Source organism: Streptomyces sp. NBC_00448, assembly GCF_036014115.1.
Classification (GTDB): Bacteria; Actinomycetota; Actinomycetes; order Streptomycetales; family Streptomycetaceae; genus Actinacidiphila.
The window spans coordinates 5754517-5979936 of sequence record NZ_CP107913.1 but is presented as its reverse complement, the minus strand read 5'-3'; the positions used below and the strand labels follow the sequence as shown (position 1 = coordinate 5979936).

Here is a 225420-nt window from a genome sequence, read left to right as displayed (position 1 = left end):
TCGCTCAGCGGCGCGCGCGCCGGTCCGGCCGGGGCCGCCGCGCCCGCTCCCGCGGGCACCTTCCGGTCGGTCGCCTTGCGCAGCGCGCGCAGCGCCTCGCGTGCCCTGGCCTGGTCGATCGCGGCCTTGCGGGCGGCGGGCGGCGCGTCCGTCGGCACGGGCTGGGGGTCGATCGCGGCGCCCACGGTGGGCGGCACCGACGGCATCGGCATCACGCTGGTCGCGTCGGCGGCCGGCTCGACCGGCTGGTCCGGGGCGTTCACCACGGCGTTGAGCAGCCGCCGCGCGCCCGCGTCGTCCAGCCGCCGGTCCGGGTCCTTGACCAGCAGCCCGTTGATCGCCTCGGCGAGTGGCCCGGCGTTGCTCATCGGCCCGACCGGCTCGGTCATCACCGCGGTGAGGGTGGCGATCGCGGAGCCCTTGTCGTAGGGCGGGTGGCCCTCGACGGAGGCGTACAGCAGCGCGCCGAGCGACCACAGGTCGGCGGGCGGCCCGGGCTTCTGGCCGCGGGCCCGCTCGGGCGAGATGTACGACGGCGCGCCGACGAGCATGCCGGTGGACGTCACCGACGGGTCGCCGTCGATCAGCGCGATGCCGAAGTCGCCGAGCACGACCCGCCCGCTGCCCGAGGCCCGGCCCTCCTCGTCGTCGCCGGTCTCCGCGAGCAGCACGTTGGACGGCTTCACGTCGCGGTGCAGGATGCCCTCCGCGTGCGCGGCCTTGAGCACGTCGAGCAGCACCAGGCCGATCTCCGCGGTGCGCCTGGCGGTGAGCGGCCCGTCCTCGCGGATCGCGTCGGCCAGCGAGCGGCCCTCGACCAGCTCCATGACGATCCACGGCCGGTCGTCCTCCTTGACGACGTCGAAGACCGTGATGGCGCCGGTGTTGCGGATGCGCGCGGTGGCCTTCGCCTCGCGCAGGGTGCGGGTGACCAGGCGGCGCTTCTCGTCCTCGTCCACGTTGCCGGGGAAGCGCAGTTCCTTCACGGCGACGTTGCGGCCGAGCGTCTCGTCGACCGCGCGCCACACGGTGCCCATGCCGCCCTTGCCGAGCACGCCACCGAGGCGGTACCGGTCGGCGAGCAGGCGTCCGTCGGTACCTTCGTCCTCGCTCATGGAATCCCTCTGTCGTGTCTTCCGGGTGGGTGCCTGGTTCCCGGGGTGGCGGCGCGCACCGGTGCGGGCCTGCGCGCGTGCCGGATGGCGGCAGCCGCCAACGGCTTCACCGGCGGCGGTTGTCGGGCGGTTCGGCTACCCATCATCCCCGAACGGGGAAGGTGCATGCGAACCCGGCAGGTCAGTCCATGGCCCGGAATCCGGCGACGGCGTTGTTGAACACCGGTAGCCACTGCTGCCATTGGGCCTCGGGGGCCGACAGGTAGATCGCGTACTCGGTGCCGCCCGGTTTGCCGAAGCCCATGTCGATGGCGTGCCAGTCGCGGATCTTGCCCTTGAAGGTGAACTCCCACAGCGCGGCCCGCTCGCCGAGGACCAGGGTGCGGTCCATCCGCTTGCGGTGGTAGCCGTCGACCTGCTTCTCGGTCTGCGGTTCCAGTTCCTCGAAGTGCTCCAGGGGGTCGGTACTGCCGAACGGCAGCGCGTTGACCTTCAGCCCGACCAGCCCGTCATCGGTGAGCCAGTCGACCTCGTCGCTGCCGTTCGGCGTGGACCTGGTCCACCCCTCGGGCACGGGCACGGAGTAGTCGTAGCCGTCGTGCTGCTCCGTGGCGAGCCGGTAGCCGGCCGGGAGCTTCGGCGGCGGCGGTGTGGTCGGCGCGGGGGCCGTGGTGGGAGCCGGGGCGCTGGTCGGAGCGGTCGGTGTCGGACTGCCGACGGCGGAGTCGTCCGCGCCGCCGCTGTGGGAGCGGTGGACGGCGTACAGCGCGCCGCCGGCGGCCACGGCGGCCACGGCGACGGCCGCGATCCACGGCAGGGCGCGGCGTCGGCGGCGCGGGGCGGTGCCCGACCGGTGGGAGGCGAGCGAGTCGCCGTGCTGCGGGCTCCGCGGTGTGTCCTCGTCCCGGCCCTGCCCGCCCGGCTCGGGCTCCCCCGGGCCGCCCGGCGTCCCCGGGCCGCCCGCGGCTCCCGCAGCACCGTCAGGGTGCTCCTGAGCGGCGTCCGCGCCCTGCTGCGGGCCGGCCGCCGTGCCGGTGCCCAGCGGTGTGACGACGGTGGTCCCGGTGCGGGGCGACTGCTCGGCGCCGAACCGCTCGCGCTCCACCTCCGCGGTGTCCGTCTCCGCGGCCGGCAGCCGCAGCATCCGCTCGGCCTCCTCGGCCGACAGCCGCTGCTGCGGGTCCCTGACGAGCAGTCCGGCGATGAGGTCGGCGAGCACCCCGGCCTTGCCCGGCGGTTCGAGCGGCTCCTCGGCGATGGCGTACGCGGTCTCGATCGCGGTGGGGCGGCGGAACGGCGAGATGCCCTCGACCGCCTGGTACAGGGTCGCGCCCAGCGCCCACAGGTCCGACTCGGGCCCGGGCAGGACGCCGCGTATCCGCTCCGGGCTCAGGAAGTCGATGGAGCCGATGAGTTCGCCGGTGCGGGTGAGGGTCGAGGTGCCGGACGCCTGGGCGATGCCGAAGTCGGTGAGGACGATCCGGGAGTCCTCGCCGAGCAGCACGTTGCCGGGCTTCACGTCGCGGTGCAGCACCCCGGCGCGGTGGGCGGCGCGCAGCGCGGCGACCATGCCGCGGCCCACCCGGGCGGCCTCGGCCGGCTCCAACGGGCCCTGCGCCTTGAGGCGTTCGCCCAGGGTGACCGAGGGGACGTACTCCATCACTATCGACGGCAGCCCCGCGTCGTCGACCACGTCGTGCACGACCACCACGTTGGGATGGCTGATCCGAGCGGCGGCCCGGGCCTCGCGTCTGGTGCGCTCGAAGAGGGTGGCCATCTCCTCGTCGTCCATGTGCGGCTGCGGCGGGTGCAGCTTCTTCACCGCGACCCGCCGGCCGAGGAGTTCGTCCTCGGCCAGCCACACCGTGCCCATCCCACCCCGGCCGATGCGTTCGAGCAGCCGGTAGCGGCCCGCGACGAGCCGCCCTTCGTCGCCGTGTCCGGCCCCATTCATGTCGTGCCCTTCCGATCCCCCGCGGGCGCCTCCCGTCTTGCGCCCAGGCGAACTTGGCGCCTAGAGAGGCACGATATCGGGCGCGCCCAACCGAGCGGCGTCCGCGGTCTGGTCATCGGGCTGGAGTTGCGACTCGCGCTCGGCCTCGACCCGCTTCTCGTAGTACTCGACTTCCTTGTCGATCTGCGCCTGGTCCCAGCCCAGCACAGGTGCCATCAACTCCGCGGCGGGGCGCGCGCTTCCGGTGCCGCGGTCGAAGGTCTCGATCGAGATACGCGTTCTGCGGGTCAGTACGTCCTCCAGGTGACGGGCACCCTCGCTCTGGGCCGCGTAGACGATCTCGGCGCGCAGGTAGTCGTCGGCGGCGGGCAGCGGTTCGCCGAGCGAGGGGTCCTCGGCGATCAGCGCCAGCACCTCCTCGGAGAGCGTGCCGTACCGGTTGAGCAGGTGCTCCACCCGGGCGACGTGCACGCCGGTACGGGCGGCGGTGCGGGCCCGGGCGTTCCACAGCGCCTGGTAGCCCTCGGCGCCGAGCAGCGGCACCTCCTCGGTGCAGCAGCCGGCCACCTTGCGGTCCAGGCCGTGCACGGCCTCGTCCACCGCGTCCTTGGCCATCACCCGGTAGGTGGTGTACTTGCCGCCGGCCACCACCACCAGGCCCGGCAGCGGGTGGGCGACGGTGTGCTCGCGGGACAGCTTGCTGGTCGCGTCGGACTCGCCGGCCAGCAGCGGCCGCAGGCCCGCGTACACGCCCTGGACATCGTCCCTGGTCAGCGGGGTGGCGAGCACCGAGTTGACGTGTTCGAGCAGGTAGTCGATGTCGGCGCTGGACGCGGCCGGGTGCGACTTGTCCAGGTCCCAGTCGGTGTCGGTGGTGCCCACGATCCAGTGCCGGCCCCACGGGATGACGAAGAGCACGCTCTTCTCGGTCCGCAGGATCAGCCCGGTGCTGGAGTGGATGCGGTCCTTCGGCACGACCAGGTGGATGCCCTTGGAGGCGCGGACGTGGAACTGGCCGCGCTCGCCGATCAGGGCCTGCGTGTCGTCGGTGAACACCCCGGTCGCGTTGACCACCTGACGGGCCCTGACCTCGTACTCGCCGCCGGCCTCCAGGTCCTCGACCCGGGCGCCGACCACCCGCTCGCCCTCGCGCAGGAACCCGACCACGCGGGCCTGGTTGGCCACCACCGCGCCGTACGACGCCGCGGTGCGCACCAGCGTCATCACCAGGCGGGCGTCGTCGACCTGGGCGTCGTAGTACTGCAGGGCGCCGACCAGGGCGTCCTTGCGCAGCGCGGGCGCGATCCGCAGCGCGTGCTTGCGGCTGAGGTGGCGGTGGACGGGCAGGCCGCGGCCGTGCCCGGAGGAGATCGACATCGCGTCGTAGAGCGCCACGCCGGAGCCGGCGTAGAGCCGCTCCCAGCCCTTGTGCTGGAGCGGGTAGAGGAACGGCACCGGCCTGACCAGGTGCGGGGCCAGCCGTTCCAGCAGCAGGCCGCGCTCCTTCAGCGCCTCTCTGACCAGGGCGAAGTCCAGCATCTCCAGATAGCGCAGGCCGCCGTGGATGAGCTTGCTCGACCGGCTCGACGTGCCGGACGCCCAGTCGCGGGCCTCGACCAGGCCCACCGACAGGCCGCGGGTGGCGGCGTCCAGCGCGGTGCCCGCGCCGACCACGCCGCCGCCCACGACCAGGATGTCCAGTTCGTGCTCGGCCATCCGGGCGAGAGCCTGGGCCCTTTCCGCCGGGCCGAGTGATGTCGTACGCATCCGTGCCTCCGTGACTGCGTCGCTGCGGTGTCGCTCGGTGTCTCGGTGTCGCTCGCGGTCGCTCGGTGTCGCGCTGCCGCCTGCCGATCGGTGCCGTGGCGTCGCCGCCGCAGCGTGTTCCGCGGCTGGTGGCGCGGTCGGATCGGGCCGCCGCGTACCTACCCGCTCCCTCTCGATAGTGACCGCACCCGCGCCGACCGGCCAGCGCTGCCCGGCGCGCCGTGTGGTCATATCAGTGATTTGTCTGGTTAACCTGTTTTAAAACCATCTGTGAGCCTCTTTGTGTGTCTCACCGAGGGTCGGCTCCAGGGAGAGGACCCGCAACGATGCCCGCAGACCTCGCCGTACTCGGACTGGGCCATACCGGTCTCCCCCTCGCGCAGGCGGCCACCGCCGCCGGTATCGGCACCATCGGCTACGACCCCGATCCGGCCGTCGTGGCCGACATCAACGCCGGCCGGGTGCCACCGGGCACCCTGGCCGCGGCCGAACTGCGCCGGATGCTGGCCGGCGGCTTCCGCGCGACCAGCGACCCCGCGGTGCTCGGCCGGGTCAGAACCGCTGTGATCTGCGCTCCTACCCCGCTCGGCGAGGACCACGCGCTGGACCTGACCGCGGTCGCCGCCGCCGCCCGCGCGCTCGCCGGGCACCTGCGCCCGCACACCACCGTCGTCCTGGAGTCGGCGGTGCACCCGGGCACCACCGAGGAGTACCTGCGGCCGCTGATCGAGGCCGGCGGGCTGCGGGCCGGCCGCGACTTCCACCTCGCCTACTCCCCCGGCCGGCTCGACCTCGGCAACCGCGACTTCCCGCTCTCCCACATCCCCAAGGTGGTCGGCGGCCTCACCCCCGCCTGCACCGAGGCGGCCGCCGCCTTCTACAGCCGCCTGAGCGAGCGGGTGGTACGCGCCCGCGGCCCGCGCGAGGCCGAGGCGGTCAAGCTGCTGGAGACCAACTACCGGCACGTCAACATCGCCTTCGCCAACGAGATGGCGGTCTACTGCCACGACCTCGGCGTCGACCTGTGGGACGTGATCCGCTGCGCGGAGACCAAGCCGTTCGGCTTCCAGGCGTTCCGCCCGGGCCCCGGCGTCGGCGGCCACGCGGTGCCCCTCGACCCCAACGCGGCGCCGCACTTCGCCACCGGCACCGGCGGCGGCACCGGCCGCCCGCGCACCCCCGGCCACCCGCTGCGCATGGTCGAACTCGCCCAGGAGGTCAACGGCCGCATGCCGCGCTACGTGGTGCAGCGCGCCGCGGCCCTGCTCAACGAGCACGGCAAGTCGCTGCGCGGCGCCCGGGTGCTGCTGCTGGGCGTCACCTACAAGGCGGACCTCGCCGACCAGGAGGGCGCGCCGGCCCGGGAGATCGGCACCCGGCTGATGGAACTGGGCGCCCAACTCTGCTACCACGACCCGTACGTGCCGCAGTGGCGCGTTCTCGACCATCCGGTGCCGCGCGCCGACTCGCTGTGGGAGGCCGCCGCCGACGCCGACCTGACGCTGCTGCTCCAGCACCACCGCACCTACGACCTCCAGGGGCTGGCGGTCAAGGCGCAACTCCTGCTGGACACCAGGGGCGCGACCCCCGCGGGAGCGGCGGCCCGGCTGTAGCCCCCCGGGCGCGGGACGGGACAACAGGGTCCCGTGGGGCTGAGGTTGCGCACACTTGTCGTGGTCCTGTAACGAGCAGATGAAGCATCTTGTCCGATTGTCATCCCCCCCTGCTAGATTTCGGCGTCACTGTTTCGCACCTGCGCAACCTTGTGCGATACCCGCTTCCGTCCCCGGGGGAACCTTTCGTGAGCGCCAACTTCCCACCTCCGCAACAGCCTTCCGGCCAGAACCCGTTCACCCCGAAGCCGCCCGGCAGCCCCTACGGCCAGCCGCCGGCCGGGAGCCCGTACGGCCAGCCCCAGAACCAGCCGCAGAACCCGTACGGCGCTCCGCAGGCCGCACCCGCCTTCAACCCGAACGCCTACCCGCCGCCGGCGGTCGCCCAGCACCGCGACAACGTGGGCCTGGGCATCGTGGCCGGCGTCGTGGTCGCCATCGTCGCGGCGCTCGCCTACGGCGGGCTGCTGCGCGCCATGGCCAAGAGCGACGGCACCACGGTCGAGTTCCGCTACGCGGCGCTCGCGGTCGGCGCGCTGATCGGCGTCGCGATGGGCAAGGTCGGCGGCCGCAACCTCGCGCTGCCGTTCGTGGCGATCGTGCTCGCGCTGCTCTCGGTGATGTTCGGCGAGATCTTCGGCGGCGCGCTGGTCATCAGCCACTACATCAGCCAGCAGGGCGGGGACCTCTCCGTCAGCCAGCTGCTCTTCCACCACTTCGGCACCCTCTTCAAGGCGTGGAAGTCGGACTTCGGCGCGATGCGGGTCTTCTTCCTGATCTTCGCCGCGCTCGCCGCCTTCGGCCTGGCCAAGCGGATGGGCGAAAGCTGAGCCGCCGCCACCACCGCATGACGAAGGGGCCCGTACCGCGCGGACGCGATACGGGCCCCTTCGTGTGCTCCCGGTCGGGTGCTCCGGTTCCGGTGCTCCCGGTCTCAGCGGTGGTGGGTCGGCGACACGGTGACCTCGACGCGCTGGAACTCCTTCAGGTCCGAGTAGCCGGTGGTGGCCATCGAGCGGCGCAGGGCGCCGAAGAAGTTCATCGAGCCGTCAGGGGCGTGCGACGGGCCGAGCAGGATGTCCTGGGTGGTCCCGGCGGTGCCGAGGTTCATCCGCTTGCCGCGCGGCAGTTCGGTGTTGACCGCCTCCATGCCCCAGTGGAAGCCGCGGCCGGGCGCGTCGGTGGCGCGGGCCAGCGGGGAGCCCATCATCACCGCGTCCGCGCCGCACGCGATCGCCTTGGGCAGGTCGCCGCTCGCGCCGAAGCCGCCGTCCGCGATGACGTGTACGTACCGGCCGCCGGACTCGTCCATGTAGTCCCGGCGGGCCGCCGAGACGTCCGCGACGGCGGTCGCCATCGGCACCTGGATGCCCAGCACGTTCCGCGTGGTGTGCGCGGCGCCGCCGCCGAAGCCGACCAGCACGCCCGCGGCCCCGGTCCGCATCAGGTGCAGCGCCGCGGTGTACGTGGCGCAGCCGCCGACGATCACCGGCACGTCCAGCTCGTAGATGAACTGCTTCAGGTTCAGCGGCTCGTGCGACCCGCTGACGTGCTCGGCCGACACCGTGGTGCCGCGGATCACGAACAGGTCGACGCCCGCGTCCACCACGGCCTTGGAGAACTGCGCCGTACGCTGCGGCGACAGCGCCGCCGCCGTGGTCACCCCGGCGTCGCGCACCTCCTTGATCCGCTGGCCGATCAGCTCCTCGCGGATCGGCGCCGCGTAGATCTCCTGGAGCCGCGCGGTGGCCCGGGAGTCGTCGACCTCGGCGATCTCCGCGAGCAGCGGCTCCGGGTCGTCGTACCGCGTCCACAGCCCTTCCAGGTTCAGCACCCCGAGGCCGCCCAGGTTGCCGATCCGGATCGCCGCCTCGGGGGAGACCACCGAGTCCATCGGCGCGGCCAGGAACGGCAGCTCGAACCGGTAGGCGTCGATCTGCCACGCGATCGAGACCTCCTTGGGGTCCCGGGTCCGCCGGCTGGGCACCACGGCGATGTCGTCGAACGCATACGCCCTGCGGCCCCGCTTGCCCCGCCCGATCTCGATCTCAGTCACGTCCTACGCCTCTCTGTCCGTCCTGCGCAGCCCAGTATGACGGGTCCCCCCGGGTGGGTTGCCTGCCCCGGAAGCAGCCGCAGTGATCCAGGGGCGCGGGGAACTGCGCGACAAGCCGCCCGCGGACCGCAAGGTCCGGGCAGATCGGCAACCAGGCGACCCGGGCGGTCCGGTCCGGCTTCAGCCGTGGTAATTGGGGGCTTCGACGGTCATCTGGATGTCGTGCGGGTGGGACTCCTTGAGCCCCGCGGCCGTGATGCGGACGAACTTCCCCTTGGACTCCATCTCGGCGATGCCCGCCGCGCCGACGTACCCCATGGTCTGCCGCAGCCCGCCGACCAGTTGGTGGAGGACCGCCGAGAGGGGACCGCGGTAGGCGACCTGCCCCTCGACACCCTCGGGAACGAGCTTGTCGTCGGAGGAGACGTCGGCCTGGAAGTAGCGGTCCTTGGAGTACGACCGGGCCTGCCCGCGCGACTGCATCGCGCCGAGCGAGCCCATCCCGCGGTAGGACTTGAACTGCTTGCCGTTGATGAACAGCAGCTCCCCGGGCGACTCCTCGCACCCGGCCAGCAGGCTGCCGAGCATGACGCTGCTCGCGCCCGCGGCCAGCGCCTTGCCGATGTCGCCGCTGTACTGCAGGCCGCCGTCGCCGATCACCGGGACACCGGCGTCGATACAGACCTGCGCCGCCTCGTAGATCGCCGTGACCTGGGGCACACCGATGCCGGCGACCACCCGGGTGGTGCAGATCGAGCCGGGGCCGACACCGACCTTGACACCGTCGACGCCTGCGTCGAGCAGCGCCTTGGCACCGTCGCGAGTGGCGATGTTGCCGCCGACCACGTCGACCTGGACGCTGGACTTGATCTTCGCCATCCAGTCCAGCGCGTTGCTGTTGTGGCCGTGGGAGGTGTCGACCACCAGGAAGTCGACGCCGGCGCCGGCCAGCGCCTGCGCCCGGTCCAGCGCCTCGGGGCTCGCGCCGACGGCCGCGCCGACCAGCAGCCGGCCCTCGACGTCCTTGGCGGCGTGCGGATACTGCTCGGCCTTGACGAAGTCCTTGACGGTGATCAGGCCCTTGAGCCGGCCCTCGTCGTCGACCAGCGGCAGCTTCTCGATCTTGTGCCGGCGCAGCAGCGCCATCGCGTCGGTGCCGGAGATGCCGACCTTGCCGGTGACCAGCGGCATCGGGGTCATGACCTCGCGGACCTGGCGGTTGCGGTCGGACTCGAAGGCCATGTCGCGGTTGGTGACGATGCCGAGCAGCCGCCCGGCCTCGTCGGTGACCGGCACGCCGCTGATCCGGAACCGGCCGCACAGCGCGTCGGCCTCGCCGAGGGTGGCGTCGGGCCGGACCGTGATCGGGTCGGTGACCATGCCGGACTCGGAGCGCTTGACCAGGTCGACCTGGCTGACCTGGTCCTCGACCGAGAGGTTGCGGTGCAGCACGCCGACGCCGCCCTGGCGGGCCATCGCGATCGCCATCCGCGCCTCGGTGACCTTGTCCATCGCGGCGGAGAGCAGCGGGATGTTCACCCGGACGTTCCGCGAGATCAGGGAGGAGGTGTCCACCTGGTGCGGCAGCACCGAGGACGCCCCCGGGAGCAGCAGCACATCGTCGTAGGTGAGCCCGAGCGTGGCGAACTTCTCGGCTACTCCGTCGGCGTTCAGCGACATGACACCTTCCCGAATGGTCTTGCCCGGCGAGTTGCTCAATGGTAGTGGCTTTGCCGCTATTCCCCTGACCGCCCGGAGCCGCCCGGTCTGTCGGCTTCGCCACCCCCGCGCATCGCCCGCACCGCCGGGGGACGCGGGCGCCCCGGAACGGCGGCTCCCCGCGAACAGCCGCCCGCGGACGGCCGCCCGGGAACGCGTGAGCGGGAACGAGCCTCCCGGACCGGTCGGCCCCGGAAGGGCTGAAACCGCTGAACCCGGAACGGCTACGCGCTCAGGCCCGATGCGTCCGTCTCGGCCGACACCGCGCCGGACTCCTCCGCGATCGCCCGCAGCCGGCTGAGCGCGCGGTGCTGGGCGACCCGGACGGCACCCGGCGACATGCCCAGCACCTGCCCGGTCTCCTCCGCGCTCAGGCCCACCGCGACCCGCAGCAGCACCAGCTCGCGCAGGTGGTCGGGGAGGCGGGCGAGCAGCTTGCGGGCCCACGCCGCGTCGCTGTTGAGCAGCGCGCGCTCCTCGGGCCCGAGCGAGTCGTCCGGCTTCTCCGGCATCTCGTCGGACGGCACCGCGGCGCCGGGGCCGCGCATCGCGGCCCGCTGGAGGTCGGCGATCTTGTGCGCGGCGATCGATACGACGAACGCCTCGAACGGGCGGCCGAGGTCGCGGTAGCGGGGCAGCGCGCACAGCACCGCGAGGCAGACCTCCTGGGCAAGGTCGTCCACGAAGTGCCGCGCGTCACCGGGCAGACGGGACAGCCTGGTCCGGCAGTAGCGCTCGGCGAGGGGGTGAACGGCGGCGAGCAGGTCGTGGGTGGCCCGCTGATCCCCGTCGACCGCGCGACGAACGAGGGCACCGATGGCCGGGGGGTCGTCGTCACGCATCCCCCCATGGTGCCTCGCCACCGGACGATTCGCCGCATCGCGGCCGTACTTCTGCACCGAAGCGTTATGCGGTCCGCCCGGCACGGCACCCGACGGAGCCTCCGACCCGGTCTCCGGGACGGAGTCGCCCGCGGCGTCGGACCCGGTCGCGGCGCCGGTCGCGACGCCCGTTCCGGACCCTGCCGGGGACCCGGTTCCGGACCGCGCCGCGGACGGCGCCGCGGACGAAGTGCCGCGCGCGGCAACGGACGACCGCGCGCCTGGCACGGCACCCGGCACCGCCGGAGCAGCCGAGGCTGCCGAAGCCGCACCGGGAGGCGCGCTCCGCGCGGCGTCAGGCCCGCCGTTCACACCGGGGGCGGGCGCGGACGGCCGCGCTCGCGCGCCCGCCGCCGTCATCTCCGCCATACCCGGCCCCCACCGATCCCCGAGGAAGTCCATACGTCAAGCATGCGTCCTCCCCCGGGAAACCGAGGACCCGCCGGTGACTTCCCGGCGTTCCCGCGGCAGTTCCACGGGAGTTCGCCGAGGTCGGCCGGGGGTCCGGGCGACCGAATGGACCCGCCGACACCCACCGGGACACGGCCCTAACGGACCAGGCCCCAGCGGAAGCCGAGGGCGACCGCGTGCGCCCGGTCGGAGGCACCGAGCTTCTTGAACAGCCGCCGGGCGTGCGTCTTGACGGTGTCCTCGGACAGGAACAACTCGCGGCCGATCTCCGCGTTGGAGCGGCCGTGGCTCATCCCTTCGAGCACCTGGATCTCGCGGGCGGTCAGGGTGGGCGCGGCGCCCATCTCGGCCGAGCGCAGCCGGCGCGGGGCGAGCCGCCAGGTCGGGTCGGCGAGCGCCTGGGTGACGGTGGCCCGCAGTTCGGCGCGCGAGGCGTCCTTGTGCAGATAGCCGCGGGCACCGGCCGCCACGGCGAGCGCCACCCCGTCCAGGTCCTCGGCGACGGTGAGCATGATGATGCGGGCGCCGGGGTCGGCGGACAGCAGCCGCCGTACCGTCTCCACGCCGCCGAGGCCGGGCATGCGGACATCCATCAGGATGAGGTCCGAGCGGTCGGCACCCCAGCGGCGGAGGACTTCCTCGCCGTTGGCCGCGGTGGTAACGCGCTCGACGCCGGGCACGGTGGCCACCGCGCGGCGCAGGGCCTCTCGGGCGAGCGGGGAGTCGTCGCAGACGAGGACGGAAGTCATGACCGCCCTCCGCAGCTGAACCGCGTCACTTGTGCCTCCAGGCTGTACGAAGTACGAATCTTCACCGTTGGGGCTGACGGCTCGGGCAAGTGCCCGAATCACGTGATCCCGCCAACCGCTTCCGCCACACTCAACGACCCTCACCCGAAAGAGTTACGACGTCGGATCGCAGTCGTGTGCACTCTACGTGATCATGCGTGTACGGATCGACCATGTCGCAGGTCAGATGGGCGAGGCGGCCGTGATTTCCGAGGCGACGGGCAGCATGGTTCAGCCGCGCGAGGGGTGGCGCGCCACCCGCGCGGCGCAGCGATCGGGTTCGCGAATTCTGCCAAACGGGTCTTATGCCGGAGTTTGCACTGTTTGGCGGCTCTTTTCTGGTGTGGGGGGTAATCGCCGCTAGATTGGCGATGAGTCATATTTACATCTACTACGACAGTAGATGTACGGTCGGACGTACGGCTGAGCAAAGCCGACCTCCCAGGCCGTCACCCACGCTTCGAGGGGATGAGCAATGGCAGACTTCTCCCGCCTTCCCGGCCCCAACGCGGACCTATGGGACTGGCAGCTCGTCGCCGCCTGCCGCGGCGTCGACAGCTCGCTGTTCTTCCACCCCGAGGGCGAGCGCGGCGCCGCCCGCAGCGCGCGCGAGGCCGCCGCCAAGGAGGTGTGCATGCGCTGCCCGGTCCGCGCGGAGTGCGCCACCCACGCACTGGCCGTACGCGAGCCGTACGGAGTGTGGGGCGGGCTCACCGAGGACGAGCGCGAGGCCATGATGGGCCGCTCGCGCCACCGCGCCAGTGACCGGGACGACGACGAACGCGAGCGCGAACGTGAGCGGGACCGCGAGCGCAAGCGGTACGAGCGCTACGCCGACGCGGACCTGGAGGAGGCCGACGCCGCCGAAGCCGCGGCGGACGCCGACGAGGACGGCCCGCACGCCGGCCACGACAGCCACGACGACTACGACCCGTACGACGGCGAGCCCGACCTGGGCATGGAGCCCGATCGCGACACCGAACCGGTGCGCATCTACTGACCGCCGGACACCGCGACCGTTCCGAAGAATCGATTTTTCAGACGAGGTCCGTACGGGCCCCACCGGGGGTGTCGGGGGGCTCGGTCATCGGAGGGGGGTCATCGGGGGACTCGGGAACGAAGCGCCGCCCGGCTCAGCCGGGTGAGCATCATGTCCACCGCCGGTACGTGGGCGAGGTCGGGGAGGGTGAGCGCCACGACCTCGCGCTCCACCGCGGGGGCCATCTCCAGCACGGCCACCCCGTCGGTCCGCACCGCCGCGAGGGCGAGTTCGGGCAGCACGGCCACGCCCAGACCGGCGGCGACCAGGCCGACCACCGCCGGGTAGTCGTCCGTCGCGAAGTCGATCCGGGGGGTGAAGCCGACCCGCTCGCAGACCTCGACCAGGTGCCGGCGGCAGCGCGGGCAGCCGGCGATCCACTGCTCGGCGGCCAGCTCCGCGTACGGCACGGGCGCCCTGCCCTCGCGGGAGCCGTGCGGGCCCCCAGCGGCACGCGTGTCCGCCACCGCCGCTGTCCGCGCCCCGCTCTCCGTCTCGGCTCCCGGCTCCGTTCCCGCCTTCGCCAGCCGGTGGTCCTCGGGGACGAGGCCGACCAGGCGGTCGGTGAGCAGGGGGCGCACCACCAGGTCCGACCAGGACTCCTCGGCCGGGGTCGGCAGGTCCACGTACCGGAACGCGAGCGTGATGTCGCAGTCGCCGGCCCGCAGCATCTCCACCGACCGGGGCGGCTCCGCCTCGACCAGCGAGACGCGGGTGTCCGGATGGCGGGCGCGCAGATCGGCCACCGCGGTCGGCACGAGCGTGGAACTGCCCGAGGGGAAGGAGGCGAGCCGGACCCGTCCGGCCCGCAGCCCGGCGATCGCCGCGACCTCCTCCTCGGCCGCGGTCAGCCCGGCGAGGATGCCCGCCGCATGCCGCACCAGCACCTCGCCGGCCTCCGTCAGCCGCATCTCGCGGGCACCGCGGACCAGCAGCGGGGTGCCCGCCGCGCCCTCCAGCGCCTTCATCTGCTGGCTCACCGCCGGCTGGGTACAGCCCAGTTCGCGGGCCGCGGCGGAGAAGGAACCGGTACGGGCCACCGCGCGCAGCACTCGTAGATGTCGTGCCTCGATCACCCCACAACCATAAGCGGAGCTTGGGTGCACACGACAGACATCGTTGATGGACTTTGGGACGGTGGGCCGTCAGGCTCAGGAGTCATGGACACCGACGCCTCCCGCTTCCAGGAAATCGTCAGCTCCGAGTACGCGGGCATCGCGCCCGGGTACCTCAACACGGCCAGCCACGGGCTGGCGCCGGCCCGCACCGCCGCCGCGCTGCGGTCCGCCGTCGACGCGTGGGCGGCCGGCCGGCCCGACCTCGACGGATACGAAGCCGCGGTGGCCGCCGCGCGGGCCGCGTACGCCGGGCTGGTCGGCGTCGCCGTCGAGCGGGTGGCGCTGGCCAGTACCGTCGCCGAGGCGGTCGGCCTGATCGCCGCGGCGCTGCCCGCCGGGGCGGAGGTGGTCGCCTTCGAGGGGGACTTCAGCTCGCTGGTCCAGCCCTTCGCGGCCCGCGCGGACCTGAAGCTGCGGCTGGTGCCGCTGGAGGGGATCGCCGACGCGGTCCGGCCCTCCACCGCGCTGGTCGCGGTCAGCGGTGCGCAGTCCGCGGACGGCCGGGTGGCCGACCTCCCGGCGATCCGCTCGGCCGCCGCGGCGGCCGGGGCCCGTGTCCTCATCGACGGCACCCAGTCGGTGGGGTGGCTGCCGCTGTGCGCCGACGACTACGACTTCGTGGTGGCCCACGGCTACAAGTGGCTGGTGAGCCCGCACGGGGCCTGCTTCCTCACGGTGCGGGAAGGGGCGGAGGGCGCCCTGTCCGCCGGCTCCGCCGGGTGGTACGCCGCGGCGGACCGCTGGGCGAACTGCTACGGCCCGATCGAGCGGTTCGCGGCCGCCGCGCACGCCTTCGACTCCCGCCCGGCGTATCTGCCGTTCGTCGGTGCCGCCGCGTCCCTCTCGCTCCTCACCGAGTTGGGTGTGGACGCCGTCCGCGCCCACGACCTCGCGCTCGCGGCGCGCCTGCGCGAAGGGTTCGCCGCGCTCGGGTACCCCGCGGTACCGGGGGACTCGGCGATCGTCTCGGTGCCGGGGGCGCCCTCCTCCTACCCGAGCCGTCTTTCCGCCGCCGGCATCCGTTTCTCCGCGCCCCTCGGCGCCATCCGTCTGGCGGTCCACCTCCACAACACGTCTGCCGACGTGGAGCGGGTCCTGAACGCCCTTGCTCCCTGAGGGGCCCCTGACCCCCCGGGGTGCCTCGTACTGTCGGCTCCGGGACCACCTCCCGGTGGGTGGCTTGTCGCGCCGTTCTCCCCCAGAGCTTCGCCTGGGAGGTACCCCCACGCGCCCCTGGATATGCCCGGGTCCCCCCGGGGCAAGGGGAACTGCGCCACCAACCACCCACCGGCCGCAAGGTCCCGGGGCGGGGAAAAGAGGGAGCCCGGGGGGACAGGGGCGCCCTAGAGTGCGGGGATGGACATGGGGCAGCTGCGGGAGACGTTTGACGGGCAGATCCGGCGGGGGGCGGGACCGGTGACGGCGGAGGGGGTCGTGCGTCTGGTCGAGGGCGACGGCCCGAACGGATGGGCCGGAGTCGTGTGGTCGGGGTTCACCGCGGAGGAGGGCGCGAAGGCCGACCGGGCGATCGCCGCGCAGCGGACATGGCTGCGCTCCCCCGAAGGCAAGGGCCGCGAGTTCGAGTGGAAGCTGTACTCGTACGACCTGCCCGCGGACCTCCCCGAGCGCCTGACCGCCGCGGGGTTCACCGCCGAACCCCCGGAGACCCTGATGGTCGCGGAGATCGCGGCGCTGCCGACGGACACCCCGGCGCCGGAGGGTGTCCGGCTGGAGCCGGTGACGGACGCGGCGGGCGTGCACCTGATCGCGGACGTGCACGACCAGGCGTTCGGCACGGACTCCGCCCGTCTGAGGGAGCGGCTGCTGGCCGAAGTGGGCGGTCCCGACGTGGAGATGACCGTGGCGATGGCGGGCGAGCGGCCGGTGTGCGGCGCCCGGATGGAGTTCCACCCGGGCACGGAGTTCGCGAGCCTGTGGGGCGGCGGCACCGTCGAGGAGTGGCGCGGCCGCGGCATCTACCGCGCGCTGGTCGCGCACCGGGCCCGTATCGCCGCCGCGCGCGGCTGCCGCTACCTCCAGGTGGACGCCTCGGACCAGAGCCGGCCGATCCTGGAGCGGTTGGGCTTCGCCGCGCTGGCCGTCACCACTCCGTACGTCCTCGCGGCGGACTGACGAAGGGGCGGCGGGCGATGGACTGGAAGGTGCTGACCGTCAACATCGGTCGGCCGCAGCCGAATCGGTGGAAGCAGCTGCCCGCGACCGGTATCGACAAGCGGCCGGTCCCCGGTCCGGTGGCCGTGGCGGCGCCGGGTCCGAAGGGAACCGGCGCGGTCGGGCTCGCGGGCGACCGGGTGTACGACGTGAAGCACCACGGCGGCGACGACCAGGCCGTGTACGCGTACGCCCGGGAGGATCTGGACCGCTGGCAGGAGGAGTTGGGCCGGGAGTTGCCCAACGGCTCCTTCGGGGAGAACCTGACCACGGCCGGGATCGACGTCAACGCGGCGCTGATCGGGGAGCGTTGGCGGATCGGCTCCGCGCTGCTGGAGGTGTCCTGCCCGCGCATCCCGTGTGCCACCTTCGCCGGATGGCTGGCGGAGGGCGGGTGGACCCGGCGGTTCGTGCGGGCCGCGCGGCCGGGACCGTATCTGCGGGTGATCGAGCCGGGCGAGGTCAGCGCGGGCGACGCGGTGGACGTGGTGGACCGGCCGGCGCACGAGGTGACCGTGGCGATGGCGTTCCGCGCGGTGACCAGCGAGCCCGAACTGCTGCCGCTGCTGGTCGACCTGGCCGCCTTCCCGGCCGCGGACCGGGCGCAGATCCGGCGGCGGCTGGACCGCTGACCGCGGCGGGGCGCCAGGCGCGGCCCGGCCCTTCTAGGGTGGCGGTATGACGACTTCTCTGGTGACCGGGGCGACCGCGGGCCTCGGCGCGGCCTTCGCCCACCGGCTCGCCGCCGACGATCACGCCCTGGTGCTGGTCGCCCGGAACGCCGACCGGCTCGCCCGGTTCGCGGCGGACCTGCGCGAGCGGCACGGCGTCGAGGTGGAGGTGCTGGCCGCCGACCTCGCGACGGACACCGGGATCGAGGCGGTCGAGGCGCGGCTGCGCGACTCCGCCCGGCCGGTGGACGTGCTGGTGAACAACGCCGGGTTCGGCCACGGCGGCACCTTCCTCGACGTGCCCGTCGAGGACGAGGTGCGGATGATCAAGGTGCACTGCGAGGCGGTGCTGCGGCTGACCACGGCCGCGGTGGAGGGGATGCGGGAGCGGCGGCGCGGCTTCGTGGTGAACGTCGCCTCGGTCGCGGCCTATGTGCCGCGCGGCACGTACGGCGCGAGCAAGGCGTGGGTGGTGCGGTTCACCGAAGGGCTGTCGCACGAACTGCGCGGCTCGGGGGTGCGCTTCGTCGCCCTGTGCCCGGGGTTCGTGCGCACCGAGTTCCACGCCCGGGCCGGCATGGACGCCTCCCGGCTGCCGTCGTGGGCCTGGCTCGACGCGGACGCGGTCGTCGCCACCGCCCTGCGCGACCTGGCCAGGGGCCGCACGATCAGCGTGCCGTCGGCCCGCTACAAGGTGGCGGTCTCGCTCGCCCGCCATGTGCCGCCGGCCCTCTTCGGCGCGGCCTCCAGCCGGACCGGCCGGTTCGACCCGAAGGGCTGACCGCGCGGCGCGGGCCGGCCACTGCGGGAATCCACCGCGGGAACGACCGGGGCCCGCCACTCCGTGAACGGGGTGGCGGGCCCTCGGGGCCTCAAGGGGCCTCGGACGCGGGTGTGCGTCAGTGGCTGTGGCCGTGACCGCCGGCAGCGGCCTCCGGCTCCTCTTCCTTCTTCTCGACGACCAGGGTCTCGGTCGTGAGCAGCAGGGAGGCGATGGACGCCGCGTTCTCCAGGGCGGAGCGGGTGACCTTCACCGGGTCGATGACGCCGGCCTTGACCAGGTCGCCGTACTCGCCGGTGGCGGCGTTGAAGCCGTGGCCCTTGTCGAGCTCGGCGACCTTGGAGGTGATGACGTAGCCCTCCAGGCCGGCGTTCTCGGCGATCCAGCGCAGCGGCTCGACCGCGGCGCGGCGCACGACGGCGACACCGGTGGCCTCGTCGCCGGACTTGCCCAGGTTGTCGCCGAGCACCTTGACCGCGTGCACGAGCGCGGAGCCACCGCCGGAGACGATGCCCTCCTCGACGGCCGCGCGGGTCGCGGAGATCGCGTCCTCCAGGCGGTGCTTCTTCTCCTTCAGCTCGACCTCGGTGGCCGCGCCGACCTTGATCACGCAGACGCCGCCGGCCAGCTTCGCGAGGCGCTCCTGGAGCTTCTCGCGGTCCCAGTCGGAGTCGGTGCTGGTGATCTCGGCCTTGATCTGGCCGACCCGGCCCTCGATCTCGGCCTTGTCTCCGGCGCCGTCGACGATGGTGGTCTCGTCCTTGGTGACGGTGACCCGGCGGGCGGAGCCCAGCAGGTCGAGACCGGCCTGGTCGAGCTTGAGGCCGACCTCCTCGGCGATGACGGTGGCGCCGGTCAGCGTGGCGATGTCGCCCAGCATGGCCTTGCGGCGGTCACCGAAGCCCGGGGCCTTGACCGCGACCGCGTTGAAGGTGCCGCGGATCTTGTTGACCACGAGGGTGGAGAGTGCCTCGCCCTCGACGTCCTCGGCGATGATCAGCAGCGGCTTGGAGGAGTTGGCCTGGATGACCTTCTCCAGCAGCGGCAGCAGGTCCTGGATCGAACCGATCTTGCCCTGGTGGATGAGGATGTACGGGTCGTCGAGGACGGCCTCCATCCGCTCCTGGTCGGTGACGAAGTACGGCGACAGGTAGCCCTTGTCGAAGGCCATGCCCTCGGTGAAGTCCAGCTCGAGCCCGAAGGTGTTGGACTCCTCGACGGTGATGACACCGTCCTTGCCGACCTTGTCCATCGCCTCGGCGATCAGGTCGCCGACCTGCTTGTCCTGCGCGGACAGGGCGGCGACGGCGGCGATGTCCTCCTTGCCCTCGATCGCGCGGGCGGAGGAGAGCAGCTCGTCGGAGACCGCCTTGACGGCCGCGTCGATGCCCTTCTTCAGCGCGGCGGGGGAGGCGCCGGCGGCGACGTTGCGCAGGCCCTCGCGGACCAGCGCCTGCGCCAGCACGGTCGCGGTGGTGGTGCCGTCACCCGCGATGTCGTTGGTCTTGGTCGCCACCTCCTTGACGAGCTGGGCGCCCAGGTTCTCGTACGGGTCCTCGAGCTCCACCTCGCGGGCGATGGTCACGCCGTCGTTGGTGATGGTCGGGGCGCCGAACTTCTTGTCGATCACGACGTTGCGGCCCTTGGGGCCGATGGTCACCTTCACGGTGTCGGCGAGCTTGTTGACACCGCGCTCAAGGGCGCGACGGGCGTCCTCGTCGAACTTAAGGATCTTGGCCATGCCTGCGAACTACCTCGTCTACTCGTATGTCGTCGTCAGTCAGTGAGGACGGTCAACGAAACCGCCCCGGCCCCGGCCGGAAGAGGGCGCGGAGAATCCGGGGCGGGATCACGGCTGGTGGTGAAGCCGGAAAATTACTTCTCGATGATCGCGAGAACGTCGCGGGCCGAGAGGACGAGGTACTCCTCGCCGTTGTACTTCACCTCGGTGCCGCCGTACTTGCTGTAGAGCACGACGTCGCCGACGGCGACGTCGAGCGGCAGCCGGTTGCCGTCCTCGAAGCGGCCCGGGCCCACGGCCAGGACGACGCCCTCCTGGGGCTTCTCCTTGGCGGTGTCCGGAATGACCAGGCCCGAGGCCGTGGTCTGCTCGGCGTCGAGCGGCTGGACCACGATGCGGTCCTCAAGCGGCTTGATGGCAACCTTGGTGCTGGCGGTCGTCACGATCCGACCTCCCCCTTCAAAGGGCTCACGGGAGTGTCTGTCTGGGTCGGCGACCTGGTAGGCCCGTCGTCGCGGGTGCCGGACCTGCCCGTCGCTGAGTTCTGGCACTCAGCGGTGCCGAGTGCCAGAACCGAGACTAGGACGCGCTTAGCACTCGGTCAAGCGGAGTGCCAGCGGCGCCGCACATACGGGTGTACCCGCGGCCCCGTCCAAGGGGCTTCACCCGGGGCACGGACAATGGGCGGGTGAAACCCGAGGACTTCGACGCGCTGCTCACACCCGAGGGGCAGGCCCTGCTCGCCGAGCTGCGTGAACTGGACCCCGCCGACGAACTGGCGGCCGCCACCCGGCTGCGGCGCACCCACGACATCGCGCTGGTCTCCGCCGCCCTCGGGCAGAGCCGGCTGCGGCAGCGCGCCGCGGCGAAGTTCGCGGCCAAGGACGCCGCGCGGATGTACTTCACGCCCGACGGCGTCGAGCAGGCGACCCGCGCGTCGGTCGCCGCGCACCGGGCGGAGCGCTTCCGCGCGCTGGGCGTACGGCGGCTGGCCGACCTGTGCGGCGGCATCGGCGGCGACGCGGTCGCGCTGGCCCGCGCCGGTATCGAGGTGCTGGCGGTGGACCGCGACCCGCTCACCTGCGCGGTGGCCCGGGCGAACGCGCAGTCGCTGGGCCTGGCCGACCGGATCGAGGTGCGCTGCGCGGACGTCGCGGAGGTGGACACCGCCGGGTACGACGCGGTGTTCGTGGACCCGGCGCGCCGCTCGGGCCGCGGGCGCACGTTCGACCCGGAGGCGTACTCCCCGCCGCTGTCCTGGGCGTTGGCGGCGGCCCGCACCGTCCCGCACGCCGCGGTGAAGGTGGCGCCGGGCATCCCGCACGAGGCGCTGCCCCAGGACGCGGAGGCGGAGTGGGTCTCGGACCGGGGCGAGGTGAAGGAGGCGGCGCTGTGGTTCGGCACCGCGCCCGGCACCGTACGCGCCACGCTGCTGCCGGGCGGGGCGGACCTCGCCGCGCGCGGCCTGCCGCCGGACCCGCCGGTGCGGCCGGTGGGGCGGTACCTGTACGAGCCGGACGGCGCGGTGATCCGCGCGCACCTGGTCGCCCTGGTGGCGGACGAGGTGGGCGGCGGGCTGATCGACCCGACCATCGCGTACGTGACCGGCGACGCGCCGCACCCGACGCCGTACGCGGCGGCGTACGAGATCCGGGACGCGCTGCCGTTCGGGCTCAAGCGGCTCAAGGCGCTGCTGCGGGAGCGCGAGGTGGGGCGGCTGACCGTGAAGAAGCGCGGATTCGCCATGGAACCCGAGGAGTTGAGGCGCCGGGTACGGCCGCAGGGGCCGAACGAGGCGACGGTGTTCCTGACCAGGATGGCGGGGGCGCCGGCGATGCTGGTCGGCGAGCCGGTGGCGTGGGACGGCCGGATCAGGGTCTGACCGCGACCGACACGAACCGCCAGCGGTGCACCTGACGGCGGACCAACTCCGCCGGCGGGTCCGGGAGTTCGGGCAGCTCGGCGCCGTAGGGCGCGTCCCACCAGGTGATGACGAGCACCCGGTCGCCGGGCGCGGTCAGGTACTCCGCCCGCTCGGGCGCGCCGGACAGCTCCTGCCGCCGTGCCCAGTCCAGGAGTTCGGCGCCGCGGTCGTCGGCCGCGGCCGCCTCCCACATCAGCGTGACGGTCATCCGTACAGGTTGTCCTTGCTCAACTCGTGCACATGGTCGTGGTCGTGGGGATGTGCGTGGTCGTGGCCGTGGGGGTGCTGCTCGTCGTGGGTGTGGCCGGGCACCGAGACCTCGGTGACCGGCAGCGAGGAGTCGGCCGGCAGGTCCAGGGTGGAGGCCGAGCGGCCGCGGGCGACCATCTCGGCGCCGAGCGCGGCGACCATGGCGCCGTTGTCCGTGCACAGCCCGGGGCGCGGCACCCGCAGCCGGATGCCCGCGTCCTCGCACCGTTGCAGGGCCAGCGCCCGCAGCCGGGAGTTGGCGGCCACTCCCCCGCCGATCATCAGGTGGTCGACGCCGTTGTCCTTGCAGGCGCGGACGGCCTTGCGGGTCAGCACGTCGACCACGGCCTCCTGGAAGGACGCCGCCACGTCGGCGACCGGTACGTCCTCGCCGTCCCGGCGGCGCGCCTCGACCCAGCGGGCGACGGCGGTCTTCAGGCCGGAGAAGGAGAAGTCGTAGATCGGGTCGCGGCCGCCGGTCAGGCCGCGCGGGAAGGCGATCGCCCGCGGGTCGCCGTCGCGGGCGTAGCGGTCGATCACCGGTCCGCCGGGGAAGCCGAGGCCGAGCACCCGGGCGACCTTGTCGAACGCCTCGCCGGCCGCGTCGTCGATGGTCGCGCCCAGTGGGCGGACGTCGCTGGTGATGTCGGGGGCGAGCAGCAGCGAGGAGTGACCGCCGGAGACCAGCAGGGCCATCGTCGGCTCGGGCAGCGCGCCGTGTTCGAGCTGGTCGACACAGATGTGCGAGGCGAGGTGGTTGACCCCGTACAGCGGCTTGCCGAGCGCGTAGGCGTACGCCTTGGCGGCCGAGACGCCGACCAGCAGCGCGCCCGCCAGCCCGGGCCCGGCGGTGACCGCGATGCCGTCGAGGTCGCGGGCGCTGACCCCGGCGTCCTTCAGGGCGCGCTGGATGGTGGGGACCATCGCCTCCAGGTGCGCCCGGCTGGCGACTTCGGGCACCACCCCGCCGTAGCGGGCGTGCTCGTCGACGCTGGAGGCGACGGCGTCGGCGAGCAGGGTGTGGCCGCGGACGATGCCGACGCCGGTCTCGTCGCAGGAGGTCTCGATACCCAGGACCAGGGGTTCGTCAGCCATCAGTTCCTCAGATCCTCAGAATTCCTCAACGAAGGTCGGCCGCGAAGGTCCGCGCGGGATCGGCCAGCCGCATCACGAGCGCGTCCACGTTGCCGGGCTGGTAGTAGCCCCGGCGCACGCCGATGGGCTCGAAGCCGAAGCGCTGGTAGAGCCGCTGGGCGCGGGCGTTGTCCACCCGCACCTCCAGCAGCACCTCGTGGCACTCGGCGGCGGTGGCGGCCCGCAGCAGCTCGGTGAGCAGCCGGCCGCCGAGGCCGCTGCCCCACTGGTCGCGGGCGGTGGCGATGGTCTGCACGTCGCCGGTGCCGGCGATCGCCGCGAAACCGGCGTAGCCGACGATCCGCGCCGCCCCGGCCGGGGCGGCGCCGGGCGGGTTCGGGGCGGCCTGCTCGACGGCCTGCTCCCCGGCCTGCTCGACGGTTTCCTCGGCGACGACATAGGTGCGGCTGGCGGACGGGTGCCGGGCGTCGGCGAGTTCGGACCAGAACATGCCGCGCGACCACGCGTCCTCGGGGAAGAGTTCGTGTTCGAGGGCGAGTACGGCGTCCAGGTCCCACCAGCGCATGGCGCGCAGGGTGACGCCGCCCGCGAGGGCGCCGCCGGTTCGCTCGGTCACTTCGGCAGTACCGCCTTGTAGCCGGCCGGCACCTGGGCGTCGGGCCGGCGCAGGTACATCGGCCGGGCCGGCGGGAACGTCTCGCCCGCGGCCAGCCGGTGGGCGGCCAGCGCGGCGAGCGCACCGGCCGACTGGTGCGCGGGGTCGGGGCGGTGGTCGGTGAAGACGTCGGGGTAGAGCGCGGCGCCGGCGCCGACCGCGGGCAGCCCCGCGACCTCGGCGGCGATGTCGGCCGGGCGGTCCACGGCGGGCTCGCCCACGCGGTGCAGCGGGCCGTCGTACCGCGCCCAGTACACCTCCTTGCGGCGCGCGTCGGTGGCCACCGCGAACGGCCCGTCCAGGCCCGCCTCGCCGGCCGCCCAGGCCAGCCCGTCCAGCGTGCAGACGCCGTGCACCGGAACGCCGAGGGCGTCGCCGAAGGACGCGGCGGTGACCAGGCCGACCCGCAGCCCGGTGTACGGGCCCGGGCCGGTGCCGACGACCACGCCCGTGACATCGGCGAGGGCGCGGCCGGCGGTGCCCAGCACCCGGTCGACGGCGGGTACGAGAAGTTCGCCGTGCCTGCGCGCGTCGATCACGGTGGACTCGGCGAGCACCTTCTCCCCGTCGTACAGGGCGGCGGTGACGGCGGGTGTGGCGGTGTCGAAGGCAAGCAGCAGCACGCCCCCAGCCTACGGCGCACGCGGGGCGCGGCGGGGCGCCAGGGGGGCGAGCGGTGCGACTGCTACTTTCAATTCCGACAAAAGCCTCATTGCACGTATATGACAGTCGGTTCGGCGACACGTCGATCCGGCGGGAGGACGGCGGCCGTGGTGCGGATCAGTTCGGGGGTCGCTGCGGCCGGGTTCCTCGCGGCGGCGCTCGCGACGGTGGGGATGCTCACGGCCGCCGCGGTGGGCGCACCGCCGCGGCACCACGCGGGCGCCGCGCCCGGCAGGACCGCCACCTCCGCGCCCGGCTCCGCCGCCGCCTCCCCCGACCCCGCGCCCACCGCGCTCCCCGCCGGCTCCGGGCACGGCGCCCGGGTCGTCTACAGCCTCGGGCGGCACCGGGTGTGGCTCGTCGACGCGCACGAGGGTGTGCTGCGGAGCTACGGGGTGCGCGGCGGCACCGTCGCCCCCGCGCGCGGCACGCACCGCGTCTTCGCCCGCGAGGGCGGCGAGGTGGTGCTGTTCGCGTCCACCAATGGAGTGAACGTCGGGTTCGGCTCCAGCGCGGGGGCGGGCGCAGGCGCGGGCGCCCCCGGCGCCGTGATGCGCGAGTCGCCCTCCGACGCGGCCGCACTCTGGCGGCACGCGGCCATGGGCTCCCTCGTGGCCGTGGTGCCGTAGTCCGGCACCGTGGCCGAAGTCCCGCGAACCTACGCGGACGGGGCCGGGCCGTCGGCCGGTTCGTCCTCGGACCGCTCGGCGGGGTCGGAGGGAGCAGTGGAGACGGTGCGCGCGGCGGCGCAGGACGCGAGGACGTCCCGCACCGTGGGCACCCTGGGCACAGCAGGCGCCGGGGCCTGTGCGGCAGCGTCGTCGTGGGCCGTCATGCGCGCCTCCCCGGGGAGAGAAGTTAGGCAACCCTAAGCAGGTGTCCGCTACCAGCACACCACGGCCACCCGCCCTCGCGCAACATCTTCCCGACAGCCTGTCGGCGTAACCTCCGGCTCGGCGGACCACATGTCCGGCCCCCGTGTCCGACCGCTCGGCGGACCACTCGACCGACCGCTCGGCCGGCCGCTCAGAAGACCAGCGGTGTGAGGTCCTGCCCGACCCAGCGCGGCCCGATTCCGATCACGGTCACCTCGCGCGTGTCGTCGGCGCCCTCCGGCTCCGACCCGAGGGCGTCGTCCGGGCCCGGGTGAGGCGGTTCCCCGCCCGCCGCGTGGTCCCGTTCCTCGCCGATCGTGCGGCCGATCACCACCTGGAGCCGCGCGTCCGACAGGTCCTCGACCTTGCCCTCGCCCCACTCCACCACCACCACGGACTCCGGCAGAGAGACGTCGAGGTCCAGGTCCTCCATCTCGTCGAGGCCGCCGCCGAGGCGGTACGCGTCGACGTGCACCAGCGCCGGTCCGCCGGTGAGCGAGGGGTGCACCCGGGCGATCACGAACGTCGGCGAGGTGACCGCGCCGCGCACACCGAGCGCCTCGCCCAGACCGCGGGTGAGCGTGGTCTTGCCGGCGCCCAACTCACCGGTGAGCAGCACCAGATCGCCGGGAACCAGCAGCGCGGCGAGCCGTCTGCCCAGCTCACGCATGTGTTCCGCGGTGCGTACGGTGATCCGGACCGCGTGCGCGTCTTCTGCGGTGCCCGCGGCCGCGGGATAAGGGTCGTGCGGTTTGCCCATGAAGGCGAATGCTACGCGTCGATGGTGGCCGTCAGGTCGCGCAGCCGCTGCGGTACGGGGGCGCGCACGCCGTCCGCGGCCTTCGCGATCAGCCCCGCCAGCGCGGCCCCCACCACCTCGGGCTGCTCCAGCAGCGCGAGGTGACCGGCGCCCGGCACCACCACCAACTCGGCGCCGGGCAGCTTCTCGGCGATGTCCGCGCTGTGCGCGCTCGGCGTCAGCAGATCCTTGTCGCCGGCCAGCACCAGCGCGGGCGGGCCGGCGAGCGCGGCGAGCTTGTCGCTCTTCTCGTGCTCGGTGAACGCCGGGTAGAACTCGGCCACCACGTCGATCGGGGTGCCCTCGATCAGCCGCTCGGCGAAGCGGGCCACGCCCGGATCGACGTCGCTGGAGCCGAAGCTGTAGCGCTTGATGACGCCGGCGAACAGCTCGGCGGTGGCCCGCCGGCCGCGCTCCACCAGCTCCGCCTGGCGGCCCATCACCCGCAGCATGCCGGGCGCGAGCGCCCGGAACGCCCGCGCGCCGACCGCGGGAAGACCCAGCGGCACCGCGGCGAGCTTGCCCGCCGAGGTGGAGATCAGCGCGACTCCGGCGACGCGCTCGCGGACGTACTCCGGGAACTGGTCCGCGAAGGCCATCACCGTCATCCCGCCCATGGAGTGCCCGACCAGCACCACCGGGCCCTGCGGCACCGCCGCGTCGAGCACCGCCTTCAGGTCGCGGCCCAGCTCGTCGATGGTGGCCGGCTCGCCCGCGAGCTGGTCCCGGCCGCGCTCGCTGCGGCCGTGGCTGCGCTGATCCCAGTACACCGCCCGCACCGCGCCGCGCAGCAGCGCCCGCTGGAAGTGCCAGGAGTCCTGGTTGAGGCAGTACCCGTGCGAGAAGACCACGGTGACCGGCGGTTGCGGCGCCCCTTCGGCCTCCGGACCGGCCCCGGACTCGGCGTCGGACTCGGTGCGGCGGGCACGCAGCCAGCCGCGATTGGCGGGACGGGCGGCCCTGGCGGGTGGCGGCGGGCTCTCCGGCTCCGGTGCGGGCGGCGGCTCGTCCACCTCGTAGTACAGCTCGGTGCCGTCCTCGGCCACCGCGACGCCAGGGGTGCCGCGCAGGCTGCCGTACGGGCCCGCGGCATCGAGCGCGAGCTGCGCGCGGCGGCGCATCCCGCGGCCGACGGTGGCCCGTTCGATCGCCACGCCCGCGGCCGCGCCGGCCGCCACCACGCCGATCGCGGCGCCGACCAGCCCGGCCCGCTCCCACTTCATCCCCGCTCCCTCCGCCATCGGTCAGCCACTCCCCGTCGGTGCGGAGGCGGCGCTCCGGCCGGGCCGGCGGGACGTGGGGGCGCACTGAACCCGATCGATGCACGCCGGCGCGCGGAAGCCCGCCGACCGCGCCCCCTGGGCCCGGCCGCTCATGCCACCTCGCCCACGTACACGCGCGGCACCCGCGGGCCGATACGGGTGACGATCTCGTACGCGATGGTGCCGCAGGCGCGCGCCCAGTCCTCGGCGGTGGGCTCGCCCGCGTCGCCCGGACCGAAGAGCACCGCCTCGTCGCCCGGCGCCGCGGTGTCGCCGCCGAGGTCCACCACGAACTGGTCCATCGCCACCCGTCCCGCCACCGTCCGCCACTTGCCGGCCACCAGCACCGGGCCGCTGCCCGACGCATGCCGCGGTACACCGTCTCCATACCCCAGCGGGACCAGGGCAAGCGTGGTCTCACCCGGGGTGACGTACATATGGCCGTAGCTCACGCCGTGGTTGCCGGGGACGCGCTTGACCGAGGCGAGCCGGGCCGCGAGCGTCATCACGGGGCGCAGCCCGAAGTCCGCGGGGCCGCCGATCTGCGGCACCGGCGAGATGCCGTACATCGCCACGCCCGGCCGCACCAGGTCGAAGTGGGCCTCGGGGAGGGTGAGCGTGCCGGGCGAGTTCGCCAGGTGCCGCACCTCCGGGTCGAGCCCGGCCTCCGCGGCCTGCGCGAGGGCGGTACGGAACACGTCGAGTTCGCGCGCGATCGAGGGGTGGTCGGGCTCGTCGGCGCACGAGAAGTGGGACCACACGCCGGTGACGCGGATCGCGCCGGCCCGTTCGGCGGCGCGCGCCGCGCGGGTCAGGTCCGGCCAGTCGGCGGGCTGCGCGCCGTTACGGCCCAGGCCCGCGTCGATCTTGAGCTGGACCCGTGCGGTGCGGTGCGCCGCGCGGGCCGCCGCGACCACCTCGTCCAGCGCCCAACGGGCGCTGACCGTCACGTCGATGTCCGCCTCCACGCACTCCTGCCAGGGCCCTCCGGGGGTCCACAGCCAGCACAGCACCCTGCCGCCGAGGCCGGCCGCCCGCAACGCGAGGGCCTCCTGCGGGGTGGCCGCGCCGAGCCACTCCGCGCCGGCCTGCTGCGCGGCCCGCGCGCACGCCACCATGCCGTGGCCGTACGCGTCCGCCTTCACCACGGCCATGAACGCCGCGCCGGGCGCGTGCGCGCGCAGCGCGGTCACGTTCGAGCGGAGCGCGGCGAGGTCGATCCGTGCGGTGGCGCGAAGCGCGGGGGCGACGGCGGAGTCGGTGTCCATGGCGGTGGTCCTTGCGGTGACTCGTGGGTGCGGTGCGGAATCTTCTTGTCGGGCGGCGGTCCGGGTGCGGTTTTGCGCGTTGCGCACGTGCAAGTGTCGCAGGCCCGGCCCCCGCGGTTCGGCTCCCGCCGCGGGTACGGGTGACGGCTCCCCGCCGCGACGGTTCCGGCCGCGGGTACGGGTGACGGCGCCCCGCCGCGACGGTTCCGGCTTCGCCGCCGACCACCGGCCGGTGGTGTGTTGCGCGCGCAGTTCCCCGCGCCCCTGAAAATGTGCGGCTCGCCCGGGCTTGCCCCAGCCACCCGCCGCAACGGTTCCGGCTTCGCCGCTGAGCACCCACCGGCGGACGGCTGGTCGCGCAGTTCCCCGCGCCCCTGAAAATGTGCGGCTCACGGGTCGGGATAGCGTGGGCGCATGCGCGGGTTTTTTGAGGGGGAGCTGGGGGAGGGCGAGGTGGCCGGGGGGGCGGCGGTGGAGCCGTTTACCCGGGACCGGGCGCTGCTCTTCTCGACGGCGTACCGGATGCTCGGGAGCGTGGCGGACGCGGAGGATGTGCTGCAGGACGCCTGGCTGAAGTGGGCGGCCGTGGATCGTACGAGGGTGGAACGCCCGACGGCGTATCTGGTGCGCACCGTCACGAACCTGTGCCTCAACCGCCTGACGTCGGCGCGTGCCACCCGGGAGACGTACGTCGGACCGTGGCTGCCGGAGCCGCTCCTGACCGGCCTCGCGAGCCCGGACGCGGCCGAGCACGCCGAACGCGCGGACTCGGTGTCGATGGCGATGCTGGTGGTCCTGGAGTCGCTGAGCCCGCTGGAGCGGGCGGTGTTCGTGCTGCACGACGTCTTCGGCTACGGCTACGGCGAGATCGCCGGGTTCCTGGACCGTACGGAGCCGGCCGTACGGCAGACCGCGCACCGCGCCAGGAACCACGTCCAGGCCGGCCGGCCCCGCTACGGCACCGACGACGTCGACCAGGCGGCGCGGCGCGAACTGACCGAACGGTTCCTCGCCGCCAGCTCCGGCGGCGACGTCAACGCGCTGATGGAACTGCTCGCCCCCGACGTGACCTCCTGGTCCGACGGCGGCGGAAAGGTCACCGCGGCGACCAGGCCGCTGCGCAGGCCCGACCGCGTCGCCCGCTGGATGCTGGGGGTGCTCGCCAAGCCGGAGCTGGCCGACGTCGTCGTACGGGCGGCCGGCATCAACGGGCAGCCCGGCGTGCTGTTCACCCTCGGCGGCCACCCCGTCGGCGCGCTGACGTTCGAAGTCACCGACGGCCTGATCAGCGAGCTGCGCTTCCAGGTCAACCCCGACAAGCTGAGCGGGCTGCGCGGACCGGGCAACCAGGGCGACCCGGCCGCGACCTGGTCCCCCGGGCCCGGCGACGGCAAGCCCTAGCCCGACACGTTCCGCCAGGCGCGGGGCAGCGCGTCGGCGAGGTCGAGCGCGGTCAGCGGGACCTCGGTCAGCCTGGCCGCCAGGCCGTGCAGGTAGGCGCCCACCGAGGCGGCGTCCTGAGCCGCGAGGCCGGCCGCGAGCAGCGAACCGGTCAGCCCGGACAGCACGTCGCCGCTGCCGGCCGTGGCCAGCCACGCGCTGCCCGTCGCGTTGACCCGCACCGGGCGGGCCGGGTCCGGGTCGGCCACCAGGGTCGTGGAGCCCTTGAGGAGCACGGTCGCCCCGAACCGGGCGGCCAACTCGCGCACCGCGTGCAGCCGCCGCCCCTCCACCTCCTCGCGCGCCCAGCCGAGCAGCGCCGCCGCCTCCCCGGCGTGCGGCGTCAGCACGGTGGCCGCCGTACGCCGCCGGACCGCCTCGGGGGTCAGCAGCCGCAGCCCGTCCGCGTCGACCAGGATCGGCACGTCCGCGGCCAGCGCGTCGCCCACCGCGGTGTGCGCGTCCGCGGTGTCGCCGAGCCCGGGCCCGACCACCCACGCCTGCACCCGCCCCGCGGAGCGCGGCGATCCGGCCGACACCAGGGTCTCCGGGTGCCGGGCCAGCACCGCCGCCCCGCCGGGCCCGGCGTACCGCACCGCGCCCGCGCCGCCGCGCAGCGCCCCGGACACCGCGAGCACCGCCGCGCCCGGGTACCGCTCCGACCCGGCGGACACCCCGACCACGCCCCGCCGGTACTTGTCGCTCTCCCCGCTCGGCCGCGGCAGCAGCGCGGCCACGTCGGCGTGCTGGAGCGCCGCCAACTCGGGCGCCCCGAGGTCGCCGTCCAGACCGATGTCCACCAGCCGCAGTGCCCCGGCGAACCCCGCCGCCGGGTCGATCAGCAGCCCGGGCTTGTAGGTGCCGAACGTGACGGTCGCGTCCGCGCGCACCGCCGGGCCGTGCACCTCGCCGGTGTCGGCGTCCACCCCGCTGGGCAGATCCACGGCGAGCACCGCGGCCCGCGCGTCCTGGGCGGCCCGCGCGAGGTCGGCCGCGTCGGGCCGCAGCCCGCCCTTGCCGCCGATACCGGTCACGCCGTCCAGCACCAGGTCCGCCCGCGCGACGGCCCGCGCACCCTCGTCCGCCGTCACCACCCGTCCCCCGGCCGCCCGGAACGCCGCCAGCCCCTGGGCGTACGCCCGCTCCGGGTTCAGCAGCACCGCGGTCGCCGCCGCGCCCCGGCGGACCAGCCGCGCCGCCGCGAACAGCGCGTCCCCGCCGTTCGCGCCGCTGCCCACCAGCACCGCCACCCGCGCACCGTAGACCCGTCCCAGCAGGTCCGCGCCCGCGGTGGCCAGCCCGGCCGCCGCGCGCTGCATCAGCGCGCCCTCCGGCACCCGCGCCATCAGCGCCGCCTCGCCCCGCCGCACGGTCTCCACACTGTGCCCGTACCTCATCAGCAACCTTCCGCTCGGCGCCCCTCCCGAGCTTACGGAGCCCCCGAACTCCCTGCCACGCCAAGCCGACCCGTAGTGCCCGCCCCGCGGCCCGGCCGACGCGAGCCGTCGCGCTTCAGCTCTCGGCGATGACCACGGCCGAGGCGATGCCCGCGTCGTGGGAGAGCGAGACGTGCCAGTTGCGGACGCCGAGGGCGGCGGCGCGGGCGGCGACAGTGCCCTGGACGGCGAGGTGCGGCTGGCCGGCCGGGGACGTGGTGATCTCCGCGTCGAGCCACTGCAGGCCCGCGGGCGCGCCCAGCGCCTTGGCGAGGGCCTCCTTGGCGGCGAAGCGGGCCGCCAGCGAGGCGGAGCCGCGGGGGGCGCCGGAGGGCAGCAGCAACTCGGCCGGGGTGAAGAGGCGTCCGGCCATGCCCGGGGTGCGGGCCAGGGCCGCCTCGAAGCGCTGGATCTCGGCAACGTCGATGCCGACGCCGACGATCACGCCGCGCCCGCTGCCGTGCCGGGGACCGTACCGGGGACCGTCCGGGATGCGGTCCGGGGCGCCGTCCCGACCGGACCGCCCTGTCGCGTGCTGCCGTCCATGGAGATCAGCTTAGGGCGCCGCGGGCGACCCGAACGCCGTCCGCACCCGCCCCCGCGGCACCGCCGGCCCGCGGCCACTGGACAATGGCCCGGTGCCGACCACGCCGCCGCTCGCCGCCGCCACGAGTCCCTACGTCGACCTGACCCGCGCCCAGTGGAGCGCGCTGCGCGACCGTACGCCGCTGACGCTCACCGCCGAGGAGGTGGAGCGGCTGCGCGGGCTCGGCGATGTCGTCGACCTGGAGGAGGTGGTCGACGTCTACCTGCCGCTGTCCCGGCTGCTGAACCTGTACATCGCCGCGCACAGCGGGCTGCGCGGCGCGCTCAACACCTTCCTCGGTGCGGCGGCCGGACCGGCGGGCGTGCAGCCCGGCACCCCGTTCGTGATAGGGGTGGCCGGCAGCGTCGCGGTCGGCAAGTCCACCACCGCCCGGGTGCTGCGCGCCCTGCTCGCCCTCCCCCAGGCCCCGGCCGGGGGTGCCGTGCGGCCCCCGCGCCGCGTGGAGCTGGTCACCACCGACGGATTCCTGCTGCCCAACGCCGAGTTGGAGCGGCGCGGGCTGATGGCCCGCAAGGGCTTCCCCGAGTCCTACGACCGCCGCGCGCTCACCCGCTTCGTCGTGGACGTGAAGTCCGGCCGCCCCGAGGTCACCGCGCCGGTCTACTCGCACCTGAGCTACGACATCGTGCCCGGCGAGCAGTTGACCGTGCGCCGCCCGGACATCCTGATCGTCGAGGGGCTCAACGTCCTCCAGCCCACGCTGCCCGGCAAGGACGGCCGCACCCGGATCGGCCTCGCCGACCACTTCGACTTCAGCGTGTACGTCGACGCGCGCACCGGGGACATCGAGCAGTGGTACCTCGACCGCTTCCGCAAGCTGCGCGCGACCGCCTTCCAGAACCCGGACTCGTACTTCCGCAAGTACACCCAGGTGCCCGAGGAGGAGGCGCTGGACTACGCCCGGCTGATGTGGCGGACCATCAACCAGCCGAACCTGGAGGAGAACGTGCTTCCCACCCGCAGCCGCGCCACGCTGGTGCTGCGCAAGGGCGAGGGGCACAAGGTCCAGCGGCTGAGGCTGCGCAAGCTCTGACCGGCCGGCGCCCGGCAGCCGCCCAGAACCGCCCCGCCCCATTCCGGAGGACCCGCCCCCGGACCCTCCCACCCCGCGCTACCCGACGGAGAGCAACCCGTGCTTCATCTGCGGCTGATCGTGCCGTCCGACCGCACCGAGCAGGTCTGCGACCTGGTACGGAACACCGTCGGCGCCACCCACCTGACCCGGCTGCGCGGTGCCGCGCTCGACCCGCCCGGCGACCTGCTGACGTGCGAGGTGGCCCGTGAGGCGGCCGATCCGCTGCTGGCGGCGCTGCGCGAGCTCGGCATCGCCGATGCCGGCTCGATCTCGGTGGAGCCGGTCGAGTTGACGCTCTCGAAGAGCGCCGACCGGGCGGAGGAGGAGGCACCGGGCGAGGGCGCCGACGCCGTGCTGTGGGAGTCCCTGGTCGAGGAGACCCACGAGGAGTCCTCGCTGACCGTCACCTATCTGGCGTTCCTCACGGTGGCGACCATGCTCGCCGCCTACGGCGTGATGCTGGACAGCTCGATCCTGATCGTCGGCGCGATGGTGGTCGGCCCGGAGTTCGGCCCGCTGGCCGGGTTCTGCACGTCGCTGGTCCGGCGCGACGCGGCGCTGGCCCGGCGTTCGCTGGTGGCGCTGCTGGTCGGCTTCCCGCTGGCGGTACTGCTCACCGGCGCCTTCGCGGAGATCCTGAACGCCGTCGGCCTGTTCACCCACGCGAAGTTCTCCGCCCCGCACCCGGCCACCCAGTTCATCTGGCAGCCGACCGCGGACTCCTTCGTGGTGGCCTTCCTCGCCGGAATCGCCGGAATACTGTCGCTGACGTCGGCGAAGTCCGGGGCGCTGGTCGGTGTGGCGATCTCGGTGACCACCGTGCCGGCCGCCGCGAACGCCGCGCTGGCCATCTCGTACACCGACTGGCACGAGGTCTGGGGCTCCACCGTGCAGCTCGCGCTGAACCTGGCGGGCATCGCGATGGCCGGCACGCTGACGCTGCTCGCCCAGAAGTGGTACTGGGCGAGCAACGTGCAGCGGTATCCCAAGGGCCTGTTCACCCGTCGCGGCCCGGGCCGGGCCCCGCGCTGACCCTCCGCCGGTCCCGTACCCGTACCCGTCCGCCGGGCCCGGGCACTACCCCAGCGTCGCCTTGACCAGGTCCGCCAGCCGCCCTGCCACCGTGCGCGCGTGGTCGATGTCCGCAGCCTCGACCATCACCCGCACCAGGGGTTCGGTGCCCGAGGGGCGCAGCAGGACCCGTCCGGTGGTGCCGAGTTCGGCCTCGGCCTCGGTGACGGCGACGGCCAGTTCGGGCGCGCGGGACATCCGGCTCCTGTCGACGTCGGGGACGTTGACGAGCACCTGGGGCAGCCGCTGCATGACGGTGGCCAGGTCGGCGAGCGAACGGCCGGTGGCGGCGACCCGGGCGGCCAGCAGCAGCCCGGTCAGGGTGCCGTCGCCGGTGGTGGCGTGGTCCAGCACGATGACGTGGCCGGACTGCTCGCCGCCGAGCGCGTAGCCGTGCTCCTTCATCGACTCCAGCACGTAGCGGTCGCCGACCGCGGTCTGCACGAAGGTGATGCCCTCGCGCTCCATCGCCAGCTTGAAGCCGAGGTTGGACATCACCGTGGCGACCACGGTGTTCTCCCGCAGCGTGCCCTGCTCGCGCAGCGCCAGCGCCAGCACCGCGAGGATCTGGTCGCCGTCGACCTCCTCGCCGGCCGCGTCGACGGCCAGGCAGCGGTCGGCGTCGCCGTCGTGGGCGATGCCCAGGTCCGCGCCGTGCTCGACCACGGCGGCCTTGAGCAGGTCGAGGTGGGTGGAGCCGCAGCCGTCGTTGATGTTGAGGCCGTCGGGCTGGGCGCCGATGGTGATCACCTCGGCGCCGGCCCGGGAGAACGCCTCGGGCGACACCCGGGAGGCCGCGCCGTGCGCCTCGTCGAGCACGATCTTCAGGCCGTCGAGCCGGTTCGGCAGCACCGCGACCAGGTGGGCGACGTAGCGGTCGAAGCCCTCGTCGTAGTCGCGGACCCGGCCGACGCCGGCGCCGGTCGGGCGGACCCACGGGGCGCCGGTGCGGTGCTCCTCGTAGATCGACTCGATCCGGTCCTCCAGCTCGTCGTCGAGCTTGTGGCCGCCGCGGGCCAGGAACTTGACGCCGTTGTCCGGCATCGCGTTGTGGCTGGCGGAGAGCATCACGCCGAGGTCGGCGCCCAGCGCGCCGGTGAGATACGCCACCGCGGGAGTGGGCAGCACACCGACGCGCAGGACGTCCACGCCCGCGCTGGCCAGGCCCGCCACCACGGCGGCCTCCAGAAACTCACCCGAGGCACGCGGATCGCGCCCGACCACGGCCACCGGCCGGTGCCCGGCGAAACTGCCCGCCTCGGCCAGTACATGCGCCGCCGCGACCGACAGCCCGAGCGCCAGCTCCGCGGTCAGGTCGGCGTTGGCGATGCCCCGCACCCCGTCGGTGCCGAAGAGTCGTCCCACAGTGTTTCCTCCGATGCGATGCGGCGGCTCTGCTTTGCGGTGCTTGCGGTGTGCCGCGGTACTGCTGGGTGTCGCGGTGCCGCTGGGTCGTACAAGCACACATATACGCCCCTAGCTCATCATGCGAACGCCCCGGAGGCACCGATGTGCCTCCGGGGCGTTGCGTTGCGCGCCGAACGGGGGTGAAGCGGAACGCCCGACTCCCCCGCCGGGACGACTAGCGCTTGCTGAACTGCGGCGCCTTGCGGGCCTTCTTCAGACCGGCCTTCTTCCGCTCGACCGCGCGGTCGTCACGGGTCAGGAAGCCGGCCTTCTTGAGCGGACCGCGGTTGTTGTCGACGTCCGCCTCGTTGAGCGCACGGGCGACACCCAGGCGCAGCGCACCGGCCTGGCCGGAGATGCCGCCGCCGGAGATGCGGGCGACGACGTCGTAGCGACCGTCGAGCTCGAGCACCTTGAACGGCTCGTTGACTTCCTGCTGGTGCACCTTGTTGGGGAAGTAGCCCTCAAGGGTGCGGCCGTTGATCTTCCACTTGCCGCTGCCGGGGATGATCCGGACGCGGGCGATCGAGCGCTTGCGGCGGCCGGTGCCGGCAGCCGGCTGCGGGTCGCCGAAGCGGGAGGCGAGCGACTCGGAGGTGTACTCCCCCTCGACGGCCTCGGACTCGAAGGTCGTGATCTCGTCGTAGGACTCTTCGCCCTCGACGACGGTCTCGGCGGTGGTCTCAGCCACGATTCTCCTCAGATTCTTTCTGGTAGCAGGTGGCCGGGACTACTGCGCGACCTGGGTGATCTCGAACGGCACCGGCTGCTGGGCAGCGTGCGGGTGCTGGTCGCCCGAGTAGACCTTCAGCTTGGTGAGCATCTGGCGGCCCAGGGTGTTCTTGGGGAGCATGCCCTTGACGGCCTTCTCGACGGCCTTCTCCGGGCTCTTGGCCAGCAGCTCGTCGTAGCGCACGGAGCGCAGGCCGCCGGGGTACCCGGAGTGGCGGTAGGCCATCTTCTGGGTCTTCTTGTTCCCGGACAGGTGCACCTTGTCGGCGTTGATGATGATGACGAAGTCACCGGTGTCGACGTGGGGCGCGTAGATGGGCTTGTGCTTGCCCCGCAGGAGAGTCGCGGCCTGGGTGGCCAGGCGACCCAGGACGACGTCCTGCGCGTCGATGACATGCCACTGGCGCTGAACGTCGCCGGGCTTGGGGCTGTACGTACGCACGGTCGTTAGCCTTCGCTATCTTCGGTGAGTTGGTCCTGACAAGGCCACCCGGCGATCACGACAGCCTTGGAGACACAAGGGGACGCAACCCATGGGCCTACCGCTGGTCATCGGCCCGGTGGACCGGCGTAAGGGCCTCTCACGTGAGATAGAGCAAGCCAATACGCATAACGACATCGCAGAATACCCGTGTGGTCCCTGCCGGGTCAAAACGATCCGGCTGCGGAGGGCCGGGGGCGACCCTCCACGGTACGTGGTGCTGTCGGTTGAGGGACCACCGGCCGGTGGGGGCTGGTCCCGTGACGGGCCTCCCGGGGCACCCCTGGGGGTCAGCGCGGCCGGTCCACGCGGCGCTCGTCCCAGACCGGCTCGGCCGTCTCGCGGACCAGGCCGTCGGAGCCGAAGACGAGGTAGCGGTCGAAGGCGCGGGCGAACCAGCGGTCGTGGGTGACCGCGAGGACCGTGCCGTCGTACGCCTCCAGGCCGTCCTGGAGGGCCTCCGCGCTCTCCAGGTCCAGGTTGTCCGTCGGCTCGTCCAGCAGCAGCGCGGTGGTGCCCTGGAGCTCCATCAGGAGGATCTGGAAGCGGGCCTGCTGGCCGCCGGACAGCTTGTCGAAGGGCTGGTCGCCCTGCCGCTCGAGTTCGTACCGCCGCAGCACGGACATCGCGCGGCCGCGGTCGCGGGCGTGCTCGGCCCACAGGATGTCCACCAGGGTGCGGCCGGTCAGCTCAGGATGGGCGTGGGTCTGCGCGAAGTGCCCGGGCACCACCCGGGCGCCCAGCTTGTGCACCCCGGTGTGCGCGACGGACGTGTCCCCGGCCAGCAGCCGCAGGAAGTGCGACTTGCCCGAGCCGTTGGAGCCCAGCACCGCGACCCGCTCGCCGTAGAACACCTCCAGGTCGAACGGCCGCATCAGGCCGGTCAGTTCGAGCTGCTCGCAGGTGATCGCGCGCACCCCGGTCCGGCCGCCCTGGAGCCGCATCCGGATGTCCTGCTCGCGCGGCGGCTCCTGCGGCGCGCCGGCCTCCTCGAACCGCCGCAGCCGGGTCTGCGCCGCGTGGTACCGGGAGGCCATGTCGGGGCTGATGGCCGCCTGCTGCCGCAGCCGCAGCACCATCGCCTTGATCTTGGCGTGCTCCTCGTCCCAGCGGCGGCGCAGCTCCTCGAACCGGGCGAACCGCTCCTTGCGGGCCTCGTGGAAGGTGCCGAACCCGCCGCCGTGCACCCACGCGGTGGACCCGGCCGGGCCCGTCTCCACGCTGACGATCTTCTCCGCGGTACGCGACAGCAGCTCGCGGTCGTGGCTGACGAACAGCACGGTCTTACGGGTCTGCGCGATCTGCTCCTCCAGCCAGCGCTTGCCCGGCACGTCCAGGTAGTTGTCCGGCTCGTCCAGCAGCAGCACCTCGTCGGGGCCGCGCAGCAGCGCCTCCAGCACCAGCCGCTTCTGCTCGCCGCCGGAGAGCGTCTTCACCTCGCGCCACTGCGCCCGGTCGTACGGCACCCCGAGCGCCGCCATGGTGCACATGTCCCACAGCGTCTCCGCTTCGTACCCGCGCGCCTCCGCCCACTCGCTCAGCGCCGTGGCGTACGCCATCTGCGCGGGTTCGTCGTCCTGCGCCATGATCGCCAGCTCGGCGGCGTCGACGGCCTTCGCGGCGGCCTGGATACGGGGGTGCGCGACGGACACCAGCAGGTCGCGGACGGTGCGGTCGTCGCGGACGCTGCCCACGAACTGCCGCATCACGCCGAGGCCGCCGCTGACGGTGACGGTGCCGCCGTGCGGCTTCAGCTCGCCGGAGATCAGCCGCAGCAGTGTCGTCTTGCCCGCGCCGTTGGGGCCCACCAGGGCCACCGCGGCGCCGTCGCCGACCCGGAACGAGACGTCGCCGAGCAGCGCCCGGCCGTCCGGGAGGTAGTACTCGATGTGCGCGGCTTCCACATGACCCATGGCCCGGATTCTCCCTGCCTCCACGGACCTGCCCCAAGTCCTTTTCCGGGGCCTCGGCGGCAATATGATGCGCCACATGAGTGAAGGGCCGGGGCAGCAGCCCCCGCAGGAACCCCGTAACCAAGCCTCCGACGGCCCCCGCGAGGTCCTGGAGGGACGCGTCATCCCCTCCCGCACATCCGACCCCCGGCGCGGCTTCGCAGGCCCGCCGCAGCACGCGCGGCCCCGGGAGGAGGCGGAGCAGGACCCCCAGGGCCCTGCCGCCACGGCACCCGGGAGCGCCACCCCCGAGGGCCCCTACAGCTTCCGGCCCGGCGGCCCTGGAGGACCCGGAGGCTCTGGCCGGCCTGGTGGGCAGGGCGCGGGGCAGCAGCCCCCGCACACCCCCGCGCAGGCCGCCCCGACGCCGCCCGGCCCGGCCCAGAGCCCCGGCCCGGCGCAGAACCCCGGCCCCGCCCAGGGCGGCGGCCCTCAGAGCCGGCCGGGTCAGCCGGCCGGCGGCGGGTACGGCTTCCCGCAACAGCAGCCACCCGCCGCCCAGGGCAACCCCGGCACGCCTCCCGGCGGCCAGGGCGGATACGGCTTCCCCCAGCAGCAGGCACCCGGAACCGCGGGCAACCCCGCCACGCCCGCTGCTTCCCAGGGCGGATACGGCTTCCCGCGCCCGCAAGGCACCGGTGGGCCGGGCGCTCCGGGTGGTCCCGGCACGGGCGGCGGCAACGGGCCGGGGGCGCCCTCGACCGGCCCGGCACCCGCGAGGGGGCCCGGCTCGGCCTCGGAGCCGGGGACGCCGGACTGGGGCGCCCTGGCCGAGGAGCAGGCCAGCGGGGCGGCCCGGCGGCGCCGGGTGATGATGCTGGTCGGCGGGATCGTCGCGGTGGCGGTGATAGCCGGAGGCGTGGCCACCGCCGTGGTCATGTCCGGCAAGAGCTCGGACCACGCCATCGCCGACCCGAGCGCGTCGGGGAGCAGCACGGCCAGCCAGAAGCCGCTGCCGCCCGAGCCGTCGTTCTCCTCGGTGGCCCCGCCACCGCCCGCGAACCCGCTGGACTTCCTCTCCACCTCGGCGAAGGACAAGGCGCCCATCACCCCGGCGTCGCTCTTCCCGGGCAAGCAGTTCGAGCTCGGCGGCCGCACCTACGTCAAGACCAACAGCACCAGCACCACCAGCTGCTCCTCGGCGGCCGGCGGCCAGCTGTCCGGCGTGCTCGCCTCCAACGGCTGCACCAAGCTGCTGCGCGCCACGTACACCAACGGCCAGATCGCCGTCACCGTCGGCGTCGCGGTCTTCGCGGACGAGGCGCGCGCCACCAAGGTGCACAACGTCGCGCAGTACGTCGCCCCGCTCAACGGCGGCGGCATCTCCGACTTCTGCCACGCCGTGGCCTGCCAGATGACCTCGAACTCGGTCGGCCGGTACGCCTACTTCGCGATCGCCGGCTTCAAGAACGGCAAGACCCTCACCACGGGCAACACCACAGGCACCCAGGCCGCCAACGACGCCTCGGACTTCGCCTTCCAGCGGATCGTCCAGCGCGGCCGCGACGCGGCGCAGGCCCAGGCGAACAAGCAGTAAGGACGCGGGTAAGGACCCGCCTCCAGGAGGCGGGTCCTTACACCCCAGGTCCTCACACCGCAGGCCCCGACACCCCAGGTCCTTCCAGGCAGCCGGGCAGCGTCCGCATGTTGCGGGCCTCCCGGCTGCGCGCGGCCAGCAGCTCGTCCGCCGGGTAGCCGACCTCCTCCAGCGTCAGTCCGTGCGGCCGCACCACATTGACCGCCGAGTGCCGCTCCCGTCCGGCCAGCACCTCCGCCGGGAAGCCGACCGGCCGGTGCCCGTCGCCGACCAGGATCATCGCGCCGACCAGCGCCCGCACCATGTTGTGGCAGAAGGCGTCGGCCCGTACGGTCGCCACCGCCAGGCCGTCCGCGGTCCGCTCCCATGACAGGTCGAGCAGGGTGCGGATGGTGGTCGCGCCCTCCCGCTTCTTGCAGTACGCGGCGAAGTCGTGCTCGCCCAGCATCAGCTTCGCGGCGTCGTTCATCAGGCCCACGTCCACCGGGCGGTCGTGCCACAGCACATGGCCGCGCAGCAGCGGGTCCACCCCGCCCGGGTGGTCCCCGATCCGGTAGGCGTAGCGGCGCCACACCGCCGAGAACCGCGCGTCGAACCCGGACGGCGCCCGCGCCACCCCCCACACCCGCACATCCCACGGCAGCCGCCCGGCCAGCCGGCGCCGCAGCTTCCCGCTCTCCCGGTCCCACACCTCCGCCGGCAGGTCCACGTGCGCCACCTGCCCGCGCGCGTGCACCCCCGCGTCCGTGCGCCCCGCCACCGTCAGCTCGACCGGGTCCGGCAGCCGCAGCACCGTACCGATCGCCGACTCCAGCTCCCCCTGCACCGTCCGTCGGCTGCGCTGCTTCGCCCACCCGGAGAAGTCCGCCCCGTCGTACCCCAGATCCAACCTGACCCGTACGAATCCGGCCGCCGGCCCCTCGCTCACCCGTCGCTCCTCGCGCCTCGTGCCCCGGGTCCGGTGCCCCGTCCGGTGCCTGTCCCACCTGCTTCGGCCCGCGCCCACGCCACGGCCCGCGCCCTCACCCTCGCCATACGGCGGCGGGCCCGCACCCCGGAGGGTGCGGGCCCGCTCGTCGGTCCTCGGAGATCCGTGGAACCGTCAGGACGCTCAGGCGTCCTTGGACTCCTCGTCCGCGGCCGCGTCGGCCTCGGGCGCGGCGTCCTCGACCGGCGCGTCCTTCTTGGCGTCGGCCAGGGCCTCGTCACCGGCGCGGTCCTTGGCGGAGCGCTTGGTGGCGGCCTCGGCCTCGCCCACCGCGTTCTGCTGCACGGTGAGGGCTTCCACCAGCTCGATGACCGCCATCGGGGCGTTGTCGCCGCGACGGGGGCCGATCTTGGTGATGCGGGTGTAGCCACCCGGGCGGTTCTCGTACCGCGGCGCGATCTCGGTGAAGAGGGTGTGCACGATCCCCTTGTCGGTGATCTGCTGCAGTACCTGGCGACGGTTGTGGATGTCGCCCTTCTTCGCCTTCGTGATCAGCCGCTCCGCGACCGGGCGCAGCCGGCGCGCCTTGGCCTCGGTGGTGGTGATCCGGCCGTGCTCGAAGAGCGACTTCGCGAGGTTCGCGAGCAGCAGCTTCTCGTGCGCGGCACTCCCGCCCAGACGGGCGCCCTTAGCGGGCTGGGGCATGGTCCTTCTCCTTCTACGCTGCACCGGCCGTGTCAGGTACCGATGTCAGTGCGAGCCGGCGGCCGCCGGCTCGTCAGACCCCGAGGCTTGCGCCTCGGGGCTCCCGCGAGAGGCACGGGGTCACCCCCGTGCCCCTCGCGGGCACGTCATGCGCGGCGGACGGGGGAATCCCCGCCGTCCGCCGGTGGAACTCAGTACTGCTCGGTCTCCACGAAGCCCGCGTCCACGTCGTCGTCGGCGCCGAAGGCGTCGGCGGCGGCGGTCGGGTCGAATCCGGGCGGGCTGTCCTTGAGGGCCAGGCCCATGCCGGCCAGCTTCGCCTTGACCTCGTCGATCGACTTGGCACCGAAGTTGCGGATGTCGAGCAGGTCCGCCTCGGAGCGGGCCACCAGCTCGCCCACCGAGTGGATGCCCTCGCGCTTGAGGCAGTTGTAGGAGCGGACGGTGAGTTCCAGCTCCTCGATCGGCAGCGCCAGGTCCGCGGCCAGGGCGGCGTCCGTCGGGGACGGACCCATGTCGATGCCCTCGGCGTCGACGTTCAGCTCGCGGGCCAGGCCGAACAGCTCGACCAGGGTCTTGCCGGCCGACGCCATGGCGTCACGCGGCCGCATGGCCTGCTTGGTCTCGACGTCGACGATCAGCTTGTCGAAGTCGGTGCGCTGCTCGACACGGGTCGCCTCGACCTTGTAGGTGACCTTGAGCACCGGGCTGTAGATGGAGTCGACCGGGATACGGCCGATCTCCTGGCCCTGCTGCTTGTTCTGCACCGCGGAGACGTAGCCGCGACCGCGCTCGACGGTCAGCTCCATCTCCAGCTTGCCCTTGGCGTTGAGCGTGGCCAGCACCAGGTCGGGGTTGTGCACCTCGACACCGGCCGGCGGCGCGATGTCGGCGGCGGTGACCACACCCGGGCCCTGCTTGCGCAGGTACATCACGACCGGCTCGTCGTGCTCCGAGGAGACGACGAGCTGCTTGATGTTGAGGATGAGGTCGGTGACGTCCTCCTTGACGCCCGGCACGGTGGTGAACTCGTGCAGGACCCCGTCGATCCGGATCGAGGTGACAGCCGCACCCGGGATCGAGGAGAGGAGCGTACGACGCAGGGAGTTGCCGAGGGTGTAGCCGAATCCCGGCTCCAGCGGCTCGATCACGAACCGGGAGCGGAACTCGTCGACGACCTCTTCGGTCAACGAGGGACGCTGAGCGATCAGCATGTGTTCGGTCCTTCAGTCGTGGGCGCCCGCTATTTGACGCCCCCTGTACTACGAGGGTACGGGTGGTGCGGCGAAACCGTCGTGAAACGGCCGCCGCACCACCCTCCACCTGCGAACTTCTACTCGACTACTACTTCGAGTAGAGCTCGACGATGAGCTGCTCCTGCACCTGGGTGTCGATCACCTGGCGCTCGGGCATGCTGTGCACCAGAATCCGCAGCTTGCCGGCGTTCGACTCGAGCCACGCGGGCACGGTCTTGTCGCCGGCCTCGCCCTGCGCCACCGCGAACGGGGTCAGGTTACGAGAGCGCTCGCGGACCTCGACGATGTCGTTCACGGCCACGCGCGCCGACGGGATGTCGGTCTTGCGGCCGTTGATGGTGATGTGTCCGTGCCGGACCAGCTGACGGGCGTGGTCACGGGACTTGGCGAAGCCGGCCCGGTACACCACGTTGTCGAGGCGGGTCTCGAGGATGCGCAGAAGGTTCTCACCGGTCTTGCCGGTCTTCTGGTTCGCTTCCTTGTAGTAGTTCACGAACTGCTTCTCGAGGACACCGTAGATACGCGCGCACTTCTGCTTCTCGCGAAGCTGGAGAAGGTACTCGCTGTCCTTGGTGCGCCCGCGTCCGTGCTCACCCGGGGGGTAAGGACGGATCTCGATCGGGCACTTCGCGCTCTCGCACTTAGCTCCCTTGAGGAAGAGCTTCTGCTTCTCCCGACGGCATCGCTTGCAGTCGGCCCCGGTGTAACGCGCCATTGTCTCAGTTCTCCTGTATCAGCTGGTCAGACGCGGCGGCGCTTCGGCGGGCGGCAGCCGTTGTGAGGGGTCGGGGTGACGTCCTGGATCGAACCCACCTCGAGGCCGGTGGCCTGGAGGGAGCGGATCGCGGTCTCACGGCCGGAGCCGGGACCCTTGACGAAGACGTCCACCTTGCGCATGCCGTGCTCCTGCGCGCGGCGGGCAGCCGACTCGGCGGCCATCTGCGCGGCGAAGGGGGTGGACTTGCGCGAGCCCTTGAAGCCGACGTGACCGGCGGAGGCCCAGGAGATCACGTTCCCGGCAGGGTCGGTGATCGAGACGATGGTGTTGTTGAACGTGCTCTTGATGTGGGCGTGCCCGTGAGCGACGTTCTTCTTTTCCTTGCGGCGCACCTTCTTGGCTGCGCCCTGACGGCCCTTAGGAGGCATGTGTCAACTTCTCCCGGTGGAGGTGATCGGTCCTACAGCGAAGACCGCTGATGGGGTCTGGCTGTCGGACTACTTCTTGCCCGGCTTCTTCTTACCGGCGATGGCGCGACGCGGGCCCTTGCGGGTGCGGGCGTTGGTGTGAGTGCGCTGGCCGTGGACCGGCAGGCCCCGACGGTGGCGCAGACCCTGGTAGCAGCCGATCTCGACCTTGCGGCGGATGTCGGCCTGGACTTCACGGCGGAGGTCACCCTCGGTCGTGTAGTTCTCGTCGACCCACTTGCCGATCTTGACGAGGTCTTCCTCGGCAAGGTCGCGGACGCGGGTGTCGGGGTTCACACCGGTGTTCTTCAGGATCTCCTGGGCGCGCGAGCGCCCGATGCCGAAGACGTAGGTGAGGGCGATCTCCACGCGCTTCTCGCGCGGGAGGTCAACGCCTGAAAGGCGTGCCATGTGCTTGGCTCCTGGTGTTCTCGGAGGTCTTCCGCAGTTCCGGGTTCCCTTCCGCCGTACCAGGTACGGAACGGGTCCCCGGCCTCCACCGGGGGTGTCATCCCCGTACGGGACGGGGATGGGAACTGCGTATGTACGCGTGGTGCGTCGCGCGAAGTTCTGCTGGTGCAGGGGTGGTCGGCGGGCGTCAGCCCTGGCGCTGCTTGTGGCGCAGGTTGTCGCAGATGACCATGACCCGGCCGTGACGGCGGATCACCTTGCACTTGTCGCAGATCTTCTTGACGCTCGGCTTGACCTTCATGGGACTGAGGTTCTCCGGGTCGTGGTGAGATCTACAAGCGGGTTACTTGTATCGGTAGACGATCCGTCCGCGCGTCAGGTCGTAGGGAGACAGCTCCACGACGACCCGGTCATCCGGGAGGATTCGGATGTAGTGCATCCGCATCTTGCCGCTGATGTGCGCGAGGACCTTGTGACCGTTCTGCAGTTCCACCTTGAACATCGCATTCGGCAGAGACTCGATCACGGTGCCCTCGATCTCGATGGCGCCTTGCTTTTTGGCCATGTCCTGCTTTCGGGATCGGCTACCGGGGTCGGCTCCGGACATGCCGGAAGACACGCGGGGCCGACATATGAGTCTACGGCAAGCGCCGCTGAAACACGAATCGAGATGTATGCCCACCGAGCGTGATCGTTACGCGCGGAGGGCGGCAGATGGCCCTAGGCAAGGGGGTCGGGAGCCGTGGTGATGCCGTACTCCGCCAGCTTGGCCTTGCCCCCGTCAGGTGCGGTGAGCACCAGCGGGCCCTGCTCGGTGAGGGCGATGGTGTGCTCCCAGTGCGCGGACCAGGAGCCGTCGTCGGACTTGACGGTCCACTCGTCCTCCAGCACGTGGGTGTGCGGTGTGCCGAGTGTCACCATCGGCTCGATCGCCAGGCACAGCCCGGGCACCAGCCGGATGCCGCGGCCGCGCTTCTTGGTGACGTAGTTGAGCACGTGCGGGTCCATGTGCATCTGGGTGCCGATGCCGTGGCCGCCGTACCCCTCCACGATGCCGTACTTGCCCGAGGACGGGCGCGGCTGGCGGCGGATGTACGACTCGACCGCCTGCGAGATGTCGTCCAGCCGGCTGCCCTTGCGGAAGGCGGCGATGCCCGCCCACATGGACTCCTCGGTGACCCGGCTCAACTCGGCCAGCTCCGGGGCGTGTCCGGTGCCCACCAGGCAGGTGAAGGCCGCGTCGCCGTGCCAGCCGTCGACGATGGCGCCCGCGTCGATCGCGAGGATGTCGCCGTCCTCGAGCACCGTCACGGCGTCCGGGATGCCGTGCACCACCACGTCGTTGACCGACGTGCAGATGTTGCCGGGGAAACCGCCGTAGCCCAGGAAGTTGGGCTTGGCGCCGTGGTCGGCGATCACCTTCGCGGCGACCTCGTCCAGGTCCTTGGTGCTGGCGCCCGGTACGGCCGCCGCCCGGGTCGCCTCGTGGATCGCCGCGACGACCAGACCGGCCTCCCGCATCTTGGCGATCTGCTCCGGGGTCTTCAGCTCCACCATCGCGGCTGATGCCTTCCTTGCTGCCGTAAGTCGTTGCTGCGGTAAGTCGTTCCTGCGGTAAGTCCTTGCCTCCACCAACCATACGGCCGTGGCGCCCGTCGGGGCACCACGGCCGTGGGAGGTACACGTACCGGCCGGGCCGGCACCAGGTGGGCTACGCGCTCTGCTCGCTGTCCGCGTCCGCGCGCAGGGCCGTCATGGCCCGCCCGGTGACGTCGGCCACCGGGCCGAGCGCGGAGATCGTCACCACCAGGCCCTGCTTCTTGTAGTAGTCGATGATCGGCTCGGTCTCGCGGTGGTAGATCTCCAGCCGGTTGCGGACCTTGTCCGGGGCGTCGTCGTCGCGCCGGTACAGCTCGCCGCCGCACTCGTCGCAGACACCCTCGGTCTTCGGCTGCTTGTACTCGACGTGGAAGACGTGCGCGCTGTCGTTGCGGCAGATCCGGCGGCCGGCGATCCGCTTGACCACCTCTTCCTCCGGGACCTCCAGGTCCAGCACGCCGTCGAGCGCGATGTCGTGCCGGGCCAGGTAGGCGTCCAGCGCCCGCGCCTGGTGCTCGTTGCGCGGGAAGCCGTCCAGCAGGAAGCCGCCGGCGGCGTCCGGGCGCTCCAGCCGGTCCTCGGCCATGCCGATGGTGACTTCGTCGGGCACCAGGTCGCCGGCGTCCATGTACGCCTTCGCCTGCTTGCCCAGGTCGGTGCCCTGGTTGATGTTGGCGCGGAACAGGTCGCCCGTGGAAATGTGCGGGATCGAGAGGTTCTTGGCGAGGAACGCGGCCTGCGTTCCCTTGCCTGCGCCGGGCGGCCCGACCAGGACGATACGCATCAGCGGAGGAACCCTTCGTAGTTACGCTGCTGGAGCTGGCTTTCGATCTGCTTCACGGTCTCCAGACCCACACCGACGATGATGAGGATGCTGGTGCCACCCAGAGGGAAGTTGCCGTTGCTCCCGTTGAAGATCGCGATCGCGACCGTCGGAACGAGGGCGATCAGGCCCAGGTACAGCGAACCGGGCCACGTGATGCGGTTGAGCACGTAACTCAGGTATTCAGCGGTGGGGCGACCGGCCCGGATACCCGGGATGAACCCACCATACTTCTTCATATTGTCGGCTACTTCTTCGGGGTTGAAGGAGATCGCGACGTAGAAGAAGGCGAAGAAGACGATCAGCAGGAAGTACGCGGCCATGTACGCCGGGTGATCACCCTTGGTGAAGTTGCGCTCGATCCACTGTGCCCAGCCGGCCGTCGACCCGGAGAACTGCACGATCAGCGCCGGGATGTAGAGCAGCGAGGAGGCGAAGATGACCGGGATCACACCGGCCTGGTTCACCTTGAGCGGGATGTACGTCGAGGTGCCGCCGTAGGACCGGCGGCCGATCATGCGTTTCGCGTACTGCACCGGGATACGGCGCTGGGCCTGTTCGACGAAGACCACCAGGCCGACCATGACCAGGCCGATCAGAATCACCGCGAGGAACTCGACCCAGCCGCCGGCGATGGTGCCGGAGACCTTGATGCCCCACAGCGAGCCGGGGAAGCCGGCCGCGATCGAGACGAACATCAGGATCGACATGCCGTTGCCGATGCCGCGGTCGGTGATCAGCTCGCCCAGCCACATGATCATCACGGTGCCCGCGGTCATGCAGGTCACCATGGTGACGGTGGTGAAGATCGACTGGTTCGGGACGATGTCGTTGCCCTTGGAGCAGGTCGAGAAGAGGTTGCCGGAGCGGGCGGTCGCCACCAGACCGGTGCCCTGCAGGATCGCCAGCGCGACCGTCAGGTACCGGGTGTACTGCGTGATCTTGGTGGTGCCGGCCTGCCCCTCCTTCTTCAGGGCCTCCAGCCGCGGAATCACCACGGTCAGCAGTTGCAGGATGATGCTCGCCGTGATGTACGGCATGATCCCGAGCGCGAAGATGGTGAGCTGGAGCAGAGCTCCGCCGCTGAACATGTTGACCAGACCGAAGAGGCTGTTGTTGCCCTTCGTCTGCTTCACACAGTCATTGACGACGCCGAAGTCGATACCGGGCACCGGGACGTGCGCGCCCAGCCGGTACACCACGATGATGGCCAGCGTGAAGAGCAGCTTCTTGCGCAGGTCGGGCGTCCTGAACGCCCGGGCGAACGCGGTGAGCACGGTGCCTCCTGCACCCCCCGCGCCACGGCGGAAGGACGGTCTCTGGTGAGATTTCTGACGGATAGGGGCTCGGCCACCTTACCGGCGACGTGGCCCCGGTAGGAATGACCCATCGGCCAGGGAAAATTCACAGAAATGAACGACCGGGGACGCCCTGAGGTACTGGGCGGCCCCGGTCGGGTTGCACATCCGGCTCAGACGAGCTCGGTGACGGTACCGCCGGCTGCGGTGATCTTCTCCTTGGCGGAGCCGGAGACCGCGTCCACGGTCACCTGCAGAGCCACGGAGACGTCGCCGGCGCCGAGCACCTTGACGAGCTGGTTCTTGCGCACGGCACCCTTGGCGACCAGGTCGGCAACGGTGACCTCACCACCCTCGGGGTAGAGGGCGGCGAGCTTGTCCAGGTTGACGACCTGGTACTCGGTGCGGAACGGGTTCTTGAAGCCCTTGAGCTTCGGGAGGCGCATGTGGAGGGGCATCTGCCCGCCCTCGAAGCGCTCCGGAACCTGGTAACGGGCCTTGGTGCCCTTGGTACCACGACCGGCCGTCTTGCCCTTGGACGCCTCGCCGCGACCCACACGGGTCTTGGCGGTCTTGGCGCCCGGAGCCGGACGGAGGTTGTGCACCTTGATCGGGTTGTCACCCATGATCAGTCGACCTCCTCGACCGTGACGAGGTGGCGGACGGTGTGGACCATGCCGCGGATCTCCGGGCGGTCCTCCTTGACCACGACGTCGTGCAGGCGCTTGAGCCCGAGCGAACGCAGGGTGTCACGGTGGTTCTGCTTGCTGCCGATGTAGGACTTGGTCTGCGTGACCTTCAGGCGCGCCATCACACACCGACCCCGGCTCGGGCGCGCAGCAGCGCGGCCGGCGCGACATCCTCGATCGGCAGACCGCGGCGGGCGGCGATCTCCTCGGGCCGCTGAAGGCCCTGGAGCGCGGCCACCGTGGCGTGCACGATGTTGATCGCGTTGTCCGAGCCGAGGCTCTTGGACAGCACGTCGTGGATGCCCGCGCACTCCAGCACGGCGCGCACCGGGCCACCGGCGATCACACCGGTACCGGGGGAAGCCGGCTTGAGCAGGACGACGCCCGCGGCCTTCTCGCCCTGGATCGGGTGCGGGATGGTGCCCTGGATACGGGGGACCTTGAAGAAGTGCTTCTTGGCCTCCTCAACGCCCTTGGCGATGGCGGCCGGCACCTCCTTGGCCTTGCCGTAGCCGACACCGACGGTGCCATCGCCATCGCCCACCACGACCAGCGCGGTGAAGCTGAAGCGACGACCACCCTTCACAACCTTGGCGACGCGGTTGATCGCGACGACCCGCTCGACATAGGCGGTCTTCTCGGCCTGCTGGCCGCCGTCCCGCCGGTCCTTACGGTCCCGTCGCTCGCCGCCACCGGCACCGCTTCCGCGGCGCTGGGGTCCAGCCATTGGAATTACCTCTCTTCGTTATCCGCTAGCTAACGGAACCGGTCAGAACTTCAGACCGGCTTCGCGGGCGGCGTCCGCCAGGGCGGCGATCCGCCCAGCGTACTGGTTGCCGCCACGGTCGAATACGACAGCTTCGACGCCCTTGGCCTTCGCACGCTCGGCCACGAGCTGGCCGACCTGCTTCGCCTTGGCGCTCTTGTCGCCTTCGCCGCCGCGGATGGACGCGTCGAGGGTCGACGCCGACGCGAGCGTGTGGCCCGCGAGGTCGTCGATGACCTGCGCCACGATGCCGCGGTTGGACCGCGTCACCACCAGGCGCGGGCGCTCGGTCGTACCGTTGACGCGCTTGCGGACCCGAATGTGGCGCCGCTTGAGCGCCGCACCCTTGTACGCCTTGCCCTTGGCGATCTTCACACCGTATGCCATGGCTACTTACCAGCCTTTCCGACCTTGCGGCGGATGACTTCGCCGGCGTACTTGACGCCCTTCGCCTTGTACGGGTCAGGCTTCCGCAGCTTGCGGATATTGGCGGCCACTTCGCCGACCTTCTGCTTGTCGATGCCCTCGACGGAGAACTTCACCGGGGACTCGACCTTGAAGGAGATGCCCTCGGGGGCCTCGACCAGGATCGGGTGGCTGTATCCCAGCGCGAACTCCAGGTTGGAGCCCTTCGCCTGGACGCGGTACCCGACTCCGCTGATCTCAAGGGACTTGCTGTAGCCCGCGGTCACGCCGGTGATCATGTTCGCCACCAGCGTGCGGGACAGGCCGTGCAGGGCCTTCGAGACACGCTCGTCGTTGGGGCGGGTGACCAGCAGCACGCCGTCCTCGCCCTTTGCGATCTCGATCGGCGCGGCAACGGTGTGGGTGAGCGAGCCCTTGGGGCCCTTCACCGCAACCGTGCGGCCGTCGATGGTGACGTCCACTCCGGCGGGAACCGAGATGGGCAGCTTGCCGATGCGCGACATTGCTCTACCTCTCTTTCCCGGTTACCAGACGTAGGCGAGGACTTCCCCACCCACGCCCTTCTTCTGCGCCTGCTGGCCGGTGAGCAGACCGTGCGACGTGGAGATGATCGCCACGCCCAGGCCGCCCAGCACCCGAGGCAGGTTGGTGGACTTTGCGTAGACCCGAAGACCCGGCTTGCTGATCCGCTTGATGCCGGCGATCGAGCGCTCGCGGTTGGGGCCGAACTTCAGCTCGAGGATGAGGTTCTTGCCGACCTCGGCCTCCTCGACCTTCCAGCCGGTGATGTAACCCTCCTGCTGGAGGATCTCCGCGATGTGCGACTTGATCTTGCTGAACGGCATCCCGACTTCGTCGTGGTACGCCGAGTTAGCGTTCCGCAGACGGGTCAGCATGTCTGCGATGGGGTCGGTCATGGTCATGAATTGGCCCTGGGCCTCTCTCGCCGGGGTTTCCTGTCTGCTCCGTCCCTCTCCCCCGGCCGGAGCCGGGAGCGGGTGTGGTGCGGGGACCTACGGCGTAGTGGATCGGGTCCTGATGTCCGGGAGGGGACTACCAGGAGCTCTTGGTCACGCCCGGCAGCTCGCCACGGTGGGCCATCTCACGAAGGCACACGCGGCACAGGCCGAACTTGCGGTAGACGGAGTGCGGCCGGCCACAGCGCTGGCAGCGGTTGTACGCGCGCACAGCGAACTTGGGCTTGCGAGCCGACTTAGCGATCAGAGCCTTCTTCGCCACGGTCAGTTCTCCTTGAACGGGAAGCCGAGGTGACGAAGGAGGGCACGACCCTCGTCGTCGTTGGTCGCCGTGGTGACCACGGTGATGTCCATGCCCCGGACCCGGTCGATCTTGTCCTGGTCGATCTCGTGGAACATGACCTGCTCCGTGAGACCGAAGGTGTAGTTGCCCCGGCCGTCGAACTGCTTCGGCGACAGGCCCCGGAAGTCGCGGATACGCGGCAGCGCCAGCGACAGCAGGCGGTCCAGGAACTCCCACATCCGGTCACCGCGCAGCGTGACGTGCGCGCCGATCGGCTGGCCCTCACGCAGCTTGAACTGCGCGATGGACTTACGGGCCTTGGTGACCTGCGGCTTCTGGCCGGTGATCGTGGCGAGGTCGCGGATCGCGCCCTCGATCAGCTTGGAGTCGCGGGCGGCGTCGCCCACACCCATGTTGACCACGATCTTGGTGAGACCGGGGACCTGCATGACGTTCGCGTAGTCGAACTGCTCACGCAGCTTGCCCGCGATCTCCTCGCGGTAGCGCGTCTTGAGGCGCGGAGTGGTGCTGGTGGTAGCGGCACCTGAAGTTGCAGTAGTCATCTCAGATGTCCTCACCGGTCCGCTTGGCAACGCGGATCTTGGTGCCCTCGTCGTCAAAGCGGTAGCCGACGCGGGTCACGACCTTCTTGCCGTCCTTCTCAACAACCAGCTGCACGTTGCTGACGTGGATCGGCGCCTCGGTGGTGATGATCCCGCCGGTCTTCGAACCGCGGTCGGTCTGGCCGGCCTTGGTGTGCTTCTTGACCCGGTTGACACCCTCGACCAGGACCCGGTCCTCGCGGGGGAAGGCCACGATGACCTTGCCCTGCTTGCCCTTGTCCTTGCCGGTGATGACCTGGACCAGGTCGCCCTTCTTGATCTTCATCGGTTACAGCACCTCCGGCGCGAGCGAGACGATCTTCATGAACTTCTTCTCGCGCAGCTCACGGCCCACCGGGCCGAAGATACGGGTGCCGCGGGGGTCGCCGTCGTTCTTGAGAAGCACGGCGGCGTTCTCGTCGAAACGGATGTACGAGCCGTCGGCGCGACGGCGCTCCTTGACGGTACGGACGATGACCGCCTTGACGACCTCGCCCTTCTTCACGTTGCCACCGGGGATCGCGTCCTTGACGGTGGCGACGATGACGTCACCGATGCCCGCGTAGCGGCGACCCGAACCACCGAGAACACGGATGCAAAGGATCTCCTTGGCACCAGTGTTGTCGGCGACACGAAGTCGCGACTCCTGCTGGATCACGTCTATCTCCTGTTTGTCTGCCGGTTCCCGGCGGGCGCCACGCAAGCTGACCTGCGTGGCGCCCGCCGAGCCTGGCGGAACCGTCCTGCGAGGGAATCCCCGCAGGAATTACTTGGCTACTTGGCCTTCTCGAGGATCTCCACGACGCGCCAGCGCTTCGTCGCGGACTGCGGCCGGGTCTCCATCAGGAGGACGCGGTCGCCGATGCCTGCGGCGTTCTGCTCGTCGTGTGCCTTGAGCTTGTTGGTGCGGCGGATGACCTTGCCGTAGAGCGCGTGCTTCACGCGGTCCTCGACAGCGACCACAACGGTCTTGTCCATCTTGTCGCTGACCACGAGACCCTCACGGGTCTTGCGGAAGCCGCGCGCGTCACTGGCGGGGGTCTCAGTCACATTCTTCTCGCTCATCAGGCGCTCTCCACCGTCTCGATGCCGAGCTCACGCTCACGCATGAGGGTGTAGATCCGGGCGATTTCCTTGCGGACGGTCTTGAGCCGGGTGTTGTTCTCAAGCTGTCCGGTGGCCGCCTGGAAGCGGAGGTTGAACAGCTCCTCCTTGGCCTCACGCAGCTTGCCGACGAGGTCCTCGTCGCCAAGCTGGCGCAGCTCGGTCGCCTTGGTACCGGCCGCCATCACGACTCACCTGCCTCGCGCCGCACGATGCGGCACTTCATCGGAAGCTTGTGCGCGGCACGAGTGAGCGCCTCGCGCGCAACCTTCTCATTCGGGAAGGACAGCTCGAACATCACCCGACCGGGCTTGACGTTCGCGATCCACCACTCCGGCGAACCCTTACCGGAACCCATGCGGGTCTCGGCCGGCTTCTTCGTCAGCGGGCGGTCCGGGTAGATGTTGATCCAGACCTTGCCGCCACGCTTGATGTGGCGGGTGATGGAGATACGAGCGGACTCGATCTGCCGGTTGGTCACGTAGGCGGGGGTGACGGCCTGCAGGCCGAACTCGCCGAACGCCAGCTCCGTGCCGCCCTTGGCCATACCGCGCCGGGTGGGGTGGTGCTGCTTGCGGTGCTTGACCCTACGGGGGATCAGCATGGTACTTAGCCTTCCGTTCCGGGGGTCTCAGCAGCCGGAGCCGCCGCCTCGACAGGAGCGGGCGCGTCGGCCTTGGGGGCCGCTGCGGCACCGTCCGTCTGGGGACGACGACCACGGCCGCCGCGCTCGCCACCGCGGCGCTGCGGACGCTCGTTGCCACCGCCACGGGCCGGGCGGTTGCCGGCACGGGCCGCGGCGTTGTCGGCGCGGACCTCGGCGATGTTCTTCACGTCGCCCTTGTAGATCCACACCTTCACACCGATCCGGCCGAAGGTGGTCTTGGCCTCGAAGAAGCCGTAGTCCACGTTCGCCCGCAGGGTGTGCAGCGGCACCCGGCCCTCGCGGTAGAACTCCGAGCGGGACATCTCGGCGCCGCCGAGACGGCCACCGCACTGGATCTTGATGCCCTTGGCGCCGGCCTTCAGCGTGCCCTGCATGCTCTTGCGCATGGCACGACGGAAGGAGACCCGGGAGGAGAGCTGCTCGGCGACCGCCTGGGCCACCAGCTGCGCGTCCATCTCGGGGTTCTTGACCTCGAGGATGTTCAGCTGGACCTGCTTGCCGGTCAGCTTCTCCAGGTCACCGCGGATACGGTCGGCCTCCGCGCCGCGACGGCCGATGACGATGCCCGGCCGGGCGGTGTGGATGTCGACGCGGACGCGGTCACGGGTGCGCTCGATCTCCACCTTGGAGATGCCGGCCCGCTCCATGCCCTGCGTCATCATCCGGCGGATGGCGACGTCTTCCTTGACGTAGTCCTTGTAGAGCTTGTCGGCGTACCACCGGGACTTGAAGTCCGTGGTGATGCCGAGCCGGAACCCGTAAGGGTTAACCTTCTGGCCCATTACCGGGTCCCTTCCTTGCTGGCAACGACCACGGTGATGTGACTCGTCCGCTTGCGGATGCGGTAGGCGCGGCCCTGGGCGCGCGGCCGGAACCGCTTCAGGGTCGGACCCTCGTCCACGTACGCCTCGCTGATGAACAGCGACTCGGCGTCCGTGTGGTCGTAGTTGTGCGCGGCGTTGGCGATGGCGCTGTCCAGCACCTTGCCCACCGGCTCGCTCGCGGCCTGCGGCGTGAAACGCAGGACCGCCTGAGCCTCCGTGGCATCCATGCCACGGATGAGGTCCACCACGCGGCGGGCCTTCATGGGCGTGACGCGGATGTACCGCGCCTGGGCCCTGGCTTCCATGGTTGTCCCTTCAGTGTCTGTCATGGTCGGTCGCTTCTCGCCGCTGGTCAGCGACGCCGCGCCTTGCGGTCGTCCTTCTCGTGACCGCGGAAGGTGCGGGTCGGCGCGAACTCGCCGAGCTTGTGGCCGACCATCGACTCAGTGACAAACACCGGGACGTGCTTACGGCCGTCGTGCACCGCGATCGTGTGGCCCAGCATGGCCGGGACGATCATCGAGCGGCGGGACCAGGTCTTGATGACGTTCTTGGTGCCTGCTTCGTTCTGGACATCCACCTTCTTGATCAGGTGGTCGTCGACGAAGGGCCCCTTCTTGAGACTCCGCGGCATCTAAACCCGCTCCTAGCGCTTCTTGTTCGTCTTGCGGCGGCGGACGATGTACTTGTTGCTCGCCTTCTTGGGAGAACGAGTACGACCCTCCTTCTGACCCCAGGGCGAGACCGGGTGGCGACCACCGGAGGTCTTGCCCTCACCACCACCGTGCGGGTGGTCCACCGGGTTCATGGCGACACCGCGGACGGTCGGGCGAACGCCCTTCCACCGCATGCGGCCGGCCTTGCCCCAGTTGATGTTCGACTGCTCGGCGTTGCCGACCTCACCGATGGTGGCGCGGCAGCGGACGTCGACCATCCGGACCTCGCCGGACGGCATGCGAAGGGTGGCCATGTTGCCTTCCTTCGCCAGCAGCTGCACCGAGGCGCCCGCGGAGCGGGAGATCTTGGCGCCGCCACCGGGCCGCAGCTCGATCGCGTGGATCGTGGTACCGACCGGGATGTTGCGCAGCGGCAGGTTGTTGCCCGGCTTGATGTCGGCGCTGGGGCCGTTCTCGATCCGGTCGCCCTGCTGCAGGCGGGCGGGGGCGAGGATGTAGCGCTTCTCGCCGTCCGCGTAGTGCAGCAGCGCGATGCGCGCGGTGCGGTTGGGGTCGTATTCGATGTGCGCGACCTTGGCGGGCACGCCGTCCTTGTCGTGCCGACGGAAGTCGATCACTCGGTAGGCGCGCTTGTGGCCACCGCCCTGGTGGCGAACGGTCACACGACCGGCGTTGTTACGGCCGCCCTTGCTGTGCAGCGGGCGGACCAGCGACTTCTCCGGCGTGGACCGCGTGATCTCGACGAAGTCGGCGACGCTGGAGCCACGACGGCCCGGGGTCGTCGGCTTGTACTTGCGGATACCCATTTCTCAGTCCTCGGAATATTCCGGACTTCGACTCGAACCGATCCCCGTTAGGAGACCGGGCCGCCGAAGATGTCGATGCGGTCGCCCTCGGCAAGGGTCACGATGGCGCGCTTGGTGTTGGCGCGCTTTCCGAAACCGGTGCGGGTGCGCTTGCGCTTGCCCTGCCGGTTGATCGTGTTGACCCCGGTGACCTTGACCTGGAAGACCGCCTCGACGGCCTGCTTGATCTGGGTCTTGTTGGCGCGCGGGTCGACGACGAAGGTGTACTTGTTGTCGTCCAGCAGCGCGTAGCTCTTCTCGGAGACGACCGGCTTGATCAGCAGGTCGCGCGGGTCCGTGAAGGTCTTGCTGGTGATCGTGGCGCCGACCTGGTCGGCTGCCTCGGTCAGTTCGGTCTGCTCGGCCATCAGGCGTCGCTCCCTTCGGTCTCGGCGGCGCCGGTACCGGGGACACTGACGAACCGGTCGAAGGCGGCCTTGGTGAAGACCACGTCGTCGGAGACGAGCACGTCGTACGTGTTGAGCTGGCCGGCCTCCAGGATGTGCACCTGGGGGAGGTTGCGGGCGGACAGCCACCCGGCCTCGTCGGCCCGCTCGACGACGAGCAGCACGTTCTTGCGCTCGCTGATCTTGCCCAGCAGCGTCTTCGCGGCCTTGGTCGACGGCGTCTCGCCCTCGACGATGCCGGTCACGACGTGGATACGGCTGTGCCGGGCGCGGTCGGTCAGGGCACCGCGCAGGGCGGCCCTGATCATCTTCTTGGGCGTGCGCTGCGAGTAGTCGCGCGGCACGGGGCCGTGCACGACGCCACCGCCGGCGAACTGCGGTGCGCGGGTCGAGCCCTGACGGGCGCGGCCGGTGCCCTTCTGGCGGTACGGCTTCTTGCCACCACCACGGACCTCGCCACGCGTCTTGACCTTGTGCGTGCCCTGGCGGGCCGCGGCAAGCTGCGCAACGACGACCTGGTGGATCAGCGGGATGCTGACCTTGGCGTCGAAGATCTCGGCCGGGAGCTCTACGGTCCCGGCGGTGTCGCCCGCGGGCGACAGGATGTCGATGCTGGTGCTCATATCCTTCAGGCCCCCTTGGCCGCGCTGCGGACCAGGACGAGGCCGCCGTTCGGACCGGGAACCGCGCCCTTGATGAGCAGCAGGCCCTTCTCCGCGTCAACGGCGTGAACGGTCAGGTTCTGGGTGGTGACCCGCTCGTTGCCCATGCGGCCCGCCATACGCAGACCCTTGAACACGCGGCCCGGGGTGGCGCAGCCACCGATGGAGCCGGGAGAGCGGTGCTTGCGCTGGACACCGTGGCCGGCGCCGAGGCCCTTGAAGTTGTGGCGCTTCATGACACCGGCGAAGCCCTTGCCCTTGCTCTTGCCGGTCACGTCGACCTTGACGCCGGCCTCGAACACCTCGGCGGTGATCTCCTGGCCGAGGGTGTACTCGGCGGCGTCGGCCGTGCGCAGCTCCACGAGGTGGCGGCGCGGGGTGACGTCGGCCTTGGCGAAGTGGCCCTTGAGGGGCTTGTTCACCTTGCGCGGGTCGATCTCGCCGAAGGCGAGCTGGACCGACTCGTAGCCGTCGGCGTCGTTCGTACGCACCTGGGTCACAACGTTCGGGCCGGCCTTGACCACGGTCACCGGGACGACACGGTTGTTCTCGTCCCAGACCTGGGTCATGCCGAGCTTCTCGCCCAGGATGCCCTTGATCTGCTTGGTCATCTTCTCCGCGCCTCTCAGAGCTTGATCTCGATGTCGACGCCGGCCGGCAGGTCCAGGCGCATCAACGAGTCAACGGTCTTGGGCGTCGGGTCGAGGATGTCGATCAGGCGCTTGTGCGTGCGCATCTCGAAGTGCTCGCGCGAGTCCTTGTACTTGTGCGGCGACTTGATGACGCAGTACACGTTCTTCTCAGTGGGCAGCGGCACCGGGCCCGCGACCTGCGCACCAGTACGGGTCACCGTCTCGACGATCTTCTTCGCCGAAGAGTCGATGACCTCGTGGTCGTAGGCCTTGAGCCGGATGCGGATCTTCTGTCCCGCCATGGCTACTCCGTAGTCCTTGTCTCTTTTTACGCTCTGGCATCCGCTTGTCCGACCCACGCGGTCGGGCGTGTCGCGTCTCTCGCACATGACTTTCCGCATGCGGAAAGGCCCTGCACCAGGGATTTGCGTGGGAGATCTCACCCACCGGATGCCTGATCGGAGCCGCGTTGACACTTCCCGGAAGATTCCCGTACGTCCGCCCCAGCGCTGCCCGGAGGGCAGATAAGGACGACGAGTACTGTGGGACTCGCTTCCGGTCCTCCCGACGGGAGGCGCGCAACATCGGCGCTCGACCGAGCAACTTGGGTAGTCTGCCATACCGGACGCACCGGACGCCAATCGAGCCGGGTAGCTTACCCCGTGGCCTGGAACACCCAAACCTGGGCGGGGCGAGTCCGGACAGGTCCCGATGACCGACCGCGCGGGGCCGTCGCCTCGCCGGTGTCCGCCCCGCCCGCGCGGGCGGGGCGGACAGGGGCGCGCGGCAGGCGCTTTGAGGCGCGAAACGTGGCCTATTGGCGCTCTGCCCCGATACCCGCCCGCCCGGGTAACTTTCCAAGGTGAGCCTATGGACTTCCCTGGAGCCCCCGTCCACGACCGTCGACGCGGGCAGCACTGTGGCCGTACGCCTTCGCATCCGCAACACCGGCGACGTCGTCGACGAGTACCACTTCACCGTCGTCGGTGATCTCGCGCCCTACATCACCGCCGAACCCGCCTCCCTCCGGCTCTACCCGGGCACCACGGGCACGGTCGAGCTCACGGTCGCGCCGCCCCGCACCCCCGACGCCACCGCCGGGCCGCACCCCTACGCCGTCCAGATCACCCCGTCCGAGCAGCCCGAGGCGACCACCGTCCCCGAGGGCAACATCACGGTGACGCCGTTCGTCGAGGTGCGCGCCGAACTCGTCCCGCACACCGTCAAGGGGCGCTTCCGGGGACGGCCCAAGCTGGCTGTCGACAACCTCGGCAACACCGCCCTCACCGCCTCCGTGACCGGCGAGGACAACGGCGACCAGCTCGGCTACGAGATCGTCCCGTCCAACGTCCGTATCGAGCCGGGCCGAGCGGCGTTCGTCGCCGCCACGTTGAAGCCCCGCCAGATCATCTGGATCGGCTCCAAGCAGAACCGGCCGTACCGGCTGTCGGTGTCCCGCTCGGGGGTCAGCCCGCTGAACGTGGACGGCGCCTACGTCCAGCGCGGCGTCCTGCCCCGCTGGCTCTTCACCGCCCTCACCGTCTGCCTGGGGCTCGTCATCGCCGGCGTCGCGCTCTGGTTCACCCATGCGCCCGCCCTCAGCAGCCAGGCCACGCCACTCGTCCAGCAGACCACCGCGAGTGTGCTCCCCAGCCCGAGTTCCGCACCTGTGCCGCCGCAGCCGGCCACCACCACCCCGAGTGCGGCGGTGCCCACCACCCCGCAGGACACCCCGGCCCGCGGAGGCGGCGGCACCAGCGGCGGAGGCGGCAGCGGCGGTAGCAGCGGTGGGGGCCACGGCGGCGGAAGCAGCGGTGGGAGCGGGAGCGGCACCAAGCACACGACGCCGCCCGCCAGCGGGAGTTCGGCCGTCGAGCTGGTCGGCCGGGGCTCCCACCGGTGCATCACGGTGACCGACGGCGTCGCGCCGGGGGGCAAGGACGGCAAGCCGCTGGAGCTGTGGGACTGCAGCGGCGCCACCTGGCAGCAGTGGACCTTCGTCCTGGACGGGTCGTCCGACTACCGGGGCACCATCCACTCGCTGGGACTGTGCATGGACGTCGCCAACGCGGACACGGCCGCCGGCACCACGGTCCAACTGGCCAACTGCAACGGCGGCCCGGCCCAGGTGTGGACCCTCAACACCACCGCGGGCGGCGATCTGGTGAGCATCCTCGCCAACAAGTGCGTGGCCGCGGTCAACCAGGGAACCGGCAACGGGACCAGGCTGCAGTTGGCGGACTGCGCCGGCACCTCCAACCAGAAGTGGGTCCGGGCCAAGCCGTGAGGGGTGGGGAGGGTCCGGCGACACGCGGCCGGTGTCCTCGGCACACCACTGTGGGGGGCGGGTCTTGACCGGTGCCGGCCCGCACCGGTGCTCCGTCGCGCGTTCGGTGACGGCGGAACCCGGCCCCTTCCCGGTCCTCGGCGCGGAGCCAGGCGTCTTGGCGTATGCGCCCCGGTTCGCCACGGGGCGCCGCGGTGGCCGGCCGTCCGTGCCCGGACGCACACCCGCACGTGAGAGCCGACCGCAGGCCGTATCGCGCCGACGCGGCCCGTGTCCTCCACGCGAGGAGTAATAGGGTCGGGACCCACCCCACCCCCGGCACGGAGGCCCGTATGAAGGCGACCACGAGTGCGGGCGCACTCCTGCGGCTGCGGAAGGTCAGCAGGAACTACGGGAAGCGGCAGGCGCTGCTGCCCCTGGACCTGGATGTGACCGCCGGGAAGTGCACCGCGCTGTTCGGGCACAACGGGTCGGGCAAGTCGACGCTGCTGCGGATCGCGTCCGGCCGCGACGCCCCCACCAGCGGCCAGGCGCTCTTCGCCGGCCGGCCGATCAGCGAGGACGACCCGGAGGTACGCGCCCGGGTCGCCGTGGTCGGTGACACCGTGGCCTGCTACCCCGACCTCACCGTGCGCGAGCACCTGGAACTGGTGACGGTCGCGCACGCCGTCGACGACGCGGCCGGCTGGATCGACCAGGTGCTCGCCGACCGCCGGCTGTCCGACCACGCGGACGCGCTGCCTGGCGCCCTGTCCTCCGGCCAGATGCAGTCCCTGCTGCTGGCCGCCGCGCTGGTCCGCCCGCGGGACCTGCTGGTCCTGGACGAGCCCGAGCAGCGGCTCGACCCCGACGCCCGGCAGCGGCTGGCCGAACTGCTGGTCGCCGAGAAGGAGAGCGGCGTGGCGGTGCTGCTCGCCACCCACCAGGCCGAGCTGGCCGAGGCGGTCGCCGACCACCTGGTCGCCCTGGAGGACGGCCGGGTCGCCGCCCAGGGCCCGCCGGCCGACGTGCTGCGGCAGCTCGGCGCGGGCGCATGACCGGCAGCAGCCGCGCCTCGGCGGACACCCCCGAGGGGCCCGAACTCGCGGACCACGAAGCCGACATGACCGACAGCCCCGTACCCGACGAGCTCGCACCCGACGGCCCGGCAGCCGACGACCCCGACACGTACGCCTCCGGCGGCTGGAGCGAGGCCGACGACGACCGCACCACCGAGACGCTCGCCTGGCTGCGGACCAAGCGCAAGGCCCACCGCCGCCAGCAGGGCCGCGACCTGGCGGTGCTGCTCTACTCCGTGCTGCTCGCCGTCGTCGGCTACGGCAGCGGGCTGGCCGTGCACTTCCTGCGCGGCCTCAACGAAGGGACGGACTACGGCGGTTTCGGCGCCGGTCTGACCCGCGGACTGCCCGCCCTGTTCACCGCGCTGAGCCTGCTGCTGTTCCTGGTCTCGGCCCGCGACGCGCTGTGGCGCGGCCCGGTGGTGCTGCCCGGCCCGGCCGTGGGCTGGCTGCTGGCGCAGCCGGTGCGGCGCGCGGCGGTGCTGCGGCCGTGGTTCCGGCTCTCCGCCGGGCTCGCGCTGATCCCCGGCGTGCTCGGCGGCGTCGCGGGGGCGGTGGCGCTGCGCGTCACCGGCCAGGCGTCCATCGGCGAGGCCCTGCCGGCCGCGCTGCCCGCCGCCGTCTGCCTGCCCCTGCTCGCGGTCGCCTTCGGCATGGCCGTGGAGCGCCGCCCGGACCGCGCCAGGACCGTACGGCGCTGGACCGCGCCCGCCGTCCTGCTGCTGGCCGCGCTCGGCGCGCAGACCGGGCTGGCCGGCTCCGGGCACCGGGTCCGGCCGCTGGAGTGGGTCGAGTTGTGGTCGGGGCCGTGGGGCTGGGCCGCCCAGCCGGTGGTCCGCGCCTGCGGCGGCAGTGTGCCGGGCTGGCCGGCCGCCCTGGCGCTGCTGCTGGCCGCCACCGCCGCCGCGGTCGTGCTCGCCCACCGCGAGGCCGCCGCCGTACCGACCGGGCAACTGCGGGCCAGGGCCGCCACCGCCACCACCGTCGCCTCGGTCGCCTGGTCGCTCGAACTGCGCGCCGCCAAGCTCGCCCTGCTGGAGGCCGGCGGCGGTGACGCCACCCGCATGGTCCGGCTGCCACCTCCGCGCGGCCGATGGGCCCGGCACCTCGCCGTCGTCTGGCGCGACGCCCTGACGCTGCTGCGCGCGCCCGGCCGGGTCGGCCGGGCCGTGCTGTGGACGGCCGCCGCCGCGACCGCGGCCGGGCTCGGCGCCGACCTCGGCGGCGAGCGGCGCCCGGTCGGTCTGGTGGTCGGCCTGGTCTGCGGCTATCTCGCGGTCGGCGCGCTCGCCGAGTCCGCCCGGGTCGAGACCGACGACCTGCGCCGCGCGGCCTGGTCGCCGTACCGGCTGCGCAGCCTCATGCTGCAGCACGGCATCGTGCCGGCCGTCGTGGGCGCGGTCCTCGGTCTGCTCGCCGCGGTGCCCTTCGCGCTGCACGGCGCCCCGATCGCCCTGCTCTACCTGCCGCTGTGCGCCTTCCCGTTCACCGCCGCCGCGCTCTACGGCGCCTGCCGCGGCCCCGCCCGCACCCAGCTCATGTTCCTCGGCGGCGGCTCCCCCATCGGCTCCCCCGGCCCCCTCATCTACCTCGCGTGGTACGCGGCCGGGCCGCTCGTCGCGGTGACCGTACTGGCGCTCACGCTCTCCCACGGCGCCCCCGCCACCGTCCTGACGGTCACGGTGCTCCTCACGGCGGCCATCGCCTACGCGGCGAGCGCGGCAGCGAACAAGCTCCTCCGCTGATCCTCCGCACGCAAGAAGGTGCCCCACTCCAAGCGGAGTGGGGCACCTCAGCTACGGCTCAACGAGCCCGCAGGACCTACTTGTTGATCTTGGTGACCTGGCCGGCGCCCACCGTACGACCACCCTCACGGATGGCGAACTTCAGGCCCTCCTCCATGGCGACCGGCTGGATCAGCGAGACCGTCATGGCGGTGTTGTCGCCCGGCATGACCATCTCGGTGCCCTCGGGGAGGGTCACCACGCCGGTCACGTCCGTGGTACGGAAGTAGAACTGCGGGCGGTAGTTGTTGAAGAACGGCGTGTGGCGGCCGCCCTCGTCCTTGGACAGGATGTACGCCTGCGCCTCGAACTCGGTGTGCGGGGTGACCGTGCCCGGCTTGATGATGACCTGGCCGCGCTCGACATCCTCGCGCTTGATGCCACGAAGCAGCAGACCGACGTTCTCACCGGCCTGGCCCTCGTCGAGCAGCTTGCGGAACATCTCGATGCCGGTGACCGTGGTGGTGGTCTTCTCGGTCTTGATGCCGATGATGTCCACGGTCTCGTTGACCTTGAGCACACCGCGCTCGATACGACCGGTGACGACGGTGCCACGACCGGTGATCGTGAAGACGTCCTCGATCGGCATCAGGAACGGCTTCTCGACGTCACGCTCGGGGGTGGGGATCGACTCGTCGACGGCCTGCATCAGGCCGAGCAGCTTCTCGCCCCACTCCTTGTCGCCCTCGAGGGCCTTGAGCGCGGAGACACGCACGACCGGCAGGTCGTCGCCCGGGAACTCGTACTCGGAGAGCAGCTCGCGCACCTCGAGCTCGACGAGCTCCAGGATCTCCTCGTCGTCCACCATGTCGGCCTTGTTCAGGGCCACCACGATGTACGGCACGCCGACCTGGCGGGCCAGCAGCACGTGCTCCTTGGTCTGCGGCATCGGGCCGTCGGTCGCGGCGACCACCAGGATCGCGCCGTCCATCTGCGCGGCACCGGTGATCATGTTCTTGATGTAGTCCGCGTGACCGGGGCAGTCGACGTGCGCGTAGTGACGCGACTCGGTCTGGTACTCGACGTGCGCGATCGAGATGGTGATACCGCGCTGGCGCTCCTCAGGAGCCTTGTCGATCTGGTCGAAGGCCGAAGCCTCGTTGAGTTCCGGGTACGCGTCGTGCAGCACCTTGGTAATCGCCGCGGTAAGCGTGGTCTTACCGTGGTCGATGTGACCGATGGTGCCGATGTTGACGTGCGGCTTAGTCCGCTCGAACTTCGCCTTCGCCACTGGGGTCCTCCTGGGAGTGGATCTGTACGCCTTGGTTCATCGGCGCCAGGTGATCTTTGCTGGAATGCCGACCCTGGGGCGTTTCCGACACATTGTGCCGGAAACACCCCGAAAGCCTGCTGTCAAGCCTAAACGAGGTACCGAGGGGTACTACTCGCCCTTGGCCTTCGCGATGATCTCCTCTGCGACGTTCCGCGGAACCTCGGCGTAGGAGTCGAACTGCATGGAGTAGCTGGCCCGGCCCGAGGTCTTGGACCGGAGGTCACCGACGTAGCCGAACATCTCCGACAGCGGAACCAGGCCCTTGACGACCCGGGCGCTGCTGCGCTCCTCCATGGCCTGGATCTGGCCACGGCGGGAGTTGAGGTCGCCGATGACGTCGCCCATGTAGTCCTCGGGGGTGGTGACCTCGACGGCCATCATCGGTTCGAGAAGCACGGGGCTCGCCTTGCGGGCACCCTCCTTGAACGCCTGCGAACCGGCGATCTTGAACGCCAGCTCGGAGGAGTCGACCTCGTGGTAGCCGCCGTCGAGCAGGGTGACGCGAACGCCCACCATCTCGTAGCCGGCCAGGATGCCGAACTTCATGGCCTCCTGCGCACCCGCGTCCACCGAGGGGATGTACTCGCGGGGGATGCGGCCACCGGTGACCTTGTTGACGAACTCGTAGGTCGCGTCGCCGCCTTCCAGCGGCTCCAGCATCATCTGCACCTTGGCGAACTGACCGGTACCACCGGTCTGCTTCTTGTGGGTGTAGTCGATGCGCTCGACCGTCTTGCGAATGGTCTCGCGGTACGCGACCTGCGGCTTGCCGACGTTGGCCTCGACCCGGAACTCGCGCCGCATCCGGTCGACCAGCACCTCGAGGTGCAGTTCGCCCATGCCGCCGATGATGGTCTGGCCGGTCTCCTCGTCCGAGTGGACCTGGAAGGAGGGGTCCTCCTCCGAGAGCCGCTGGATGGCGACACCCAGCTTCTCCTGGTCGCCCTTGGACTTGGGCTCGATCGCGACCTCGATCACCGGCGCCGGGAAGTCCATCGACTCCAGGATCACCGGGTTCTTGTCGTCGCACAGCGTCTCACCGGTGGTGGTCTGCTTCAGACCCATCACGGCGATGATGTCGCCGGCGCCCACCGACTCGATCTCCTCACGCTTGTTCGCGTGCATGCGGTAGATCTTGCCGATGCGCTCCTTCTTGCCCTTGACCGAGTTCAGCACCGCTGTACCCGACACCAGGCGGCCCGAGTAGACCCGGACGAAGGTGAGCTTGCCCAGGTGCGGGTCGCTCATGATCTTGAACGCGAGACCGGAGAACGGCTCGTCGTCCGACGGCTTGCGCTTGATGATCTCGTCGGCGTCACCGACGGCGTGGCCCTCGATGGCCTCGACGTCCAGCGGCGACGGGAGGTAGCGCACGACCGCGTCGAGCAGGGGCTGCACGCCCTTGTTCTTGAACGCGGTGCCGCAGAACACGGGGGTGACGGTGACGGAGTCCGCGCTGCCCTTGGAGGCGAGCGTGATCCGGCGGATCGCCGCCATCAGCTGCTCCTGGGTGGGCTCCTGGCCCTCCAGGTACAGCTCCATCATCTCGTCGTCGTGCTCGGCGACAGCCTCGAGCAGCTTGCCGTGCCACTCCTCGGCCGCCTCGACGTGCGTGTCCGGGATGTCGACGACGTCGTACATCTCGCCCTTGGTCGCTTCGAGCGACCAGACCAGGGCCTTCATCTGGACGAGGTCGACCACGCCCTTGAAGTCGGCCTCCGCGCCGATCGGGAGCTGCATGACCAGCGGCACCGCGCCGAGGCGGTCCACGATCATGTCGACGCAGCGGTGGAACTCCGCGCCGGTGCGGTCGAGCTTGTTGACGAAGCAGATGCGGGGCACGCCGTAACGGTCGGCCTGACGCCAGACCGTCTCGGACTGCGGCTCCACACCGGCGACACCGTCGAACACGGTCACGGCGCCGTCGAGGACGCGCAGCGAACGCTCCACCTCGACGGTGAAGTCGACGTGGCCGGGGGTGTCGATGATGTTGATGGTGTGGTCGACATCGTCGAGCGGCCAGTGACAGGTCGTCGCGGCCGACGTGATGGTGATGCCGCGCTCCTGCTCCTGCTCCATCCAGTCCATGGTGGCAGCGCCGTCGTGGACTTCACCGATCTTGTAGGAGACACCGGTGTAGAACAGAATCCGCTCGGTGGTCGTCGTCTTGCCCGCGTCGATGTGGGCCATGATCCCGATGTTGCGGACCTTGGCCAGGTCAAGCGAAGTGGTGGCCATGTGGCTCAGTCTTCTCTCGGTTTCGATGGGGGTGGTGACTACCAGCGGTAGTGCGCGAAGGCCTTGTTGGACTCGGCCATCTTGTGCGTGTCCTCGCGGCGCTTCACGGAGGCGCCGAGGCCATTGCTGGCGTCGAGGATCTCGTTCATCAGTCGCTCGGTCATGGTCTTCTCGCGACGGGCGCGGGAGTACCCGACCATCCAGCGCAGCGCCAGCGTGTTCTGGCGGCCCGGACGGACCTCGACCGGCACCTGGTAGGTCGCGCCGCCGACGCGGCGGGACTTGACCTCAAGGGTCGGCTTGATGTTCTCCAGAGCGCGCTTGAGCGTGATGACCGGGTCGGCGCCGGCCTTCTCGCGCACGCCCTCGAGAGCGCCGTACACGATGCGCTCGGCGGTGGAGCGCTTCCCGTGCAGGAGGATCTTGTTGACCAGCGAGGTCACCAGCGGGGAGCCGTAAACCGGGTCGATGATGACCGGGCGCTTCGGGGCGGGGCCCTTACGAGGCATGCTTACTTCTCCTTCTTGGCGCCGTAGCGGCTGCGGGCCTGCTTGCGGTTCTTCACGCCCTGCGTGTCGAGCGAACCGCGGATGATCTTGTAGCGAACACCCGGCAGGTCCTTCACACGGCCGCCGCGCACGAGCACGATGGAGTGCTCCTGAAGGTTGTGGCCCTCGCCCGGGATGTAGGCAGTGACCTCGATACCGCTGGTCAGACGGACACGCGCGACCTTACGGAGAGCCGAGTTCGGCTTCTTCGGGGTGGTCGTGTACACACGCGTGCAGACGCCGCGGCGCTGGGGCGAACCCTTCAGCGCGGGCGTCTTGTTCTTCTCGACCTTGTCCTGCCGGCCCTTTCGGACCAGCTGCTGGATCGTAGGCACCGTTTCTCCGGTTTCTGTGTGCCGATCTCGATAAAACTAACCTGGGGACCGACCCACGCGGTCGGGTGTGTCGCGGACCCCGCACGTATCCGAAGGAACGGAAAGTGCGTTTGGTCGGGCGCCGCGGCCTCGGTGTCCTCGTCCGGTCACATGGCACGCACAAGGACCCGGGCACACCCCAGGCACAAGATGAGAGCGTACCTACCGCATCGGCTACGGTCAAAACAAATGCACCGCACCCCTTGACCGCAGTGCGGACAGTTTCCCGTCCGGCGTCAGGAGCCCGGTGTCAGGGGCCCGGGGCGAAGGCGAGGAGGACGGCGATCACGCTGACGAGGGCGAGCAGGCCGGCCAGGACGAAGTAGCCGAGGACGAGGCCGACGGTGGCCTGCCCGTCGCCGTGCTGGCCGGTGCGGCGGATCTGGCCCCTGGCGACGTGGCCGCAGATGACCGCCGGAAGCGAGGTGGCGCCCAGGGTCAGGAAGCCGAGAATGCCGCAGACCAGCGCGGCGGTGGCCGCGCTGTTGGTGCGCGGGACCGGGGCGAAGGTGAGGGGGACGGGCGGATACGGCGGCGGCGGAGCCCGGTGCGCCGGAGCGTGGGGGATGTCCGCGGTGATGCGGTCGAGGTCGGCGTAGGTGCGTGCCTGGTACGCCCAGCCGATCCGCTCGTCGTACTCCTCGGGCCTCAGCCGGCCCTCGGTGTACGCCTCCTTGAGGATGTCCACCGCGTGCTCACGATCCGCGTCACCGGCCAGCATGCCTCCAGGATGCCCCAAAGCGGCGGTCCGCGGGAGGAATCGCGGTGCGGTTGCCCGGAAGTCGCGCTGCGGCGGGACGGCGGGCGACCGGCTACCCGTCGCCGGGAACGCCGCCCGGCTCCTCATCGGCCGCCGGCGTGGCGAGCGCGCTGAGCGCTTCCGTGACCAGGGCGACCAGTTCGTCCTTGGGGACCGAACGGATCTCCTCGAACCAGCCGAGCGAGCGGCCCAGGCTGATGCCGTACAGCGCGCAGACGGCGATCTCCGCGCGCAGCCGGGCGCGGTCCAGGTCCCGGTCGGCGAGGTCGGCGGCCAGCGGCTCGACGACGCGGCGGGCGATCCGGTCACCGGCGGCCACCCGGATCTCCGGGGAGGTGTCGGACCGGATGAGCGCCTGGAGGATCGGGCCGGGCCCGCGCTCGTCGGACCTGGTGACCAGGGTGTGGGTGATCTGCGCCAGCCCCCGGAAGTCGGCCGGCATGCGCGCGGCGGCGTCCTCGGCCACCACCGCGGCGACGTACAGCTCCGCCTTGTTGCCGAAGTAGCGGGCGATCAACGCCGCGTCCACACCGGCGCGTTCGCCGATCTCCCGGATCGTGGTGCGCTCGAAGCCCTTCTGCCCGAAGAGCTCCTGCGCGGCCCGCAGCAGGGCCTGCTTGCTGGCGGCGGCGTCCCGGGCCCGGCCCGCCCGCGGCCGCTCGGGCACCGCGTGCTCGGCACTCACCCTGGTCCTCCTCAGCGGGTGTCGGAAGTCCGGTCGTCGACGGTCATGTAGCCGGAGCCGGCGAGTTCGGCCTCCTCCTCCATCATAGGGACGACCGCCGCCGGGGCCGGGGCGCCCGACTCGACCCGGCGGCCGGTCGCCAGCCCGGGCAGCACGAAGCTGATGACGGCCGTGGCCACGCCCAGCGCGGACGCGATGATCAGGGCCATCCGGAACCCCGACACCTCCGGCAGCGCGCTCCCCGCGTGGGTGTGCGCCATCAGCACGGCCGCCGACAGCGCGCTGCCGAGCGTCAGGCCGATGCTGCGCAGCACCTGGTAGAAGCCGGTCGCGCTGCCGGTCTCGCTGGCCGGCACCGCGCGCACGATGAAGCCGGGCATCGCGGCGTAGGTGAACCCCATGCCGAAGCCGGCGATCCCGGAGACCACGAACGCCTCCCACAGGTGCGAGTGCTCCAGCGCGAAGAAGCCGGTGCCGAAGGCGAAGATCAGCGAGCCGAGCGGGATCATGCTTCGCGTGCCGAACCGCCGTTCGTACATCCCGAGGAAACGGCTGGCCACGAAGTTCGTCACCGCGTAGGGCACCAGCACCAGGCCGGAGACGACCAGCGAGGCCCCGAAGCCGTAGCCCTGGGACGCCGGGACCTGGACGAACTCCACCACGACCGGCAGCAGCAGGTACATCGCCACGCTGATCAGGAACCCGCCGGTGTCGGCGGTGAGCACCGAGCGGTTCTTGACCTGCCGCAGGTCGATCAACGGGTCGGTGGTGCGCAGCTCGTACGGTATCCACACCGCGAGCAGCACCAGGCTGCCGGCGAAGAGGCCCAGCGCGCGGGCCGACGTCCATCCCCAGCCGCCCGCCTCGCTGAGCGCCACCGAGAGCCCGACGACGACCAGGCTGATCAGGGTCGCGCCCACGGTGTCGAAGCGCCGGGTGGGCACCTCGGCGCGGCCGGGCAGCACGAAGGCGGCGAGCAGGAACGCGCAGCCGACGGTGATCGCGCCGAACCAGTACGCGCCCCGGAAGTCGAAGGTCTCCGCGATCAGCGCGGTCAGCGGGTAGCCGAGCCCGGCGCCGATCGCGGCCGTGACCGAGAGCGTGGCGATCGCCTGCCGTGACTTCTCGGGCGCGAGGTTGCGCCGGGCGACGGCCATCGCCACCGGCAGCAGGCCGAGCCCCACCCCTTGCAGGCCGCGGCCCACGATCAGCATGGCGAAGCCGTTGGAGAGCGCGGCGACCACGCAGCCGGCCACCACCGAGCCGAGCGCGGCGAGGATCACCTCGCGCTGCCGGGGCCCGTCGGAGAGCCGGCCCATCAGGGGCGTGGCGAGCGCGCCGGTCATCAGCGTGATGGTCAGCAGCCACTCCGCCGTGCTCAGCGAGACGCCGTCGGCGTGGGCGATGGTGGGGATCAGCGGGGCGCCCAGGCTGGAGACGACCGACATCAGCGAGCCGACGATCACCAGGGTCGGCCCGAGCAGGCGCAGGCGCAGCCCGCGCGGTAGGGCCCCGGGCCCGGCGGGCCCGCTTGCTATGTCTCCGCTGATCGACACGATGCCGTCGCTCTCCCGGGTCAGTTGTCACCCACTGATGTCATCAGATGATGACATCAGAGATAACGGTAACACGCATCTATCTCCGCCCCGACGGCGCCCCGGGCACACGAGAAGGGCGGTCGCCCCGGAGTCCCGGGGCGACCGCCCTTCCTTCGTACTGCGGTCCTTCAGACCGTCAGGCCCACCACTCAGCCGTTGTACGGGCCGTAGTCGTAGTCCTCCAGCGGCACCGCCTGGCCGGAGCCGGTGCCGAACGGGCTGTAGTCGATGTCGTCGTAGCCGACGGCCGAGTACATCGCGGCCTTGGCCTCCTCGGTCGGCTCCACCCGGATGTTGCGGTAGCGGGACAGACCCGTACCGGCCGGGATGAGCTTGCCGATGATGACGTTCTCCTTCAGACCCAGCAGCGAGTCCGACTTCGCGTGGATCGCCGCGTCCGTCAGCACCCGGGTCGTCTCCTGGAAGGAGGCGGCCGACAGCCAGGACTCGGTGGCCAGCGAGGCCTTGGTGATACCCATCAGCTGCGGACGACCCGAGGCCGGGTGACCGCCCTCGGAGACCACGCGACGGTTCTCGGTCTCGAACCGGCCGCGCTCGACCAGCTCGCCCGGCAGCAGCTCCGCGTCGCCGGACTCGATGATCGTCACCCGGCGCAGCATCTGCCGGATGATGATCTCGATGTGCTTGTCGTGGATCGACACGCCCTGCGAGTTGTAGACCTTCTGCACTTCCTGCACCAGGTGGATCTGGACCTGGCGCTGGCCGAGGATGCGCAGCACGTCGTGCGGGTTGGTCGCGCCGTAGGTGAGCTTCTGGCCCACCTCGACGTGATCGCCCTCGCCGACCTGGAGCTTGACGCGCTTGGAGATCGGGTAGGCGATCTCGTCGGCACCGTCGTCCGGGGTGACGATGATCTTCTTGGTCTTCTCGGTCTCCTCGACCCGGACCCGGCCGGCCGCCTCGGAGATCGGCGCGACACCCTTGGGCACGCGCGCCTCGAAGAGCTCGACCACACGCGGCAGACCCTGCGTGATGTCGTCACCGGCCACACCACCGGTGTGGAAGGTACGCATCGTCAGCTGGGTGCCGGGCTCACCGATCGACTGGGCGGCGATGATGCCGACCGCCTCGCCGATGTCCACCAGCTTGCCGGTGGCCAGCGAGCGTCCGTAGCAGTAGGCGCAGGTGCCGACGGCCGACTCGCAGGTGAGGATCGAGCGGGTCTTGACCTCCTCGACGCCGTGCCGCAGCAGCTGGTCGATGAGCACGTCGCCCAGGTCGACGTTGGCGGGGGCGATGACCTTGCCGTCCACCACGACGTCCTCGGCGAGCATCCGCGCGTACACGCTGGTCTCGACGTCTTCCGCCTTGCGCAGCGTGCCGTCCTCGGCCCGCTCGGCGATCCGCAGCTTCAGACCGCGCTCGGTGCCGCAGTCCTCCTCGCGGATGATCACGTCCTGCGAGACGTCCACCAGACGACGGGTCAGGTAACCCGAGTCGGCGGTACGCAGCGCGGTGTCGGCCAGACCCTTACGGGCACCGTGGGTGGAGATGAAGTACTCCAGCACGGACAGGCCCTCGCGGAAGGACGCCTTGATCGGACGCGGGATCGTCTCGTTCTTGGCGTTCGACACCAGGCCACGCATACCCGCGATCTGACGCATCTGCATCATGTTTCCGCGGGCACCCGAGTCGACCATCATGAAGATCGGGTTGGTCTTCGGGAAGTTGGCGTTCATCGCCGTGGCGACCTCGTTGGTCGCCTTGGTCCAGATGTTGATCAGCTCGTCCGAACGCTCCTGCTTGGTGATCAGGCCGCGCTCGTACTGCTTCTGGACCTTCTCGTCGAGCGCCTCGTAGGAGGCGATGATGCCCTTCTTCGCCTCGGGCACGACGATGTCGGTGACGGCCACGGTGACGCCCGAGCGGGTCGCCCAGTGGAAGCCGGCCGCCTTCAGGTTGTCGAGCGTCGCCGCCACGATCACCTTCGGGTACCGCTCGGCGAGGTCGTTGACGATCTCGGAGAGCTGCTTCTTGCCGACCGCGTAGTCCACGAACGGGTAGTCCTCGGGCAGCAGCTCGTTGAAGAGCGCCCGGCCCAGGGTGGTGCGCAGCCGGAAGCTGTCACCGACCTGGTACGGCTCCTCGCCCTCCACCGGCTCCGGCGGGGTCCAGCCGCGCGGCGGGACGGTGCCCACCGGGAAGCGGATGTCCACCCGCGCCTGCATCGACAGCTCACGCGCGTCGAAGGCCATGATCGCCTCGGCGGTGGCGCCGAACGCCCGGCCCTCGCCCTTGACCTCGCGCTCCTCGGAGTCCGTGGTCAGGAAGAACAGACCGAGCACCATGTCCTGGGTCGGCATGGTGACCGGGCGGCCGTCGGCGGGCTTGAGGATGTTGTTCGAGGACAGCATCAGGATGCGGGCCTCGGCCTGCGCCTCCGCGGACAGCGGAAGGTGCACGGCCATCTGGTCGCCGTCGAAGTCCGCGTTGAACGCGGTGCAGACCAGCGGGTGGATCTGGATGGCCTTGCCCTCGACGAGCTGCGGCTCGAACGCCTGGATGCCCAGCCGGTGCAGGGTCGGCGCACGGTTCAGCAGCACCGGGTGCTCGGCGATGACCTCTTCCAGCACGTCGTACACGACCGTGCGGCCGCGCTCGACCATGCGCTTGGCCGACTTGATGTTCTGCGCGTGGTTGAGGTCCACCAGGCGCTTCATCACGAACGGCTTGAAGAGCTCCAGCGCCATGGCCTTGGGCAGGCCGCACTGGTGCAGCTTGAGCTGCGGGCCGACGACGATCACCGAACGCGCGGAGTAGTCCACGCGCTTGCCGAGCAGGTTCTGGCGGAACCGGCCCTGCTTGCCCTTGAGCATGTCGGAGAGCGACTTCAGTGGGCGGTTGCCGGGACCCGTCACCGGGCGGCCGCGGCGGCCGTTGTCGAAGAGCGCGTCGACGGCCTCCTGGAGCATCCGCTTCTCGTTGTTCACGATGATCTCGGGGGCACCGAGGTCGAGCAGTCGCTTCAGGCGGTTGTTGCGGTTGATCACACGGCGGTACAGGTCGTTCAGGTCGGAGGTGGCGAACCGGCCACCGTCGAGCTGGACCATCGGACGCAGGTCCGGCGGGATCACCGGGACGCAGTCCAGCACCATGCCGCCGGGCTTGTTGGTGGTCTGCAGGAACGCGGAGACCACCTTGAGCCGCTTCAGGGCACGGGTCTTCTTCTGGCCCTTGCCGGTGCGGATGATCTCGCGGAGGCGCTCGGCCTCCTCGTCCAGGTCGAAGGACTCCAGGCGCTTCTGCAGCGCCGCGGCACCCATCGAGCCCTGGAAGTACGTGCCGAACCGGTCGCGCAGCTCGCGGTAGAGCAGCTCGTCGCCCTCCAGGTCCTGGACCTTGAGGTTCTTGAAGCGGGCCCACACCTCGTCGAGCCGGTCCAGCTCGCGCTGGGCGCGGTCGCGCAGCTGCTTCATCTCGCGCTCGGCGCCCTCACGCACCTTGCGGCGGACGTCGGCCTTGGCGCCTTCGTTCTCCAGCTCGCCGAGGTCGGCCTCCAGCTTCTTCTGCCGGGCCTCCACATCGGCGTCACGGCGCTGCTCGACCTGCTGGCGCTCCACGGAGACCTGGGCCTCCAGCGAGGGCAGGTCGCGGGTGCGGCGCTCGTCGTCCACCCAGGTGATCATGTACGCCGCGAAGTAGATGACCTTCTCCAGGTCCTTCGGGGCGAGGTCGAGCAGGTACCCCAGGCGCGAGGGCACGCCCTTGAAGTACCAGATGTGGGTGACCGGCGCGGCCAGCTCGATGTGGCCCATCCGCTCACGACGCACCTTGGCGCGGGTGACCTCGACGCCGCAGCGCTCACAGATGATGCCCTTGAAGCGGACGCGCTTGTACTTGCCGCAGTAGCACTCCCAGTCCCGGGTGGGGCCGAAGATCTTCTCGCAGAAGAGCCCGTCCTTTTCCGGCTTGAGGGTGCGGTAGTTGATGGTCTCGGGCTTCTTGACCTCGCCGTGCGACCAGGTCCGGATGTCGTCCGCGGTGGCCAGGCCGATCCGCAGCTCGTCGAAGAAGTTGACGTCGAGCACTGTGTCGTCAATCCCTCTCAGGGTTGATTCTCAAAATGGTCTGAACGGGTCGCGGGAGAGCCCGTCCGGCTGGAGGCCGGACGGGCCGGCCCGTCAGACCTCTTCGACGCTGCTCGGCTCGCGCCGGGACAGGTCGATGCCGAGCTCCTCCGCCGCACGGAACACGTCCTCGTCGGTGTCCCGCATCTCGATGGACATGCCGTCCTTGGACAGCACCTCCACGTTGAGGCAGAGCGACTGCATCTCCTTGATGAGCACCTTGAAGGACTCGGGGATGCCGGGCTCGGGGATGTTCTCGCCCTTGACGATGGCCTCGTAGACCTTCACGCGGCCGAGCACGTCGTCGGACTTGATGGTCAGCAGTTCCTGGAGTGCGTACGCGGCGCCGTAAGCCTCCAGCGCCCACACCTCCATCTCGCCGAATCGCTGCCCGCCGAACTGCGCCTTACCACCCAGCGGCTGCTGGGTGATCATCGAGTACGGACCGGTGGAGCGCGCGTGCAGCTTGTCGTCCACCAGGTGGTGCAGCTTGAGGATGTACATGTAGCCGATGGAGATCGGCTCCGGGAACGGCTCGCCGGAGCGGCCGTCGAAGAGCCGGGCCTTGCCGGAGGACTTCACCATCCGGTCGCCGTCGCGGTTGGGGACCGTGGCCTCGAAGAGACCGACGATCTCGTCCTCGCGGGCGCCGTCGAAGACCGGCGTGGCCACGTTGGTGTCGGGCTCCACCCGGCCGGCGCCGATGGCGTCGAGCCGGCTGGCCCACTCCTCGGCGATACCGGAGACGTCCCAGCCCTGCTTCGCGAGCCAGCCGAGGTGGATCTCCAGCACCTGGCCCGGGTTCATCCGGGACGGGACGCCGAGCGGGTTGAGGATGATGTCGACCGGGGTGCCGTCCTCGGTGAACGGCATGTCCTCGACCGGCAGGATCTTGGAGATGACGCCCTTGTTGCCGTGCCGGCCGGCCAGCTTGTCGCCGTCGGTGATCTTCCGCTTCTGCGCGACGTACACGCGCACCAGCTGGTTGACACCGGGCGGCAGCTCGTCGCCCTCCTCACGGTCGAAGACGCGCACGCCGATGACCTTGCCGACCTCGCCGTGCGGCACCTTCAGCGAGGTGTCGCGGACCTCGCGGGCCTTCTCGCCGAAGATCGCGCGCAGCAGCCGCTCCTCCGGGGTCAGCTCGGTCTCGCCCTTCGGGGTGACCTTGCCGACCAGGATGTCGCCGGCCACCACGTCGGCGCCGATCCGGATGATGCCGCGCTCGTCGAGGTCCGCCAGCACCTCCTCGGAGACGTTCGGGATGTCCCGGGTGATCTCCTCGGGGCCCAGCTTGGTGTCGCGGGCGTCGACCTCGTGCTCCTCGATGTGGATCGAGGAGAGCACGTCGTCCTGCACGAGGCGCTGCGACAGGATGATCGCGTCCTCGTAGTTGTGGCCTTCCCACGGCATGAACGCGACCAGCAGGTTCTTGCCGAGGGCCATCTCGCCCTCGTCCGTGGACGGGCCGTCGGCGAGCACCTGTCCGGCCACCACGCGGGCGCCCTCGTCCACGACGACCTTCTGGTTGAAGGAGGTGCCCTGGTTGGAGCGGGAGAACTTGGCGATCCGGTACGTGGTGTACGTGCCGTCGTCGTTGGTGACCGTGACGTAGTCGGCGGAGACCTCCTGGACCACACCGTCCTTCTCGGCCTTGATCACGTCGCCGGCGTCGACCGCGCAGCGGTACTCCATGCCGGTGCCGACCAGCGGCGCCTCGGCCTTGATCAGCGGCACGGCCTGGCGCATCATGTTCGCGCCCATCAGGGCGCGGTTGGCGTCGTCGTGCTCCAGGAACGGGATCATCGCGGTCGCGACCGACACCATCTGGCGCGGCGAGACGTCCATGTAGTCGACGTCGTCGCCGGGGATGTAGTCGATCTCGCCGCCACGGCGGCGGACCAGCACGCGGGACTCGGCGAACCGCAGTTCCTCGGTCAGCGGCGCGTTGGCCTGCGCGATGACGAAGCGGTCCTCCTCGTCGGCGGTCAGGTAGTCGACGTCGTCGGTGACCTGGCCGTCGACGACCTTGCGGTACGGCGTCTCGATGAAGCCGAACGCGTTGACCCGGCCGTAGGAGGCGAGCGAGCCGATCAGACCGATGTTCGGGCCTTCCGGCGTCTCGATCGGGCACATCCGGCCGTAGTGCGACGGGTGCACGTCACGGACCTCGAAGCCGGCCCGCTCACGGGACAGACCACCGGGGCCGAGCGCGTTGAGCCGGCGCTTGTGCGTCAGGCCCGACAGCGGGTTCGTCTGGTCCATGAACTGGGACAGCTGGCTGGTGCCGAAGAACTCCTTGATGGAGGCGACGACCGGCCGGATGTTGATCAGGGTCTGCGGCGTGATCGCCTCGACGTCCTGGGTGGTCATGCGCTCGCGCACGACCCGCTCCATACGGGCGAGACCCGTACGGACCTGGTTCTGGATCAGCTCGCCGACGTTGCGGATGCGGCGGTTGCCGAAGTGGTCGATGTCGTCGGTCTCGACGATGATCGACCGGCCCGACTCGCCGACCGTCTCGGTCTCACCGGCGTGCAGCTTCACCAGGTACTTGATCGTGGCGAGGATGTCGTCGGTGGTGAGCACGCCGGCGTCCAGCGGCGCGTCGCTGCCGAGCTTCTTGTTCACCTTGTAGCGACCGACCTTGGCCAGGTCGTAGCGCTTCGGGTTGAAGTAGAGGTTCTCCAGCAGGGTCTGGGCGGCCTCCTTCGTCGGCGGCTCGCCCGGGCGCAGCTTGCGGTAGATGTCCAGCAGCGCGTCGTCCTGGCCCTGGGTGTGGTCCTTCTCCAGGGTGGCGCGCATCGACTCGTACTCGCCGAACTCCTCGAGGATCTGCTCGGTGGTCCAGCCGAGCGCCTTGAGCAGGACGGTGACCGACTGCTTGCGCTTGCGGTCGATGCGGACACCGACCATGTCGCGCTTGTCGATCTCCATCTCCAGCCAGGCACCCCGGGACGGGATGATCTTGGCGGAGAAGATGTCCTTGTCGGAGGTCTTGTCGATGGAGCTGTCGAAGTAGACACCCGGCGAGCGGACCAGCTGCGAGACGACGACACGCTCGGTGCCGTTGATGCAGAAGGTGCCCTTGTTCGTCATCAGGGGGAAGTCGCCCATGAAGACGGTCTGGGACTTGATCTCGCCGGTCTCGTTGTTGGTGAACTCGGCGGTGACGAAGAGCGGGGCGCCGTAGGTGAAGTCGCGCTCCTTGCACTCGTCGAGCGAGTTCTTCGGCGGCTCGAAGCGGTGGTCACGGAACGTGAGGGACATCGACCCGGAGAAGTCCTCGATCGGGGAGATCTCCTCGAAGATCTCCTCCAGACCGGACTTCCTGGGGACGTCCTGCCCACTGTCCAGGGCCGCCTCGACACGGGCCTTCCACGCGGCGTTGCCGAGCAGCCAGTCAAAGCTCTCGGTCTGGAGCGCGAGGAGGTTCGGAACTTCGAGCGGTTCACGGATCTTCGCGAAAGAGATGCGCAGCGGGGCGGTGCTTGCGCCGTTGTTCGAATTGGTGGTCGAGGCGTTGCGCGAGGCGGCCAAGAGGGGGTCCTTCCGAGGGCTCGGACTCACTACGCGCGTACCGGACCGAACCCGAGCGGAAGAGAAAAGCCCTGATGACAGGCTTCCTCACGAGTGCTCGGACACGGGCATACCCCTGGTGACGGGCCAGGCAGCAGCTAACAGGCAGCGCAAAGGGTCAGTGTAGCCACTTGGCCCACTGATGTCCAGGCTGAGATTCGGAGTACCGAATCGTCGCCCCCTCCGCCTGTCTCATCGTCCGCGTCGCCCGGCCCTCGGAGCCCGGGTGCCGCTTCCGTCATCCTGTCCTGCCTGCTGCGCGCCCGGCCGGAACCGGTCACTCAACCACCATCGCATCCATTCCCGGTTCGCCGACGATCCATGCATCCGGCTCGCCAGGAAGTGTGCGGCGGATGTGTGCGGGATCGGGTGACCGCGTGTGGCAGCGCGTCCTGAGAATTGCGCGCTGCGTGCCATCCGTCAAGGCCCAAGCCTCGCGGGGATCGAAAACGACCGAGGGCGGCCACCCGATCGGGTGGCCGCCCTACGGCGGGTGGAGCAGAAGCGCGGTGAGGTGTTACTTGACCTCGACCGAGGCGCCGGCGCCCGCGAGGGCTTCCTTGCCCTTCTCCGCGGCTTCCTTGGTGACCTTCTCCAGGACGGGCTTCGGGGCGCCGTCCACGAGGTCCTTGGCCTCCTTCAGGCCGAGCGAGGTCAGCTCGCGCACGACCTTGATGACCTGGATCTTCTTGTCACCGGCGGCGGTGAGGATGACGTCGAACTCGTCCTTCTCCTCCGGCGCGTCGGCGACGGCGGCGGCAGCGCCACCACCAGCGGCGACCGCGACCGGGGCGGCGGCGGTGACGTCGAACTTCTCCTCGAACGCCTTCACGAACTCGGAGAGCTCGATGAGAGTGAGGCCCTCGAACTGGGCGAGCAGTTCGTCCTGGGTGAGCTTCGCCATGATGGCGTCCTTCCATTCATTCGGCTGGTGCCGTGGTGTACATGTCGGCGGGCATACATCGGGCCCGCGGCGACCGCTCCCGCTCCGTACGGATACGGGTCAGGCGGCGGTCATTGTGCGAGCCGAGTTACTCGGCACCGCCCTGCTCTGCCTCGGCCTCGGCCTTCTTGGCCCGAAGCGCCTCCGCGGTGCGGACGAACTTCGACGGGAGCGCCTGGAAGAGCGCGGCAGCCTGGGACTGCTTGGCCTTCATGGCGCCCGCCAGCTTGGCGAGCAGAACCTCGCGGGACTCGAGGTCCGCAAGCTTCTTGATCTCGTCGGCGGACAGCGCCTTACCGTCAAGGACACCGCCCTTGATGACGAGAGCGGGGTTGTCCTTGGCGAAGTCGCGCAGACCCTTCGCCGCCTCGACCGGGTCACCGGTCACGAAGGCGACGGCCGACGGACCTGCGAACAGGTCGTCGAGCGTGTTGATCCCGGCCTCGTTGGCCGCGATCTTGGTCAGCGTGTTCTTCACCACGGCGTACGTGGCGTTCTCACCGAGCGAACGGCGCAGCGTCTTGAGCTGCGCCACGGTGAGACCGCGGTACTCGGTCAGCACTGCGGCGTTCGAGGAGCGGAACTGATCCGTCAACTCGGCAACCGCGGCAGCCTTGTCGGGCCTCGCCATGAGTCTCGGCCTCCTTCCGGGTGATTGCGGACCGCCCGGTTGACGAAGGGGACGTGACTGGCGCGAAAAAGCAAACGCCCCGAGCGCGGGCGCACGGGGCGGAACTCGACGGGAGCGCTTGCACACTCACGGAGATCTTCTTCCGGTCACCTACGCGGGCCGTCCGCACCGAGCGGAATCCTTCGGCCGCCCCACCCGTTCCCGGGCACGGCGACAACCTGCGGTCTTTGGCTTCGTCCTGAGAGTACGGGAGCGGGACGCCCCGGAGCAAATCGCCTCCGGCCGGGCGGGACGAAACGGGGTGGGGCGCCGTCCGGGCCGCGGCCGGCCGCCGTTCGCCTTGGCCACGGCCCCACCGATGCTGACGTAGAAGACACCGGCCGCCGACCGGGTCTCCACGCTGCCGCCGTCGCCGAGGCGGGTCCTGTTTCAGCGCGCCACGGCGGAGGCGGGGACCGTGGCGGAAGCGGCGGCGGGCTTCGCCGTGCGGCTGCCCGCGGGCGCGTGGCGCGGTGAACCCCCGTAGGCGGCCAGGGCGGGCAGGGCCGGGGTGACCGCGGTGGTGCGGCCGACGGTACGAACGGTTCTCATGGTCCCCCTGGGGCCTTGGATTCGGTAGCGCTGGGCAACTGCGAGGTCGGGCGGTGGGGCTGCGGTTTCAGGACGACGGTTTCAGCGCCTGCTGCCGCTGGGCCTGGACGGTGTCGGTGATGTCGGTGACGTCCCATCCGGGCGGAGCGGTGATGGCCTTGGCGCCGCCGAACCGCTTGTAGTCCATGGTCACCGTCGTCAGGTTGCGGTCCTGCCGAGAGCGGACCAGGGTTCCGTCGCCCGTGAGCCACGCGTCGACCAGCGTGGGCTCGACCAGGCCCTTCTTCCTGTCGGCGGAGGACGCCGGGACGTGCCCCTGGTAGTCGGTGGTGCTCTTGCCGTCCACCGTCGCTGTCCCGACCTGCCGCAGGTCGGCGGTGGCCGCGAGTTGACGCAGGAGGCTGGCGGGGTCTCCGTCCGCCGAGGCGGCGGTTTTCGCGCCGTCCGCGCCCAGGTACGCCGACATGTCGATCCTCACCCAGTGCCTCCCCCGGAGGGCGACGCGGAAGTAGCTGGAACTGCCGATCTGGCGCTGCTCGATGGTCTTGGCGTGGCTGAGGTTCTGCATACCGACCGCGGCCGGAGAGACCCTGACGTCGCCGTACACCTCGCCGTTCCCCCATGTGTAGGTGCCCGACTCGGTGGAGCGTTTGCCGAAGAAGTCGGCGTCGGTGGTGAAGTCGGCGGACTTCTTCGCCTCGACCAGGTTCGCCGCGGCGAGCAGTGCGCGCCTCGCCGCACTGTCGCCGCCGGCGGCCGATGTGGCTGCCGTGCCCGTGGCCGTCGCGGTGGTTGTCGGCGACGTCGTCGTAGGCGTCGGCCGCCCAGAGCGCGATGTCGCGTGCGCGGAGTGGGGGCCGCAGCCCGACGTGCCGAGCAGTGCCGCCACGGCGAGAGCGCAGCCGACGGCAACGGGGGTTCGCATGGGTTTCCTCAATTCGTGAGAGCGCTGGGAGGACGGGCGTCGGTCCGGACGGAGTCGAGTCAAAGCCGAGCCGAGGCCGACCCGCGGATTGGCGGATCCGGGTCAGGACAGGGCCGGGTCAGGCGGAGTCCGGGTGGGTGGGCCCGAAACTCGCGGAGGTGTCCGCGGTCTGCGCGGCAGGAGGCACGGCGACGGCGTGGACGCCACCGAAGCTCTGGAACTCGGTGGTGGTGAACTCACCCTCGAAGTTGCGGACCAGCATCACCGGAAGCCCGTCGTCACCCACGTACAGGTCGAACCCCGCGGTGGCGGGCACGCCCCGCTTCCGGAGCGTGGGGTCGGTGGTGAAGGTGCCCCGGTAGTGGGTCGTCTGCTTGCCGAGCATCGTCTCGCGCCCGACCCGGGTGACGCCGTCGGAGGCGGCCGGCGTGCGCAGGAAGTCGACCGGGCTCTGTGTGCCCGTCCGGTCCAGCGTGTCGGCCGCGTCTCCCCCGAGCGCCGTGGCACCCGCGTAGCGCAGCCAGCTCTTGCCCTTGAACGGCCCGCTGGAGGCCGGATCGACCCGGACGTACTCCGCGCCGCCGACCAGGCGGACCTCGGCCCGGGCCGCGTGGTTGAGCTTCGCCAGGCCGATCTTGGCCGGGGGCACCGTGAGGTCCATGCCCCCGCCCGCGCTCCCCCACGACTGGGTGCCGGTCATGATGACCGTGCCGCTGGCGTGCTCCTGGGTCGAGACGATCAGCGCGGAGCGATCTGCGTCGACCCGCTTCACCATCAGCATGACGGTCTGGCCGGCCGCATTCTGCGGCGCCGCGGGCTTCGGCGTCGCCGTTGCTGTCGCCGTTGCCCGCGCCGGGGGTTTCGCTTCGGGGTTCGCCGTCCCCGCGTGTCCCCCCGGGCCGGCCGCCGCACCAGCGTGGTGCGGGCTGCCGCATCCGGCCGTGGCGAGCAGTGCCGCCACCGCAAGAACGCAGCAGGCAGCCGCAGTTGATCGCATCGTGTGGTCCCCACCCCTGGTTGCCTCCTCGCCCGCGACCTCGCGTCACGGACGGCGCCCCACTGTAAACGGCGAGCGCCCCGCTCCGCCCGGGGAATCCGGGGGAACGGGGCGCCGCGGTGCTACTGCCGGATCATCCGGCCACCGCACTGCCCGGTTGCCGTCAGACGGCGGCCGGGTCCTCCTCGGTGAGGAGGTTGCGGGTGCGGTTCGAGTCGAGCGGGATGCCCGGGCCCATCGTGGTGGAGACGGCCGCCTTCTTGATGTAACGACCCTTGGCCGCGGACGGCTTGAGGCGCAGGACCTCGTCCAGCGCCGCCGCGTAGTTCTCCACCAGCTTGGTCTCGTCGAACGAGACCTTGCCGATGATGAAGTGCAGGTTCGAGTGCTTGTCGACGCGGAACTCGATCTTGCCGCCCTTGATGTCCGTGACCGCCTTCGCCACGTCCGGGGTGACCGTACCGGTCTTCGGGTTCGGCATCAGACCACGCGGGCCGAGCACGCGGCCCAGCCGGCCGACCTTGCCCATCAGGTCCGGGGTGGCGACGACGGCGTCGAAGTCGAGCCGGCCCTTCGACACCTCGTCGATCAGTTCGTCGGAGCCGACGATGTCGGCTCCCGCGGCTTCCGCGGCCGCAGCACGGTCACCGGTCGCGAAGACCAGGACCCGGGCGGTCTTGCCGGTGCCGTGCGGAAGGTTCACGGTGCCACGGACCATCTGGTCGGCCTTGCGCGGGTCCACACCCAGGCGGAAGGCGACCTCGACGGTCGAGTCGAACTTGGTGGTCGCGGTCTCCTTGGCGAGACGGACGGCCTCCAGGGGCGCGTACACGCGCTCCCGGTCGATCCTGGCGTCCGCAGCGCGGAGAGACTTGCTGCGCTTGCTCACTTGCTGCTCCTACGTTGTCTTGGAGTCGTGGTCCGAGCCGAGCAGGCCCTGCCACTCACTGCCGGGGGGTGCTCCGGGCCGCCGCGTCGGCGGGTACCCGTGAGCGAGGCGTCAGCCCTGGACGGTGATGCCCATGGAACGAGCCGTACCCGCGATGATCTTCTCCGCGGCGTCCAGGTCGTTCGCGTTCAGGTCGGGGAGCTTGGTGGTGGCGATCTCCCGCACCTGCTCACGGCTGAGCGAGGCGACCTTCTTGACGTGCGGCTCGCCGGAGCCCTTCTCCACGCCCGCGGCCTTGAGGATGAGCTTCGCGGCCGGCGGGGTCTTGGTGATGAACGTGAAGGTACGGTCCTCGTAGACCGTGATCTCCACCGGGATCACCATGCCGCGCTGCGACTCGGTGGCCGCGTTGTAGGCCTTGCAGAACTCCATGATGTTCACGCCGTGCTGGCCCAGCGCGGGGCCGACCGGCGGCGCCGGGTTGGCCGCACCGGCGTTGATCTGGAGCTTGATCAGCCCCGTGACCTTCTTCTTCTTGGGAGGCATTGCTCTCTCCGGGTCTTGTTGAGAGTGTTCATGCCTGCGAGCAGGCATACCGCACCACGATAGCGGGTATCGGGGCGCGCCCTGAAATCGTAAGCCCCGGCACCATGCGGCGGCGGCCGCGATGCCGCTACGTCACCCCGGGCGGGCGGCGGTGGGCCGAGTGGTGGAGGCGGTCGGACAGGGCGGTGACCAGGGCGCGGAGTTCGTCGGGGCGCTCGATGGCGAACGGCAGGTCGAGCGAGGCGAGTACGCCGGGCAGCCAGTCCAGCCGTTCCACGTGCAGCTCGACGCGGGGCCAGTGGGCGGGGTCGTCCGGTTCTTCCGAGGCGGTCGCCGGGGTCGGCGGTGCCGTCACGACCGCCACGGACGCGGGCAGGCGGGCGCGGATCTGCTCGGTGGTGCCCGCGATCCGCAGCACCACCTCGTACCGGTACGGCGCGGTGGCGAAGCCGGTCAGGACGCGCGCGGCCGGATCGACGTCGGCGGGCGGCTCGAACGCGCCGGGCAGGGTGCGTACGTCCGCGATGCGGTCCAACCGGAACGTGCGGTCCTCGCCGCTCGGCTCGGCCGCGCCCGCGACGTACCACCGGCCCGCGTGGGCGACGAGGCCGTACGGGCGCAGGGTGCGCTCGCCGCGCCGGCCGTCGGCGGTGGTGTAGCGGAGGGCGACCGGGCGGTGGTGGCTCACCGCGTCGGCGAGCGCGAGCAGGACGGTGGTGTCCGGCACCGCCGCTTCCTCGCCGCCCGGCCCGGTGAAGGCGAGGGAGCCGAGCACGGTGTCGAGCCGGGCCCGGAGCCGCTCGGGCAGTACCCGCCGGATCTTGGCCGCCGCGGTCTCGCCGGCCGCGGCCTCGCTCGCCGTGCCCGCGGCCGTGGCCAGGCCGGCCCGGCGCCCCGCGACCAGGCCGAGGAGTACGGCGAGCGCCTCGTCGTCGTTCAGCATGAGCGGGGGCATGCGGTAGCCGGGGCCGAGCCGGTAGCCGCCGTAGCGGCCGCGGACCGATTCGACGGGCACGTCGAGGTCGAGCAGGTGGTCGACGTAGCGCCGCACAGTGCGCTCGTCCACGCCGAGCCGGTCGGCCAGCTCGCCCACGGTGCGGATGCCGCCGGACTGGAGGAGTTCCAGCAGGGTGAGCACGCGGGCGATGGGTCGGGCCATGCCCCCGATTCTCCCCCGGATAGCGGGCGGATTCTGCCCGGTATCCGCCATAGCGTGTGGTCAGAGGCACCAACCGGTGCCGAACCCGCCGCCACCGACGGCACCCGACGACTTACGGGAGCGACCCCATGAACCTCGTCTCGATCCGCGTCATCACCGACGACATCGCCCGCCTCGTCGCCTTCTACGAGCGCGTCACCGGCGTACCGGCCGACTGGGCCACCGAGGACTTCGCCGAGATCCGCACCCCCGCGGCCACCCTCGCCATCGGCAGCACCCGCACCGTCCCCCTCTTCGCACCCGGCTCCGCCGAGCCCGCCGCCAACCGCAGCGTCATCATCGAGTTCCTCGTCGACGACGTGGACGCCACCTACCGCGACCTCGCCGGCTTCATCGACGAAGCGGATTTCGTCAACGAGCCCACCACGATGCCCTGGGGCAACCGCGCACTCCTCTTCCGCGACCCCGACGGCAACCTCGTCAACTTCTTCACCCCCGTCACCGACCCCGCCATCGCGAAGTTCAGCCGGCAGTCCGGGAAGTAGCGGCCCGGGTGCGGCTGGGCCGAGGCGGGATTCCACCCTGACGCCTGCGCCCGAAGGGCGGTTATGCGGGGACGCTGCCCACCAGGACGAGGTGAACGGCAATCCTGTCGCCGTCGACTTCGTACGTCGCCCGGTATCTGCCGACGCGCAGACGACGGACGCGCGACCCGCCGAGTTTGCTGCTCTCCGGTGGCTCCGGGTTCACGGCTAAGCCGTTGATGGCCCGGATGAACGGCTTCACCGCGTCGCCGTCCCTCTGACGCAGTCGGTTGATCCCGTCCTTGGCTGCGCGTTCCCAGATGATCGTGTACCTCACTGGGCCTCCGCCGTGCCGAAGGAACTGATCAGGGCCTCGACCTCGGCCGTGGGCACCGGAGGACGCCCGTCGCTCAGGATGCGCAGCGACACCGCCAGGTCCGCGAAATCCAGCGCGGCATCCCGGCCCTGCTCATCAGTGGCGGCGTCCACCACGACCTGCGTCCACCAGTGGTCCAGGAACACCTCGAAGGGGCCACCGTCGGACAGCGTCCCCAACTCCGCGAGGAACTCGTCGCGAAGCTCGGGCCGCAAGGCATCCTGGATGCCGGCGACGGTGCGCGGGATACCCGGGTCACGGTGCCCGAGTTCCTCCGCCGCCTCCCGAACGACTTCCCGCCAGGCATCCGTCTCAGGCATGTGGTCCTCCCGCTCGCCGCCTGCACCGTTCTCCGATGGGGCGATCATCGATCTCAAGGCTCCTCCAGTGTGCCGGTCGGGCGTGAGCGGAGGTGACTTCCGGCCCACGCGGATCAACGCGGCCGAACTGCCGGATGACCGCCACGACGTGGCGCACATTCTAGAACATAAGAGCCTTATTCCGAGCCTCTTGGCTCACCTAGCGGAGGACTCGGCCACGGCTCGCGCACACCGAAGCCCGTGTACACGGATGCGCGCACGCTTACTCCACGACCGAGAACACGGTGACCGTACGGGAAGCCCGCGCGCACCTTGCGGACCACCTGTTCGCCGAACGCGCCGACGGCGCGGCGTGAAGTAGACGTTCCGCTTCACCACGGCGGCACCACGTCAGCCTCGGGCCATCGACCGGCCGGCCGCAACGCAACCTCTGACGACCGGCAGCTCTACGCGTACAGCTCCAGGTACGGCGCGAACTGCTCGGCCACTTCCGCCGCCACCCCCGCCGCGTCGAGCGAGCCGTCGATCTCGATGACGCGGACGCCGAGCCGCCGGGCCCCGCGTGCCGCGTCCTCGGCGACCATACGGTCACGGGCGACCCGGTTGGCCTGCGCGCGGTCGGGGTCGCGGACCGGGACGCCGAGCCGGCCCGCGCGCGGGAACGTACGGATCTGGTGCTGGCGGAAGTCCTCTGTCGGGACGAGCACGACCATCCGCCCGGGTGAGTCGAGCAGCGGAGCGACCAACTCCGGCCGCAACCCCCAGCCTTCGGCGATCGCCGGGCGGCCCGAGTACAGCGCGCGCAGGTCGTCCAGCACCCACTCGAACCGCACCGGGAACCCGGCCAGCGCCTCCTCGGCCATCTCCCGCGGGCTCCGGTCCACCCACCTCTCGTCGGGTGTCCGCTCCCCCAGCGGTTCCCCCCGCGCGACCCGCCGCGCGACCTCGCGGTCCTGGTGACCGCGGGCATCGTGGTAGTCGTAGTGGTACGCCGTCAACCCGTGTTCACGGGCGAGGAGTTCGGCCACGGTGCTCTTCCCGCACCACTGCGCTCCCCCGATCCACAGCATCCGGTGCAGGCTGCCGTGCGGGTCCCAGATCTCTGCCATGCGGCACCTCCCGTCGGAAGCGGCGCGTGCCACCACCCCCGCGGGCAAGTGTCCCGGTTTGACCGTGAAAACTGCAGTCTTGTTCTGGGAGGGCAGTTGCCGGAAAGTGGAAGGGAGGGGGCGCTTCCCGAGCGGCTCAGCCGCCGAACCGCCCCCCGCGCACGGCATCCACGAACGCGGCGAACGACTCCGCCGGGAAGAGCAGGGCCGGGCCGGCCTTGTCCTTCGAGTCCCGCACGGCCACCTGCCCGGTGGGGGCGAGATCGGCGACCTCTATGCAGGCCGTGCCGTTCTCCGAACTGTGCGTCGACTTGAACCAAGCCTGTTCGGGCGCAACGTCAGGTGCCATGCGGTGCCTCATGTGGATCAGATCTCTCCGGCTAGTCGATGCAGGAAGGTCGGCGTCTCGCCGGGAGCCATGGCTCCCGCCCGTAGTGCGTCGAACCTGCGGGTGAACGCCCAGACGATGGTGTCCTTGTCACTGACGTTCGACCCTTCGGACCCGTCAGTCTGTACGACCGTGAGCTGCGGAGCGTCGAGCTCCAGCAGGTTGAAGTTGAAGCTGGACCGATACGTCGCGCTGTCCATCGGCAAAATCTGGACCGTCACATTATCGAGCTTCGTCAGTCGGATGATCTCCTCGTACTGCTCTCGCATGACGTCCGGACCGCCGATCTTCCGCCGCAGGGCCGCCTCATCGAGGATTGCCCACAGCTCCAGGCGGCCGTCCTTACCCGTAAGGCGCTCCTTGCGCTCCATCCGTAGCCGGATGTGACGCTCGACGAACTCCGTGGTGTGCTCCTCGACGGGCTTGGCGACCTGAAGCATCTCGCGCACGTAGCGCTCGGTCTGCAAGAGGCCGACCACCACGCTCGGGTGCCACGCACGGATCGCGCGGGCTCCCGTCTCCAGCCCCACGTACATCGCCATGCCGGACGGCATCACGCTGCGGTACTGCGACCACCAGCCGCGGTTGAGGGAGTCACGGTGGATCTCCGCGAGGAAGTCGATGTCGTCCTGGCTCTCAACTCCGTACCGCTCAAGGAGAACTCGCAGCTCGGCGGTCGACTTGAGAGCGGTCAGGCCGTTCTCCACCCGGTAGAGCTTGGTGATGGAGAGGTCCAGCTCGTTGACCGCCTCCGCGAGGGTGAATCGAGCCTTTTCCCGCAACCTGCGTAGTTCCGCGCCGAGTTGCATTCGCCGAACGGTGGGTCCGGTCGGTGCCGCCATGAGTCTGCCTCCCCAGGTTCCGAGTCTACGAGTTCGGCGCAAGAGCTCCGAGCCGTTAACGGACAGTCCGTCGTCCGTCACTCGGAGCGTACGGCAACACATATGCCGTTCGGGGCGAAATTTACGAACTTGCTTGCTCTCGGGTTTTCCGTGGCCGGACGATTGAAGGGCCGTCAGGGCAATCGGCCCTGGTCGGAAGCCACTTCACCCGCCCTCCCCCCGAGAAGGACCCGCCATGACCGCTGCCTCCACCACCACTTCCGCAACCTCCGCCCCACCCGCCCTCCTTACGTGGGGGCCGGGGCGGCTGCCCGTGCCGTATGTGGCTCGCTGGACCGGGGAATCCGTCAGCACCGCGGGGCTGGTCGTGAAGCCGGACGGTTCGGGGTTGGCGTACGAGGACGAGGTCGCCGCGGATCGGGACGGGCACGGGGTGCTGTGGGCGCGGATGAGTGAGGCCGTGGGGGCCGGGCGGCCCGACTACCGGGCCATGAGCTCCCACCGCCAACGGGTCGCCGCGCTGTGCAAGTTGTGCCAGGTGTGCGGGGGCCGGCGGACCGTACGGCCAAGGGCTGGCTCTTTCTGATCCCGGCCGCGCCGCCGCGGGAGGAGGGCGGCGCCGAACCGGAGCCGATCGAGGGCACGTTGACCACGAAGCCGCCGATCTGCCACCCCTGCGCGGAGTTGGCCGTACGCCACTGCCCCCACCTCGCGGCGCCCCTCTACGTCCGCTCCCGCAAACCCCGTGTCTGGGGCGTCTTCGGCGGCTTCGTCACCCCCTCCCCCACCGGCGCCCTGGTCAACTCCGCGGACACGTACATGCCCTACGGCGACCGGGAGGCGGCGCCCTGGTTCCTCGCCTCCCAACTCGCCCTGGAACTCACCCGCTGCACCTGAACGCCGTACGTTGCCCGAGCCTCGGCCCGCGCAGCAGAATTGCCCGCATGACTGATGAAGCCGGGCCCGTCGACGGAGTACCCGGGCGAAGTGCGGCGCCGGATCTGCGGGCGTCCGACAGGGAACGGGACCAGGTCGTGGAGATCCTCCAAGTGGCCGCCGGCGACGGGCGGATCACCGCGGAGGAGCTGGACGAGCGGCTGGACGCCGCGCTGTCCTCGCGCACCGTCGGCGAACTCGCCCGGCTCACCGCGGATCTGCCCTCGGACGGGATGCCGCCGCAGGCCGCCGAGCTGATCCGGATCGACCAGCGGTTCGGGGACGTCTCACGGGCCGGCCGCTGGCTGGTGCCGCGCCGGATGGAGATCCGGCTGATGTTCTGCGAGGCGAAGCTCGACTTCACGGCCGCGGTCATCACCCACAACACCCTTGACGTGGACCTCAATCTGCGGGTCGGCGGGAACCTGCTGCTGGTGACCAGGCCGGGGATCGTCGTCGACACCGACGGGCTGGAACGCGGCAGCGGCGAGATCAAGATCCGCCCGGCCGAGCCGGAGAGCCCGACGATCCTGCGGGTACGGCTGGCCGGCGAGTCCCGCGGCGGCGACATCACCGCGCGGCCGCCCCGGCGGTCGTTCACCGAAGTGGTCTCCCGCCGCAAGCAGCGGACCGACGGCTGAACCGTCGGCACGGCGCCCGTTTTGGCGCACTCCCGCAAGCTCGCACCCCAGTCTGAACCGTCGGCACGGCGCCCGGCATCGCCCTGCCGCAACCCCGTACCCCAGCACGACCCCCTAACACCCCAGTACGCCCCCACGCGTCTCACGTGCCGCTCCCCAACACACCTGCTTCTCGGGTACCACTGACTGACACTCAGGTCTACGCGGGGAGAATTCTTGGCATGGACACTTCCCAAGCGAAGCTACCGCGCGGTACCAAGGTGTCGCAGCGATCCTGCCCTTGGAGGTTTCGTGAGACTGACCAAGTCCCTGACCGCCCTTGCCGCCGTGGCATTCGCCCTGGTGGCAGCGATGTTGCTGGCGGCACCGGCACAAGCTGCCGGACCGGCGTACGTCGCACTGGGCGACTCGTACGCGGCCGGCAACGGCGCCGGAAACTACATCAGTTCCAGTGGTGACTGCCACCGGAGCAACAGCGCCTACCCTGCCCTGTGGGCCGGCGCGCACAGCCCGTCCTCGTTCACGTTCGCCGCGTGCTCCGGTGCGGTGACCACGGACGTGATCAACAACCAGCTCGGTTCTCTGAACGCCTCGACCGGTCTGGTGAGCCTCACCGTCGGCGGCGATGACGCGGGCTTCTCCGACGTGATCACCACCTGCGTGACCGGGTCCGACGACACCTGCGTCAGCCGGGTCAACACCGCCGAGAGCTACATCCAGAACACGCTTCCCGGCCGGCTGGACGCCGTGTACAGCGCGATCAGCTCGAAGGCGCCCTCCGCGAAGGTCGTCGTCCTCGACTACCCGCACCTCTACAAGCTCAACACGCTCTGCCTCGGCCTCTCCTCGACCAAGCACAACAAGCTCAACGAGGCCGCCGACCTGCTCGACTCCACCATCTCCGCCCGCGCCGCCGCGCACGGCTTCACCTTCGGCGACGTGCGCACCACCTTCAACGGCCACGAGCTGTGCTCCGGCGACGACTGGCTGCACTCCCTGGTCATCAGCCCGACCTGGGAGTCCTACCACCCCACCGCCACCGGCCACGCCGACGGCTACCTCCCGGTCCTGACCACCGACGCCTCCTGACCACCCACGCGTCCTGACCGCCCACGCGCCACCCGAAGAACCCCCGCACGCCAAAGAACCCCCGGGCTACGGAAATCCGTGGGCCGGGGGTTCTGCCATGACGTCAATCTCCGTAACGGCTGCGGAGATCCCGCGTGTTGGCCGACATGACGGAGACGGCGGCCTCGACCGACGCCAGGAACCGCTTCTGGGTCTGTGGGTCGAAGGCCACGAGTCCGGTCTCCCGCTCGACCACCGAAACGATGGCCATGATCGTGCGGAAGACCCGAGCGGCCCCGTCCCCGTCGTGCCAATACGGAACGGCCAGGCTGACCTCGTCATCGAAGATCGCCAGGTCGATGCCCGTGCCTTCCTCGCTCAACTGAAGCGCATCCGCACTCCGCGAAAGCTCGAGCTCACCCGTGATGGCCTCCACCTGAGGTGTGATGCGGTCCCACGCTTCGACGAGGGCCGCCGGGACTCCCCGGGACAGGTCCGCCGCAGCTTCCCGTTCCTCCATGATCTCGTCCCAGGAGTACTCCGACCGAGCCGGTACGAAGTAGATGTCGTAGCTCACCGTGCGATCGTACGACCCCGCATGCCAAAGAACCCCCGGGCTACGGAAATCCGTGGGCCGGGGGTTCTTTCGGAAGGCGGGTGGGGCTAGTTCTTCTGGATCTGGTCGAAGCTGAGCTCGACCGGGGTCTCGCGGCCGAAGATCTCGACCAGGCCCTTGACCTTCTTGGAGTCCGGGTTGATCTCGTTGATCGTCGCCTGGAGGGTGGCGAAGGGGCCGTCGGTGACGGTGACCGAGTCGCCGACCTCGAAGTCCAGCACCTGGACCTCGACCTTGCGCGGCTGGGCGGTGCCCTCGGCGATCGCCGCGGCCTCGGCCGCGGCCTCCACCTCGGGGGCGAGCATCTTGACGATCTCGTCCAGCGTCAGCGGGTAGGGGTCGTAGGCGTTGCCGACGAAGCCGGTGACGCCGGGGGTGTTGCGGACGACGCCCCAGGACTCGTTGGTGAGGTCCATGCGGACCAGAACGTAGCCGGGGAGCTTGTTCTGCCGGATGGTCTTCCGGTCGCCGTTCTTGATCTGGACTACTTCTTCCTGGGGCACTTCGGCCTGGTAGATGTACTCCTCGACGTTGAGCGAGACGGCGCGCTGCTCAAGGTTGGACTTCACGCGGTTCTCGTAGCCGGCGTAGGTGTGGATGACGTACCACTCGCCGGGCAGCGTGCGCAGCTCCTCGCGGAACGCGGCGACCGCGTCGACCGGCTCGGCGGCGGGGGCAGCGTCGGCGTCAGCGTCAGCGGCCTCCTCGGCGTCGGCGTCGTCCTCAGCGCCGTCCTCCGCCTCGTCGTCCTCGACCTCGTCCTCGGCCGCGGCCTCGTCGTCAGCCTCTTCGGCGTGAGCGGCGGCGTTCGCGGCTACCGCGTCCGCCTGGCCCAGGTCGTCGTCAGCGGCTTCCTCGGCCTTTTCGGGGGCCTCGGGGGCCACGTCGTGCACCGCGCCCTGCTCGACAGGCTCCCCCGCGGCCAGGTCCGCAGCCTCGGCCTCGTCGATGTCGCCGTCGGCAGCGTCGACGATGTCGAGTGCGGAGTCCTCGTCCTGCACGGACTCGTCGGCGACGTCGGCATCGTGCACGTTCGGGTCAGACACGGTGACTGCTTCTTCCTGACTTCTCAAAGGGTGGGACATACGGCTCGCCGCCGTGGAATCCGGAGCGGGCCGCGGTTACGAGGGAAGGCTCATCCGAAGACGTACGAGACAAGCTTCTCGAAACCGTAGTCAACCACGCTGACGAACGCGATGACGACGACAACGAACACAATCACCACAGTGGTGTACGTCGACAGGTCATTGCGGCTCGGCCAGACGACCTTGCGCAGTTCGGCGACGATCTGACGGTAGAAGAGCGCGAGACGACCGAGCGGGCCCTTCTTACCGCGCTTACCACCGCGGCGGGGCTTCTTGTCGGTCTCCTTGTCGTCCTCAGCAGGGACCTCAACGGAGTCCGTGATCTCAGTCACTCGTCCTCACCTGACTCCGGGTCGTGGCCATGCCGCGCCCGTCGCGCGGTACGGCGAGTGCTTCTGTCTGCTACCTGCGCCCACGCCCACCGTCGGACGTGTGGAGCAGGGTCGGAGGGACTCGAACCCACAACCCCTGGTTTTGGAGACCAGTGCTCTGCCAATTGAGCTACGACCCTACGCTGACACCCCCAACGTACCGCAACGGTACGACGGGAAGGCCACCGACCGATGAGTGTACGTGGTCCGGGCCGCCCCGTCGAACGCCTTGCACCCGAAAGAGCCGAACGGGCCCGGCCAACACAGGTGCCGGGCCCGGGCCGGGTCTGGGACGATGCAGTCATGAGCGCAGCCACTCCCTCCGCCACACCCTCCGCACCGTCCGCCACCGACCGGCGGGTATCGGCCCGCATCGGGGCGATCTCCGAATCCGCGACGCTGGCCGTGGACGCCAAGGCCAAGGCCCTCAAGGCCGCCGGGCGTCCGGTGATCGGCTTCGGCGCCGGCGAGCCCGACTTCCCCACCCCCGACTACATCGTCGAGGCGGCCGTGGAAGCGTGCCGGAACCCGAAGTACCACCGCTACACGCCGGCCGGCGGCCTGCCCGAGCTGAAGGCCGCCATCGCCGCCAAGACGCTCCGCGACTCCGGCTACGAGGTGGACGCCTCGCAGGTCCTGGTCACCAACGGCGGGAAGCAGGCGATCTACGAGGCGTTCGCCGCGATCCTCGACCCGGGCGACGAGGTCATCGTGCCCGCTCCGTACTGGACCACCTACCCCGAGTCGATCCGGCTCGCGGGCGGCGTGCCGGTCGAGGTCGTCGCCGACGAGACCACCGGCTACCGCGTGTCGGTCGAGCAACTGGAGGCGGCCCGCACCGAGCGGACCAAGGTGCTGCTCTTCGTCTCCCCGTCGAACCCGACCGGCGCGGTGTACGGCGAGGCCGAGACCGAGGAGATCGGCCGCTGGGCGGTCGAGCACGGCCTGTGGGTGCTCACCGACGAGATCTACGAGCACCTGGTCTACGGCGACGCGAAGTTCACCTCGCTGCCCGCGATCGTGCCCGAGCTGCGCGACAAGTGCCTGGTGGTCAACGGCGTCGCCAAGACGTACGCGATGACCGGCTGGCGGGTCGGGTGGATCGTCGGCCCCAAGGACGTGGTCAAGGCCGCCGCGAACCTCCAGTCGCACGCCACCTCCAACGTCAACAACGTGGCGCAGGTCGCCGCGCTCGCCGCGGTGAGCGGCGACCTGTCCGCGGTCGCCGAGATGCGCGCCGCGTTCGACCGCCGCCGGCAGACCATCGTCCGGATGCTCAACGAGATCGACGGCGTGCTCTGCCCGGTCCCCGAGGGCGCCTTCTACGCCTACCCGTCGGTGAAGGCCCTGCTCGGCAAGGAGATCCGCGGCAAGCGCCCGCAGACCTCGGTGGAGCTGTCCGCCCTGATCCTCGACGAGGCCGAGGTCGCGGTGGTGCCCGGTGAGGCGTTCGGCACGCCCGGCTACCTGCGGCTGAGCTACGCGCTCGGCGACGAGGACCTGGTCGAGGGCGTCTCCCGGATTCAGAAGCTGCTCGGCGAGGCCACCGACTAGTTCGGCTGGTTCGGCGCCCTCCGCTTCCGGGCGCGTTTCGCGCGCCTTCCGTGCCCGTTCGCACCCGTTCGCGTTTTCGGGCAAGCCCCCGTTCGGAGAAAATGGTTCCGGGCGGGGGCCGACGTATAGCAGGATCTACAGATGGCACGCGAGGTAGGGACGACGGCACGCGAGATCCGCGAGCTGCCCAAAGCACATCTGCATCTGCACTTCACCGGGTCCATGCGGCCCACCACTCTGCTGGAGCTGGCCGACAAGCACGGCGTGCACCTGCCGGAGGCGCTGACCTCGGGCGAGCCCCCGAAGCTGCGCGCCACCGACGAGCGCGGCTGGTTCCGCTTCCAGCGGCTCTACGACATCGCCCGCTCCTGCCTGCGCACGCCCGAGGACATCCAGCGGCTGGTGCGCGAGGCCGCGGAGGAGGACGCCGCCGACGGCTCCGGCTGGCTGGAGATCCAGGTCGACCCGACCTCGTACGCGCCCCGGCTCGGCGGGCTGATCCCCACCATCGAGATCATCCTCGACGCGGTGCGGACCGCCTCCCGCGACACCGGGGTGGGCATGGCCGTCATCGTGGCCGCCAACCGGATGAAGCACCCGCTGGACGCCCGCACCCTGGCCCGCCTCGCGGTCCGCTACGCCGACCAGGGCGTGATCGGTTTCGGCCTGTCCAACGACGAACGGCGCGGCCTGGCAAGGGACTTCGACCGGGCCTTCGCCATCGCCCGCGAGGGCGGCCTGCTCGCCGCACCGCACGGCGGCGAGCTGTCCGGGCCCTCCAGCGTCCGCGACTGCCTCGACGACCTGCACGCCCAGCGGGTCGGGCACGGCGTCCGCGCCGCCGAGGACCCCTACCTGCTGCGCCGCCTCGCCGACTCCGGGATCACCTGCGAGGTCTGCCCGGCCTCCAACGTCGCCCTCGGCGTCTACGACAAACCCGAGGACGTCCCCCTGCGCACCCTCTGGGACGCCGGCGTGCCCATGGCCCTCGGCGCCGACGACCCCCTCCTCTTCGGCTCCCGCCTCGCCGCCCAGTACGACCTCGCCCGCGACGCCCACGGCTTCTCCGACCCCGAACTGGCGGAGCTGGCCCGCCAGTCGGTCCGGGCCTCCCGCGCCCCCAAGGACGTCCGCGACCGCCTCCTGTCAGGCATCACCCGGTGGGCGGCCCCCTGACCCTCCGGGGTCCCTGGGGGGCACGTGGGGGTACCTCCCAGGCGAAGCTCTGGGGGAGAGCTTTCGCGCGCCACCCATCACGACCGCGAGGTCCGGGAACCGGCAGGACGGGGCAGCACGGGCGGTCAAGCCCCGGCGGTCAGGCCCCGGCGGTCAGAGAGCCGTGCCGACGAATACCGGCTCGTTGACCAGCGTGACGCCGAACGCGTCGTGGACGCCGTCACGGACCTCACGGGCGAGCGCCAGCAGATCAGCCGTGGTGGCCGCACCACGATTCGTGAGCGCCAGCGTGTGCTTCGTGGAGATCCGGGCCGGCCCGGTGCCGTACCCCTTGGTGAACCCGGCCTTGTCGATCAGCCAGGCCGCGGAGGTCTTCACATGGTCGGCGTCGGCCGGATACGCGGGCGGAATGACCTCCGCGCCGAGCCGCTCCTTCACCCGCACCAGGAACTCCGCGTGCTCGGCCGCGCTCAGCACCGGGTTCGTGAAGAACGACCCGGCGGACCAGGTGTCGTGGTCCGCGGGATCGAGCACCATCCCCTTGCCCGCCCGCAGCGCCAGCACCGTCTCGCGGGCCCTGCCGAGCGGCACCCGGTCGCCGGCCTCGACGCCGAGCGCACGCGCGGTCTCGGCGTACTTCAGCGGCGCCGACAGCCCGCCCGCGTCCTCCAGCGCGAACCGCACCCGCAGCACCACGTGCCGCGCCGGGTCCGCCTTGAAACGGCTGAACCGGTAGGCGAACGCGCACTCGGCGCTCGGCAGCGTGACGACCTCGCCGCGCTGCCGGTCGTACGCGACCACCTCGGTGATCGTGGACGACACCTCCTGGCCGTACGCTCCCACGTTCTGGATCGGTGTCGCACCGGCCGAGCCCGGGATGCCGGCCAGGCACTCCACCCCGGCCAGGCCCGCCTCGACGGTCCGGGTCACCGCGTCGGACCACACCTCGCCCGCCGCCAGCTCCAGGGCGGTGCCGTGCAGCTCCACGCCCCGGGTGGCGATCCGGACGGCGGTGCCCTCGAAGCCCTCGTCGGCGATCACCAGGTTGCTGCCGCCACCGATCAGCAGGACCGGCTCGCCGCGCGCGTCCGCCTCGCGTACCGCCGCGACCACGTCCTCGTCGGTCCTGGCGGTCACCAGCCGCCGGGCCGGGCCGCCCAACCGGAAGGTGGTCAGCGGCGCGAGCCGGGCGTTCTCCGTTGTATCCACGACATCCACGCGGAAAGCCTACGTTCCCCGCGAGGAACGTTCTGTTCCCCGCGTGGAACGCAGGCTCCGTGTCCGGCTGCCCCCGGGCCGGGATCTACCTCTACCGCGCGCTCAGCGCCGGCTCGGCCGCGTCCCGCGGGCCCTCCGCGCCCTGCGCCGCGCCCTTCGCGGCGAGCGCCCGACGCGTCGGGTTGCACAGCGCCGCGACCATCCCGAGCGCCAGGACCGACGCGCCGACCCACAGTGCCGGGGTGATGCCGTTCACGAAGGCCGTCGGGGACTGGTAGCCGCCGTGCGAGGAGAAGATCGTGCTGAGCATCGCGATGCCGAGCGCCCCGCCGACCTCGCGCAGCGAGTTGCTCGTACCGGAGGCGATGCCCTGCTCCGACTCCTTCACCGCGCCCATCATCAGGGTGGTGGCGGGGGCGAAGAACAGCGCCATCCCGACGCCGCTGATGATCAGCGCGGGCAGTTGCGCGGCGTAGGAGACATCCGTCGAGACCACCGACGCGTACCAGCCGAGGCCGATGGCCTGGAAGGCCAGCCCGGTGGCGACGACCACCCGCCCGCCGATCCGGTCGGCGAGGTAGCCCGCGAACGGCGACACGATCATCGGCATACCGGTCCAGGGCAGCATCCGCAGCCCCGCCTCGGTGGGCCCGTACCCGACGACGGTCTGGAGGAACTGGCTGAGCAGGAAGATCGAGCCGAACATGCCGATGAACATCAGCATGTTGGTCGCGTTGGTCGCCGCGAAGCCGCGGTTGGCGAACATCCGCATCGGCACCATGGGCCGCTTCGCGGTGAAGCCGTGCCGGACGAACGCCGCCACCAGGATGCCGCCGCCGATCAGTCCGGCCAGCACCCGGGCACTGCTCCAGCCGTGGTCGTTCGCGCTGACCAGGGCGTAGACGATGCCGAACAGGCCGAGGCTGATCAGTGCGGTGCCGCGGAAGTCCAGCCGGGCGTCGGGTGCGTAGGACTCGCGCAGCTTCAGCCGGGCCAGCGGCAGCAGGGCCAGGCCTATCGGGACGTTCAGCCAGAAGATCCAGTGCCAGGAGATGTGCTGGGTGAGGCTGCCGCCGATCAGCGGGCCGCAGGCGACCGCGAGGCCGTTGGCGGCTCCCCAGATCCCGTACGCCATCCCGCGCTTCTCCTTCGGGACGGCCGCGGTCAGCAGGGTCAGGGTGAGCGGCATCATGATCGCGCCGCCCACGCCTTGCAGCGCCCGTGCGGCGATCAGCGCGTCGATGCCGGAGGAGAGCGCGGCGGCGGCCGACGCGCCGGTGAAGATGGTGATCCCGACGAGGAAGAGCCGGCGCCGGCCGAAGCGGTCGCCGAGCGCGGCGCCGAACATCAGCAGCACCGCGAAGGTGAGGGTGTACGCGCTCACCGTCCACTCCAGGTCCGACAGCGCTCCCCCGAGGCTCTTGCGGATGGAGGGCAGCGCGGTGGTGACGACCAGGTTGTCCAGCGCGGCCATGAAGCCCGCGACGCTCGTGATGACCAGGGCCCACCCGAGCCCCGGCCCCTTCTTCTCCTCCGGTGCCGGTGCCTCCGTACGGCCTTGCGGCTGCTGCTCTGCGGTACTCATCGTTGCTACCCCCTGTTGCGTTCGCCGGCAGTAGGTGCCGCGCTCGATAGTAAGTTATTGGTCACTAAGTTACGAGGTCAAAAAAATATGCCCGCCGGCACCGGGGCCTGCTCGGCCCCGGTCACTCGGGCCTCGCCTCCACGTAGAAGCCCTCCCAGTTCCGGTGACCCGGCGGGAAGCCCAACGAGACGAACGTGTTGATCAGCATTCCGTACGCGAAGAACTGCGTCGTCTCGTCGATGTCCGTGCCCAGCGCGGTGCGGACCTCGTCCCACATCTGCTGCCAGGACGTCCTGAGGGTCGAGCCGAAGTCGTGGTCGCCGGCGGCTTCGGCCGCCGCGACCGCCGCGTACATCTGCATCTGCATCTGCAGTTTCTCCGGGTCGTCCCGGAGGAGTTGCTGGTACGCCGCGGCCATCGCGGGCAGCCGCCCCTCGATGGGTACGTCCTCCACGGCGTGGGCGAAGACCTCGCGGGTCTGGGCGAGGCACTGTTCGGCGGCCGCGATGAACATGGCTTGCTTGTTGGGGAACAGGCGGAACAGGTACGGCTGGGAGACGCCTACGCGGCGGGCGATCGCTTCGGTGGACGTGCCCTTGTAGCCGCCCTGGGCGAACTCGCTCATTGCCGCGCTGATGACGCTGACGCGTCGGTCTTCGGCGCTCATCCTTGCCATGCGGACCAAGTTAGTGGTCAATCACTTACTAGTCAACTCAACGGGTGGGGTGTCGGCGGGGAGGGGGTGCGCCGTCGTGGTTCCGTGCGCTCCCCTGCGGGGTGGCTGCCTCGTCCTCGTCTGACCGCCGGCTCTGGCGGATGGGGGCACCTCCCAGGCGAAGCCCTGGGGGAGCGCAGTTCCCCGCGCCCCTGGGTGAGTGCCCCCTGCGGTGCGTGCTTGCCCGCCCGCCGGTGGTGGGCTTGTCACGCAGTTCCCCGCGCCCCTGGATATGTGCGGCTCCCCCGCAGCACCCAGCCACTCCGGGAACGGGGCAACCCGCACCCAACAACGACGAGAAGAACGGAGCGAGCAACCCACCACCGGGCGCAAGCCGGGGACGAACCGCCACCCCCGCGGCGGGGAGCCGTAGGGCACCGCACCCCCGCGGCGGGGAGCCTTGGAGCACCGCGCCCTCCCACCGAGGGGTGGTCCCTCGGCCGACGGGACGGGGGCACCCGGGGGTCAGGCGAGGCGGACCACCGCACGGGACATGCCGAGGACTTTCTGGCCGTCGGAGGTGGCGACGAGGTCGATCCGGACGCGGCGGTCATCGAGTTTGGCCGCGACCTTCGCGGCGACGTGCACGGTGGCACCCTGGTCATCGTTGGGGACGACGACCGGCTTGGTGAAGCGGACGCCGTACTCCTCGACGGCGCCGGGATCGACCGTCCAGTCGGTGACGACACGGATGGCGACGGCCATCGTGAACATGCCGTGCGCGATGACGTCGGGCAACCCGACCTCGCGGGCGAACTTCTCGTTCCAGTGGATGGGGTTGAAGTCACCCGAGGCACCGGCGTACTGCACGAGGGTCGCCCGGCTGACCGGGAACTCCCGGGCGGGCAGCTCGGTGCCGACCTCGACGTCGTCGTAGGCGATTGCCGCGGCCATCACACGTCCCCGCTCTTGTCGCTGCCGCTCACGTCGGCGTCGTCCGGCTCGGCCGCGCGGGCCACCAGCTTGGTCATGGCGGTCACCACGTGCTCGCCGGACTCGTCGTGGATCTCCCCGCGGATCTCGATGACGTCGTTGCCCGCAAGGGACTTGATCGTGTCGATCGTCGAGGTGACCGTGAGCCGGTCGCCGGCCCGAACCGGACGGCGGTAGGCGAACTTCTGGTCGCCGTGCACCACCCGGCTGTAGTCGAGGCCGAGTTCGGGGTCGCGGACCACCTGGCCGGCCGCCTTGTAGCTGATCGCGAAGGGGAACGTCGGCGGCGCGATCACGTCGGGGTGGCCGAGCGCCTTGGCCGCGTCGGCGTCGACGTACACCGGATTCGGGTCGCCGATCGCCTCGGCGAACTCGCGGATCTTCTCCCGGCCGACCTCGTAGACGCTACTGGGCGGATAGCTCCGCCCCACGAAGGACGGGTCGAGGGCCATCGTTACCTCCGGATACGGATGGGGTCGGCGGGAGTGCGGTCGGCGCGAGGGGCCGACGCGGGTCGGGACATGCCGTAAGGCCGCCCCCGGAATACGGGAACGGCCTCACGGTAAAGCTTTCAGCCGGACTTGGCCCGGGCTTCCGCCGCTGCGGAGCCCGAAGTCGCGGTCTGCCGGAACCGTAGGGTCCCGGCGGCCTGCCGCGAACAGCCCCGCCTCGGCGGCACTGGGAGAGGGACCGCCTGGTTCAGCGGGTCTCGCGGTGCGCGGTGTGGGCGTTGCAGCGGGGGCAGTGCTTCTTCATCTCAAGACGGTCCGGGTCGTTGCGCCGGTTCTTCTTGGTGATGTAGTTCCGCTCCTTGCACTCCACGCAGGCCAGCGTGATCTTAGGGCGGACGTCGGTGGCGGCCACGTGAGTGCTCCTTGACGAACGGGTGTTATGAACACAGAAAGAGTAGCCGATCGAGGGACCGAACCCGCAATCGGCTACGGAGAGTAGCGGCGACCGGACTTGAACCGGTGACACAGCGATTATGAGCCGCTTGCTCTACCGACTGAGCTACGCCGCCTCGACGAACCGGCCCCCGCCGAAACGACGGGGGTGCGATCCATCAGAGCCCCAATACGGAATCGAACCGTAGACCTTCTCCTTACCATGGAGACGCTCTACCGACTGAGCTATTGGGGCGAGCGAGGAAGACATTACACGCTCCGCAGCGATACGTGAAATCCGTATCCGGCAGGGCACATCGGACCTGGCGGACACCCGAACCGCGTCTCGCCCGGGGCCTGTCGGCACCCTTTCGCGTACTGCGCCCAGGCCCGCGCGCGGCCGGTGAAACGGCCCGTGCGCAGGCCGTTTCGCGCGACCCCGGCCGGTACGACTAATGCGTTCCTGCCAGGACCTCGCCGTCCGGCGCCCTACGCTCGGAGTGCGTGATCATGCCGTATGTCCTGCTCACCGATCATCTTCCGTGATCTGCAGATGATCGTCCGTCTTCCTGTCCCGTGATCCTGCCTCCCACCGCTCGCAAGGCCCGTACCGGAGGAGCGCGATGACCGACAGTTCCCGCGGCACCACCGCGGAGACCGCCACCCTGCTGCTGTGCGGCGCCCGCCTCACCGACGGCCGGACCGTAGACGTCCGGCTGAGCGGCTCGCGGATCGAGGCCGTGGGCACCGCGGGCAGCCTCGCCGTGTCCGCGGAACGCCCCGACCGCGGCGGCGGCCTCGGCGGCGAGCGGACCCCCGACCGTCCCGACCGGGGCGGCCGGATCGAGCGCGGTGCCCGGATCGACCTGCGCGGCTACCTCCTGCTGCCCGCGCCCGCCGAGCCGCACGCGCACCTGGACTTCGCGCTCACCGCCGGCGGCCCGCCCTCCGGCGACACCGAGGACGTCCAGCGGCGCGCCACCGAGGCCGCGCTGCTCCAACTCGGCCACGGCGCCACGGCGGTGCGCAGCCACGTACGGATCGGCGACGTCCGCGGGCTGCGCTCGCTGGAGGCGGTGCTCCAGGCCCGGCAGTCGCTGCGCGGGCTGCTCGACGTGCAGGCGGTGGCCGTGCCCAGGGTGCTGACCGGCGCCGCGGGGGCGGACGGCCTGGCGATGCTGCGGGACGCGCTGAAGATGGGCGCTTCCGCGGTGGGCGGCTGCCCGGACCTCGACCCGGACCCGAGCGGCTACACCGAGGCGGTGCTGGCGCTGGCCGCCGAGTTCGGGCTGCCGGTCGACCTGCACACCGCCGCCGAAGACCCGGCGCGGATGGCCCGGCTGGCCGCGATGGCCGGCGGGCTGCGGCCCGGCGTCACCCTCGGCCCCTGCCACGGCCTGGCCGCGCAGGGTCCTGACGGGGTGGCGCGCACCGCCGACCGGCTGGCCGCCGCGGGCGTCTCCGTGGTCGCGCTCCCCCAGGGCGGCTGCGGCGCCCTGGACCGCTGCGCGCCCGCGCCGGACACCCCGGCCGCCCGTGCCGCCGCCTCCGTCCGCCCGCTGGCGCCGCTCACCGCGGTCCGCGCGCTGCGCGCGGCGGGAGTACGGGTCACCGCGGGCAGCGGCGCGCTCTGCGACCTGGCCAACCCGGTCGGCCGCGGCGACCCGCTGGAGGCGGCCTACCTGCTGGCCTCGCACGGCGAGTGCCCTCCCCCGCGGGCGTACGACCTGGTGAGCGCCGAGGCCCGGGCGGTACTCGGGCTGCCGGAGGTACGCGTGGAGGCGGGCTTCCCGGCCGAGTTGCTCGCGGTGCGCGGGGAGAGCCTGGCCGGCGTGCTCTCGCTCGCCTACAGCCGGATCGTGATCCACCGCGGCCGGGTGGTCTCCCGGACCAGCGCGGTACGCGAGTACTGCGACTCGGCCGGCGACGCGACCCTCGACCTCCCGCGCCAGGCGCACCGCGAGGCGTAGCGTCGCGGCATGCGTACGGTGATCGCTGGTGGACACGGACAGATCGCGCTGCGGCTCGAACGGCTGCTGAGCGGGCGCGGGGACAGCGCGGCCGGGTTGATCCGGAACGCCGCCCAGGCTGACGACCTGCGGGCGGTGGGGGCCGAACCGGTCGTACTCGACCTGGAGTCGGCGACGTTGGAACAGGTGGCGGCGGTGCTGGAAGGCGCCGACGCGGCGGTGTTCGCGGCGGGCGCCGGCGCGGGCTCCGGGGCGGAGCGCAAGCAGACGGTGGACCGGGGCGCGGCCGTGCTCCTCGCGGACGCGGCCGAGCGGGCCGGGGTACGGCGCTTCCTGGTGGTCTCGTCCATGGGCGCGGACGCGGAGGCGACCGGTGTGGACCCGGTCTTCACGGCATACCTGCGGGCGAAGGGCGCGGCGGACGACGCGGTGCGGGCGCGGAAGGGGCTGGATTGGACGATCCTGCGCCCGGGTGCCCTGACGAACGACAGCGGCACCGGCCGGGTCCGCCTCGCCGCGTCCACCGGGCGCGGCTCGGTGCCGCGGGACGACGTGGCGGCGGTGCTGGCGGAGCTGCTGACGGCGCCGGGCACGGCCGGGCTGACCCTGGAGCTGATCGCGGGGCCCGACCCGGTGGCGGAGGCGGTGCGCGCGGCGGCGTCCGGGAGCTAGGCCGTGTTTTGGAAGTCCCGCCTGGCCCGTGGCGCCTGGCACGCACGCTCGCTTCGTTGTCGGGCTTGTCCGAGTAGGCCCACTACGAGGACAACCCTCCGCCTTGCGATCGCACGCACCAGACGCCACGGGCCCCGCCCTTTGGGCGGACGGCGCTACTTCCAAAACACGGCCTAGGTGAAGTGATCGGAAGCCGGCAGGAGGCAGGGGTCCGGGTCACGCGGTCCGGAGCCCCGTAAGTCAGGAGAGGGTGCCTGAGTCAGGAGACGGTGCGCGCTCCAGGAAAGGGTCCGCGCTTCAGGAGCCGGTCCGCTGGGTGCGCCAGGAGTAGCAGACCAGGGGCAGCCGGACCAGGTCGTCCCGTACCTCCGCCGTCTCGCGGACCTTCGCCTCGATCCGGGCCGCCAGTTCCCGCTTCCGGTCGGCCGGCAGCGCGATGAACCTGCTGTAGGTGGCGAACATGGCGGTCACCTCCTCGGCGCTCATCGCGGCGGTCCAGGTGTCGGCGTGGGGCTCCGGTTCGGCGAAGGGCACGCCGTCCGGCAGCCACGGCCCGTCGTTCATCCGCCCGATCAGGTCGCCGATCCGGTCGTCGGTCCCCATCTCGTCGTGCACGTACGCGTCCAGGCGGTCGAGCCACGGCACCCGCCGGTCCCGGCGCGTGTACAGGATGCCGAGCGTTCCGCCCGGCTTGAGCACCCGGGCGATCTCCGGGAGCGCGACGGCCGGGTCCATCCAGTGCCACGCCGCGGAGATCGTGACCGCGTCGACCCGGGCGTCGGGCAGCGGGATGTGCTCGCCGGTCCCCTCCAGTACCGTCGCCCGCGGACAGGCGGCGGCCAGCACCTCGCGCATCCGGGCGTCGGGCTCGACCGCCACGACCTCCGCGGCGCGGTCGGCGAGTTGACGGGTCAGCAGGCCGGTGCCGGCGCCCAGGTCGAGCACCGAGGCGCAGTCCGCGGGCAGCAGCCAGTCGAGCGCCTGCGCCGGCGGCGCCGTCCGGTAGCGGTCGTAGTCCTGCGCCGCGGCACCGAAGGACACCGCGAGTTCGGGCAGTTGGGACATGGCACTCCCTAGGTTGTCGCGTGGCCCGGGAAGGCGGGCGCCTGGCCGGAGCTCACAGGCCGCGCAGGCCGGTGAGCACCCTCTCCAGCAGGGTGACGTCCGGCCGTCCCCCCTCGTGGCCCGGCTGCTGGACGTTGACGAGGCCGCTCTCGGCCAGGTCGCCCACCAGGACGCGCGTGACGCCGAGCGGGATGTGCAGCAGCGCGGAGATCTCGGCCACCGAGGTCAGGTTCAGGCACAGCCGGCAGATCGCCTGCTGCTCGGGGAACAGCCGTACCCCGTTCTCCCAGGCGCGTGCGGTGGTGCTGACCAGCGCCTCGAGCGCGAAGTCGGTCCGCGCCGTGGTACGTCCGCGCGTGACGGCGTACGGGCGTACGAAGGGCGACGAGTTGCGCCTGCGGTCTGCACTCACGAACGCACATCCTTCCGGGTGTGACGCGGACGGCTGATCGCGCCGGGCCTCAGCCGGCCAGCGCGCTCTGCAGTTCTCGGCGCACGGCGGGGGTGAGCACGTCGCCGGTCCGTTCGACCAGCAAGGTCATCTCGTAACCGACGACCTTCATGTCGCAGGTGGGCGCGGCGAGCACCACCAGGACGGAGCCGTCGCTGATCGAGGTCAGGAAGAGGAAACCGTTCAGCATGTCCACCACGGTCTGGGTGACCGCGCCGGCCTCGAAGAGCGTGGCCGCCCCCTGCGTCAGGCTCGCCAGTCCCGAGGCCATCGCGGCGAGTTGGTCGCCCCGGTCCTTGGGCATGGACGCCGAGGCCAGCAGCTGAACACCGTCCGAGGAGACGACCACCGCGTGCGCGACGCCCGGCACCTGCTTGACGAAGTTGGCGATGAGCCAGTTCAGGTTCTGCGCTTCGGTGCTCAGATCGCTCATGGGTGTGGCTGCTTCCTATGCTGCGGGGGACATCGGCCGAGGGCGCTGCGGGCAGAGGGGACGGCGACCCGCTCATACCGGACCCGATCCGCCCGGTGACCGGCCGCGCCCGTCGTCACGCTCGGACCCGTCGTCGCGCTCGGCGCCGTCCTTCCCTCGCCTGACGCCTTGGTGGAAGCTCGACAGCCGCTCTCGCATCAGGTCGGCCTGGCGCGGTGCGACCGGCGCCGCGTGCGGCTGCGCCGCCCTGTCGCGTGCCCCCGCACCGGGGGCGAGGTTGCCGAAGGGCACGCGCCGGGGCAGTCCTTGAGCGGTCGAACCTCCGACCACCGAACCGCCGGTCGACGCCCCGGTTTCTCCGCCGGCCCCGGGGCGCGGGCTGGTGTCGGGCCGCGCCCACGAAGGCGACGGGTGAGCGCCGTCCCGGGGAGGCTGCGGCTGGGGTTGCGGCTGCGCGGACTGCTGGAGTTGCGGCTGCGGTTGGGATTGTGGCTGGGATTGCGGCTGGGGCTGCGCGGACCGCGGGGGTTGGGGCTGGGGCCGCTGCGGGAGCGGGGCGGGCCCGGGCTGCGCCGGTTGCGGCCCGCCCATCGCCGGCCGGCCGGGGTCCGGCAGACCACGGGTCGGCTGCCCCCGGTCCGGCTGTCCGTGGCCGCTCTCCGGGCCGGGCCACCCCGACCTCGTCGACTCGAAGATCGGCAGCCGCTCGGACCCGTGGCCGCCGGGCGCCGGGTCCGGGTACGCGTGCCGGCCGGCCTGCGGCGCGTCAGGTATACGGGCGCCCGCCGCGTGGGCGCCTGCCGCGTGGGACCCGGCCTGCGGAGGTCCTTCCATCGCCGGTCGGCCGTCCATCCCGGCCGGAAGCAGGTGCTCCTCGATCGGCTGCGCGAACCAGGAGAATCCGTGGCCGGACTGCCCCGCCGCCTGCTCCTCCTCGTTGAACCACGGGAAGCCGCCGTCGGGCGGACCCGAGTGGCGCCCGGCCGGCGCCTCCTCAAGGCGCCGCGCGCCCGCACCGGTCTCCACCGCCGGACCGTAGGAGGTGTCGAACCGCGGGTCGCCGAACCGCGGGTCAGTGGCGCGCGGGTCGCCGAACCGCGGGTCGCCGACCACCCCCGACGGGCCCCGGGCGGGGAGCGTGCCGGGCTCGGGGAGGTCGTACGGGCCGGGGCGCATGGTGGCCTGGTCGAACGCCGGTCCCAGGCCCGCGTCGATCTCGCTGACCGGCAGCAGCAGGGCCGGCGGTATCCGGATCAGCGCGTTGAGGCCGGTCCGGCCGGACCCGGTCAGCCGCACCTGGATGCCGTACTTGGCCGCCAGCCGCCCGACGACGAACAGACCCATCCGGCGGGAGGTCGCCACGTCGAGCACGGGCGGCTCGGCGAGCCGCCGGTTGATCCGGTTCAGCTCCTCGGGCCGAATGCCGATGCCCGCGTCCGCGATGTCCAGCACGACATCGCCGGAGGTGAGCATCTTGGCGCCCACCAGCACCTGGGTCTCGGGGCCGGAGAACGCGGTGGCGTTCTCGATGAGTTCGGCCACCAGGTGGACGACGTCGGTCGCGGCATGGCCGGCCACCGCCACGTCGGGCAGTTCGTACAGCATCACGCGTTCGTACTGCTCGACCTCGGCGGTGGCGGCGCGGACCAGGTCGAACAGCGACACCGGCTGGTTCCAGCGGCGGCTCTGCTCCTCGCCGGCGAGCACCAGGAGGTTCTCGTTGTTGCGGCGCATCCGGGTCGCGAGGTGGTCGAGCTGGAACAGGCTGGCGAGCTGGCTCGGGTTCTGCTCGCTGTTCTCCAGGTCGTCGATGAGCTGGAGTTGCCGCAGCACCAGGCTCTCGCTGCGGCGCGAGAGGTTGGTGAAGATCGCGTTGACGTTGCTGCGCATCCTCGCCTGCTCGGTGGCGAGCCGGACCGCCTCGAAGTGCACGCGGTCGAAGGCTCGCGCCACCTGGCCGACCTCGTCCTGCGTCTGCAACTCGATCGGCTGGACCTGCACCGGCTCGTCGGTCTCCGCGGGCTCCACGTCACGAAGCCGGCGCACGGCCTCGGGCAGCCGGTTGTCCGCGACGTCCAGCGCGGAGACGCGCAGCCGGCGCAGCGGGCGTACCACGGACCTGGCGAGGACCAGGGCGCCGAGGAAGGACAGCGCGACCACCGCGACGATGATCGCGATGTTCTCGTAGAGCTGGGTCCGCCCGGCCGACAGCAGGTGCGAGGCGCGGTCGTTCATGTCCGCGACGGCCTGCCGCTCGACGATCCGCACCGCGTCGAGCTTGTCCGTCAGCTGGTTGAACGCGGTGGCCTTGCTGATCCCCAGGTCGGCGAGCGGGATGTCCTCCTGCGCGGCGGTGGAGACCGCCTGGACGGTGCCGTCGGCCGCACCGACCTTGTCGCCGCTGACCGTCGACTGGTACAGGTTGAGGAGCGAGGTCGGCGCGTTGTTGGCGAGCGCGTCGCCGGCCGTCTCGAACTGCGCCTGCTCGATGTTCTCCTTCTGCTCCAGCGTGAAGCCGCCACTGTCCAGCACGTCGACGAGGTAGCCGCGCTCGCTCGACGTCTGCTGCTCGATCTGCTCGATCGAGGAGAGCGTGGCGACCAGGCTGCCGAGCGTGTGATCGGAGCTGACCGCGGCGAGCTGGTCGCTGAAGTCGAGCAGGTCGCCGATGATCGTGCTGTACGCGCTGAAGGTCGGCGTGCCGGCGCCGGCCGCGAGGCCCTGCGCGGAGGCACGCAGCGGGCTCAGGTCACCGAGCCGGGCCTCCCCGCGCGCGCCGAGCTGGCGCACCATGGCGGGCAGGGCGTCGACGCTGTCCTGCTGCCGGCGCAGGCTCTCGTCGAACTCCCGCACCTGCGCGTCGGTGGTCCGCTGGGCCGCCGTCAGTTCCTTGTCCCGGGCGACGCCCGACCCGTTGAGCGCGACCTCGGTGAGGTCGCGCTCGTCGTCGAGCGCGCCGACCAGGGTGGAGATCTGCCGGGCGAGCTGCGTCTGCCCCTGGATGTGCGCCGCGGACCGGAGGCTGCCGACCTCGGAGACCACGCGCACACCGACGAGCGGGATGATCGCGATCAGCGGGACCAGCACCAGGACCAGCATGCGGCTGCGGAGCCGCCAGTCGCCCAGATGACGCTTGACGTGCAGCCGGGCGAGGACCTTTCCGCCGGTGGCGGTGATCCACTTCGGTCCGGAAGCGGAACGGGATCTCCGTGCCGTTGTCACGGCATCGCCACATTGTGATGCGCCAAGCGGTCCCCGCACGTCAACGGATAGCCGGCTTCGCGAGGCCCCTGGTCTTCCATTTACTAACCCTCAACCCTCATAACGTCGCAGCATGACGCGGCGGCGCTCGGTCATTCGGTTCACCACAACAAGCGCTCGACTCAGGTACACACCAAGTCGCCGGCGCGTTACTTCCGCGCGCTGGTCGGGGACCTCATTGCAGCACACGCACGCCCGCGGGAGCAAAGGATCTCGCTACTGACTTAAGAGGTCTCCCCCGGTCACACCGTCCGTCCGCGCGCTTCGACCGAAAGCTGGTCCGCCGAATGCATCGGGGATAGCAGGTGCCCCACCGCGTGATACGTGCAGAGCATCGCATATATTTCCTGCCGGACGAGTTCGGGACTTTTCGACCGCAATACCACCCGCAGCCCCGCGATCTGACCGGCGAACCGGCCGACACCGTTTCGGCACATCTCCGCCACACTCTCGTGCCGGGTCGTGATCTCGCCCGCCGTCACCGCGTCGTCGAGAAACGACGTGACCAGCACCGGAGCACTCCCGGCCGGTCCCCGCGACCGGCCGGGACCGGAAGCGGAGGGTCCGCACGGCACCACACGGACGACGGCCCCCGTCCCCGGCTCCGCGCCCGCGGCCCGGCCGTCCGGCGGCAGCTTCGACAGGTACGACCCGTCGGGCAGCGCGCGCACCACCGGCAGGAGGTGCGCGGTGTCGGTGCGGCCGTCCAGCCGCCAGATCTGATGGGCGCCGGCCGCGGCCAGCGCGTTCCACATCGCCGTGGGGACCGCCTCACGTTCGCCGACCACCAGCGCCCCCGCGCCGAGGAGGTCGTGCGGCCATTCGGCGATGATGCCCTCGATGCCCAACTCCGGGCTGGGGGCGATCGCCGAGGCGACGGAGAGGCACATCCGGCACTCGGTGAGCGAGACCAGCCACACGTCCAGGGCGCGGCCCTTCGCCGGTCTCTTCGTCCGGTCGCCACGGTCGTCGCCGTCGCCGCGCTCGCCGTCGCCCGTCGCTTTGCCCGTCGCCTCGCCGTCGACGCCGGGCAGCACGTACGCCGCCCGGTTCGCGGGGGTGTCCGGCACCTCCATGGCGACGCTCTCGAAGGCGAACACCCGCTCGGTGCCCGGCGGTCCCGGCTGCCCGGCCGACGCGGCCACGTGGGCGCAGAGCTCCTTGAGCGGTTCGACGCCCAGCCGCATGCGGGCCCGGGCGATCGCGGCGGCGGAGGCCAGGTCACCGGCGTCCTGGAACATCTCCGGGAGGCCGCCGGTCAGCTTGGCGAGCACCTCCTCGTAGGAAGAGGTCCCGAAGAGCCACATCGCGAGAGCGAAATACATCATGAGCCGCGCGGGCAGCAGCCGTCTGCGGCGCTCTCTCCGCTCGGCTTTGTCCACCAGCCGATCCATTAGTTCCGGCCGGAAAGTCTGTACGAGCATGCGCAGCGCAAGCCGGTCCGGAAGGGGGGTTTCAGACGGTATGCCGAGATAACGGAACGTCATCGCTAGAAGTTACCTCCGAAGAACGCGCCGCGTCTAACCATCGTCGACAATGCACAGAAAGCACACTTTGCGGATTTTCTCCGGACACGGGGAGGTCGTCGTGAGGAGAGGAGCCGCAGATAAGCGCCCTGCCCGCGCTTAAGTCAGTGGACCCTTGTTCGGCGAGGTTGTTGTCCCGCGCCGGGTTCTGGCAGCCTCACTCGCGTGACAAGCGAATCCCAGCGTGCAGACACCAATGGGTCGGTCACATCGCCGCAACCGACGACGCCTCCTATCGTGATGCGCAATGTGACCAAACATTTCAACACGCCGCAGGGCGGCAATCACGATGTCCTGCGCGACGTCAATTTCTCGGTGGCGGCCGGCGAGTTCACCGCGGTCGTCGGTCCCACCGGCTGCGGTAAGTCGACCACGCTGTCGCTGATCTGCGGCCTGGACCGGCCGGACACCGGCGAGGTGCTCATCGACGGCCGCCCGGTGGACGGCATCGGGAAGGACGTCGGCTTTGTCTTCCAGACCGACGCGGTGTTCCCCTGGAAGACGGTGCTCGGCAACGTGGCGGCCGGCCCCCGCTTCCGCGGCGCGTCACGCCGGGAGGCGCACGCCGAGGCCACCGACTGGATAGGCCGGGTCGGCCTGACGGGGTTCGAGCGGTACCACCCCCACCAGCTCTCCGGCGGGATGCGCAAGCGGGTCGCGCTCGCCCAGACGATGATCAACCGGCCGCGCGTGCTCCTCATGGACGAGCCGTTCGCCGGCCTGGACGTGCAGACCCGCCAGATCATGTCCGACGAGCTCCTCTCCCTGTGGGACCAGACCCGGCCTTCGGTCGTGTTCGTCACCCACGACCTGGAGGAGGCGATCTCGCTCGCCGACAAGGTCGTGGTCATGACGGCGGGACCGGCCACCGTGAAGGAGACGTTCGCGATCGACCTCCCCCGGCCGAGGAATCCACGCGAGATCCGGCACACCCCCGATTTCGTCAAGCTCCACGAGCGGATCTGGGAATCGCTGCGCGACGAGGTCCAGGTCGCCTACCGCCGCACCGTGACCGCGACGCCCGAGACCGCGGCCTGACCCACCCCCGCCGGAAGAGGCAAGAGCGCATGAACGTGCACGGTCCCCGGTCCACTGCCGATACGGCGGACGCCGACCCCGACACCACCAGTACGGCCGAGGAGGCGACCGAGGGCGCGGCCGGTGACGTGGCCGGTGACGTGGCCGGCGACGCCGCGAGTGAAGCCACGGGTGATGTCGCCCGTGACGCCGCGGACCGCGTCGCCCGCCCCGAACCGTCGAAGAGCGAGGCCCGAACCGGGTCCACCGCCCGGCGGCAGCGGCTGCGGCGCCACGTGCTGGTCAACCTCACCCGGGTCCTCGTCCTCGCCCTGTTCGTCGGGCTGTGGCAGTGGCTCGCCTCGGCGGGGACGATCGACAGGTTCTACACCGGCGAACCGTCCGGCATCTGCTCGAAGTTGTGGGACTGGGTGCGCCACGGCACCTCGCAGGGCTCGCTGTGGGACCAGGTGTGGGTGACGCTCCAGGAGACGCTGATGGGCTTCGGGATCGGCGTGACCCTCGGCGTCGTGTTCGGCATCCTGCTGGGTCGGCTGCGCTTTCTGGCCGACGTCTTCGCCCCCTATATCAAGACGCTGAACTCGATACCGCGCATCCTGCTCGGGTCGGTGTTCGCGATCTGGTTCGGCCTCGGGATCAGTTCCAAGGTCACGCTGTCGGCGGTGCTGGTCTTCTTCGGCGTGTTCTTCAACGCCTTCCAGGGCGCCCGCGAGGTGGACCGCAACCTCATCGCCAACGCCCGCATCCTCGGCGCCGGGAACGCCAAGGTGACCCTGCAGGTCGTCGTCCCGTCCGCGCTGAGCTGGATCACCACCAGCCTGCACGTCGCGTTCGGCTTCGCGGTCACCGGCGCGATCGTGGGGGAACTGCTCGGGGCGCAGCAGGGCCTCGGGCTGCTCATCTTCCAGGCGCAGGCGAATTTCGACCCCGACGGCGTCTACGCGGGCCTGGTCATCACCGCCGCGTTCGCCCTGGCCGCCGAGGGCCTGATCACGCTCCTCGAACGGCGCCTGCTGCGGTGGCAACCGCGCCCGCAGCGGTCCGGCGCAGGAGCCTGACCCGGCGATCGACGTGAACTCCCTGACGCATGTCCACCCCGCAATGACCGGCGGAACGCGGCACGGCCGAAGACGGCCGGCGGCGCGTCCGCTCCCGAGAAGAAAGCAAGGCTCATGTGGCGCAAGAAGATCGTTCTCATAGCCGCGACGACGTTCCTGGCTACAGGGGTGACGGCCTGCTCGGACGACAAGTCCGGCAGCACTGACGCGGCGAGCGAGGGTTCCCTGACGAAGGTGACCATCGCCCTGTCGAACCAGGCGAACCAGAGTTACCTCCCGCTCATCCTGGCCGAGCGGATGGGCTACTTCACGAAGCAGGGGCTGGACGTCAAGATCGACAACCTGCAGAGCACCCCGCAGGTCTCCGACGCGCTGCTCAAGGGCGACGTCCAGGGCATGATCGGGTTCTTCGACCACAACCTCGACCTCCAGGCCAAGGGCAAGAACACCGAAGCGGTCGTCCAGCTGCTCCAGGCGCCCGGCATGGTCGAGATGACCCGCGCGAACGAGAAGTCGCTCAAGTCCCCGGCGGACCTGCGGGGCAAGACGGTCGGGGTGACCTCGCTCGGTTCGGCCAGCTCCAACATCGGTTCCTACCTGGCGGTCCACAACAACATCCCGCTGGCCCAGACCCATCTGGTGGCCGTGGCCGCCGGGCCCACCTTCGTGGCGGCCTTCCAGCACAACCGGGTCGACGCCGGTGTCACCACCGAACCGACGATCTCGACCCTGCTGAAGAAGCACCTGGGCACGATCGTCGCCGACATGCGCACGGCCGCCGGCACCAAGGCCGCCCTCGGCGGCCCGTACCCGGGCACCGCGCTGACCGTCCAGACGGCGTGGGCGAACAGCCACAAGGACACCACGCAGAAGATGGTCAACGCGATCTACCAGACGCTCCAGTGGATGGAGTCGCACTCGGCCGCGCAGATCACCGCCCAGGTCCCGGCCGACTTCTACTCCGGCAGCGGCAAGGACCAGTACATCCAGGCGCTGGCCAACGAGATGGGCATGTACAACCCCACCGGCCAGATGCCGGCCGACGCGCCGCAGACCGTACTGCGGGTGCTGAACGCGATCGACCCGGCCGTCAAGGGGCACAAGATCGACCTGGCGAAGACCTACACCGACGAGTACGTCCAGAAGGCGGCGCAGGAGACGTCAGCGTCCTGACCGTAGGGACCGCCGGGGCCGCCAGGCAGAAGACGGTGGCCGCGACCGGGCGACCGGGGCGACCGTACGGTCACGGAGTGTCATCAACCCAGGCGGCCGGGCGGCCGGGGGCTCTGACAATGCGGTGCGGCGGGCGCCGGCGCACACTGGCCGGGAAGGTGGACCGGGAGCCGAGTCCTAGGGAGACGCCATGCTGGGGACGCGTCGTCGACACGGGGTGCGCAGGAACCGTCTGATGTGTACGGCCGCGGTGCTCACCGCTGCGGCCGTCCTCGGCGGGACGGTGGCCGCCGATACCGCGGGGGCCGCCACCGGGGCGCGGAGCGGCGACGGATCGGCACCGAGCCCGTCCGAGCTGAAGGCGGCGCTGCTGACCTCCGGGGACACCGGGCTGAGCGGTGCGGACTCGACCGGCGGCGGTGGCGTCAGCGGGGACGGGATCTCCGGCTGCCGGGCGCTGGTGAAGGTGCTGGAAGCGCCGCCCGGTGCGGGGACGCAGGAGGCCGACTTCAGCGGCGGCCAGACCGGGCCGCTGCTGAGCGAGGAACTGACGGCGAGCACGTCGGCCAAGGAGGGCGCCGTCTACGCGCGGGCCAAGGCCGCGCTCACCTCCTGCCGCGACCTCACCCTCACCGAGGGCGGCACCCGGCTCGCCCTCACCCTGAAGCCGGTCCACTTCGGCGGCGGCGAGAGCACGGCGACGCGTATGGAAGGGAAGTTGAGCGGCGTGCAGGTCAACGGGTACATGGCGTTCGGACACGTCGGCCCGGTCCTGGTCGGCTTCACGTTCTTCCAGATCGCCGGCGACTCGCCCCAACTCGCCTCCGCGCTCTACCAGAAGGCCGTGGACAAGGTCCGCCACACCGTCAGCACCGGTGGCGGCACGCCCGTCTGAGACCTACGGTGTGGCGCTGTCGGCGCCATGCGGCGCCAGGCACTCCGTGCGGCGCCGTCAACTCCGTGCGGTGATCCAGCCCGTGGCGGCGAGCACCTCGCGGGCGATGTCGGGGACCGTTCTGCCGTCGGTGGCCACGCGTACGGCGTCCGCCGGGGTCCGCTCGTCCAGGAGGCGGGCCTTGCGGATGCTGTTGCCCACCTCCTGCTCCAGCTCCGAACCGAGTTCGCGGCCCGTCAGCCGCGCGGTGGCGGTGGCGTCGGACGCGGTGAGCAGGACCCGTACGATCCGCAGGTCCGCGCCCATCGCGCGGGTGAACATCGCGGCCGACTCGGGCAGCACGCTCGCCGTGTTCGTGTAGACCAGGCGCCGGTAGCCGAGCCGGGCGTAGTTCGCCCACAGCGCCGCCAGATTGCGTTCGGTGATCCGCGAGCGGTCAGAGTCCCCCTCCGGCGCCGGGTGCACCTGCCCCATGAAGTCGCCCTCCACCACCGCGTGCGGCACCTCCGCTCCCCGCAGGCCCGCCGAAACCTCCCACGCCACCGTCGACTTCCCGACGCCGGCCCGGCCGCCGATGAGCAACACCTCCGCGTGATCCACGCCGCCGAGCCTGCCAGGCACCACCCGTCCGGCGCGACCGGATTCCCGCGGCGGCCGGGGTATCGCGCACACTGTCCTCATGCCCTCCGACGCCCCGCTCCCCGGCCTCGCCACCGACGAGGAACTGGCGGCCGCCGGGAGGCGGGTGGTGCTCTGCGGCATGTGCGGGCATCCGCTGTCCGACGCGGAGAGCCGCGCATGGGGGCTCGGGGAGAACTGCCGGCGCAAGTTGGGCGGGAACGTGAGTGTGCGGCGCCGCGGCCGGTTCGAGGTCGACCAGGAGGGCATCCCCGGCCTCTGAGCCCGCCGCACCGGATTCTCCGGGTCCTCCGCGCTCGTCGGAGCCGGTCTCTTCTGCCCCGACGGTCACAGCGGCGTCGGGGTCGGTGGCGGTGCCGGAATCGGTGACGGCCGAGTGTCGGACCCGTGCGCGATGCTGGGGCCGGGGACGATCACGAGCAGGCAGAGGGGGCCGGAGTGGCGATAGATCCGATACGGGACCTCGCGTCGGACGACACACGTGAGGCGGCCGCGAACGCCCTGGTGGCACTGGGCGCGGAAGCGGTGGAGCCGCTGGTGCGGGAGCTGGCGGACGGCGACTCCCCGGTGGGGCCGCGGCCGATCCGCGAAGTGCTCCAACGGATCGGCGGCGGGGCGCCGGAGGGACTCTGGCAGGGATTCCGGTCGGCACCTTCCGAGGCGTCCCGGAGTCGGTTGGGCTACGCGTTCTCCTCCTTCGGCCCGGCCGCTCTCGACCACTACCGGACGGCGCTCGCGAGCACCGAGCCGTTCATCCGGGCCGCGGCTGTCGAAGGCGTCCGGGGATGCGACGAAGCCGGGCGGACCGCGCTCCCGGCCGTGCTGCCGTTGCTCGCCGACCCGGACCCGGAGATCGCCAGGAAGGTGCGGTTCCTGCTGATCCACCACGGGCAGGAGGTGGTACCACTGCTCCAGGACGTCCGCAGGCGCGGACCGGGCCGGCTGCGGGCGCGGGCGCTGACCGTGCTCGCCGACATCGGCGGGGAGGCGGCGCTGTCCGCGGCTGACGTGGCCGCGGTCGAACGGCTCATCAGAATCAAGCTCCAGGACGACAGACCGACGGGGATCTGGGCCTGCTGGAACCACTGGATCGCCGTTCCGAGCGGGGACCAGGCAGGAGTCATGGCAGCCCTGGGCCTGACCGACCCCAGGCCCGCGACCTTCAAACTCGCCCACGAGGTCATCGACTCCGACGGCCACTACCACGACGACTCCACCTACTCCCGGGTCTTCGTGACCCCTGAACTCGACGGTTGGACCCTCCTCCTCGGCGCGTGGTGCAGCCCCTGCCACGAGGAGCGGAGTGCGGACGTCCTGCGCCTGTGCACCGAACTGAGCGCACGCTACGGCCGGGCCCAGGCGTACTACTGGGGAGGCCAGGGAGACGGCTCCGCCTGGCTCGTCGCCGAGCGCGGCGCCGTGGTGCGGCGCTACTGCGAATCGGGCGAGGCCGACGACGAGTTGCTGACCCTCGGCGAGCCCCTCGCGTTCGAACGTGAGCACCGCACGAAAGTGGGCCTGCGGCCCGAATGGGACCCGGCCCAGGAGAGCGAGGAGGACGAGGACACGTGGACGCACGAGGCGTACGAGATGGCGCCGGACATCGCCCGCGCCTTGGGGGTGAGCCCGCTCGCCCTCGAACCCGCCATCGGGCCTGACACGCCCTCGCGCGGGACCGGGGTCATCGCGCTGACCCCGTACGCGGCGGCACACGGGGTGCCGCCGGGCGCGTACGGCATCTGAAGGCCGGACAGGGCGATTCCGTGCTACGGGCGTTCGGATCGGGACCGGAGGGTCGGGACCGAAAGGTCGGGGGGTCAGAAGCCGTTGCAGTCGACCGTCGCGGAGGGGCCGGTCGCGGTGGCCGTGTGCGCCTTGCCGTTGTCGACCACGACGGAACAGGTCGCGGTGCCGCCGCCCGGTCCCAGAGTCAGGGAGAGCGAGCCGCCCTTGACGAAACTCTTCGTCGTCAACTCCTTCTGCCACGGCAGCGTCTTCGCCGTCACCTTGGTCGTCGAGATGGTGTCGTCGTGCCAGGTGGGGTACCCGATGGTCACGTCGCGGGCGGTGCCGGTGACGCGGTATCTCACGGTGACCGACTTGCCCGCGTCACCGCGGACGACGGCCGCGATGGCGATGATGCCGCCGAAGAAGACCACGGCCGCGGCGAGCAGGACCCACGGCCGCTTCCGCCTCCTTCGCGGCGGAGGAGGGTGCACGTGTCCGTGCGGCTCGGGCACCGGCGGTCGGGGCGCCGGCCTCGCGGCTCGCCCTCCGCGGGGCTCCTTCCGCTCCGGACCGGGGTCCTGCCCCGGCGTTGGCTCGCTCATGGACCCAGGATGCGGTGGGGCGACCATCACGGCGAGCCGGGAGGAGCCCCGATACGCCAAAGGGCCCCTCCCCCGCGCGAGCGCAGGTGAGGGGCCTCTTCATGGTGTGGCGGCACGTGGATTCGAACCACGGTAGGCTAAGCCGACGGATTTACAGTTGGCTCGCTTGCCCCGGGTGTTGACGCCCCAACCAGGCCATCTCCACTGCCGATCACCCCTTGACCGAGCAGCCGTCCATGCCTCGTCCTGATCATTCGAGTTTCGCGCGTCGGTCAGAACATCGGACACCACTCCACACCATCTCAATCAGATGATCTTTTGGCACCTCGATGAAGCGGGCTCCTATGCCCAGAATCAAAGATCATCTCCCAGCATTTCACGCATACCTCAAATCGACGCATCTTGACAGGCTCTTCATATTCAGCGCTGCGACCCCGCGAATTATAGAGACCATCCTCCTCCATTTCGAGAAGGAACGTCGGCTCGCCGCACTCAGCACAATGCGAGAGCGCGTCCTCTACCCGTCGTGGAAAGCTTTCGCCGCGAGGAAGAAGAGACAAGTTCATCCATGTACGCTGACAGAACCGGCACGCTGCAAACTCTAGAGCGTCAAATACCAGAGTCCAACATCCACAGGAGAGGCACCCCGTAACGCGCTCAATACCAGCCGCCTCAAGCTCCCTTTCGATCCGCTTCAAACGCAGGTCTACCAGCACCTCTATGGACGTCAGATTTTCTCGAACATCCTCAAGAATCTCGTGATACTTATCAAATTCCTCGCTCTCAGGACTCGGCCCCAGCCAATCTTCTAGGAACACCAACAGAAAATCCAGAACCTCGGCCGCCACAGCCTTAACCGCATGAGCCGACTCACGGTTCGCACCGTAGTGCTGCAATTGATTCCTATAGCGAGCCAACTTCTTGAGACGACTTCGCGTTTTCTCGGGAACATCCACGCCGACGATTTTTTGCAATCTTTCAATAGTCGCATCCGTGCCGCAGCTCTCAAAATCTCCGCGCTCATAAGATTCTCGATCCGCCGCACCGGGATTCTTGAACACCAGCGACCAGTGTTCATCTACAAGCCGGACTTTGAAAAGAATTTCCACGGCTGCCTGAAGGTGCAGGACGGCATACTTGAGGGAATGATCCTCCTCGTCATCCACCAGCCGACCAACTGCACTGTTGAGAAAATCCATCCCGTTTGAAATCGGAGGGAAATGGAAACTTTGATCACTTGCCACCGCTCGCCGACACCCCATTTTTTTGAGACAATTTTATTGCGGGAAGCCAAATAGCATACAATGAGCAGCTGCGGTCAGAATCTCGGGAATCTATCCCTCTCCTTGCGGCCTTGCTGGCGGCAGCAGGAGGTCCCGCTCTGGATGCGGCTCCCCAACCAAAGAACCCGAGACGCCCAGGTCGACTCGAGCCGTCTCGTGGAAGGCATTGATCGCTGCGAAGACCGCGCGGTTGCGGATGCGCCAGTCGTCCAGGGTGCCGGGGGTTTTGCCGGTGGCCTGCCAGTCGACTTCCAGGGTGGTCGCGTTCAGCGCGTGGGCAGCTTCGATGACCTCGTCGCCGGCCAGGAGCATGATGCGTTCGAAGGCGCGGCCGCGGAGGTGGGTGGCTTCGTAGAGGTCGGCGCGCTGGCGTGACTCGGGGTCGTCGCTGACGCGGATGCCCTCGCGGTGCTCGTACAGCTCGACGGCGAGGTAGACGGCGGCGCGGACGCGGTCGATGTAGTTCTCGTACGCTTCGAGCTTCTTCGTGTCCCAGCGGGTGAGCAGCTCGCGGCGGATGCGCTGGCGCTCGGTCCAGTAGTTGGTGACGTAGGTCGTGAGGGCGCCCAGGAGGACCGCGGCAATGGTCAGCAACTGCTCGGACGTGCTCAAGCCCACCCCCGGCCAAGAGTCGTAAAGACGTCTTGAGGATTTTAGGAGGGTGGAGGGAGGCGAGGGGACGGTTCCGGGGCATCCGGGCCGTGGGGCTCTGGGGCGCCGCAGGTGGCCGCCCGTAAGGTGGGTGGCCTGGCGGCGTGCGGAGGAGCGAGCGGATGAGCAACCCCACTACGGAGGCCCTGGTCACCCTCGGCCGCTGGTACGTACGCAACGCGCCCGGCACGCTCGGCAAGGGCCCGCTGGCCGGCCGCTGGCTGAACCCGCACCTGCGGGACGAGCCGCGCAAGCGCGTCACGGAGACCGTGAGCGGCGCGCGCTTCGCCGTGGACACGCAGGACCTGATCCAGCGCTACCTGTACCTGTTCGGCACGTGGGAGCCGCGCATGACGCACTGGCTCCAGAACCGCCTGGGCCCCGGGGACACGTACATCGACGTCGGCGCGAACATCGGCTACTTCAGCGTGCTCGCCTCGCAGCTCGTCGGCCCCACCGGCCATGTCGTCGCCATAGAGGCGTCGCGCCCCTTCCTGGACCGGGTCGAGCAGAACGCGCGGCTCAACGGCTGCACGAACATCCGCGCCGTGCACACCGCCGTCTCCGACAAGGACCAGACGCTCACCTTCATCCTCGCCAGCTCCGCGAACATGGGCGCCAACAGCATCGTCCCCTGGGACGGCCCGACCGAGTCCGTCTTCGACATCGACGCCCACCCGCTCCCCGACGTGCTGACCGACGACGAGATCACCCGCGCCCGGGTCGTCAAGATCGACGTCGAGGGCGCGGAGGGCAGCGTCGTACGAGGCATGGCCCCCATGCTCGAACGCCTACGCCCGGACGCCGAGGTCACCGTCGAGGTAACGCCGGAGCGCATGGAGCAACTCGGCGACTCCGTGGAGGAGTTGCTCGACACGATGCGCGGTGCCGGCTTCCACGTGTACCGCCTCGCCAACGAGTACGCCGCCGCCACCTACCCGACCGCCCTGCGGGGAGCCTCCACCGTACCGGTCCGATGGCGCGGACCGGTCACCGGCGAGAGCGACCTCGTCTTCTCACGCGTCGACGCGGAAACGCTCCCCTGAAGCGGACGGGCAGGACTGGGGCGCACCCCCAGACGAGTAGTTCCGATGTCTCGGGTTCTGCGGTTTCGGGTCTGGGCAGCAGGAAGGGTGTTCAGCATCGGGTTGTGACGACCGAAGAACTGAACACCCTCCTGACGGCACTGTATGTGCTCATTGATGATCATCTGCCGAAAACGCGTTGGCTGGGCCGTCCACCACGCCTGTCCGACTCAGAACTGGACAGGGCAACGGCTTCTCAACCCTGCCCAGCCGATGCGTCGATGCCGGAGGCCACGTGCCCAAGGGCAGCCTGCTGGAGTCAGGAGAGGGCGTAAGAGATGGCGGCCAGCAGCTTGTGCTCGCAGGCTCCGGGCCCGTCGATCCGGTCCACGAAGTTGGCGGTCAGGGCGAGAGCGGCGATCATGGCCTGGTGCTCGCCGTCGGAGGGGGCAGGCCTGGTCGCGCCAAGCGAGGGGGTCGTCGCCGGTGAGGGCGATGTCCACGACCTGGCGCACCACCGGCAGACCGGCCGTCGCCACGAGTTCGGGCCACGTCGTGGTGAGTTTGCCGAGCTCATGAACACTCCGCACAGGCTGTCCCTCGCCCCGTTGCCGCACCCCGTCCCCCGCTCGCCGGCCACCGTGCCGCACCCCGCCTGCCGGTGGGGCTCATGAGCCTGACCTCCGCACTGGACAGCCCCCGCACGCCGCTGCGACGCTTCCTGGACCGCGAATTTGCTCCTGGACACCGCCGGCCTGAGCACCCGCCGCCTCCCCCGCGTGCTGCCCCTGATCAACTGATGCGCACCGAGGTCGTGCACGGGCGGCGCCGGGTGTTCGGCCTCGTCCCCGTCCCCGTCCCTGCGGCCCGGCCCGCGCCGCAGCCGCAGCCGCAGCCGCAGGGCATGGGATACGGGGGCCGGTCGACTCATCGGCCAGCCCCCGCATCGTGTTCTTTGACTTAGGCGAGGTTAGTAATGGTGTTCCAGATGGGGTTGGTGCTGACGAGTGCGTGGGCAGCGAGGCGGGCGCCGGTGTCGGGTGTGGGGTCTTCGCCTGGGTTTTCCCAGAGCTGGTGGGTGTTGGTGACGGTGTAGGCGTCGGGGTGTCCGTCGCCGTCGATGTCGCCGGGGCTGGCCATGATGGGTCGGTCGGTGGCGAGGTAGGCACCGGGGGAGGCGATTTGGATGGCGGTGCCGGTGGTGAAGCCGGTGGTGGTGTCGCCGGTGACGGGGTAGAGGTAGACGGCGCCGGTGGCGTCGTTGCGGGCCCAGAGGTCGGGGTTGTGGTCGCCGGTGGCGTCGCCGGGGGCCATGAGGGTGTCGCCGGTCCAGGTGTTGGTGCCCAGCCGGTAGGCGGCAGTGAAGTTGCTGGCCTGGCTGCTGCCGAGGAAGAGCCAGGTGGTGCCGTTCTCGACGGTGATCAGGTCGGGGTTGCCGTCGGCGTTGATGTCGCCGGGCGCGATGAGTTGGGTGACGTTGTTCCAGTTGCTGCCGTAGCCGGTGCAGTCGGTGCTTGCGCAGGTGGGACGGAAGACGCTGGTGTGGTGCTTGGCGGTGAAGTAGTGGTTGGCGCTGGCTCCTAGTCCCTCGGTGTTGATGTTGTTGGCGTACAGCCAGAGCTGGTTGTTCTTGAAGGCCCACAGGTCATCGACCCAGTTGCCGGTGGGGGACTGCTTGGCGCTGCGGTGGGCGAGGAGGGTGTTGGCCCAGGTGAAGGTGCCGTCGGCGGCGGGGGGTGCGTCAGCGGGGATGGCGGCGACGGCAGGGCCGGTGGCGGGAATCTCGGCGGTGGTAGAGATCAGGTCGAGATTCCCGGTGGCGGAGTCAGCTCCGAGTAGGTCGGGGGTGCCGTCGCCGTCGATGTCGCCGGGGTGGACCTGGGCGGTGATGTCGGCGGGGACGTAGTAGGTGTAGGCGACCGGTTGGGATTCATTGCCGGCGTTGTCGACGGCGGCGACCCAGAGGGTGTTGGTGCCCCAAGCAGTCGGTGCGTAGGTGAGGTCGAAGGTTCCGTTGGTCGGGGTGGCGTGGGTGCCGCCGTCGTCCGCGAGAGCGGCGGAGGAGGAGGCAGACCAGTCGAAGTGGTTCAGGCCGCTGGCTTTGGCGCCGGAGGGGACGGGGTCGGTGGCGGAGAAGTGGAAGGTGCCGGCCTCGCCTTGGTGTTTGGTGCCAGTGCCGTCGTCGGTGAAGTCGGTGGAGGTGACGGTCAGGCCGGTGGGGGCGGTGGCGTCGTACCAGAAGTAGCAGTTGTCGGTTTCCGCGGATTGGTCGATCTCGTCGTCGGTGCGGACGTGCCAGCCGTAGAGGTGGCCGTCTTTGAGGGGGTGGGCGGTGGAGGAGACAGTGATGTGGACGGTGTCGCCGGTACCGGCGACGGTGGCGGAGTTGCCGTCGGCGTCGCCGGTGGAGATGAGGTTGCTGGCGGTGGCGGTGCCGGAGCCGCCCTTGTCCCAGAAGGCGAACTGGCCGCGGATGTTCTGCTTGCTGCCGTCGGGGTCGGAGACGTGGGCGGACAGGGTGATGCCGTTGTTCTTGCCGACCCAGTCGTAGGTGCCGTCGCAGCCGTAGTTGGAGGGGTTGACGGGCTTGGGGCTGGAGGTGGGCGATGTGGGGGTGTTGGGTGGAGTGTTGTAGGTGATGGTGAGGGTGGCCTTCTTGTTGAAGCGCTTGAAGGCGGTTGCGTTGGTGCTGCTGCCGGTCAGGCGGTAGGTGACCACGCCGTCACCGTCGCTGCTGACGGAGCCGGCGACGTCGAAGGCGCCTTTGGTGGTGCCGGCGCAGTCGGCGTTGTTGGAACCGGTGAAACCGTGGGTGCTGGTCTGGGTGTAGGCGTCGGGTTGGGAGTCCCAGGTGGTGGAGCTGCTGATGTGGCCGACGTTCGTCTCGGTGACGTTGTAGGAGGTGCAGCTCCAATCCGCGGAGTAGGACTGGACGACGTTCAGTTTGGCGTCGCTGATGTGCTTGTCGCCCATCGTGGTGCCGATGCTGAACTGGTAGTAGGTGCTTTCTTTGCCGGTGGTGGTCTCGAAGTCCTGGTATCCGACACCAAGGTTGTTGTCAGTGTCGCCGTAGTGGCTGGTGCCGGGGTAGGCGGACTGGACGTAGGTGGAGCCGGTGGAGTTTTTGGTGACTGACACCCAGGTCGGGTCGATGTAGACCGGGTACTGGGTCGAGGGTCCGGTGAGCAGGTCGTGGTTCGGGGTGAGCTGGATGTCACCGCCTGCGGTCACGTCCACGCCCACAGGGGCGACTTGGGCGCCAGGGCCCGGACTGCTCCCGGTGTCGTCGCTGCTGGGAGTGTCGTCGGCCGGGGCAGCCTGGGTGCGTGCTGCGGCTTTGGTTCCGGTTGCGGCCGGTTGGTATGACGTGGTGGGGCGGATCACCGGTACCAGTGGCTGGGATGCCGTTGCGGGCAAGAGTGTCCCGCTGACATCCCGCACTTATGACGATGTGGTGAAGGGCCAGCCCACCTCGGTGACCGCCTACGAGAACGGCAAGGTCGCCTACACCAGCACCGTCACTGGATACACCACCGCCTACCAGCCGTCCGGTACCACCACCAGCATCTCAGCCGGTGCGTACGGCAACACCGCAGCCATCACCTACTCCACATCGAACACCTACAGCGACCTCCAGGACCTGCTGGCGACCTCGAAGATCTCCACCACCGGCACCGGAAGCCTGCTCCCGGACGAGACCCTCTACTACGGCTGCAACGGGGTGGGACTGCCCGTCGGTGTCGGCGGCACCGACGCCTACACAAGCTGGATCGACTACTCCCCTCTCGGCCAGATCGAGCGCACCACCCAAGGCCTCGAACCCAAGCAGGTCGTCACCACCGACAACTGGGACATGGCCACCGGCCACCTGCTCAGCTACGCCAACGACCGGGAAGAGGACTCCGACGGCACCGCCGCCACCACCGCAGTCGACAACGTCGACTACACCTACAACCAAGCCGGACAGATCACCTCGACCAGCGACGTCCAAGACGCCGGCGGCACCGCCAACACCGACACCCAGTGCTACAGCTACGACAACCTCGCCCGCCTCACCAAAGCCTGGACCGACACCGGCGCCACCCACACCGCCGCCACACCCACCGTCCCCGGCATCGGGGGCTGCGACCACACCACCCCCGACCCGGCCAACCTCGGCGGCCCCGCCCCGTACTGGGAGTCCTACGGCTACGACCTGACCGGCAACCGCACCTCCAAGACCGTCCACGACACCACCGGCGACACCGCCAAGGACGTCTCCACCAGCGAGGTCTACGACACCACCGGCCACACCCACGCCGTCCACACCGTCACCACCGTCGCCACCACCAAAGCCGGCCAGCCCCAAACCGACCAGGACCAGAACCTCACCTGGGACACCCAAGGCGACCTGAGCAGCCTCACCACCGGGCCCACCGCGAAGCCCACGCACACCACCGGCTACCACTACGACGCCGACGGCAACCTCACCGCACACACCGACGACAGCACAACCACCATCTACCTCGGCTCCGACGAGATCACCCTCAACAACGACGGGTCCGTCACCGCCAGCAACCGCAGCTACGGCGTAGCCGGCGCCCCCACCACCATCCGCAGCGCCGAGGCCGGCACCACCGGAAGCCATCTCGACTACCAACTCGCCGACCCACAGGGCACCTCCACAACCGACATCACCGCCGACACCCTCACCGTCACCCGCCGCGCCTACACCCCCTTCGGCGACACCCGCACCCCCACACCCACCACCTGGCCCACCGACAAGGGCTACGTTGGCGGCACCACAGACCCCACCACCGGCCTCACCAACCTCGGCGCCCGCGAATACAACCCCACCCTCGGCCGATTCCTCAACCCCGACCCCCTCCGCAACACCACGGACCCGCAACAGTGGAACGGCTACGCATATGCCGACAACACCCCCGTCGACAGCAGCGACCCCGCTGGCCAAATGCTCGAGTGCGGCGAGAGCGGCCCATCTTGTCCTACACCCCCAAAGTCAAGTGAGCCTACGGGAAAGCCCAGCAAGCCGGGAAGGAAGAGCGGTGGGCTGGACAATGACGAAGACGGGCCAGGATATGAGCAGGAAAATGATGTTACCTACGAGAGCATAACGAACGATTCAACAGGTTCTATCGTTGCCGAAGGCGCTCGCGTAAAATATCTCCAGACGGTTCAGGAGGTTGGCTCATACCTCAAGGCGAAAGGATGGGGCGCGTATTCGAACGGAAGTATCCTGATCGCTCAGGTGGAGGTGAAAAATGGCGATGTTGTCTTGCCGCGAGTCGTCGTGTTCACTAGTGCTCAGTTGAATGACAAGAATTTTTACGCCCGGATGGCAAAATTGAAAATTCCCGTCTTTAAATCGACAAGATTTAAGGCGCATGCGGAAAATGCGGCACGCTTGTTCCGTGAGAACACGGGCGGAGACCAGGAGCGTGTGCTGGGTGGGGAGATGGGGGACGTCGATAACGCGATACAGCATGTTCATATATGCGACGAGAATTGCGAAGAGGATCATCGAATATTCGAGGGCTCCGATCACGTGGTAACTCCAGAGGATTCCAACGGAAGGGTGGGAAATTTTGTACTCAATAAAAATAACGTAGATAACCTCCGGGAAGTCGTTGGCACCGGGCGCACTTTTGAAGTTGTTCAAAGGTCGTTGGAGCAAGGGCTGCTCGGCGGGAATGCGGCGGGAAGTGGATCTAACGACGGATACGAAGAGGAATGAGGCCATATGCTAAAATTGGCACAATGGAATAAGCTGCTGACCTGATCTGGACCGATAGGGCGTAAATTATGGCGGCTCCCTCGGTGGAGTATGTGGTGCTGAAAGATGGTATAGACGCGCATGGCGGGGCAGTGTGGCCGCTCGCATTCGATATTTCCGACTCTGACACGAAGGTGCTGCTTTCGAGCGCCGTAGACGGGGATGCATATCTCTGCTCATGGGATTTGCGTTCGTTTGCTCTGAACTGGCGTTACTCCGAGTCGACTATCGTCAATGAAGGTGTATTTCAACTCGCCGCAATCACGATTCGCGGAGAGGTGCCTATTATCGCGGGCGCCACTCTAAGCGGAATCTATCGATGGGACGGGAGCACCGGCCTACGATTGCCGGATGGAGATGCGGCATGGGGCAAGACCATGAGGGGCGTCGCGATAGTTCATATCCCTGGACTGCGACCATATCTCGTGAGTTCAGGCCAAGATGGACGTATCTACCGGTTCGACCCGTGGACGGGCGAAACTCGCGGCGATCCGCTTTATCGCCATGATTCGACGGCAACGGCCGTTGCTGTGTCATTTTGCGGAACATCTCGTGCGATGATCGTTTCCGGTGACGAACTCGGTCTTGTTTACCGGTGCGAGGCAGGAAGTGGGCTCTTGATAGGAGAGCCACTTGAATTCGACGACGGGATCAGCTTGCTGCGCGTCGGCAGCGACGTCTTCGGGTCAAGCCCGCTCGTGTTCATCGCAGACGAACAAGGAACTCTGCATTGCCGCGATGTAACGACAGGGAAGCAGGTTGGACGTCCTATTGCAACCGGCCAAGGCGTATCGAGTATGGCGCTAGTTGGAATTTCGGGCAAACTTCTACCTGTTACCTGTGGTGAAGACGGGACTGTTCGGTGTTGGGATCCGGTCTCGGGTCAACTCTGTGGCATCCTTGCCGAGGGGACGTCCGTGGCTTCTGCGGCTGTCGGCGGCAATATCGTTCTGGCTATAGGAACGGAGAGTGGCCAGATATCCAGCGGAGTAGTCAAGATTCATCCAGAGGTATAGATCAGGGTGACTGTCGTGTTGCCGAAATCGGTTATCCCGTCGGCGATTGCTGATGCGGCATAGCTTCCGCGCCTATTTGGCGTGCTGACGCTTCATCAACTCAGGGAGCGACCGCCACATCTAATTCGAGGTTTGGACGAGGCGATCGCGAGCTCTCGTGCTTGATCGTGGTCTAGGGCCTGTCCGGCGGATCATGTGACCGTCCGACGATGGGATCGTTGTTCTGGTCGTGGGGCGGGGAGATCTGACGAACGACGAGTGGATGCGGCTTGAGCCGCATCTGCCGAAGTCCGATGCCCGGGGCGGACGATGGTCTGATCACCGTCGGGTGATCAACGGCATCCTGTACCGGGTTCGCACCGGAGTGCCGTGGCGTGACCTGCCCGAGCGGTTCGGGAGCTGGAAAACCGTCTACGAGCGGCATCGCCGCTGGTCCGCGGACGGCACCTGGGACCGGGTCCTCCAGGCGGTCTTGACCGACGCCGACGCCCACGGTCGGGTGGACTGGAGCATGGTCAGCGTGGACTCGACCTCGTGCCGGGCCCACCAGCATGCGGCCGGGGCCCCGCGGAGAACACCACGGGTCCCGAAAAAAGATCAACGCCTCGGCAGCACCGTCCCGACGAAGGACTCGGACGCTCCCGGGGCGGCCTGACCTGCAAAATTCACCTCGCCGGCGAAGGCGGACGCCGGCCGCTGGCACTGCTCATCACGCCCGGCCAGTGGGGGGACAGCCCGCAGCTGATCCCCGTGCTCGAACAGATCCGGGTCAAGCGGCCAGGCGGCGGGCACCCACGCACCCGCCCCGACTACCTCGGCGGCGATAAGGCCTACAGCTCCCGCCGGAACCGGCGCTATCTGCGCAGACGCCAGATCAGGCACACCATTCCCGAGCCGAAGGACCAGCGGGCCAACCGTCGACGCCGAGGTGGCCGGGGCGGCAGGCCGGCAGGGTTCGACAAGGAGATGTACAAGCGGCGCAACGAGGTCGAGCGCACGATCAACCAGCTCAAGCAATCCAGGGCCGTGGCCACCCGCTACGACAAGCGCGCCTACGTTTTCACAGGCACCGTCACGCTGGCCTCCATCCGCCTCTGGCTCAGAAGCTGATCCGAGGCCAGGATCAGACGCGATCGATCGCCACCTGGATCGCGGTCCCGGTCAGGTTAACGACCTCCGCGTCAGACCTAAGATCCTCCGGCAGGTCCTCCAGGCGCCCGCTCGTATGGACGAGGGCGACGCCCTCCTGAAGCACGACCGCAGCCTCAAGCTGTTGCGCCAGGCGCGCGATCACGTCGAGGACCAGCCCGGGACTGAAGTAGCTGATCATCACGCTGGTCAGGCCCGACTCTGTTCCGGACGTCCTCGCGTAGATGTCGGCCTCGCCCCCATCCGCCGCCCGGACGAGTACAAAGCCGTGCTCCGGCTCACGCTTCACGACGCACGGCCCGATCACCTCGTCGAACAGCGCACCATCCATGACAGCTGCTTCGCCATGCTCGAACCGGATCAGGAAGAGGCTGTAGCTCACACAACCACCATGGCATCAACCATGATCCGCCGGACAGGCCCTAGTGGGGCCCGACCGTAGGAGAACAGGACGGAAGGGCATCGTTCCGGCTCTCCCGGACACGCGTCCTCACCCGGCTGCGGTCCTTGCTCTCCGGGCTGCCGCTGGCAGACTCCAGCCGCGACACTATGGCTGTGGACGCCAACAGTGAGGTTTTCGATCAGCAGCAGTCCATGCCTCCGAGACCAGTTCTTCCGGACATGGCCGCAGCACGCAGTCGCGGGCCCGCTGACACTGTCGACGCGCGTTGGCAGTCTCTACGACTCGCCTGGCAAGGGCGCTACGCCGCCCACCAGGTCCGCTCACCCGGGCGCCCATATCCGGGCATCGTCCCTCTCCTGGACGCCGCTGCCGCTCAACCACGACTCCGGCGGCTGTTCCCGTTCACCAGCCACTTCACCCTTCTCTTCAGCAGTTCCACCAGCTACCCCTGGTCCGTGCAGGCCGGATCGATCGAACCCCGGCACAATGGACGGTTCACCGTGCGCCGACGCGATCCCTTCGCCGTAATCGGTGAAGTCGACACCGCGGAGGAGGCGATGGCGCTGGTGCTTGAACTACTGCCCACCGGCTCCGATCCCGTGATCAGCGCCTGTACGGACGATGGCGCGTGACGACGATCGGCAACCTGTTGGGACGCTCGGAGACGCAGTCTCCGGCCTGATCCATAGTGCAGGCCCGCAGCCGTCACCCAACGGTTCGCACCACGCCGGCGCGCTTCCCCGCACGACGGATCGGACGCTCCTCGGCCTTGGCGGAAGCGTCAGTTGCCTGCTCGCCTGCCGCTTCCGCCCGGTACGCGTTGGCCGCCGCCTCGATCGCAGCGAGGGAGGCGTCCGGGGGCAGGGCTGCGGCCAGCAGCAGGTCGTAGGTGAGGTGGGCGAGTGCCGTGGTTCCGGGCTCCGTGCCGTGGGCGCCGGTGTGGTGGCTGGTGAAGTGGACGGCTGGGCTCTCGTCAGCGAACGTCATGACGCGCAGCGCACCGTCCATGGCGGTCGGATGCGGGGTGGCGGCGAAGGGCAGGACGTTGAGCGTGACGCGCTCGCTGCGGACGAGCGCGGCGAGGTGGTCGAGTTGTACGGCCATGGCGGCGGGGCCGCCGAGCGGTCGGCGGAGGGCGGTTTCGCCGAGGACGGCGGCGTAACGAGGTCCGTGCGCGTCGAGAAGGACGGGCGTGCGCGACAACCGCGCCTCCCAGCGGTGGCGTTGGACACGGTCGGAGAGTACGTGCCGGTAGGCGTCGGCGGCGGCCAGAGCATAGGCGTCGGTCTGGAGCAGACCGGGGATGAGCGCGGCGTCCCACTCATGAATGGCGACGGCGAGCCGTTCCCACTCGGCAAGCGGGGTGCGACTGGCCGGCCTCGGGGCGGAGCGGGCGGCTTCGAGGTTGCGCTCGAAGAAGCCACCGGTGTCGAGGAGTCGGTCCAGGGGGCCGGCCAACTCGTCGGGCAGTCGTCGCTCTCCCTGCTCGATCCGGGCGAGGAAGGACATGTCGATGTGCAGCCTGGCCGCCAACTCCGCGAGGGTCAGCCCCTTCCGCTCCCGGTAGTGCCGCAACTCCGCGCCGTACAGCGCTCGCGCAGACAGCGTGGTGTCCAGCTTCTTCGCCGCGAAGTGGCCGGGATTGGCCATGACAAAGCTCCTTACGGGGTGAGTGATTACGGTGCATCCGCCCGCCGCCACCTCGCCGGGATGGAACGTGGTGGCGGCGGACGGGCAGCGCTGCCCGGTGGCCGATGACGAGCCGGGAGGCCGGCTTCGGCGCGGGTGAGTGCGAGGGAGGCGCTGGCGGTTCAGGCGCAAGTTCCTGCTCCTGCTCCGATCGGACAGGCCGCTGCGATGCTCGCGTCCGCACGGGATAGGACAGTTCCGCGCCCTGGGCGCGATGGCGCGGCTCTCAGGACCGCTGCGTGTCCTCGCAGTGGTGAACGGCCCAATCCTCCCGAGCGGCGACGAGCCGGGGCAGTACGTCACCTTCGAGGTAGTCGGCGTGGGTACGCAGCTTCGCGGCCAACTCGGCGAGGGCGACCGGCTCCAGACCGATCACCCAACAGTCGGGCCCGACCTGGACGTTGACGACCGGCACAACGGACTCATCGGGCGCTTCGGAGTCGGAATACGGGTGGCACGCGATCTCGCCGTGAAAGGACTCGATCTCTTGGGCTCGACGGGCGCCGCCCTCACGGGTGAAGGCCGTCAAGGTCACGCCTCGGAAGGCACTGCGGTGCCCGACGTCGACCAGCGTGACGTGAAGACTCTCCGGGTCGAGACCGGTCTCGCTGGGGTCGTCCTCCGCCCAGTAGGGGAGGTAGCCGTGCGCGGTGATGCCGTTGGTCGTGGTGATCTTCCACGTACGTGGCTGGTCCGTCGTGCATAACGAGGCAGCCGTAGCGCCGATGCTCATCGTTCGAAGTGCCTTTCCATGGTCGAGGTGTGGCGGTGCGAGAGGGAAGCCGCTGACTCAGCAGGAGAGCCGCGCTCAGGACGCGTTCCACCGATCGATCGCGCGGTCGGTGAAGGACTGGACGGCCTGGGACAGCCGTACGGCGTCGGCCTCGTCGTCCTCATCCGGCGGCGGAACCCGCTCCCCGCGGCTCTCCGCCACGCGCAGCACGTCCGCGAGGGCCATGCACAGGTGGGAGACCATCGCACGCAAGTCGCTCTCGGGCGGCACCCGTTCGCCCGTGTACTTCCGCACGTTCTCCAGCAGCTCCCTGCTCATGCCGAGTTGGACCGCTTCCAAGTTGTCCGCGAGCCGGGACAGGAACGACGAGCCGTCGGCGTCGGTGTCCAAGAAACACGGCTTCCCATCGACGCCCAGCCACGGCAGGAGCCGCATCATCGCGTCGCCTCCTTCTCATCGGCCGTCGGGGCCCCTACCGGCCCTACGGTGAAAGCGACTTCGGCACGATCGCCGGGCAGTACCACGTGGACGCAGGCGACCGTTCGGCCGTCGTCGGCCATGACCGTCCGGTGGATCGCGAGCACCGGCGTACGAGCGGTGATACGCAACGACTGTGCTTCCGCACCGGTGGGGAACCGGGCGGTGACCTGGTCGAAGCTACTCACCCCCGAACCGCCGGCCGCCGACGCGACCGCGAGGCCGTCGACGATGTCGTCGCCCCAGGGCGAGGAGCCGGCCGGAAGCGCCCGGCCGCCCGACACCGCGTGCGGCACATGGACGTGCGCGAGGGCTTGCGGCGCTTCCTCCCGGTGGCTGAGGCACACGTACTCGGTGATCGGTTCGTCGGGCGATCCGCCCAGGTGGGCGGCGAGTTCGCTGGTCGCCTTACGGTCGACGGCGCTGACGATGACGTCAAGGGGACCGGTGCCGGTGCCGACGGGGTACGTAAGACGTACGGCCGGCCGGCAGACGAAGTTGCCGCGGCCCTGGAACTTCGCGACCAGGCCCTCCGCTCGCAACACTTCCAGCGCATCGCGGAGGGTCGGCGTACTGACGTGGTACCGCGCGGCGAGCCGCGTCTCAGGGGGAAGCCGCTCCCCCACGGCGTACTCCCCCGCGATGATCAGTCGGCGCAGGTCGTCGGCGACGACCTGGTGGCGCGCGCTCACGCTGTGGCCGCAAGTCGAGGCCCGCAACCACACCCGCCTCGGCGTTGGCGTTGGCGTTGGCGTTCGGCAGCGAGGACATACGGCCGGACGAGCGCGATCTCCTCGGCGCGGATGAGACTCCAGCGCGGAGCGGCTTGCCCCGTGCGGAAGGCCGAACCGGCGGAGGACGACACGGCAATCGGCGCCAACGTGACGCACGGAAAGGGCAGTTGCCTGTGCCGTCCGGCGGGCGGGAAGAGCTGCCGCGCGATCCACGCGGCAACTCGGCTGAAGAGATGGGTCATTGGATCAGCTCCTACGGTTCAGGGCGTTCCCGGCGAGGCGTGACGTGCCGTGCCGCGCCGGGGTCTGTCCGCACGACCGCCCACAACTGGCGTCCGCGCGAGGTGCTGTCGGCAAAGCCGAACCGGTCGGCTGTTTCGAGGACCGCCAGAAGCTCCCGCCAACTCCCCGTGGGGAAGTCCGACGGCACCCGCGCCTCGAACCGCGTGTGATCGCCGCCGTCCGTCCGTTCGGGCCTCAGACCCAGGGCAACCAGGCGCGCGCAGATATCGGCAATGCGTGCTTCGGGTGGGGGCACAAGACGGTCCTCCGTTGCCAACCAAGCACTCTCAGTGAAGCTAGTTCACTAGATTAGAGCTAGTGGACTAGATTGTCCACATGCCTGATCAGCCGCCGTATCTCCGGATCGCGGACGCCCTCCGCCAGCGCATCGCCGACCAGGAGTGGACCCCGGGCGACCGCCTGCCCTCGCGCGCCGACCTCGCCGCCGCGTACGGCGTCGGCGACAACGTCATCCGCCGCGCCCAGGAACTGCTGATCTCCGTGGGCACCCTCGAAGGCCGCGCCGGCTCCGGCACCTACGTGGCCGCGCCGCGCGAGAAGTTGAGGATCGTCCGTTCCCTCTACCGCGAGCAGACCGGCGGCTCGCCCTTCCAGTCCGACATGGCGGCCCTGGGCAGGCGCGGCAGTTGGGAGAGCCGCACCGACGCCAAGGTGCCGGCCCCGGCCGACATCGCGGCTCGACTCGGCCTCGCCGAGGGCGACTTGTGCGTCCGCACGGCCTACGAATTCCTCGCCGACGGCAAGCCCGCCCAGCTCTCCATGAGTTGGGAGCCGTACGCCCTCACGGCGGGGACGCTGATCGTCCTCCCCGAGGGCGGGCCGTACGCAGGGCTCGGCGTCGTCCGCCGCATGGCCGAGATCGGGGTGACGGTCACCCGGGCGGTGGAGCAACCCTCACCGCGGGTCGTGACCGCCGAGGAAGCGGCCCTCCTCGGCGTCCAGAAGGGCACCCTGGCCACGCACATCCAGCGCACCTACTACGCGGAGGACGGCCGCCCGGTCGAGACCGCGGACATCGTGGTGCCGGCAAACCTGTGCGAAGTGGTCTACGAGGTCCCGGTTACCCCTAGCCTGACCAGTAACTAGTCAAGTGGGTGGCGTAGTCGGGATTTCCTGACAGGCCGACTCGCGCTGTCATAGGCAGCAACCGAAGCACCTCAGCCGAACTGACCGAACTCAAGCACTGGAATCACATACCGATGGAGTCGCGCGTGCAATCTCAGCGCCTACGCGCCATAACGGGATTACTCCTCATAGGAATTCTTTCCTCATGCTCCGGTGGCCGAAGCGAAAGTCAACCGTCCAGCCGGGCGAAGCCGTCCGCGAGTACGACTTCATCGAAAATCTCGCCGAGCAAGAATCAAAACACGCATCCCGCCAGTACGACCGCTTCTCTGGCCAGCGCAGCGCTCCCTTATCCCACAGGCGTCACTCGCTGGCCTGTCAAAAATACTGGATATATGGATGTCGATGAGTTCGTCAAACATGTATATCAGAGAAACTACCAGCCCTCCGAGCGGTCGTTCCTGGCTAAGAACGGGTTCGTGACGTCGTACTGCCGAGGCTGGATGACATCCGACGGACTTGAGTCAGAGATCTGGCTGGTGAGATTCTCAACCGCAGGCGAAGCTCGCTACGAATATCAGAGCATGGCCACTAATTGGAAGCGTGAATCAGAACCTACGGTCACTTTCGCCGATCCAGCCGTTGACGGGGAGGGTGCCACGTCGACCAAACTCGACTCGGTTAAGAAAGCAGAAACAAGAATAGGAGCAACGCTAGGCGAGATGTTCGTCTACGTCAAAACCTACAACCCGGGCGTACCCGACAAGGCCGCAGCCATGGCGCTCATACAGCAACAAATCCAGCTCATGATCCGAAAGTCCCGATGAAACCATCACCTCGGAAAAGACCATCCCGCAAGTGAGAGCGATTCCGCTCGACCAGCGATCACGGCCATCCGGGCTTCGCGTTCGGCGTCGTCTGTGTGGCTGGCCTGGGCCGTGGCCTGGCCGGGCCACTTGCGGTAGAAGAGGCCGTATTCGCGGGTGAAGTGGCCGGGCGCGACCGTGTTCAGGGCCAGCAACAGGCCGGTGTCCTCGGAAGCCGGGAGGGCCATCCAACCGCCCAACGCCAGAAGCAGGTCTCGGCGGACGAAGAGGGTCGCCGGGTGGACCTGGGCGCGGAAACCGTTCGCCTTCCAGTAGTCGACGACGGCACCGCGGGCGATCGGGCCGTCCTCCGGGTCACCGTCGAAGCCGGCGGTGGAGCCGTCGGGGAGAAGGTCGAGGACGCGGGAGGTGGCCCAGCCGAGGTGGGGGTCGTCCTCCAGGAGGGCCAGGTCGCGGGCGAGGGCGCCCGGGGTCAACTGGTCGTCGGCGTCGAGGACTTTGACGTAGGGGCCGGAGGCGTACGCGAGGGCGATCGTGCGGGCGACGCCGGGACCGCCGGGCCGGCCCTGGTGGAAGGTGACCCGGGGGTCGTCCGGGACGTGGGGCCGTACAGCATCACTGCGGCCGTCCTCCTGGATGACCCAGTGCCACTCCCAGCCGTCCGGCAACTCCTGGACGCACAGGGACTTGTAGGCGTCCGCGAGGTAGGGCGCGGAGGGTGCGTGGACGGCGGTGATGACGTCGATGCGGCGGTCCGCCACGGCGGTCACCACCTTTCCAGGGGGGTGGTGTACGTCATGACGGTGCGGTCCCCCGGCAGCCGGACGAAGGAGTGCTCGACCACGCGGCCGGTGGTGTCGTAGGAGGTCTTGCCGAGGACGATCAGCGAGGCGCCCGGCGGCAGGCCCAGTTCCTCGGCCTCATCGGGGGACGGCGGGCGGGCGAGGATGCGCTCCTCGACCCGGTCCAACTCGATTCCGATCGAGTGGAGTTGACTCTGCGTACCGCCCGGCCAGGGTTCGTTGGCGGCGTCCAGGAGCTCGGGGTTCGCACTGACCACGTCGCGGACGAGGTAGGAGTCGACGAGGCTGAAGGGGTGGTCCTCGGCGCGGTACCGGGTGCGGTAGGTGCGCTCCACCATGATCGTGCCGACCGGCACATCGAAGATCTCGGCCAGCTCCGCACCGGCTTCTACCTGTTCGTATGACGCGTGGAAGACCAGGTCATCCACGCCAAGTCCGGTGTCGTGCTCCGTCGCGCCGGTCTTCTTCCGCTGCTGCTCGGGCTCCCGAGCGCGGTCCTTCTCCCACTGGTGCCGCAGGTTCGTGCGGAGCACCTGCGTACGCGCCTGCCGCACGAAGTTGCCGCGGCCGTGCTGCTTCTCGATGAGCCCCTCGGCCTGGAGAAGGCCGAGTGCCTGACGCAGGGTCGGCAGGCTCTTGCCGTAGTCGTCGGCGAGCGCCGTCTCGGAGGGCAGGCGGTCGCCAGGACTCAGCTCACCTGCACGGATGCGGTCGCGTAGATCGTCCGCGATCCGTTCGTACGCCTTGGCCATACAGCTCACCGTCCTGATCATCGGGCGGCCTCAGCATACAACTCCTCAAGAGGTCTTGACGACTTAAGGAGTCGCGTGTCACAGTCGGCGGCGTACTCCTAAAGAGGACATGAGGACATGTTCTCTTGAGGAGTCGAGAGACAGAAGCGCCCGGAGGGCCCGCGCAACGGACCTGAAGGCAGCGCCCGTCGCTTGAGAACTCCACAGCGCGCACCTGATCGAACGAGTGCTTTTGATCCCGGCACGGCCGCCGCCCCCGAGCGGCCGGCGGCCGTGCCGGAGGTCATGACCGCTCGTCCGTGATGAGCGGTCCCCACCACCCCAAGGAGGGACCCGATGCACCTCGCAATCGGCGACGTGGTCCGTGACCGCACCGACCAGGCCCTCGGCACGGTGGCCGGCCTCGCCCGCCACACCGACGGCCCCCTCGTCGCCTTCCAGGTCGCGTCCGACCTGCACCTCGCCGAGCCGGGCGACCTCGACCTCGTCGCCCGGGCGACCATCCCCGCCACGCCCCGCAGGAACGCGGCGCGCGCGGCCGGTTACGTCCTCGCCGTGCTCTTCGCCTTCGTCGCCGGCCACTCGGCCCGCGAGGTCGGCGCCGACTGGCTGCTGACCGCCCTGGCCGGAGTCGGCGGCTTCAGCGCCGCCACCGCGGTCGTCCGTTGGTCGGCGCGCTTGGCGGCGCCGCGGCGGTTCCGCGTCTGAGCCGTTCCACGGCTCCCGATACCACTCAGAGCAGGAGCGTTCATGCGTACGTTCACCCGTCGCTGCGAGAGCGGCGGCGACTTCGACTTAGGAGAACTCCCGGGTTGCTTCCGGGACTTGTTCCGTGGACCGCCAGGCACTGGCGAGTCTGCGGACGCACGGGCCGCCCGCCTGGCGGTTGCCCGTGACGTGCTTGCCGAGCTGCTGGACGAGGGCGAACACGACGACCTCGCCTTGCAGGACGCCTGGTACGCCGTACGACTCGGCGGCGCCGAGCTGCTGCGCGGTACGGCGGTCCCGGTGCGGGAGGCGGCGTGAACGCCCTCATAGTCCTCACCCGCAACCCGGCAGCCGTCTGCGCCTTTGCCACCGTCGCGGCCTGGTCCGGATGGCTCCTTCTCCGGCGACTGCGACGCGGCACGCCGGCCATCCGCGTCGCTGCCCTGGCGGCCGTCGGCTGCACGGCCTACAGCGCCGACACGTCATGGCGGTTCGCCGCCGACTACCTCGACATGGCGGGTACGGCCGAGCGTACCGCCATGTTCGGAGCAGCTGAACTCGCCCTCTTTGCAACCGCGTTGCTGGCCCGGCAGAACCTGAACGGGCCGACCTCGGCTCCCGGCGTCCCCGGCGTGCTCGTCTGGGTGATCACGGGAGTGCAGATCATCCCCGCGTACGCGGAGTCCGGCCCGGTCGGCGGCACCGTGCGGGCTTTCGTGGGTCCCGTGTTGGCCGCGTTGCTCTGGCACCTCGCGATGGGCATCGAGCTACGACATCGCGCGCCGGAGGCATCGTCCAACGGGTTCGGGGCCCTGCTCGTAAGGGAGTTGCGAGAGCGGCTCCTCTCCCGGCTCGGGATCGCGGAACGGCACCGCGACGCCGCTCAGATCACCCGCGACCGGGCCACCGTACGAGCGGTGGGGCTGGCCGCCCGTCTTGCCGAGATCGGCCCGGCGCGACGAGAAAAGCGGCGCGGACGGCGGACCGCGCGGCGGCTGTCCGTGGCCGTGGCAAAGGCGTCCGTGGGTACCGATGCCGCTCAGCGCGGCAAGCTGCTCGACCAACTCGCAGCCCGCCGCCACGCGGCCGGCCTCGCGACGGTCGCTCTGCCGTCGCCCTGGGCTCCTCCTCCGGACCCTGCCGCTTCAGCGCTGGCCAGGCAGGTCCGCGACCAGATGGCTCACGCCACCGCGAATGTTCGCCGGTATCCCCGGACGCTGTTCACCGAACTCCCGCGGGTGAACAGCCGCCTGGACGACGTCCGTCCTGCCGACCGTTCACCCGCCAAGCTCGGCACATCCGAGGCGTTGGCGGCCATCGAACGCGGCTGGACCGACGGTCTCACCGTCCGCGAGACCGCCCGCCGCGCCACCCGCGCCCCGAGCTACGTCCACAGCGTGTTCGTACGCCTCGACCGTGAACGCGGCCCGCGTCCGGTGAACGCCGAACGCTGAGGCCACTCGCCCCGTGCCACCCCATCACCGGGGCCCGGCCGCTGCTTTGGCGGGTAGGGCCGGGCCCCGGCGTGCCTCCGCGCAGGAAGGAACCGCCAGTGAACCATGACCTCAACGACGACCCCGCGAAAGCGTCCTTAGCTCCACCCGACTCCGAGCTCCTGGTCGACAGGCTCAGCGACCGGTCCGGCCCCGGTCTCACCCACCGCATCCGTGGTGCGAAGCGCCGCCCCGTCGTCCCGCCGTGGGCCCGCTCGCGACGCGAACTCCGCGGCGCGGCACGGTGGGCGGGCGGGTACGTCGGCCACGTCAGCGCGTATCACGCGATCCGGGCGCCCTGGTACGCCTTCCGCCTCATCCTGCAAGCACCCCGCGGCGCCGCCCGGTTCGTCGGCGGCTCGCTGCGGTGGGTGGGCGACGCGGAAGGCGGGCCCCTGCGCCAAGCGGCGGCCACGCGCGAGGACGTCGAGGAGTACCTGAAGCTCTCGCGGCAGCGGGACCGCCGGGTGCGGTGGCGTACGGTCGTCGGCGCACTCGCGGCGATCTGCGGCACGGTGACCGCGCTCGCGCTGTACCTACTCGGCCCGGCGTGGATGGTCGCCGCGTGTGGCGCGGCGCTCACTCTCGCCTTCGGCCGGCTCGGTCAGCCGGAGGACGCACCGATCATCCACAGGGCTGTGGAAATCCCGAAGGCGACCAAGCTCACGAGCGACATCGTGCTTCGTGCGCTCGGCGCTCTCGGCATTCCCGCGATCAACCAGGGGCAGGCCAAGGGTAATCCGGGCTTCGCCTTCACCGCGCCCATCACCCGCGACGGGCCCGGGTGGCTCGCCGAGGGCGACCTCCCTTACGGCGTCACCGTCGCCGATGTCCTCGACCGGCGCGAGAAGTTGGCGAGCGGGCTACGGCGCCCGCTCGGGTGCGTATGGCCGGAGGCGGTCCCGGACGAGCACACCGGGCGACTGCGGCTGTGGGTCGGCGACCAGGACATGTCCCGGACCCGGCAGCCCAAGTGGCCGCTCCTGGAAGCTGGTTCGGTCGACCTGTTCAAGCCCCAGCCGTTCGCAACCGACCAGCGCGGACGTTGGGTGAGCCAGACGCTGATGTACGTCTCCGGGATCGTCGGAGCCGTCCCGAGGATGGGCAAGACCTTCCTCCTGCGCCTGGTCCTGCTGATCGCGTGCATGGACCTGCGCGCCGAGATCCACGCGTACGACCTCAAGGGCACCGGCGACCTGTCGCCCCTCGCCCGCGTCGCCCACCGATACCGGGCCGGCGAGGAAGAGGACGACATCGCGTACGCCCTCGCCGATCTGCGCGAGTTGCGCGCGGAGTTGAGGCGCAGGGCGCGCGTCATCCGCGAACTCCCGAAAGACCTCTGCCCGGAGTCGAAGGTCACCTCCACACTTGCCGACCGCAAGTCGCTCGGGCTCCACCCGATCATCATCGGCGTGGACGAATGCCAGAGGTGGTTCGAACACCCCCAATACGGAGCCGAGTTCGAGGAGCACTGCACCGACCTCGTCAAGCGCGGGCCTGCGCTGGGCATCACACTGCTCCTCGCCACCCAACGGCCCGACTCCAAGTCGCTGCCGACCGGCATCTCGGCGAACGCCACCGTGCGGTGGTGCCTCAAGGTGATGGGCCAGATCGAGAACGACATGGTGCTCGGCACCGGCTCGTACAAGCGCGGCATCCGCGCCAACACCCTGGCCTGGGCAGACAAGGGCATCGCATGGTTCGTCGGCGAGGGAGCCGACGCCCGCATCGTGCGGTGCGTCGAGGTCGACGCGGAAGATTTCAAGTCCAGTGAGACAGTTGTGATGCTATGAGCTTTGTGGTGTTGGTTCTCGGCGCTTGGCGGGATCGTTGATCCAGGCAGTCCGGGGTATCTCGGGTGGCCGGGGGCGGCGCCCGAAGCGTTCGGGGTGGTGTGCGTATGCCTGAGCGAGGGTGGCGGCCCGTTGGTCGCGGACCTCGTCGGCGGTGCCGAAATGGATGCTGGCGGGGGTGTGCCAGGCGATGCCGGAGTGACGGTGCTCGTGGTTGTAGTAGGCGATGAACGCCTCGAACCACTCACGGGCATGGGCCAGGGAGTCGAACCTTTCCGGGAAGTCCGCCATGTACTTCGTGGTCTTGAACTGGGCCTCGCTGTAAGGGTTGTCGTTGGAGACCTTGGGTCGTGAGTGCGACCGGGTGACGCCCAGATCGATCAGCAACTGGGACACCTTCTTGGAGGTCATGGACGTGCCGCGGTCGGCGTGCACGGTGTTGGGCACGATGCCGTTGAGGGCGATGGTCTCGCGGATCAGTTCCTCCGCCCGCTGGGCGGACTCGGCGCGTTCGACGGTGTGGCCGGCGATGTACCGGCTGAAGATGTCGATGATGACGTAGGCGTGGTACCAGACGCCCTTCGTCGGTCCGGCGACCTTGGTGATGTCCCAGGAGAAGACCTGTGACGGGCCGGTGGCGACCAGTTCCGGCACCACCCGGGGAGGGTGGGTCGCCTGGCGGCGGCGTTCACCGCTTTGGCTGTGTTCCCGCAGGATCCGGTACATCGTGGAGACCGAGCAGTGGTAGCGGCCGGCATCCAGCTCGCGGGCCCAGATCTGCGCGGGCGGCAGTTCCGCGTACTCGGCGCTGTTCATCAACTCCATTACGGCCAGGCGCTCTTCGGCGCTCAGGGCGGACGGCTGGGCGCCGGCCGTGCGGGGTCGGGGTGCGGCCGGTGGCCGCAGCCGGCGGTAGTGGGTGGCGCGGGAGCGGCCGGTCAGTCGGCAAGCGGCCACGACACCTAGCTCGGTCTCGACGCCGTGGAAGGCGTCGTTCATGACCGGGGCGGCGGCAGACTTCAGTCCGCGCCCCTGGAGATCATGTCCAAGAGCGCGGAAGCTTTTCCCATGACCTCCAGGGCGGCCTTGTTCTGGGCCAGTTCCTTCTCGAGCCGCTCCACCCGGCGACGCAGTTTGTCGTTCTCCGTCTCGGCGTCCGACTTCTTCGGCCTCGCGGGGCTCGTGCGGCGGTCGGCCAGGTTCTCCAGGGCGCCGGCGTCCCGAGCGGCCCGCCATTCCTTGACGTGAGAGTGGTAGAGGCGCTCTCGGCGCAGGATCGCACCCTTCTCGTTCTTCGGGGCCGCGTCGTACTCGGCGACGATCCGCAGCTTGTACTCCGGGCTGAAGGAGCGACGCTTCGGCCTGGGCGCGGGATCGGGCGCGGGATTCGTGCTGGTCATGAGGGGATGGTTCTCCTGTCGGTGCCCTCTCAGGCTAACCCGGCAAAGCCGGATGTCTCACACAAGGCTGACAGAGAGGGCGCGCCCGCCGCTGACGCGTTGGCCCTGCGTGTCCACGAACTACGGAAGCGGGCCGGGATGCTGACCGGGCAAGCCCTCGGCGAGGACACCGTAGCCGCGAGCTCGGCCTCGTACGACCTGCTCACCGACCTCGTCTCCGCGCTCCCGTCCGGCAAGGCGAAGGCATGGAGCGAGGACATCGTCACCCGGCTCGCCGATCTCCGTCCCGAGGTCTACGCCCAGTGGACGCCGGAGCAACTGGCAGCCGCCGTCAAGCCGTACGGCCTCCGCACCGTGCAGGTGTGGGGCACCGCCGACGGCAAGGGCGCCAACCGCCGCGGCCTGCGCCGCGAGGACGTCCTCAAGGCGCTTGCCGAGCGCGAGAGGAAGCCGCACGCCGCTTGAACCACTCACTCCTAGCGGAGTTGGACGTCCACCGCGTGGTCTCGAAACACGTCCATGAGCACGCCGAACCAATCGTCATCCCCACCGGCCGACGCTGAGCGGAGGGCAGCCACCCCGAGTGCAGAGTTATTCCAGATGAGGGTGAAGGGAGTTCTCGTACCCCAGCGACCGTACAAACAGTCGTTCACGGCGGCGAGGTTCCATCCGAAGTAGCCGCCTGGCCCGTTCACCGCCTCGCCCAACGCGCAGTAGAAGCTGGTCGTGTCCGTGATGAGGCTACCGTCGAGTTCGTGGACCGTCCCGACGGGGTCGTCCTCGTTCTGCGACCTTTGGCTGTGCCACAGCGCCACAGACAGCCAGGCCCATCGGCCCCCCGCATCCAGGTCGTGCCACAACCCTTTGCGGTTCAACGCACCCGAGCGGACGAGGTCCCAGACCCGATCCGCCTGCGGAAGCAGGTCGTCGCACCACAGGCTCACGGTCAGATCAACCAGGCCCGCTCCACGCGCTGACGGGCTGGACTCCTCCACAGTGACCCGGTTGACGAAGTAGCTACCGATCTCCCGCCCGGAAGCATCCAGGAACGCGAGATCGGCATTGCCGGCGTTCGCTCGCTTCGTACCGACCCGAGCGGACGCTCGCAACAGGCCACCGCGAGGCGCACAGCCCAGCAGCTCAACCCTGCGTCGACCGTCTCCCAGCGGTGTGAACAAACCGATGGCGTCTTCCGCGTAGCCCCAGAAGTCGGCCTCATCGTCGTTGCTCGTCAGGGAGTACAACGCTCCCGAGGTGGCGCCGACCACCGCATCTTCCTCCCCTGATCGGTACTCCGATCTTAGGTGCTCGACTCTGCACCCCCCGGCACTACGGGTTTCGACCTAGCACCGCGCCCCGCTAGGTCTAGCACCTCCGCTAGCGCCCCACACCATCCCTGACCTGGCCGCTAGCTCCTAGCGGCCCACCTTCCGCACGCCCTGATTCCGCCCTGGAAAGGGGTCTCTCATGCCTCCACTCGCCGCCGCTATAGCCCTCACAGCGATCGCGATCGCCTGTTACGCCGCCCTGTGCGCGGCCAGCCCGCTCGGCGTCTGCCGCAGGTGCGGCGGGTTCGGCTTCAAGGTGCGGCAGAACCGGCGCGGACGGATCGTCCGCGGCCGGGAGTGCCGCCGCTGCCGCGGCTACGGGCAGCGCGTTCGCGTCGGCCGCCACCTCTACAACGTCGCCACGCGGCTGCACCGCGAAGGCACCCGCTGACCGCGGGGCCGCCCCGCTCCCGAGAAAGGCACCCCGATGGCTTTCAGCATCTCCGCGCTCGTCCTGTTCGGCGCCCTGGTGGCCCTGCTCATCCGCTACCGCGCTCTCGGCGCCGGCGCCGCGATCGTCGCTCTGCTCTTCGGCTTCTACCTCGCCCGCAGCAGCGCCGCCCCTTCCGTCGACCAGATCATGTCCGCCCTCCGCGACGCCATCCCCGGCAACCACACATGACCCCAAGGGAGTTCACCATGTGCGTCCAGAACACCGCGCCCCGGCTCTCCCTGATGGCCGTCGGCGACCTCCGCGACGCCCTCACCGCCCTCGAACTCGGCCAGGGCCCCACCGCGATCACCGCGTTGATGTCCATCGACCCCGAGTCCTGGCAGGCCATCGAACACCGCCTCGCCGCCGTCGGCGGAGACCTCCGCCAACTCCTCGAACGCGCCGGACTGTCCACCACCCCGGCCGACCCGCTGGCCTGACGCCCCGCCCGACTCACCCAACGGAGGAACCCATGCCCGACACCACCCCGGAATGGCACCTCACACTCCTCGAAAGCGTGCACGCCCTCGGCGCCGCCTCCCGCGAACTGCGCGACGCCCACCAGCACGCCCGCCACACCGCCCGCACCACCGACCCGGCCCGCATCATCCCCGTCCCCGGCCTGCTCACCGTCCCGGGCAACGCCGAGCCCGTACGCCCCCACGACGAAGCCCTCTGGCAGCTCAGCGACCTCTACCTCGTCCTCGAACACCACACCCGCGACCTCTACGAGAACGCCGCCCTCGGCTACGCCCACGGCACCGCCACCGCCCTGGCCGCCGTCCTCCGCGCCGACCGCCCCCACCACGCCAAGCTGCCGCGCGACCGCAACGGCAACTACCCCGTCACCGCCGACGGCCTCCCCGACCTCGGCGACTCCCTCACCGTCCAGGCCGGCAGCCGCCACCTCGCCGACCTCCGCAAGCAGCTCATCGCGTGCGAGCAGGCGCAGGACAACGAAGAGGCCGACACCGAGACCGAGTTGTCGACCGCCCTCGCCGACACCGCCCACGCCTACGGCGAGCACGCCGAGCGCACCCTCCACCACCTCATCCACTTCGCCGACGTCCACGGCTTCCTGCACGCGAGCTGAGCGCACCCGAACCTCACCGACGAAAGGAGCGCATGCCCGACACCCGCGCGATCCGCGCCCACATGATCCAGTCCTACGACGGCACCGAATGGCAGGTCTTCGTAGCCCTGCCGGACGAAGCCCGCTGGCCCACCGTCCCCTTCCCCCTCGCCGACGGCATCCCCACCCTCCGCGCCCGCACCACCGCCCTCGCCGACCTCGGCTACACCCTCCTCGACGGCGAACACACCTGGGACTGGATGGAAACCGTCTTCGAAGGCGACCCCGACGGCACCGTCTCCCTCGTCGCCACCACCACCGTCGCCCCGACCCACCCCACCGACGACGCCGCCGACGACGAAGACACCTGACTCAACCCGGAGCAGCGGCCAACCGGCCAAGGAAACCCGCTGCTCGGCCTCCCACCCCGCCACAACGGCACAGGAGGTGCCCCCAGCATGCCCGACCCCACTCACCCGAAACCGCCGCTCACGGCCCAGACCGACGCCTTACGCGCCCTGCTCCGCATCGCCGAACTCCACCCCTCCCTCCCCGGCGCCTACGTCGTAGCGCACAACCTCATGCCGGACCGCGTCGACGTACAACTCGACACCCCGAGCGCCTGGGAGAGCTGGCGCGAGATCCTCAACGCCCCCACCGGCTCGGCCACGCACCGCACCTTCGACAACCGCCGACACCTGGAGTGCGTGACCGCTGTCGGCAAAACGGCCATCCGCGTCTACGCCGTCTTCCCCCACATCCATGACACCGACGCCGGGGCGGTGTGAGGTGACCACCCACTACCGCCGTCACCACCGGCCGCCGACGGACGAGTTGTTGCCGATGTCCGTCGTCTTGGACGAACTCGGCATCACCCGGGCATCCTGGTACCGCTGGCGCAACCGGGGGGTGGGACCGAAGGCCCACCGTCTCCCGAACGGCCACTTGCGTGTTCGCCGCAGCGAACTCGAATCGTTCCTCCGCGAAATGGAGGAAGCGTGACCGAGTGGAGTTACACCGTCAGGGTGTGGTCCATCCGCAAGCGCCCGTACCGCAAGCCGTACCAGCTTCGTTGGCAGGTGGGCATCCGGCCGCACTCCGAGTCCTTCCTGACGTCCGGGCTCGCGGAAAGCCGTCGGGCCGAACTCATCACCGCGGCGAGGGCCGGCGAGCCGTTCGACGTCGAAACCGGGCTGCCCAAGTCGAAGGTGCAGAAGCAGAAGGACATCTCCTTCTACCAGCACGCGCGGAACTACGTGGAACTCAAGTGGGACCACGCACCGGCGAAGATCCGCACCGGGTACGCCGAGACCATGGCCACCATCACCGCCGTACTCGTCAAGGACACGAAAGGGATGCCTGACGCCAAGCTGGCACGGCGAGCCCTCTACGGCTGGGCGTTCAACAAGAACCGCTGGGCGGACGAGCCGCCGGAGGACATTCAGCGGGCTCTGGCGTGGTTCGCCAAGAAGTCGCTCCCGATCTCCGCCCTCGCGGACGCACCGACCGTACGCAAAGCGCTCGGTGCGTGCGCGAAGCGACTCGACGGAAAGACCTCTGCGGCGTCCGTCATCCACCGCAAGCGGGCCGTCTTCCACCAGGCACTCGGATTCGCGGTGGAAGCGGATCTCCTCACCGAGAATCCCCTTCCGGCACTTCAGTGGAAGCCGCCGGAGCAGATCGAGGAAGAACTCGACCCGGAGTGCGTCCCGGACCCGGAGCTGGCCGAGTCGCTGCTCGAATCCGTCGCCGATCAGGGAGCGCGCGGCCGTCACCTCAAGGCGTTCTTCGGCTGCATCTACTACGGCGCCGCCCGACCCGGCGAGATCGTCGGGCTCAGCCGCCCGGACCTCAAGCTCCCGCGTCGCGGCTGGGGAATGGTCCGACTGCACGAGAGCCGACCACGCGCCGGCCGCCCGTGGACGGACTCGGGCGAGGCCCACGATCAGAAAGGACTCAAGCACCGCCCCCGCAGCGCCGTCCGCTGGGTCCCGATCCCACCGGAACTCGTCGCCCTCCTCCGCTGGCACATCACCGTCTACGGCTACGCGCCCGACGACCGCGTCTTCCGTACCGCCCGCGGCGGCATCGTCCAGGAGAGCGGCTACGGCGAGGTCTGGCGCCGCGCCCGCGAGGACACCCTCTCCCCCGACGAGCTGAAAACGAAGCTCGCCAAACGCCCGTACGACCTGCGCCACGCGGCCGTCTCCACCTGGCTCAGCTCCGGCGTCGAACCCCAACTGGTCGCCCACCGCGCCGGCCAGAGCGTCGCGGTCCTCTTCCGCTTCTACGCGAAGTTCCTCAAGGGCGGCGACGACGAGGCCAACGCCAAGATCTCCGCCCGCCTCGCCCAGCGGAGGGGGCCGTCCTGACCGTGGCCGCCGCTCGGCCCGCAACCGCAGGTGGGAGCGGCCGATCCCGTCCACGCCTCGTCCAGAGAGACTGGTAGACGGCGGCTCGGGGCGGGGCTGAGCGGGGCACGCCGGCTCCCCCGCCCCGCACACGAAGAGGGCCCCCTTCCCGCGCAAGCGCAGGTCGGGGGCCTCTTCTGGGTGTGGCGGCACGTGGATTCGAACCACGGTAGGCTAAGCCGACGGATTTACAGTCCGCTCCCATTGGCCGCTCGGGCATACCGCCATGAGATGTGCCTCGGGCCGGCCTGGGGGGCCGGGGGTCGTGGCGACGGGGTAAACGATACCTGATGCAGAGGGGTGGTTCGCCACCGGATTGATCAGGGCATCGGGGGCGCGGGTGGCTAGGCTGGGCCGGTGGCGGTGCCGGGTCGGGCCGTCGCGGAAGTGATGGAACCGACGTACCGATGAACACAGTCAAGGAGCCCACTGAAGATGGCCGACTCCAGTTTCGACATCGTCTCGAAGGTCGAGCGGCAGGAGGTCGACAACGCCCTCAACCAGGCCGCCAAGGAGATCTCGCAGCGCTACGACTTCAAGAACGTGGGCGCGTCGATCGCTTGGTCGGGCGAGAAGATCCTCTTGGAGGCGAACTCCGAGGAGCGTGTGAAAGCGATCCTGGACGTCTTCGAGACCAAGCTGGTGAAGCGGGGGATCTCGCTGAAGTCGCTGGACGCGGGCGAGCCGCAGCTGTCCGGCAAGGAGTACAAGATCTTCGCCACGATCGAAGAGGGCATCTCCCAGGAGAACGCCAAGAAGGTCGCGAAGATCATCCGGGACGAGGGCCCGAAGGGCGTCAAGGCGCAGGTCCAGGGCGACGAGCTGCGGGTCAGCTCCAAGAGCCGTGACGACCTCCAGTCCGTGCAGGCTCTGCTCAAGGGCAAGGACCTGGACTTCGCGCTCCAGTTCGTCAACTACCGCTGACCGGCGGCGAGAGCGGCGGCAGTAGTAGGAGGAACGGCAGGAACGGCGAGAGGCCGGCTGGGCGTCCACGCACCCACGCCGGCCTCCGCCTCCGCGCTCCGCTACTCCCCGCTCCCGGCCTCGCCCGAACCGGCGGCCCCGCCTGAAGCGGCGCCCTCCCCCTGCAACCGCTTCACCACCGCCAGCGCGTCGTCCACGTGCCCGCCGATGTTCATCATCGACGAGAAGGCGTGCCGGACGGTGCCGTCCTGGTCGATGACGAAGGTGATCCGGCCGGGGACGACGCCGAGCGTCGTGGCGCCGTACTGCTTGCGGACCGCGCGGTCGCGGTCGGAGAGCAGAGTGAAGGGCAGTTCGTGCCGCCCGGCGAACTTCTCGTGCGACTCGACGGTGTCGGAGCTGACGCCGATCACCTCGGCGCCGGCGTCGGAGAAGCTCTCGTAGCCGTCGCGGAAGCTGCACGCCTCGGCGGTGCAGCCGCGGGTGTTGTCCTTGGGGTAGAAGTACAGGACGACGACCTTCTCCCGCAGCCGCTCGCTGAGCGTCACCCCGGTGCCCGACTGGTCGGGAAGGGTGAAGTCCGGTGCCTTGTCGCCGACTTGCAGGGTCATCGCGATCTCCTCGGTAAGGGCTGGACTAGGAGAGTACGGGCCCGGGCGACGGTCCGTTCACCGCGCGCCCGACCCCGCGCCCCGCCGTGAGTCGCCCGGTCCCGTGCCTCGCCTCGCGCCCCGCCCCCGGTCCGGCCCCGCCCGCTCAGCGCGTGGCGAACGGCTGATCGGTCGGCACGATCTCCTTGCCCAGCGGCATCAGCGACAGCGGGATCAGCTTGAAGTTCGCGAGGCCGAACGGGATGCCGATGATCGTGATGCACAGCGCGATCCCGGTGACGATGTGGCCGAGTGCCAGCCACCAGCCGGCGAGGATCAGCCACAGCACGTTCCCGACGAAGGAACCGGCTCCGGCGTCGCGCCGCTCGACCGCCGTGTAGCCGAAGGGCCACAAGGCGTAGATGCCGATCCGGAAGGCGGCGACGCCGAACGGGATGCCGATGATGGTGATGCACAGGATCAGCCCGGCCAGGAAGTAGCCCAGGCACATCCACAGCCCGCACAGCACGAGCCAGATCACGTTCAGGATCGTCTTCATCGGTTACGACCTGCCATCTCTTCCAGGCGCGAGATGCGCTCTGCCATCGGCGGGTGGGTCGAGAACAGCTTGGAGGCGGCGCCCGGGCGGAACGGGTTGGCGATCATGAGGTGGCTGGTGGTCTCCAGCCGGGGTTCGGGCGCCAGGGGGCGCTGCTGGGTCCCGGCGTCCAGCTTGCGCAGTGCGGAGGCGAGCGCGAGCGGGTCGCCGGTGAGGCGGGCACCGGAGGCGTCCGCTTCGTACTCCCGCGAGCGGGAGACGGCGAGCTGGATCACGGAGGCGGCGATCGGGCCGAGGATCATCAGCAGGAGCATGCCGAGGATGCCGGGGCCGTCGTCGTCGTCGGAGCGGCCGATCGGGATCAGCCACGCGAAGTTCGCCACGAAGACGATGACGGAGGCGAGCGCGCCCGCCACCGACGAGATCAGGATGTCCCGGTTGTAGACGTGGCTCAACTCGTGGCCGAGCACGCCGCGCAGCTCGCGCTCGTCGAGGATCTGCAGGATGCCCTCGGTGCAGCAGACCGCCGCGTTGCGCGGGTTGCGGCCGGTGGCGAACGCGTTCGGCGCCTCGGTGGGCGATATGTACAGCCGCGGCATCGGCTGGCGGGCGGCCGTCGAGAGCTCGCGCACGATCCGGTAGATCTCGGGCGCCTCGAACTCGCTGACCGGGCGCGCGCGCATGGCCCGCAGCGCCAGCTTGTCGCTGTTCCAGTACGCGTACGCGTTCGTGCCCAGGGCGATGACGAGCGCCACGATGAGCCCGGTCCGGCCGAAGAACGCGCCGATGACCAGGATGAGTGCGGACAGCCCGCCGAGGAGTACGGCGGTCTTCAGCCCGTTGTGCCGGCGGTGCACGTGCGCCCTCCAAAGTGTGCGTCGGGGGGATCTCCCCCTTCAGGAAAACCTCCTGGACTGGTCAACGCGACTCGGACGCCGTTGGTTCCCCCGCGCGCACGCAGCGCTACCGCCCGAGCCGCCTCGGCGACCGGTCCCACCTGCGGCGCCCGCGGCGGCGCTCACAGCAGCACCCCTTCCGCGTAGCGCAGCACGATCTGGGGCGCGCCGGACAGCACCACACCGGCCGCCGCGGCGAGCGCGATGGCGGCGGTCAGGGCGAAGGGCGTACGTACGGCCGTCGTGATGCCCGCTCCGTCGCCCGCCGCGCCCACCGTGCCGTCCATGTCCCCTTCCTTCCCGCTCTCCGCGCGTCCGAACAGCAGCGCCGTCCACCGCAGGTAGTACACGAGGGCGATCGCCACGTTGACGGCCATGATCACCGCGAGCCAGCCGTGCTGGGCGTCGACGGCCGTGGAGAAGACGGCCACCTTGGCGAACAGGCCGATCAGCCCGGGCGGCAGTCCGGCGAGGCACAGCAGGAAGAAGGCGAGCGCGAGGGCGGCCGCGGGCCGGGACGCGTACAGGCCGCGGTAGTCCGTCAGCCGGCCGCGCGGCGCACCGCGGCTGACCAGGGCCGCGACGGCGAAGGCGCCGAGGTTCACCACCGCGTACATCAGGGCGTACGCCACGGTGGTGCCGACGTGGTAGCCCGCGGGGCGTCCGGCGGCCTCGGCGGCGAGCGGCACGAGCAGGTAGCCGGCCTGCCCGATCGACGACCAGGCCAGCAGGCGTACGGCGCCGCGCTCGGCGTCGGGACGCTGCCGCAGGGCGCCGACGTTGCCGACGGTCATGGTCAGCGCGGCGAGGACGCCCATCGCCGGGCCAAGGGTGCCGGCGTACGGGTGGAAGGCGAGCGTGGTGAGCAGGATGAGGCCGGAGAAGCCGGCCGCCTTGCCGACCACCGAGAGGTAGGCGGCCACCGGCAGCGGGGCGCCCGCGTAGGTGTCGGGCACCCAGAAGTGGAAGGGCGCCACGGCCAGCTTGAAGGCGAAGCCGAGCAGCGTCAGGGCGGCACCGGCCTTGCCGAGGGTGTGCAGCTGGCCGGGTTCGTGGCCGAGCGTACGGCCGATCCGGTCCAGGTAGAGCGTGCCGGTGGTGGCGTACAGGAAGCTGACGCCGAGCAGCGACACCGCGGTGGCGGTCACCGAGGTGAGGAAGAACTTCAGCGCGGCCTCGCTGCTCAGCCGGTCGCCGCGGCGCAGCCCGACCAGGGCGAACGACGGCAGCGTGGTGACCTCCAGCGCGACGATCAACGTGGCCAGGTCGCGGGAGGCGGGCAGCAGGGTGGCGCCGGCCGCCGAGGCCAGCAGCAGGAACCAGAACTCGCCGGCCGGCAGCTCCTCCTCGACCGCGGGCGCGGACAGCAGCGCGGTCAGCAGCGCCCCGCCCAGCACCAGCACCTGCACCACGAGCGCGAAGCGGTCGGCGGTGTACGAGCAGCCGCCGCCGGTGACGTCGGTACGGCAGAAGGTGGCGTGGTGGCCGGCCCGCAGCGGGATCAGGGAGAGCAGCGCGAGCGCGAGCCCGGCGACCGTCACCCAGGCCAGCAGCTGCTTGCGGCGCGGCGGCAGGAACAGGTCGGCGACCAGCAGCACGACGGCCAGCGCGGCCGGGATCGCGGCCGGGGCGACCGCGCTCCAGTCGACGGACTCGGTCAGCGACGAGGCCAGCGCGAACCCGGGGCCGTGCACCAGGCCGGGGGCCGGGCTGGGGGCGGGGCCCGCGGAGGCGATCGCATCCGGAAGCGCGGCGGGGATCGCGCCGAGGGAGGTCATCAGCTTCCTCCGAGCAGGGAGCGTACGGCCGGATCGGTGAGGCTGAGCAGAAGGGCGGGCCACAGCCCGGCCAGCACGGTGAGCGCGGCCAGCGGCGTCCACGCGGCGAACTCGTAGCCGCGTACGTCGGCCAGGGCCGGCTGGGCCCGCGCGGTGTCGCGGTCGCCCATGCACATCCGGCGGACCACGGTGAGCAGGTAGGCGGCCGTCAGCAGGGTGCCGAAGGCGGCGACGGCGGTGAAGGTGAGATACGCCGGACGGCTGAGCCCGGCGCCGGGCTTGAAGGCGCCGAACATCGCCAGCATCTCCCCCCAGAACCCGGCCAGGCCCGGTAGCCCGAGCGAGGCGACGGCGCCAAAGGCCAGCAGCCCGCCCAGCCGGGGAGCCCGCCCGTAGAGGGCCGCCCCGGTGCGGCCGGCGAGCTGGTCGAGGTCGCTGCTGCCGTAGCGGTCCTTCAGGGCGCCGACGAGGAAGAAGAGCAGGCCGGTGATGAGGCCGTGGGCGACGTTGGCGAAGAGGGCGCCGTTGACGCCGGTGGGGTTCATGGAGGCGATGCCGAGCAGCACGAAGCCCATGTGGCCGACCGAGGAGTAGGCGATGAGCCGTTTGAGGTCGCCGCCGTTGCCCTGCCGGACCAGCGCGAGGCAGGCGAGCGAGCCGTAGATGATGCCGACGACCGCGAAGGCCGCCAGGTACGGGGCGAAGGTGTGCATCCCGCCGGGCGCGATCGGCAGCACCACGCGGACCAGGCCGTAGGTGCCCATCTTCAGCAGCACCCCGGCGAGCAGCACCGAGCCCACGGTGGGGGCGGCGGTGTGGGCGTCGGGCAGCCAGCTGTGCAGCGGCCACATCGGGGCCTTCACGGCGAGGCCGAGACCGATCGCGAGGACCGCGACGAGTTGCGTGGTGTGACTGAGGTGTGACCCGTTGTCAGTGGCGAGTGCCACCATGTCGAATGTGCCCGCTTTCACCCCGATGAGGAGCAGGCCGAGCAGCATGATCACGGAGCCGAGAAGGGTGTAGACGATGAAGCGCAGCGCCGAGCGTTCCCGGTTCGCGCCGCCCCAGCGGGAGATGAGGAAGTACATCGGGACCAGCACGGTCTCGAAGGCGAGGAAGAAGAGGATCAGGTCGAGGACGGCGAAGCTGGCCAGCGTGCCGCCTTCGAGCAGCAGGAGCAGGGCGACGAAGGCCCGGGGCCGCGGGCCGTCCGGCATCTTGAAGTACGAGTACAGCGCGCACAGGAAGGTCAGCAGCGCGGTCAGCACCAGCAGGGGCAGCGAGATGCCGTCGACACCGAGGTGGAGGTGGATGCGCAGCGCGGGAATCCAGTTGAGGTCGGTGGTGGCCTGCATCTTCGCCGGGTGGTTGTGGTCGAAGCCGGCGGCGAGCACGATCGCGAGGACCAGCACCGCGCCGGTGACGGTCACGCCGTGCCGCAGCACCGCCTGGTCCGGGCCGCGGCCGCGCAGACCGGGCGGGGGCGGCAGCAGGGCGCCGACCGCGCCGAGCAGCGGCAGCACGAGGATCGCCGCGAGGATGTACTGAAGGGCGGTGTCGTTCACTTCGGGCTCAGCCTCCGACGGCGACGAGGACGGCGAGGACGACCGCACCGGCCAGCAGCGCGCTGAGGTAGGTCTGGACGTTTCCGGTCTGGGCCTTGCGGACGGCCGCGCCGAGCAGGTTCGGGGTGCCCGCGGCGCCGCGTACCCAGGTCTCCACGACGTCCCGGTCCAGGAAGCGGACCAGCGCGGCCGCGGCCAGCACCGGGCGGACGAACACCGCGGTGTAGAGGGCGTCGAGGCGGAAGCCGTGCGCGGCGGCGGCGTGCAGCGGGCCGAGCAGCAGCCGGCCGGGGTCGCCGGGGTCGTGCGCGGTGGCGACGTCGCCGTAGACCTCCTTGTGGCTGTCCTCGGCCTCGGCCTCGATCAGGGCGGGTTCGGAGTCCGCGTCCAGGTGGTCGGTGAGCGCGCTGCCGGTGCCGGGCGGTTCGGCGACGACCGCGCCGATCGGCACGGCCCGGCGGGTGGCGGCGACCGCCTTCCAGGCCCCATAGGTGATCAGCACGCCCACCAGGGCGAGCCCGGTACCGAGGACGGAGGTGACCAGGGTCGGGCCGAGCGGGGTGCCGCCGCCGAACCAGTCGGGCAGCTTGCGGTAGGTGAGCCCGCCGAAGGCGAGGGTGGGGATCGCCAGCACCCACAGCACGGCGGTCATCGGCAACGGCTGCCGTCCGTGGTCCGGGGCGGCCGGGCCGTTGCCGAGGAAGGCGAGGAGGAACAGGCGGGTGGCGTAGGCGCCGGTGAGGACGGCCGCGGCCAGCCCGGCGACCAGCACGGTCCAGCCGACCGCCGACGGCACGTGCGCGGTGTCGCCGGAGGAGGCGTGCTCGGCGGCGCGCAGCACCGACTCCTTGGAGAAGAAGCCGGACAGCGGCGGGAGGGCGGCGAGCGCGGCCAGCGCGAGGGCCATCGTCCACATCGCGTCGGGCACCCGCTTGCGCAGCCCGCCCGTACGGGACATCGCGGTCAGCGAGTTGGTGCCGGCCGCGTGGATCACCACGCCCGCGCCCAGGAAGAGCAGCGCCTTGAACGCGCCGTGCGACAGGAGGTGGAAGACGGCGGCGTCGCGGTCGCCGACGGCCAGCGCGCCCGCCATGTAGCCGAGTTGGCCGATCGTGGAGTAGGCGAGGACCCGTTTGATGTCGTCCTGGGCGAGCGCGGCCAGGCCCGAGCCGACCATGGTCACCGCGGCCATCACGGCCAGCACGACGAGCGCGGCGGCCGACGCGGTGAACACCGGCAGCAGCCTGGCCACCAGGTAGATGCCGGCGGCCACCATGGTCGCGGCGTGGATCAGCGCGGAGACCGGGGTGGGGCCGGCCATCGCGTCGGGCAGCCAGGTGTGCAGCGGGAACTGCGCGGACTTGCCGGCCACGCCGGCGAGCAGCAGCAGCGCGATCACCGTCGGGTGGTGCAGCCGCCCGTCGGCGGCGGCGCGCAGGATGCCGCTGATCCGGAAGGTGCCGGCGTCCGCGGCGAGCGCGAACACGCCGATCAGGAAGGGCACATCGCCGAGCTTGGTGACCAGGAACGCCTTGATCGAGGCCGAGCGGGCCGCCTCGGTCTCCCAGTAGTGGCCGACCAGGAAGTAGGAGCAGATGCCCATGACCTCCCAGCCGACCAGCAGCACCATCAGGTCGCCGGAGTAGACGACGAGCAGCATCGCGGAGGTGAACAGTGAGACCACGGCCGCGTAGGAGGGGTAGCGCGGGTCGTCGCGCAGATAGGAGACGGAGTAGACCTGCACGCAGGTGGCGACCAGGCCGACCAGCAGCGCGATCAGGACGGAGAAGCCGTCCAGGTGCAGCGAGAGGTCGATCGGCACGGAGCCGGTGACGGTCAGCCGGTGCGAGGCGTCGGTGGCCGCTCCGGTGCCCTGCCGGGCGGCGACGATCGCGGCGAGCACGAAGGAGACCGCGGTCGGCAGCACCGCCAGCGGGCGTACGAAGCCGGGTGCGCGCCGGCCGAGCAGGAGTCCGGCGGCCGCGCCCAGGAAGGGCAGTGCGGGGACGAGCGCGGCAAGGGCGGTCAGGGTCACGCGGTGGCCTCTGCCTTCTCGTCGTGGCCGGAGGCGGTGGCCGGGCCCGGTTCCGGGGGCCCGGGCACGCCGAGGGGTTGCCCGGGGTCGGCCAGGTCGGTGAGGCGGTCGATGTCGGCGGTGCCGCGGTTGCGGTGCACCAGCAGCACGATCGCCAGGCCGATCCCGATCTCCGCGGCGGCGATGGTGATGGTGAACAGGGTGAGCGCCTGCCCGGAGTGCAGCCGGTCGCCGAGCCAGGTGTCGAAGGCGACGAGGTTGAGGTTGACGGCGTTGAGCATCAGCTCGACGGACATCAGGACGAGGATCGCGTTGCGCCGGGCGAGCACCCCGTACAGACCGACGCAGAACAGCAGGGCGGCCAGCACGGCGGGGTAGACGAGGTGCATCAGCGGTCCTTGCCGTTCGGGGCGGCGGGGCCGCCGGAGCCGGGTGCGGCCGGGCCGTTCGCGCCGCCGGGCGGCACCGCGTCGGGCCCGCGCTTCGACAGCACGATCGCGCCGACCAGGGCGGCCAGCAGCAGGACCGACAGCGCCTCGAACGGCAGCACCCAGAACCGGAAGAGGCTGGTGCCGGTGACCTTGGTGGCGCTCTGGCCAGCGGCGTGGTGGACGTCGATCCAGGTGCTGCGGAAGGCGTCCACCACCACCCACACCAGGGTGGCCGCGGCGGCGACCGCCACCGCGAGGGCGACCCAGCGGTTCTCGGAGTCGGCGTCGGGCGAGTGGCCGATCGGCGCCCGGGTGAGCATCAGCCCGAACAGCAGCAGCACGACGACCGAGCCGACGTAGATCAGCACCTGCACCCAGGCGATGAACTCGGCGGTCAGCAGCAGGTACTCCACCGCGATGCCGCCGAGCGCGACCACCAGCCACAGTGCCGCGTGCACGAGTTGCCGGGTGGTGACGGTGATGACGGCCGCGCCGAGGGTGGCGAGACCGACCAGCAGGAAGGTGATCTCGACACCGGTGGGCGAGAGGAAGCCGTGGTGCGCGAGGACGCTGTGGTGGACGTTCACGACGCGTCCTCCCCGGGTTCGTCGGGCGCCTGGTCGGCAGCCTGGTCCGCGGATTGGTCCGCCGCCTCAGCCGCTGCCTGCGCCGCCGCTTGCGCCGCCTTCTCCGCCGCCTTGTGGGCCGCCGCGATCTCCTTCGGCTCCTCCGCCGCCGGGTCGAGCGGGGGCGGCGCCGGCACCGTCCACATCCACTCGCGCAGCTTGTCGCGTTCGTGGGTGAGTTCGAGGATGTCGGTCTCCGCGTACTCGAACTCCGGGGACCAGAACAGCGCGTCGAACGGGCACACCTCGATGCAGATGCCGCAGTACATGCACAGCGAGAAGTCGATCGCGAAGCGGTCCAGCACGTTGCGGCTGCGCTCGCGGCCGCCGGGCGCGGCGGGCGGCGTCGTCTCCTTGTGCGAGTCGATGTAGATGCACCAGTCGGGGCACTCACGGGCGCACAGCATGCACACCGTGCAGTTCTCCTCGAACAGCGCGATCACGCCGCGGCTGCGCGGGGGGAGTTCGGGTTGCGCGTCGGGATAGCGGGCGGTGACGGTCTTCTTCGTCATCGTGCGCAGGGTGACGGCCAGGCCCTTGGCCAGACCGGAGCCGGGAAGAGGCATGGCTTACGAGGTCACCACCTTGACGACGCCGGTCAGGGCGATCTGGACGAGGGAGATCGGGATCAGCACGGTCCAGGCGAACTTCATCAACTGGTCCTCGCGCAGCCGCGGGTAGCTCACCCGCAGCCAGATGACCACGAAGGCGAGCACGCCGGTCTTCAGCAGCGTCCACAGCCAGCCGACGCTGCCCGACCACGGCCCGTGCCAGCCGCCGAGGAACAGCACCGTGGTCAGCGCGCACAGCACCACGATCCCGGCGTACTCGGCGAGCAGGAACAGCGCGAAGCGCAGCCCGGTGTACTCGGTGTACGCGCCGAAGATGATCTCCGAGTCGGCCACCGGCATGTCGAACGGCGGCCGCTGCAACTCGGCGAGCCCGGCGGTGAAGAACACCAGGCCGCCCATGAGCTGCCACAGCGTCCACCACCAGTGGTACGACTCGACGATGCCCGGCAGCGACAAGGTGCCCGCGGCCATCGCCACGGACGCGGCGGCGAGCAGCATCGGCAGTTCGTACGCCATCAGCTGGGCGGCCGTGCGCAGGCCGCCGAGCAGCGAGAACTTGTTCGCCGACGCCCACCCGGCCATCAGCGACCCGAGCACGCCGACACCCATCACGGCGAGTACGAAGAACAGCCCGGCGTCGATCGCCTCCCCGACGAAGCCGTGCGGCCCGACCGGGATGACGATCAGCACCAGGAGGTACGGCAACAGGGCGACGGCGGGCGCGAGCTGGAAGATCCGGCGGTCCGCGTCGGCCGGGACCACGTCCTCCTTCTGCGCGAACTTCACGCCGTCGGCGACGAGTTGGGCCCAGCCGTGGAAGCCGCCCGCGTACATCGGGCCGAGCCGGCCCTGCATGTGCGCCATCACCTTGTGCTCGGTCTGCCCGACCACCAGCGGAAGCACCAGGAACACGACGAGGACGGCGACCAGCCGCAGGACGACATGGAGCGTGTCGTTCACGGGGTACGGCCTCCTTCGTCGGTGGGCGGTTCGTCACGGGTGGGCGGCGCCGGGGGCTGCTCGGCGGGGGGCTGCTCCGCCGGGGGCTGCTCGGCGGGGGGCTGCTCCGCCGGGGGCTGCTCGGCGGGCGGTTGTTCCGCCGGAGGCTGCTCCGCCGGTTTCTGCCAGGGCGCGTCCGGTGTGGCCGGGCGCGGGGTCCGGGCCGGGCGGGACGGGGTCTGGCTCGCCGAGCCGTCGCCCGCGCTGCGGGTCCTGCGGGCGGGCCGCTCCCCCGCGCCCGCGCCACCCGCACCGGCACCCGCACCTGCGGCACCCGCGCGCCGCGCCGGGCGGGCCGGGGCCGGCGGCAGCTGACCCTTCAACGGGCCCCACTCGTTCGGGTCCGGCACGCCCGGCGGCAGCATCTGCCGGCGCTTCGGGCCGCCGTCGTGGGACTCGCCCGGCTCCTTCGCGCCCGGCCACGCCTTGGCCACCCGCGCGGCCAGCACGAAGTCCTTGCGCAGCGGGTGTCCCTCGAACTCCTCGGGCAGCAGCAGCGGGGCCATCCCCGGGTGCCCGGTGAAGGCGACGCCGAACATCTCGTGCGTCTCGCGCTCGTGCCAGCCCGCGCCCGCGTAGACCCCGGTCGCGGTCGCCAGTTCGGCCGCGTCGTGCGGCACGGTGGTCCGCACCAGCAGCCGTCCGACGCCGCCTTCGAGCCGTACGACATGGGCGCACACCCGGAAGCCCGTGCCGGGTTCGTCCACCGCGCTGAGCCAGTCGAAGAAGGTGCAGCCGAGGGTGTCCCGGGCCGCGGTCAGCGCCGCCACCCACCCGGCGGGCGGGACGTCGACGGTGAGCAGGCGGTACGCCTCCTCGGCGGTCGCGCCCTCGCCGAAGACCTCGGCCGCGCCCTCGGGCAGCTGCTCGAAGGCGCTCACCGCTCCCCCGCCTCCGGTCCGTCCGCCTCCGGTCCGGCGTTCCCCGAGCCGGCATTCCCCGAGCCGTCCCCGGGTGAGTCCGACGCGGCCGATGGCGCCGGCGGGGGCGGCGGTGTGACGAGGCCGCTGGTCAGCGCGGCGGTCGAGGGCCGCGCGGCCGGGCCGTGGCCGTACCGCTCGCCCAGCGACTCCCGGGCGATCTTCTCCTGGAGCTTGAGGATGCCCTGCAGCAGCGCCTCGGGCCGGGGCGGGCAGCCGGGCACGTAGACGTCCACCGGGATGATCTGGTCGACGCCCTTCGTCACGGAGTACGAGTCCCAGTACGGGCCGCCGCAGTTGGAGCAGGCGCCGAAGGAGATGACGTACTTCGGCTCGGGCATCTGCTCGTACAGCCGCTTCACCGCGGGCGCCATCTTGTCGGTGACCGTGCCGGAGACCACCATCAGGTCGGCCTGGCGCGGGCCGGGCGCGAACGGGATCACGCCGAGCCGGATGAAGTCGTGCCGGGCCATGGACGCGGCGATGAACTCGATCGCGCAGCAGGCGAGCCCGAAGTTGAACACCCACAGGCTGTAGCGGCGGCCCCAGTTGAGCACGACCTTCATCGGCTCGGGCGCCAGCCGGGCCAGCGGGCCGAGCCGGCGGGGCTCGGGCAGCGCCACCCCGGGCGGGGCCGGCTGCGCCGGGTCGGGCAGGGTCACGTCCATTCGAGCACGCCCTTCTTCCACGCGTAGAGCAGCCCGACCGCGAGGAAGCCGAGGAAGACGAACATCTCGACGAGCGTGGTGCCGCCGAAGCCGTGGGCCGCGAAGACCGTCGCCCACGGGAAGAGGAAGATCGCGTCCACCGCGAAGATCACATAGAGGAACGCGTACACGTAGTAGCGGATCTGGGTGTGCGCCCAGTCCTCGCCGACCGGGTCGACGCCGCACTCGTAGGTGAGCAGCTTCTCCCGCGTCGGCACGTCAGGCCGCAGCAGCCGCCCGGCCGTGAACGAGACCGTCACGAAGAGCACGCCGACGACCGCGACCAGACCGACGACCGAGTAGCCGTGGAAGTAGTCCACGTCCGTCCGCCCCTCGTTCACTCGTTGACCAGCGATGTCCAGCGATCCGATGGATCTTTAGACGATTTATACGGAGGGAGTCTAGGCCCTGGTCCCACCGGCGGACGCAGCCGTCCACGGATGACGGAGGAGAGGGCGGCCGGACCGCGGCGGGCGGCCGAGGGGACCGCGGTGCGAGCCCCGGGACGAGCCCCGGCGAATGCGCTCAACCCGCACCGCCGGGCCGCTTCCAGCGGATACGGGGGATAACCCCACCACACGCCGGAGCGCGCACCCCATGGCGCGGGCCCCCGCCGGGACGGCAGGCTTGACCCATGGACACCTCGCCCGCCCCGCGCAGCTCCGCGACCTCGACGTCCGAACCGCTGCCCCCGGCCCGGTTCGCCTTCGACGCCGTGACGTGGAAGGAGATCGCGAATCTCCTGCTGAACCTCTTCATGTCGCTGATCGGCTTCATCTACGTGGTGACCACGCTGTCGCTGGGCGCCGGGCTGTCCGTGACGGTGATCGGGTTGCCGCTGCTGGCGTTCGGCCTGGGCGGCTGCCGGTTGCTGGGCAAGCTGGAGCGGGCCAGGGTGCGCAAGCTGCTCGGGGTGCACGTGGAGGAGCCGCGGCCGCTGCGGAAGAAGACGCTGGGCGGGTTCCTGCCCTGGCTGTGGGCGTCGCTGAAGGACCCGGTGGCCTGGCGGCACGCGCTCTACTTCGCGATCCGGCTGCCGTGGGGCATCGTCACCTTCGCGGTGACGCTCACCTCGCTGTTCGTGCTGTGGCCGGTGCTGCCCTACCTGGCCAGGGGCATGTCGACGGTGGACCGGGCGCTGGCCCGCGGGCTGCTCCAGCCCTCCGACGAGCTGGAGCAGCGGATCGCGGAGCTGGAGACCGACCGCGGGGTGGTCTTCGACACCGCGGCGGCGGACCTGCGCCGGATCGAGCGCGACCTGCACGACGGCGCCCAGGCCCGGCTGGTCGCCCTGGCCATGGACCTGGGCCTGGCCAAGGAGAAGCTGCTGGAGGACCCCGAGGCGGCGGCGAAGATGGTCGGCGAGGCGCACGGCGAGGTGAAGGTGGCCCTCCAGGAGCTGCGCGACCTGGCCCGCGGCATCCACCCGGCGATCCTCACCGACCGCGGCCTGGACGCGGCGCTGTCCTCGGTCGCGACCCGCTGCACCGTCCCGGTCTCGGTCACCGTGGACCTGCCGGCCCGGCCCGCCGAGGCGATCGAGGGCATCGCGTACTTCACGGTCTCCGAGCTCCTGCAGAACGTCAGCAAGCACAGCCGGGCCCGTACCGCGTCGGTGGACGTGTGGCACTCGGGCGACCGGCTGATGATCCAGGTGCGCGACGACGGGCAGGGCGGCGCGGACGTCACCTCCGGGTCCGGCCTGGCCGGGCTCGCGGAGCGGCTGGACTCCGTCGACGGCCTGTTCGTGGTGGCCTCTCCGGTGGGCGGGCCGACCATGGTGACGGCGGAGCTGCCGTGGCGGGACCGGGAGTTCGGCACGCAGGCCGCGCCGCGCCGGTAGGGCAGTGCCGGCAGGGCAGCGGGGGCGGGGCCGCGGGCGTAGGGCAGCGGCACGCCGCGGGGGTAGGTAGGGAAATCCCCACCCCCAAGACGCCGATCCGCACCATGGGCGCGCGCCTCCGGCCCGGGCACTGTGGTCGGTATGACCAGCAGTACCGAAAGGACGGTCCCGACCATGGCGTACGGCATCCAGCCGGCCGAGCGAGAGCACCGGCTGCCCACCGCACTGCGCGCGCCCGTCGAGGCGCGTACCTGGCGGGAACTCGCGTACCTCCTGCTGAACCTCCCGATGTGCCTGATCGGCTTCGTGTGGACGATCACGATGCTGTCGCTGGGCGCCGGCCTGCTGATCACCTTCATCGGGCTGCCGGTGCTGGTGCTGGCCCTCGGCGGCTGCCGGGCCGTCGGCTACGTCGAGCGGGCGCGGGCCCGCTCGCTGCTCTGGCTCGACGTCGAGGAGCCCGGCCCGGTCCGCACCAAGAGCCGCGGCTTCTTCCCGTGGCTGGGCGGCCAGCTCGGCAGCGGCGTCAACTGGCGGCACGCGATCTACTGCCTGCTGCACTTCCCGTGGGGCGTCTTCACCTTCTGCGTGTCGATCAGCTTCTTCACCTACGGCTGGGGGCTGCTCACCTACCCGCTGTGGCGCTGGGTCTTCCCGGTCTACTTCGGCCAGCAGGGCATCCAGGTCTACGGGGAGGGCGACGGCCATCACGGCTGGTGGCTGCACAGCCCCGCGGACATGCTGCTGTGCGTGGTGATCGGGCTGGCGCTGGTGGCGCTGATGCCGTGGGTGGTGCGGGGCATGGCGCACGTGGACCGGATGCTGGTCAGCGGGCTGCTCGGCCCGTCCCGGCTGGCCGACCGCGTCACCGAGCTGGAGTCGGACCGCGGCGCGGTGGTGGACACCGCGGCGGCGGACCTGCGCCGGATCGAGCGCGACCTGCACGACGGCGCCCAGGCCCGGCTGGTCGCCCTGGCCATGGACCTGGGCCTGGCCAAGGAGAAGCTGCTGGAGGACCCGAAGACCGGCGCGGCCATGGTCGAGGAGGCGCACGGCGAGGTGAAGGTGGCCCTCCAGGAGCTGCGCGACCTCGCCCGCGGCATCCACCCGGCGATCCTCACCGACCGCGGCCTGGGCCCGTCGCTCTCGGCGGTCGCCGCCCGCTGCACCGTGCCGGTCTCGGTCACCGTCGACCTGCCGGCCCGGCCGGTGCCCGCGATCGAGGGCATCGCCTACTTCACGGTCTCCGAACTCCTGCAGAACGTCAGCAAGCACAGCGGCGCCTCCCGCGCCTCCGTGGACATCTGGCAGACCGACGACCGGCTCATGCTGCACGTCTACGACAACGGTCGCGGCGGGGCGTCGGTGGACGCCGGTTCTGGCCTGGCCGGCCTGGCGGAGCGCCTCGACGCGGTCGACGGGGTGCTGGTGGTGGACTCCCCGCAGGGCGGTCCCACCCGGATCGCGGCGGAACTGCCCTGGCGGGTGTGACCGGCCGGGGGCCGGCCGGGAGTCCGCCCGGCTACCGCCCGGCGAGGTAGCGCGTGACGATGTGGCGCAGCCGGGCCCGGTCGAAGCTGCGGCCGTGGCCCGGGTGCACCACCGCCACGTCCAGCCCGGCGAGGACCTCCAGGCTGCGGCGGTAGGCCGCCGGGTCCGACTCGGGCAGGTCGTCCACGAGGTAGCCGTCGTACACGACGTCACCGGAGTACAGCGTCCCGGTGTGCTCCTCCAGCAGGGCGACCGACCCGGGTGTGTGGCCGGGCAGGTGCAGAACGGTCAGGGTCCGCCCGCCGCAGTCGATCCGCTCGCCGTCGGCGAGGCTCCGGGTCAGCGTCACACCCGGAACGGTGTACGCCCCCAGGTCGTATCCCTCGTAGGGCAGCGCGTCGATCATCACGTCGGGGAACGGGTCCCCCACGTCGTCCGTGCCCAACTTCCTTGCCAGCTCGGGTCCGTACAGGCTCGCGGGCACCCCCGCCGCCAGCAGGCCGGCGTCCGCCGCGTGTGCCGCCCGCTCCCGGAACTCGTGCGCCGCGCCCACGTGGTCCAGGTGCGCGTGCGTCAGTACGGCCATCGGATCGCGGGCGAACATCGCCGGCACCCCCGCGCGCAGCCCGACCACGCCGAGCCCCGCGTCCACCACCAGGTCCCGTTCCGTGCCGCGCAGCCACCACACGTTCGCCCGCAGGATCTGGTGCACGTGCGGCTCGCTGATCCGGGCCACCCCGCCGCCGACGTCCCGCACCTCGTACCACCGCGCGGCCGCCGCCTCCCCCGCATGCACCGTCATGGCGCCCGAGTCTGCCGCACGCGCGCGGAGCCGCGGATGAGGGGGTGCGGACGCGGGGTACGGGCGCGGTGCCGGGTGCCGATCGTCCACGCCCACGGGTTCCGGCGCGCCGCTCGGCGGGGGTTGCTGGGAGACTGGAGGGATGACCGACGACTTTCCCGGCGGGCTGGCCCTGCGTCACCCCCGCGTCGAGGACCACGCACGGGTACTGGCCGTACTCGACCAGTGGTGGGGAGGGCTGGGCGGCGAGACGGGGTCACGGGAGCGGGCCCTGCTGCTGCCGCGGTTGTACTTCCAGCACTTCACCGGCACCAGCCATGTCGCCGAGCGCCCCAGTGGCGAGCTCGCCGCGTTCCTCGTCGGCTTCCTCTCCCAGGACCGGCCCGACATCGCCTACATCCACTTCGTCGGCGTCGATCCGGCGCTGCACGGCCGTGGCATCGCGACCGCGCTCTACCACCGCTTCTTCGCCCTCGCCCGGGCTCGCCACTGCCGTCAGGTGCATGCGATCACCAGCCCGGCGAACGCCGCGTCCCGCGCCTTCCACACCCGGATCGGCTTCGCCGAACTCCCCGGCTCCCCCGACGCCGCCCCCTCGGTCCACCCCGACTACGACGGCCCCGGCCTGGACCGCGTCACCTTCGCCCACGACCTCACGGCAGCGACCGGGTAAGCACGGCGAGCCGGCAGGTACGCAGGCAAGACCGCACAGACTGACCCCGGCCCGGCCGTCGGCGCTGATCCGGCTCGCCGAGGCGCAGGACACCCCGCTCAGCGACCCCGCCGCGATCGAGCGGGTCCGGCCGCAGGCGTGCCAACCGCCCACCCGGGCGGCGCCGTTGGCGCCCCGCCGCCGGAACCCGGCCGCCGGGGGCCCTTGTTACGCCCCGGCGACCCGCGCCGCCGCGAACTGCGCCCGGGTGATCGCCGTGACGTCCACCGGCGTCCCGTGCGCGGGGACCGTGGTGCGGCGGTCGAGCGCCATGCCCAGCTTGGTCATCACCCGCCGCGACGCGTGGTGCTCCACGTTGCAGACGCTGACGATCCGGTCCAGGCCGGCCTCGTCGAAGCCGTACGCCAGCGCCTCGCGCGCGGCCTCGGTGGCGTATCCGCGCCCCCAGTGCGCCCGGCCCAGCCGCCAGCCGATCTCCACGGCGGGCAGGATCTCCGGCAGGAAGGCCGGCACCGTCATGCCGACCCAGCCGGCCAGCTCACCGGTCGCCCGGACCTCGACGGCGAACATGCCGTAGCCGCGGTCCCGCCACTCCTGCCGCAGCATCGCGAAGCTCGCGGCCGTCTGCTCGTAGGTGCGGGTGGCGCCGGCGCCGATGAACCGCATCACCTCCGGGTCGGCGTAGATGTCGGCCAGCGGGACCAGGTCCTCGTCCCGCCACCCCCGGAGCAAAAGCCGCTCCGTCACGCGTTCCATGCCCAACTCCCGGGTCGATCGGCTCGGTACGCCGGCCCGCCTCGTCGCGGACCGCCGGCTGCATGGGAGGCTACGCGACCCGCAGCAGCACCTTTCCGGTGCCGCGGCCCGCCGCCAGGACCTCGTGGGCGTCGGCGGCCCGGTCGAGCGGGAGTTCCGAGGTGACGTCGAGCCGGATCGCGCCCGAGGCCAGCAGGGACAGCGCGGCCAGGGCGTGCGAGCGGACGGCGGTGGGGGCGCGGCGGGCGAGGTCGGCGATGTGGTAGCCGACCAGTGAGCGGTTGTTCTGCCACAGCGGCAGCAGCGGGAGGGTGAGGTCGGGGTGGCGGGCGGCCTCGCCGTACAGGGCGAGGCGGCCGAAGGGGGCGAGCAGCGGCAGCGAGGCGAGCCGGGTCGGGCCGCCGATCGGGTCGAGCACCACGTCGACCTCGCGGACCGCCTCGGCGAAGGCGTCCCGCGGGTGGACCGCGTCGTAGCCGAAGCGCTTGGCGTACTCGGCCTTCGCCGGGGAGCCGACCGTGCCGTAGACCGCTGCGGCGCCCAGGGCGCGGGCGATCTGCGCGGCGGCCGAGCCGATGCCGCCGGCGGCGGCGTGGATCAGCACGGTGTCGCCCGCGGTCAGCCGGGCGGCGCCGGCCAGGATGCCGTACGCGGCGGTGAGGGTCAGGCCCGCGCCGCCGCCGTCGCGCAGCGAGATCCCGTCGAGCGGGAAGGCGAAGTCCGCGGGGGCGAGGGCGTACTCGGCGTAGCCGCCGCCGTCGGGGAGGTAGGCGGCGACCTGCTCGCCGACCGCCAGGCCGGTCACGCCGGGGCCGACCGCCGCGACCTCGCCGGAGACCTCGAAGCCGGGCACGGTGGTGCGCCGCGGCGTGCCGAAGTCCCCGAGCCGGTGCCGCATCTCGTCGTGGTTGACGCCCGCGTACGCGACCCGGACCAGGAGCTGACCGGGGCCGGGCACGGGGGCGGGCAGATCCACGGGCTTGAGCACCTCAGGACCGCCGATGACGTCGAAACCGACCGCGCGCACACGTTCTCCTCTCCCTGGGCCCCGCCCGCATGGGCAGCTGCCTCTGATCGCCGGGCGCAACCTTGCCCACCCCGCACCGTATTCCTCATTGGGCCGCCGATGCTGGGATGCTGGGGGAGTCGGTTCGGACGGGGGAAGCTGGAGACCGTGGAGGACAGAGTGCGGGTCGTCATCGCCGAGGATTCGGTACTGCTCAGGGAGGGACTGACCCGGCTGCTGACCGACCGGGGTCACGACGTGGTCGCGGGGGTCGGCGACGCCGAGGGGCTGATCAAGGCGGTGCGCGAGCTGGCCGACCAGGGCGCGCCTCCCGACGTGGTGGTGGCCGACGTGCGGATGCCCCCGACGCACACCGACGAAGGGGTGCGCGCCGCCGTGCAATTGCGGAAGGAGCACCCGGGCGTCGGGGTGCTGGTGCTGTCGCAGTACGTCGAGGAGCAGTACGCGACGGAGCTGCTGGCGGGCAGCAGCCGCGGGGTGGGCTACCTGCTCAAGGACCGGGTGGCCGAGGTCCGCGAGTTCGTGGACGCGGTGGTCCGGGTCGCCGAGGGCGGCACCGCGCTGGACCCCGAGGTGGTCGCGCAGCTGCTCGGCCGCAGCCGCAAGCAGGATGTGCTGGCCGGGCTGACCCCGCGCGAGCGCGAGGTGCTGGGCCTGATGGCCGAGGGCCGGACCAACTCGGCGGTGGCCAAGCAGCTCGTGGTGAGCGACGGCGCCGTGGAGAAGCACGTGAGCAACATCTTCCTGAAGCTCGGGCTCGCGCCGAGTGAGGGAGATCACCGCCGGGTGCTGGCGGTGCTGACCTATTTGAACTCGTGAATTTCCGGAATCGCCGACCGGCTGTCTGACGGCGGGACGGGCAACAGCGCTGCGCAGGGGCAGGCAGCCGGGTGCGCGCACTGCCGTGCGCCCGGCTCCCAGATGCCGGGACGTACCGGGAAGGCGACCCTTACCGACGTACGATGACCGGTGAGAGCCTGTCGGGTGCCACCCGGGCGGAGGCCACCGGACAGGCTCTGCGCCGTGCCGCCGCGAAGGAGGTCCGTTCAGTGACCAGCCAGGTCAGCAGCCCCATCAACGAGGAACACGAGGGCCCGGGTACCGCTCTCGGCTCCCCGGTCGGGAAAGCCGAAGCGCTCGGGAGCCTCAAGGAACTCGGGGAGCTCGGGGAACTCGAAGAGCGCGGAGGGCTCGCAGAGCGCGGGGAACAGCGCACGTCCGACAAGGAGACCCGTCGGCTCGACCGGGTGATCATCCGGTTCGCCGGCGACTCCGGTGACGGGATGCAGCTCACCGGCGACCGCTTCACCTCCGAGACGGCGTCGTTCGGCAACGACCTGTCCACGCTGCCGAACTTCCCGGCCGAGATCCGGGCCCCCGCGGGCACGCTGCCGGGCGTCTCCTCGTTCCAGCTGCACTTCGCCGACCACGACATCCTCACCCCGGGTGACGCACCCGACGTGCTGGTGGCGATGAACCCGGCCGCCCTGAAGGCGAACCTGGCCGACCTGCCGCGGGGCGCGGAGGTCATCGTCAACACCGACGAGTTCACCAAGCGCGCGATGGCGAAGGTCGGGTACGCCGCCAGCCCGCTGGAGGACGGCTCGCTGGCGGCGTACGCGGTGCACCCCGTGCCGCTGACCACGCTGACCCTGGAGGCGCTGAAGGACAGCGGCCTGGCCCGCAAGGACGCCGAGCGCGCGAAGAACATGTTCGCGCTGGGCCTGCTCTCCTGGATGTACCACCGCCCGACCGAGGGCACCGAGTCCTTCCTGCGCAAGAAGTTCGCGAAGAAGCCGGACATCGCCGAGGCGAACGTCACCGCCTTCCGCGCCGGCTGGAACTTCGGCGAGACCACCGAGGACTTCGCGGTCTCCTACGAGGTCGCGCCCGCCGCCAGCGCCTTCCCGGCCGGCACCTACCGCAACATCTCGGGGAACCTCGCGCTCGCCTACGGGCTGATCGCGTCGTCGAGCCGCAGCGGGCTGCCGCTGTTCCTCGGCTCCTACCCGATCACCCCGGCCTCGGACATCCTGCACGAGCTGAGCCGGCACAAGAACTTCGGCGTGCGGACCTTCCAGGCCGAGGACGAGATCGCGGCCATCGGCGCGGCGCTGGGCGCCGCGTTCGGCGGGTCGCTGGCGGTCACCACCACCTCCGGGCCCGGGGTGGCGCTGAAGTCCGAGACGATCGGCCTGGCGGTGTCGCTGGAGCTGCCGCTGCTGGTGGTGGACATCCAGCGCGGCGGGCCGTCCACCGGCCTGCCGACCAAGACCGAGCAGGCCGACCTGCTCCAGGCGATGTACGGGCGCAACGGCGAGGCGCCGGTGCCGATCGTGGCCCCGGCCACCGCCGCGGACTGCTTCACCGCCGCGCTGGAGGCCGCCCGGATCGCGATCACCTACCGCACCCCGGTGATGCTGCTCTCCGACGGCTACCTCGCCAACGGGTCGGAGCCGTGGCGTGTCCCCGACGTCGCCGAACTGCCGGACCTGCGGGTGGAGTTCGCGTCCGGCCCGAACCACACCGCGGCCGACGGCACGGAGAGCTTCTGGCCGTACCTGCGCGACCCCGAGACCCTGGCCCGGCCCTGGGCGGTGCCCGGCACCCCGGGCCTCGAACACCGCATCGGCGGCATCGAGAAGCAGGACGGCACCGGGAACATCTCGTACGACCCGGCCAACCACGACTTCATGGTCCGCACCCGCCAGGCGAAGATCGACGGCATCGCGGTGCCCGACCTGGAGGTGGACGACCCCGGCGGCTCGGCGCGGACCCTGGTGCTGGGCTGGGGCTCGACCTACGGGCCGATCACCGCCGCGGTCCGCCGTACCCGCCGGGAGGGCGGCCAGGTCGCGCAGGCCCACCTGCGCCACCTCAACCCGTTCCCGGCCAACCTCGGGGCGGTGCTGGCCCGGTACGACAAGGTGCTGGTGCCGGAGATGAACCTCGGCCAGCTCGCGCACCTGCTCCGGGCGAAGTACCTCGTGGACGCCCATTCCTACACCCAGGTGACCGGACTGCCGTTCAAGGCCGAGCAGTTGGCGCAGGCCATCGCGAAGGAGAACGCGGATGTCTGAGACTCCCGCCGCCACACGCGCCGGCGGTGCCGCCGGCGCCGCTGTCGGGCCGCTCGCCGGCGCGACGGCACTGTCGCTGGTGCCCAAGGCCGGCGGCCCGCAGACCATGAAGGACTTCAAGTCCGACCAGGAGGTGCGCTGGTGCCCCGGCTGCGGTGACTACGCCATCCTCGCCGCCGTCCAGTCCTTCATGCCGGAGCTGGGCCTGGCCCGCGAGAACGTCGTCTTCGTCTCCGGGATCGGCTGCTCCTCCCGCTTCCCGTACTACATGAACACCTACGGGATGCACTCCATCCACGGCCGCGCCCCGGCCATCGCCACCGGCCTGGCCGCCTCCCGGCGCGACCTGAGCGTGTGGGTGGTCACCGGCGACGGCGACGCGCTGTCCATCGGCGGCAACCACCTCATCCACGCGCTGCGCCGCAACGTGAACCTGAAGATCCTGCTCTTCAACAACCGGATCTACGGCCTCACCAAGGGCCAGTACTCCCCCACCTCCGAGGTCGGGAAGATCACCAAGTCCACACCGATGGGCTCCCTCGACGCCCCGTTCAACCCGCTGTCGCTGGCGATCGGCGCCGAAGCCTCCTTCGTCGCCCGCACCATCGACTCCGACCGCAAGCACCTCCAGTCGGTGCTGCGCGCCGCCGCCGTCCACGAGGGCACCGCGCTCGTCGAGATCTACCAGAACTGCAACATCTTCAATGACGGCGCCTTCGACGTCCTCAAGGACAAGAGCACCGCGGAGAGCGCGCTGATCCGGCTGGAGCACGGCGCGCCCGTCCGCTTCGGCCCCGAGGGCTCGCGCGGCATCGTCCGCGACCCGCGCACCGGTGACCTCGGCATCGTGGACGTCACGGCCGACAACGAGGCGGACGTCCTGGTGCACGACGCCCACTCCCCCTCGCCCACCAACGCCTTCGCCCTGTCCCGCCTCACCGACGGCACCGCCTTCGGCCCCGGCACCGCCACCCCGATCGGCGTCTTCCGCGACACCACCCGCGCCGTCTACGACACGGACATGGCGGAGCAGCTCGAAGCGGCCACCACCCGCCAGGGCCCCGGCGACCTCGCCGGCCTCCTCGCGGGCACCGACACCTGGACCGTCGCCGACCAGCCCGCACCGCGCTGAACCCGCCCCACTCCGCACCCGCCCCGCCCTGCCGGCACCGCCCGGCACGGCGGGGCGGGCGCGTTCCGGCGTGGTGTCAGAGTGCCGCGTCGTAGGTCTGCTGGGCCGCGGTGACGGCGGTGACGTTCCGGGCGGTCCACTCGGCGAGGGCGCTGACCTTCTCGGCGACCTGGACCCCGAGCGTGGTGAGGTCGTAGTCGACGTGGGGCGGGATCACCGGGCGGGCCCGGCGGCGTATGAAACCGTCGCGCTCCAGGGTCCGCAGGGTCTGCGCCAGCATCTTCTCGCTCACCCCGCCGATCCGCCGGCGCAGCTCGCTGAAGCGCAGGGTCCCCGCGTCGGACAGCTGGACGAGAACGAGGACGCCCCAGGTGCTGGTGACGTGTTCGAGGACGGCCCGCTCGGGACAGCCGGCCCTGGCCGCTTCACTTACCTTCATGTAGGTACCGTACGTCAAGGTGGGTACTTTCCCACAGTTAGTGTTCGCGTTACGGTGGCGGGGAAGCCGGAGAGATCCGCATATCACCGCAGAACGGGAGCAACAGCATGAGCATCGTCGTCACCGGGGCCAGCGGGCAGTTGGGTCGGCTCGTCATCGAGGACCTGCTGGAGCGCGGGGTGGAGGCGGGGGACGTCGCCGCGGTCGTACGGGACCGGGGCAAGGCGGCCGACCTGGCCGCGAAGGGCGTGCAGGTGCGGGTCGCGGACTACGACGAGCCGGCGACGCTGAAGGAGGCGTTCAAGGCGGGCGACCGGGTGCTGTTCGTGTCGGGCAGCGAGGTCGGCCGTCGGCTGCCGCAACACACCGCCGTGGTGGACGCCGCACGCGAGGCGGGGGTCGGCCTGCTGGCGTACACGGGCATCCTGGGCGGCCCGGCGGCCGACTTCGCGCTCGCCGAGGAGCACAAGCTGACCGAGCAGCTGATCCTCGACTCGGGGCTGCCGCACACCTTCCTGCGCAACGGCTGGTACACCGAGGTCTACACGCAGAACCTCGGCACGGTGCTGGAGCACGGCGCCGTGGTCGCCAGCGCGGGCGAGGGCCGGGTGGCCTCGGCGGCGCGGGCGGACTACGCGGCCGCGGCGGCCGTCGTCCTCACCGGCGAGGGCCACGAGAACAAGGTGTACGAGCTGAGCGGCGACACCGCGTGGAGCTTCGCGGAGTACGCGGCGGCGGTCTCGGCGGCGACCGGCCGGGAGATCGCCTACCAGAACGTCTCGTCCGAGCAGTATCTGGACGTGCTGGTCGGCGCGGGCCTGCCGGCGGCGTTCGCCGAGGTGCTGGTCGACGTCGACCGGGCGATCGGGCGCGGCCTGCTCGCCGGCACCAGCGGCGAGCTGTCCCGGCTGATCGGCCGCCCGACCACGCCCATGCCGCAGTCGGTGGCCGCCGCGCTCAAGGGCTGACCCTCGCTCCTCCCCGTACGGCGCCCGGCCTGTCATGACCACAGTTCGATATGGCCATGACAGGCCGAGCCGTCGCCCGCTACCGTCGTCAGTGCCGTGCGGCGTCGGGAGGGGCGGGCGAATGGGCGAGCAGCGGGTGGGACTGGGCTACGGCTTCGCGGCGTACGGGCTGTGGGGGCTCTTCCCGCTGTACTGGCCGCTGTTGGAGCCGGCCGGGGCCCTGGAGATCCTGGCGCACCGGATGGTGTGGTCGCTCGGGGTGGCCACCGTCATCCTGCTGGCGCTGCGCCGCTGGGCGTGGATCGCCGAACTGGTCCGGCAGCCGCGGCGGATGGCGCTGATCGCCTCGGCGGCCACCGCGGTCACGGTGAACTGGGGCGTGTACATCTGGGCGGTGAACGCCGGCCATGTGGTCGAGGCGGCCCTCGGCTACTTCATCAACCCGCTGGTCACCATCGCGCTCGGCGTGCTGGTGCTGCACGAGCGGCTGCGGCCGGTGCAGTGGGCGGCCGTCGGCATCGGCTGCCTGTCGGTGGTCGTGCTGGCCGTCGGCTACGGGCGGCTGCCGTGGATCGCGCTCACCCTGGCCTTCTCCTTCGGCGGCTACGGGCTGATCAAGAAGAAGGTGGCGATGGGCGGGCTGGAGTCGCTCGCCGCCGAGGCCGGCGTCCAGTTCCTGCCGGCGCTCGCCTACCTGATGGTGCTGGGCGCCCAGGGGCACTCGACCTTCACCCACCACGGTCCGGGGCACGCCGCGCTGCTCGCCGCCTGCGGGCTGGTCACCGCGATACCGCTGATCTTCTTCGGCATGGCCGCGACCCGGCTGCCGCTCTCCACGATCGGCCTGATGCAGTACCTCACCCCCGTCTCCCAGTTCCTGATCGGGGTGCTGTACTTCCACGAGACGATGCCGCCGGACCGGTGGGCCGGGTTCTTCCTGGTCTGGGCCGCGCTGGCGGTGCTCACCTGGGACGCCCTGCGCGCCGCCCGCCGGGGCCGGCTCGCGCTCGCCGGCGCGGCGGCCGGACCCGCGAACGGGAACGAGAGCGAAAACGGTTCCGCGAGCCCGACGACGACCGCCGGCCCGGCTACGCGGTGACGTCCCGCGAGGTGAAGCGCGCCCACGCGGCCGACCCGAACACGGCCACGTACAGGGCCTGCAGGCCGAGGTTCTTCCCGATCGCGTCCCACGGCACGGGGTCGCGCAGCACGTCGGCGAAGCTCAGCCAGTAGTGCGGGAAGAGGTACGGCTGGACCGCGTGCAGCTGGGGGATCGTGTCCACGATCTGCACGGTGATCAGCAGCCCGACGGTGGCCGCCATGGCGCCGATCCCGCTGTCGGTGAGGGTGGAGACGAACAGCCCGAGCGCGGCGATGCCCACCAGGGACCCGGCCACCAGGACCGCGATCAGCAGGGCGCGCAGCATGCCCTGGGAGAGCGGGAGGGTGGTGCCGGAGAGCGTGGTCACGTCGCCGACCGGGAAGAGCACGAAACCGACGACCAGGCCCGACACGGCGACGACCAGCGTGGCCACCAGGCAGAAGGCCAGCACCGAGGCGTACTTGGCCAGCAGCAGCCGGGACCGCCCGGCGGGCGCGACCAGCAGGTAGCGCAGGGTGCCGCCGCTCGCCTCGCCCGCGATCGCGTCGCCCGCGACCACGCCGATCGCCATCGGCAGGAAGAACGGCAGGGTGGCGGCGAGCGCGGTGAACGCGAGGAACAGGCCGTTGTTGCTGACCTGCTGGATGAACGCGGGGCCGCCGTCGCCGTTGGCGCCGCCGCCGATCGAGCTTCCGTCGCGGGTCTCGATCCGGACCGCGATGCCCACCAGCACCGGCACGCCCGCCAGCACCGCGAACAGCGCGAGGGTGCGCCAGCGCCGGAACACGGTGACCAGTTCGGAGCGGAACAGCCCGAGGGACCACAGCAGCCGCGGCGCCCTGGGGGAGCCGAGGTCCGGCTCCGGCGCGGTGGGGTTCCGAGCGGTACGCTCCCGCGCGGCGCCGGCACCCGCAGCCGAATCCGTACCCGTGTCCGTATCCGCGCCCGTATCCGTATCCGTGTCCGTGCCGGCGCCTTCCGGTGCCGTCTCAGCCCGCGACATCGAAGCCCTCCCCGGTCAGCGCCACGAACGCGTCCTCCAGCGAGCCGCGTTCGAGGCCGAAGCCGCGCACCCGGACGCCTGCCGCGACCAGGGCGGCGTTCAGCTCCGCGAGGTCGGGCGGGTCGGCGGGCAGCTCGCCGGTGACGCGCTGCCCGTCGGTGGCCAGGGCGGTCACGCCGTGCTCGGCCAGTACCCGGGTCGCGTCGGCCGGGTCCGGCGTGGTGACGGCGAGCCGCCCGCGGCTGCCGGCCGACAGTTCGGTGACCGGTCCCTGGGTGATCAGCCGGCCGCGGGCCATCACGGCGACATGCGTGCAGACCTGCTCGATCTCGTCCAGCAGGTGGGAGGAGAGGAAGACGGTCGTGCCGTCGGCGGCCAACTCCCTGACCAGGGCGCGGATCTCCCGCATGCCCTGCGGGTCGAGGCCGTTCGTCGGCTCGTCCAGCACCAGCAGGTCGCGCGGCTGGAGCAGCGCCGCGGCCAGGCCGAGGCGCTGCTTCATGCCGAGCGAGTACTGCTTGGCCTTCTTCCCCGCGGCCGCGGCCAGCCCCACCCGGTCCAGGGCGGCGCCGACCCGGGCCCGCCGGGTGCGGGGGTCGGCGGTCGGGTCGGCCGCGTCGTACCGCAGCAGGTTGTCGCGGCCGGACAGGAAGCCGTACAGCGCCGGGCCCTCGATGAGCGCGCCGACCCGGGGCAGCACCGAGCGGGCCGCGCGCGGCATCGGGCGGCCCAGTACCCGGGCGGTGCCCGCGGTCGGCTCGATCAGGCCCATCAGCATCCGGATGGTGGTGGTCTTGCCCGAGCCGTTCGGCCCGAGGAAGCCGAAGACGCTGCCGCGCGGCACCCGCAGGTCCAAGCCGTCGACGGCGAGGGTGCCGTGGTAGCGCTTGGCGAGGCCGCGGGTCTCGATCACGACCTCGCCCGGGGCCTCCGCCTCAGCCCGCGGCCCCGTCTCAACCCGCGCCGCCGCCTCGTCCCGCGCCGCTGCCTGGGCCGGCTTCGCCATCACGCTCCCTCGCTCCCCCGGTCCGCTGCCCGCCCGGGTCCGGCCGCACGCGTCACTTCGCGGCGTCGGCCGCCGCGGTCAGCGCGGACTGGGTGACCGCGCCGACGTAGAGCTTGCCCTTGTCGGTGAGGAGCACGTTGACCAGGCGGGTGTGGAAGACCGTGCCGCTGCCGAAGGAGCCGGTGACCTTGGTGCCGTAGCTGTTGAGCAGGGACTGCGGGTCGTCGCCGCCGTGGCCGGAACCGGCCTTGCCCTTGCCGTCCGAGCCGAAGCCCGCGCCGCCGTCCGCCGCCTTGCCCGCGGACGCCAGGGCGCCGGTGTCGATCACCGCGATGGAGTCCCAGCCGGTGCCGAGCACGGTCGGCTCGGCGGCGCCGGGCACGGCGTTCTGCGAACCGTTGCCGACGTCGCCGGGGTGCGCGCCGGACGTCTTGCCCTCGGTCACCTTCACGCCCTTGGGCGGGCTGAACGAGAAGGTGCTCGCGGCCGGCGCGCCGAAACCGACCTTGGTGAAGCCGATGTCGAAGACCGCCTTGCCGCCGCCCTTCGGGACGAGGGTGAACTTCAGCGGCACCCCGGTGGAGGAGTCCACCGCGATCCGGATGCTCCCGACCGTGGTGGTGCCGGCGTGCTCGGGCGTGACCACCAGTTCGTACGCGCTGCGGCCGGCCACCCGTGCGGTGCCGTCGACCGTGATCGAGGCGATGCCCCGCGCCGCCTTCAGCACCTGCTCGGCGGCGGCCTGCGGGGTGGTCGGCACGCCCTCGGGCAGCTGCGACGGCTGCTGGTCCGGCGCGGCCGCGGGCAGGGTCGAGTGGTACGCCTGGTCGGACGCGCTGTCGTACGCCCACAGTTGGGTGCCGTTGTGGATGACGCTGTACTCGGCGGTGGGCTCGATGAGCGAGACCTTCTGCCGGTCCGGGCCGTCGACCGAGACATGCAGCTGGTGGGTGCCGGCGAGCAGTTGGGCGAGCCGGGTCTGCGGCGCCGCCGAGGACGAGCCGCCCTTCCCGGCGCCGCCCGCGCCCGACAGCAGGCTCCCCGCCGCGCCCCCCGAGAGCGCGTCGGGCAGGCCGAGGTCGGTGCTCACCTTCACGGTGCCGTCGACGGTCCGGGTGTTCGAGGCCGCGATCTTCGTCAGCAGTTGCTGTGTGGTGATCTTCGGCAGCGAGGGGTCGCCCGCGTCCGCCAGCGCCGGGACCAGGGTGATGGTCGCCGCCGCCACGCCCGCCACGGCGACCGGCACGGTGTAGCGCGCGATCTTCCGGCCGCGGCCGCGCGGTTCGTCGGGCTCGTCCGGTTCGGGTCGCCCGATCGGTTGGATCAGTGCCATTGCGTCCTACCTCCGTCGTGAGCGGCGGCCTACTCGCACGTGTCCCACTACCCGGGCCATTGTCGCCCAGTCCGCCGTGAAATGGGGCACCCCCATACGACCAAACTCCCGCCCCCCGCGCATCCCTCCGGGGTCGCGCCCCTCCCTACGCCCCCGGTATGACGCTCCCTCCGCAGGTGCCCCTTTTCGCGGAGGGAGCCGCACTACCCAGGGGCGCGTGGGGTACCACCCAGGCGAAGTTCTACGGGAGGACCGCGCGCGCAGCCACCCACCGAGAGGTGGTCCCTCAACCGACGGAACCACCCACCCTGGAGGGTCAGGGGCCCCCTCAACCCGCGCGGTGGACCACCGCATCGCACAACGCCGCCAAAGACGCCTTCGCGGGAAGATCCGGAAGCGGCGCCAGCGCCGCCCGCGCCTCATCCGCGTACCGCACCGTGTCCCGTCGAGCCTGCTCCAACGCCGGATGCGCCCGAAGCAGGCGCAGCGCCTCCGCGTGCAGCACATCATCCGTGAGGTCACCGTCGAGGAGTTCGTTCAGCCGCCGGTCCTCCGGCGTCGCCGACCCCTTCCCCTGCGCGTGCCACCTGCGCACGTGCAGGACCGGCAGCGTCGGAATCCCCTCGCGCAGATCCGTCCCGGGCGTCTTGCCCGACTCGTGGCTGTCGCTGGCGATGTCCAGCACGTCGTCCGCGAGTTGGAACGCCGCGCCGATCCGCTCGCCGTACTGAGTGAGGACGTGCACCACCGACTCGTCGGCGCCGGACATCATCGCCCCGAACCGCCCGGAGACCGCCATCAGCGAGCTGGTCTTGCCCGCGATGACCTCCAGGTAGTGGTCGAGCGGGTCGCGGCCGTCGCGCGGGCCGACGGTCTCCATGATCTGCCCGGTGACCAACCGTTCGAACGCCTCTGCCTGCACCCGCACCGCCTCCGGCCCGAGGTCGGCGAGGATGTGGGAGGCGCGGGCGAAGAGGAAGTCGCCGGTGAGCACGGCAACCGAGTTGCCCCAGCGGGAGTTGGCGCTGGGCACCCCGCGGCGTACGTCGGCCTCGTCCATGACGTCGTCGTGGTAGAGGGTGGCGAGGTGGGTCAACTCCACGACGACGGCGGCCGGCACCACGCCGGGCGCGTGCGGGTCGCCGAACTGGGCCCCGAGCATCACCAGGAGTGGCCGGAAGCGCTTGCCGCCGGCCTGCAGAAGGTGTCTGGCCGTGTCGGTGATGAAGGGGACGTCGCTCTTGGTCGCCTCCAGCAGCCCTTCCTCCACGGCTGCGAGACCAGCCTGGACGTCGGCATCGAGGTTCTCGTCCCACACGCTCAGCCCGAAGGGCCCGACGACGGTCACGAGGGGTACTCCTGTCGCTGGTCTGGCATCTGGCGGGGTCTGGGCTTGGGCGGCTACGCGGCTACGACGACCGGGGCGCTTCCGCGGGTTCCATCCGGGGACGGGGACCTGCGACTGCTCCTACCGGCAGGGTAGCCGGTCAGGTGTTGATCACCGCCGGGGCATCGCCCTGCGACGAGCTACGGACGATCACCGCCCGTATAATCCTGATCACCTGGTTTATTCATATATGACCCACACGAAAGAGTGAAGCGCGCGGACAGGGGAATACTCGGCCGATATCGAATGCTTGACCGCATGCCCGTTCATCATTACGTAAGACCGCCACGCACCATGGCGAACTACACTCTCGACAGCAACATGTGACATGTCCTCGCTTCGGATGAACACCCGACAGAAGAACTGAGGAGGTGGACCGATGGCTACCAAGCGTGCCGACCGTGGTGAAGACCTCACCGAGGACGGGGCGGAAGCCCACGTACGCGGGGTGTGCTTCAAGACGGGCCCGCCCGAGCGGACCGGCGTGGAGCTGGAGTGGCTCGTCCAGGACCGCTCCGATCCACGCGAACTGATACCCGTCGAACGACTGGACGCGGCGCTCGCGCCGGTCGAGGCCCCAGGGGCACTGCTCCGGGGCAGCAGGCTCACCCGTGAACCGGGTGGCCAGGTGGAGCTGAGTTCTCCACCCGCACCCACCCTCGCGGGGTGCGTGAAGGCGATGGCAGAAGACCTCGCCACCCTCAGGGAAGCCGTCGAACGAGCCGGACTGGTGCTCGTCGGACACGGCATGGACCCCCACCGCGAACCGCCCCGGGTCCTCGACCATCCCCGCTACCGGGCGATGGAACGCTTCTTCGACCGCGAGGGCCCCTGGGGTCGTACGATGATGCGCCGCACCGCGTCCTTGCAGGTCAACCTGGACAGCGGTGACGACAGCGAGGGCGTGGCCGGCTACCGCAGGCGTTGGGCGCTCGCCCACCGGATCGGCCCGGTGATGGTCGCGGCGTTCGCGAACTCGCCCTTCCGGGACGGCCGCCCGACCGGCTGGGTGTCCACCCGGCAGGCCAACTGGGCCCTGATGGACCCCGGCAGGACCCGGCAGCCGCACCACGACGGGATGGACGAGGACCCGCGTGCCGCCTGGGCGCGGTACGCCCTGGACGCCAGGGTGCTGTGCATCCGCCAGGAGTGCGCGGACTCGGAATCGAGCTCGGATCTCGGCCCGAACACCGGCACGGTGAGAGCCTCTTTTGAGGACTGGTCCGCACCTCCTGGGCTCACTTTCCGCCAGTGGGTGCGCGGTGCCCCGGGAGTCCGGCGGCCCACCGTCGCCGATCTGGACTACCACCTCAGCACTCTCTTCCCGCCGGTCCGCCCGCGCGGCTGGCTGGAGCTGCGGATGACCGACGCGCAGGACGGCGAGCAGTGGATCGTGCCGACCGTGCTCGCGGCAACCCTGTTGGACGATCCGGTCGCCGCCGAGACCGCGTACGCGGCCACCGAACCGCTCAGCACGGATGGTGACCCTCTCCCCTCCGATCTCGTCTGGCGTCGCGCCGCCCGGGTCGGCCTGGCCGACCCCGAACTGGCCAAGGCGGCCCGCGCCTGCTTCGCCGCCGCCGAGAGCGCCCTCGCGCGCCCCGGCGCTTCCCCGGCCCTGCGGCGGGCCGTCTCCGACTTCGCCGAGCGCTATCCAGAACGCGGCCGATGTCCGGCCCACGACCAGTTGGACGCGTTGAGCCGCGCCTGACCCTCCGGAAGGCTAGTCGTGACAGACCCTCGTACCCCGCACCGCAACACTGCCGAAAACCGGACCACTTCAGCCGCATCCGAATCTTCAGACCCTTCCGCCACTTCAGCCCCGGAGAACCCGGCGGGCCCGAGCGGCGGGCCGGTCGCGGCGCCCGCCGACCCGGCCGCCCGCGCGCTCGCCGCGCTCCAGGCCGCGCGGCACCGTACCGGCCTGCTCACCGACTCCGTCACCGACGACGACCTCGTCGCCCAGCACTCCCGGCTGATGTCGCCGCTGGTGTGGGACCTGGCGCACATCGGCAACCAGGAGGAGCTGTGGCTGATCCGCGAGGCGGGTCGGCGCACCGGGGTGCGGCCCGACCTGGACCACCTCTACGACGCGTTCCGGCACCCCCGCGCCGACCGCCCCGCGCTGCCGCTGCTCGGCCCGGCGGAGGCCCGCGGCTACGTCGCCGAGGTACGCGACGAGACCCTCGACGTACTGGCCGGCATCGACACCGACCCAGCGCACCCCGAGCGGCTGCTGGCGGGCGGCTTCGTCTTCGGGATGCTCGCCCAGCACGAGGCGCAGCACGGCGAGACGATGCTCGCCACCCACCAGTTGAGGTCGGGGCCGGCCGTGCTGGACGCGCCCGCGCCGCCGCCCGCACCCGCCGACGCGGCCGCGCTGCCGCGTGAAGTCCTCGTCCCCGGCGGCCCGTTCACGATGGGCACCAGCACCGAGCCGTGGGCGCTGGACAACGAACTACCCGCGCACGAGGTGCCGGTGGCACCGTTCTGGCTGGACACCGTGCCGGTCAGCAACGCGCGGTACGCCGACTTCATCGCGGCCGGCGGCTACCGCGACCCGCAGTGGTGGACGCCCGAGGGCTGGCGGCACGTCCAGGACGCGGGGCTCACCGCGCCGCTGTTCTGGTCCCGCGACGGCGACCGCTGGATACGCCGCAGGTTCGGCCACGTGGAGGCGGTGCCCGCCGACGAGCCGGTGCTGCACGTGTGCTGGTACGAGGCCGACGCCTACGCGCGGTGGGCGGGCCGGCGGCTGCCGACCGAGGCGGAGTGGGAGAAGGCGGCCCGGCACGACCCGCTCTCCGGCCGCTCGCGCCGCTACCCGTGGGGCGACGCCGACCCCGGCCCCGAACACGCCAACCTCGGCCAGCGCCATCTGCGGCCCGCCCCCGTGGGCAGCTACCCCGAAGGTGCGGCGCCCAGCGGCGCCCGGCAGCTCGTCGGCGACGTGTGGGAGTGGACGTCCTCGGACTTCACGCCCTACCCGGGCTTCGCCCCGTTCCCCTACAAGGAGTACTCCGAGGTGTTCTTCGGCCCGGAGTACAAGGTGCTGCGCGGGGGCGCCTTCGGAGTGGACCCGGTGGCCTGCCGCGGCACCTTCCGGAACTGGGACTACCCGATCCGGCGGCAGATCTTCGCCGGGTTCCGCACGGCGAGGGACGTCACGGACCCGGCGGACGCGGCGGCGGATCACGGCGGTTCGGGTCCGGCGGGCGGAGGGGCCGCCTGATGTGCCGCCATCTCGCGTACGTGGGGTCGCCGTTGCCGCTGGCGCGGCTGCTCGTCACGCCTCCCCGGGGGCTGTACGAGCAGTCCTGGCAGCCGCGCCGGCAGCGGCACGGCACGGTGAACGCCGACGGGTTCGGGGTCGGCTGGTACCCGCCGGAGCCCGCACCCGGCGTGCTCGGTGGGCCCGGTGGGCCCGGTCAGCCCGGCGGACCCGCTGAGCCCGGTGCGCCCGTGTCGTACGGCACGGCGCCGGCGGACGGCTCGCCCGGTCCCGAGCGGCCCGGCGACGAGGGGCCGGCCGTGCCCGCGCGGTACCGGCGGGCGCTTCCGGTCTGGGCCGACCCGAACTTCGCCGAGCTGGCCCGGGTGATCCGCAGCGGTGCCGTACTGGCCGCGGTGCGGTCGGCCACCGAGGGCACCACGCCCGACGAGTCGGCGGCCGCGCCCTTCCGGGACGGGCGCTGGCTCTTCAGCCACAACGGTGCCGTGCCGGACTGGACCCGGCTGCCGACCGGGCTGGACCCGGCCGAACTCCTCGCCCTGGAGGCGCGTTCGGACTCCGCGCTGCTGTGGGCGATGCTCGCGGGCCGGCTGCGCCGGGGCGAGCCGCCGGGCGGCGCGCTGGCCGCGGTGGTCCGCGAGGTCGCCGCCGCCCGGCCCACCGCGAGGCTCAACTTCCTGCTCACCGACGGCCGTACCATCGCCGCCAGCGCGTGGGGCGACACGCTCTGGTACCGGCTCGGTCCGGGCGCGGTGGTCGTCGCGTCCGAACCCGACGACGCGGTAGGGGACTTGCTCGGCGAATGGCGTGAAGTCCCCGACCGCTCCCTGCTCCTGGCCACCCCGGAAGGCGTCCGCGTCATCGCGCTGCGCCCCGAACGCAAGGACACCACCCTCATGAGCGCCGAGAACCAGAGCCGCTTCACCCTCGACGACCGGCTTCCGGCCGGCTACTTCACCGACACGCTGCACGCCGACGTGACCGGCGGCCTCACCGCCGCCCCGCGCACCCTGCCGCCGAAGTGGTTCTACGACAAGCGCGGCAGCGACCTGTTCGAGCAGATCACCAGGCTGCCCGAGTACTACCCGACCCGGGCCGAGCAGGAGATCCTGGTCCGCCGGGCGCCGGAGATCGCCGCGGCCACCGGCGCGGCCACCCTGATCGAGCTGGGCTCCGGCTCCTCCCGCAAGACCCGGCTGCTGCTCGACGCCCTCACCGCCGCCGGCACCCTGCGCCGCTACGCGCCCCTGGACGTCAGCGCCTCCGCCCTCGAAGAGGCCGGGCGCGCGATCTGCGCCGACTACCCGGGGCTGACCGTCTCCGCCACCGTCGCCGACTTCGAGGGCGGCATCCCGCTCTCCGACGAACCCGGCCCGCGCCTGCTCGCCTTCCTCGGCAGCACCATCGGCAACTTCGACGGCCCGCAGCGCGCCGCCTTCTACCGCACCCTCGCCCGCTCGCTCAGCAGCGACGACGTGCTCCTGCTCGGCGCCGACCTGGTCAAGGAACCGGCGGTGCTGGTCCGCGCCTACGACGACGCGGCAGGCGTCACCGCGGAGTTCGACAAGAACGTGCTGCACGTCCTCAACCGCGAACTCGGCGCCGACTTCGACCCGGACGCCTTCGAGCACGTCGCCGTCTGGAACGCCGAGGACGAGCGGATCGAGATGCACCTGCGGTCGCGGGTCGCGCAGACCGTCAAGATCCCCGACCTCGACCTCTCCTTCGACCTCGCGGCCGGTGAGGACGTGCGCACCGAACTCTCCTGCAAGTTCCGCCGCGAGTCCCTCACCGCCGAACTCCACGACGGCGGCTTCACCGTCCGCCACTGGTGGACCGACCCCGCCGCCCGCTTCGCCCTCCTCCTCGCCGTCCCCAACTGACCGGCCCGGCCGGGCCGTTCGCCCTGCCCGCCGCTCGCCCGCCCCGGTGTTCCCGTCCTCCGACGGGAACACCGGGGCGAGGTGCGTGAGTTGGCCGGGCATGGAGCGGACGGGAGTACCGGCGGGTGTGGGGCGGACCGCGATCGGGACCGCGCGGGTGCGGGCGGCGGAGAGCCGGCGGGCGGACCGGCTGTTCGACGACCCGCTGGCCGCGGCGTTCGTGCGGGCGGCGGACGGGGCGGGCCGGCCGCCGGACGAGCCCGGCGGGGAGTCGCCGACCGGGCGGGTGATGGCCGAACAGGTGGTGCTGCGCACGCGGTTCTTCGACGACTACCTGCGCGCGGCGGTCGCGGACGGCCGCCGGGCGCAGGTGGTGCTGGTGGCGGCGGGGCTGGACACGCGGGCGTTCCGGCTGCAATGGCCGCACGGGCTGCGGGTGTTCGAGCTGGACCTGCCCGACATGGTGGGCTTCAAGGAGGAGGTACTGGCCGGGGCGGGCGCGGTGCCGCGCTGCCGGCGGGCCGTGGTCGGGGTGGATCTGCGCGGGGAGTGGGCGGGGCCGCTGCGGAGCGCCGGGTTCGACCCGGCGGCGCCCACGGCGTGGCTGGTGGAGGGGCTGCTGATCTATCTGACGGCCGACGAGGCGGCGGCGGTGCTGGGTACGGTCGGCGACCTGTCCGCGCCCGGCAGCGTGCTGTCGTTCACGCACGGCGGCGGGCTGGCGCGGATGGTCCGGCAGACCCGCACCGGAGACGAGTTCCGGCCGATCAGCGACCTGTGGCGGGGCGGCCTCGCCGAACCGCCGGACGTGTGGCTGACCCGGCACGGCTGGACGGTCACCGCGCAGGAGAAGGCGGCGCTGGCGGCCGCGTACGGGCGGGGGTCCGAACGTCCGGCCGAGGGCGCGTTCCTGGTGGCCGAGCGGGGTTGAGCGCGAGTGGCGTGAAGTGTCGTTCCCCTCCTCTAAAGTGATCAACCACAGGCGTTCGGGGATCAGTTCGGTACGGCACGGAGGTGTGCGGTGGGCGACTTCGACGCGTTCGAGCGGGAGGCATGGGCCGGCCGGGCGGAGGCGTACGCGCGGAGCTTCGGCATGCTGTGCGCGCACACCGTGCCCAAGCTGCTGGACGCGGCCGGGGTGGGCGCGGGCGTGCGGGTGCTGGACGTCGGCACCGGGCCCGGCACCGCGGCGGCGTTGGCGGTGCGCCGCGGCGCGGAGGTCTGCGCGGTGGACGCGGAGCCGAGCATGGTCGAGCGGGCGACGCGAGCGGTGCCGGAAGCGGACGTGCGGCACGGGCTGTTGCCCGGACTGCCGTTCGCGGACGGCGAGTTCGACGCGGTGGTGGCGAACTTCGTGCTCAACCACGTGGGGCACCCGGCGGCCGCGCTCGCCGACCTGCGGCGGGTGGCCGGCCCCGGCGGCCGGGTCGCGGTCACGATCTGGGCCGCGCCGCACGCCCCCGGGCAGGCGCTGCTGGGCCGGGCCCTGGAAGCGGCGGGCGCCGCCCGACCGTCCTCCATACCCGCGCTCGCCGCCGAGGACGACTTCCCCCGCACCGAGGAGGGCCTGGCCGGACTGCTGACGGCGGCCGGGCTGACCGGGGCCCGCTGTACGACGCTGCGCTGGGACCACGTGGTCGACCCCGACGTCTGGTGGTCGGGTCCGGCCGCCGGGATCGCCACCATCGGCCAGATCCTGCACGCCCTTCCCCCGGGCACCGTCGCGGAAGTACGCCGCCACTACGACGAGTTGTCGGCGCAGTTCCGCACCCGGGACGGTGCGCTGTCCCTGCCGCACGCCGCGCTCCTGGCCTGGGCGACCACGTCCTGACTCACGCGTACGGCGCGTCCGGGCTGTAGGGGATGTACGGCGAGACGAAGAGGTAGTCCGGGTCGTGCCCGGGGTCGTGGCCGGTGTGCCGGGCGACCACGAACTGGAAGCCGCGAGGCGGGTCCCCGGGCAGGCCCGAGACGGTGCGGGCGACGGAGTTGCGCAGCATCCGGTAGGCCGGTGCGAGGGTCAGGTCGCCCCCGAACTGCCGCATGACCGCCACGAGTTCGTGGCACAGGTCGTAGAGCGCCTTCTCCCGGCGACGGGAGGGGAACCACAGGATGTGCAGCGGTCGCCGCGGGGTGATCGCGGAGCCCTCCTCCCACGGGGTGGCCCGGCCCTCGGCGTCCTCGGTCCTGAACAGCACGTGGAAGTCGTGGCGGGCCGGCTCGGGCGCGAAGAAGCGCCAGTTGGGGATGACGGCGCCGGTGCCGTCGAGGACGGCGAGCCGGTTGAACTCCGGGCGCGGGTGCTGGCTCAGGACGGTGGCGGCGAACCAGGCCGCGAGCGCCGCGATCGCCGCCGCGCCCGCGAGGTCCCGCCCGCCGGCCGGCCCTCCACCGCTAAGCGGGGACATCGGCGGCCCTCCCCCGCGGGGCGCTCGCCGCGGCGAACCCCGCCACCAGCTCCGCGACGGCGCGGGCGGAGGCCCGGGCGGCGAGGACCTGTTCGCGCGGGGCGTCCACGGCGTGCACGACCGCGTGCGGGGCGCGGCGCACGTACTCCTCCTGGAGGGCGCGCCTGGCGTCGGGCGGCGGGCCGCCCGGCTCGCACAGGATCAGGCAGGTGGGCACGGCGGCGGCCGGGACCGCGGCCGTACCCGTCCGCCGCTGCGCCGCGCGCAGCGCCCGCCACTCCTGGCGCGCCGCGTTCCAGCCGGCGGCGTCGCGGTAGTGCGCGCGGGCGAGGCCGCGTACGTCCTCGGGCAGCAGGCGCAGCCAGTCCGGGTCGCGGAGCAACTGGCCCAGGCCGAGGCGCAGGGAGACGGCCATCTGGTCCAGCAGCGCGGTGACTTCGCGGTTCTCGGGGTCGCGGCCACTGTCGCCGCCACCGCCTGCCCCGCCGCCCGTGTCGCCACCCATATCGCCGCCACCACCACCGCCCGTGTGGCCGTCTTCCCCGTCCGGGTCCTGGCGGGGGGTGTCGTCGGGATGGTGGGGGTCGACGAGGACGAGGCCGGCCAGGTGCCCGTCCAGACGGGTGGCGGCGGACGCGGCGATGTGACCGCCGAGGCCGTGGCCGACGAGCACGGCCGGCCGGCCGGCCGCGGCATGGCGGACCAGGTCGGCGAGGTCGGCCGCGGCGCCGTCGAGTCCGGTGCCCGGGCGGGGCCCGCGCACGGCGGCGCTGCCGGCCTGGCCGGCCCGGTGGTAGGTCACCACGGTGTGCCGTTCGGCGAGTTCGCGGACCAGCCACTCGGCCCGTTCGGGGGACTCCGCGAGCGCTCCGCTGACCACCACGACCGGGGTGTCCGGGGCCGGACGGCCACCGGGCGGGTCGATCCGGCGGTGGACGAGCGTGGTGCCCGCGGCGGTGGTGAACCGCCGCTCGTCGCCGCGGCCGCGCAGCACGGTCCGCCGGTCCCTGGCGCGGACGAGCGCCCCGGCGGTCAGGGCCGCGGCCAGCGCGGCGCCCGCGGCGACCGGGAAGGTGTCGTCGCGCCGCTGCACCCGGCCGTCGGCGAGCACCCGTTCGCGCGGGCCGGTGATGTACAGCACCGCCGGGTGCAGCGAGCAGAAGCCGGTGAGGAAGCGGCCCAGGCCCATCACGCCGGCGTTGGCGAGGTGGAAGCCGGCCGCGGCGGCGACCATCGGCCTGGCCGCCCGGCCGCGGGCCAGGTGGACGGCGGGGAACGACGATTCGAGGGCCACCACGCAGGTGCAGACCGCCTTCGCCGCGCGCGGGTGGTCGCGGACCAGCCGCCAGGCGCGCTCCTCGCCGTAGGAGACGGTGCGCAGGATGCCGGGCAGGGCGCGGCCGCTGCGCCAGGTCTCGCTGGACGCCTTGACCCAGCCGGAGGCTGTGTAGGAGAGCACCGACTGCATTCCCGCGAACCACAGGCAGGCGTCGACGGTACGGGGCCGGTCCTCCGCGGCCCGCCCGACCGCCGCCGCGGTCTGCACGAGGAAGGCGGCCTGGTCGGCGCCGTCGGTGCCGTAGTGGTTGCGGGGGTAGAGCGCGAGGGACGCGGCGGTGAGCACCAGGTCGGCCGCGAGCCGGCCGCGGCGCGGCAGGGGCAGGGGCAGCAGCAGCGCGCCGGCCGCGGCGACGCGGGCGCCGTGCAGCGCGCGCGTCACGGCGGGCCGGCCCACCACGTCGAGCGCGGCACGGGCCGAGCGCGGCCACAGCGCGAACTGCCCCCGGGCGACCTGCCAGTCGTTGAGGCCGCCGGGGCGGCGGTCGTCGGGAGTGACCAGGTACTCCAGGCTCGCCACCAGGTGGTTGACCGCGCCGAGCCGTTCCATGACGGTCAGCGCGGTGCCGCGGTCGACCGTGGGAGGTGCCACCGCGGCACGCAGCATCCGCCGGAGTCTCGGCACGGGTCTTCCCCTTCACTCGGAGTTCGGAGTTCGGAGTTCGGCTGGGAGTTCGCCCGGGCCGCAAGGAGCGCGGCGGAGGCGGGAGTTGACGGGTTGGCGGGAGGACGCGGGAAGAGCCGGAACCCGAGGCGCGGTGCGCCGGACCGGGCCGGGTGGCATACGCCCGGCCCGGTCCGGCGGGCCCGCCGCTACATGCCCGTCGGCTCGGTCCCGCCGGAGACGCTGATGGACACGCTGACGGAGCAGGTCACCAGGACGACGGACAGGATGGGCGCGACCTCGGTGTTCGCCAGCCGCTGGACGTCGGTGGCGCGGAGCGGGACGGCGGCCAGGGCGGTGCTGTCGTTTGCCTTCGCGGCGAGAGGGGACACGGGTTCTCCTTCGGTCGTGGCCGGCCGGGTGGCCGGCCGCCGTTGCGGTCGGGACCCGGACCGCTCCCGGCACCGGCCGGCGGAGTCCGGTCCCGGACCGGCTCCGACCCACGTGGGGCCGGGTGGGCCCAGGTCGGGCCCGGCCGAGGAGCGGCGGTGCGGTCGCGCCGTGGCCGGACCGTACACAGGACGCGTCCACGGCGGCGGCCGCGCGACCGGCGAGGGGCGCGCTCCTGCCGCTCCCCGCACGTTCCGTGCCCGTCACGCGTCTCCGCGTCCCCTCGCCGTACGGCGGAGGGGCTGCCGGCGGCGACGCCGTTCAGCATCGCCCACCCGCCGAGCAAAGGTCAACTGATGTGAACGACAAACAACTTGATATTCATCTGAGTTGACGCCGAATCGCCCACGCCTTTGCCTGACGCTCGGGCGCACGACGCCGCCCTCTCACGGCACGACCCGCACACGCGCTGTCGTACCCCCCTGGTAGACATACGGATGGACAGCGTGAATCACCGAAGTAGAATTGATTCAAGCAAGGAGGTGCTCAGTGGATCTGGTAGCTGTGGGACGGCGAATCCGCCGTGAGCGCGAGCGGGCCGGATACGGCCAGCGGGCCCTCGCCGAACTCGCCGGTCTCTCCCAGCCGACCCTCCACCGCATCGAGCTCGGCACGCGGGCGCAGGTCACCCTTGCCGAGATCGACCGGCTGGCGCACGCCCTGGACCTGCCGGTACGGCAGCTCACCACCGGTAGCCCTGTGCGTGAACGCGTGCATATCGCCGCGCGCATCGACCCCGCGGTCGCCGAGGAGGACAAGGAAGACGCGCTGCGTCTGGTCGTCGAGGTGCTCGAACTCGACGCGCGCCTGGACAGCGGCGCCGGTGACGGCGTGACGGATCGGCCGCCTCGCCGGCCCGCGACAGGGCCGCGCCCGGTCGGCACCGGCGCCACGCCCGAGGAGCAGGGGAAGGAGCTCGCGGAGTCCGTGCGCTCCACGCTCGGCCTCGGCGCGGCACCGATCGCGGACATCGACGAGCTCATCGAGCACCTCACCGGCGTGGACACGGCGGTGCTCCGACTGCCCAAACCCGTCGACGGCTTCACGGTGACCGACCCCGAACGGAACACCACTCTCATCGCGGTCCGCGCGTGCGACGTACCGGAACGGCAGAGGTTCACCTTTGCCCACGAACTCGGGCACCTTCTCCAGGGCGACGGCACGGAGGTGCACGAGCTGGGTGGAGCCAGGACCCCTGCCGAGCAGCGCTGCGACGCGTTCGCACGGCACCTGCTGGCCCCCCTGACCGGAATCCGGACCTGGCTGGGTCCTCCCGACGAAGGCCCGGGCTCCGAAGCCGACGAGCTCATCGACGAGCGGACCGCCGCTCTGCTGGCACGCCACTTCCGGGTGAGCTTCCCCGTGATGCTGATCCAGCTGGAATGCCTGAACCTGATCTCGGCCGCTCGCAAGAGCTCGCTGAAGGGCCCGACCGGTGTCGAACTCTCGCAGCGCTACGGCTGGGGGCCGGCCTACGAGCAGGAGATCGACGCCTCCCAGACCGTGCGCCCTCCTCGACGCATCCTCGAACGGGCGATGCTCGCGTACCGCGGGCACCGGATCGGGGTGAGAGTGCTGGCGATGCTCGAAGGACGCGGCGTCGAGGAGACGGAGGCGGCCCTGCGCGAAGCCGGGCTCGTACCCGAACCGCAGACACCCAAGCGAGCCGACGTCACCCGTCTCGCCGCCAGAGCTCGGCCCGAACCCGACACTGAGGATCACTAGGACTCCCGGGCGGCGCCGCTGCTCATCGGGGACGGGCTGTCAGAGCCGGACAGGGCTACCGAACAAAGGGGTGGGGATTGCCCGAGAAGCGTGACGAAGCCGTGGAAGGCGACGGCGGTTCGTCCACCGGGCTCGACTCGCTGTGCGTGCTCGATGCGGTGATCTGCGTCCACTTCGTGGGGGCGAATCTGCAGCGGCTCCTGGTCGACGTACTCCGCGCCGCGCAGTTGGTCCTTCTGGTGCCGGAGGAGGTTCATCAGGAGGTTCTCGGCAAGGCACGGAAGTACGGTTCGATCGAGACGCCTTGGCGCCGGCTGGTCGCGAGCGACTGCGTGCGCGTACTTCCGGCGCTACGCGCCGCCACCGCGTCACCTCGAGTCGTCGAGGTCTTCGAGGAGATCCGGGGGTTGCAGTTCGAGAAGGCGCTGCGCCGTCCCAAGGACCTCGGCGAGGCAGTGGTGATCGCCCACGCGGTGGAGTTCGTGGAACGCGGCCACGAGGTGTTCGTAGCCATCGACGACCAGGAGGGCCAGGCCACCTCCGCACGCTACGACCTCACCGTGCTGACCATCGAGCAGGTGCTGCAACTGGCGATTCTCCACGGCAAGTTCCCCACCGAGGGCGAGCTCAAGAGGGCGTACGCCAGGTTGCGGTCCTACGGTGACGGGCTGGTCGACTACGGCCGCACAGAACTTCCGACGGCGTTCAAGGACTGGCGCGCGAGTCGGCCGTAGCGGCGTCGCCCGGACGGAGAGCGGAAGGAGGGGCCCCGGTTCGTCACCCGGGCCCCTCCTTCCGTCCCTGCCGCAGGGAACTACCGCACGAACACGCCCGCCTTGTCGGCCAGGTCGAGGAAGTACTGGGGGGCCAGGCCCAGGACGAGGGTGACCGCGACGCCGACCGCGATCGCGGTGGAGGTCAGCGGGGAGGGCACGGCGACCGAGGGGCCGTCGGGCTTGGGCTCGCTGAAGAACATCAGCACGATGACGCGGATGTAGAAGAACGCCGCGATCGCCGAGGAGATCACACCCACGATCACCAGGGGCATCGCGCCGCCCTGCGCCGCCGCCTTGAAGACCGCGAACTTCCCGGCGAAGCCGGACGTCAGCGGAATGCCGGCGAAGGCAAGCAGGAAGACCGCGAAGACCGCGGCGACCAGGGGCGAGCGGCGGCCCAGCCCCGCCCAGCGGGACAGGTGGGTGGCCTCGCCGCTCGCGTCGCGCACCAGAGTGACCACCGCGAACGCGCCGAGGGTCACGAAGGAGTACGCGGCGAGGTAGAAGAGCACCGAGGACACACCGGACTTGTCGGTGGCGATCACGCCGGCGAGGATGAACCCGGCGTGCGCGACCGAGGAGTAGGCGAGCAGCCGCTTCACGTCGGTCTGGGTGACCGCGATCACCGCACCGGCGATCATCGTGGCGATCGCCACGCCCCACATCACCGGCCGCCAGTCCCAGCGCATCCCCGGCAGCACCACGTACAGCAGCCGCAGCAGGGCGCCGAAGGCGGCGACCTTCGTGGCCGCGGCCATGAACCCGGTGACCGGGGTGGGCGCGCCCTGGTAGACGTCCGGCGTCCACATGTGGAAGGGCACCGCGCCGACCTTGAAGAGCAGCCCGACCGTGACCATCGCCAGCCCGATCAGCAGCAGCGCGTCGTTCCCGGTGGTGTCGGCGAGCGCCGGGGTGATCTTGGCGGTGCCGTCGATCACCGAGGAGATCCCGGAGTACGACACGGTGCCCGCGTAGCCGTACAGCAGGGCGATGCCGAAAAGCAGGAAGGCCGACGAGAAGGCGCCGAGCAGGAAGTACTTGACGGCGGCCTCCTGCGACAGCAGCCGGTTGCGGCGGGCCAGCGCGCACAGGATGTACAGCGGCAGCGAGAAGACCTCAAGGGCGACGAAGAGCGTCAGCAGGTCGTTCGCGGCCGGGAAGACCAGCATCCCGCCGACCGCGAAGAGCAGCAGCGGGAAGACCTCGGTGGTGGTGAACCCGGCCCGTACCGCGGCCTTCTCCTGGTCGCCGCCGGGCACCGCGGAGCCCTGGGCGGCGAAGGAGTCGATGTGGTTGCCGTGTGCCTTCGGGTCGAGCCGGCGCTCGGCGAAGGTGAAGACCGCGACCAGCGCGACCAGCAGGATGGTGCCCTGGAGGAAGAGCGCCGGACCGTCCACGGCGACCGCGCCCATGGCCGCGATGTGTGCCTTGGTGGTGCCGTAGCCCTTCTCGGCGAGCGCCACCACGGCGGCGAACGCGGCGGCCAGGCCGACCACGGCCAGTACCACCTGCGTGGTGTAGCGGGACCTGCGGGGCACGAACGCCTCGGCGAGCACCCCCACCATCGCCACACCGAAGACGATCAGCACCGGTGAGAGCTGCGCGTACTCGATGTGCGGGGTGGGGAAGCGGTCCGTGGTGGACGCTGCGCTCGTCCACAGGGTGTGGACAGCGGGTCCCGTATGCAGTGCGGCGCTCACTTCTTCGCCTCCAGCGCGGGCTTGGGGTCGGTCTTGTGCACGTCGGAGAGCGTGTGCTTGACCGACGGGTTGACGATGTCCGCCACCGGCTTCGGGTACACGCCGAGGAAGAGCAGCAGGGCGATCAGCGGGGCGACCACCAGCACTTCACGCGCCTTGAGGTCGGCCATGCCCTCGATGCCGGCCTTCACCGGGCCGGTCATGGTCCGCTGGTAGAGCACCAGCACGTACAGCGCGGCGAGCACGATGCCCAGGGTGGCGATGATGCCGAGCACCGGGTAGCGGCTGAACGTGCCGACCAGCACCAGGAACTCGCTGACGAACGGTGCGAGCCCTGGTAGCGACAGCGTGGCCAGACCGCCGATCATGAAGGTGCCGGCGAGCACCGGCGCGACCTTCTGCACCCCGCCGAAGTCGGAGATGATCCGCGACCCGCGCCGGGTGATCAGGAACCCGGCGACCAGCATCAACGCGGCGGTGGAGATGCCGTGGTTGACCATGTAGAGCGTCGCGCCGGACTGGCCCTGGCTGGTCATTGCGAAGATGCCCAGGATGATGAAGCCGAAGTGCGACACGGACGCGTACGCGATCAGCCGCTTGATGTCGCGCTGGCCGACCGCGAGCAGGGCGCCGTAGATGATGCTGATCACCGCGAGCACCAGGATCACCGGCGTCGCCCACTTGGACGCCTCCGGGAAGAGCTGGAGGCAGAAGCGGAGCATCGCGAAGGTGCCGACCTTGTCGACCACCGCGGTGATCAGGACCGCCACCGGCGCGGTGGCCTCGCCCATCGCGTTCGGCAGCCAGGTGTGCAGCGGCCACAGTGGCGCCTTCACCGCGAAGGCGAAGAAGAAGCCGAGGAAGAGCCACCGCTCGGTGGAGGTGGCCAGGTGCAGGTGCCCGGAGGCGCGGGCGGAGAGGATCTCCTGCAACGAGAAGGTGCCGGTGCCCAGTTGCTGCGCGGTGGCGGCGTACAGGCCGATGATCGCGGCCAGCATGATCAGCCCGCCGACCAGGTTGTAGAGCAGGAACTTCACCGCCGCGTACGACCGCTGGCGGGCCGCCTCCTCCTCCCCTGCCGCGTGCGCGCGGTCGCCGAAGCCGCCGATGAGGAAGTACATCGGGATCAGCATGGCTTCGAAGAAGATGTAGAAGAGGAAGACGTCGGTGGCCTCGAAGGAGAGCACCACCATCGCCTCGACCAGCAGGATCAGCGCGAAGAAGCCCTGGGTGGGCCGCCAGCGCCGGTTGGGGTCGGGCCCCTCCAGCGGGTCGGCGTCATGCCAGCCGGCGAGCATCACGAACGGGATCAGCAGCGCGGTCAGCGCCACCATGACGACCGCGATGCCGTCCACGCCCAGGTCGTAGTGGAGCCCGAAGCTCCTCACCCAGGTGTGCGACTCGGTGAGCTGGTAGCGGTCGCCGTGCGGGTCGAAGCGCACCATCGCGATGATCGCCAGCACCAGCGTGCCGAGGGAGAAGGCCAGCGCCGTGTACTTGGCGGCGGCCCTCCGCGCGGCGGGCACGGCCGCGGTGGCGATGGCGCCGACCGCGGGCAGTACCGCAGTGGTGGTCAGCAGAGGAAACGACATGAGCTATCAGACCGCCCTCATGAGAAGGGTCGCGGCGACCACCACCGCGGTACCGCCGAGCATGGAGACGGCGTACGACCTGACGTAGCCGTTCTGGAGCCGGCGGAGCCGTCCGGACAGGCCGCCGACGGAGGCGGCGGTGCCGTTGACGACGCCGTCGACCAGGGAGTGGTCGAGGTAGACCAGCGAGCGGGTCAGGTGCTCGCCGCCGCGGACCAGCACCACGTGGTTGAAGTCGTCCTGGAGCAGGTCGCGGCGGGCCGCCCGGGTGACCAGGCTGCCGCGCGGCGCGGTCGCGGGCACCGACCGGCGCCCGTACATCAGCCAGGCGATGCCGACGCCGACCACCAGGCAGACCAGGGTGGCGGCGGTCAGCGTGCCGGTGCTGAGGGGCGAGTTGCCCTCGCTGTGCCCGGTGACGGGCTCCAGCCACTTCACGAACGCCGAGTTGATGCTGAACAGGCCGCCGGCGAAGACCGAGCCGATCGACAGGATGATCATCGGGACGGTCATCGACTTCGGCGACTCGTGCGGGTGCGGCTCGTGGCCTTCCGCGTCCGGGACCCAGCGCTTCTCGCCGAAGAACGTCATCAGCATCACCCGCGTCATGTAGAACGCGGTGATCGCTGCGCCCAGCAGGGCCGCGCTGCCGAGAATCCAGCCCTCGGTGCCGCCCTTGGCGTAGGCCGCCTCGATGATCTTGTCCTTGGAGAAGAAGCCGGACAGGCCGGGGAAGCCGATGATCGCGAGGTAGCCCAGGCCGAAGGTGACGAAGGTGATCGGCATGAACTTGCGCAGGCCGCCGTAGCGGCGCATGTCCACCTCGTCGTTCATGCCGTGCATCACCGAGCCGGCGCCGAGGAACAGCCCGGCCTTGAAGAAGCCGTGCGTGACCAGGTGCATGATCGCGAAGACGTAGCCGATCGGGCCGAGCCCGGCCGCCATGATCATGTAGCCGATCTGCGACATCGTGGAGCCGGCCAGCGCCTTCTTGATGTCGTCCTTGGCGCAACCGACGATCGCACCGAAGAGCAGCGTGACCGCGCCGACGGTGACCACCGCCGTCTGCGCGTCCGGCGCCGCGTTGAAGATCGCGCCGGAGCGGACGATCAGGTAGACGCCCGCGGTCACCATGGTCGCGGCGTGGATCAGGGCCGAGACCGGGGTCGGGCCCTCCATCGCGTCGCCGAGCCAGGACTGCAGCGGCACCTGGGCCGACTTGCCGCAGGCGGCGAGCAGCAGCATGAAGCCGATGCCGGTGATCGTGGCGTGCTGGGTGGCGGAGGCGCCCGCCGCCCTCGGCAGCACGTTGGAGAACGCGAACGAGCCGAAGGTGGTGAACATCAGCATGATGCCGATGGACAGGCCCATGTCGCCGACCCGGTTGACCAGGAACGCCTTCTTCGCCGCGGTCGCCGCGCTCGGCTTGTGCTGCCAGAAGCCGATCAGCAGGTAGGACGCCAACCCGACGCCCTCCCAACCCGCGTACAACAGAAGGTAGTTGTCGGCGAGCACCAGCAGCAGCATCGCCGCGAGGAAGAGGTTGAGGTAGCCGAAGAAGCGGCGGCGGCGCTCGTCGTGCTCCATGTAGCCGATCGAGTAGATGTGGATCAGCGTGCCCACACCGGTGATCAGCAGCACGAACGTCATCGACAGCTGGTCGAGTTGGAAGCCGACCTGCGCCTGGAAGCCCTCCACCGGCACCCAGGTGAACAGGTGCGAGTGCAGGGCGCGGGCGTCGGCGTGCTTGCCGAGCATGTTGACGAAGAGCACCACGCCGAGCACGAACGACAGCAGCGCGAGCAGCGTGCCCAGCAGGTGGCCGGTGCGGTCCAGCCGGCGGCCGCCGGTGAGCAGGATGCCCGCGCCCAGCAGCGGTGCCGCGACGAGCAGTCCGATCAGGGTTTCCACGTCTCGCAGCCCCTTACAGCTTCATCAGGTTCGCGTCGTCGACCGAGGCCGAGTGGCGGGTTCGGTAGATCGACACGATGATCGCCAGGCCCACCACGACTTCGGCGGCGGCCACGACCATCGTGAAGAACGCGATGACCTGCCCGTCGAGGTTGCCGTGCAGCCGGGAGAAGGTGACGAACGCCAGGTTGCAGGCGTTCAACATCAGCTCCACGCACATGAACACGACGATCGCGTTGCGCCGGATCAGCACTCCCGCCGCGCCGATGGTGAACAACAGCGCCGAGAGATAGAGGTAGTTCGCCGGGTTCACTTCGCACCCTCCTCGGCGGAGGCCGGGGCCCGCTCGCCGTCTTGCTCCAACTCGGGCTGTTCCGGAGCGCGTTCCAGCCACTCGTCGGAGCGCTGGTCCAGTTCGGCCAGCCGCCGCATCGCGTCCCGCGACACGTCGCGGATCTGGCCGCGCTCGCGCAGCGTGGAACTGACCGACAGTTCGGAGACCGAGCCGTCGGGCAGCAGCGCCGGGACGTCCACCGCGTTGTGCCGGGCGTAGGTGCCGGGCGCCGGCAGCGGGGTGACCTGCTTGCCCTCGCGGACCCGGGCCTCGGCCAGCTCGCGCTGGGTGCGCCGCTCCTCGGTCCGCTCGCGGTGGGTGAGCACCATCGCGCCGATCGCGGCGGTGATCAGCAGCGCGCCGGTGATCTCGAACGCCCACACGTACTTGGTGAAGACCAGGTGGGCCAGGCCCTGGACGTTGCCGCCGTCCGCCGCGTTGGCCCCGCCGGTGCCGGCGAAGGTGTCCAGGGAGGCGTTGGCGATGCCGGCGATCAGCAGGATGCCGAAGCCGAGGCCGCACACCGCGGCCATCCACCGCTGGCCCTTCAGCGTCTCCTTGAGCGAGTCGGCGGCGGTGATGCCGACCAGCATGACGACGAAGAGGAAGAGCATCATGATCGCGCCGGTGTAGACGACGATCTGCACCACGCCGAGGAAGTACGCGCCCTGGGCGAGGTAGAAGACCGCGAGGACGATCATGGTGCCGGCCAGCGACAGCGCGCTGTGCACCGACTTCTTCATCAGCACGGTGCCCAGCGCGCCGATCACGGCGACGGTGCCCAGCACCCAGAACTGCACGGCCTCGCCGGTGGAGGTCTGGTAGCCGGCGGCGAGTTGGAGCGACTGCATCGAGCCGGTCATGCTTCCTCCCCCGTCCCGGCCGGGGCGGCGCCGCCGGGGGCGACGGTCTCGGCCGCCTCCGGCTCGCCGGTGTACGGGTTCTCCACCGGCACCGACTCGTCCGCCTTCTCGCCCTTGGATACGGCGACCTGCCGTACGGTGCCGGGCGCGGCCTCGGTGACCTGGCCGCGGTAGTAGTCGCCCTCGTCCATGCCGGGGAAGATCGAGTGCGGCGACTCGACCATGCCCTCCTCCAGGCCGGCGAGCAGCTGCTCCTTGGTGAAGATCAGCGACTCGCGGGTGCGGTCGGCGAGTTCGTACTCGTTGGTCATGGTCAGCGCGCGGGTCGGGCACGCCTCGATGCACAGCCCGCACAGGATGCAGCGGGCGTAGTTGATCTGGTAGACGCGGCCGTAGCGCTCACCCGGGGAGTAGCGCTCCTCCTCGGTGTTGTCCGCGCCCTCCACGTAGATCGCGTCGGCCGGGCAGGCCCAGGCGCACAGCTCGCAGCCGATGCACTTCTCCAGCCCGTCCGGGTGCCGGTTGAGCTGGTGGCGGCCGTGGAAACGCGGCGCGGTCGGCTTCTTGTACTCGGGGTACTGCTCGGTCAGCCGCTTCTTGAACATGGCCTTGAAGGTCACGCCGAAGCCCGCGACCGGGTCCAGGAACTCAGGCATCGCCGTCCTCCGTGTTCTCCGTCTGCGCGGCGTCCTGTCCGGGCGAGCCGGACACGCCGGACGCACCTGGTGCGCCTACGAGTTGGGCCTGCGCACGGCTGGGCCGCCGTGGCACCCGCTCGGGCTGCTGGCCCGGTAGCGGGGGCACCGGATAGCCGCCCGCCATCGGGTCGAACCGCTCCTGCGGGGCCAGAGCGCCGCCGCCCGCGGCTTCCTTCCGTTTCTCCTCGCGGTCCCGGAAGACGTCGATGACCAGCGAGATCAGCAGCAGCGCGACGACCGCGCCACCGATGTACAGCACGATCTTCGTGAAGTCGTAGTTCTCGTTGCGCATCGCCTTCACGGCGGCGACCAGCATCAGCCAGACCATCGAGACCGGGATGAGCACCTTCCAGCCGAGCTTCATCAGCTGGTCGTAGCGGACCCGGGGCAGGGTGCCGCGCAGCCAGATGAAGAAGAAGAGCAGCAGCTGGACCTTGATCACGAACCAGAGCAGCGGCCACCAGCCGTGGTTGGCGCCGTCCCAGAAGGTGGTGATCGGCCAGGGTGCCCGCCAGCCGCCGAGGAAGAGGGTGGTGGCGACCGCGGAGACCGTCACCATGTTGACGTACTCGGCGAGCATGAACAGCGCGAACTTGATCGAGCTGTACTCGGTGTTGAAGCCGCCGACCAGGTCGCCCTCGGACTCCGGCATGTCGAACGGCGCCCGGTTGGTCTCGCCGATCATCGTGCAGATGTACACCAGGAAGGAGACCGGCAGCAGGATGATGTACCAGCGGCCGTGCTGCGCCTCGACGATGGTCGAGGTGGACATCGAGCCGGAGTAGAGGAAGACCGCCGCGAAGGACAGGCCCATCGCGATCTCGTAGGAGATCATCTGCGCGGAGGCGCGCAGGCCGCCCAGCAGCGGGTACGTCGAACCGGACGACCAGCCGGCGAGCACGATGCCGTAGATGCCGACCGACGCCGTGGCCAGGATGTAGAGGATGCCGATCGGCAGGTCGGTGAGCTGCATCGCGGTGCGGTGGCCGAAGATGGACACCTCGTTGTCGGCCGGGCCGAAGGGGATCACCGCGAACGACATGAAGGCGGGGATCGCGGCCACGATCGGCGCGAGGATGAAGACCACCTTGTCCGCGCGCTTGACGGTGAGGTCCTCCTTGAGCATCAGCTTGATGCCGTCGGCGAGCGACTGGAGCATGCCCCAGGGGCCGTGCCGGTTCGGGCCGATCCGCAACTGCATCCAGGCGACGACCTTGCGCTCCCACACGATGGAGAAGAGCACGGTCAGCATCGCGAACGCGAAGCAGAACACCGCCTTGATGACGATCAGCCACCACGGGTCGGTGCCGAAGAACGACAGGTTCTCCGTGGTGGTGGCGGCGAGTTGGCTCCCGCCGGTGGACAGGGCGGTCATGACTGGACCTCCGCGCTGAGCGAGACGACCTGCCCGGGGCGGGCACCGGTGTCCGAAGTGACGCCGCCGCGGGCGGAGTTGAGCGGCAGCCAGACCACCCGGTCCGGCATCGGGGTGACGGCCAGCGGCAGCGCCACGGCGCCGTCCGGGCCGGCCACCGTGAGGATCTCGCCGTCGCCCACCCCGACCTCCGCGGCGGTCGCGGCCGACAGCCGGGCGACGGCCGCGTGCCGGGTGGCGGCCAGCGCGTCGTCGCCGTCCTGCAGCCGGCCCTGGTCGAGCAGCAGCCGGTGCCCGGCGAGCACCGCCTGGCCCGAACCGGGCCTGGGCAGCGGCACGGACGTCTCGGCGGGCGCGGTCGCGTGGGTGCCGGACCATCCCCCTGCCTGCGGCGTGGGAGCCCCCACGAGCCGGTCGAGTTCGCGGCGCGCGGCCCGCACGTCGGACAGGCCGAGTGCGACGTCCATCGCGTCGGCGAGCATCGTCAGCACCCGGGCGTCCGGGAGCTGGTGCCGGGTGGTGGCCTGGTCGGGCTTGATCGCGGCCTCGAACATCCGGGCCCGGCCCTCCCAGTTGAGGAAGGTGCCGGACTTCTCGACGACCGCGGCGACCGGCAGCACCACGTCGGCGCGCTCGGTGACCTCGCTCGGCCGCTGCTCCAGGCTGACCAGGAACCCGACGTTGCCGAAGGCGATCCGGGCCCGGGCCGGGTCCGGCAGGTCCGCGACCTCGACGCCGCCGACCACCAGCGCGGCCAGCTCGCCGGCCGCCGCGGCCTCCACGATCTGCCCGGTGTCGCGGCCGAACCGGGTCGGCAGGGCCGGCAGGCCCCACACCCGGGCGACCTCGTCGCGGCCGCGCGGGTCGGTGACCGGGCGCCCGCCGGGCAGCAGCCCGGGCAGCACCCCCGCCTCGACCGCGCCGCGCTCACCGGCCCGGCGCGGAATCCACGCCGTCCGGGCGCCGGTCGCGGTGGCCAGCCGCAGCACGGCGGTCAACCCGCCGGGCACCGCGGCCAGCCGCTCGCCGACCAGGATCACCGCGCCGGGCTTGCGCAGCGCCTCCGCGGCCAGCCGGCCGGCCTCGTCCAGGCCCACCCCGCCGGCCAGCGCGTCCAGCCACTCCGGTTCGGTGCCGGGCGCGGCCGGCAGCAGGATGCCGCCGGCCTTCTCCAGACCGCGCGAGGTGTAGGTGGCCAGGGCGTACGCCTGCTGCTTGCTCTTGCGGTGCGCCTTGCGCAGCCGCAGGAAGACCCCCGGGGCCTCCTCCTCGGCCTCGAGTCCGGCCAGCAGCACGGTCGGTGCCTGCTCCAGCGCCCGGTTGGTCACCCCGCTGCCGTCCAGGTCGACGCCGTGCCCCGCCACGTGGGCGGCGAGGAAGTCGGCCTCCTCGGCGGAGTGCGCGCGGGCCCGGAAGTCCACGTCGTTGGTGCCGAGCGCGACCCGGGCGAACTTGCCGTACGCGTAGGAGTCCTCGACGGTGAGCCGGCCGCCGGCCAGCACCGCGGCCCGGCCGTGCGCCGCGGTCAGTCCCGCCGCCGCGGCGGCCAGCGCCTCCGGCCAGCTGGCGGGGGCGAGTTCACCGTCGGCGCCGCGCACCAGCGGGTGGGTGAGGCGCTCGGGCCGCTGCGCGTAGCGGAAGCCGAACCGGCCCTTGTCGCACAGCCACTCCTCGTTGACCTCCGGGTCGTTGGCGGCCATCCGCCGCATGACCTTGCCGCGGCGGTGGTCGGTACGGGTGGCGCAGCCGCCCGCGCAGTGCTCGCACACCGACGGCGAGGAGACCAGGTCGAAGGGGCGGGAGCGGAACCGGTAGGCGGCGGAGGTGAGCGCGCCGACCGGGCAGATCTGGATGGTGTTGCCGGAGAAGTACGACTCGAACGGGTCGCCCTCGCCGATGCCGACCTGCTGGAGCGCGCCGCGTTCGAGCAGCTCGATCATCGGGTCGCCGGCGATCTGCTCGCTGAACCGGGTGCAGCGCGCGCACAGCACGCACCGCTCGCGGTCCAGCAGCACCTGCGCGGAGATCGGCACCGGCTTCTCGAAGGTGCGCTTGCGGCCCTCGAAGCGGGAGTCGGGGTCGCCCACCGACATCGCCTGGTTCTGCAGCGGGCACTCGCCGCCCTTGTCGCAGACCGGGCAGTCCAGCGGGTGGTTGATCAGCAGCAGCTCCATCACCCCGCGCTGCGCCTTCTCGGCGACCGGCGAGGTGAGCTGGGTGGTGATCACCATGCCGTCGGTGCAGGTGATGGTGCAGGAGGCGACCGGCTTGCGCTGGCCCTCGATCTCCACGATGCACTGGCGGCAGGCGCCGGCCGGGTCGAGCAGCGGGTGGTCGCAGAACCGGGGGATCTCGATGCCCAGTTGCTCGGCGGCGCGGATCACCAGGGTGCCCTTGGCCACCGAGATCGGGATGCCGTCGATGGTGACCGAGATCAGGTCTTCAGGGGGCGGCGCCGGCTGCCCACCGGAGGGTGCGTTCGTAGTGATGGTCACGCGTGGGCCTCCGTACGGGACTTGTCGGCCCAGGCGGTGGAGCGGGCCGGGTCGAAGGGGCAGCCCTTCTGCTCGATGTGCTCCTCGTACTCCGAGCGGAAGTACTTCAGCGAGGAGAAGATCGGGGCGGCGGCGCCGTCGCCCAGGGCGCAGAAGGACTTGCCGTTGATGTTGTCGGCGATGTCCTGGAGCTTGTCGAGGTCTTCCGGCCGGCCCTTCCCGGCCTCGATGTCCCGCAGCAACTGGACCAGCCAGTAGGTGCCTTCACGGCACGGCGTGCACTTGCCGCACGACTCGTGGGCGTAGAACTCGGTCCAGCGGGTGACGGCCCGCACCACGCAGGTCGTCTCGTCGAAGCACTGCAGGGCCTTGGTGCCGAGCATGGAGCCGGCCGCGCCGACGCCCTCGTAGTCCAGCGGCACGTCGAGGTGCTCGTCGGTGAACATCGGGGTCGAGGAGCCGCCGGGGGTCCAGAACTTCAGCCGGTGGCCGGGGCGCATCCCGCCGCCCATGTCGAGCAGTTGGCGCAGCGTGATGCCGAGCGGGCCTTCGTACTGGCCGGGGCGGGCGACATGGCCGGAGAGCGAGTACAGCGTGAAGCCCGGGGACTTCTCGCTGCCCATCGACTTGAACCACTCCTTGCCGCGCTGGATGATCGCGGGAACCGAGGCGATCGACTCCACGTTGTTCACCACGGTGGGGCAGGCGTACAGGCCCTCCACGGCGGGGAACGGCGGGCGGAGCCGGGGCTGGCCGCGGCGGCCCTCCAGGGAGTCCAGCAGCGCGGTCTCCTCGCCGCAGATGTAGGCGCCGGCGCCCGCGTGCACGGTGAGTTCGAGGTCGAAGCCGGTGCCCTTGATGTTCTTGCCGAGGTAGCCGGCGGCGTACGCCTCGCGCACCGCCTCGTGCAGCCGGCGCAGCACCGGGACGACCTCGCCGCGCAGGTAGATGAAGGCGTGGTGCGAGCGGATCGCGTAGCACGCGATCACCATGCCCTCGATCAGGGAGTGCGGGTTGGCGAAGAGCAGCGGGATGTCCTTGCAGGTGCCCGGCTCGGACTCGTCGGCGTTGACCACCAGGTAGTGCGGCTTGCCGTCGCCCTGCGGGATGAACTGCCACTTCATGCCGGTGGGGAAGCCCGCGCCGCCGCGGCCGCGCAGGCCGGAGTCCTTGACGTAGGCGATCAGGTCGTCCGGGGCCATCGCGAGCGCCTTGGTGAGCGCTTCGTACCCGTCGTGCCTGCGGTAGGTCTCCAGCGTCCACGACCGCGGGTCGTCCCAGAACGCCGACAGTACGGGCGCGAGCAGCTTCTCGGCCGGTTCGACGGTCATCACTCGCCCTCCTCCTCGGTGGCGTGGTCGTTCGCATGGTCGGCGACCGGGTCCGCGGGGTGGGCCGGGTCGGACTCGGCGGTCTGCCCGGGCGCGTCGTGCGAGCTGGGGTGTTGCGCGGGCGACGGCGAGGTGGCGGTGTCGTATGTCGCCGTCTCGTCGCTCGGCGAGGCGTCGCGCTGGCCGACCACCTTCGGCGCGGGCAACTCGCCGCGGTGCAGCCGCAGGCCCGCCAGCGAGGCGGGGCCGGCGCCGCCGGTCGCCTCGACGGCGCCCTCGCGCTCGTCGGGGAAGCCGGCCAGGATGCGGGCGGTCTGCCGGTAGGTGCACAGCGGGGCGCCGCGGGTCGGGCGGACCTCGCGGCCGGCGATCAGGTCGTCGACGAGCTGCTTGGCCGATTCGGGGGTCTGGTCGTCGAAGAACTCCCAGTTGACCATCACCACGGGCGCGAAGTCGCAGGCCGCGTTGCACTCGATGTGTTCGAGGGTGACCTTGCCGTCCTCGGTGGTCTCGTCGTTGCCGACCCCGAGGTGCTCCTTCAGCTCCTCGAAGATCGCGTCGCCGCCCATCACCGCGCACAGCGTGTTGGTGCAGACGCCGACCTGGTACTCGCCGGACGGCTTGCGCCGGTACATCGTGTAGAAGGTGGCGACCGCGGTGACCTCGGCGGTGGTGAGGCCCAGTTGCTCGGCGCAGAACCGGATGCCGGTGCGGGTGACGTACCCCTCCTCGGACTGCACCAGGTGCAGCAGCGGCAGCAGCGCGCTGCGCGAGCCGGGGTAGCGGGCGATCACCTCCTTGGCGTCGGTCTCCAGCCGGGCCCGGACGTCGGCCGGGTAGTCGGGGGCGGGCATTTCGGGGATGCCCAGGGACACACCGGGGGAGCCGCTTCCCTGTGAGAGCTCGGTCATCGGTCGACACCTCCCATCACGGGGTCGATGGACGCCACCGCCACGATGACGTCGGCCACCTGGCCGCCCTCGCACATCGCGGCCATGGACTGCAGGTTGGTGAAGGACGGGTCGCGGAAGTGCACCCGGTACGGGCGGGTGCCGCCGTCGCTGACGACGTGCACGCCCAGCTCGCCCTTGGCCGACTCGACGGCGGCGTACGCCTGTCCCGGCGGTACCCGGAAGCCCTCGGTGACCAGCTTGAAGTGGTGGATCAGGGCCTCCATGGAGGTGCCCATGATCTTCTTGATGTGGTCCAAAGAGTTGCCCATGCCGTCCGGGCCGAGCGCGAGTTGCGCGGGCCAGGCGATCTTCTTGTCCTCGACCATCACCGGCCCGGGGGCGAGCCGGTCCAGGCACTGCTCGACGATCCGCAGGCTCTGGTGCATCTCCTCCAGGCGGACCCGGAAGCGGCCGTAGGAGTCGCAGGTGTCGGTGGTCGGCACCTCGAAGTCGTAGTTCTCGTAGCCGCAGTACGGGTCGGCCTTGCGCAGGTCGTGCGGCAGGCCGGCGGCGCGCAGGATCGGGCCGGTGGCGCCGAGCGCCATGCAGCCGGTCAGGTCCAGGTAGCCGACGTCCTGCATCCGGCCCTTGAAGATCGGGTTGCCGGTGGCGAGCTTGTCGTACTCCGGCAGGTTCTTCCGGAACTTCTTCACGAACTCGCGGATCTGGTCGACCGCGCCGGGCGGCAGGTCCTGGGCGAGGCCGCCGGGGCGGACGTACGCGTGGTTCATCCGCAGGCCGGTGACCAGCTCGAAGATGTCGAGGATGTACTCGCGGTCGCGGAAGCCGTAGATCATGATGGTGGTCGCGCCCAGCTCCATGCCGCCGGTGGCGATGCAGACCAGGTGGGAGGCGATCCGGTTGAGCTCCATCATCAGCACCCGGATGACGCTGGCCCGGTCCGGGATCTGGTCGGTGATGCCGAGCAGTTTCTCCACCGCGAGGCAGTAGGCGGTCTCGTTGAACAGCGGCGTGAGGTAGTCCATGCGCGTCACGAAGGTGGACCCCTGGGTCCACGTCCGGAACTCCATGTTCTTCTCGATGCCGGTGTGCAGGTAGCCGATGCCGGAGCGGGCCTCGGTGACCGTCTCGCCGTCGATCTCCAGGATCAGCCGGAGCACGCCGTGGGTGGACGGGTGCTGCGGGCCCATGTTGACGATGATCCGCTCGTCGTCGGCCTTGCCCACGGTCTCGGCGAGCTCGTCCCAGTCCCCACCGGTGACGGTGAACACCCGGCCCTCGGTGGTCTCCCGCTCTTCCGCTTGCTGGGGGGCGGTGTATCCATAACTCATGAGTACGACCTCCGCTGGTCGGGAGCCGGGATCTGGGCACCCTTGTACTCGACGGGGATGCCGCCGAGCGGGTAGTCCTTGCGCTGCGGGTGGCCGGGCCAGTCGTCCGGCATCATGATCCGGGTGAGCGCGGGGTGGCCGTCGAAGACGATGCCGAAGAAGTCGTAGGTCTCGCGCTCGTGCCAGTCGTTGGTCGGGTAGACCGGGACCAGCGAGGGGACGTGCGGGTCGGCGTCGGGCGCGCTGGTCTCGATCCGGATCAGCCGGCCGTGGGTGAGCGAGCGCAGGTGGTAGACCGCGTGCAGCTCGCGCCCGGTGTCGCCGGGGTAGTGCACGCCGCTGACGCCGGTGCACAGCTCGAACCGCAGCGCGGGGTCGTCGCGCAGCGTGCGGGCGACCCGGACCAGGTGCTCGCGGGCGATGTGGAAGGTCAGTTCGCCGCGGTCGACGACGGTCTTCTCGATCGCCTCGGCCGGCGGCAGCCCCTGCTCCTCCAGTGCGCCCTCCAGCTCGTCGGCGATCTCGTCGAAGGGGTCGCCGTAGGGCCGGTTGGTCGCGCCGGGCAGCCGGACGGTACGGACCAGGCCGCCGTAACCGGTGGTGTCGCCGCCGTTGTTGGCGCCGAACATCCCCTTGCGGACGCCGATCACCTCGCCGGCGTCGTGGCGCTGCGCGGGCACCCCGCCCTCGGCGGGCTCCTCCGGCAGTTGGGGCGGGTTGGGGGTGGCGGTCATCGAAGGAGCCCCTTCATCTCGATCGTGGGGAGCGCCTTGCGCGCCGCCTCCTCCGCCTCGCGGGCGGCGGCCTCGCGGTTCACGCCGAGCTTGCCGTGCTGGATCTTCTCGTGCAGCTTGAGGATCGCGTCGAGGAGCATCTCGGGGCGGGGCGGGCAGCCGGGCAGGTAGATGTCGACCGGCACCACGTGGTCGACGCCCTGCACGATCGCGTAGTTGTTGAACATGCCGCCGCTGGAGGCGCACACGCCCATCGAGATCACCCACTTGGGGTTCGGCATCTGGTCGTAGACCTGGCGCAGCACCGGGGCCATCTTCTGGCTCACCCGGCCGGCCACGATCATCAGGTCGGCCTGCCGCGGCGATCCGCGGAAGACCTCCATGCCGAACCGGGCCATGTCGTACCGCCCGGCACCGGTGGTCATCATCTCGATGGCGCAGCAGGCGAGGCCGAAGGTGGCCGGGAAGACCGACGCCTTACGCACCCAGCCCGCCGCCGTCTCCACCGTCGTCAGCAGGAATCCGCTCGGCAGTTTCTCTTCGATACCCATGGGTTGGCTCCTGGTCTCCTCGGTCCCCTGGTCGCCGTCAGTTGCCGGAACTCGTCAGGCCCTAGTCCCACTCCAGGCCGCCGCGCCTCCACACGTAGGCGTAGGCGACGAAGACGGTGAGCACGAAGAGGAGCATCTCGACGAGCCCGAACATCCCCAGCCGGTCGAAGGTGACCGCCCACGGATAGAGGAAGACGATTTCGATGTCGAAGACGATGAAGAGCATCGCCGTCAGGTAGTACTTGATCGGGAAGCGGCCACCACCGGCCGGCTGCGGAGTCGGCTCGATGCCGCACTCGTACGCTTCCAACTTGGCCCGGTTGTACCGTTTCGGCCCGATGATCGAGGCCATGAAAACGGAGAAGATCGCGAAGCCGGCCGCGAGGCCGCCCAGCACGAGGATGGGCGCGTAGGCGTTCACCGTCCCCCGCTCCTTCCAGTCGACTGTGACTGATGTACGGACCGTGACCAGGGCGGTGCGCCACGCCACAAAACCGCGAAGATCGCGCCTATGTGAGGCAGTTCACAAGCCCAAGCCGCCTGCATCCTATGCCTCCCGGTCTGTGATCTGCGACACGGGGGTCAGCACGAGCTTTGTGATCTCCACCACCTGACCAACGATCATGAAGTCGGATGAGCGGTGATCTTGCGGCGGATGGCACCCAAACGATCACTTCACGTCACATTCGTGGGCGTTCCCGCTGGTCAGCGCGGCGCATTCACTATCAGACGGCCTCCGCGACAGGCAAATTGGCGATGGACGAATCGCCGTGATAGCGCCGCCGAACCCGCCCGGGTGAGCCGTGGAACCCGGGAATGACGCGCGTGAAAGTGTGCACGAGCGCATACGTCACCGGAGGAACGAAAACGGATCAAAGCACCCGTCAAGCAAGATCGTGAAACGGGCAATTGAGCCGTGAGCACGTCAACTGTGGCGTATCCCACCTTTATTGAACGGAACCATTCGTTCCTGATAGCCAGGGACCCATGTCCCCGAACACATCCCGGACACAGGTGTCCGACACGCATACCCATACCGGCCGCCGACGGCACGCGGCGCCCCGTGACCCGAAGTGGGTCCGCAGGGCCGGACTCGTCGGCGGCGTCGTCAGCGCGTTCGCCCTGTGCGGCGCGGCCGCTCCGGCCATGGCCGAGACCACGCACACCACCACCACGGCCGCCTCGGCGCAGGTCACGCGGGACGCACAGTCCGCGCGCGACCTCAACGTCCGCGCGGCGACGCTCTCCACGGCTGCCTCCGCTCAGCAGGCCGTCGCGGCGCTGGAGCGGGAGGCGCTGTCCGCCGCCCTCTCCGCCGACCAGGAGAAGGCCGCCACCGACGCCGCGAAGACCGCGGCCAAGGCGCACAAGGCCGCACTCAAGAAGGCCGAGTCAGCCGCGAAGGCGGCCAAGGCCGCCAAGGCGCGGGCCGGCCAGGCCGCCTCGCGCTCCACCACCAGGACCACGCTCGGCTCGTCCGGACAGGGTTCGGTCACCGCGACGCCGACCGCGACCGTCACCGCGGCCTCGTCCAGCAAGGTCGACCAGCTCATCGCGTTCCTGAAGTCCCAGCTCGGCAAGCCCTACGTGTACGGCGCCACCGGCCCCGGCTCGTACGACTGCTCGGGCCTGACCCAGGCGGCGTTCGCCTCCATCGGCGTCGACATCCCGCGGACCTCGCAGGACCAGTCGACCGTCGGCACGCCCGTCTCGATCTCCGCCCTCCAGCCCGGCGACCTCATCTTCTGGGGCGGCGAGGGCAGCGCCTACCACGTGGGCGTCTTCATCGGTGACGGCCAGTACCTGGACGCGGCCAACCCGTCCACCCCGGTCGCCATCCACCAGCTCGCGGACTACATGCCCGACTGGGCGGTCAACGTCCTCTGAGCCGCGCCCCCGGCGCGTTCCCCCTTCCCTACTCCCCCGACAGCGGCGGGAGGTGGCCACGTCACGCCCTCATCCGGGCCGACGCGGACCACCTCCCGCCGCTTTTCCGAGTTTCGCCCTTTTTGCCCACCGGGCCGTGGCTCGGCGGGCCGGCCCTCAGGCGCGCGGGGTGATCTTGGTGAGGCCGTTGATGATGCGGTCCATCGCGTCGCCGCCGGTGGGGTCGGTGAGGTTGGCGAGGAGCTTGAGGCAGAAGCGCATCAGCATCGGGTGGGTCAGGCCGCGCTGGGTGCACAGCTGGAGGACCTTCGGGTTGCCGATCAGCTTCACGAAGGCGCGGCCGAGGTTGTAGTAGCCGCCGTAGGTGTCCTTGAGGATGCGCGGGTAGGCGGCGAGCGCGAGTTCGCGCTGCCCGGCGGTGGCGCGGGCGTGCGCCTGGGTGATCACGTCAGCGGCGATCTGCCCGGATTCCATCGCGTAGGCGATGCCCTCGCCGTTGAACGGGTTGACCAGCCCGCCCGCGTCGCCGACCAGCAGCAGGCCGCGGGTGTAGTGCGGCTGGCGGTTGAAGGCCATCGGCAGCGCGGCGCCGCGGATCGGCCCGGTCATGTTCTCCGGGGTGAAGCCCCAGTCCTCCGGCATGGAGCCGACCCACGCCTTGAGCACCTCGCGCCAGTCCAGCTCGCGGAAGGCCGCCGAGGAGTCGAGGATGCCGAGGCCCACGTTGGAGGTGCCGTCGCCGAGGCCGAAGATCCAGCCGTAGCCCGGCAGTTGGCGCGGGGCGGCGCCACGCCGGTCCCACAGCTCCAGCCAGGACTCCAGGTAGTCGTCCTCGTGCCGCGGCGAGGTGAAGTACGTCCGCACCGCGACACCCATCGGGCGGTCGTCGCGGCGGTGCAGGCCCATCGCCAGCGACAGCCGGGTGGAGTTGCCGTCGGCGGCGACCACCAGCGGCGCGTGGAAGGCGGCCGGCGTCTTCTCCTCGCCGAGCTTGGCGGTGACGCCGGTGATCCGGCCGGTGCGCTCGTCGACGATCGGCGCACCGACGTTGCACCGCTCGTACAGCCGCGCGCCGGCCTTCACGGCCTGCTGGGCGAGGAGTTCGTCGAAGTCCTCGCGCCTGCGCACCAGTCCGTAGTCCGGGTAGGCGGCCAGCTCCGGCCAGTCCATCTCCAGCCGCATGCCGCCGCTGATGATCCGCAGGCCCTTGTTGCGCAGCCAGCCCGCCTCCTCGGAGACGTCGATGCCCATCGACACCAGCTGCTTGGTGGCGCGCGGGGTCAGCCCGTCGCCGCAGACCTTCTCGCGCGGGAAGGCGGTCTTCTCCAGCAGCAGCACGTCGAGACCGGACTTGGCCAGGTAGTACGCGGTCGTCGAACCGGCGGGCCCGGCGCCGACGACGATCACATCGGCGCTGCGCTCGGACAGTGCGGTGTCGGTCACGTGGACTCTCCCGGTTCGGCGAAGGGCTGTTGCTGGTGTTCGACGTCGGATACGAGGACGTCATGCCGAGTGTATGAGGCCGCCGCTCCGGGTGGAGCGGCGGCTCTCGGGAGAGCGGCGGGTCAGTGCTGGTCCGGCGGCTTGCGCAGCCGGTCCGGTTCCACCACGCCCAGGTCGTGCACGACGGGCTCCGCCGGCGCCGGCGGTCCGGGGGGCTGCGGCGGGCCGTACGCCCCGGCGGGCGGGCCGGGTTGGGGCGGCACCGCGCCACCGGGGACGGAGCCGTACGTCCCGCCGTAGCCGCCGCCGTACGCCGCGCCGTCCTGGGGAACCGGGCCGTACGGCGAGGGGGCGCCCGGTCCGACCGGGTACGCCGGCGGCACCCGGCCGCCGAAGACCCGCCACACGTACGGCGCGACCAGCACGCCGCCGCACGTCCACAGCAGGCCAAGACCCAGCGTCTCGGGCACCCTCGTGCCCACGCTGAGGTGGTCGAGCACGCCGGTCAAGGCCGTGTCGCCGCCGGTGCGCGCGCCGCTGACGGCGGCCAGGATCACCAGCAGGCCGGTGAACAGCGCGGCCACCGCGAACTGTTCGGGGCGGCCACGGGTCCGCCGGACCGCGAGCACCCCGATCAGCAGCGCGCAGCCGAGCCCGCCCGCGACCGTGCCGGTCACCGACCAGCCGCCCCACACGTGGTTGAGGTCGCCCAGGCCGAAGGACACGTGGCGGTCGTTGCCGTTGCCGTAGTCCGAGCCGACCCGGAACGGCGCCCCCCAGCTCAGCCCCAGCCCGGAGACCCCGAGGTTGAGCAGCAGCAGCCCGGCCGCGGCCACTCCCCAGCCGGTCAGGTCGTGGTAGTGCGCGGCCGCGATCACGAAGACCACGGCGCCCGCGACGAGCAGGGTGGCCAGCAGCGCGATCGCCGTGGTGGAGACCACCCGGTACGTGGCCGCGGCACCCGGCCGCGCGGCGAGCCACGCCGTCAGCGCCGGACGGCACAGCACGATCAGCGCCGTGACCAGGCTGAGCACGAAGGTCCCCAGCATGGCCAGGAACGGCGCGGTGGTGAAGTGCGCCAGGGCGATGTGCGGCTCGGCGAAGAAGCCGATGACGAGCGCCGCGGCGGCGGCGAGCAGCGCGACGCGTACGGCGGCCGCGGCGCTGTCGGCGGTCGTGACCGGGCCGGCGCCCGAGGCGGCGGCCGTGGCGAGTTGCCGCTTGCGCATCATCCGCAGGCCGAGCACCAGCACCAGGACCCACAGCAGCGTGACCGTCCAGGGCAGGACGGTGAGCGACGCGTGGTACGTGTGCGCGTGACCGCCGCTGCCACTGCCGCTCATGGTGTAGCCGACGTCGCTGCCGGAGTCGAAGGTGTCGTACCCGTCAGAGCCGTCCGAACCGTCAGAGCCGTCAGAGCCGTCGGAGCCGTCCGAACCGTTGTCGTACCCGTCGCTGCCGTCGTCGTACCCGTCGGAGCCGTTGTCGTACCCGTCAGAGCCATCCGAACCGTCGGAGCCGCCGTCGGAGAACTCGTCACCGTCGCTGCCGCCGTCGGAGAAGTCACCGCCGTCGCTGCCGTCGCTGCCACCGTCGGAGAACCCGTCACCGTCGTCCGAGTCGTCGAACCCGGTGTCGTCGGTGTAGGTCGTGGTCGCCTTGAGGTTGCCGCCGAGGCCCTGGACGAGGGCGGCGAGGGCGGCCCGGGTGCGGGTGGCCATGCCGACCGAGCCGCTGGGCAGCGCCGTGCCCGCGACACCCGCGATCGCCAGGGCCGCCGCGACGATGGTCAGTGCCGGGCCGAGCGCGACCAGCAGCGGCATCTCCCAGCGGCCGGTGAACACCCTCCGCACGAACACCGCGGCGGGCGAGGGCACGACCGGTCCGGGCGGCGGGTAGCCCGGCCCGTAGCCGGGCGGGCCCGGCGGTATCGCCGTCTGCCCGGTCGGCGCGCCGTACGGCGGCGGCGGAGGCGGAGGAGGCGGTGGAGGCAGCGCCCCGACCTGGGTCGGAGTGGCCTGCGGCGCGGGAGCGTTGGCCGGCGGGGGCGGCGCCGGGAGGGAAGGCGCGGTCAGGTCACGGCCGCAACGCGGGCAGAAGCGGACGCCTTCCGCCTCGGCGACCTGGTTCCCGCACGCGGGGCAGAACGGCATCGGCAACTCCGGGAGACGGCGGGGCTGCTGTCCCCCCGCGGACATCGCAGCATATGGCCCCCACCGGCGACGACGACCCGGAACCGCGGATTCCTCTTCCGTGGAGGCCGGATACCGCTTGCCGGATACAGCTACCCGTTCGCGCCGCGGTGCAGCGCCACGATCCCGCCGGTCAGGTTGCGCCAGGCCACGCCCGTCCAGCCCGCGTCCTTCAACCGCCCGGCCAGCGCACGCTGGTCGGGCCAGGCGCGGATCGACTCGGCGAGGTACACGTACGCGTCCGGGTTGCTGCTCACCTTGGTCGCCACCGGGGGCAGCGCGCGCATCAGGTACTCGGTGTAGACGGTGCGCAGCGGCCGGTACGTCGGGTGGCTGAACTCGCAGATCACCAGCCGCCCGCCGGGCCTGGCCACCCGCCGCATCTCGCGCAGCGCCGCGTCGGTGTCGTGCACGTTGCGCAGCGCGAACGAGATGGTGACCGCGTCGAACACCCCGTCGGCGAACGGCAGTCGGGTCGCGTCGCCGGCAGTCAGCGGCAGCTCCGGGTGGCGCTTCTTGCCCTCCCGCAGCATGCCGAGCGAGAAGTCACAGGGGACGACCTCCGCGCCCGCGGCCACGAACGGCAGCGACGACGTCGCCGTGCCCGCGCCCAGGTCGAGCACCCGCTCGCCCGGCCGTACGTCCAGCGCCTGCGCCACCGCCCTGCGCCACAGCCGGGTCTGGCCGAGCGACAGCACGTCGTTCGTCAGGTCGTACTTCGCCGCCACACCGTCGAACATCGCGGCGACGTCCTGCGGCTGCTTCTCCAAGGAGGCCCGTGTCACGCGCTCCACCCTACGTCCAAGGTGAGCAGGGCGGCCTTCCAGGGGCGCGGGCCCATCCGGACGTGGTGCGGCCCGGCCCGTGGAGCGACTACCCGGCTTCCACCCGGCTGCTACCTGGCTTCGAGGATCTTCAACTCGGGGTGCGCGGTGCCGCCCTCGATCGCGGTCGAGGACAGGTGGGAGACGACGTGGTCGTCGACCGGGTCGTTCGCCGGGTCGTCGTGCACGACGAGGTGCTCGTAGGTGGTCGCGCGCTGCGCGGGCACGCGCCCGGCCGCGCGGATGAGATGGATCAGCTCCATCCGGTTGGAGCGGTGCTTCGCCCCGGCCGAGGAGACGACGTTCTCCTCCAGCATGACCGACCCGAGGTCGTCCGCGCCGTAGTGCAGCGACAGTTGGCCGACCTCCTTGCCGGTGGTGAGCCAGGACCCCTGGATGTGGGCGACGTTGTCGAGGAAGAGCCGCGCGATCGCGATCATCCGCAGGTACTCGAAGAGCGTCGCCTGCGTCTGGCCCTTCAGGTGGTTGTTCTCCGGCTGGTAGGTGTACGGGATGAACGCCCGGAACCCGCCGGTGCGGTCCTGCACGTCGCGGATCATCCGCAGGTGCTCGATCCGCTCCGCGTTGGTCTCACCGGTGCCCATGAGCATGGTCGTGGTGGACTCCACGCCCAGCCCGTGCGCGGTCTCCATGATCTCCAGCCACCGCTCGCCGGACTCCTTCAGCGGTGCGATCGCCTTCCGCGGCCGCTCCGGCAGGAGTTCCGCGCCGGCGCCGGCGAACGAGTCGAGCCCGGCGGCGTGGATACGGCGGATCGCCTCCTCCGCGCTGACCCCGGAGACCCGCGCCATGTGGTCGATCTCGGACGCGCCCAGCGAGTGGATCACCAGCTGCGGGAACTCCCGCTTGATCGCGGCGAAGTGCTCTTCGTAGTACTCGACGCCGTAGTCCGGGTGGTGGCCGCCCTGGAACATGATCTGGGTGCCGCCGAGTTCGACGGTCTCGGCGCAGCGGCGCAGGATGTCGTCGAGCCCGCGGCTCCATCCCTTGCCGGTGTCCTTCGGCGCCGCGTAGAACGCGCAGAACTTGCACGCGGTGACGCACACGTTCGTGTAGTTGATGTTGCGCTCGATGATGTACGTCGCGATGTGCTCGGTGCCCGCGTAGCGGCGGCGGCGCACCGCGTCGGCGGCGGCCCCGAGCGCGTGCAGCGGCGCGGACCGGTAGACGTCGAGCGCTTCCTCCGGGGTGATCCTGCCCCCTGCGGCGGCGCGGTCGAGGACGGCTGCGAGTTCGGTCGAGGAAGTCACCGTGGCAGGCCCTTCGGAGGATACGAATCCGGACCGGCCCAGCCTACGCCAGTGCGTTCCCCCACCCCGGACCGCCTGCCCGACCGCCCCACCCTGGGCTCCCGGGGCCGCCCGGGCGGAGGATCGGCGACCGCCACGACGGCGGGCCGCTACCCGGGGACACTGATCCGCCGGCCCCGCCGGAGCCGGCCGCGCACCCCTTCGAACCGCAACTGGACGCTCCGGCCGTCCCGGTCCGCCTGGAGGTGCAGGTGCGGCTCGGTGGAGTTGCCGGAGTTTCCGACCTCGCCGAGCCGGTCGCCGACCGCCACCCGGTCGCCGACCCGGACCCGTACGGTGCCGGGCCGTAGATGCGCGAGCAGGACGCGTTCGCGGCCGGTGTCGATCGCGACGTGGTTGCCGGCCGGCGGCGCGAACACCACCCGGCCCGGGGCCTGGTCCGGCCAGCCGTCGACGGCCCGCACCACGGTGCCGGCGCACGGCGCGTACAACGGGGTCCCGTAGGCCGCGTACGTGGTCGCGTCGCGGTCGATCCGCAGACCCGGCGCCCGGGTGCCGTCAGGACCGACCTTGACCAGATCGACGGCCCAGCGCTGCTCCGGCACGGCCTGGTGGTGGTTGAGCCAGCGCCCGCCTCCCTGCAGCACCCACCACACCCCCGGGTCGAGCGGCAGCCGCAGGGGGCTCGACACCGTCTCGGCCGCCCTGGCCCGTCGGCTCGACGCGACCATTGCGGCCAGCGCCGCCACCACGGCCCATTCCACGGCCCCCCACAGGCTCACGGTGCCCCGCGGGCGGCCCGGCAGGCGCACGGCCGAGGCCGCCGAGGCGACCGTCAGCGCGGCGAGCGCCCAACGGGCCCACCGGGGAAGGTCGGTGGCCGAGGGCGCCTTGAAGCCGAACGCCATCACCAGCAGGAACCCCACGACCGCGGCCCGGTCCAGCCACTCCCCCGCCGAGCCGGCGGTCCACAAGGCCGCTCCGGCGCCCACCAGCGCGAGCGGCCAGACCACGCGCGCCGACCACGCCCGTGCGGCCCGCAGCGCCGGCGCCGCACGCCACGGCGAGCGGGCCGCGCGCCGCCCGGCCACGTACAGCGCGGCCAGCCGACCCTCGTCGTCGACCTGGCCGGCCACGGCCACCCGGCCGCGCGGCCCCCGTGCGAACAGCCCGTCCGGTCGTTCCTCGACGCCCTCGAACGGGCCGATCCGCTCCCGCGTCCCGGCCAGGATCGCGGCCAGGCGCGACTGCCCCACGGCCTCCACCACCCGTGGCGCCAGGGCGTACCGCTCGGCCTCGCCACCGGCCCGGAAGAACGCGTCCAGCGCTTCGGCGGCTCCCCGTCGTCTCCCCATCCACCTCACGGTACCGACGGCGGGCTCCGACGTGGGCCGCTCGGCTCAGGGCGGTGGGCTCACGCCGGGGGGAGGAGTTCCACGCCGGCGCCCGGGGGGAAGCCGACGCGGCGGGCGAACTCGGTGATGCCGGTCTGCTGGGGGGTGCCGAGCGAGAAGTCCAGGGTGGTGAAGTAGCTGCGCAGCAGCTCCTCGTCGAACGCCTCCCAGCGCGCCGCCTGTTCGGCGACCTTGTCGACCTCCTGGAGGGACAGGTCGCGGGAGGCGAGGAAGGCGCGGTGCACCTCGCGCACGGCGTCGGGGTGCGCGGCGAGGTAGTCCCGCCGGACCGCCCAGACGGCGAAGACGAAGGGCAACCCGGTCCAGTCCTTCCACATCTGCCCGAGGTCGTGGACGGTGAGGCCGAGCCGGGGCGCGTCGTGGAGGGAGGCGCGCAGGGCGGCGTCGCCGATCAGCACCGCGGCCTCGGCCTCCTGCATCATCAGCGAGAGGTCCGGCGGGCAGCGGTAGTAGTCCGGGGTGACGCCGTACCGCTCGGCGAGCAGCAGCTCGGCGAGGCGGACGGAGGTGCGGCTGGTGGAACCGAGCGCCACCCGCTGGCCGTCCAGCCGGTCCAGCGGCAGCTGGCTGACGATGACGCACGACATCACCGGGCCGTCGCAGCCCACCGCGATGTCGGGCAGCGCCACCAGCTGGTCGGCGTGCTTGAGGTACTCCATGAGGGTGATCGGGCCGATGTCCAGATCACCCTCGACGAGCTGGGCGCTGAGCTTCTCCGGGGTGTCCTTCGTCAGCTCCACGTCCAGCAGCGCACCCGTCCTGGCCAGGCCCCAGTAAAGCGGGGTGCAGTTCAGAAACTGGATGTGGCCGACCCGGGGGCGGACCCGGTCGCTGTCGCTTTCACGCGCGGTTGTGTCCATATGGCGGACGCTACTCCTGGGTCACCGCGGAGCTGTGCGGGGGTGCCCCGGCGAGCCGTAAGAAGGATCTTGCAACCCTTCCCCGCTCCGGACCCCACATGCTAGGCTCATCGCAAGTTGCAGTTTGGTTTCCTTGCAGTACTAAAGCCTGCGGATCATGTAACCCGCAGGCTTTTGTAGTTTTCAGACTTCGCTGTTGCAGGTTCTGGAGCAGGGCAACCCTTTGGGCCCAAGGAGGGCTTTATGGCTACCGGAACCGTGAAGTGGTTCAACGCTGAAAAGGGCTTCGGCTTCATCGCCCAGGACGGCGGCGGCCCGGATGTCTTCGTTCACTACTCCGCGATCAACGCGACCGGCTTCCGCTCCCTCGAGGAGAACCAGCCGGTGACCTTCGACGTCACCCAGGGTCCGAAGGGCCCCCAGGCGGAGAACGTCACCCCCAGCTAGTTCTCCACTAGTCGGGACGGACAGCGGCGCGATCGCGCCCAGAACCTGCAGTACCAAGGGGCCCCGCAATTGCGCGGGGCCCCTGCCTCCTTTTGCCGCCCTCTCGCCCCCTACCTTCGGCGGGGGGACCCCCACCGGGCGCTTAGACCCGGTGTGGGGGTACCTCCCAGGCGAAGCCCTGGGGGAGGTCGATCGTGCTCGATCGCTCGTTCCTCACGATCTCCGCGCGTTCTCCACTTTCGACACCGGCGCGCCCTTTGGCTCGATGGCTACACCGTTCAAGGTCGGACGATGAGGGCACCCTAGCGCCGGTACAGCTCCTCGATGTCCTCGGCGAAGTCCGCGGCGACAGCCGCCCTCCGGAGTTTCATCGACGGGGTGAGGTGGCCGCTCTCCTCGGTGAAGTCGACCGGAAGCACCCGAAAGGCGCGGATCGACTCGGCCCGGGACACCGTGGAGTTCGCGTCGTCCACGGCCTTCTGCAGTTCGGCGAGCAGGTCCGGGTCGGTGACGAGCTGCGCCGGCCGCAGCCCCTCCTTGTGCCGCATCCGCTGCCAGTGCGTGAGGCCGTCCGCCTCCAGCGTGATCAGCGCGGTCACGAACGGCCGGTTGTCGCCGACCACCATGCACTGGCCGACCAGCGGATGGGCCCGCAGCCGGTCCTCCAGGGGCGCCGGCGCCACGTTCTTGCCGCCCGCGGTGATCAGGATCTCCTTCTTCCGGCCGGTGATCCGCAGATACCCGTCCCCGTCCAGCTCGCCGATGTCCCCGGTCGGGAACCACCCGTCCACCTGCGGCACCCCGCTCGGGTCGTTCCAGTAGCCGGTGAAGACCTGCCCGCCGCGCAGCAGCACCTCCCCGTCGTCGGCGATCCGTACCGCGGTGCCGGGCAGCGGCTGTCCCACGGTGCCCAGCCGCGGCGCCAGTGGCGGGGTGACGGTGGCGGCCGCGGTGGTCTCGGTCAGGCCGTACCCCTCGAAGACCATCACCCCGGCGCCCGCGTAGAAGGCGGTGAGCCGCTCGCCCAGCGGGGAGCCGCCGCAGATCGCGTACTTGACCTTGCCGCCGAGCGCGGCCCGTATCCGGCGGTAGACCAGCGGGTCGTACAGCGCGTGCGCCATCCGCAGGCCCAGCGAGGGCCCGGGTCCCGCGCCGGTCCGCTGGGCGACCACCGCCCGGCCGTAACGCTGCGCGATCGTGGCGGCACGGTCGAACGACGATGCCCGGCCCATCTTCTCCGCGGTGGCCCGGCCGGTGTTGTAGACCTTCTCCAGCACGTACGGGATGGCCAGCAGGAAGGTCGGCCGGAAGCCGGCCAGGTCGGCGAGCAGGTCCTCGGTGGCGATGCTGGGCGCGTGGCCGAGCCGGACCCGGGCGCGCAGGCAGCCGACCGCGACCATCCGCCCGAAGACGTGCGACAGCGGCAGGAAGAGCAGGGTCGAGGCGGGCTCGTCGCTCACCGACTTGAAGACCGGGTGCAGCAACTCGGTGGCGTTGTCGACCTCGGCGAAGAAGTTGCCGTGGGTGAGCACGCAGCCCTTGGGGCGGCCGGTGGTGCCCGAGGTGTAGATCAGCGTGGCCGTGCTCGCCGGGGCCAGGCCCTGCCGCCGCGAGGTGACCAGCGCGTCCGGCAACTCCTTCCCCTCCGCGCTGAGTTGCGCGATCGCGCCCGCGTCCAGCTGCCACAGCTGGCGCAGCTCCGGCAGGTCGGAGCGGCGCCCGGTCACCAGCCGGGACTGCTCCACGTTCTCCACCGCGCAGGCCGCGGCGCCCGAGTCGCCGAGTATCCACGCGATCTGCGAGGCGGACGAGGTCGGGTAGATCGGTACGGTCACCAGCCCGGCGGCCCACCCCGCGAAGTCCAGCAGCGTCCACGCGTAGCTGGTCCGCGCCATGATCGCCAACCGCTCGCCCGGCCGCAGTCCGGCCGCGATCAGCCCTTTCGCGACCGCGGTCACCTCCGCGCAGAACTCCGCGGCGGTCACGTCACGCCAGGTCCCGTCCACTCCCTCCCGGCTCAGCACGGCGTCCCGCGGAGCCTCGGCCGCGTTCGTGAACGGGATGTCCGCCAAGCTGCCGCTCCTCGGCACCTCGACCAACGGGGGTACGGCCGCCTGCACGGTCCGGCCTTCCTCGGTCACCAGCTGCGGTGCCGGATGCACCAGTTGCCCTGCTTCGATCGACATGGTTGCGGCTCCACGAATTCGAGGGTGGGTTGGGCTTGCCTGCACAGTTGCGGTCCGCCGTGGCGGTCGCTGGGGTACCCCTGGGGGAGTTCCCCGTGCCCCTGTTCTGGTTGCCCGCCGTTGTCGGCTGCCCGTTCCCCATGCCCGGGCACGAGTTGCCGCGCGCTGCGGAGCAGCCGCACGTACTCAGGGGCGCTGGGGGCACCGCCCGGCGAAGCCAGGGGGAGAACTGCGCGACAGGCCACCCACGGACCGAATGGTCCGGGCACTCACGGGACGGGGCACCCCGGGCGGTCCCGCTAAGGACGTTCGAGCACCGCGGTGACGCCCTGTCCGCCCGCCGCGCAGATCGAGACGAGGCCGCGCCCGGGCGACCCCCGCTCCGCGAGGAGCTGCGCCAGGGTCCCCACGATCCGCGCCCCGGTCGCGGCGAACGGATGCCCGGTGGCGAGGGACGACCCCGCCACGTTGAGCCGCCCGCGGTCGATCGGGCCGAGCGGCGCGGAAAGCCCGAGCCGATCCGCACAGAACGCCTTGTCCTCCCAGGCCGCCAGCGTCGCCAGCACCTGGGACGCGAACGCCTCGTGGATCTCGTAGAAGTCGAAGTCGCCGAGGCCGAGTCCGGCCCGCTCCAGCATCCGCGGTACGGCGTGGGCAGGTGCCATGAGCAGCCCGTCGGCGTCGGGCCGGTCGGAGACGAAGTCGACCGCGGCCGTCTCGTACGCGGTCAGGTACGCCAGCGGGGTCAGCCCGCGTGCGGCGGCCCACTCCTCGGAGCCGAGCAGGACCACCGCGGCGCCGTCGGTGAGCGGCGTGGAGTTGCCCGCGGTCATGGTGCCGCCAGGCCCGCCGTAGACGGGCTTGAGCCGGGCCAGCTTCTCCGGGGTGGAGTCGGGCCGCAGGTTCTGGTCGCGGTCCAGGCCGCGGTAGGGGCTGACCAGGGGCGCGAAGAAGCCGCGGTCGTAGGCGGCGGCGAGGTTGCGGTGGCTGTCGGCGGCCAACTCGTCCTGCGCGGCCCGCGTGATGCCCCACCGCGCGGCGGTGACGGCGGCGTGCTCGCCCATCGACAGGCCGGTGCGCGGCTCGGCGTTGCGCGGCATGTCGGGCACGACGTGGCGGGGGCGCAACCCGGCCAGCGCGCGGGCGCGGCCACCGAGGGTCTTCGCGCGGCGGGCGGCGAGCAGGGTACGGCGCAGCTCGTCGTTGACGCCGAGCGGCGCGTCGCTGGTGGTGTCGGCGCCGCCGGCGATGCCGGAGTCGATCACGCCGAGCGCGATCTTGGCGGCGACCGCGAAGACGGCCTGGAGGCCGGTGCCGCACGCCTGCTGGATGTCGTAGGCGGGGGTGGTCGGGTCGAGGACGGAGCCGAGCACGGTCTCCCGGGCGAGGTTGAAGTCGCGGGCGTGCTTGAGCACCGCCCCGGCCGCGAACTCCCCCACCGTCGCGCGGCCTTCGGCGGGGGCGCCGCCGCCGGCCAGGCCGGTGCGCTCGGCCAGGCCGTTCAGCGCGGCCGTGAGCATGTCCTGGTTGGACGCCGTGGCGTAGGGGCCGTCCGAGCGGGCGAAGGGGATGCGGTGGCCGGCGATGACGGCGACGCGGCGAACGGTATGCATGCGGAACTCCTGAGGGCTCTTGGCCGGAGCGACAACTCACCAGTAGCCTTACCGGCGGTAAACTTACTCCAGAGTAAGGAGAAGGCCAATGGCCGACCGCTATCTCGGCTTCACCGGTACGGCTCCCGGCCGCTTCCTCACCCGGCGCCTCGGGCTGCCGCAGCCGACCGCGCTGCGGCGCTGGTCGGCCGCGACCCCCGAACTCGACGGCCCCGTGCTGCGGTTGACCGCCGGCGAGCCGGCGCCGCCCGCCGCCCCGGGCGACCCGAGGCCCGCCGCGGTGGTGCTGGACGCGACGGGCATCACCGACCCGGCCGGGCTGCGGGCGGTCCGCGACAGCCTTCACCCGCTGGTGCGTTCGCTGGCCGCGTGCGGCCGGGTGGTGGTGCTCGGCGCCCGGCCGGACCACGCCGACGTCCACCAGGCCGCCGCCCAGCAGGCGTTGGAGGGCTTCGTCCGCTCGCTCGGCAAGGAGATCGGCCGGGGCAGGACCGTACAGCTGGTCCGGCTCGCGCCCGGCGCCGCCGCCGACTCCACGCTGGAGTTCCTGCTCTCGCCCAAGTCGGCGTACGTCAGCGGGCAGGTGATCGAGGTCGGCCCGGAGGTGGGCGGGCCGACCACCGGGGACGCCGAAGCGACCGGCGCGGCCTCCGCCCGGGACGAGTCCGCGGGGACGGGCGGCACGCGTACGGCGCTGGTCACCGGGGCGGCCCGCGGCATCGGCGCGGCGGTCGCGGCCACGCTCGCCAGGGACGGCGCCCACGTGATCTGCCTGGACGTACCGCAGGTGGCCGACGCGCTCGCCGAGACCGCGGCCCGGATCGGCGGCACCGCGCTGACCGTGGACATCACCGCGCCCGACGCCGCCGAGCGGATCGCGGCCGCGGTGCCCGGCGGCCTGGACGTGCTCGTGCACAACGCCGGCATCACCCGCGACCGCAAGCTCGCCAACATGGCCGCCGAGGGCTGGGACGCGGTGATCGAGGTCAACCTCGGCAGCGTGCTGCGCGTCACCGACCACCTGCTGAAGGCCGGCGTGGTCCGCCCGCACGGCCGGATCGTCGGCACCGCGTCCATCGCCGGCATCGCGGGCAACGTCGGCCAGACCAACTACGCCGCCTCCAAGGCCGGCATCATCGGCTTCGTCCGCGCGCTGGCCGCCGCCCCCGAGGTGCGCGAGCGCGGCATCACCGTCAACGCGGTCGCCCCCGGCTTCATCGAGACGCGGATGACCGCCGCCGTACCGCTGTTCATCCGCGAGGCCGGGCGGCGGATGAACTCCCTCGGCCAGGGCGGCCAGCCGCAGGACGTCGCCGAGACCGTGGCCTGGTTCGCGGCGGCCGGCTCCGGCGGCGTCACCGGCCAGGTCGTCCGCGTCTGCGGCCAGTCCCTGCTGGGGGCGTGAGATGGCGCTGCTGCTCACCCTGGGGCGCGGCGCGCTGACCGGCATCGGCAAGAAGCCCTCGGCCGGCGCCGCGCTGCCGCACCGGCGGCTGACCGAGCCGGACGTACGGATCGACCCGGCGCGGATGGCCCGGTACGCGGAGGTCTGCGGCTACTCCCCCGCGGCCGACCGGGTGCCGCTCACCTACCCGCACATCCTCGGGTTCCCGCTGGCCGCGCGCATCATGGCCGCGCGGGACTTCCCGCTGCCGCTGATGGGCCTGGTGCACACCTCGATCGAGATCGCCGCGCAGCGGCCCCTCACCAGCCGGGACCGGCCCGAGATCGCCGTCCACGCCGAGGAGTTGCGGCCGCATCGGCGCGGTACGGAAGTGGTGTTCGTCACGGAGGCCCTGCTCGGCGGGGAGCCGGTGTGGACCGACCGCAGTACGTATCTGGCCCGGCACGCCACCGGCCGCCCGCAGGAACCGCGGGCCGACCGCGCCCCCGAAGCCGAGCTGCCCGCGGTCGAGGAGTGGCGCCTGCCGGCCGACCTCGGGCGCCGCCACGCCCGTGTCTCCGGCGACTACAACCCGATCCACCTGCACGCCTGGACGGCCCGGCCACTCGGCTTCCCCCGCGCGATCGCCCACGGGATGTGGACCGTCGCCCGCAGTGTCGCTGCGCTCGGCTTGAGCGAAACGGTGCGCGCGGAATTCCGCGCACCGGTGCCGCTGCCCTCCACGGTCACCTTCGCGGCTTCCGGACCACGGTTCGAGGTGCGCTCACGGCGAGGCCTCCACGTCTCCGGGGCAAGCTGACCCCCTGGGGTGCCCCTGTCTGCCGGTTCAGGGAGCACCTGCCGGTGGGGGGGGTTGCTCGCGCAGTTCCCCGCGCCCCTGGATGGTGCACCTCTTCCGCGGCGGCCGGCCACAACAGGGGCGCGGGGAACTGCGCGACAAGCCACAACTCACAGGTGGTCCCTGAACCGACAGCACGAGGCACCCCGGAGGGGCAGGGCATCCCAGGGAGTCAGGGCACCCAGGGGTGCCCTTCAAGAAGGTTGCCGAGGCCGGCCCACGCGAAGTTCATCAACGTCGCGGCCGTCTCAAGCCCGTCCGGCGAGGACCCCGCAAGGGACTCCGCGGCACCGACAAGCGCGAGCGCCAACGCACGCACCTCACGTTCGGGGAGCGCCGGCCCGCAGGGCGCCCCGCGGGCGGCGGAACCGATCAACGCGGTGACGAAGTCGACGAGCTCCGCCCGCATCGCGGCGACCTCGTCGCCGGAGGGAGCGCCCCCGCTGCGGGCCTGGCCGTAGAGGAGGTTCCAGCCGTCGGGATGTTCGGCGGTGTACCGGAAGAACCCGAGCAGCCCGGACCACAGTTGGCGGTCGGGCGCGGCACCGGTCTCGACGGACGCGCGCACCGCCGCGCTGAGCGCCTGGGCCTCGCGCCGTACGCACGCGGTGAACAGCTCGTCCTTGGAGTTGAGGTAGAGGTAGACCAGCGGCTTGCTGACGCCCGCCGCGACGGCGATCTCGTCCATGGAGGTGGCGCGGTAGCCGCGGCGGGCGAAGACGGCCACGGCCGCGTCCAGCATCTGCCGCTCGCGGACCGCCCTCGGCACGCGCTGCGCGCGCTTGCCCTGGGTCCCCACCGGCGCCACCCTCCCCCGTGCTCAGCGTGGTCGGTCGCGGGGACCGGCCGGTCAGGCGGCGTGCGGCTTCCCGCCGTGCGCGACCTCGCGGGCCTCGTCGTCGGCGTCGTCCTCCTGGCCCGCGGCGGCGGCCAGGTTGAGCCGGGTGCGCTCGACCCGGCTGGAGACCTGGGCGGCGGCCTGCTCACGGGCACCGCGCAGCAGCACGAAGCTCAGCGGCGCGGAGACGATCAGCGCGAGCAGGGCGACCCACAGGTAGTTCGAGTTCCCGAGCCCGGCCGGCAGGATGTGCAGCCGGACCAGGCCCCAGATGACCACGAAGCTGCCGACGATGAGGCCGAAGCGCATTGCGGTGTATCGGAGCATGCATCCAGTGAAGCACGCCCCGATCCCGGCCCTCGGCCCACCCCCGCCTCCCCGCTCCGCGCTCCTAAGACAGCGGCAGGAGCATGAAGACGTCGTCGCGGTCGTCGTCCGGGGCGACCCGGATCGCGTTGGGCACCCGGCCCACCTCCTTGTAACCGCAGGAGGCGTAGAAGCGTTCGAGGCCGAGGCCGCCGCGGCAGGTCAGCCGGATCGCCTCGACCCCGCCGAGCCCGCGCGCGGCCCGCTCGGCCTCGGCCAGCAGCGCCCGACCGTACCCCGCACCCTGATGGCGCGGGTGGACCATCACCGTGTAGAGCCAGATCCAGTGGGTCATCAGCCGGTGGGAGTTGTACGTGAGGAACGCGGTCGCGGCGACCCGGCCGTCCTCGTCGCGGCCGACGAGCAGCCGGCGCCGCCCCGCCTCGACCTCGGCGAGCGACTCCGCCAGGGACGGCGCGATCTCCCCGGGGGTGACCGGCGGCACGAAGCCGACCGCGCCGCCCGCGTTGCTCACGTCCGCCCACAGCGCGAGTACGCCCTCGCGCAGGTCGTCGTCGATCACCGGATCGAGTACGAAGGTAAGTGCCATAACAGCAGAGTACCTATTACCCGCGCGGGGCCGCCCGCCGTTTACCTGTCACCCGCGTCACACCCGCATGGGCTGCGGCGACTCCCGGCGGGAGCCGTCGGGGCCCGGGTACTCGCGGAGGATCTCGTAGCGGGTGTTGCGCTCGACCGGACGGAAGCCCGCGTCCCTGATCAGGTCGAGGATGTCGTCGCGGGTCAGCTTGTTGGGCGTGCCGTAGTCGTCCGCGTCATGGGTGATCTTGTACTCGACGACCGAGCCGTCCATGTCGTCGGCGCCGTGGTTGAGGGCGAGTTGGGCCGTGGACAGGCCGTGCATCACCCAGAACACCTTCACGTGCGGCACGTTGTCGAACAGCAGCCGGGACACCGCGAAGGTCTTCAGCGCCTCCGCGCCGGTGGCCATGGTGGTGCGGGCCTGGAGGGTGTTGCGGACCTTGCCGTCCTTCATGTCCACGAAGTCGTGCTGGTAGCGCAGCGGGATGAAGACCTGGAACCCGCCGGTCTCGTCCTGGAGTTCGCGCAGCCGCAGCACGTGGTCGACGCGGTGCCGGGGCTCCTCGATGTGGCCGTAGAGCATCGTCGCCGGGGTCTTGAGGCCCTTGGAGTGCGCCAGCCGGTGGATGCGGGACCAGTCCTCCCAGTGGGTGCGGTGGTCCACGATGTGCTGCCGCACCTCCCAGTCGAAGATCTCGGCGCCGCCGCCGGTCAGCGACTCCAGGCCGGCGTCGATCAGTTCGTCCAGGATGTCGGAGGCGGACAGGCCCGAGATCGTCTCGAAGTGGTGGATCTCGGTGGCGGTGAACGCCTTCAGCGAGACCTGCGGCAGCGCCTCCTTGAGCGCCTTCAGCGACCGCGGGTAGTACCGCCACGGCAGCGTCGGGTGCAGGCCGTTGACGATGTGCAGCTCGGTGAGGTTGTCGCCCTCCATGGCCTTGGCCAGCCGGACGGCCTCCTCGATCCGCATCGTGTACGCGTCCTTCTCGCCCGGCTTGCGCTGGAACGAGCAGTACGCGCAGGACGCGGTGCACACGTTCGTCATGTTCAGGTGGCGGTTGACGTTGAAGTGGACCACGTCGCCGTTCTTGCGGGTGCGCACCTCGTGCGCGAGGCCGCCCAGCCACGCCAGGTCGTCGGACTCGTAGAGCGCGACC

General features: G+C 71.1%; 225 protein-coding genes, 4 tRNA genes and 4 pseudogenes (2 of these 233 cut by a window edge). 72 read left to right on the top strand and 161 right to left on the bottom strand.

Annotation, left to right across the window (positions count from 1 at the left end; genetic code table 11):
• From OG370_RS25780 to OG370_RS25770, 3 genes are all read right to left on the bottom strand, one after another.
• Window positions 1-1115: the 5' portion of a serine/threonine-protein kinase gene (locus tag OG370_RS25780; RefSeq protein WP_328468194.1), read on the bottom strand. It extends 736 nt beyond the left edge of the window; the window shows 1115 of its 1851 coding nt (coding positions 1-1115); the start codon lies at window positions 1113-1115; its stop codon lies beyond the left edge, outside the window.
• Between the two features lie 181 nt (window positions 1116-1296).
• Window positions 1297-3069, bottom strand: coding sequence for a serine/threonine-protein kinase (locus OG370_RS25775; protein WP_328468192.1), 1773 nt, complete (start codon window positions 3067-3069; stop codon window positions 1297-1299).
• A 60-nt stretch (window positions 3070-3129) separates the two neighbouring features.
• Window positions 3130-4836 carry a glycerol-3-phosphate dehydrogenase/oxidase gene (locus tag OG370_RS25770; RefSeq protein WP_328468190.1) on the bottom strand — a complete coding sequence of 569 codons (1707 nt, stop codon included), beginning with the start codon at window positions 4834-4836 and terminating at the stop codon, window positions 3130-3132.
• A 326-nt stretch (window positions 4837-5162) separates the two neighbouring features.
• Here OG370_RS25770 and OG370_RS25765 point away from each other — a divergent pair, with 326 nt between their 5' ends.
• Together OG370_RS25765 and OG370_RS25760 are read left to right on the top strand one after the other, a co-directional pair.
• A complete protein-coding gene (locus tag OG370_RS25765) occupies window positions 5163-6449 on the top strand; it encodes a nucleotide sugar dehydrogenase (RefSeq protein WP_328468188.1) in 1287 nt (428 codons plus the stop codon).
• A gap of 188 nt (window positions 6450-6637) precedes the next feature.
• Window positions 6638-7279 (top strand): hypothetical protein, encoded by a 642-nt coding sequence (locus OG370_RS25760; RefSeq protein ID WP_328468186.1) that lies wholly within the window; start codon window positions 6638-6640, stop codon window positions 7277-7279.
• 104 nt (window positions 7280-7383) lie between these two features.
• Here OG370_RS25760 and OG370_RS25755 read toward each other — a convergent pair whose 3' ends face one another.
• The 4 genes from OG370_RS25755 to OG370_RS25740 all read right to left on the bottom strand — a co-directional run bounded on the left by OG370_RS25755 (window position 7384) and on the right by OG370_RS25740 (window position 12265).
• Complete coding sequence (locus tag OG370_RS25755) at window positions 7384-8505, bottom strand: GuaB3 family IMP dehydrogenase-related protein (protein WP_328468184.1); 1122 nt, start codon at window positions 8503-8505, stop codon at window positions 7384-7386.
• A 180-nt stretch (window positions 8506-8685) separates the two neighbouring features.
• Window positions 8686-10185, bottom strand: coding sequence for an IMP dehydrogenase (gene guaB, locus OG370_RS25750; protein WP_328468180.1), 1500 nt, complete (start codon window positions 10183-10185; stop codon window positions 8686-8688).
• Window positions 10186-10448: 263 nt separating this feature from the next.
• A complete protein-coding gene (gene shbA / locus OG370_RS25745) occupies window positions 10449-11066 on the bottom strand; it encodes an RNA polymerase sigma factor ShbA (RefSeq protein ID WP_328468178.1) in 618 nt (205 codons plus the stop codon).
• 587 nt (window positions 11067-11653) lie between these two features.
• The gene (locus OG370_RS25740; RefSeq protein ID WP_003948568.1) at window positions 11654-12265 is read right to left on the bottom strand and encodes a response regulator transcription factor; all 612 of its coding nucleotides are present in this window, start codon (window positions 12263-12265) and stop codon (window positions 11654-11656) included.
• Between the two features lie 514 nt (window positions 12266-12779).
• Between OG370_RS25740 and OG370_RS25735 the strand changes: the two are divergent.
• Window positions 12780-13061 (top strand): annotated as a pseudogene (locus OG370_RS25735) (WhiB family transcriptional regulator); the annotation flags it as partial.
• 341 nt (window positions 13062-13402) lie between these two features.
• Here the strand turns inward: OG370_RS25735 and OG370_RS25730 are convergent.
• Window positions 13403-14419, bottom strand: coding sequence for a LysR family transcriptional regulator (locus OG370_RS25730; RefSeq protein WP_328468176.1), 1017 nt, complete (start codon window positions 14417-14419; stop codon window positions 13403-13405).
• An 84-nt stretch (window positions 14420-14503) separates the two neighbouring features.
• Here OG370_RS25730 and OG370_RS25725 point away from each other — a divergent pair, with 84 nt between their 5' ends.
• The 4 genes from OG370_RS25725 to OG370_RS25710 all read left to right on the top strand — a co-directional run bounded on the left by OG370_RS25725 (window position 14504) and on the right by OG370_RS25710 (window position 18085).
• A complete protein-coding gene (locus OG370_RS25725) occupies window positions 14504-15577 on the top strand; it encodes an aminotransferase class V-fold PLP-dependent enzyme (RefSeq protein WP_328468174.1) in 1074 nt (357 codons plus the stop codon).
• 240 nt (window positions 15578-15817) lie between these two features.
• Window positions 15818-16594, top strand: coding sequence for a GNAT family N-acetyltransferase (locus OG370_RS25720; protein ID WP_328468172.1), 777 nt, complete (start codon window positions 15818-15820; stop codon window positions 16592-16594).
• A gap of 17 nt (window positions 16595-16611) precedes the next feature.
• A complete protein-coding gene (locus tag OG370_RS25715) occupies window positions 16612-17265 on the top strand; it encodes an MOSC domain-containing protein (protein ID WP_328468170.1) in 654 nt (217 codons plus the stop codon).
• A gap of 46 nt (window positions 17266-17311) precedes the next feature.
• On the top strand, window positions 17312-18085 hold the full coding sequence (locus OG370_RS25710; RefSeq protein ID WP_328468168.1) for an SDR family NAD(P)-dependent oxidoreductase: 774 nt from the start codon (window positions 17312-17314) through the stop codon (window positions 18083-18085).
• A 118-nt stretch (window positions 18086-18203) separates the two neighbouring features.
• Here the strand turns inward: OG370_RS25710 and groL are convergent, their stop codons facing one another.
• Entirely contained in the window at window positions 18204-19826 is a 1623-nt protein-coding gene (gene groL / locus OG370_RS25705) for a chaperonin GroEL (protein WP_328468166.1), read from the bottom strand.
• A 134-nt stretch (window positions 19827-19960) separates the two neighbouring features.
• Window positions 19961-20269 carry a co-chaperone GroES gene (groES, locus tag OG370_RS25700; RefSeq protein ID WP_033177833.1) on the bottom strand — a complete coding sequence of 103 codons (309 nt, stop codon included), beginning with the start codon at window positions 20267-20269 and terminating at the stop codon, window positions 19961-19963.
• 245 nt (window positions 20270-20514) lie between these two features.
• On the opposite strand from groES, the gene OG370_RS25695 reads away from it, so the two are divergent.
• Window positions 20515-21708 carry a class I SAM-dependent methyltransferase gene (locus tag OG370_RS25695; RefSeq protein WP_328468164.1) on the top strand — a complete coding sequence of 398 codons (1194 nt, stop codon included), beginning with the start codon at window positions 20515-20517 and terminating at the stop codon, window positions 21706-21708.
• Here OG370_RS25695 and OG370_RS25690 read toward each other — a convergent pair.
• From OG370_RS25690 to tsaB, 4 genes are read right to left on the bottom strand one after another with little or no spacing between them, the layout of a single operon-like run.
• On the bottom strand, window positions 21698-21958 hold the full coding sequence (locus OG370_RS25690; protein ID WP_328468162.1) for a hypothetical protein: 261 nt from the start codon (window positions 21956-21958) through the stop codon (window positions 21698-21700). The genes OG370_RS25695 and OG370_RS25690 overlap by 11 nt on opposite strands.
• Window positions 21955-23094 (bottom strand): tRNA (adenosine(37)-N6)-threonylcarbamoyltransferase complex transferase subunit TsaD, encoded by a 1140-nt coding sequence (tsaD, locus tag OG370_RS25685; RefSeq protein ID WP_328468160.1) that lies wholly within the window; start codon window positions 23092-23094, stop codon window positions 21955-21957. Before tsaD ends, OG370_RS25690 begins: the two co-directional genes overlap by 4 nt.
• 25 nt (window positions 23095-23119) lie before the next feature.
• The gene (gene rimI, locus OG370_RS25680; RefSeq protein ID WP_328474402.1) at window positions 23120-23659 is read right to left on the bottom strand and encodes a ribosomal protein S18-alanine N-acetyltransferase; all 540 of its coding nucleotides are present in this window, start codon (window positions 23657-23659) and stop codon (window positions 23120-23122) included.
• 47 nt (window positions 23660-23706) lie between these two features.
• Complete coding sequence (tsaB, locus tag OG370_RS25675; protein WP_328468158.1) at window positions 23707-24372, bottom strand: tRNA (adenosine(37)-N6)-threonylcarbamoyltransferase complex dimerization subunit type 1 TsaB; 666 nt, start codon at window positions 24370-24372, stop codon at window positions 23707-23709.
• Between the two features lie 147 nt (window positions 24373-24519).
• On the opposite strand from tsaB, the gene OG370_RS25670 reads away from it, so the two are divergent.
• Complete coding sequence (locus tag OG370_RS25670; RefSeq protein WP_328468156.1) at window positions 24520-25041, top strand: hypothetical protein; 522 nt, start codon at window positions 24520-24522, stop codon at window positions 25039-25041.
• 29 nt (window positions 25042-25070) lie between these two features.
• Here OG370_RS25670 and OG370_RS25665 read toward each other — a convergent pair whose 3' ends face one another.
• The 4 genes from OG370_RS25665 to alr form a co-directional block, all read right to left on the bottom strand.
• Window positions 25071-25247 (bottom strand): hypothetical protein, encoded by a 177-nt coding sequence (locus OG370_RS25665; protein ID WP_328468154.1) that lies wholly within the window; start codon window positions 25245-25247, stop codon window positions 25071-25073.
• Window positions 25248-25438: 191 nt separating this feature from the next.
• Window positions 25439-26047 carry a tRNA (adenosine(37)-N6)-threonylcarbamoyltransferase complex ATPase subunit type 1 TsaE gene (gene tsaE, locus OG370_RS25660; protein ID WP_328468152.1) on the bottom strand — a complete coding sequence of 203 codons (609 nt, stop codon included), beginning with the start codon at window positions 26045-26047 and terminating at the stop codon, window positions 25439-25441.
• A gap of 11 nt (window positions 26048-26058) precedes the next feature.
• Window positions 26059-27327, bottom strand: coding sequence for an alpha/beta fold hydrolase (locus OG370_RS25655; protein ID WP_328468150.1), 1269 nt, complete (start codon window positions 27325-27327; stop codon window positions 26059-26061).
• A 131-nt stretch (window positions 27328-27458) separates the two neighbouring features.
• Entirely contained in the window at window positions 27459-28616 is a 1158-nt protein-coding gene (gene alr / locus OG370_RS25650; protein WP_328468148.1) for an alanine racemase, read from the bottom strand.
• Between the two features lie 414 nt (window positions 28617-29030).
• Between alr and OG370_RS25645 the strand changes: the two genes are divergently transcribed.
• On the top strand, window positions 29031-30017 hold the full coding sequence (locus tag OG370_RS25645) for an RNA polymerase sigma-70 factor (protein WP_328468146.1): 987 nt from the start codon (window positions 29031-29033) through the stop codon (window positions 30015-30017).
• Here the strand turns inward: OG370_RS25645 and OG370_RS25640 are convergent.
• Both OG370_RS25640 and OG370_RS25635 read right to left on the bottom strand, forming a co-directional pair.
• Complete coding sequence (locus tag OG370_RS25640; RefSeq protein WP_328468144.1) at window positions 30014-31453, bottom strand: NAD(P)H-hydrate dehydratase; 1440 nt, start codon at window positions 31451-31453, stop codon at window positions 30014-30016. The two genes, OG370_RS25645 and OG370_RS25640, sit on opposite strands and share 4 nt — an antisense overlap.
• A 115-nt stretch (window positions 31454-31568) precedes the next feature.
• Entirely contained in the window at window positions 31569-31937 is a 369-nt protein-coding gene (locus tag OG370_RS25635) for a holo-ACP synthase (protein ID WP_328468142.1), read from the bottom strand.
• A 193-nt stretch (window positions 31938-32130) separates the two neighbouring features.
• Here OG370_RS25635 and coaA point away from each other — a divergent pair, with 193 nt between their 5' ends.
• Together coaA and OG370_RS25625 are read left to right on the top strand one after the other, a co-directional pair.
• Window positions 32131-33132, top strand: coding sequence for a type I pantothenate kinase (gene coaA, locus OG370_RS25630; protein ID WP_328468140.1), 1002 nt, complete (start codon window positions 32131-32133; stop codon window positions 33130-33132).
• A gap of 99 nt (window positions 33133-33231) precedes the next feature.
• Entirely contained in the window at window positions 33232-34206 is a 975-nt protein-coding gene (locus OG370_RS25625; RefSeq protein ID WP_328468138.1) for a DUF389 domain-containing protein, read from the top strand.
• Between the two features lie 45 nt (window positions 34207-34251).
• Here the strand turns inward: OG370_RS25625 and glmM are convergent, their stop codons facing one another.
• From glmM to OG370_RS25605, 4 genes are all read right to left on the bottom strand, one after another.
• The gene (glmM, locus tag OG370_RS25620; RefSeq protein WP_328468136.1) at window positions 34252-35610 is read right to left on the bottom strand and encodes a phosphoglucosamine mutase; all 1359 of its coding nucleotides are present in this window, start codon (window positions 35608-35610) and stop codon (window positions 34252-34254) included.
• A gap of 217 nt (window positions 35611-35827) precedes the next feature.
• Window positions 35828-36343, bottom strand: a complete 516-nt coding sequence (gene rpsI, locus OG370_RS25615; RefSeq protein ID WP_328468134.1) for a 30S ribosomal protein S9 — start codon at window positions 36341-36343, stop codon at window positions 35828-35830.
• A gap of 39 nt (window positions 36344-36382) precedes the next feature.
• On the bottom strand, window positions 36383-36826 hold the full coding sequence (rplM, locus tag OG370_RS25610) for a 50S ribosomal protein L13 (RefSeq protein ID WP_103886886.1): 444 nt from the start codon (window positions 36824-36826) through the stop codon (window positions 36383-36385).
• A gap of 329 nt (window positions 36827-37155) precedes the next feature.
• Window positions 37156-38778, bottom strand: coding sequence for an ABC-F family ATP-binding cassette domain-containing protein (locus OG370_RS25605; protein ID WP_328468132.1), 1623 nt, complete (start codon window positions 38776-38778; stop codon window positions 37156-37158).
• A gap of 76 nt (window positions 38779-38854) precedes the next feature.
• Between OG370_RS25605 and OG370_RS25600 the strand changes: the two genes are divergently transcribed.
• The gene (locus OG370_RS25600) at window positions 38855-40354 is read left to right on the top strand and encodes a hypothetical protein (RefSeq protein ID WP_328468130.1); all 1500 of its coding nucleotides are present in this window, start codon (window positions 38855-38857) and stop codon (window positions 40352-40354) included.
• A 52-nt stretch (window positions 40355-40406) separates the two neighbouring features.
• Here OG370_RS25600 and truA read toward each other — a convergent pair whose 3' ends face one another.
• The 32 genes from truA to rpsJ form a co-directional block, all read right to left on the bottom strand.
• Window positions 40407-41282, bottom strand: a complete 876-nt coding sequence (gene truA / locus OG370_RS25595; RefSeq protein WP_328468128.1) for a tRNA pseudouridine(38-40) synthase TruA — start codon at window positions 41280-41282, stop codon at window positions 40407-40409.
• A 183-nt stretch (window positions 41283-41465) separates the two neighbouring features.
• Entirely contained in the window at window positions 41466-41987 is a 522-nt protein-coding gene (gene rplQ, locus OG370_RS25590; protein ID WP_328468126.1) for a 50S ribosomal protein L17, read from the bottom strand.
• 191 nt (window positions 41988-42178) lie between these two features.
• Entirely contained in the window at window positions 42179-43201 is a 1023-nt protein-coding gene (locus tag OG370_RS25585) for a DNA-directed RNA polymerase subunit alpha (protein WP_093786121.1), read from the bottom strand.
• Window positions 43202-43331: 130 nt separating this feature from the next.
• Window positions 43332-43958, bottom strand: a complete 627-nt coding sequence (rpsD, locus tag OG370_RS25580; protein WP_328468123.1) for a 30S ribosomal protein S4 — start codon at window positions 43956-43958, stop codon at window positions 43332-43334.
• 26 nt (window positions 43959-43984) lie between these two features.
• The gene (gene rpsK, locus OG370_RS25575) at window positions 43985-44389 is read right to left on the bottom strand and encodes a 30S ribosomal protein S11 (RefSeq protein WP_006376016.1); all 405 of its coding nucleotides are present in this window, start codon (window positions 44387-44389) and stop codon (window positions 43985-43987) included.
• A 69-nt stretch (window positions 44390-44458) separates the two neighbouring features.
• Window positions 44459-44839 (bottom strand): 30S ribosomal protein S13, encoded by a 381-nt coding sequence (gene rpsM, locus OG370_RS25570; protein WP_328468121.1) that lies wholly within the window; start codon window positions 44837-44839, stop codon window positions 44459-44461.
• A gap of 187 nt (window positions 44840-45026) precedes the next feature.
• Window positions 45027-45140 (bottom strand): 50S ribosomal protein L36, encoded by a 114-nt coding sequence (gene rpmJ / locus OG370_RS25565; protein ID WP_003956441.1) that lies wholly within the window; start codon window positions 45138-45140, stop codon window positions 45027-45029.
• Window positions 45141-45182: 42 nt separating this feature from the next.
• Window positions 45183-45404, bottom strand: a complete 222-nt coding sequence (gene infA / locus OG370_RS25560; RefSeq protein ID WP_003956442.1) for a translation initiation factor IF-1 — start codon at window positions 45402-45404, stop codon at window positions 45183-45185.
• Window positions 45405-45559: 155 nt separating this feature from the next.
• Window positions 45560-46396, bottom strand: coding sequence for a type I methionyl aminopeptidase (map, locus tag OG370_RS25555; protein ID WP_328468119.1), 837 nt, complete (start codon window positions 46394-46396; stop codon window positions 45560-45562).
• 154 nt (window positions 46397-46550) lie between these two features.
• On the bottom strand, window positions 46551-47222 hold the full coding sequence (locus OG370_RS25550; RefSeq protein ID WP_328468117.1) for an adenylate kinase: 672 nt from the start codon (window positions 47220-47222) through the stop codon (window positions 46551-46553).
• A complete protein-coding gene (secY, locus tag OG370_RS25545) occupies window positions 47222-48538 on the bottom strand; it encodes a preprotein translocase subunit SecY (protein WP_328468115.1) in 1317 nt (438 codons plus the stop codon). The genes OG370_RS25550 and secY overlap by 1 nt, the downstream gene beginning before the upstream one ends.
• 194 nt (window positions 48539-48732) lie before the next feature.
• A complete protein-coding gene (gene rplO, locus OG370_RS25540; RefSeq protein WP_402447262.1) occupies window positions 48733-49185 on the bottom strand; it encodes a 50S ribosomal protein L15 in 453 nt (150 codons plus the stop codon).
• A gap of 2 nt (window positions 49186-49187) precedes the next feature.
• Window positions 49188-49370, bottom strand: a complete 183-nt coding sequence (gene rpmD, locus OG370_RS25535) for a 50S ribosomal protein L30 (protein WP_031524772.1) — start codon at window positions 49368-49370, stop codon at window positions 49188-49190.
• Entirely contained in the window at window positions 49370-49975 is a 606-nt protein-coding gene (rpsE, locus tag OG370_RS25530) for a 30S ribosomal protein S5 (protein ID WP_031524774.1), read from the bottom strand. Before rpsE ends, rpmD begins: the two co-directional genes overlap by 1 nt.
• A 42-nt stretch (window positions 49976-50017) precedes the next feature.
• Complete coding sequence (gene rplR / locus OG370_RS25525; RefSeq protein WP_328468113.1) at window positions 50018-50401, bottom strand: 50S ribosomal protein L18; 384 nt, start codon at window positions 50399-50401, stop codon at window positions 50018-50020.
• A gap of 2 nt (window positions 50402-50403) precedes the next feature.
• Window positions 50404-50943: a 50S ribosomal protein L6 gene (gene rplF / locus OG370_RS25520; protein ID WP_328468111.1), complete on the bottom strand. Its 540-nt coding sequence runs from the start codon at window positions 50941-50943 to the stop codon at window positions 50404-50406.
• A gap of 21 nt (window positions 50944-50964) precedes the next feature.
• Window positions 50965-51363 carry a 30S ribosomal protein S8 gene (rpsH, locus tag OG370_RS25515; RefSeq protein ID WP_328468109.1) on the bottom strand — a complete coding sequence of 133 codons (399 nt, stop codon included), beginning with the start codon at window positions 51361-51363 and terminating at the stop codon, window positions 50965-50967.
• Window positions 51364-51493: 130 nt separating this feature from the next.
• Window positions 51494-51679, bottom strand: a complete 186-nt coding sequence (locus tag OG370_RS25510) for a type Z 30S ribosomal protein S14 (protein WP_093713218.1) — start codon at window positions 51677-51679, stop codon at window positions 51494-51496.
• 2 nt (window positions 51680-51681) lie between these two features.
• The gene (rplE, locus tag OG370_RS25505; protein WP_328468105.1) at window positions 51682-52263 is read right to left on the bottom strand and encodes a 50S ribosomal protein L5; all 582 of its coding nucleotides are present in this window, start codon (window positions 52261-52263) and stop codon (window positions 51682-51684) included.
• A 1-nt stretch (window position 52264) separates the two neighbouring features.
• Window positions 52265-52588: a 50S ribosomal protein L24 gene (gene rplX / locus OG370_RS25500; RefSeq protein ID WP_328468103.1), complete on the bottom strand. Its 324-nt coding sequence runs from the start codon at window positions 52586-52588 to the stop codon at window positions 52265-52267.
• 3 nt (window positions 52589-52591) lie between these two features.
• On the bottom strand, window positions 52592-52960 hold the full coding sequence (rplN, locus tag OG370_RS25495) for a 50S ribosomal protein L14 (RefSeq protein WP_103886911.1): 369 nt from the start codon (window positions 52958-52960) through the stop codon (window positions 52592-52594).
• A gap of 116 nt (window positions 52961-53076) precedes the next feature.
• On the bottom strand, window positions 53077-53367 hold the full coding sequence (rpsQ, locus tag OG370_RS25490; protein WP_328468101.1) for a 30S ribosomal protein S17: 291 nt from the start codon (window positions 53365-53367) through the stop codon (window positions 53077-53079).
• Window positions 53367-53591 carry a 50S ribosomal protein L29 gene (rpmC, locus tag OG370_RS25485; protein WP_328468099.1) on the bottom strand — a complete coding sequence of 75 codons (225 nt, stop codon included), beginning with the start codon at window positions 53589-53591 and terminating at the stop codon, window positions 53367-53369. Before rpmC ends, rpsQ begins: the two co-directional genes overlap by 1 nt.
• Window positions 53591-54010 carry a 50S ribosomal protein L16 gene (gene rplP, locus OG370_RS25480; RefSeq protein ID WP_093786106.1) on the bottom strand — a complete coding sequence of 140 codons (420 nt, stop codon included), beginning with the start codon at window positions 54008-54010 and terminating at the stop codon, window positions 53591-53593. Before rplP ends, rpmC begins: the two co-directional genes overlap by 1 nt.
• Window positions 54011-54015: 5 nt before the next feature.
• Complete coding sequence (gene rpsC, locus OG370_RS25475; RefSeq protein WP_328468096.1) at window positions 54016-54855, bottom strand: 30S ribosomal protein S3; 840 nt, start codon at window positions 54853-54855, stop codon at window positions 54016-54018.
• A complete protein-coding gene (gene rplV / locus OG370_RS25470; RefSeq protein WP_328468094.1) occupies window positions 54855-55202 on the bottom strand; it encodes a 50S ribosomal protein L22 in 348 nt (115 codons plus the stop codon). Before rplV ends, rpsC begins: the two co-directional genes overlap by 1 nt.
• 47 nt (window positions 55203-55249) lie before the next feature.
• Window positions 55250-55531 (bottom strand): 30S ribosomal protein S19, encoded by a 282-nt coding sequence (gene rpsS / locus OG370_RS25465; protein WP_202235517.1) that lies wholly within the window; start codon window positions 55529-55531, stop codon window positions 55250-55252.
• 12 nt (window positions 55532-55543) lie between these two features.
• The gene (gene rplB, locus OG370_RS25460) at window positions 55544-56380 is read right to left on the bottom strand and encodes a 50S ribosomal protein L2 (protein WP_202235516.1); all 837 of its coding nucleotides are present in this window, start codon (window positions 56378-56380) and stop codon (window positions 55544-55546) included.
• Between the two features lie 47 nt (window positions 56381-56427).
• On the bottom strand, window positions 56428-56787 hold the full coding sequence (gene rplW / locus OG370_RS25455; RefSeq protein WP_328468088.1) for a 50S ribosomal protein L23: 360 nt from the start codon (window positions 56785-56787) through the stop codon (window positions 56428-56430).
• Window positions 56787-57449: a 50S ribosomal protein L4 gene (gene rplD / locus OG370_RS25450; RefSeq protein ID WP_328468086.1), complete on the bottom strand. Its 663-nt coding sequence runs from the start codon at window positions 57447-57449 to the stop codon at window positions 56787-56789. Before rplD ends, rplW begins: the two co-directional genes overlap by 1 nt.
• A gap of 5 nt (window positions 57450-57454) precedes the next feature.
• A complete protein-coding gene (rplC, locus tag OG370_RS25445; RefSeq protein ID WP_103886919.1) occupies window positions 57455-58099 on the bottom strand; it encodes a 50S ribosomal protein L3 in 645 nt (214 codons plus the stop codon).
• 14 nt (window positions 58100-58113) lie between these two features.
• The gene (gene rpsJ, locus OG370_RS25440; RefSeq protein WP_014144312.1) at window positions 58114-58422 is read right to left on the bottom strand and encodes a 30S ribosomal protein S10; all 309 of its coding nucleotides are present in this window, start codon (window positions 58420-58422) and stop codon (window positions 58114-58116) included.
• 560 nt (window positions 58423-58982) lie between these two features.
• On the opposite strand from rpsJ, the gene OG370_RS25435 reads away from it, so the two are divergent.
• From OG370_RS25435 to OG370_RS25425, 3 genes are all read left to right on the top strand, one after another.
• On the top strand, window positions 58983-60407 hold the full coding sequence (locus tag OG370_RS25435) for a ricin-type beta-trefoil lectin domain protein (RefSeq protein WP_328468083.1): 1425 nt from the start codon (window positions 58983-58985) through the stop codon (window positions 60405-60407).
• Between the two features lie 332 nt (window positions 60408-60739).
• Window positions 60740-61444, top strand: coding sequence for an ABC transporter ATP-binding protein (locus OG370_RS25430; RefSeq protein ID WP_328468081.1), 705 nt, complete (start codon window positions 60740-60742; stop codon window positions 61442-61444).
• Complete coding sequence (locus OG370_RS25425; protein WP_328468079.1) at window positions 61441-63210, top strand: hypothetical protein; 1770 nt, start codon at window positions 61441-61443, stop codon at window positions 63208-63210. The genes OG370_RS25430 and OG370_RS25425 overlap by 4 nt, the downstream gene beginning before the upstream one ends.
• A 76-nt stretch (window positions 63211-63286) precedes the next feature.
• On the opposite strand, the gene tuf is transcribed toward OG370_RS25425, so the two are convergent.
• From tuf to OG370_RS25340, 17 genes are all read right to left on the bottom strand, one after another.
• Window positions 63287-64480 carry an elongation factor Tu gene (tuf, locus tag OG370_RS25420; RefSeq protein ID WP_328468077.1) on the bottom strand — a complete coding sequence of 398 codons (1194 nt, stop codon included), beginning with the start codon at window positions 64478-64480 and terminating at the stop codon, window positions 63287-63289.
• 150 nt (window positions 64481-64630) lie between these two features.
• A complete protein-coding gene (fusA, locus tag OG370_RS25415; protein WP_328468075.1) occupies window positions 64631-66760 on the bottom strand; it encodes an elongation factor G in 2130 nt (709 codons plus the stop codon).
• 38 nt (window positions 66761-66798) lie between these two features.
• Entirely contained in the window at window positions 66799-67269 is a 471-nt protein-coding gene (gene rpsG / locus OG370_RS25410; protein WP_073492360.1) for a 30S ribosomal protein S7, read from the bottom strand.
• Between the two features lie 2 nt (window positions 67270-67271).
• Window positions 67272-67643 carry a 30S ribosomal protein S12 gene (gene rpsL / locus OG370_RS25405; RefSeq protein WP_014144289.1) on the bottom strand — a complete coding sequence of 124 codons (372 nt, stop codon included), beginning with the start codon at window positions 67641-67643 and terminating at the stop codon, window positions 67272-67274.
• A gap of 289 nt (window positions 67644-67932) precedes the next feature.
• Entirely contained in the window at window positions 67933-68403 is a 471-nt protein-coding gene (locus OG370_RS25400; protein WP_328468072.1) for a DUF1707 and DUF4190 domain-containing protein, read from the bottom strand.
• A 91-nt stretch (window positions 68404-68494) separates the two neighbouring features.
• Window positions 68495-69127 (bottom strand): TetR family transcriptional regulator, encoded by a 633-nt coding sequence (locus OG370_RS25395; RefSeq protein WP_328468070.1) that lies wholly within the window; start codon window positions 69125-69127, stop codon window positions 68495-68497.
• An 11-nt stretch (window positions 69128-69138) separates the two neighbouring features.
• Complete coding sequence (locus OG370_RS25390) at window positions 69139-70683, bottom strand: MFS transporter (protein WP_328468068.1); 1545 nt, start codon at window positions 70681-70683, stop codon at window positions 69139-69141.
• Window positions 70684-70874: 191 nt separating this feature from the next.
• Window positions 70875-74774 carry a DNA-directed RNA polymerase subunit beta' gene (locus tag OG370_RS25385; RefSeq protein ID WP_328468066.1) on the bottom strand — a complete coding sequence of 1300 codons (3900 nt, stop codon included), beginning with the start codon at window positions 74772-74774 and terminating at the stop codon, window positions 70875-70877.
• A gap of 93 nt (window positions 74775-74867) precedes the next feature.
• Window positions 74868-78353 (bottom strand): DNA-directed RNA polymerase subunit beta, encoded by a 3486-nt coding sequence (rpoB, locus tag OG370_RS25380; protein WP_328468064.1) that lies wholly within the window; start codon window positions 78351-78353, stop codon window positions 74868-74870.
• A 556-nt stretch (window positions 78354-78909) separates the two neighbouring features.
• On the bottom strand, window positions 78910-79296 hold the full coding sequence (rplL, locus tag OG370_RS25375) for a 50S ribosomal protein L7/L12 (protein WP_328468062.1): 387 nt from the start codon (window positions 79294-79296) through the stop codon (window positions 78910-78912).
• 127 nt (window positions 79297-79423) lie between these two features.
• Window positions 79424-79966, bottom strand: coding sequence for a 50S ribosomal protein L10 (rplJ, locus tag OG370_RS25370; RefSeq protein WP_328468059.1), 543 nt, complete (start codon window positions 79964-79966; stop codon window positions 79424-79426).
• Between the two features lie 429 nt (window positions 79967-80395).
• The gene (locus OG370_RS25365) at window positions 80396-80557 is read right to left on the bottom strand and encodes a hypothetical protein (RefSeq protein ID WP_328468057.1); all 162 of its coding nucleotides are present in this window, start codon (window positions 80555-80557) and stop codon (window positions 80396-80398) included.
• Window positions 80558-80624: 67 nt separating this feature from the next.
• Window positions 80625-81482 carry a hypothetical protein gene (locus tag OG370_RS25360; RefSeq protein ID WP_328468055.1) on the bottom strand — a complete coding sequence of 286 codons (858 nt, stop codon included), beginning with the start codon at window positions 81480-81482 and terminating at the stop codon, window positions 80625-80627.
• Window positions 81483-81600: 118 nt separating this feature from the next.
• On the bottom strand, window positions 81601-82257 hold the full coding sequence (locus OG370_RS25355; protein WP_328468053.1) for a hypothetical protein: 657 nt from the start codon (window positions 82255-82257) through the stop codon (window positions 81601-81603).
• Between the two features lie 385 nt (window positions 82258-82642).
• Window positions 82643-83368, bottom strand: coding sequence for a 50S ribosomal protein L1 (rplA, locus tag OG370_RS25350; RefSeq protein ID WP_202235500.1), 726 nt, complete (start codon window positions 83366-83368; stop codon window positions 82643-82645).
• A 111-nt stretch (window positions 83369-83479) separates the two neighbouring features.
• On the bottom strand, window positions 83480-83914 hold the full coding sequence (gene rplK / locus OG370_RS25345; RefSeq protein WP_103886934.1) for a 50S ribosomal protein L11: 435 nt from the start codon (window positions 83912-83914) through the stop codon (window positions 83480-83482).
• Between the two features lie 127 nt (window positions 83915-84041).
• A complete protein-coding gene (locus OG370_RS25340; RefSeq protein WP_328468049.1) occupies window positions 84042-85073 on the bottom strand; it encodes a helix-turn-helix transcriptional regulator in 1032 nt (343 codons plus the stop codon).
• A 128-nt stretch (window positions 85074-85201) separates the two neighbouring features.
• Here OG370_RS25340 and OG370_RS25335 point away from each other — a divergent pair, with 128 nt between their 5' ends.
• Window positions 85202-85618: a VOC family protein gene (locus tag OG370_RS25335; RefSeq protein ID WP_328468047.1), complete on the top strand. Its 417-nt coding sequence runs from the start codon at window positions 85202-85204 to the stop codon at window positions 85616-85618.
• Between the two features lie 61 nt (window positions 85619-85679).
• On the opposite strand, the gene OG370_RS25330 is transcribed toward OG370_RS25335, so the two are convergent.
• From OG370_RS25330 to OG370_RS25310, 5 genes are all read right to left on the bottom strand, one after another.
• Window positions 85680-85934, bottom strand: coding sequence for a type II toxin-antitoxin system RelE family toxin (locus OG370_RS25330; RefSeq protein ID WP_328468045.1), 255 nt, complete (start codon window positions 85932-85934; stop codon window positions 85680-85682).
• Window positions 85931-86293, bottom strand: coding sequence for a hypothetical protein (locus OG370_RS25325; RefSeq protein ID WP_328468043.1), 363 nt, complete (start codon window positions 86291-86293; stop codon window positions 85931-85933). Before OG370_RS25325 ends, OG370_RS25330 begins: the two co-directional genes overlap by 4 nt.
• A gap of 446 nt (window positions 86294-86739) precedes the next feature.
• On the bottom strand, window positions 86740-87402 hold the full coding sequence (locus OG370_RS25320; RefSeq protein ID WP_328468041.1) for a hypothetical protein: 663 nt from the start codon (window positions 87400-87402) through the stop codon (window positions 86740-86742).
• A gap of 136 nt (window positions 87403-87538) precedes the next feature.
• Window positions 87539-87751, bottom strand: a complete 213-nt coding sequence (locus OG370_RS25315; protein ID WP_328468039.1) for a DUF397 domain-containing protein — start codon at window positions 87749-87751, stop codon at window positions 87539-87541.
• 17 nt (window positions 87752-87768) lie between these two features.
• Window positions 87769-88632, bottom strand: coding sequence for a helix-turn-helix domain-containing protein (locus OG370_RS25310; RefSeq protein ID WP_328468037.1), 864 nt, complete (start codon window positions 88630-88632; stop codon window positions 87769-87771).
• Between the two features lie 540 nt (window positions 88633-89172).
• On the opposite strand from OG370_RS25310, the gene OG370_RS25305 reads away from it, so the two are divergent.
• From OG370_RS25305 to OG370_RS25295, 3 genes are all read left to right on the top strand, one after another.
• Window positions 89173-89529: a hypothetical protein gene (locus OG370_RS25305; RefSeq protein WP_328468035.1), complete on the top strand. Its 357-nt coding sequence runs from the start codon at window positions 89173-89175 to the stop codon at window positions 89527-89529.
• A 47-nt stretch (window positions 89530-89576) separates the two neighbouring features.
• The gene (locus tag OG370_RS25300) at window positions 89577-90209 is read left to right on the top strand and encodes a DUF1707 SHOCT-like domain-containing protein (protein ID WP_328468033.1); all 633 of its coding nucleotides are present in this window, start codon (window positions 89577-89579) and stop codon (window positions 90207-90209) included.
• A 351-nt stretch (window positions 90210-90560) separates the two neighbouring features.
• Window positions 90561-91298, top strand: a complete 738-nt coding sequence (locus OG370_RS25295) for an SGNH/GDSL hydrolase family protein (RefSeq protein ID WP_328474398.1) — start codon at window positions 90561-90563, stop codon at window positions 91296-91298.
• Window positions 91299-91401: 103 nt separating this feature from the next.
• Here OG370_RS25295 and OG370_RS25290 read toward each other — a convergent pair whose 3' ends face one another.
• The 4 genes from OG370_RS25290 to OG370_RS25275 all read right to left on the bottom strand — a co-directional run bounded on the left by OG370_RS25290 (window position 91402) and on the right by OG370_RS25275 (window position 93489).
• Window positions 91402-91854 (bottom strand): hypothetical protein, encoded by a 453-nt coding sequence (locus tag OG370_RS25290; RefSeq protein ID WP_328468031.1) that lies wholly within the window; start codon window positions 91852-91854, stop codon window positions 91402-91404.
• Window positions 91855-91940: 86 nt separating this feature from the next.
• Window positions 91941-92939, bottom strand: coding sequence for a transcription termination/antitermination protein NusG (nusG, locus tag OG370_RS25285; protein ID WP_328468029.1), 999 nt, complete (start codon window positions 92937-92939; stop codon window positions 91941-91943).
• Between the two features lie 89 nt (window positions 92940-93028).
• The gene (gene secE / locus OG370_RS25280; protein WP_202235495.1) at window positions 93029-93310 is read right to left on the bottom strand and encodes a preprotein translocase subunit SecE; all 282 of its coding nucleotides are present in this window, start codon (window positions 93308-93310) and stop codon (window positions 93029-93031) included.
• A gap of 106 nt (window positions 93311-93416) precedes the next feature.
• A tRNA-Trp gene (locus tag OG370_RS25275) sits at window positions 93417-93489 on the bottom strand.
• 163 nt (window positions 93490-93652) lie between these two features.
• Here OG370_RS25275 and OG370_RS25270 point away from each other — a divergent pair.
• Window positions 93653-94903: a pyridoxal phosphate-dependent aminotransferase gene (locus OG370_RS25270; protein WP_328468025.1), complete on the top strand. Its 1251-nt coding sequence runs from the start codon at window positions 93653-93655 to the stop codon at window positions 94901-94903.
• Window positions 94904-95044: 141 nt separating this feature from the next.
• On the top strand, window positions 95045-96079 hold the full coding sequence (locus OG370_RS25265; protein WP_328468023.1) for an adenosine deaminase: 1035 nt from the start codon (window positions 95045-95047) through the stop codon (window positions 96077-96079).
• A gap of 153 nt (window positions 96080-96232) precedes the next feature.
• Here OG370_RS25265 and OG370_RS25260 read toward each other — a convergent pair whose 3' ends face one another.
• The 8 genes from OG370_RS25260 to OG370_RS25225 all read right to left on the bottom strand — a co-directional run bounded on the left by OG370_RS25260 (window position 96233) and on the right by OG370_RS25225 (window position 101670).
• Window positions 96233-97288, bottom strand: coding sequence for a UDP-N-acetylmuramate dehydrogenase (locus OG370_RS25260; RefSeq protein WP_328474396.1), 1056 nt, complete (start codon window positions 97286-97288; stop codon window positions 96233-96235).
• 100 nt (window positions 97289-97388) lie between these two features.
• Window positions 97389-98882 carry a DHA2 family efflux MFS transporter permease subunit gene (locus OG370_RS25255; protein ID WP_328468021.1) on the bottom strand — a complete coding sequence of 498 codons (1494 nt, stop codon included), beginning with the start codon at window positions 98880-98882 and terminating at the stop codon, window positions 97389-97391.
• Window positions 98883-99003: 121 nt separating this feature from the next.
• Complete coding sequence (locus OG370_RS25250) at window positions 99004-99549, bottom strand: TetR/AcrR family transcriptional regulator (protein WP_328468019.1); 546 nt, start codon at window positions 99547-99549, stop codon at window positions 99004-99006.
• Between the two features lie 513 nt (window positions 99550-100062).
• On the bottom strand, window positions 100063-100491 hold the full coding sequence (locus tag OG370_RS25245) for a MaoC family dehydratase (protein ID WP_328468017.1): 429 nt from the start codon (window positions 100489-100491) through the stop codon (window positions 100063-100065).
• Complete coding sequence (locus tag OG370_RS25240) at window positions 100491-100982, bottom strand: MaoC family dehydratase N-terminal domain-containing protein (protein ID WP_328468015.1); 492 nt, start codon at window positions 100980-100982, stop codon at window positions 100491-100493. The genes OG370_RS25245 and OG370_RS25240 overlap by 1 nt, the downstream gene beginning before the upstream one ends.
• 247 nt (window positions 100983-101229) lie before the next feature.
• The gene (gene rpmG / locus OG370_RS25235) at window positions 101230-101394 is read right to left on the bottom strand and encodes a 50S ribosomal protein L33 (protein ID WP_004571794.1); all 165 of its coding nucleotides are present in this window, start codon (window positions 101392-101394) and stop codon (window positions 101230-101232) included.
• Between the two features lie 84 nt (window positions 101395-101478).
• Window positions 101479-101551, bottom strand: a tRNA-Met gene (locus OG370_RS25230).
• A gap of 46 nt (window positions 101552-101597) precedes the next feature.
• A tRNA-Thr gene (locus OG370_RS25225) sits at window positions 101598-101670 on the bottom strand.
• 367 nt (window positions 101671-102037) lie between these two features.
• On the opposite strand from OG370_RS25225, the gene OG370_RS25220 reads away from it, so the two are divergent.
• Window positions 102038-103384 carry an amidohydrolase family protein gene (locus OG370_RS25220; RefSeq protein WP_328468013.1) on the top strand — a complete coding sequence of 449 codons (1347 nt, stop codon included), beginning with the start codon at window positions 102038-102040 and terminating at the stop codon, window positions 103382-103384.
• 9 nt (window positions 103385-103393) lie between these two features.
• Entirely contained in the window at window positions 103394-104056 is a 663-nt protein-coding gene (locus tag OG370_RS25215) for an NAD(P)H-binding protein (protein ID WP_328468011.1), read from the top strand.
• A gap of 297 nt (window positions 104057-104353) precedes the next feature.
• Here OG370_RS25215 and OG370_RS25210 read toward each other — a convergent pair whose 3' ends face one another.
• The 5 genes from OG370_RS25210 to OG370_RS25190 all read right to left on the bottom strand — a co-directional run bounded on the left by OG370_RS25210 (window position 104354) and on the right by OG370_RS25190 (window position 110753).
• Window positions 104354-105121, bottom strand: coding sequence for a class I SAM-dependent methyltransferase (locus OG370_RS25210; protein ID WP_328468009.1), 768 nt, complete (start codon window positions 105119-105121; stop codon window positions 104354-104356).
• A gap of 52 nt (window positions 105122-105173) precedes the next feature.
• Window positions 105174-105533 carry a DUF742 domain-containing protein gene (locus OG370_RS25205; protein ID WP_402447201.1) on the bottom strand — a complete coding sequence of 120 codons (360 nt, stop codon included), beginning with the start codon at window positions 105531-105533 and terminating at the stop codon, window positions 105174-105176.
• A 49-nt stretch (window positions 105534-105582) separates the two neighbouring features.
• Complete coding sequence (locus tag OG370_RS25200; RefSeq protein WP_328468007.1) at window positions 105583-106005, bottom strand: roadblock/LC7 domain-containing protein; 423 nt, start codon at window positions 106003-106005, stop codon at window positions 105583-105585.
• A gap of 72 nt (window positions 106006-106077) precedes the next feature.
• Complete coding sequence (locus OG370_RS25195; RefSeq protein WP_328468005.1) at window positions 106078-109227, bottom strand: sensor histidine kinase; 3150 nt, start codon at window positions 109225-109227, stop codon at window positions 106078-106080.
• A 281-nt stretch (window positions 109228-109508) separates the two neighbouring features.
• Window positions 109509-110753 carry a transposase domain-containing protein gene (locus OG370_RS25190; RefSeq protein ID WP_328468003.1) on the bottom strand — a complete coding sequence of 415 codons (1245 nt, stop codon included), beginning with the start codon at window positions 110751-110753 and terminating at the stop codon, window positions 109509-109511.
• A 279-nt stretch (window positions 110754-111032) separates the two neighbouring features.
• Here OG370_RS25190 and OG370_RS25185 point away from each other — a divergent pair, with 279 nt between their 5' ends.
• From OG370_RS25185 to OG370_RS25170, 4 genes are all read left to right on the top strand, one after another.
• Window positions 111033-111830, top strand: coding sequence for an ABC transporter ATP-binding protein (locus tag OG370_RS25185; protein ID WP_328468001.1), 798 nt, complete (start codon window positions 111033-111035; stop codon window positions 111828-111830).
• Between the two features lie 29 nt (window positions 111831-111859).
• Window positions 111860-112888, top strand: coding sequence for an ABC transporter permease (locus OG370_RS25180; protein ID WP_328467999.1), 1029 nt, complete (start codon window positions 111860-111862; stop codon window positions 112886-112888).
• Between the two features lie 114 nt (window positions 112889-113002).
• Complete coding sequence (locus OG370_RS25175; protein WP_328467997.1) at window positions 113003-114061, top strand: ABC transporter substrate-binding protein; 1059 nt, start codon at window positions 113003-113005, stop codon at window positions 114059-114061.
• 235 nt (window positions 114062-114296) lie between these two features.
• Entirely contained in the window at window positions 114297-114956 is a 660-nt protein-coding gene (locus OG370_RS25170; RefSeq protein WP_328467995.1) for a hypothetical protein, read from the top strand.
• A gap of 57 nt (window positions 114957-115013) precedes the next feature.
• On the opposite strand, the gene OG370_RS25165 is transcribed toward OG370_RS25170, so the two are convergent.
• A complete protein-coding gene (locus OG370_RS25165) occupies window positions 115014-115556 on the bottom strand; it encodes an AAA family ATPase (RefSeq protein WP_328467993.1) in 543 nt (180 codons plus the stop codon).
• A 79-nt stretch (window positions 115557-115635) separates the two neighbouring features.
• Between OG370_RS25165 and OG370_RS25160 the strand changes: the two genes are divergently transcribed.
• Both OG370_RS25160 and OG370_RS25155 read left to right on the top strand, forming a co-directional pair.
• Window positions 115636-115857 (top strand): DUF6011 domain-containing protein, encoded by a 222-nt coding sequence (locus OG370_RS25160; RefSeq protein ID WP_328467991.1) that lies wholly within the window; start codon window positions 115636-115638, stop codon window positions 115855-115857.
• Between the two features lie 176 nt (window positions 115858-116033).
• Complete coding sequence (locus tag OG370_RS25155; protein WP_328467989.1) at window positions 116034-117338, top strand: HEAT repeat domain-containing protein; 1305 nt, start codon at window positions 116034-116036, stop codon at window positions 117336-117338.
• Between the two features lie 74 nt (window positions 117339-117412).
• Here the strand turns inward: OG370_RS25155 and OG370_RS25150 are convergent, their stop codons facing one another.
• From OG370_RS25150 to OG370_RS25140, 3 genes are all read right to left on the bottom strand, one after another.
• Window positions 117413-117814, bottom strand: a complete 402-nt coding sequence (locus OG370_RS25150) for a hypothetical protein (RefSeq protein WP_328467987.1) — start codon at window positions 117812-117814, stop codon at window positions 117413-117415.
• 413 nt (window positions 117815-118227) lie between these two features.
• Window positions 118228-119169 (bottom strand): hypothetical protein, encoded by a 942-nt coding sequence (locus tag OG370_RS25145; RefSeq protein ID WP_328467985.1) that lies wholly within the window; start codon window positions 119167-119169, stop codon window positions 118228-118230.
• Window positions 119170-119259: 90 nt separating this feature from the next.
• A complete protein-coding gene (locus OG370_RS25140) occupies window positions 119260-119826 on the bottom strand; it encodes a hypothetical protein (RefSeq protein ID WP_328467983.1) in 567 nt (188 codons plus the stop codon).
• A gap of 155 nt (window positions 119827-119981) precedes the next feature.
• Here OG370_RS25140 and OG370_RS25135 point away from each other — a divergent pair, with 155 nt between their 5' ends.
• Entirely contained in the window at window positions 119982-120905 is a 924-nt protein-coding gene (locus tag OG370_RS25135; RefSeq protein ID WP_328467981.1) for an FkbM family methyltransferase, read from the top strand.
• Window positions 120906-121009: 104 nt separating this feature from the next.
• A pseudogene (locus OG370_RS41545) lies at window positions 121010-121123 on the top strand (IS982 family transposase); the annotation flags it as partial.
• 721 nt (window positions 121124-121844) lie between these two features.
• Here OG370_RS41545 and OG370_RS25130 read toward each other — a convergent pair.
• Window positions 121845-124121, bottom strand: a complete 2277-nt coding sequence (locus OG370_RS25130; RefSeq protein WP_328467979.1) for an FG-GAP-like repeat-containing protein — start codon at window positions 124119-124121, stop codon at window positions 121845-121847.
• A 43-nt stretch (window positions 124122-124164) separates the two neighbouring features.
• Between OG370_RS25130 and OG370_RS25125 the strand changes: the two genes are divergently transcribed.
• The 3 genes from OG370_RS25125 to OG370_RS25115 all read left to right on the top strand — a co-directional run bounded on the left by OG370_RS25125 (window position 124165) and on the right by OG370_RS25115 (window position 128783).
• The gene (locus OG370_RS25125; protein ID WP_328467977.1) at window positions 124165-126618 is read left to right on the top strand and encodes an RHS repeat-associated core domain-containing protein; all 2454 of its coding nucleotides are present in this window, start codon (window positions 124165-124167) and stop codon (window positions 126616-126618) included.
• Between the two features lie 83 nt (window positions 126619-126701).
• The gene (locus tag OG370_RS25120) at window positions 126702-127673 is read left to right on the top strand and encodes a WD40 repeat domain-containing protein (RefSeq protein ID WP_328467975.1); all 972 of its coding nucleotides are present in this window, start codon (window positions 126702-126704) and stop codon (window positions 127671-127673) included.
• 229 nt (window positions 127674-127902) lie between these two features.
• Window positions 127903-128783, top strand: a protein-coding gene (locus tag OG370_RS25115) for an IS5 family transposase (RefSeq protein WP_443060738.1) whose coding sequence is annotated in 2 segments (ribosomal slippage) — window positions 127903-128263 and window positions 128263-128783 — 882 coding nt in all. Because the reading frame shifts where the segments join, the coding sequence is not laid out codon by codon here.
• A gap of 13 nt (window positions 128784-128796) precedes the next feature.
• Here the strand turns inward: OG370_RS25115 and OG370_RS25110 are convergent.
• Window positions 128797-129204: a hypothetical protein gene (locus OG370_RS25110; RefSeq protein WP_328467971.1), complete on the bottom strand. Its 408-nt coding sequence runs from the start codon at window positions 129202-129204 to the stop codon at window positions 128797-128799.
• 173 nt (window positions 129205-129377) lie between these two features.
• Between OG370_RS25110 and OG370_RS25105 the strand changes: the two genes are divergently transcribed.
• Window positions 129378-129857 (top strand): DUF6193 family natural product biosynthesis protein, encoded by a 480-nt coding sequence (locus OG370_RS25105; RefSeq protein WP_328467969.1) that lies wholly within the window; start codon window positions 129378-129380, stop codon window positions 129855-129857.
• A 73-nt stretch (window positions 129858-129930) separates the two neighbouring features.
• Here OG370_RS25105 and OG370_RS25100 read toward each other — a convergent pair whose 3' ends face one another.
• The 4 genes from OG370_RS25100 to OG370_RS25085 all read right to left on the bottom strand — a co-directional run bounded on the left by OG370_RS25100 (window position 129931) and on the right by OG370_RS25085 (window position 132816).
• A complete protein-coding gene (locus OG370_RS25100) occupies window positions 129931-130875 on the bottom strand; it encodes a helix-turn-helix domain-containing protein (protein WP_328467967.1) in 945 nt (314 codons plus the stop codon).
• 265 nt (window positions 130876-131140) lie between these two features.
• Window positions 131141-131647, bottom strand: coding sequence for a DUF6907 domain-containing protein (locus OG370_RS25095; RefSeq protein WP_328467965.1), 507 nt, complete (start codon window positions 131645-131647; stop codon window positions 131141-131143).
• Window positions 131648-131722: 75 nt separating this feature from the next.
• Window positions 131723-132085 (bottom strand): hypothetical protein, encoded by a 363-nt coding sequence (locus OG370_RS25090; protein ID WP_328467963.1) that lies wholly within the window; start codon window positions 132083-132085, stop codon window positions 131723-131725.
• A complete protein-coding gene (locus tag OG370_RS25085) occupies window positions 132082-132816 on the bottom strand; it encodes a GntR family transcriptional regulator (RefSeq protein WP_328467961.1) in 735 nt (244 codons plus the stop codon). Before OG370_RS25085 ends, OG370_RS25090 begins: the two co-directional genes overlap by 4 nt.
• Window positions 132817-133476: 660 nt before the next feature.
• Between OG370_RS25085 and OG370_RS25080 the strand changes: the two genes are divergently transcribed.
• Window positions 133477-134247, top strand: a complete 771-nt coding sequence (locus OG370_RS25080; RefSeq protein WP_328467959.1) for a GntR family transcriptional regulator — start codon at window positions 133477-133479, stop codon at window positions 134245-134247.
• 374 nt (window positions 134248-134621) lie between these two features.
• The gene (locus OG370_RS25075; RefSeq protein ID WP_328467957.1) at window positions 134622-135053 is read left to right on the top strand and encodes a hypothetical protein; all 432 of its coding nucleotides are present in this window, start codon (window positions 134622-134624) and stop codon (window positions 135051-135053) included.
• A 5-nt stretch (window positions 135054-135058) separates the two neighbouring features.
• Here the strand turns inward: OG370_RS25075 and OG370_RS25070 are convergent, their stop codons facing one another.
• Window positions 135059-135823 carry a glycosyltransferase family 2 protein gene (locus tag OG370_RS25070; protein ID WP_328467955.1) on the bottom strand — a complete coding sequence of 255 codons (765 nt, stop codon included), beginning with the start codon at window positions 135821-135823 and terminating at the stop codon, window positions 135059-135061.
• Window positions 135820-136608 carry a GntR family transcriptional regulator gene (locus OG370_RS25065; RefSeq protein ID WP_328474394.1) on the bottom strand — a complete coding sequence of 263 codons (789 nt, stop codon included), beginning with the start codon at window positions 136606-136608 and terminating at the stop codon, window positions 135820-135822. Before OG370_RS25065 ends, OG370_RS25070 begins: the two co-directional genes overlap by 4 nt.
• A gap of 336 nt (window positions 136609-136944) precedes the next feature.
• On the opposite strand from OG370_RS25065, the gene OG370_RS25060 reads away from it, so the two are divergent.
• The 4 genes and pseudogenes from OG370_RS25060 (at window position 136945) to OG370_RS25045 (ending at window position 140602) form a co-directional block, all read left to right on the top strand.
• A complete protein-coding gene (locus tag OG370_RS25060; protein ID WP_328467953.1) occupies window positions 136945-137316 on the top strand; it encodes a hypothetical protein in 372 nt (123 codons plus the stop codon).
• Between the two features lie 189 nt (window positions 137317-137505).
• On the top strand, window positions 137506-137634 hold the full coding sequence (locus OG370_RS25055; protein ID WP_328467951.1) for a hypothetical protein: 129 nt from the start codon (window positions 137506-137508) through the stop codon (window positions 137632-137634).
• An 8-nt stretch (window positions 137635-137642) separates the two neighbouring features.
• Window positions 137643-138467: pseudogene (locus OG370_RS25050) on the top strand (hypothetical protein); the annotation flags it as partial.
• A gap of 401 nt (window positions 138468-138868) precedes the next feature.
• Window positions 138869-140602, top strand: coding sequence for a cell division protein FtsK (locus OG370_RS25045; RefSeq protein ID WP_328467947.1), 1734 nt, complete (start codon window positions 138869-138871; stop codon window positions 140600-140602).
• On the opposite strand, the gene OG370_RS25040 is transcribed toward OG370_RS25045, so the two are convergent.
• Entirely contained in the window at window positions 140597-141601 is a 1005-nt protein-coding gene (locus OG370_RS25040) for a DDE-type integrase/transposase/recombinase (RefSeq protein ID WP_328467945.1), read from the bottom strand. The two genes, OG370_RS25045 and OG370_RS25040, sit on opposite strands and share 6 nt — an antisense overlap.
• Window positions 141602-141621: 20 nt before the next feature.
• Complete coding sequence (locus tag OG370_RS25035) at window positions 141622-142002, bottom strand: hypothetical protein (protein WP_328467943.1); 381 nt, start codon at window positions 142000-142002, stop codon at window positions 141622-141624.
• A 138-nt stretch (window positions 142003-142140) separates the two neighbouring features.
• Between OG370_RS25035 and OG370_RS25030 the strand changes: the two genes are divergently transcribed.
• On the top strand, window positions 142141-142467 hold the full coding sequence (locus OG370_RS25030) for a hypothetical protein (protein WP_328467941.1): 327 nt from the start codon (window positions 142141-142143) through the stop codon (window positions 142465-142467).
• Window positions 142468-142478: 11 nt separating this feature from the next.
• On the opposite strand, the gene OG370_RS25025 is transcribed toward OG370_RS25030, so the two are convergent.
• A complete protein-coding gene (locus tag OG370_RS25025; protein ID WP_328467939.1) occupies window positions 142479-143270 on the bottom strand; it encodes a barstar family protein in 792 nt (263 codons plus the stop codon).
• A 199-nt stretch (window positions 143271-143469) separates the two neighbouring features.
• Here OG370_RS25025 and OG370_RS25020 point away from each other — a divergent pair, with 199 nt between their 5' ends.
• From OG370_RS25020 to OG370_RS24985, 8 genes are all read left to right on the top strand, one after another.
• Window positions 143470-143721: a hypothetical protein gene (locus tag OG370_RS25020; protein WP_328467937.1), complete on the top strand. Its 252-nt coding sequence runs from the start codon at window positions 143470-143472 to the stop codon at window positions 143719-143721.
• Between the two features lie 36 nt (window positions 143722-143757).
• Window positions 143758-143952: a hypothetical protein gene (locus tag OG370_RS25015; protein WP_328467935.1), complete on the top strand. Its 195-nt coding sequence runs from the start codon at window positions 143758-143760 to the stop codon at window positions 143950-143952.
• Between the two features lie 17 nt (window positions 143953-143969).
• A complete protein-coding gene (locus OG370_RS25010; RefSeq protein ID WP_328467933.1) occupies window positions 143970-144203 on the top strand; it encodes a hypothetical protein in 234 nt (77 codons plus the stop codon).
• Between the two features lie 32 nt (window positions 144204-144235).
• Complete coding sequence (locus OG370_RS25005) at window positions 144236-144856, top strand: hypothetical protein (protein WP_328467931.1); 621 nt, start codon at window positions 144236-144238, stop codon at window positions 144854-144856.
• Between the two features lie 32 nt (window positions 144857-144888).
• Complete coding sequence (locus OG370_RS25000; protein ID WP_328467929.1) at window positions 144889-145206, top strand: DUF6303 family protein; 318 nt, start codon at window positions 144889-144891, stop codon at window positions 145204-145206.
• 87 nt (window positions 145207-145293) lie between these two features.
• Complete coding sequence (locus OG370_RS24995) at window positions 145294-145623, top strand: hypothetical protein (RefSeq protein WP_328467927.1); 330 nt, start codon at window positions 145294-145296, stop codon at window positions 145621-145623.
• A gap of 1 nt (window position 145624) precedes the next feature.
• Complete coding sequence (locus OG370_RS24990; RefSeq protein WP_328467925.1) at window positions 145625-145837, top strand: helix-turn-helix transcriptional regulator; 213 nt, start codon at window positions 145625-145627, stop codon at window positions 145835-145837.
• On the top strand, window positions 145834-147207 hold the full coding sequence (locus OG370_RS24985) for a tyrosine-type recombinase/integrase (RefSeq protein ID WP_328467923.1): 1374 nt from the start codon (window positions 145834-145836) through the stop codon (window positions 147205-147207). Before OG370_RS24990 ends, OG370_RS24985 begins: the two co-directional genes overlap by 4 nt.
• Window positions 147208-147390: 183 nt before the next feature.
• Here OG370_RS24985 and OG370_RS24980 read toward each other — a convergent pair.
• A tRNA-Tyr gene (locus OG370_RS24980) sits at window positions 147391-147472 on the bottom strand.
• Between the two features lie 209 nt (window positions 147473-147681).
• On the opposite strand from OG370_RS24980, the gene OG370_RS24975 reads away from it, so the two are divergent.
• Entirely contained in the window at window positions 147682-148170 is a 489-nt protein-coding gene (locus OG370_RS24975; protein ID WP_328467921.1) for a YajQ family cyclic di-GMP-binding protein, read from the top strand.
• A gap of 101 nt (window positions 148171-148271) precedes the next feature.
• Here OG370_RS24975 and OG370_RS24970 read toward each other — a convergent pair whose 3' ends face one another.
• The 13 genes from OG370_RS24970 to OG370_RS24910 all read right to left on the bottom strand — a co-directional run bounded on the left by OG370_RS24970 (window position 148272) and on the right by OG370_RS24910 (window position 160189).
• Window positions 148272-148781: a peroxiredoxin gene (locus OG370_RS24970; RefSeq protein ID WP_328467919.1), complete on the bottom strand. Its 510-nt coding sequence runs from the start codon at window positions 148779-148781 to the stop codon at window positions 148272-148274.
• 145 nt (window positions 148782-148926) lie between these two features.
• On the bottom strand, window positions 148927-149319 hold the full coding sequence (locus OG370_RS24965) for a YccF domain-containing protein (protein WP_328467917.1): 393 nt from the start codon (window positions 149317-149319) through the stop codon (window positions 148927-148929).
• Window positions 149316-150176 carry a zinc metalloprotease HtpX gene (htpX, locus tag OG370_RS24960; protein ID WP_328467915.1) on the bottom strand — a complete coding sequence of 287 codons (861 nt, stop codon included), beginning with the start codon at window positions 150174-150176 and terminating at the stop codon, window positions 149316-149318. The genes OG370_RS24965 and htpX overlap by 4 nt, the downstream gene beginning before the upstream one ends.
• Window positions 150177-150337: 161 nt before the next feature.
• Window positions 150338-151993: an NADH-quinone oxidoreductase subunit N gene (locus OG370_RS24955; RefSeq protein WP_328467913.1), complete on the bottom strand. Its 1656-nt coding sequence runs from the start codon at window positions 151991-151993 to the stop codon at window positions 150338-150340.
• Window positions 151993-153558 carry a complex I subunit 4 family protein gene (locus OG370_RS24950; RefSeq protein WP_328467911.1) on the bottom strand — a complete coding sequence of 522 codons (1566 nt, stop codon included), beginning with the start codon at window positions 153556-153558 and terminating at the stop codon, window positions 151993-151995. Before OG370_RS24950 ends, OG370_RS24955 begins: the two co-directional genes overlap by 1 nt.
• 7 nt (window positions 153559-153565) lie before the next feature.
• Window positions 153566-155593, bottom strand: a complete 2028-nt coding sequence (locus OG370_RS24945; protein WP_328467909.1) for an NADH-quinone oxidoreductase subunit 5 family protein — start codon at window positions 155591-155593, stop codon at window positions 153566-153568.
• Complete coding sequence (gene nuoK, locus OG370_RS24940) at window positions 155590-155982, bottom strand: NADH-quinone oxidoreductase subunit NuoK (RefSeq protein WP_328467907.1); 393 nt, start codon at window positions 155980-155982, stop codon at window positions 155590-155592. The genes OG370_RS24945 and nuoK (OG370_RS24940) overlap by 4 nt, the downstream gene beginning before the upstream one ends.
• Window positions 155982-156611: an NADH-quinone oxidoreductase subunit J family protein gene (locus tag OG370_RS24935; protein ID WP_328467905.1), complete on the bottom strand. Its 630-nt coding sequence runs from the start codon at window positions 156609-156611 to the stop codon at window positions 155982-155984. The genes nuoK (OG370_RS24940) and OG370_RS24935 overlap by 1 nt, the downstream gene beginning before the upstream one ends.
• Window positions 156608-157216 carry a NuoI/complex I 23 kDa subunit family protein gene (locus OG370_RS24930; protein ID WP_328467903.1) on the bottom strand — a complete coding sequence of 203 codons (609 nt, stop codon included), beginning with the start codon at window positions 157214-157216 and terminating at the stop codon, window positions 156608-156610. The genes OG370_RS24935 and OG370_RS24930 overlap by 4 nt, the downstream gene beginning before the upstream one ends.
• Before the next feature lie 3 nt (window positions 157217-157219).
• A complete protein-coding gene (nuoH, locus tag OG370_RS24925; protein ID WP_328467901.1) occupies window positions 157220-158182 on the bottom strand; it encodes an NADH-quinone oxidoreductase subunit NuoH in 963 nt (320 codons plus the stop codon).
• A complete protein-coding gene (locus OG370_RS24920) occupies window positions 158179-159102 on the bottom strand; it encodes an NADH-quinone oxidoreductase subunit C (RefSeq protein ID WP_328467899.1) in 924 nt (307 codons plus the stop codon). Before OG370_RS24920 ends, nuoH (OG370_RS24925) begins: the two co-directional genes overlap by 4 nt.
• A complete protein-coding gene (locus OG370_RS24915; RefSeq protein ID WP_328467897.1) occupies window positions 159099-159809 on the bottom strand; it encodes an NADH-quinone oxidoreductase subunit B in 711 nt (236 codons plus the stop codon). The genes OG370_RS24920 and OG370_RS24915 overlap by 4 nt, the downstream gene beginning before the upstream one ends.
• On the bottom strand, window positions 159800-160189 hold the full coding sequence (locus tag OG370_RS24910) for an NADH-quinone oxidoreductase subunit A (RefSeq protein WP_328467895.1): 390 nt from the start codon (window positions 160187-160189) through the stop codon (window positions 159800-159802). Before OG370_RS24910 ends, OG370_RS24915 begins: the two co-directional genes overlap by 10 nt.
• Before the next feature lie 293 nt (window positions 160190-160482).
• On the opposite strand from OG370_RS24910, the gene OG370_RS24905 reads away from it, so the two are divergent.
• Complete coding sequence (locus tag OG370_RS24905) at window positions 160483-161691, top strand: sensor histidine kinase (RefSeq protein ID WP_328467893.1); 1209 nt, start codon at window positions 160483-160485, stop codon at window positions 161689-161691.
• A 141-nt stretch (window positions 161692-161832) separates the two neighbouring features.
• Window positions 161833-163182 carry a sensor histidine kinase gene (locus OG370_RS24900; protein ID WP_443060737.1) on the top strand — a complete coding sequence of 450 codons (1350 nt, stop codon included), beginning with the start codon at window positions 161833-161835 and terminating at the stop codon, window positions 163180-163182.
• A gap of 31 nt (window positions 163183-163213) precedes the next feature.
• Here the strand turns inward: OG370_RS24900 and OG370_RS24895 are convergent, their stop codons facing one another.
• Complete coding sequence (locus tag OG370_RS24895) at window positions 163214-163984, bottom strand: MBL fold metallo-hydrolase (protein ID WP_328467891.1); 771 nt, start codon at window positions 163982-163984, stop codon at window positions 163214-163216.
• 142 nt (window positions 163985-164126) lie between these two features.
• On the opposite strand from OG370_RS24895, the gene OG370_RS24890 reads away from it, so the two are divergent.
• Window positions 164127-164657 carry a GNAT family N-acetyltransferase gene (locus OG370_RS24890; protein WP_328467889.1) on the top strand — a complete coding sequence of 177 codons (531 nt, stop codon included), beginning with the start codon at window positions 164127-164129 and terminating at the stop codon, window positions 164655-164657.
• A gap of 207 nt (window positions 164658-164864) precedes the next feature.
• Here the strand turns inward: OG370_RS24890 and OG370_RS24885 are convergent, their stop codons facing one another.
• Both OG370_RS24885 and OG370_RS24880 read right to left on the bottom strand, forming a co-directional pair.
• Complete coding sequence (locus OG370_RS24885; protein WP_328467887.1) at window positions 164865-165413, bottom strand: GNAT family N-acetyltransferase; 549 nt, start codon at window positions 165411-165413, stop codon at window positions 164865-164867.
• Between the two features lie 70 nt (window positions 165414-165483).
• Window positions 165484-166440 carry a quinone oxidoreductase family protein gene (locus OG370_RS24880; RefSeq protein ID WP_328467885.1) on the bottom strand — a complete coding sequence of 319 codons (957 nt, stop codon included), beginning with the start codon at window positions 166438-166440 and terminating at the stop codon, window positions 165484-165486.
• A gap of 159 nt (window positions 166441-166599) precedes the next feature.
• Between OG370_RS24880 and OG370_RS24875 the strand changes: the two genes are divergently transcribed.
• The 3 genes from OG370_RS24875 (at window position 166600) to OG370_RS24865 (ending at window position 170652) form a co-directional block, all read left to right on the top strand.
• Window positions 166600-167259, top strand: coding sequence for a response regulator transcription factor (locus OG370_RS24875; RefSeq protein ID WP_328474390.1), 660 nt, complete (start codon window positions 166600-166602; stop codon window positions 167257-167259).
• Window positions 167260-167489: 230 nt separating this feature from the next.
• A complete protein-coding gene (locus tag OG370_RS24870) occupies window positions 167490-169520 on the top strand; it encodes a 2-oxoacid:acceptor oxidoreductase subunit alpha (RefSeq protein WP_443060892.1) in 2031 nt (676 codons plus the stop codon).
• A gap of 106 nt (window positions 169521-169626) precedes the next feature.
• The gene (locus OG370_RS24865; protein ID WP_328474388.1) at window positions 169627-170652 is read left to right on the top strand and encodes a 2-oxoacid:ferredoxin oxidoreductase subunit beta; all 1026 of its coding nucleotides are present in this window, start codon (window positions 169627-169629) and stop codon (window positions 170650-170652) included.
• Window positions 170653-170728: 76 nt separating this feature from the next.
• Here OG370_RS24865 and OG370_RS24860 read toward each other — a convergent pair whose 3' ends face one another.
• Complete coding sequence (locus tag OG370_RS24860) at window positions 170729-171091, bottom strand: winged helix-turn-helix transcriptional regulator (RefSeq protein WP_328467881.1); 363 nt, start codon at window positions 171089-171091, stop codon at window positions 170729-170731.
• A gap of 107 nt (window positions 171092-171198) precedes the next feature.
• Between OG370_RS24860 and OG370_RS24855 the strand changes: the two genes are divergently transcribed.
• Window positions 171199-172059 carry an SDR family oxidoreductase gene (locus OG370_RS24855; protein WP_328467879.1) on the top strand — a complete coding sequence of 287 codons (861 nt, stop codon included), beginning with the start codon at window positions 171199-171201 and terminating at the stop codon, window positions 172057-172059.
• 121 nt (window positions 172060-172180) lie between these two features.
• Window positions 172181-173158, top strand: a complete 978-nt coding sequence (gene rarD / locus OG370_RS24850; RefSeq protein WP_328467877.1) for an EamA family transporter RarD — start codon at window positions 172181-172183, stop codon at window positions 173156-173158.
• Here rarD and OG370_RS24845 read toward each other — a convergent pair.
• The 4 genes from OG370_RS24845 to OG370_RS24830 all read right to left on the bottom strand — a co-directional run bounded on the left by OG370_RS24845 (window position 173148) and on the right by OG370_RS24830 (window position 177851).
• Window positions 173148-174164, bottom strand: coding sequence for an ABC transporter permease (locus OG370_RS24845; RefSeq protein ID WP_328467875.1), 1017 nt, complete (start codon window positions 174162-174164; stop codon window positions 173148-173150). The two genes, rarD and OG370_RS24845, sit on opposite strands and share 11 nt — an antisense overlap.
• Window positions 174151-175170, bottom strand: coding sequence for an ABC transporter ATP-binding protein (locus OG370_RS24840; protein WP_328467873.1), 1020 nt, complete (start codon window positions 175168-175170; stop codon window positions 174151-174153). Before OG370_RS24840 ends, OG370_RS24845 begins: the two co-directional genes overlap by 14 nt.
• A 52-nt stretch (window positions 175171-175222) precedes the next feature.
• Complete coding sequence (locus OG370_RS24835) at window positions 175223-176503, bottom strand: LolA family protein (protein ID WP_328467871.1); 1281 nt, start codon at window positions 176501-176503, stop codon at window positions 175223-175225.
• 328 nt (window positions 176504-176831) lie between these two features.
• Complete coding sequence (locus tag OG370_RS24830) at window positions 176832-177851, bottom strand: polyprenyl synthetase family protein (protein WP_328467869.1); 1020 nt, start codon at window positions 177849-177851, stop codon at window positions 176832-176834.
• Window positions 177852-178269: 418 nt separating this feature from the next.
• Between OG370_RS24830 and egtA the strand changes: the two genes are divergently transcribed.
• From egtA to OG370_RS24800, 6 genes and pseudogenes are all read left to right on the top strand, one after another.
• Window positions 178270-179601 carry an ergothioneine biosynthesis glutamate--cysteine ligase EgtA gene (egtA, locus tag OG370_RS24825; RefSeq protein WP_328467867.1) on the top strand — a complete coding sequence of 444 codons (1332 nt, stop codon included), beginning with the start codon at window positions 178270-178272 and terminating at the stop codon, window positions 179599-179601.
• Window positions 179602-179619: 18 nt separating this feature from the next.
• On the top strand, window positions 179620-181122 hold the full coding sequence (egtB, locus tag OG370_RS24820) for an ergothioneine biosynthesis protein EgtB (RefSeq protein ID WP_328467865.1): 1503 nt from the start codon (window positions 179620-179622) through the stop codon (window positions 181120-181122).
• A pseudogene (locus OG370_RS24815) lies at window positions 181122-181643 on the top strand (hypothetical protein); the annotation flags it as partial. The gene egtB and the pseudogene OG370_RS24815, both read left to right, overlap by 1 nt.
• A 375-nt stretch (window positions 181644-182018) precedes the next feature.
• On the top strand, window positions 182019-183005 hold the full coding sequence (gene egtD, locus OG370_RS24810; RefSeq protein ID WP_443060891.1) for an L-histidine N(alpha)-methyltransferase: 987 nt from the start codon (window positions 182019-182021) through the stop codon (window positions 183003-183005).
• A 127-nt stretch (window positions 183006-183132) separates the two neighbouring features.
• Window positions 183133-183936, top strand: a complete 804-nt coding sequence (locus OG370_RS24805; protein ID WP_328467863.1) for an SAM-dependent methyltransferase — start codon at window positions 183133-183135, stop codon at window positions 183934-183936.
• Between the two features lie 90 nt (window positions 183937-184026).
• Window positions 184027-184836 (top strand): class I SAM-dependent methyltransferase, encoded by an 810-nt coding sequence (locus OG370_RS24800; protein ID WP_328467861.1) that lies wholly within the window; start codon window positions 184027-184029, stop codon window positions 184834-184836.
• Between the two features lies 1 nt (window position 184837).
• On the opposite strand, the gene OG370_RS24795 is transcribed toward OG370_RS24800, so the two are convergent.
• The 3 genes from OG370_RS24795 to OG370_RS24785 form a co-directional block, all read right to left on the bottom strand.
• Window positions 184838-185413 (bottom strand): hypothetical protein, encoded by a 576-nt coding sequence (locus tag OG370_RS24795; RefSeq protein WP_328467859.1) that lies wholly within the window; start codon window positions 185411-185413, stop codon window positions 184838-184840.
• Window positions 185400-187376 carry an alpha/beta fold hydrolase gene (locus tag OG370_RS24790; protein WP_328467857.1) on the bottom strand — a complete coding sequence of 659 codons (1977 nt, stop codon included), beginning with the start codon at window positions 187374-187376 and terminating at the stop codon, window positions 185400-185402. Before OG370_RS24790 ends, OG370_RS24795 begins: the two co-directional genes overlap by 14 nt.
• Before the next feature lie 188 nt (window positions 187377-187564).
• Window positions 187565-187747, bottom strand: a complete 183-nt coding sequence (locus OG370_RS24785) for a hypothetical protein (protein ID WP_328467855.1) — start codon at window positions 187745-187747, stop codon at window positions 187565-187567.
• Between the two features lie 547 nt (window positions 187748-188294).
• Between OG370_RS24785 and OG370_RS24780 the strand changes: the two genes are divergently transcribed.
• Window positions 188295-189530, top strand: coding sequence for a helix-turn-helix domain-containing protein (locus OG370_RS24780; RefSeq protein WP_328467853.1), 1236 nt, complete (start codon window positions 188295-188297; stop codon window positions 189528-189530).
• A 77-nt stretch (window positions 189531-189607) separates the two neighbouring features.
• A complete protein-coding gene (locus OG370_RS24775) occupies window positions 189608-190264 on the top strand; it encodes a hypothetical protein (protein ID WP_328467851.1) in 657 nt (218 codons plus the stop codon).
• A gap of 80 nt (window positions 190265-190344) precedes the next feature.
• Here the strand turns inward: OG370_RS24775 and nuoN are convergent, their stop codons facing one another.
• The 14 genes from nuoN to OG370_RS24705 all read right to left on the bottom strand — a co-directional run bounded on the left by nuoN (window position 190345) and on the right by OG370_RS24705 (window position 206556).
• A complete protein-coding gene (gene nuoN / locus OG370_RS24770; protein ID WP_443060736.1) occupies window positions 190345-192006 on the bottom strand; it encodes an NADH-quinone oxidoreductase subunit NuoN in 1662 nt (553 codons plus the stop codon).
• A complete protein-coding gene (locus OG370_RS24765) occupies window positions 192003-193598 on the bottom strand; it encodes an NADH-quinone oxidoreductase subunit M (protein ID WP_328467849.1) in 1596 nt (531 codons plus the stop codon). Before OG370_RS24765 ends, nuoN begins: the two co-directional genes overlap by 4 nt.
• 6 nt (window positions 193599-193604) lie before the next feature.
• Window positions 193605-195509 (bottom strand): NADH-quinone oxidoreductase subunit L, encoded by a 1905-nt coding sequence (nuoL, locus tag OG370_RS24760; protein WP_328467847.1) that lies wholly within the window; start codon window positions 195507-195509, stop codon window positions 193605-193607.
• A 13-nt stretch (window positions 195510-195522) separates the two neighbouring features.
• Window positions 195523-195822 (bottom strand): NADH-quinone oxidoreductase subunit NuoK, encoded by a 300-nt coding sequence (gene nuoK / locus OG370_RS24755; RefSeq protein WP_328467845.1) that lies wholly within the window; start codon window positions 195820-195822, stop codon window positions 195523-195525.
• Complete coding sequence (locus OG370_RS24750; protein ID WP_328467843.1) at window positions 195819-196706, bottom strand: NADH-quinone oxidoreductase subunit J; 888 nt, start codon at window positions 196704-196706, stop codon at window positions 195819-195821. Before OG370_RS24750 ends, nuoK (OG370_RS24755) begins: the two co-directional genes overlap by 4 nt.
• On the bottom strand, window positions 196703-197362 hold the full coding sequence (nuoI, locus tag OG370_RS24745) for an NADH-quinone oxidoreductase subunit NuoI (protein WP_328467841.1): 660 nt from the start codon (window positions 197360-197362) through the stop codon (window positions 196703-196705). Before nuoI ends, OG370_RS24750 begins: the two co-directional genes overlap by 4 nt.
• Window positions 197355-198779, bottom strand: coding sequence for an NADH-quinone oxidoreductase subunit NuoH (gene nuoH, locus OG370_RS24740; protein WP_328467839.1), 1425 nt, complete (start codon window positions 198777-198779; stop codon window positions 197355-197357). Before nuoH (OG370_RS24740) ends, nuoI begins: the two co-directional genes overlap by 8 nt.
• The gene (locus OG370_RS24735; RefSeq protein ID WP_328467837.1) at window positions 198776-201274 is read right to left on the bottom strand and encodes an NADH-quinone oxidoreductase subunit G; all 2499 of its coding nucleotides are present in this window, start codon (window positions 201272-201274) and stop codon (window positions 198776-198778) included. The genes nuoH (OG370_RS24740) and OG370_RS24735 overlap by 4 nt, the downstream gene beginning before the upstream one ends.
• The gene (nuoF, locus tag OG370_RS24730; protein ID WP_328467835.1) at window positions 201271-202605 is read right to left on the bottom strand and encodes an NADH-quinone oxidoreductase subunit NuoF; all 1335 of its coding nucleotides are present in this window, start codon (window positions 202603-202605) and stop codon (window positions 201271-201273) included. Before nuoF ends, OG370_RS24735 begins: the two co-directional genes overlap by 4 nt.
• On the bottom strand, window positions 202605-203516 hold the full coding sequence (nuoE, locus tag OG370_RS24725) for an NADH-quinone oxidoreductase subunit NuoE (protein WP_328467833.1): 912 nt from the start codon (window positions 203514-203516) through the stop codon (window positions 202605-202607). Before nuoE ends, nuoF begins: the two co-directional genes overlap by 1 nt.
• Window positions 203513-204850, bottom strand: coding sequence for an NADH-quinone oxidoreductase subunit D (locus tag OG370_RS24720; protein WP_328467831.1), 1338 nt, complete (start codon window positions 204848-204850; stop codon window positions 203513-203515). Before OG370_RS24720 ends, nuoE begins: the two co-directional genes overlap by 4 nt.
• Window positions 204847-205584, bottom strand: a complete 738-nt coding sequence (locus OG370_RS24715) for an NADH-quinone oxidoreductase subunit C (RefSeq protein ID WP_328467829.1) — start codon at window positions 205582-205584, stop codon at window positions 204847-204849. Before OG370_RS24715 ends, OG370_RS24720 begins: the two co-directional genes overlap by 4 nt.
• A complete protein-coding gene (locus OG370_RS24710; RefSeq protein ID WP_093785987.1) occupies window positions 205581-206135 on the bottom strand; it encodes a NuoB/complex I 20 kDa subunit family protein in 555 nt (184 codons plus the stop codon). Before OG370_RS24710 ends, OG370_RS24715 begins: the two co-directional genes overlap by 4 nt.
• Before the next feature lie 61 nt (window positions 206136-206196).
• Window positions 206197-206556: an NADH-quinone oxidoreductase subunit A gene (locus OG370_RS24705; protein ID WP_103887024.1), complete on the bottom strand. Its 360-nt coding sequence runs from the start codon at window positions 206554-206556 to the stop codon at window positions 206197-206199.
• A gap of 593 nt (window positions 206557-207149) precedes the next feature.
• On the opposite strand from OG370_RS24705, the gene OG370_RS24700 reads away from it, so the two are divergent.
• A complete protein-coding gene (locus tag OG370_RS24700; protein WP_328467821.1) occupies window positions 207150-208022 on the top strand; it encodes a C40 family peptidase in 873 nt (290 codons plus the stop codon).
• A 156-nt stretch (window positions 208023-208178) separates the two neighbouring features.
• Here OG370_RS24700 and OG370_RS24695 read toward each other — a convergent pair whose 3' ends face one another.
• The 6 genes from OG370_RS24695 to OG370_RS24670 all read right to left on the bottom strand — a co-directional run bounded on the left by OG370_RS24695 (window position 208179) and on the right by OG370_RS24670 (window position 216027).
• The gene (locus OG370_RS24695) at window positions 208179-209465 is read right to left on the bottom strand and encodes a geranylgeranyl reductase family protein (protein ID WP_328467819.1); all 1287 of its coding nucleotides are present in this window, start codon (window positions 209463-209465) and stop codon (window positions 208179-208181) included.
• Between the two features lie 122 nt (window positions 209466-209587).
• Window positions 209588-211663 (bottom strand): zinc ribbon domain-containing protein, encoded by a 2076-nt coding sequence (locus OG370_RS24690; protein ID WP_328467817.1) that lies wholly within the window; start codon window positions 211661-211663, stop codon window positions 209588-209590.
• Window positions 211664-211749: 86 nt separating this feature from the next.
• Entirely contained in the window at window positions 211750-212442 is a 693-nt protein-coding gene (locus tag OG370_RS24685) for a demethylmenaquinone methyltransferase (protein WP_328467815.1), read from the bottom strand.
• A gap of 110 nt (window positions 212443-212552) precedes the next feature.
• Window positions 212553-213752 carry a cyclic dehypoxanthinyl futalosine synthase gene (gene mqnC / locus OG370_RS24680; RefSeq protein WP_328467813.1) on the bottom strand — a complete coding sequence of 400 codons (1200 nt, stop codon included), beginning with the start codon at window positions 213750-213752 and terminating at the stop codon, window positions 212553-212555.
• Between the two features lie 149 nt (window positions 213753-213901).
• On the bottom strand, window positions 213902-215107 hold the full coding sequence (locus tag OG370_RS24675) for a M23 family metallopeptidase (protein ID WP_328467811.1): 1206 nt from the start codon (window positions 215105-215107) through the stop codon (window positions 213902-213904).
• 59 nt (window positions 215108-215166) lie between these two features.
• Entirely contained in the window at window positions 215167-216027 is an 861-nt protein-coding gene (locus OG370_RS24670) for a menaquinone biosynthetic enzyme MqnA/MqnD family protein (protein WP_328467809.1), read from the bottom strand.
• Between the two features lie 243 nt (window positions 216028-216270).
• Between OG370_RS24670 and OG370_RS24665 the strand changes: the two genes are divergently transcribed.
• The gene (locus OG370_RS24665) at window positions 216271-216474 is read left to right on the top strand and encodes a cold-shock protein (protein WP_328467807.1); all 204 of its coding nucleotides are present in this window, start codon (window positions 216271-216273) and stop codon (window positions 216472-216474) included.
• Window positions 216475-216776: 302 nt separating this feature from the next.
• Here the strand turns inward: OG370_RS24665 and OG370_RS24660 are convergent, their stop codons facing one another.
• Window positions 216777-218660, bottom strand: coding sequence for an AMP-dependent synthetase/ligase (locus OG370_RS24660; RefSeq protein WP_328467805.1), 1884 nt, complete (start codon window positions 218658-218660; stop codon window positions 216777-216779).
• A gap of 299 nt (window positions 218661-218959) precedes the next feature.
• Window positions 218960-220273, bottom strand: a complete 1314-nt coding sequence (locus OG370_RS24655; protein ID WP_328467803.1) for an acetyl-CoA C-acetyltransferase — start codon at window positions 220271-220273, stop codon at window positions 218960-218962.
• Between the two features lie 88 nt (window positions 220274-220361).
• Between OG370_RS24655 and OG370_RS24650 the strand changes: the two genes are divergently transcribed.
• Together OG370_RS24650 and OG370_RS24645 are read left to right on the top strand one after the other, a co-directional pair.
• Window positions 220362-221678 (top strand): 3-oxoacyl-ACP reductase, encoded by a 1317-nt coding sequence (locus tag OG370_RS24650; protein ID WP_328467801.1) that lies wholly within the window; start codon window positions 220362-220364, stop codon window positions 221676-221678.
• 1 nt (window position 221679) lies between these two features.
• The gene (locus OG370_RS24645) at window positions 221680-222477 is read left to right on the top strand and encodes a MaoC/PaaZ C-terminal domain-containing protein (RefSeq protein WP_328467799.1); all 798 of its coding nucleotides are present in this window, start codon (window positions 221680-221682) and stop codon (window positions 222475-222477) included.
• A gap of 211 nt (window positions 222478-222688) precedes the next feature.
• Here OG370_RS24645 and OG370_RS24640 read toward each other — a convergent pair whose 3' ends face one another.
• The 4 genes from OG370_RS24640 to mqnE all read right to left on the bottom strand — a co-directional run.
• Window positions 222689-223285, bottom strand: coding sequence for a TetR/AcrR family transcriptional regulator (locus OG370_RS24640; RefSeq protein ID WP_328474382.1), 597 nt, complete (start codon window positions 223283-223285; stop codon window positions 222689-222691).
• A gap of 81 nt (window positions 223286-223366) precedes the next feature.
• The gene (locus tag OG370_RS24635; RefSeq protein ID WP_328467797.1) at window positions 223367-223681 is read right to left on the bottom strand and encodes a DUF4229 domain-containing protein; all 315 of its coding nucleotides are present in this window, start codon (window positions 223679-223681) and stop codon (window positions 223367-223369) included.
• Window positions 223682-223745: 64 nt separating this feature from the next.
• Window positions 223746-224270, bottom strand: a complete 525-nt coding sequence (locus tag OG370_RS24630; protein ID WP_328467795.1) for a GNAT family N-acetyltransferase — start codon at window positions 224268-224270, stop codon at window positions 223746-223748.
• Window positions 224271-224327: 57 nt separating this feature from the next.
• On the bottom strand, window positions 224328-225420 hold the 3' portion of the coding sequence (gene mqnE / locus OG370_RS24625; protein ID WP_328467793.1) for an aminofutalosine synthase MqnE. Its footprint extends 71 nt past the window's final position; 1093 of the gene's 1164 nt are visible here — the last part of the coding sequence; its start codon lies off the right edge, out of view — the gene reads right to left on this strand; its stop codon occupies window positions 224328-224330.

Excerpts from the sequence above, each read along its gene's own strand:
- OG370_RS25775 (WP_328468192.1), bottom strand. The coding sequence starts at position 3,069 with ATGAATGGGGCCGGACACGGCGACGAAGGGCGGCTCGTCGCGGGCCGC.
- OG370_RS25770 (WP_328468190.1), bottom strand. The coding sequence starts at position 4,836 with ATGCGTACGACATCACTCGGCCCGGCGGAAAGGGCCCAGGCTCTCGCC.
- OG370_RS25765 (WP_328468188.1), top strand. The coding sequence starts at position 5,163 with ATGCCCGCAGACCTCGCCGTACTCGGACTGGGCCATACCGGTCTCCCC.
- guaB (WP_328468180.1), bottom strand. The coding sequence starts at position 10,185 with ATGTCGCTGAACGCCGACGGAGTAGCCGAGAAGTTCGCCACGCTCGGG.
- shbA (WP_328468178.1), bottom strand. The coding sequence starts at position 11,066 with ATGCGTGACGACGACCCCCCGGCCATCGGTGCCCTCGTTCGTCGCGCG.
- OG370_RS25740 (WP_003948568.1), bottom strand. The coding sequence starts at position 12,265 with ATGACTTCCGTCCTCGTCTGCGACGACTCCCCGCTCGCCCGAGAGGCC.
- OG370_RS25725 (WP_328468174.1), top strand. The coding sequence starts at position 14,504 with ATGGACACCGACGCCTCCCGCTTCCAGGAAATCGTCAGCTCCGAGTAC.
- OG370_RS25720 (WP_328468172.1), top strand. The coding sequence starts at position 15,818 with ATGGACATGGGGCAGCTGCGGGAGACGTTTGACGGGCAGATCCGGCGG.
- OG370_RS25715 (WP_328468170.1), top strand. The coding sequence starts at position 16,612 with ATGGACTGGAAGGTGCTGACCGTCAACATCGGTCGGCCGCAGCCGAAT.
- OG370_RS25710 (WP_328468168.1), top strand. The coding sequence starts at position 17,312 with ATGACGACTTCTCTGGTGACCGGGGCGACCGCGGGCCTCGGCGCGGCC.
- groL (WP_328468166.1), bottom strand. The coding sequence starts at position 19,826 with ATGGCCAAGATCCTTAAGTTCGACGAGGACGCCCGTCGCGCCCTTGAG.
- OG370_RS25690 (WP_328468162.1), bottom strand. The coding sequence starts at position 21,958 with ATGACCGTCACGCTGATGTGGGAGGCGGCCGCGGCCGACGACCGCGGC.
- tsaD (WP_328468160.1), bottom strand. The coding sequence starts at position 23,094 with ATGGCTGACGAACCCCTGGTCCTGGGTATCGAGACCTCCTGCGACGAG.
- rimI (WP_328474402.1), bottom strand. The coding sequence starts at position 23,659 with ATGCGCTGGTGGGACCTGGACGCCGTACTCGCCCTCGAACACGAACTC.
- OG370_RS25665 (WP_328468154.1), bottom strand. The coding sequence starts at position 25,247 with ATGACGGCCCACGACGACGCTGCCGCACAGGCCCCGGCGCCTGCTGTG.
- tsaE (WP_328468152.1), bottom strand. The coding sequence starts at position 26,047 with ATGGGCAAACCGCACGACCCTTATCCCGCGGCCGCGGGCACCGCAGAA.
- OG370_RS25655 (WP_328468150.1), bottom strand. The coding sequence starts at position 27,327 with ATGGCGGAGGGAGCGGGGATGAAGTGGGAGCGGGCCGGGCTGGTCGGC.
- alr (WP_328468148.1), bottom strand. The coding sequence starts at position 28,616 with ATGGACACCGACTCCGCCGTCGCCCCCGCGCTTCGCGCCACCGCACGG.
- OG370_RS25645 (WP_328468146.1), top strand. The coding sequence starts at position 29,031 with ATGCGCGGGTTTTTTGAGGGGGAGCTGGGGGAGGGCGAGGTGGCCGGG.
- OG370_RS25640 (WP_328468144.1), bottom strand. The coding sequence starts at position 31,453 with ATGAGGTACGGGCACAGTGTGGAGACCGTGCGGCGGGGCGAGGCGGCG.
- OG370_RS25605 (WP_328468132.1), bottom strand. The coding sequence starts at position 38,778 with ATGGGTCATGTGGAAGCCGCGCACATCGAGTACTACCTCCCGGACGGC.
- OG370_RS25600 (WP_328468130.1), top strand. The coding sequence starts at position 38,855 with ATGAGTGAAGGGCCGGGGCAGCAGCCCCCGCAGGAACCCCGTAACCAA.
- rplQ (WP_328468126.1), bottom strand. The coding sequence starts at position 41,987 with ATGCCCCAGCCCGCTAAGGGCGCCCGTCTGGGCGGGAGTGCCGCGCAC.
- OG370_RS25585 (WP_093786121.1), bottom strand. The coding sequence starts at position 43,201 with ATGCTGATCGCTCAGCGTCCCTCGTTGACCGAAGAGGTCGTCGACGAG.
- rpsD (WP_328468123.1), bottom strand. The coding sequence starts at position 43,958 with ATGGCGCGTTACACCGGGGCCGACTGCAAGCGATGCCGTCGGGAGAAG.
- rpsK (WP_006376016.1), bottom strand. The coding sequence starts at position 44,389 with ATGCCTCCTAAGGGCCGTCAGGGCGCAGCCAAGAAGGTGCGCCGCAAG.
- rpsM (WP_328468121.1), bottom strand. The coding sequence starts at position 44,839 with ATGGCACGCCTTTCAGGCGTTGACCTCCCGCGCGAGAAGCGCGTGGAG.
- rpmJ (WP_003956441.1), bottom strand. The coding sequence starts at position 45,140 with ATGAAGGTCAAGCCGAGCGTCAAGAAGATCTGCGACAAGTGCAAGGTG.
- infA (WP_003956442.1), bottom strand. The coding sequence starts at position 45,404 with ATGGCCAAAAAGCAAGGCGCCATCGAGATCGAGGGCACCGTGATCGAG.
- map (WP_328468119.1), bottom strand. The coding sequence starts at position 46,396 with ATGGTGGAGCTGAAGACCCCGGAGCAGATCGCCAAGATGCGGGAGGCC.
- OG370_RS25550 (WP_328468117.1), bottom strand. The coding sequence starts at position 47,222 with ATGCGTATCGTCCTGGTCGGGCCGCCCGGCGCAGGCAAGGGAACGCAG.
- rplO (WP_402447262.1), bottom strand. The coding sequence starts at position 49,185 with ATGGGTGACAACCCGATCAAGGTGCACAACCTCCGTCCGGCTCCGGGC.
- rpmD (WP_031524772.1), bottom strand. The coding sequence starts at position 49,370 with ATGGCGCGCCTGAAGGTCACGCAGACCAAGTCCTACATCGGCAGCAAG.
- rpsE (WP_031524774.1), bottom strand. The coding sequence starts at position 49,975 with ATGGCTGGACCCCAGCGCCGCGGAAGCGGTGCCGGTGGCGGCGAGCGA.
- rplR (WP_328468113.1), bottom strand. The coding sequence starts at position 50,401 with ATGGCATACGGTGTGAAGATCGCCAAGGGCAAGGCGTACAAGGGTGCG.
- rplF (WP_328468111.1), bottom strand. The coding sequence starts at position 50,943 with ATGTCGCGCATCGGCAAGCTGCCCATCTCGGTTCCCGCCGGAGTGGAC.
- rpsH (WP_328468109.1), bottom strand. The coding sequence starts at position 51,363 with ATGACCATGACCGACCCCATCGCAGACATGCTGACCCGTCTGCGGAAC.
- rplE (WP_328468105.1), bottom strand. The coding sequence starts at position 52,263 with ATGACTACTGCAACTTCAGGTGCCGCTACCACCAGCACCACTCCGCGC.
- rplX (WP_328468103.1), bottom strand. The coding sequence starts at position 52,588 with ATGAAGATCAAGAAGGGCGACCTGGTCCAGGTCATCACCGGCAAGGAC.
- rpsQ (WP_328468101.1), bottom strand. The coding sequence starts at position 53,367 with ATGAGCGAGAAGAATGTGACTGAGACCCCCGCCAGTGACGCGCGCGGC.
- rpmC (WP_328468099.1), bottom strand. The coding sequence starts at position 53,591 with ATGGCGGCCGGTACCAAGGCGACCGAGCTGCGCCAGCTTGGCGACGAG.
- rplP (WP_093786106.1), bottom strand. The coding sequence starts at position 54,010 with ATGCTGATCCCCCGTAGGGTCAAGCACCGCAAGCAGCACCACCCCACC.
- rpsC (WP_328468096.1), bottom strand. The coding sequence starts at position 54,855 with ATGGGCCAGAAGGTTAACCCTTACGGGTTCCGGCTCGGCATCACCACG.
- rplV (WP_328468094.1), bottom strand. The coding sequence starts at position 55,202 with ATGGAAGCCAGGGCCCAGGCGCGGTACATCCGCGTCACGCCCATGAAG.
- rpsS (WP_202235517.1), bottom strand. The coding sequence starts at position 55,531 with ATGCCGCGGAGTCTCAAGAAGGGGCCCTTCGTCGACGACCACCTGATC.
- rplB (WP_202235516.1), bottom strand. The coding sequence starts at position 56,380 with ATGGGTATCCGCAAGTACAAGCCGACGACCCCGGGCCGTCGTGGCTCC.
- rplW (WP_328468088.1), bottom strand. The coding sequence starts at position 56,787 with ATGGCCGAGCAGACCGAACTGACCGAGGCAGCCGACCAGGTCGGCGCC.
- rplD (WP_328468086.1), bottom strand. The coding sequence starts at position 57,449 with ATGAGCACCAGCATCGACATCCTGTCGCCCGCGGGCGACACCGCCGGG.
- rplC (WP_103886919.1), bottom strand. The coding sequence starts at position 58,099 with ATGACCAAGCAGATCAAGGGCATCCTGGGCGAGAAGCTCGGCATGACC.
- rpsJ (WP_014144312.1), bottom strand. The coding sequence starts at position 58,422 with ATGGCGGGACAGAAGATCCGCATCCGGCTCAAGGCCTACGACCACGAG.
- OG370_RS25430 (WP_328468081.1), top strand. The coding sequence starts at position 60,740 with ATGAAGGCGACCACGAGTGCGGGCGCACTCCTGCGGCTGCGGAAGGTC.
- OG370_RS25425 (WP_328468079.1), top strand. The coding sequence starts at position 61,441 with ATGACCGGCAGCAGCCGCGCCTCGGCGGACACCCCCGAGGGGCCCGAA.
- fusA (WP_328468075.1), bottom strand. The coding sequence starts at position 66,760 with ATGGCCACCACTTCGCTTGACCTGGCCAAGGTCCGCAACATCGGGATC.
- rpsG (WP_073492360.1), bottom strand. The coding sequence starts at position 67,269 with ATGCCTCGTAAGGGCCCCGCCCCGAAGCGCCCGGTCATCATCGACCCG.
- OG370_RS25400 (WP_328468072.1), bottom strand. The coding sequence starts at position 68,403 with ATGCTGGCCGGTGACGCGGATCGTGAGCACGCGGTGGACATCCTCAAG.
- rplL (WP_328468062.1), bottom strand. The coding sequence starts at position 79,296 with ATGGCGAAGCTCACCCAGGACGAACTGCTCGCCCAGTTCGAGGGCCTC.
- rplJ (WP_328468059.1), bottom strand. The coding sequence starts at position 79,966 with ATGGCGAGGCCCGACAAGGCTGCCGCGGTTGCCGAGTTGACGGATCAG.
- OG370_RS25365 (WP_328468057.1), bottom strand. The coding sequence starts at position 80,557 with ATGAGAACCGTTCGTACCGTCGGCCGCACCACCGCGGTCACCCCGGCC.
- OG370_RS25360 (WP_328468055.1), bottom strand. The coding sequence starts at position 81,482 with ATGCGAACCCCCGTTGCCGTCGGCTGCGCTCTCGCCGTGGCGGCACTG.
- OG370_RS25355 (WP_328468053.1), bottom strand. The coding sequence starts at position 82,257 with ATGGTGAAGCGGGTCGACGCAGATCGCTCCGCGCTGATCGTCTCGACC.
- rplK (WP_103886934.1), bottom strand. The coding sequence starts at position 83,914 with ATGCCTCCCAAGAAGAAGAAGGTCACGGGGCTGATCAAGCTCCAGATC.
- OG370_RS25340 (WP_328468049.1), bottom strand. The coding sequence starts at position 85,073 with ATGGCCCGACCCATCGCCCGCGTGCTCACCCTGCTGGAACTCCTCCAG.
- OG370_RS25335 (WP_328468047.1), top strand. The coding sequence starts at position 85,202 with ATGAACCTCGTCTCGATCCGCGTCATCACCGACGACATCGCCCGCCTC.
- OG370_RS25325 (WP_328468043.1), bottom strand. The coding sequence starts at position 86,293 with ATGCCTGAGACGGATGCCTGGCGGGAAGTCGTTCGGGAGGCGGCGGAG.
- OG370_RS25320 (WP_328468041.1), bottom strand. The coding sequence starts at position 87,402 with ATGGCAGAGATCTGGGACCCGCACGGCAGCCTGCACCGGATGCTGTGG.
- OG370_RS25315 (WP_328468039.1), bottom strand. The coding sequence starts at position 87,751 with ATGGCACCTGACGTTGCGCCCGAACAGGCTTGGTTCAAGTCGACGCAC.
- OG370_RS25310 (WP_328468037.1), bottom strand. The coding sequence starts at position 88,632 with ATGGCGGCACCGACCGGACCCACCGTTCGGCGAATGCAACTCGGCGCG.
- OG370_RS25300 (WP_328468033.1), top strand. The coding sequence starts at position 89,577 with ATGACTGATGAAGCCGGGCCCGTCGACGGAGTACCCGGGCGAAGTGCG.
- OG370_RS25295 (WP_328474398.1), top strand. The coding sequence starts at position 90,561 with ATGTTGCTGGCGGCACCGGCACAAGCTGCCGGACCGGCGTACGTCGCA.
- OG370_RS25270 (WP_328468025.1), top strand. The coding sequence starts at position 93,653 with ATGAGCGCAGCCACTCCCTCCGCCACACCCTCCGCACCGTCCGCCACC.
- OG370_RS25265 (WP_328468023.1), top strand. The coding sequence starts at position 95,045 with ATGGCACGCGAGGTAGGGACGACGGCACGCGAGATCCGCGAGCTGCCC.
- OG370_RS25255 (WP_328468021.1), bottom strand. The coding sequence starts at position 98,882 with ATGAGTACCGCAGAGCAGCAGCCGCAAGGCCGTACGGAGGCACCGGCA.
- OG370_RS25250 (WP_328468019.1), bottom strand. The coding sequence starts at position 99,549 with ATGAGCGCCGAAGACCGACGCGTCAGCGTCATCAGCGCGGCAATGAGC.
- OG370_RS25245 (WP_328468017.1), bottom strand. The coding sequence starts at position 100,491 with ATGGCCGCGGCAATCGCCTACGACGACGTCGAGGTCGGCACCGAGCTG.
- OG370_RS25240 (WP_328468015.1), bottom strand. The coding sequence starts at position 100,982 with ATGGCCCTCGACCCGTCCTTCGTGGGGCGGAGCTATCCGCCCAGTAGC.
- OG370_RS25220 (WP_328468013.1), top strand. The coding sequence starts at position 102,038 with ATGACCGACAGTTCCCGCGGCACCACCGCGGAGACCGCCACCCTGCTG.
- OG370_RS25215 (WP_328468011.1), top strand. The coding sequence starts at position 103,394 with ATGCGTACGGTGATCGCTGGTGGACACGGACAGATCGCGCTGCGGCTC.
- OG370_RS25210 (WP_328468009.1), bottom strand. The coding sequence starts at position 105,121 with ATGTCCCAACTGCCCGAACTCGCGGTGTCCTTCGGTGCCGCGGCGCAG.
- OG370_RS25200 (WP_328468007.1), bottom strand. The coding sequence starts at position 106,005 with ATGAGCGATCTGAGCACCGAAGCGCAGAACCTGAACTGGCTCATCGCC.
- OG370_RS25190 (WP_328468003.1), bottom strand. The coding sequence starts at position 110,753 with ATGACGTTCCGTTATCTCGGCATACCGTCTGAAACCCCCCTTCCGGAC.
- OG370_RS25185 (WP_328468001.1), top strand. The coding sequence starts at position 111,033 with ATGCGCAATGTGACCAAACATTTCAACACGCCGCAGGGCGGCAATCAC.
- OG370_RS25180 (WP_328467999.1), top strand. The coding sequence starts at position 111,860 with ATGAACGTGCACGGTCCCCGGTCCACTGCCGATACGGCGGACGCCGAC.
- OG370_RS25175 (WP_328467997.1), top strand. The coding sequence starts at position 113,003 with ATGTGGCGCAAGAAGATCGTTCTCATAGCCGCGACGACGTTCCTGGCT.
- OG370_RS25170 (WP_328467995.1), top strand. The coding sequence starts at position 114,297 with ATGTGTACGGCCGCGGTGCTCACCGCTGCGGCCGTCCTCGGCGGGACG.
- OG370_RS25160 (WP_328467991.1), top strand. The coding sequence starts at position 115,636 with ATGCCCTCCGACGCCCCGCTCCCCGGCCTCGCCACCGACGAGGAACTG.
- OG370_RS25135 (WP_328467981.1), top strand. The coding sequence starts at position 119,982 with ATGAGCAACCCCACTACGGAGGCCCTGGTCACCCTCGGCCGCTGGTAC.
- OG370_RS25100 (WP_328467967.1), bottom strand. The coding sequence starts at position 130,875 with ATGGCCAATCCCGGCCACTTCGCGGCGAAGAAGCTGGACACCACGCTG.
- OG370_RS25095 (WP_328467965.1), bottom strand. The coding sequence starts at position 131,647 with ATGAGCATCGGCGCTACGGCTGCCTCGTTATGCACGACGGACCAGCCA.
- OG370_RS25090 (WP_328467963.1), bottom strand. The coding sequence starts at position 132,085 with ATGATGCGGCTCCTGCCGTGGCTGGGCGTCGATGGGAAGCCGTGTTTC.
- OG370_RS25080 (WP_328467959.1), top strand. The coding sequence starts at position 133,477 with ATGCCTGATCAGCCGCCGTATCTCCGGATCGCGGACGCCCTCCGCCAG.
- OG370_RS25075 (WP_328467957.1), top strand. The coding sequence starts at position 134,622 with ATGGATGTCGATGAGTTCGTCAAACATGTATATCAGAGAAACTACCAG.
- OG370_RS25065 (WP_328474394.1), bottom strand. The coding sequence starts at position 136,608 with ATGGCCAAGGCGTACGAACGGATCGCGGACGATCTACGCGACCGCATC.
- OG370_RS25060 (WP_328467953.1), top strand. The coding sequence starts at position 136,945 with ATGCACCTCGCAATCGGCGACGTGGTCCGTGACCGCACCGACCAGGCC.
- OG370_RS25040 (WP_328467945.1), bottom strand. The coding sequence starts at position 141,601 with ATGAACGACGCCTTCCACGGCGTCGAGACCGAGCTAGGTGTCGTGGCC.
- OG370_RS25035 (WP_328467943.1), bottom strand. The coding sequence starts at position 142,002 with ATGACCAGCACGAATCCCGCGCCCGATCCCGCGCCCAGGCCGAAGCGT.
- OG370_RS25030 (WP_328467941.1), top strand. The coding sequence starts at position 142,141 with ATGCTGACCGGGCAAGCCCTCGGCGAGGACACCGTAGCCGCGAGCTCG.
- OG370_RS25020 (WP_328467937.1), top strand. The coding sequence starts at position 143,470 with ATGCCTCCACTCGCCGCCGCTATAGCCCTCACAGCGATCGCGATCGCC.
- OG370_RS25015 (WP_328467935.1), top strand. The coding sequence starts at position 143,758 with ATGGCTTTCAGCATCTCCGCGCTCGTCCTGTTCGGCGCCCTGGTGGCC.
- OG370_RS25010 (WP_328467933.1), top strand. The coding sequence starts at position 143,970 with ATGTGCGTCCAGAACACCGCGCCCCGGCTCTCCCTGATGGCCGTCGGC.
- OG370_RS25005 (WP_328467931.1), top strand. The coding sequence starts at position 144,236 with ATGCCCGACACCACCCCGGAATGGCACCTCACACTCCTCGAAAGCGTG.
- OG370_RS25000 (WP_328467929.1), top strand. The coding sequence starts at position 144,889 with ATGCCCGACACCCGCGCGATCCGCGCCCACATGATCCAGTCCTACGAC.
- OG370_RS24995 (WP_328467927.1), top strand. The coding sequence starts at position 145,294 with ATGCCCGACCCCACTCACCCGAAACCGCCGCTCACGGCCCAGACCGAC.
- OG370_RS24975 (WP_328467921.1), top strand. The coding sequence starts at position 147,682 with ATGGCCGACTCCAGTTTCGACATCGTCTCGAAGGTCGAGCGGCAGGAG.
- OG370_RS24970 (WP_328467919.1), bottom strand. The coding sequence starts at position 148,781 with ATGACCCTGCAAGTCGGCGACAAGGCACCGGACTTCACCCTTCCCGAC.
- OG370_RS24965 (WP_328467917.1), bottom strand. The coding sequence starts at position 149,319 with ATGAAGACGATCCTGAACGTGATCTGGCTCGTGCTGTGCGGGCTGTGG.
- OG370_RS24955 (WP_328467913.1), bottom strand. The coding sequence starts at position 151,993 with ATGACCTCCCTCGGCGCGATCCCCGCCGCGCTTCCGGATGCGATCGCC.
- nuoK (WP_328467907.1), bottom strand. The coding sequence starts at position 155,982 with ATGCACCTCGTCTACCCCGCCGTGCTGGCCGCCCTGCTGTTCTGCGTC.
- OG370_RS24930 (WP_328467903.1), bottom strand. The coding sequence starts at position 157,216 with ATGCCTCTTCCCGGCTCCGGTCTGGCCAAGGGCCTGGCCGTCACCCTG.
- OG370_RS24915 (WP_328467897.1), bottom strand. The coding sequence starts at position 159,809 with ATGGACGTGACCCTGCCCGACCCGGCGCAGCCGGCCCCGCCCGGGGTG.
- OG370_RS24905 (WP_328467893.1), top strand. The coding sequence starts at position 160,483 with ATGGACACCTCGCCCGCCCCGCGCAGCTCCGCGACCTCGACGTCCGAA.
- OG370_RS24900 (WP_443060737.1), top strand. The coding sequence starts at position 161,833 with ATGACCAGCAGTACCGAAAGGACGGTCCCGACCATGGCGTACGGCATC.
- OG370_RS24895 (WP_328467891.1), bottom strand. The coding sequence starts at position 163,984 with ATGACGGTGCATGCGGGGGAGGCGGCGGCCGCGCGGTGGTACGAGGTG.
- OG370_RS24890 (WP_328467889.1), top strand. The coding sequence starts at position 164,127 with ATGACCGACGACTTTCCCGGCGGGCTGGCCCTGCGTCACCCCCGCGTC.
- OG370_RS24885 (WP_328467887.1), bottom strand. The coding sequence starts at position 165,413 with ATGGAACGCGTGACGGAGCGGCTTTTGCTCCGGGGGTGGCGGGACGAG.
- OG370_RS24865 (WP_328474388.1), top strand. The coding sequence starts at position 169,627 with ATGAAGGACTTCAAGTCCGACCAGGAGGTGCGCTGGTGCCCCGGCTGC.
- OG370_RS24860 (WP_328467881.1), bottom strand. The coding sequence starts at position 171,091 with ATGAAGGTAAGTGAAGCGGCCAGGGCCGGCTGTCCCGAGCGGGCCGTC.
- OG370_RS24855 (WP_328467879.1), top strand. The coding sequence starts at position 171,199 with ATGAGCATCGTCGTCACCGGGGCCAGCGGGCAGTTGGGTCGGCTCGTC.
- rarD (WP_328467877.1), top strand. The coding sequence starts at position 172,181 with ATGGGCGAGCAGCGGGTGGGACTGGGCTACGGCTTCGCGGCGTACGGG.
- OG370_RS24845 (WP_328467875.1), bottom strand. The coding sequence starts at position 174,164 with ATGTCGCGGGCTGAGACGGCACCGGAAGGCGCCGGCACGGACACGGAT.
- OG370_RS24840 (WP_328467873.1), bottom strand. The coding sequence starts at position 175,170 with ATGGCGAAGCCGGCCCAGGCAGCGGCGCGGGACGAGGCGGCGGCGCGG.
- OG370_RS24835 (WP_328467871.1), bottom strand. The coding sequence starts at position 176,503 with ATGGCACTGATCCAACCGATCGGGCGACCCGAACCGGACGAGCCCGAC.
- egtA (WP_328467867.1), top strand. The coding sequence starts at position 178,270 with ATGGCTACCAAGCGTGCCGACCGTGGTGAAGACCTCACCGAGGACGGG.
- egtD (WP_443060891.1), top strand. The coding sequence starts at position 182,019 with ATGAGCGCCGAGAACCAGAGCCGCTTCACCCTCGACGACCGGCTTCCG.
- OG370_RS24795 (WP_328467859.1), bottom strand. The coding sequence starts at position 185,413 with ATGTCCCCGCTTAGCGGTGGAGGGCCGGCCGGCGGGCGGGACCTCGCG.
- OG370_RS24765 (WP_328467849.1), bottom strand. The coding sequence starts at position 193,598 with ATGTCGTTTCCTCTGCTGACCACCACTGCGGTACTGCCCGCGGTCGGC.
- OG370_RS24750 (WP_328467843.1), bottom strand. The coding sequence starts at position 196,706 with ATGACCGGCTCGATGCAGTCGCTCCAACTCGCCGCCGGCTACCAGACC.
- nuoI (WP_328467841.1), bottom strand. The coding sequence starts at position 197,362 with ATGCCTGAGTTCCTGGACCCGGTCGCGGGCTTCGGCGTGACCTTCAAG.
- nuoH (WP_328467839.1), bottom strand. The coding sequence starts at position 198,779 with ATGACCGCCCTGTCCACCGGCGGGAGCCAACTCGCCGCCACCACCACG.
- nuoF (WP_328467835.1), bottom strand. The coding sequence starts at position 202,605 with ATGACCGTCGAACCGGCCGAGAAGCTGCTCGCGCCCGTACTGTCGGCG.
- nuoE (WP_328467833.1), bottom strand. The coding sequence starts at position 203,516 with ATGACCGAGCTCTCACAGGGAAGCGGCTCCCCCGGTGTGTCCCTGGGC.
- OG370_RS24720 (WP_328467831.1), bottom strand. The coding sequence starts at position 204,850 with ATGAGTTATGGATACACCGCCCCCCAGCAAGCGGAAGAGCGGGAGACC.
- OG370_RS24715 (WP_328467829.1), bottom strand. The coding sequence starts at position 205,584 with ATGACCGCCACCCCCAACCCGCCCCAACTGCCGGAGGAGCCCGCCGAG.
- OG370_RS24710 (WP_093785987.1), bottom strand. The coding sequence starts at position 206,135 with ATGGGTATCGAAGAGAAACTGCCGAGCGGATTCCTGCTGACGACGGTG.
- OG370_RS24690 (WP_328467817.1), bottom strand. The coding sequence starts at position 211,663 with ATGTCCGCGGGGGGACAGCAGCCCCGCCGTCTCCCGGAGTTGCCGATG.
- OG370_RS24675 (WP_328467811.1), bottom strand. The coding sequence starts at position 215,107 with ATGGGGAGACGACGGGGAGCCGCCGAAGCGCTGGACGCGTTCTTCCGG.
- OG370_RS24670 (WP_328467809.1), bottom strand. The coding sequence starts at position 216,027 with ATGGACACAACCGCGCGTGAAAGCGACAGCGACCGGGTCCGCCCCCGG.
- OG370_RS24665 (WP_328467807.1), top strand. The coding sequence starts at position 216,271 with ATGGCTACCGGAACCGTGAAGTGGTTCAACGCTGAAAAGGGCTTCGGC.
- OG370_RS24660 (WP_328467805.1), bottom strand. The coding sequence starts at position 218,660 with ATGTCGATCGAAGCAGGGCAACTGGTGCATCCGGCACCGCAGCTGGTG.
- OG370_RS24655 (WP_328467803.1), bottom strand. The coding sequence starts at position 220,273 with ATGCATACCGTTCGCCGCGTCGCCGTCATCGCCGGCCACCGCATCCCC.
- OG370_RS24650 (WP_328467801.1), top strand. The coding sequence starts at position 220,362 with ATGGCCGACCGCTATCTCGGCTTCACCGGTACGGCTCCCGGCCGCTTC.
- OG370_RS24645 (WP_328467799.1), top strand. The coding sequence starts at position 221,680 with ATGGCGCTGCTGCTCACCCTGGGGCGCGGCGCGCTGACCGGCATCGGC.
- OG370_RS24635 (WP_328467797.1), bottom strand. The coding sequence starts at position 223,681 with ATGCTCCGATACACCGCAATGCGCTTCGGCCTCATCGTCGGCAGCTTC.
- OG370_RS24630 (WP_328467795.1), bottom strand. The coding sequence starts at position 224,270 with ATGGCACTTACCTTCGTACTCGATCCGGTGATCGACGACGACCTGCGC.